Here is a 230686-nt window from a genome sequence, read left to right as displayed (position 1 = left end):
AGGACGCGACTGTCGACGAGATCACATCGGTGCCCGGCATCGGTGTCTCCACGGCGAAAGCAGTGCTGGAAGCACTGAACAGCCCGTAGCGGAGGACGGGCGGATCGCAGGACGCAACATTGCGAGTGCCGTACGTTGTGTGTCTGCGCCCGATACCCGAACCGGTGCGGGATGATCGAAAGGCACCCAGAAACGGATCCGGTAGGACATGACACGCGTCGAATCGAACAACAATGCGGGGGCGGCACCCGGACAGACCGGGGCGGTCACCGATCCACAGCAACCAGTAGAAGTGGTCATCGTGACCGGCTTGTCCGGCGCGGGCCGCGGCACCGCCGCGCGCGTATTGGAGGATCTCGGCTGGTACGTCACCGACAACCTGCCGCCCGAACTGATCGGGCGGATGATCGAGCTCGGCGCCGCGGCCGAACCACCGATCCGGCGCCTGGCGCTGGTCATGGACGTGCGCAGCCGCTTCTTCACCGGTGACCTCTCCGGCGTCACCGAGCAACTACGCTCGGCGGGCATCCGCACCAGAGTGCTGTACCTCGAAGCCTCCGACGACGTGCTGATCCGGCGATTCGGTTTCGCCCGGCGCAGGCACCCGCTGCAGAGCGACAGCCCCGACGGCACCCTCTCGGCCGGTTTGACCGCCGAGCGGGTCCGGCTCGCGGCGGTGAAGGCGGCCGCCGATGTCGTCATCGACACCACCGAGCTGTCGATCCACCAGCTGCACCGCAAGCTGGAGGAGGCGTACGGCGCCGGCGCGCCCGCCGCGCTGCAACTGACCGTGCAGTCGTTCGGGTTCAAGTACGGTGTTCCACTCGACGCCGACACGGTGTTGGATGTTCGATTCCTGCCCAACCCGCACTGGATTCCCGAGCTGCGGGAACACACCGGTCAGGAATCGGTGGTCAGCGACTACGTGTTGTCGAGGCCGGGCGCGCAGGACTATCTGCAGACCTGCCACCATCTCGTCGACCTGACCACGACCGGATACCGCCAAGAGGGGAAGCGATACATGACGGTGGCAGTGGGGTGCACCGGCGGTAAACATCGCAGCGTCGCGATCGCCGAGGCACTCGGTGAACGCATCGGCGCCGATACCGGGCACACGGCCGTGGACGTCGTCCGCGTCGTGCACCGGGATCTGGGGCGCGAATGAGTGGATGGGAAGCCGACCCGGCCGTCGTCGCGCTGGGCGGCGGACACGGTCTCTACGCGACCCTGACGGCGGTACGCAGACTGACCAGGCGGATCACCGCCGTCGTCACCGTGGCCGACGACGGCGGGTCCTCGGGCAGGTTGCGCGGCGAACTGGGCATGCTGCCGCCGGGTGACCTGCGGATGGCGCTGGCCGCGCTGTCGGAGGACGCCGACGGCGTGTGGACGACGACGGTGCAGCACCGCTTCGGCGGCACCGGCGCGCTGGCCGGACACTCGGTGGGCAATCTGATCCTGGCCGGCCTCACCGATATCCTCGGTGATCCGGTGGCCGCGCTCGACGAGGTGGGCAGACTGCTGCGGATCACCGGCCGGGTGCTGCCGATGTCGCCGGTCCCGCTCGATATCGAGGCCGAAGTGTCGGGTCTGGAATCGGATCCGCGGATCGGCCGCAGCGTTCGTGGCCAGGTTGCGGTCGCGACCACGCCGGGTAAGGTCCGGCGGGTGCGGCTGATTCCGTCCGATCCGCCTGCCAGCCCCGAGGCCACCTCGGCCATCGAGCACGCGGATGTCGTTGTGCTGGGCCCGGGTTCGTGGTTCACCAGCGTCATCCCGCATGTGCTGGTGCCGCAACTGCACGACGCGCTGGTGCACACCAGGGCGCACAAAGTGCTCGTGTTGAACCTGGCCGCCGAGCCGGGGGAGACGGCCGGCTTTTCCGCCGAACGTCATCTGCATGTATTGTCCCAGCACGCACCGGATTTCGCGGTCGACGAGGTGCTCGTCGACTCGGCGTCGGTGCCCGAGGGGCGGCAACGGGAACATGTGGCAAGAGCCGCCGAACAGTTGCGTGCACGGGTAACGTTCTGCGATGTCGCCGAGCCGGGAACGGATCGGCATCATCCCGGAAAACTTGCCGCCGCACTGGATCAGCTGATCCGGGCGCCGCGGCCGCAACTGGCAGGGCTTCGAGTCGAGGGACGGCACACGGGATCGGATGTGCGTTCCGGGTCGGTGGGAAAGGAGCGCGTCTCGTGGCGATGACAGCCGAGGTGAAGGACGAGCTGAGCAGGCTCGTGGTGTCGCAGGTCAGCTCGCGCAAGGCGGAATTGTCGGCCCTGCTGCGGTTTGCGGGCGGTCTGCACATCGTCGGAGGCCGGGTGATCGTCGAGGCCGAGGTGGACATGGGGTCCATCGCGCGGCGACTGCGCCGGGAGATCTTCGAGCTCTACGGGTATGGCTCCGACGTGCACGTGCTCGGTGCGGGTGGATTGCGCAAGACCTCCCGCTATGTGGTGCGGGTATCGAAGGAGGGCGAGGCGCTGGCCCGCCAGACCGGTTTGCTCGATGTGCGCGGACGTCCGGTCCGCGGCCTGCCCGCCCAGGTGGTGGGCGGCAGCATCGGCGACGCCGAAGCGGCCTGGCGCGGAGCGTTTCTCGCGCACGGCTCGCTGACCGAGCCGGGTCGCTCGTCGGCGCTCGAGGTGAGCTGCCCAGGCCCGGAGGCCGCGCTGGCGCTGGTCGGCGCTGCCCGGCGGCTCGGCATCACCGCGAAGGCGCGTGAGGTGCGTGGCACCGACCGGGTCGTGGTCCGCGACGGTGAGGCGATCGGCGCCCTGCTCACCCGGATGGGCGCGCAGGACACCAGGCTCACCTGGGAAGAGCGCCGGATGCGCCGCGAGGTGCGGGCCACCGCGAACCGGCTCGCCAATTTCGACGACGCCAACCTGCGCCGCTCGGCCAGGGCGGCCGTGGCCGCGGCCGCGCGCGTGGAGCGGGCGCTGGAGATCCTCGCCGACGACGTGCCCGACCATCTGGCCGCCGCGGGCAGGCTGCGGGTCCAGCACCGGCAGGCCTCGCTCGAGGAGCTGGGTCAGCTGGCCGAGCCGCCGATGACGAAAGACGCGGTGGCGGGCCGGATCCGGCGGCTGCTGTCGATGGCCGATCGGCGGGCCAAGGACCTGGGCATTCCCGACACCGAGTCGGCGGTCACGGCGGAGCTGCTCGACGACGCGTAGCCTCCGCATTCGCCGCGCGCTGTGGCGAATCCGACGTTTAGGGCAGAGCGGTCATGCATGACCGCTCTGCCCTTTATTCTGTGGTTCCCGCAGGCAGGGGGCCGGGAACCTCACAATTCGCAGGTGGCTGTCGTGAAGCCGGTGTCGGCTACTACTGTGGTTCCCGTCGGAATGAATCCGCTTGAAAGCTGAGGAGCGATAACGTGACTGTCCGGGTAGGTATCAACGGCTTCGGTCGTATCGGACGTAACTTCTTCCGTGCGGTGGAGGCGCTGAAGGCTGTCGGCAAGACCGATATCGAGATCGTCGCGGTCAACGACCTCACCGACATCAACACCCTCGCCACGCTGCTGAAGTACGACTCCATCCTGGGGCGTCTGCCGCAGGATGTCTCGGTCGACGGTGACACCATCGTGGTCGGCGAGCAGCGCATCAAGGCGCTCGCGATCAAGGAAGGCCCGTCGGCGCTGCCGTGGGGCGACCTGGATGTCGACATCGTCGTCGAGTCGACCGGCATCTTCACCGACGCCGCCAAGGCCAAGGGCCACCTGTCCGCGGGCGCCAAGAAGGTCATCATCTCCGCGCCGGCCTCCGGCGAGGACATCACCATCGTGATGGGCGTCAACGACGACAAGTACGACGGCAGCCAGAACATCATCTCCAACGCCTCGTGCACCACCAACTGCCTCGGCCCCATCGCCAAGGTCCTCAACGACGAGTTCGGCATCGTGCAGGGCCTGATGACCACCATCCACGCGTACACCCAGGACCAGAACCTGCAGGACGCGCCGCACAAGGACCTGCGTCGCGCTCGCGCCGCGGCCCTCAACATCGTGCCCACCGGCACCGGTGCCGCCAAGGCCATCGGCCTGGTGCTCCCCGAGCTGCAGGGCAAGCTGGACGGCTACGCGCTGCGCGTTCCGGTCCCGACGGGCTCGGTCACCGACCTGACCGCGACCCTGGCGAAGCCGGCCACCATCGACGAGATCAACGCCGCGATGAAGGCCGCCGCCGAGGGCCCGCTGCAGGGCATCCTGAAGTACAACGTGGACCCGATCGTGTCGAGTGACATCGTCACCGACCCGCACTCCTCGATCTACGACGCCCCGCTGACCAAGGTCATCGGCAACGAGGTCAAGGTCGTGTCCTGGTACGACAACGAGTGGGGCTACTCCAACCGCCTCGCCGACCTCATCGGTCTCGTCGGCAAGTCGCTCTGACCGCGATGACTGTTCAGACACTGCAGGATCTCCTGGCCGAGGGCGTCGAGGGCCGGGGCGTGCTCGTGCGCTCCGACCTGAACGTCCCCCTCGACGACAACGGTCAGATCACCGACCCGGGCCGCATCATCGCCTCGGTGCCGACCATCCAGGCGCTGGTCGAGGCCGGCGCCAAGGTGGTCGTGATGGCTCATCTGGGCCGCCCCAAGGGCGAGCCGGACGCCAAGTACTCGCTGGCCCCCGTGGCGGTGAAGCTGGCCGAGCTGCTGGGCCGTAACGTCCAGCTGGCCGGTGACGTGGTGGGCTACGACGCCCTCTCGCGCTCGGAAGGCCTCACCGACGGCGACGTGCTGCTGCTGGAGAACGTGCGTTTCGACGCGCGCGAGACCAGCAAGGACGACGCCGAGCGGGCGAAGCTGGCGGCGGCCTACGTCGAATTGGTCGGCGAGGACGGCGCGTTCGTCTCCGACGGTTTCGGTGTGGTGCACCGCAAGCAGGCCTCGGTCTACGACGTCGCCCAGCAGCTGCCGCACTACGCGGGCACGCTGGTGGCGGCCGAGGTCGAGGTGCTGCAGAAGCTCACCGAGGACCCGGCCCGCCCGTACGCGGTGGTGCTCGGCGGCTCCAAGGTCTCCGACAAGCTCGCGGTCATCGAGGCGCTGGCCCCCAAGGTCGACACCCTGGTGATCGGCGGCGGCATGTGCTTCACCTTCCTTGCCGCACAGGGCCTTTCGGTGGGCACCTCGCTGCTGCAGGAAGAGATGATCGACACCTGCAAGGATCTGCTCGAGCGCTTCGGCGACGTGCTGCACCTGCCGGTCGACATCGTCGCGGCCGACAAATTCGCCGCCGACGCCGACGCGAAGACCGTCGCCTCGACCGAGATCCCCGACGGCTGGATGGGCCTGGACATCGGCCCCGAGTCGGTGGCCCGGTTCTCCGCGCTGCTGACCGAGGCGAAGACGGTGTTCTGGAACGGCCCGATGGGCGTGTTCGAGTTCGAGAAGTTCGCCGCGGGCACCCGCGGGGTGGCCGAGGCCATCGTGACCGCGACCGGCAAGGGCGCGTTCACCGTGGTCGGCGGCGGCGACTCGGCGGCCGCCGTGCGCACGCTCGGCCTGCCCGACGACGGCTTCTCGCACATCTCCACCGGTGGTGGCGCATCCCTGGAATACCTGGAAGGCAAAGAGCTGCCCGGTATTTCGGTGCTGGAGGGCTGAGCGATGGCACGTAAGCCGCTCATCGCGGGCAACTGGAAGATGAACCTCAACCACCTCGAGGCCATCGCGCTGGTGCAGAAGGTGGCCTTCGCGCTGCCGGAGAAGTACTTCGCCAAGGTCGACGTGTCGGTGATCCCGCCGTTCACCGATCTGCGCAGCGTGCAGTCGGTGGTCGAGGGCGACAAGCTCCTGCTCACCTACGGTGCGCAGGATGTCTCGGTGCACGATTCCGGCGCCTACACCGGCGAGATCAGCGGGTCGATGCTGGCCAAGCTGGGCTGCACCTTCGTGGTGGTCGGGCACTCGGAGCGTCGCCAGTACCACAACGAGGACGACGCGACCGTGCTGGCCAAGGCCAAGCAGGCGCTGAAGAACGAGATCACCCCGATCGTCTGCATCGGTGAGGGTCTGGGCGTCCGCGAGGCGGGCACGCACGTCGCGTACAACCTCGAGCAGCTGCGCGGTTCGCTGAAAGGCCTGACGGCCGAGCAGATCTCGCAGGTCGTCATCGCCTACGAGCCGGTCTGGGCGATCGGCACGGGCAAGGTCGCCTCGGCGGCGGACGCGCAGGAAGTCTGTGGCGCGATCCGGGCCGAGCTGGCCGAGCTGGCTTCGCCGGAGGTCGCCGCGGGTGTCCGCGTGCTCTACGGCGGTTCGGTCAACGCCAAGAATGTCGGCGAGCTGGTCGGTCAGCCCGACATCGACGGCGCCCTGGTCGGTGGTGCCTCGCTCAAGGCGGACGAGTTCGCCACCCTGTCGGCGATTTCCGCGGGCGGGCCGCTGCCCTGATCGGGTAGAGCTACGGCGAAGGGCCGGAAACCGAAGCGGTTTCCGGCCCTTCGCCGTTCGTCGCTACTGCGCGTGCAGGACCAGACCGTTGCCGTTGTCGTTGCGCAGGGTGAGGGTGTCGCCGTCGATGGTGGCCGTCGTGCGGCCGTCGAGGGCGCGCAGCACGCTGTTCTCGACCTCCATGACCTCCGGCGCGCACATCATCTTGGTGGTGGCGATCGCGAAGTTCACCGCGTCGCCGGGGCCGATGCCGGCCGTGCCGTTCATCCGGTTGCAGCCCGCCATCCCGTTGACCGTGCCGCCGTCACCGATCGTGAGATTCGGGCTCACCTCGTCGAGGGTGGTGGAGCGGATCTGCCCCTGCGGCGTGAGCAGCGTCGTGACCACCCAGGTGGTGCCGGTCAGCGGCTTGTCCGGGGTGACGATCTTCTTGTCGGTGAGATGGATGGTGACCGTCTTGCCGGTCAGGGTCAGCTTGTCGCCGTCGACGCGCCAGGTGGGATCGGACTCCAGGAAGGTGTTCTGCCAGGCGTCCGCGCGGCCGCGGTCACCGGTGCACGCCATCAGAGTGCCCGCCAGGGGAGACGTGTGCAGGATGTGATCGCTCAGATCGACGGTGCCGCTGCTGGTGTTGCAGCCGGAGTTGGCCGAGATGCGGCCGTCGGCGAAGGCGAGTGTCATCGGGCCGCCGCCGGGGATCGTGTCGCCGTCGACCTCGGTGGAGATATAGGTATGTCCCATCGGGGTCGCCGTGTCGTCCGGTGCCTTCGGCTCATCGGAGGAAGAACAGGCCGTGGCCGCGGCGGTGGCGAGCACACAGAGCGCGGCGAGACGGATCAGTGTTGCCGACATGGCGCCCATCGTACGGCTCGCGGTGCGGCGAATCCGTTGCCCGACCGCATCGGGTCGCGCGTCGTTGCGCACCCGTTCCCGGCCGTTCGCCGGAGATATGCTCGGCGGGTGAGCAGCGTGGCAGCGGAACCGGTGTCGACGTGGGCGCCGTTGCGGTCGCCGGTGTATCGGGCGCTGTGGATCGCGCAGCTGGTGTCGAATCTGGGCACCTGGATGCAGACGGTCGGCGCGCAGTGGATCCTGGTCGACGCGCCGAACGCGGCCGCGCTGGTGTCGTTCGTGCAGACCGCGCTCGCCCTGCCGGTGATGCTGCTGTCCATCCCGTCCGGTGTGCTCGCCGACCTGGTCGATCGGCGCAGGCTGCTGATCGGCGCGCAGACCGGGATGGCGCTGGCCTCGCTCACCCTCACCGTGTTCACCGCCACCGGGCACACCACGCCCGCGGTCCTGCTGACCCTGCTGTTCCTGCTCGGCTGCGGGCAGGCGCTCACCGCGCCGGCGTGGCAGGCGATCCAGCCCGAATTGGTGCCGCGGGATCAGATCACATCGGCGGCGGCGCTGGGCAGCATGAGCGTCAATATCGGCCGCGCCGTCGGGCCCGCGGTGGCCGGTGTGATCGTCTCGATCGCCGGGCCGACCGTGGTCTTCGGGTTCAACACGCTCTCGTTCCTCGGCATCGTCGCGGTGCTGCTGGTGTCGACGTGGCCGACGCGGCCGCGCACCCTGCCCAGCGAACGTCCGCTCGCGGCGCTGCAAGCGGGCACCCGGTTCATCCGCGCGGCGCCCGCGATCCGGCGGGTGTTGTTCCGTGCGATCCTGTTCATCGCGCCCGCGAGCGCGGTGTGGTCGCTGCTGCCGGTGATCGCGCACGACCGGCTCGGTCTGGCCTCCGACGGTTACGGCCTGCTGCTCGGTGCGCTCGGACTCGGCGCGGTCTGTGGCGCGCTCGGCCTGTCCCGGTTGCGCGTGCTGTTCACCCCGACCCAGCGCCTCGCGCTGGCGGCCGTGCTGTTCGGGCTCGGCGCGGTGGCGACCGCGCTGGTGCCGAGCGTGTCCCTGGTGCTGATCCTGCTGGTCGGGGCCGGTCTGGCCTGGCTGCTGGCCATGTCGACGCTGAACTCGACCATGCAGCTGCTGTTGCCCGCGTGGGTGCGGGCCCGCGGGCTGTCGGTGTACATGCTGGTCTTCATGGGCGGGCAGGCCATCGGCTCACTGGTGTGGGGTCTGGTCGCCGGTGCCTACGGCGCGGTGACGGCGCTGCTGATCTCGGCGGTTCTGCTGGCCTGCTGCGCGGTCAGCACGGTGTGGTGGCCGATCCGGCACAACGTGGAGGACATCGACCTGTCCCCGGCGGCGTTCTGGCCGGAACCGCAGCTCGTCGTGGAACCCGATCCGGCGGACGGCCCGGTCCTGGTGATGCGCGGCTACGACGTGCCGCCCGAGGACGTCGCGGTGTTCACCGAGTCGATGGCGCTGGTCGGGCGGTCCCGGCAGCGGACCGGGGCGATGGAGTGGCGGCTCTACCGCGACGTCGGCACCGTCGACCGGTTCGTCGAAGCGTTCGTCGTGCGGTCGTGGGCCGAGCACATGCACCAGCATCAGGTCCGGTTGACCGCCCGCGACCAGGAGATCGAGCAGATGGTCGCGGACTGGTCGGCCGGGCCGGAGACGGTGTCCCACCTGGTCGCGGTCGAGCCTGGTTAGACCCGCTGCCCGTCGACCCCATAGGATGGTCGCCATGTCGCTGTTCCTCGATATCCTCCTTGTGATCACCAGCGTGCTGTTGGTGCTGCTGGTGCTGCTGCACCGCGCCAAGGGTGGCGGCTTGTCCAGCCTGTTCGGTGGCGGCGTCCAGTCGAGTCTGTCCGGCTCCACCGTGGTCGAGAAGAACCTCGACCGCATCACCATCTTCGTCGGCCTCGTCTGGCTGATCGCGATCCTCGGCATCGGCCTGGAGATCAAGTTCGCCTGAGTTCGCCCGAACTCCACGCTCGACCCTGCCGCCACACCGCGTGACGGCAGGGTTTCGTCTGCGCCGAGGTCGCTAGCGCACCGACCAGACGACTCGCTGTGCGGCGGCCTCGATGGCTTCCTCGCTCAGCAGGACCGTGTCCGCCGCCGGGCCGAGGGGGACGAAGCTGTCCGCGCTGGTGACGCGCGCGAGCGTGCCCTGGAACCCCGCGTCGACGAGCGCCGCGAACACCGACTCGGAAACCCCACCACCGCGCCGGGTCTCATCGGCGACCAGGACACGCCCGCTCGCCTCGGCGTGGTGGAGCAGGTCCGCGACCGGGAGCGGGTTGAGCCAGCGCAGGTCCAGGACCCGGACGCGGATACCCTGCGCGGCGAGGCGATCCGCGGTGCGCAGGCTCATCGGCACCCCGTTGCCGAAGGTGACGAGGGTGAGGTCGGTGCCCTCGCCGTAGCCGCGGGCGCGGCCGATCGGGACATGGCCGGCGGCCGGTGCGGCGAGCCAGGATTCGTCGCCGGGATGCAGATCCCTGGTGTGGTACAGGGCGATCGGCTCCACGAACAGGCACACGCGGCCGTCGACCCGGGCGGCGGCGACACAGGTCCGCAGCATCGCCGCCGCGTCGTCGGCGCGGGCGGGCACGGCCAGCACTACACCGGGGATATCGCGCAGGGCGGCCAGGGAATCGTCGTTGTGGAAGTGGCCGCCGAAACCCTTCTGGTACGCGAGCCCCGCGATCCGCACCACCATCGGATTGCGGTACTGCCCGTTGGAGAAGAACGACAGCGTCGCCGCCTCACCCCGGATCTGATCGGCGGCATTGTGGACATAGGCCAGGTACTGGATCTCCGGAATCGGTACGAAGCCCGCGAGCGCGGTGCCAAGGGCGGTACCGAGGATGGTCTGTTCGTCGAGCAGGGTGTCGAAGACCCGGCGCGCGCCGAACCGCTTGCGCAGCCCCTTGGTGACGCCGTAGACCCCGCCTTTGCGGCCGACATCCTCGCCGAAGACCAGCACGTCGGGGTCGCGGGCGAGGAGTTCGCCCAGGGTGTGGTTGATCGACTGTGCCAAAGTCATCGGCGGCCGGTCCGGTGCGTCGGCGTGGTCGCGCAGGACATCGGCGCGGACCGCGTCCGGCGTGGCGGGCGCCAGCGGGGCGGTGACCGCACCCGCCGAGCTCAGCCGGGGTTCGCGCACCACCTTCTCGGCCGTTTCGCGCACGACCCCACCGATCCGGTCGTAGCGGGCGAGCAGATCGGCGGTGTCGGCGATCCCCGCGGACAACAGGTAGCGGGCGGTGCCGAGCAGCGGATCGCGGGCGAGGTCGGCGGCGATCTCGGCCGGGCCACGGTAGGCCCCTTCGACATCGGAGCCAGCGTGCCCGCCGAGACGCACCGTGCGCACGTGCAGGAAGACCGGCACCCGCCAGGTCCGCGCGAGCTGCACCGCGTCGTCGGCCGCACCGAGGACATCGGGCAGCTCGGAGCCGTCGGCGGCGAGGTAGGTCAGGCCCGGCCGGGGACCGTAGTCGCGTTCGATCCAGTCCGGCGGTGTCGGCACGCTGATGCCGAGACCGTTGTCCTCGCAGACGAACACGATCGGCATCGGCACACCCTGATGCGACGCGTGCACCGCGGCGTTGATCGCGCCCGCCGCCGTGGAGTGGTTGGCCGAGGCGTCACCGAAACTGCACACCACCACCGCGTCGGCGGGCCACGGACACCGAATCCCCTGCCGCGCGGCCCGATCCAGCGCGAAGGCCAGACCGACCGCGCGCGGCAGATGGGAGGCGATCGTCGAGGTCTGCGGGATGATCGCGGCCTGCTTGCTGCCGAAGACCTTGTGCCGGCCACCGGAGATGGGATCGGCGGCCGCGGCGACGACGCCGAGCAGCACATCCCGGATCGGATCGAGGCCGGTCACCCGCCGGCACCGCTGCACGAAGAAGGCCCCGGACCGGTAGTGCAGCAGGGCCGGATCGTCGACCCGCAGGGCCGCCGCCACCGCCGCGTTCCCCTCGTGCCCCGAGGACCCGATGCTGTAGTACCCCTGGCGCGCGGCCCCGAGCCGTCGCGCGGTCAGATCGAGATGCCTGCTGGTGACCTGGGATTCGAAGATCTCGACCCCGACGGCCGCGTCGATCGACGGCGGCGCGTCGGTGCGTGGCGGGACCGTCAGCGCCGTGAGCGCCGTCCGGAACACCGCGTCGAGGTCGACCGCCCCGCTCACGGCCGCACCTCGTCGCCAGCACCTGCTCCTGGAATCTCGCGCACCGTCACCACTCCTCGCTCGAGTCGAGTCGACGTCCGTTCCGCCGGCCTTGCCCAGGATTCCGATGCTAGGCGCTCCGGTCGCCGAACCAGGCCGTTCACGCGAGGTCGATCGGTGGGTGTGCGGGGTCGCTGCCCGTCGGCGTGAGCCGCCGGTGACCGGGTGATGTGCGCGGCGCTACTGCCCGCCCGACGCTGGTGTCTCGCGGGGGACGACCCACAGGGCCTCGGCGAGGGCGCAGAGGTCGCCGTCGCGAGTGGACAGGGCAACGCCCACCGTGTGTTTGCGGCCCTCGCCGCGGACCGCCCAGGCGTGGGCGATGTACTCCGCACCCGCGGGGACCGGACGGAATCGGGTGGCGGTCAGGGCCGCGGTGACCGCGCCGCGAGCCATCCCCTGGAAGGTCCAGGCGGCGATACCGCCGGGGCAGTCGAGGGCGGACCAGATGATCTCCGGTGGCAGTCCGCCCGTGTCGTCGGCGAGGCTCAGGTCGGGTGTCCAGGCGGCGGCGACCATCGGACGGTCCGGCACCGGCCACGGGAACAGGCGCAGCCCGTGGCCTGGGGAACACTCGACACCGCACCCGAAACAGTCGGTGACCGGGCGGTGCGGGCTCGCGAGCGCGGCGTCGGCCGCGCGCTTGGCCGCCGACCAGGACGGGCCGGGCGGTGCGGTGATGTCGAGGACGGCGGGGGACGCCTGTGCCAGCACGGCGCCGTCCGCGTCGGTCAGGGTCGCGTGGCCCGGTTCGGCGGTGGGCAGGGCGATCGGGGTCTCGATCGGGACCGCGCGGCGGAAATCGACGCGCACGGTGTCGGCGCCGGAGCGGCGGGCCAGCATGCCGGCGACGTAGCCGCCGAACGCCACCCGGGGATAGCCGTGCACGTGGGCCGGAATCGTCACCGTCTCGGTCTGGATCATGCTGGTGGTCACCCTTTCGGCCGGTAGAACACCTCCGACGATATCGATGACTCGTCGGCGTCGGCAGGCAGGGTTCCCCTGCGAATGGCCGGGTCCCGCAGGACCAGGCCCTTCGGCGATGCGATTACTCCTCGTCGAGGAGCAGGTCCGCGGCGGCGGCCTCGTCGACGACCCAGGTGGTCGATTCGATGCCGACCGCCCCGGCGGAGGGGACGTCGTCGGGGGAGGCCCCGTTGACGGCGGCGGCGACCGCGGCGGCCTTGCCGACCCCGCTGACCACCAGCATGACGTGGCGCGAGCGGTGGATGGCGGGCAGCGTCAGCGACACCCGGGTGGGCGGCGGCTTCGGGCAATCATGGACCGCGACAACGTAATCCGTGGTCTCCCTGATCGCCGGGGAGTGCGGGAACAGTGAGTTGATGTGGCCTTCGGGCCCCATGCCGAGCACAGTCAGGTCGAACTCGCCGCGCTCGTCGAGCTCGGTGTGCACGATCTGGGCGTACGCGGCGGCCGCGGCTTCCGGGGAGCCGTACGTGCCGTCGGACGGGGCGATCGGGAACACATGCGCGGGGTTGAGCGGAACGAAGTCGAGCAGCGCCTGCCTGGCCTGCAGCTCGTTGCGGTCCGGGTCGCCGTCGGGCACGAAACGCTCGTCGCCCCAGTAGATGTAGAGGGTCGACCAGTCGATGTCGCCCGGGTTCTGCCGGACCCGCTCCAGGAGCCGGATGCCGTCGCTGCCGCCGGTGAGCGCCACCGAGGCGGTGCCGCGCTCGGCCTGCGCGGTGACGATCACGTCGACGAAGCGTTCGGCCGCGGCATCGGCGAGACCGTCGGGGTCGTCGTGGACTTCGATGGTGTTGGCGGGGAATTCGGCGCCGAGTTCGTCGTGCACGTCGATGTGGTCACTCATAGGTCACCTTCTCGATTCCGGCGAGCGCCTCGGCGTAGATCTCGTCGGCGTCGAGCCGGCGCAGTTCCTCGGCGAGGCAGTCGCGAGTTTCCCGGCGGGCCAGCGCGATGCGCTGGTCGGGTTCACCGGTGCGGGTCAGTGTTGCGGTCCTTCCCAGTTGCGGCCGGCTGATGGCGATCGAATCCGTGCCGCGGTGCAGCTCCACCCGCAGCTCGCCCGTCTTGCGGACGACAGGGCAGTTCAGCCGCGCGGCCAGCCAGCCCGCCAGCGTGTCCAGCGCGGGCTCACTGGCCAGGCCCGACACGGTCACCGAGGTGACCGGCTCGAACGGCGGCTCGTCCAGCGCGGCGGCCAGCAGCGCCCGCCAGTAGGTGATGCGGCTCCACGCCAGGTCGGTGTCGCCCACCGCGTAGGAGTAGCGGCGCTTCTTGATCGCGGCCTGCGGATCGGGCGCGAAGGTGGCGTCGGTGATCCGGCGCTTGGCCAGCTTGCCCACCGAGTCCATCGAGGGGAACTCCGGTGCGCCCCGCGGCCACCACGCCACCACGGGGGTGTCGGGCAGCAGGAACGGGGTGACGACGCTGCTCTCGTGGTTCACCAGCGGACCCTGCAACCGCAGCACGATCACCTCGGCCGCGCCGGCGTCGCCACCGACCCGGATCTGGGCGTCGAGGCGGGTGTCGGCGTCGCGGTCACCGCGGGCCAGCACGATCACCCGGCAGGGATGCTCGCGGCTGGCGTCGTTGGCGGCGTCGATCGCGTCCTCGGCCTCGGAGGAATCCAGGGTGCAGACCACCAGGGTGAGCACCCGGCCCTGGGTGATGACGCCGTTGGTCTCGCGCAGCTGCACCATCTTCTTGCCCACATCGACCGTGGTGGTGTCGGGCATGTCGACGATCACGGGCGCCGCCACTCCCGCCCGCTGCGCGCGAGCATCTCCTCGGCCGAGGCCGGACCCCAGGTGCCCGCCTCGTAGGGTTCGGGCTTGCCCTCGGTGGCCCAGTGCGCCAGCACCGGATCGAGGATGCGCCAGGACAATTCGACCTCTGCGTTGACCGGGAACAGTGAGGGCACACCGAGCAGCACGTCCAGGATCAGTCGCTCGTAGGCCTCGGGGGAGGACTCGGTGAACGCCTCGCCGTAGCTGAAGTCCATGTTCACGTCGCGCACTTCCATGCCCGAACCCGGCACCTTGGAACCGAAGCGCAGGGTGATGCCCTCGTCCGGCTGCACCCGGACGACCAGCGCGTTCTGGCCGAGTTCCTCGGTCATCGTCTGATCGAACGGCAGGTGCGGTGCGCGCTTGAAGATCACCGCGACCTCGGTGACCCTGCGGCCCAGGCGTTTTCCGGTGCGCAGGTAGAACGGGACACCCGCCCAGCGGCGGTTCTCCACGTGCAGGGTGATCGCGGCGTAGGTCTCGGTCCGCGACTGCGGGTCGAAACCCTCCTCCTCGTGCAGGCCCACCACGTGCTCGCTGCCCTGCCAGCCCTCGGTGTACTGGCCGCGCGCGGTCGTCTCGTCCAGCGGCTCGACGAGTTTGGTGGCCGAGAGCGCCTTGATCTTCTCGGTGGTCAGCTGCTGGGGCTCGAAGGAGGTGGGTTCCTCCATCGCGGTGAGTGCCAGCAGCTGCAGCAGATGGTTCTGGATGACGTCACGGGCGGCGCCGATGCCGTCGTAGTAGCCGGCGCGCCCGCCGAGGCCGATGTCCTCGGCCATGGTGATCTGCACGCTGTCGACGTAGTTGGCGTTCCAGATCGGCTCGAACAGCTCGTTGGCGAAGCGCAGCGCGAGGATGTTCTGCACCGTCTCCTTGCCGAGATAGTGATCGATGCGGAAGACCTGCTCCTCCGGGAACACCCGGTTGACCAGCGCGTTGAGTTCCTTGGCGCTGGCCAGGTCGTGGCCGAAGGGCTTCTCGATCACCACGCGGCGCCACGGCAGATGGCCGTCGGCGTCGATGCCGGTGGGCTGGGCGAGCTTGTGTTCGGAGAGCTGGTCGAGCACCACCGGGAACATGTTCGGCGGAATCGACAGGTAGAAGGCGTAGTTGCCGCCGGTGCCGCGGGTCGCGTCCAGGGTCCGCAGGGTGTCGGCGAGTGTCGCGAAGGCGGCGTCGTCGTCGAAACTGCCCTGGACGAATCGCACCCCCTCCGCCAGGTGGTCCCAGACCTCCTGGCGGAAGGGGGTGCGCGCGTGCTGTTTCACCGCGTCGAGGACGACGGCGGCGAAGTCTTCGTCGGCGTAGTCACGCCGGGCGAAGCCGACCAGGGCGAACCCGGGCGGCAACAGGCCCTGGTTCGCGAGGTCGTAGATGGCCGGCATCAGCTTCTTGCGGGACAGATCTCCGGTGACACCGAAGATCACCATGCAGCAGGGTCCCGCGATGAAGGGAACCCGTTTGTCTCGTTCGTCGCGCAGCGGGTTATGCCACAGCCCCGCCTGATCCGTCGATGCTGTGCCGGCCATCGGGTCAGTTGCCCCCCGCCGCCGCGGAGTTCAGTTCGCCGGTGGTGGCTTCCAGCAGTTCGTTCCAGGCCGCCTCGAACTTGTCGACGCCCTCACGCTCGAGCAGGTCGAACACGTCGTCGAGGTCGATGCCGACCGCGCTCAGGTCGGCGAAGACCTGCGCGGCCTCCGCGGCCCGGCCGCTGAGCGTGTCACCGCGCACCTCGCCGTGATCGGCGAAGGCCTGCAACGTCTTCTCCGGCAACGTGTTCACGGTGTTCGCGCCGACGAGCTCGGTGACGTAGAGGGTGTCCGGGTAGTCCGGGTTCTTCACGCCGGTCGAGGCCCACAGCGGCCGCTGCCGGTTGGCGCCCTGCGCGGCCAGGTGGTTGTAGGTGGAGGTGTGCGCCCCACCGTCGAACACGTCCTGGTACTCGGCGTAGGCGAGCCGGGCGTTCGCGACGCCGGCCTTGCCGCGCAGCGCGAGCGCCTCAGGGGTGCCGAGCGCCTCCAGCCGCTTGTCGATCTCGGTGTCCACGCGGGAGACGAAGAACGAAGCGACGGAATGGATCTTGGCCAGGTCGTGGCCGCCGATCTTGGCGTTGCGCAGACCGTCGAGGTAGGCGCCCATCACCGCGCGGTAGCGCGGCACCGAGAAGATCAGCGTCACGTTGACGCTGATGCCCTCGCCGATCACCGAGGTGATGGCGGGCAGGCCCGCCTCGGTGGCCGGGATCTTGATGAACAGGTTCTTGCGGTCGACGATCTTCCACAGCTCGATGGCCTGGGCGACGGTCTTGTCCGCGTCGAAGGCGAAGCGCGGGTCGACCTCGATCGACACGCGACCGTCGACGCCGTTGCTGGCCTCGAACACCGGGGCGAGCACGTCGCAGGCGGCGCGCACGTCGTCGGTGGTCATGGTGCGGATCGCGGCGTCGGCGTCGGCGCCCTGGGCGGCCAGCTCTTTCAGCTGACCGTCGTAGTCGTGGCCCTGGCTCAGCGCGGCCTGGAAGATGCTCGGGTTCGTGGTGACACCGACGACGCTGCGGGTCGCGATCAGGTCGGCGAGATTGCCGGACTTGATCCGCTCACGGGACAGGTCGTCGAGCCACACCGAGACGCCCGCGGCCGAGAGCGCGGCGAGATTCTCGTTCTGTGCCATTGGTTTTACCCCTTCACCTTGTCGGTCGAACGCAGCGCGGCGGCGACGACGGCATCGGCGGTGATACCGAACTCGGAGTACAGCGTCTTGAAGTTGGCCGACGCGCCGAAGTGCTCGATACCGACGACCTCACCCGCGTCACCGACGAACCGGTGCCACGGCATCGCGATACCGGCCTCGACGGCCACCCGGGCGCGCACCGAGGGCGGCAGCACCTCGTCGCGGTAACCCTGCTCCTGCGCGTCGAACCACTCCACGCACGGCATCGAGACCACGCGGGTCGGGATGCCCTGTTCCTCCAGCGTAGTGCGCGCGGCGACGGCGAGCTGGAGCTCGGAACCGGTGCCGATGAGGATGACCTGCGGGGTGCCGGTGGAGGCCTCGGCCAGGACGTAGCCGCCCTTCTTGACACCCTCGTAGCTGGTGCCTTCCAGGGTGGGGACGTCCTGACGGGTCAGCGCCAGCGCGGACGGGCCGTCCTGGTGCGGGGCGTCGTAGGTGGCGAAGTGCGAGGTGTGCTCGTCGGAGTCGCGTTCGAGGATGGTGCGCCAGGCGTGCACGGTCTCGTTGGCGTCGCCGGGACGGACCACGTTGAGGCCGGGGATCGCGCGCAGTGCGGCCAGGTGCTCGATCGGCTGGTGGGTCGGGCCGTCCTCGCCGAGCCCGATGGAGTCGTGGGTCCAGACGTAGATGGCGGGCACCCGCATCAGCGCGGCCAGGCGCACGGCCGGGCGCATGTAGTCGGAGAACACCAGGAAGGTGCCGCCGTAGGGACGGGTCGGGCCGTGCAGCGCGATGCCGTTGAGGATCGAGCCCATCGCGTGCTCACGGATACCGAAGTGCAGGGTGCGGCCGTAGGGCTGCGCCTTCCACATGCCGGTGGAGATCGACTCCGGGCCGAAGCTCGGCTGGTTCGGCATGGTGGTGTTGTTGGACTCGGCCAGGTCGGCCGAACCGCCCCACAGCTCCGGCAGCTCGTCGGCGACCGAGGCCAGGAACTTGCCGGACGCCTTGCGGGTGGCCATGCCCTTCGGATCGGTCTCGAACGCCGGCAGCGCCTCGACCCAGCCCTTGGGCAGCGTGCGGGTCTGCAGACGGTCGAACAGCGACTTGTTCGACGGGTTGGCCTCGGCCCACGCGTCGAAGCCCTGCTGCCACGTCGCCTTCGCCTCGGCACCGCGGCCGAGCGCCCCGCGGGTGTGCTCGATGACGGCCGGGTCGACGTCGAAGGACTTCTCGGGATCGAAACCGAGCGCCTTCTTCACCGCGGCGACCTCGTCGGCGCCCAGCGCCGCGCCGTGCACGCCGCCGGTGTTCATCTTGTTCGGCGCGGGGAAGCCGATGATGGTGCGCAGGATGATGATCGACGGCTTGCCGGTCTCGGCCTTGGCCGCCTCGATGGCCGCCTCGATCGCTACGACGTCCTCGCCGCCCTCGACGATCTGCACGTGCCAGCCGTAGGCCTCGTAGCGCTTGGCGACATCCTCGGTGAAGGCGATGTCGGTGTCGTCCTCGATGGAGATCTCGTTGTCGTCGTAGATCACCACGAGGTTGCCCAGCTGCTGGGTGCCCGCGATCGAGGAGGCCTCGGCGGTGACGCCCTCCTGCAGGTCGCCGTCGGAGGCGATGGTGTAGATGAAGTGGTCGAACGGGCTGGTGCCCGGCGCGGCCTCGGGGTCGAACAGGCCGCGCTCACGGCGGGCGGCCATCGCCATGCCGACCGCGGAGGCCAGACCCTGGCCCAGCGGGCCGGTGGTGATCTCGACGCCGTCGGTGTGGCGGAACTCGGGGTGGCCCGGGGTCAGCGAGCCCCACTGGCGCAGATCTTCGAGGTCGGTCAGCTCCAGGCCGAAACCGGCCAGGTACAGCTGCACGTAGAGGGTGAGGCTGGAATGCCCACAGGAGAGCACGAATCGGTCGCGACCGACCCAGCGCGGCTCCGCGGGGTCGTGGCGCATGGTGCGCTGGAAGAGCGTGTAGGCGACCGGCGCGAGACTCATCGCGGTGCCGGGGTGCCCGTTGCCGGCCTTCTGCACGGCGTCGGCGGCGAGCACGCGGGCGGTATCGACGGCCTTGGTGTCGAGGTCCGTCCAGTCGCTGGGGTAGTTCCGCTGAGTGAGGGCGCGAATGTCGTCTGTGACTGACACGACCGTGGTTCTCCTGACCTAGGTTTCGTCGACGGCGATACATGGCAGCGGCGATGGGGGACTGATGCGGATCGCACGCGGCCGGGGGTGCGTACCGATGTACATCCATACCCTAGTGGTGGTGCTCGGTGGGACCGGCGCGAACCCTGGTTGTGAGTCTAGTGCGGACCTGGGCGTCGTCTCCCGGTGTGGGCGGCATCGACCGGCGCGCCGGACGGTGGCGGGTCCGCGGTGCCGTTCACCTGCATGTCGATGCCGGTTCACCGCCGCGTGGGGCAGCGCGCGGGCCGCGGGCGGCGCAGTGGCCGCGCCCACGGTGGCAGGGGCCTGGCGTGGAGCGGCACCGCCGTGGGTCTACCATCGTCTGTAGTAGTGGCCGCGCCGCAGCCGCGCGCTGCTCGTTCCAATGCCGGATGCGAAGCACAGCGTGCGAGGAGAAACAGTGCGGATCGATCCCCAGCCGGGTAGTAGCGGTGCGCACAATTCCTCGACGGCACTGGCCGATCGCCTCACCGGGGACGGTCTCGTCTCCAAGGTACTGCGCAAGCCGCTCGCCTACATCGCGCTCACCAAGCCGCGCGTCATCGAGCTGTTGCTGGTCGCCACCATCCCGACCATGCTGCTGGCCGACCGCGGCACCGTCGACATCCGGCTGATCCTGGTCACCCTGTTCGGTGGCTGGATGGGCGCGGCCAGCGCCAACACCCTCAACTGTGTCGCCGACGCCGACATCGACAAGGTGATGAAGCGGACCGCGCGCCGCCCACTGGCCCGCGACGCGGTGCCGACCAGGCACGCGCTCGTCTTCGGTGTGGCCCTCGGCGCGCTGTCCTTCGCGTGGCTGTGGTGGCAGGCCAACCTGCTCAGCGGCGTGCTGGTCGTCGTGACGATCCTCTTCTACGTCTTCGTCTACACCAAGGGCCTCAAGCGCCGGACCTCGCAGAACGTGGTCTGGGGCGGCGCCGCGGGCTGCATGCCCGCCCTCGTCGGCTGGTCCGCGGTCACCGGCACCATCGGCTGGCCCGCGATCGTGCTCTTCGCCGTCATCTTCTTCTGGACGCCGCCGCACACCTGGGCGCTGGCCATGCGCTACAAGGAGGACTACCGCGCGGCGGGCGTGCCCATGCTGCCGGTGGTCGCGACCGAGCAGGTCGTCACCAAGCAGATCGTCATCTACACCTGGCTCACCGTGCTGGCCACGCTCGCCCTGGTCCCGGCGACCGGCGTCATCTACGCCGCCGTCGCGCTGGTCGCGGGCGCCTGGTTCCTGCTGATGGCCCACCAGCTCTACGCCGGGGTGCGCCGCGGTGAATCGGTGAAGCCGCTGCGGTTGTTCCTGCAGTCGAACAACTATCTGGCCGTGGTGTTCTGCGGTCTGGCCGTGGATTCGGTGCTGGGCTGGACCACGCTGGGTAGCCTCGTCGGGCTCTGAGTTCACCAACACGCCGATGCGGCGCGATGACGGCGGTGCCGCCTGGGCGATCATCGCCGGCGAGGCCTACCACCGGTGGGCGAGATGGCCGTCCGGCCGGATCAGAATTCGGTTGCCAGGGGTGGCCGCGTAGGCGGTGAACGCGTGTCCGTCGGTGTCGACGAGCGTCGAGGGCGAGAGGTGGTCGGCGGCTCCGGGGTCGATCGGGGCAGCGCAGCGGCGGATCTCGATCGTGCGAACGGCGGGATCGTCGAGGGGTACGTGGTTCGCCGAGGCGGACGGCGGGACAGTCGCCGCCGTTGTGGCGGCAGGGGGCGATTCGTCGGAGTCGCCGGTCGCCGCCGCGAAACGCAGCAGGGTGGCGTGCGGGCCGCGAAAGAGGTCGAACAGGCGGAGCGGGCGCCCGGACGTGTCGTGGAGTGGAGCGTCCGGTGCGCGATCGCCCGCGACGAGCGGGCCGTTGTCGGCGGGGGAGCGGTAAGTGATGGCGAGCTGGCGGGTTTCGGGGCCGCGGTGCATCGCGTCCCCGTCGCCGTCGACCAGCTTGTCGAGGAGTTCGGTGCTCAGACCGAGGACGCGGGCCGCGACGGTGCGGCGTTCGGGTTCGTAGGTGTCGAGCGGGGCCGGGTCGCCGGCGAGCGCCGCGGCCAGTTTCCAGCCGAGGTTGTAGGCGTCCTGGACACCGGTATTGAGGCCCTGTCCGCCGGTCGGCGGGTGGACGTGGGCGGCATCGCCGGCGAGCAGGACGGGGCCGTCGCGGAATCGCGCGGCGAGGCGAATATTGGGGCGCCACACCGTGACCCAGGACAGGTCGCTCAGGGTCAGGCCGAGTGCGGGCGCGTGGCGGTCGGCGAGGTCCTGGAGGGTGGCCAGGTCGGCGGTCTGGTTCTGCGACAGCGGGGCGGCGAACTGGAAGCGGCGCCCGCCCGGCAGCGGTGACAGCGCGAAACCGGTCATCGGCTGATCGGCCGCCGCCGCGAACCAGTAGCCGTATTCGTGATCGAGGTCGTCGACGCGGACATCGCCGAGCAGCATCCTGATGGTGTCGTCGGTCGTGCCCTCGAACGCGATGCCGAGGCGCTTGCGCACCGTGCTCGCGCCGCCGTCGGCACCGACCAGATAGCTCGCGTGGACCGTCTCCCGGTCGCCGTCGCGCTCGAGGGCCGCCGTGACGCCAGTGCTGTCCTGCGTGAAATCGACCAGCGCCGTGGCGAATTCGACCCGGACGCCGAGCTCGGCCAGCCGGGCCCGCAGAATCGCCTCGGTATCGGACTGGCCGAGGACCCAGGCGTTCGGGTACGGCACGTCGGGTGTCGGCGCGACGGGCTCCGCCATCCGGCGCTCGCCCACGAACTCGCCACCGAAGTGGGCGCGCATCACCGGGAGATCGCGCCCGGCGGCCAGCACCGCGTCGAGGACGCCGAGGTCGTCGAACACCTCGAGCGTGCGCGGCTGGATGCCGTCGCCGCGCGACCCCTGGAAGGCCGACTCCGCCCGGTCGACGATCCGGACGGCGACGCCGCGGCGGGCGAGATCGATGGCGAGGGTGAGACCGGTCGGGCCTGCACCGGCGACGAGTACCTGGTCAGACATGGGAACTGCCTCCTACGGCAGGAAATGAATCACTATTCACTGAATATGAATTCAGTTTCAGTGTTGGTACCGTGCTTGTCAAGGAGGTGGCCTCGGATGGCAGGCAGCAGGCGTGAGAAGTCCGTGGAGACGGAGCAGGCGCTCAAGGATGCCGCCCGGCAGGTTTTCGCCGAACACGGCTACCTGAACGCCAAGATCACCGACATCACCGCCGCCGCGGGCCGCGCGGCCGGCTCGTTCTACAACCACTTCGCGAGCAAAGAGGAATTGCTGCAGGCACTGCTGGCGGAGATGGCCGCGGCGGGTGACGAGCGCGCGGCCGACCCCGAGCACAGCGGGGACTTCACCGATCCGGCGGCGATCCGCTACCACGTGCGCGGCTACTGGACCTTCGCCCGCGAGCACGCCTCGGTGCTGCGGGCGATGGGGCAGGCGGCGCAGGTCAGCCCCGAATTCGCCCGGATCGTCGCGGATTTCGGGACCGCGCAGCGCGCCGATATCGCCGACCACGTGGCGGACTTCCCCGAGCGCGGGCTCCAACTGCCGGGGACCGTCGACGCCAGCCTGGCGATGATGTTCGCGGCGGTCGACGGGATGCTGCGGATGGTGGCGGACGGGTCGGTGAGGATCTCCGACGAGGAGGCGATCGAGTCGGTCACGCGGTTCGTCTACCGGGGGCTCACCGGTCGCGACTACTCACCGGCGTAGGGGCTTGCCGGTGTGGCCGGAGACCGCGCGCCCACCTTCGACCTGCGTCGATGTCGGCTGGACCGCGTCGATCGGCGGCTGCCCGCTCCGATCGCGTCGCGGCAGGGACAGCCCCCGCGGTATCCGCGGGGGCTGGTGAACTGTCGTACGTCTACGGGAGCAGGACGAGGGAACCGGTGGTCTTGCGCCCGGCGAGATCCCGGTGGGCCTGCGCCGCGTCCGCGAGGGGATAGGTCGCGCCGATGCGGAAGGTCAGGGTGCCTGCCGCGATGGCGTCGAAGACATCCGTTGCCCGCCACAGGAATTCGGCGCGGGTCCGGGTGTAGGCGCCGAGGGACGGGCGGGTCAGCCACAGTGAGCCGGCGGGGTTGAGGCGCTGCGGGTCGAACGGCGGGACGGGGCCGCTGGCCGCGCCGAACAGCGCGAGGGTGCCGCGCACGCGCAGGGAGGCGAGACCGGCTTCGAAGGTGCTCGCGCCGACGCCGTCGTAGACCGCGGCGACGCCCTCGCCGCCGGTGAGCTCGCGGACCCGCGCGGCCAGGTCGTCGCCGTAGCGCAGGACCTCGGCGGCGCCCGCCGCGCGGGACAGTTTCTCCTTGTCGTCGGTGGAGACGGTGGTGATCACCCGCGCGCCCTTGGCGGCGGCCATCTGGGTGAGCAGCAGGCCGACGCCGCCCGCGCCCGCGTGGATCAGCACCGGGTCGCCCGGCTCGGGCCGGAACACCGATTCGACCAGGTAGTGCGCGGTCATGCCCTGGAGCAGGGCGGCGGCCGCCACGGTCTGGTCGACGCCGTCGGGCACTCGCACCGCCACGGCCGCGTCGACGGCGACCTTCTCCGCGTAGCTGCCCGGCGCCGCTGCCCACGCGACCCGGTCGCCCACCGCGAACTCGCTGACCTCCGCGCCGACCTCCGCGACGACACCGGTGCCCTCGGAGCCCGGAATATAGGGCGTGGCCTGCGGATACTGTCCGGTGCGGAAGTAGATATCGATGTAGTTGACGCCCACACCCCGGGTGTCGACCAGCAGCTGACCGGGCCCGATCTGCGGATCAGCCACCTCGACGTACCGCAGGACCTCGGGACCACCGTGCTCGGAAACCTGAATCGCGCGCATGAGTCTCCTTTGTACACCCCGTGTTCGACGCCACTCGGGGGTGGACTCGCGACTACCGGCCGGTAAACTCTGGCCCATGAGTGCTACCACCGCCCCCGTCGCCGTGAAGGTGCCCGCCGAGGTCGAGAAGTCCGTCGCCAAGTTCGTCGCCGAGCACGGCGGTTCCGGGACGGCCGTGCTGCAGTACCTGGGCGAGCAGGGTGTGCGCATCACGCTGGTCGGTGCCGACGGCATCCTCGGCGACCGCGTGGTGGCCGACCTGGCGACCGCGAAGGCGCTCGTCGAGCGGGTCGACGGGCTCACCGAGGCCGACGAGTGGAACCGCGAGCTGGTCTCCGTCGTGACGCCGACCGCGTCGCACTGGAAGAAGATGGCGGGCTGGGTCGCCCACCAGACCAAGTTCCCGAAGGCGCGCAACGGAAAGCTGTTCGCCGGCGCCTGATTCCGGCACGAACGCACGACAGCCCGCGATCCCAGGATCGCGGGCTGTCGTCGTTTCGGGAGGTCAGTGCGCGGCGGCCGGCGACACCGGCGCGGGCGCGTCCACCTGCTCGCGGACCCGCAGCGAGGCCCACAGCGCGGCGGTGGCCGCCGTGCACGCGGCCGCGCCACCGACATGGATGGCGACCAGCGCGGCGGGGACGTCGGTGAAGTACTGGACGATGCCCACGAGGGACTGCGACAGCACCAGGCCGAGCAGCACGTACAGGCGGGTGCGGATCGCCGGGGTGATGCCGACGGCGAACAGGCCGAAGGCCAGACCGATCAGCAGCGCCAGATAGCCGACCAGCAGCTGCGAGTGCAGGTGCACCAGCGTGACGATCTCGACCTCGAGCCGGGCCACCGGCCGTTCGATACTCTTGTCGCCCGCGTGCGGGCCCGCGGCGGTGACCAGCGTGCCCGCGATCAGCACGCCGGCGAGCGCCACGCCGCTCAGCGCGGTGAGCCAGCGCAGGGGAGCGGGCACCTGGACGGTGTCGATGCCGTCGTCGGGCTCGCCGATCTTGGCGAACAGCACGACCGCCAGCCACACCATCACCATCGAGGCCAGCAGGTGCACGGCCACCGTCCACCACAGCAGACCGGTCCGCACGGTGATGCCGCCGATGATCGCCTGCACCACGGTGCCGCCGGGCATCAGCCACGCGTAGACGAGGACCTCGCGCCGCCGCCGCGCCCTGACCACGGCGAGCACGATCAGCGCGGCGCACAGCGTCACCGCGAAGGTGAGCATCCGGTTGCCGAACTCGACGGTCTGATGCAGGACCGGCACCTCCGAGACCCCCACCGGAGTGAAGCTGCCGGGGAAGCACTGCGGCCAGGTGGGGCAGCCGAGGCCGGACGCGGTGACGCGCACGACGGCGCCGGTCACCGAGATTCCGGCCTGGCTGAGGATCACCGCGAGCGCGATGAGCCGCTGCACCCGCAGCGAGGGGAGCGGTAGCCGGTCGACGAGGCCAACGAAGGCGCGATACAGCACGTCACGATGGTACTGGCCGCGAAATCCCGACCGATACCAGGGCTACTACAGTGCGTCGTTGATCACTCAGCTGAACCGGAACAGGCGGGTCGCCAGCCAGCCGCACACCACGCCCCAGATCGCGAGCACCGCGACCCCGAACCAGTCGATCGCGCCCGTCAACGCAGACTCCAGCGCGAACGCCAGCGCGCCGGAGGGCACCAGCCGGACGAGCACCGTGACGACATCGGGCAGCGAGTCGCCGACGAGCACCAGACTGGCGACGCCGAGCATGACGAACCAGAGAATATTGGCCAGCGCCAGCACGACCTCGGCCTTGAGCGTTCCGCCCAGCAGCAGGCCCATCGCCGCGAAGGTCGCGGTGCCGAGCGCGATCACCAGCGCGCCGAGCGCGAGACCGCCGATCCCGGGCCGCCAGCCCAGGGCGACACCGATCGCGCCGAGCAAGATCGCCTGCAGCACCACGACGATCAGCACCGCCGCGCACTTGCCCGCGATCACGCCCCAGCGGGGCAGCGGGGTAGCGCCGAGCCGCTTGAGCGCGCCGTAGCGCCGGTCGAAGCCGACGGCGATGGCCTGGCCGGTGAACGCGGTCGACATCACCGCGGTCATCATGACCATCGGCACCACCTTGTCGACCCGGTGCTCGCCGAGCTCGCCGAACGGCAGCAGCGTGAGCCCGATCAGCAGGGTGATCGGGATGAACATGGTGAGCAGCAGCTGTTCGCCGTTGCGCAGCAGCAGCTTCAGTTCGAGGCCGGTCTGCGCGACGAGCATCGCCCGCCGGGCGGCGGGGCGCGGGGCGGGGGCGAAGGTGCCGGGCAGGAACCGGCTGGTGGTCTCGGTCATCCGCGCAGGTCCCGTCCGGTCAGTTCGAGGAAGACGTCTTCGAGGCGGCGCTGATCGATGCGGATGTCGGTGGCGAGCACGTCCATCCTGGCGCACCAGGCGGTGACGGTCGCCAGCACCTGCGGGTTGATCTCGCCCTCCACCAGGTAGGTGCCCGGCGTCGTCTCGCGGGGTGAGAAGCCTTCCGGCAGTGCCGATTTCAGCAGGGCGATATCGAGCTTCGGTGGGGCGCAGAAGCGCAGCTGGCCCGCGGCGCCGTGCGCGGTGACCTCGGCGGGCGTGCCCTGGGCGACGATCTCCCCGTGATCGATGATCACCAGCTGGTCGGCGAGTTGCTCGGCCTCGTCCATCATGTGCGTGGTGAGCACGACGCTCACGCCGTCGCGGCGCAGGGCGTCGATCAGCTCCCACACGATCAGCCGGGCCTGGGCGTCCAGACCGGCGGTCGGCTCGTCGAGGAACACGATCTCGGGCCTGCCGACCAGCGCGCAGGCCAGCGCGAGGCGCTGCTGCTGGCCGCCGGACAGGCGGCGGTAGGGCGTGCGGCGATTGTCCCGCAGACCCAGGGTGGACAGCAGCCAGTCGGGATCGATCGGGTCGGCCGAGTAGGCGGCGACCAGGTCGAGCATCTCGCCCGCTCGTGCACCCGGGTAGGCGCCGCCGCCCTGGAGCATGACGCCGATGCGCGGACGCAGCTGCTCGGAATCGGCGATCGGGTCGAGGCCGAGGACACGGACCGTGCCCGCGTCGGGGCGCACGAAGCCCTCGCACATCTCGACGGTGGTGGTCTTGCCCGCGCCGTTGGGGCCGAGCAACGCGAACACCTGGGCCTGTTCGACATCGAACCGCAGGCCGTCGACCGCGGTGGTCTCGCCGTAGCGCTTGACCACGCCGTCGACGCTAACAGCGGGTCCGGGGCGACTTGTCACGACTGCGCCTCGCTGACGCTCGGCTCCGTCGCGCCAATGGGTGCTGTGCCCTTGGTTCGCTCGCTGCGCTCCCTCACGATGTCACACGGTAAGCCGTGCCCTCCTGTGACGGAGCCGACACCCCCGGCTGAGCCCGCCACGGCAGGGAGTGCCTGGTGAGCGCGAAGAACAACGCGAAGCAGACCGCGGCGGCCAGTGCGGCGCCGACGATCTGGAAGACCTGGAACTCCGCCCCGCGCGGCATCACCAGCATCGAGACGACCGCGGAGAACGCGACGGCGGGCACGCGGAACACCGGCTGGGTGGCCCAGGCGGCCAGCGGCACGATCGCCCACAGTAGGTACCAGGGCTGAACCACCGGGAACAACAGCACGATCGCGCCCAGCGAGACACCCAGCGCGCCGACCGGATGCAGGCGACCGGTGCCGGTGGCGACGAGCATGCGGACCGTGATGTAGGCCGCGACCGCCGCCGCGATCGGGCGGGTGATCGACAGCAGCGCGGTCGTGTGGTCACCGAGGCCGAGCAGGACGCCACCGAATCCGGTGATGATGCCGATGACGGTCGGCAGCGACATCCAGCTGCGCACGGCGCTGGCGGTGTTGAGGGTGAAGATCCAGCCGAAGCCCAGGCCGCTCACCGAACTCACGAACAATGTCGTCACCCCGGCGATCACGCCGAGCAGCAGCGCCGCCTTGACGACAGCTTTGAGATCCCCGCCCCAGCGGCGGGCGAGCGCCATCCCGACGAAGCCGAGCGCGATGATCGAGGTGAATTTGATCGAGGACGACAGCGTGATCACCACCGCGCCTCCGATCAGCAGTCCGTAGGCGCGGGCGTCGAACGGCGCGAGGCCGGTCCCGGTCAGCCGATCGGGTCTGCCGCCCTCGCCGTAGATCGCGCGCAGCATCAGCTCCACCCCCGCCAGCATCAGACCGAGCATGAGCGCGTCGTTGTGCACGCCGCCGACCAGATGGAACAGCACCAGCGGGTTGGCCGCGCCCAGCCACAGCGCGCTCACCGGCGCGACACCGCAGCGCACCGACAGCCGCGGCAGCGCCCAGACGATCAGCGCCACGCCCGCGAGGGCGAGCAGCCGGTGCACCCACACCCCGGCGATGATGTTGTCCCCGGTCAGTTCCGCGATGCCGCGGCCGATCCAGAGGAACAGCGGGCCGTACGGCGCGGGGGTGTCGCGCCAGATGGTCGGCACGTTGTTGGTGAGCACATTGTCGATACCGAGGCCGGCGACCGGACCCTCCAGATAGGGGTCGATGCCGCGCGCGGCGATCTCGCTCTGCGCCAGATAGGAATAGACGTCGTTGCTGAACATCGGCGGCGCCACGCTCAGCGGGATGATCCACAGCAGCAGCGTCCGGTCCAGCTGCGATCGGGTCAGCCGATGCAGCGGCGATCCGGCCAGACCGCCGACCGCGAACCGGCCGAGCAGCAGCCACGCGCCGATCACCAGCACGGTGCCGAACATGCACATCGCCAGCGACCCGGTGTGCGCCCGCGCGAAGATGCCGAGCACCCGCATGCCGGAGACGGGGTTCTGGTGCACCGGTTGCGCGCCGATACCCAGCGCTGCGATCGCCATGAGGACCGCGCCGGTCGCGCCCATCAGGCGGATGCGGTCGAGCTGCGCGCGCTCGTGCCGGTCGAGACCGGGCACCTCGCTCTCGTCGCGGTGCAGCACCGCGACGGTGTGATCGGGCGTCGAGACGTCGAGCCCGAGAGCCCGCCTCCCGAACGCCAGTGTCTTGCGCGCCGCGCCTTCCAGTACCGCCACGGAGAGCGAGCCTAGTGTGGCGTGCCGTCACGGGTGGTGCTCCGGTCGACGCGGCGTCGTCGACCAGCGCGGATCACCGAGTCAGCGCGGTGCCTCGGTGCCGGGGGCCGACACCTGGACGGGTGGGGCCGGGATGTCGCCGCGCACCATCAGCGTGGCCGCGACGATGACGGCCAGGCATGCCACCGCGACCGCGCCCAGCGAAGCCCACCCGATCCGCCGTGCGGCCTCGGGCGTCCGGGCCGACAGCCATTCCGGGACGAACAGAATGCCGAGCGCGGCGAGCGTGCCCGCGGCCAGCCCGCCGAGGTGACCCCACAGCGAGATGCCGGGGAGCGAGAAGCTGATCAGCACGTTGACGCCGATGACGACCAACATCGGCGTCGGGCTCTGCCGCAGCCGGATCAGGGTCACGGTGACCGCGCCGAACAGGCCGTACACCGCGCCGGAGGCGCCCGCGGTGGCGGTGACCATGTCCGAGAGGGCCATCACCGCGGCGGACCCGCCGAGCAGCGAGATCAGGTAGACGCACGCGAAGCGCACCCGGCCGAGCACTCGCTCCAGATCGCGGCCGACGACGTAGAGCGCGAACATGTTGACCAGCAGGTGGATCGCGCCGTAGTGCAGGAATCCGGAGCCGAGTAGCCGCCACCACTCGCCGTCGGCCACCAGCAGCGGGACCAGCACGAACTCCCGGAACAGCGCCGACCCTCGGTAGTTGTCCATCGGGCTGCCCGCCTGGGCGGCGGTGACGAGATAGACGAGGACGTTGATCGCGATCAACCCGTAGGTGACGTAGGGGATCGCGGCCGCGCCGGCCGCCGCGCCGCCGACGGTGCGTACCTGGCGCACGTCGCGCTGCCCCTGGCGCACGCAGTCCACGCAGTGCTGGCCGACAGCGGCGGGATACAGGCACTCGGGACAGGCGGGCCTGCCGCACCGGGTGCACGCGAGGCCGGTGGGTCGGTCGGGATGGCGGACACACGTCGGTGCGGGCGGGTTGGACACCTCGTCATCGTGCCACGGCCCCGACGCCGGGGCGGGCCGACCGCTGAGCGATACCCACCGGGGCCGCAACACCGGTGTTGCGTAATTCCGGCGGCATCGGACCGGCCTCCGGACGTGTGCGATGGGTCACCTCGGCGGCGCGGTCCGGCCCCGGCGCGAGGGCCGCACCTGGGGTTTTGCCGGGTGGTCCCGCTGTCCGATGATCTTCGCCGCAGGTCAGGGCACCCTTTGTCAGGTGACCCTTATTAGATTTAGGGAAGTAATTCCGCCACACTGGTGTTGTGAAAACCGTGGGTTTGCGGACAGACGTGGACGGGACCGGTCGTAAGACGACCGGCGCTCGGTCGTCCGCCGGTCCGGCGGCGACCGCGCACGAAGGGCACACCAGGGCGGCGATCGTCCAGTTGCTGCTCGAAGACGGCCCGATCACCGCGACCGCGATCGGCACCGCACTCGGGCTCGCGCCCGCGGGCGTGCGCAGGCATCTCGACGCGCTGATCGACGCCGGACAGGCGCGGGCGAGCCGGTCGGCGCCGTGGCAGCAGAAGGGCCGCGGCCGTCCGGCCAAGCAGTACCAGCTGACCGCGGCGGGGCGCGGCAACCTCGGGCACGCCTACGACGATCTGGCCGGCGCGGCGATCCGCCAGCTCGGCGAGATCGGCGGCGAGGCGGCCATCGCCGAATTCGCGCGCAAGCGGGCCCGCACCATCGTCGACGGCATCGAGCCGGTCGCCGAGCACACGGCGCCCGTCATCGAAGCCAAGGTCGAGGAGATCGCGGAAGCGTTCGCCGACGCCGGTTTCGCCGCCACCACCCGCCAGGTCGGCGCCGGTGTGCAGATCTGCCAGCATCACTGCCCCGTAGCCCACGTGGCCGAGGAGTTCCCGCAGTTGTGCGACGCCGAACTGGACGCTTTCCGGGACCTGCTCGGCACCCACGTCCAGCGACTTGCGACCATCGCCAACGGCGATTGCGCCTGCACCACCCACGTACCGCTGGTCGCGCTCCCGAAAACAGCTTCCACCCCATCCGCCGCACAGCCCGCGGCGGGACGAACGAACGACTCCGGAAGGAGTGCCGAATGACGACGACCACCGACCAGGTGCAACCGCTGACCCAGGACGAGACCATCGCCTCGCTGGGCAACTACGGTTACGGCTGGGCCGATTCGGATGTGGCCGGTGCCAGCGCGCAACGCGGCCTGTCGGAGGCTGTCGTTCGCGACATCTCGGCCAAGAAGAGCGAGCCGGAGTGGATGCTCGACATCCGCCTCAAGGCCCTGCGCATCTTCGATCGCAAGCCCATGCCGAACTGGGGTTCCAACCTCGACGGCATCGACTTCGACAACATCAAGTACTTCGTGCGTTCGTCGGAGAAGCAGGCCGAGAGCTGGGAAGACCTGCCCGAGGACATCAAGAACACCTACGACAAGCTGGGCATCCCCGAGGCGGAGAAGCAGCGCCTGGTGTCCGGTGTCGCGGCGCAGTACGAGTCCGAGGTCGTCTACCACTCCATCCGCGAGGACCTGGAGAAGCAGGGCGTCATCTTCCTCGACACCGACACCGCGCTCAAGGAGCACCCGGAGATCTTCCAGGAGTACTTCGGCTCGGTGATCCCCGCCGGTGACAACAAGTTCTCCGCGCTCAACACCGCCGTCTGGTCGGGTGGCTCGTTCATCTACGTGCCGCCGGGCGTGCACGTCGACATCCCGCTGCAGGCCTACTTCCGGATCAACACCGAGAACATGGGCCAGTTCGAGCGGACGCTGATCATCGTCGACGAGGACGCCTACGTCCACTACGTCGAGGGTTGTACAGCCCCGATCTACAAGTCCGACTCGCTGCACTCCGCGGTCGTCGAGATCATCGTGAAGAAGGGCGGCCGCTGCCGCTACACGACCATCCAGAACTGGTCCAACAACGTCTACAACCTGGTCACCAAGCGGGCCAAGGCCGAGGCGGGCGCCACCATGGAGTGGGTCGACGGCAACATCGGCTCCAAGGTCACCATGAAGTACCCGGCGGTCTGGATGACCGGTGAGCACGCCCACGGCGAGGTGCTCTCGGTCGCGTTCGCCGGCGTCGGCCAGCACCAGGACACCGGTGCCAAGATGCTGCACCTGGCCCCGCACACCTCCTCGACCATCGTGTCGAAGTCGGTGGCGCGTGGTGGCGGTCGCGCGTCGTACCGCGGTCTGGTCCAGATCAACAAGGGCGCCCACGGCTCCAAGTCGACCGTGAAGTGCGACGCGCTGCTGGTCGACACGATCAGCCGCTCCGACACCTACCCCTACGTCGACATCCGCGAGGACGACGTGACCATGGGCCACGAGGCGACCGTCTCCAAGGTCTCCGAGGACCAGCTGTTCTACCTGATGAGCCGCGGTCTGACCGAGGACGAGGCGATGGCCATGGTGGTGCGCGGCTTCGTCGAGCCCATCGCCAAGGAACTGCCGATGGAATACGCGTTGGAACTGAACCGGCTCATCGAGCTGCAGATGGAAGGGGCCGTTGGCTGATGTCGTCGCTCGAGACGCCGATTCAGAATCCGGGCGCCGGTGCCGCGGTCAACAAGGGCGAGGTCTTCACCTCGTTCGACGTGGACCAGTTCGAGGTGCCCTCGGGCCGTGACGAGGCGTGGCGGTTCACCCCGCTGCGCCGGCTGCGCGGCCTGCACGACGGCACCGCGGTGCGCGACGGCCAGGCCACCGTCGAGGTGAGCGAGGTCGCCGGTGTCACCGTGGAAACGGTGGACCGCACCGACGCCCGCCTCGGCCAGGCCGGTACCCCCGCCGATCGGGTCGCCGCCCAGGCCTACTCGGGCTTCGAGTCGGCGACCGTGATCACCGTCGGCCAGGAGACCGAGGTCGCCGACCCGATCACCGTGACCGTCACCGGTCCGGGCGAGGGCAAGACCGCCTACGGTCACCTGCAGGTGCGCCTGGACAACTTCGCCGTCGCCACCGTGGTCCTCGACCAGCGCGGCAGCGGAACCTACGCCGAGAACGTCGAATTCGTGCTGGGTGACAGCGCCAAGCTGACCGTCGTCGCCGTCCAGGAATGGGACGAGGACGCCGTGCACGCCACCGCGCACCACCTGAAGCTGGGGCGCGACGCCACCGTGCGCCACTTCGCCGCCACCCTCGGCGGCGACCTGGTGCGCCTCACCGGCACCGTGCGCTACGCCGGTCCCGGCGGCGAGGCCGAGCTGTTCGGCCTGTACTTCGCCGACGCGGGCCAGCACTTCGAGCAGCGCCTGCTGGTCGACCACTCCGAGCCCAACTGCAAGTCCAACGTGCTGTACAAGGGTGCGCTGCAGGGCGATCCGAAGTCCGCCAAAGGTGATGCCCGCACCGTGTGGGTCGGCGACGTGCTGATCCGCGCGGCCGCCGAGGGCACCGACACCTACGAGGCCAACCGCAACCTGGTGCTCACCGACGGCGCGCGCGCCGACTCGGTGCCGAACCTGGAGATCGAGACCGGCGAGATCGCCGGTGCCGGACACGCCAGTGCCACCGGCCGTTTCGACGACGAGCAGCTGTTCTACCTGCGCTCGCGCGGCATCCCGGAAGACGTCGCCCGCCGCCTGGTGGTGCGCGGCTTCTTCCACGAGATCATCCAGAAGATCGCGGTCCCCGAGGTCCGGGAGCGGCTGGAGGCGGCCATCGAGGCCGAGCTCGCCACTGTCGGTATCTGACCAACTCTTACCTCCCACGAAGGAATTCGAATTCGATGACCACCTTGGAAATCAAGGACCTGCACGCCGAGATCACCACCCCCGAGGGTGAGTCGAAGCAGATCCTCAACGGCGTCAACCTGACCGTGCGCTCCGGCGAGACGCACGCCATCATGGGCCCCAACGGCTCGGGCAAGTCGACGCTGTCCTACGTGATCGCGGGTCACCCGAAGTACACCGTCACCCAGGGCACCATCACCCTCGATGGTGAGGACGTGCTGGAGATGTCGGTCGACGAGCGTGCTCGGGCCGGCCTGTTCCTGGCCATGCAGTACCCGGTCGAGGTTCCCGGTGTCTCGATGTCGAACTTCCTGCGCACCGCCGCGACCGCGGTCCGCGGCGAGGCCCCCAAGCTGCGCACCTGGGTCAAGGAGGTGAAGGAGTCGATGAAGGAGCTCGAGATCGACGCCGCCTTCGCCGACCGCAGCGTCAACGAGGGCTTCTCCGGTGGCGAGAAGAAGCGTCACGAGGTCCTGCAGCTGGGTCTGCTCAAGCCGAAGATCGCGATCCTCGACGAGACCGACTCCGGTCTGGATGTCGACGCGCTGCGCATCGTCTCCGAGGGCGTCAACCGCTACAAGGAGCGCGAGGACGGCGGCGTGCTGCTGATCACGCACTACACCCGCATCCTGCGCTACATCAAGCCCGACTTCGTGCACGTGTTCGTCAACGGCAGGATCGTCGCCGAGGGTGGCTCCGAGCTGGCCGAGGAACTCGACGCGAACGGCTACGTGCGCTTCACGTCCGCCACCGCTGGAGCCTGACAACCATGACCGCTGTGTCTGTCTCGGGTCCCGCCCTCGACGTCGCCCGGATCCGGGCCGACTTCCCGATCCTGAACCGCACGGTCCGGGACGGGAAACCGTTGGTGTACCTGGATTCCGGGGCGACCTCGCAGCGTCCGCTGCAGGTGCTGGACGCCGAGCGCGACTTCCTGCTCACCCGCAACTCGGCCGTGCACCGCGGTGCACACCAGCTGGCGGAGGAGGCGACCGACTCCTACGAGGACGCCCGCGTCGCCATCGCCCGCTTCGTCGGCGCCGACGCCGGGGAGATCGTGTTCACCAAGAACGCGACCGAGTCGCTGAACCTGGTGGCCAACGCCTTCGGCGACGACCGGTTCCCGTACCAGGTGGGCCCGGGCGACGAGATCGTCATCACCGAGCTCGAGCACCACGCGAATCTCGTGCCGTGGCAGGAACTCGCGCGGCGCACCGGCGCCACGCTCAGGTGGTACGGCATCACCGACGACGGTCGGATCGACCTGGATTCGCTCGAACTGTCGGCCGCGACCAAGGTGCTCGCGTTCACCCATCAGTCGAACGTGACCGGTGCGGTCGCCCCGGTGGCCGAATTGGTCCGCCGGGCCAAGGAAGTCGGCGCGATCGTCGTGCTCGACGCCTGCCAGTCGGTGCCGCACATGGCGGTGAACTTCCGTGAGCTCGGCGTGGACTTCGCCGCGTTCTCCGGCCACAAGATGCTCGGCCCGATGGGCGTGGGCGGACTGTACGGCCGCCGGGCGCTGCTCGAGGAGACCCCGCCCTACATCACCGGCGGGTCGATGATCGAGACCGTCACCATGGAGCGGACCACGTACGCGCCGCCGCCGCAGCGCTTCGAGGCGGGTACGCCGATGACCTCACAGGTCGTCGGGCTGGCCGCCGCGGTGCGCTATCTGGAAGACCTCGGCATGGACGCGATCGCCGCTCACGAGCACGCGCTGACCGGCGCCGCGCTCGAGGGTCTGCGCGGGATCGAGGGCGTGCGGATCATCGGCCCCACCGAGAACGTGGACCGCGGTGGCGCGGTGTCGTTCGTGGTCGACGGCATCCACGCCCACGACGTGGGCCAGATCCTCGACGACCAGGGCGTCGCCATCCGGGTCGGGCACCACTGCGCCTGGCCGCTGCACCGCAAGTTCGGTGTCGCGGCGACGGCGCGCGCGTCGTTCGCCGTGTACAACACCCTCGACGAGGTCGACGCGCTGGTGCAGGCCGTGCGGAAGGCTCAGAGCTTCTTCGGCGTGAGCGCAGCGAGGGCCGATGATTAGACACTGTGGAGTTGCATAAGTCATGCGCATGGAGCAGATGTACCAGGAAGTGATCCTGGACCATTACAAACATCCCCACCACCGCGGGCTGCGCGAGCCGTTCGGTGCCGAAGTGCACCACGTGAACCCGACCTGCGGTGACGAGGTGACCCTGCGCGTGCACATCGACGGCGCGGGCGAGATCGCCGATGTCTCCTACGACGGTCAGGGCTGCTCGATCAGCCAGGCCGCCACCTCGATCCTCACCGATCAGGTGATCGGGCTGCCGGTGCAGCAGGCACTGAAGGTGGTCGACTCCTACAGCGAGATGATCTCCAGCCGCGGCACCGTCGAGGGCGACGAGGACATGATCGGCGACGGCATCGCACTCGCGGGCGTCGCCAAGTACCCGGCGCGCGTGAAGTGCGCACTGCTGGGGTGGATGGCGTTCAAGGACGCCGTCGTGCGGATCGCCTCGGCCGAGGATGCCAAGCCTGCCATGGGAAATGGGGAAGCGTGATGAGTGAGACACCGGCTGTCGAAGCCACCGAGGCGGCCGCTCCCGAGGTGGAGCTGACGCCCGAACAGCTCGAGCACCTCGAGAATCTCGAGGAGGCCATGCGCGATGTCGTCGACCCCGAGCTCGGCATCAATGTCGTCGACCTCGGCCTGGTCTACGGCATGTCCGTCGACGACGACAACATCGCCACCCTCGACATGACGCTGACCTCGGCGGCCTGTCCGCTGACCGACGTCATCGAGGACCAGTCCCGCAACGCGCTGGTGCGCAGCGGCCTGGTCGAGGACCTGAAGATCAACTGGGTCTGGATGCCTCCGTGGGGCCCGGACAAGATCACCGAGGACGGTCGCGAACAGCTGCGCGCCCTCGGCTTCACGGTCTAGAAAACACCGCGAAGAAGGCCCGGATTCCATGGGGATCCGGGCTTTTTCGGTCTCCCTGGCACCGTCGGAATCGCGCCGGGTGCCGATATATGGTTGCGGGTGGGGGCTGGACGAGCATTATGGAGGAATGGCCGAGCCGAGCAGGAGCATGGTCGCCGAACGCGGCAGGTATGCGCTCGTCGGCGGCCTCGCCGCAGTTGTTCTCGCTCCGGTGGCGGCCGCGACGACCGCCGCCGTCTATCGATTTCCGGTGCCGCTCGTCGGCTATACCAGCGGGATCGGTGGTGCCTTGACCGCGGCGGTCGGCAGTATCTTCTACCTGGTGCTCGGCGGCGCGGTGGTGCTCGCGGTGGCCGGCGCGCTGGGCGGTCTGGCGATGACCTGGGGGAGCCCGGCACCGACTCGGCGCGGTTATCTGATCGCCGTCCTGGCCGGATTGTTCGCGGCGTTTCTGGGTGCGATCGGGCTGGCCCTGCTGGAATTCCTCGTCGGACCGTGGTGAGTTCGCGCGGTGATGTCTTCGTTTGCGGCGCTGTGATTTTACTCAACACTATTGGACGTACGCGATTGTTCGGCGATGATCTGGAGGTTCCGGACATCCGGGACAATTTCCAGAGGAGAATTTTCGATGAGTTTCATGGGTAAGGCCGGTCTCGCCGTGGCGGCGCTCGGCCTTGCGGCCGGTTCGGTCTTCGGCGCCGGTGCGGCGAACGCGGAGAGCCTGCACGCGGCCATCTCGTTCAGCGACGCGGAGTGGGCCTTCGCCTACAGCGTGAACCAGCCGAGTGCCGAGGCTGCCGCCGACGAGGCGCTCGCCGCCTGCGACGCCGCCGACTGCCACATCTGGGCCGCCTGGTCCAACGGTTGCGGTGTCATCGTCGAGGGCGCCGACGGCGCGATCGGCATCGGCACGGGCGCCACCAGCCGGGACGCGGAGACCGAGGCCTACGCGAGCCTGGGCGAGCTGGAGCCGAGGGCGCTGCTGGCGAACACGGGTTCGGCGGCCCTCAGCGGAGCCCACGTCGTCAAGACGATCTGCACGGCCAACGCCCGCTGATCACGGCACACCGAAGGGCCCGGATCCGTCGTACGGATCCGGGCCCTTCGTGGTCGGTGCGCCTAGACCGGATCCGGCTCGGTGAGCGAGGCGATCCAGGCGCCGATCATGTCGGCGGTGTGGTCTATGACGACCTCGCGATCGAGGCCGTGGTCCTCCATCTCGACCGAGCGCAGCGCCGTGGCGAATCCGGCGTTGAGGACGACGAAGGCCATGGTGTCGACATCGATGTCCTTGGTCGGGCCGAGCAGATGGATGAGGTAGAGCTTCATGATCATTCGTAGCCGGGGTTCGAATTCCGGGATGCCGCTGCCGTAGAAGTGCAGATCGGCCACCAGCGCCCGCACCAGGGGGCCGTTGGCGACGAGGATCTCCACCGCGATCCGGATCACCTCGGCGACGGCGTCGCGCGGCGGCTTGTCGGCGGAGACGGTGAGCAGCCGGGCGTAGCGGTCCTCGACCTGCAGGAACAGGCTGTCGGTGAGTTCCTTGACGATCTCGTCGCGGTCGGTGAAATACCGGTACAGGGTGCCGATGCTCATGCCCGCCTCGGCGGCGATCCGATTGGTCGAGGTGTTGCCGATGCCGCGGCTGCCGAAAAGATGAGCAGACACGGTGAGAATGCGGGTGCGGGTTTCCTTCGCCCGATCCTGCTTGGGGCGTTTGCGCTGCTTATCGGCTTGCGGTGGCATTCGGCGGCCTCGGTCGAAAGAGGAGTAGAAGGTGAGCGGTTGCTCATCCTAGAGTCATGATCACGGAGAAACCGGAGTGTAGGCCATCACAGAGGCAGGCACTACGGCAGCTGAACCACCGCCGGCCGCGCCGACGCGGTGTGGAAGGAGTCGACGATGATGACGATCCCCGTGGACGGAGCCCCGATGTGGCAGCCGCTGCGCGATGTCCGGACGCTGTCGGGCACGCTGGTGAGCCACTTCGTCGACACCGTGGCCACCTGCCGAACGCTACCCGGCGACGCGATCTCCGGTGACGTGACCGCGGTCACCCGATTGTGCCTGGAGATCGTGGGCGGAATGCTCGACGGCCGCGACGAGACCGAGCGGCTGAACCGGCTCTCGGTCGCCGCGGCGGGCTGGGCGCGCGAGGGCGTGCCGATCGACGCCATCCTGCACGCCTTCCACGAGGGGGTGCGACTGAGTTTCGACGCGGTCTTCGACGCCGTCGCCGACGACGACCGGGCGAGTCTGCTCGCCGGCTTCCGCCGGGCGGTGGCGATCTCGGATCAGCTGTGTACCACCGTGACCCGCGCCTACATCCGGGAGCACCGCGATGTCGCGGGCGAGCACCACGCGGCCGTGCACACGCTCACCTCGGCGCTGCTGGCCGGTCAGTCCACGGTCACCATGGCCCGCGAGTGCGGGATCGCCGTCGCCGACGCGTATTCGGTGCTGGCGCTGTCGATCCGGCGACCTCCCGAGACCGCCGATCCACGGGTGAACCGGGCCGTGATGGCCCGGCGCGCGCTGCGCCGGGTGCAGGCCGCGCTCGCGCACCATGGCGGCGACCAGGTGCTGTCGCTGCTGTCGGTGGACGGCGGGACCCTGCTCATCCCCGCCGAGCTGATGGACTCCGTCGCCCTCGACGCGCTGATCGCGGCGCTGTCCCGCGCGGCCGATGTCGACGTGACCGGCGCGCTGGTCCCGGCCACCGTCGAGGAGATCCCGTCGGCCGCCGAGCGCGCGCACGAGCTGCTCGACATGGTCGAACGGCTCGACTGCGAACCCGGTCTCTACCGCTTCGGTGACCTGGCGCTGGAATACCAGCTCACCCGCCCCGGACCCGGCCGCGCCCGGCTCGGTGAACTGCTCGCGCCGCTGGACGGCCATCCCGAACTCTTCGAGACCCTGCGGGTGCACATCGCCAACAACATGAATCGCCGGCGCACGGCTCGCCTGCTGCACATCCACACCAACACCGTCGACTACCGCCTGCGCCGCATCGCCCAGCTGACCGGCCTCGACCCCGCCCAGAGCTCGGGCCTGTGGCAACTGCGCTCGGCCATGATCGCCCGCAGTTTCCACACCGGCCCGACCGTGGAGGCGCGCCTGGCCTGACCCGAATACCGTTGGCGCAGGACGACTCCCCGGTATATGGTTCACTGGACCAAAACCAGGGAGGGATCATGACCGTCGACACCGTCGAGCAGCTGCGTCAGGCGATCGAGCAGGGTGCGGCACCGAAGTACCTGACGTTCTGGGGGCACACCCCGCGCCCCTACGGCACGCTCGGCACGAGTTGCCTGAGCCAATGGTGGCCCGCCGAATTCGTCGTCGACGGCACCACATTCCGCACCGCCGAGCACTACATGATGTGGCGCAAGGCGCTGCTGTTCGACGACGAGCGCACCGCCGCCCGCGTGCTGGCGGCGAATCATCCCAGCGTGGCCAAGAAGCTGGGCAGGCAGATCCGCGCCTTCGACGACGCCGTCTGGGCGGGTGCCCGCTTCGAGATCGTCGTTGCGGGCAGCGTGGCCAAGTTCGGACAGGACGACGCCCTGCGGACCTACCTGCTCGGCACCGGCGCGCGCGTCCTCGTCGAAGCCAGTCCCATGGACCGGATCTGGGGGATCGGGCTGGCGGCCGACGACGTGCGCACCGCCGACCCGGCGCGGTGGCGGGGTCTCAACCTGCTCGGTTTCGCGCTGATGCGGGCTCGCGACCTACTGGCCGCGGCAGGCTAGGCCGGGAGGCCGCGCCGAGTATCCCGGGCTTGTCGGTGGGGGTTGCTAGTCTGTGGCGGACGGACGGACCGGGAGGATTCGGGCGTCACGGTCAGCGAAATCGGTTGGCGTCGCGATCATATCGGCGCGCGATGGATTTCGCCGAACCCGGCCGGGCGGGCAATTCGGGAAAGCTATTTCTCGACAGTGCGTGCGGCGGTTCATGATTGGTTCGGCTTCGACCGAGAAGCCGATTTTTCGATGGGGAGATTCACTGATGTCTGTTGTGGGCAAATATGCCCTGGGTGTGGCCGCCATGTCCGCGGTGGCCGCGTTCACCGTCGTGAACGCCGGCTCGGCCGCCGCGGCCGAGAGCGGCGTGGCGGTCGCCGAGGCGCCCGGTTACACCGCCGTCTCTCGTGACGGTGGCTTCCAGGCCGCCGCCGGTGATCTCTACGGCGCGCTGGCCTTGTCGTCGAAGGAAGCCGTGGTCGCTTCGGCGGTCAACTACGGCAGCTGGGCGGCCGCGAGCCAGGCCGCGCTGGCCGAGTGCGGCGTCTGGGACTGCCAGATCGTCGTCGAGTTCCGCAATGCCTGCGGTGCCGTCGCGCAGGGCGCCGACTACCGCTTCGGCTGGTCCTGGGACTACTCCCTGGCCGCGGCCGAGCGCTCGGCGATCGACGTGCTCGGGATCAGCGCGCCGCCGTTCCCGGATCCGGGTTCGGCCTCGCCGCGCGCGGCGAGCGTCATCCTGTCCGCCTGCACGGCGAACGTCTGACGAAACGAAGAGAAGCGGGGTGTGGACCGATCCGGTCCGCACCGCGAATACGCATCGCGGCATACGAGAACCGGAGTTTCGTATGCTGCGAGCAGACACCGGCTCGCTCGCAGGCGGTCTGGGCGCGCTGATCGAGCGGATCGGCGAGCAACTCCGTCGCTCCGGCTCCGATGCGATGACGGGGCTGCTCGCCGATATCCGGGCCGATGCCACCCTGACGGAACGCTTCGCCACCATCTACCTGGCGGTGGAACGCTCCGTCATCGGCGTGCTGCTCGACCGCGCCATCGCCCGGCGTGATCTGGCTCGTCGCCCCGATCCGGCGATCACGCAGGCGCTGCTGCTCGGTCCGCTGTTCGCGTGGGTCGTCGTGCTCGACGAAGACCACACGCGCGCACCGGAACTCGCGCGCATCGTGGCCCGGATGGTCACCGCCGCGCTCGCCGCGGGCATGGTGCCCGCCGATCCGTCCTAGCGGCGGCGAGGAGCAGCAGCGCGGCCAGGGCGAACCCGGCCGCGATCGGCGGCAGCGCCGCGACGCCCCACGCGTCGAGTGCGACGCCGCCGAGCGAGACGCCGAGATAGGTGCCGGAGGTGTTGAGCGCCAACGCCTGTGGCGCGAGCGGGCCGGTCAGCGTCGCCAGCCGGGCCTGGATCGCGGGTGCGTTCCAGAACGCGGCCGCGCCCCACACGGTGAGGACCGGCAGCAGCACCGCGATCGGCACCGGGTGCACGACCCAGGTCACCCACAGGTATCCCATCGCGACCGTGATGGCCCCGATCCCGGTCGCCAGCGCGCGCCCCGGCCCCCACCTGTCCGTGGCCAGGCCACCGCCGCACATTCCGGCCATGCCCGCGACGCCGGCCAGCCCGAACGACACCGCACGGGCATCGACACCCGACCCGGCGACCTCGGTGAGGAACGGCGCGAGGTAGGTGAGCATCATCATCGACCCGGTCATCAGCGACACGTTCGCCAGCAGCCCGACCGTCACCGGCCGCCGACCGAGACTGCGCACCTGAGCTTTCCAGTCCGGCACTACCCGGTCGGGCCGCTGCCGGGGCAGCGTCGCGAGGAGTCCGCCGAGGACGATCACGCCGCCGACGGCCATGGCGGCGAAGCTCGCGCGCCAGCCGAAGGCGCCGCCGATCCAGGTCCCGATCGGCACTCCGACCGCGATCGAGCCGGTCACGCCCAGCGTCACCACGGCGAGATAGCGGCCCGCCTTGCCCTCCGGCGCCCGCTGGAACGCGGTCGCGAACAATGACGGAGTCGCTGCCGCGGCTGCCGCGGCGGCTACGATCCGCCACGCCATCAGGACCCCGAACGACGGTGTCAGCAGTGCGCCGACATTGGCCGCGACGAAGACGCACAGACAGGTCACGAGCAGCGTCCGGCGCGAGACGCGCGCGAGCAGCACCCCGGCGACCGGCGCCACGACCGCGACGGTCACAGCGAAGACTGTCACGAGCTGACCGGCGGCGGCCTGACTCACGCCGAGATCATCCGCGATCTCGGGCAGGACACCGGCGATCACGTAATCGTCGGTGTAGAAAATGAACGAGGCGGCGAAGAGCGCCACCAACCACCAAGGCATAGAAGACTCCCACGGGTACCGAGCTGACTGCGCGCGTCCCGGCACAGGGGGCGCGCTACAACGGGCAGACAGTGGTCGGCCGGTGTCCGGAGCACGACGGATCGCCGTGCCTGTCGGCACGGTGTCGTTCGCCCGGCGAGGCGCATGCCCGGCCGGATCTCTCGGGAACAGCCACCGGCGGACCGGTGGCTAGAGTCTGTCCGCTTCGGTAGCAGTGGTCACGATCGCCAAGCTACCGCACCGAAATCCGCGGCGCCGCCGAGTTTTCGGCGCTCAGTCACCCAGGTACTGGTGGACCAGCATCACGGCCATCGAGCCCTCGCCGACGGCGGCCGCGACCCGGCGCCCGTTGTAGGCGCGCACATCGCCCGCGGCGAAGACCCCGGGCACGGTGGTCTCCAGATGCAGCGGCGGGCGGGTCAGCGGCCAGCGCGCGGCGGCGAGCGGCGCGGCGGCGATGTCGGGTCCGGTCAGCAGGTAGCCGCGATCGTCGCGGGCGACGCCGGGACCGAGCCAGGCGGTGGCGGGATCGGCGCCGATGAAGGCGAACAGCCAGGTCGCGGCGACCTCCTCGATGGCGCCGGTGCGCCGGTCGTGCAGGGTGAGGCGTTCGAGGTGGGTGCCGCCTGCCGCGGCCGCGACCTCGGTGCCGGTGCGGACGTGGATCTCCCGGATCGACTCGATCTGCTCGATCAGGTAGGTCGACATCTCCGCGGCCAGCGACTCGGCGCGGACCAGCAGGAACACCCGGCGGGCGCAACTGGCGAAATAGACCGCCGCCTGGCCCGCCGAATTCGCGCCGCCGACGATGTAGACGTCGGCACCCGAGCACAGCGGCGCCTCGGTGAGCGCCGAGAAGTAGTAGACGCCGCGGCCGGCGAAGTCCGCGACGCCGGGCGCGTCGAGGGTACGGAAGGTAGCGCCCGTGGCGATGATCGCCGAGCGCGCCGACACCGTCGTGTCCCCGCAGCGCACCGTGACGCCGTCGTCATCGGCGTCGAGCGCGTCGGCGGTCAGGCTGATCACCAATTCCGCGCCGAACTTGCCCGCCTGGCGTCGCGCCCGATCGGTGAGCTGGGCGCCGGAGATGCCGTCGGGGAAGCCGAGATAGTTCTCGATGCGTGCGCTCAGCCCGGCCTGCCCGCCGATCGCCCAGCGCTCGAGCAGGACCGTGTGCAGGCCCTCGGACGCGCCGTAGACGGCAGCGGCCATGCCCGCGGGCCCGCCGCCGACGATGAGCAGGTCGTATCCGCCGCTATCGGGCGAGGTATGTAGCCCGACCCAGCGGGCGAGTTGCTCCTCGTCGCCGGGGCGCAGGGTCCTCCCGTCCGGCCCGATCAGCACGGGAGTATCGGCGGCCTCGAACCCGTGCGCGGCGAGCAGGTCCCGGCCTGCCGGGTCGGTGGGCTGCACCCAGCGGCAGGCGATCTCGTTGCGTCTGAGAAAGGTGCGGATAGCCGCGCACGCGGGCGACCACAGGTCGCCGACCACGGTCGGCGCGGCGGCGTCGTGCTCATCCGGCGAGGTGGGAGCCACCCGTCGAGAATAGGCCGGTCCAGCGGTGCCGCCATGGCGGCACTCCGCTCAGCGGCGCGGGTGCTCCACCGACAGCCTGCCGCGCCGGATGAGATCGTGGCGGGTGGTGGCCGACATCGGCGGCAACGGCTGCTCGCCGCCGGCCTCGTCGGGGTTCGGGCGCACGAGCAGGGTGACGGTCGCGGCGGGCACGAAGCCGGTACTGGTCATCAGGGCGGCCGAGGCGCTGTTGCGGTCCTCGACATCGGTGACGATATGGCGGGCGCCGCGTGCGAACAGCGCCTCGGAGCACACGTTCACCAGCCGCCGGGCGATGCCGTGGCCCTGCATATCGGGCGCGACGGCGATCCATTCGAGGTAGGCCCAGTCGTCGCGGTGCTCGAATTCCATCGAGCCGAGCACGAAGCCGACGACCCGGTCGGAGTCCAGGGCGACCCAGCAGGCGTTGTCGGGGCTGTCCAGATGCTCGGCGACCGCCGTGAGCGACCACGAGGTGTAGGGCTTGGTGGTCGTGTCGAACACCTGGTGGCCGAGATCGAGGACTTGACGCAGATGTCCCAGCCCCATCGGCACGACAGCGATCGAGGAGTCCATGCACGCCAGTCTGCCCTACGCGCCCTTGCGCGCCGCGGTCTTGCTGTCCGTGGATTTCTTCGCCGCGGCTTTGCGCGGTGCCGCTTTCTTCGCCGATGCTTTCTTCGCCGCCTTCTTCGCGGGCGCGGGCGCCGCCTCGGCATCGCGGCGGCCGCTCGCCTCGAGACTGCGTTGCAGGGCGGCGACCAGATCGACGACCTCGGCATCGGGTTGTTCGGCGGGTTCGGCCGTCGCGGCGGCCTCGACCTTGCCGGACCCGCTGGCGATCGCCTCGTCGAGGAGTTTCTGCAATTCGATCTGATATTCGTCGGTGTATTCGGTGGGATCGAAATCACCCGACATCGACTCGACCAGTGTTTCGGCCATCTTCAATTCCTGCGGGCGCGGCGCCGGGGCGTCGTCGAGGGCGGGGAAGTCGACGGCACGCACCTCGTCGGGCCACAGCAGGGTCTGCAGCACGAGCACGCCGTCGCGCACCCGCAGCGCCGCCAGCCGGGTCTTCTGCCGCAGCGTGAAGTGCACCAGCGCGGTCTTGTCGATGCGTTCGAGGGTGGCGGCCAGTAATTGGTACGCCTTGGGCGTGGCCGAATCCGGTTCGAGGTAGTAGCTCTTGTCGAACAGCACCGGGTCGATCTGCTCGGACGGCACGAATTCCAGCACCGGGATCTCGTGTTTCTCCGCCGCGGGAAGTTTCGCGAAATCGGCGTCGGTGAGTACGACCTGGTCGCCGTCGGGGGAGACGTAGGCCTTGTCGATGTCGGAATACTGGACGGAATTGCCGCACACCTGGCAGACACGGTCGTATTTGATCCGGCCGCCGTCCTTGGCGTGGACCTGATGGAACCGAATATCGTGGTCCTCGGTCGCGGTGTAGACCTTGACCGGGACATTGACCAGCCCGAATGCGATCGAGCCCTTCCAGATCGATCTCATTTCCCCATGATGGCCGATATATCGCGCGGGGGCGAGCGGACGCCGCCGAACCGGTGCCCGTCCGTGACGCGGCGGTGCTTGAATTCGTCGCGTCTGATCCAATCGACGGGTGCACGCCGAGGTGATCGTCTGTGGACTCGGCCCCGCCGGCCGGGCGGTGGCCCATCGCGCCCTGACCCGCGGCCTGTCGGTGACGGTGATCGACCCGCACCCCGACCGCATCTGGACGCCGACCTATGCCGCCTGGGCCGACGAACTACCGGACTGGCTCGACCCCGCCGCCGTCGCCGCGACCGTCGACCGGCCGACGGCCTGGGCGGTCGGGGAGCACCGCCTCGACCGGGCCTATCAGGTACTCGACACCGCGGCACTGCAGCGATCGCTGAGCGTCGACGGCGCGGAGGTGATCGCCGACCTGGTGGTCGACCTGGACGCGCGGGCGGGCACGGTCCGCACGGCGGGCGGACTCACCCGAGCGGGCCGGGTGATCGATGCGCGCGGACTGGCCAGGTCGGCACGCCGTGCCGAGCAGACCGCCTACGGCATCGTCGTCCGCCGCGATTCCCGCGGCGCCGACCAGCCCGCCCTGTTCATGGACTGGCGCCGGGACAACGGCGCGGGCCCGGACGATCCGGCCTCGTTCCTCTACGTCGTCCCGCTCGGCGCGGACACGATGCTGTTCGAGGAAACCTGCCTCGCGGGCAGACCCGCCCTGCGCACCGAGGTCCTGCGGCGCAGGCTGGAACACCGCCTGCGCGCCCGCGGCATCGCGTTCACCGGTGCGGAACCGGTCGAACGGGTGCGCTTCCCCGTGGAGGGTGGCAGGCCGGGCGGAGGCCGGTTCGGGGCCGCCGGTGGCCTGACTCATCCCGCCACCGGGTACAGCGTCGCCGCCTCGCTGCGCGCCGCCGACCTCGTCGTCGCGGGCGCGACGCCGTGGACCGGCCAGGCGCGCGCCGTGGCCGCCCTGCGCCGGGCGGGACTGCGGGCACTGCTGGCGCTCCCCCCGCGCGACGTCGCGGTCTTCTTCGACGCCTTCTTCGAGCTCCCCACCACACGGCAACGGTCGTACCTGTCCGGTGACGACCTGCGCGGCACACTCGCGGCGATGCGCGCGCTGTTCGCCGCGCTGCCCCCGCACCTGCGCCGCACCCTGGTGACCGCGGTGGCCGGAATCGGTTGAGATCGGCCTGATCACCACCGCGCGACGGGTTGGATCGTGGTGCGTCGAGCTCGGCGAGCCGGGGCCGCGCGGTCCGGTGTAGCGGACCGGTCGCTGACCCGGATCCGGCGGGTATGCGCACGGTCGGCCCGAGGCCCGGCGGCGGCGCCACGAAGTTGCTACCATCGCCGAGCGAACGCGCCCACCCGGCAACAGGATCGGGCCGACGAGGCGGACCGGCCGGGAGTTCCCCCGGCCCCGCGCGTCGACGTGCGTGCCGCCCAGTTGCGTGACTAGTTAGGGGAATATCGGTGTTCGAATTCACCAAGCGGCGCAGCCGCTGGGTGCTCGGCGTGTTCGCGGTACTTGCGGTGGTGCTCGGCGCACTCGGGGCCACGCTGTTCGAGCGGGTGGAGGGCGGCGGGTACACCGACCCGGGCAGCGAATCCAGCAGAGCGCTCGAGGTGCTGCGCGAGGAGTTCGGGCAGACGCCGCCGAATCTGCTGCTGCTGGTGCAGACGGAGTCCTCGGTCGACGACCCCGAATCCACCGCGGCGGCAACGGCACTGGTCGCCAACCTGCAGGAACGCGAGGGCGTCACCGACGTCGCCTCCTACTGGACCACCCACCAGCCCGCGCTGCGCAGTGTCGACGGCAAGCAGGGCCTCATCGTGGCCAGCGTGCTCGGCAGCGAACGCGAGATCGACGAGCGCGTCGCCGCCATCGCCGGCGAACTCAGCGGAACCCAGGGGACGCTGCAGGTGCGGGCCGGCGGCTTCGCCATGCTCATGCACGAGACCGTCGAACAGGGCAAGCGCGACATCGCCAAGGGCGAGGCGATCGCCTTCCCGCTCACGCTGATCGCGTTGCTGTTCGTCTTCGGCGGGCTGGTCGCCGCGAGCCTGCCGCTGCTGATCGCGTTCCTCACCGTGCTGACGACCATGGGCGCGCTGTGGGTACTCACCCTGTTCACCCCGCTCTCGGTCAGCGCGACCAATGTGGCCACCCTGCTCGGCCTCGGTCTCGCCATCGACTACAGCCTGCTGATCGTCAACCGCTATCGCGACGAACTGTCCGAGGGCCGCACCCCCGCCGGTGCGGTGGCGACCACCCTGCGCACCGCGGGCCGCACAGTCGTGTTCTCGGCGCTGACGGTGGCCGTCGCGCTCGCCGGCCTGCTGTTCTTCCCGCTGCTGGCGATCCGGTCGATGGGATACGCGGGCATCCTCGTGGCGGCGCTGGCCGCGACGGTCTCGCTGACCGTGCTGCCCGCCACGCTGCTGCTGCTCGGCACCCGCATCGACAAGGGCCAGCTCGGCTGGTGGTTCCTGCGGGCGCCGCGCCCCGCCCCCGGCGAGGGCGCCTGGCACAAGCTGGCCACCGCGGTGATGCGCAAGCCGATCCCGATCGGCCTGGCCGTGACCGCGCTGCTGCTGATCCTGGGCGCGCCGTTCCTCGGCGTGCACCTCGGCTTCCCGGACGAGCGGAGCCTGCCGGAGTCGATGCCCTCCCGTCAGGTCACCGAGATCGTGCACGCCGACTTCAGCGAGAGCGACCAGAACCCCCTCGTCGCCGTGCTGCCCGAGAGCGCCTACAGCGCGGCGGGATTGGACGCCATCGCCCGGCAGCTGTCGGATCTGGCGCACGTGCGCCGGGTCGACACCGCGACCGGCAGCTACGCCCAGGGCGGTCTGCTCGCCGGTCCCACCGTGGCCAACGCCCGGTTCCGGGCGGATCGGGGCGTCTACCTGTCCATCGTGCCCACCACCACCGAGAGCGCGGCGCTGTCGGAGCTGGTCGGTCAGGTGCGTGCGGTCGAGACGCCGAGCGAGCTGCTGGTCGGCGGCGTTCCGGCGGCCAATGTCGACTCCATCGCCGCCATCGAGGACGCCCTGCCCTGGGCGCTCGGTTTCGTGGTGATCCTGATGCTGATCGTGCTGTTCGCGCTCACCGGCAGCGTGGTGCTGCCCGTGCTCGCGGTGGTGCTGAGCGCGCTCAGCCTGACCGCGACCTTCGGCGCGCTGGTGTGGATCTTCCAGGACGGGCACCTGTCCGGGCTGCTCGGCTTCACCGTCACCGGTGATCTGGCCGCGACCGTGCCCGTGATGCTGTTCGCCGCCGCTTTCGGCCTGGCGATGGACTACCAGGTGTTCCTGCTCTCGCGCATCCGCGAGGAGTACGACCGCACCGGCAAGAACGACACCGCCGTCGCCCTCGGCCTGGAGCGGGTCGGCCGCATCGTCACCGCCGCCGCGATCCTGATATCGGTGGTGTTCCTCGGCTTCCTGGCCTCCGACATCACCTTCATGAAGGCCTTCGGCATCGGTCTGCCGCTGGCGGTCATCGTCGACGCCACCCTGGTGCGCGGCTTCCTGCTGCCCGCCGCGATGAAGGTGCTCGGTGAGGCCAACTGGTACGCGCCGGAATTCCTGCGCCGCCTGCACGACAGGTGGGGCCTGGACGAGAGCGGCGGCGCCGGCCGGTCGCTGAAACACGATGTCCCCGTGCGTGATCCGCTGGGCGTCACCACCGGCAGGCCGGTGACCGGCACCGAGACGCTGGTCAACGATCCGCTCGCGCGCGCGCAAGCGGCCCGCGCCGAGGAGGGGCTGGCCGCCGCCGGACGCGAGTCCGCGGACTGACCAGGGCGTCGTAGTTCGGCTGGGCGGCATCGGTTTCCGTGGGAACCGATGCCGCCTTTCGTGTGCGTCAGATGCCGCCGGTGGCGAGCAGGCCGCCGTCGACCCGGACGCAGTCGCCGGTGATCCAGGCGGCCTCGTCGGAGACCAGGAACGCGATCAGCTTGGCGACGTCCTCGGGGACACCGAGGCGCTTCAAGGGGTAGACACTCGCCGCGCGATCCTCGTCGGCCGAGTACAGCGCGTCGGCGAACTTGGTCTTCACCACGCCCGGCGCCACCGCGTTGACGCGGATGCTCGGGCCCAGCTGCCAGGCCAGCTCCTCGGTGAGCCGGATCAGCGCCGCCTTGGAGGCGCCGTAGGCCGAGATGACGCCCGAGGACCGGATACCGGCCACGCTGGCGACGTTGACGATCGCGCCGCCGTGCTCGGCCATCCACGCCCGGTAGGCCTGCTGGACGTAGCCGAGCGAGGCCACCACGTTCACGTCGAAGATCTTGCCGACCGCGCCCAGATCGGCGTCCATCAGCGCGCCGTACACCGGGTTGATGCCGGTGTTGTTGACCAGGATGTCGAGCGAACCGAACTCGGTGACCGCCCTGGCCACGGCCTCGGCGCGGGAATCGGCGTCGCCGGCGTTGCCCGCCAGGGCGCTCACCTGCCCCGTGTGCCCGAGGGCGCGCAGCTCGGTGGCCGCGGCCGCCAGCGGCTCGGCTTTGCGCGCGGTGATCAGCACGTTGGCCCCGCGGCGCAGGAGTTCGGCGGCGGTGGCCAGGCCGATGCCGCGGCTCGCTCCGGTGACGAGGGCGGTCCTGCCCAGTAGATCGGTTGTCATGCGACGAGAGTAACCACGCTCACACCCGGCGGCGCCGGTTCGGCCGCCGAGTCGGCGGACGGTAAAATAAGTGGTTCTTGCCGACTTCGACGGTGCACGATGGGTCGAATCGGCGCTCACCATTCTTTTTCGACACGAGGAGAAGCCCTGTGATCACGGCGACCGACCTGGAGGTCCGGGCCGGAGTCCGCACCCTGCTCTCGGCCCCGGGGCCGGCGCTGCGGGTGCAGTCCGGCGACCGGATCGGACTGGTCGGGCGCAACGGCGCGGGCAAGACCACCACCTTGCGCATCCTCGCGGGTGCGGGTGAGCCGTACGCAGGCAAGATCACGCGTTCCACCGAGATCGGCTACCTGCCGCAGGACCCCAAGGAAGGCGATCTCGATGTGATCGCCCGCGACCGGGTGCTCTCCGCACGCGGCCTGGACACCCTGATCCGGGACATGGAGAAGCAGCAGGCGCTGATGGCCGAGGTGGCCGACGAGAAGGAACGCGAGAAGGCGATCCGCAAGTACGGCCGCCTCGAGGACCAGTTCTCCTCGCTCGGCGGGTACGTCGCCGAGAGCGAGGCCGCCCGCATCTGCAACAGCCTCGGTCTGCCCGACCGGGTCCTCGGCCAGCAGCTGCGCACCCTCTCCGGCGGTCAGCGCCGCCGCATCGAGCTGGCCCGCATCCTGTTCTCCGCCTCCGACGGCTCGGGCGGTCGCTCCGATCGCATCCTGCTGCTCGACGAGCCAACCAACCACCTCGACGCCGACTCCATCACCTGGCTGCGCGGGTTCCTGCAGAACCACGACGGCGGTCTGATCGTGATCAGCCACGATGTGGAACTGCTCGAGGCCGTGGTCAACAAGGTGTGGTTCCTCGACGCGGTGCGCGGCGAGCCCGATGTCTACAACATGGGCTGGAAGAAGTACCTCGACGCCCGCGCCACCGACGAACAGCGTCGCGTTCGCGAGCGCGCCAACGCCGAGAAGAAGGCGAGTGCGCTGCGTCAGCAGGCCGCCAAGCTCGGCGCCAAGGCCACCAAAGCCGCTGCGGCACACCAGATGGTGCGCCGGGCCGAGCGGTTGATCTCGGAGCTCGACGACGTGCGTGTGGCCGACAAGGTCGCCCGCATCCGCTTCCCCGAGCCCGCGCCGTGCAGCAAGACCCCGCTGATGGTGAACAACCTGACCAAGCTCTACGGATCGCTGGAGATCTTCACCGGCGTCAACTTCGCCGTCGACAAGGGCAGCCGCGTCGTCGTGCTCGGCCTCAACGGCGCGGGTAAGACGACGATGCTCAAGCTGCTCGCCGGCGTCGAGACACCCACCTCGGGCGGCGTCGAGCAGGGCCGCGGCCTCAAGGTCGGCTACTTCGCCCAGGAGCACGACACCCTCGACGATCAGGCGACGGTGTGGGAGAACATCCGGCACGCGTCCCCGGACGCGGGCGAGCAGGAGCTGCGCAGCCTGCTCGGCGCCTTCATGTTCACCGGCCCGCAGCTCGAGCAGCCCGCGGGCACGCTCTCCGGTGGTGAGAAGACCCGTTTGGCGCTGGCCGGGCTGGTGTCCTCGGCGGCCAACGTGCTGCTGCTCGACGAGCCGACCAACAACCTCGACCCGATCTCGCGTGAGCAGGTGCTCGAGGCGCTGCGCACCTACGCCGGCGCCGTCGTCCTGGTGACCCACGACCCGGGCGCGGCCGAAGCGCTGAACCCGGAACGCGTCATCCTGCTGCCGGACGGCACCGAGGACCACTGGTCGAAGGAATACGCCGAGTTGATCGACCTCGCCTGAGCCGTCAGGGCCCGAGGCGGTAGCGCAGCGTCACCTCGCGGGCCCGGTCAGGGCCATAACGGCGGTGTGTCGCGCGTGAAACGCTGTGTCGGGAGGGAACTCGCGGCACTCGGGTGAGTTTCATCACTGTTTTCGTTGATCACCGACTCCGGAGTGTCTAGCCTGGAATCAGCTGCTCGGCGACTCGGAGGAAGCCATGAGCGACAGTGCGAGACAGGCCGCTAGGTCGGCCAAGGGTAAATCGACGATCGGCAAGGCCGCGCTGGGAAAGGGCACCCGGGTCACGGGCAAGTCCCGGGACCGGTTGCAGTCCCAGCTGAAGAAGCAGTACGAGGCGGGTGCGAGCATCCGCTCGCTGGCCAGGGCTACGGGCCGCTCGTACGGCTTCATTCACAATGTGCTGGTCGAATCGCACGTCGAGTTGCGCGGCCGCGGTGGCGCCAACCGGCGCAAGAATCCGGCCGACTGAGCGGCCCTCACCAGCCGGGGACCGCGCCGTCCCCGCGCACCAGCAGGTTCGCCAGACTACTGAACAGCGGCAGGCCCGTCTTGATCTCGAGATAGGCGAACTGCCCCTGTGGGTTGACCTCGAGGAAGTAGTACTCGCCGTCGTTGCCCAGCCGCAGGTCGACGACGCCGAAGCTCAGCCCGAGGGCGCCCATCAGGGTGGCCAGCGACTTGCTGACCGAGGCGGGCAGCCGGTCGTGGGCGAAGCCGACCGAGGTGTCGAGCCGGGAATCGACCCGGCCGACCCCGGCCTGCGAATCGATGCGCACCGACCACTCGATGCCGTCGACCCACACCACCCGCAGATCGCAGCTGGCCTCGACGTAGTCCTGGAACGTCGTCGGGGTCGACCGGATCGAGCCGAGCCTGCTCAGCTCCGGTCTGGTGATGATCCGGGTCTCGGAGAACTCGCCGCGCCCGGTGCCCGTGCGTTTGTACACCACTGGGCCGGAACGGGATTCGACGAAACTGCGGGCCTCGTCCGGATCGTTGGTGATCAGCGTCTCCGGGATGACGAACCCGGCCCGCTGCGCCGTCTCCAGTTGCACGATCTTGCGGCTGGCGGTGCGCTCGGCGGCCGGATCGTTGATCCAGTACGCCGGGATCGACCACAGCATGCCCTGCAGGAAACCGTCGCACTCGGCCTGGCGGAACTCGTCGTCGGCGGCGCGCACGCCGTGCGGCACCAGGCACGGGTGCGGCCTGCGCCACCAGACCGCGCGCACGTCGTCGAGACCGTGGATGTGGGCGAGCGCGCGGTTGGTGCCCGCCTTGTCGAGCCGGAAACTGCCTGTCTCTCGGGGGAAGTCGCGCAGATCCAGCCGGACCGGGTCGAGCCCGTGGTGTTCTCGTAACGTGGCGGCCAGCGCATCGGCGTGCAGGTCGTCGGTTTCGGACACGATGAGCACCGCGTCGGTCGCGCGTTCCATGACCGTGGGCCGTTCAGTCGAGGCTGTCGCAGTTGATGCCGTCGCGGAAGGTGAACGTGGCGCCGGTGACACCGCCGCGCTCCGCGATCCGCAGCTTGGTCGCCCAGGCGCGGGTGGCCTGGGCCAGCAGGTCGTCACCGAGCGCCTCGGACGGCTCGGGCGCCAGTGTGATGGGCCGGTCGACGAGTTCCACCCGCATCCGGCGGGTGAAGTCGGCGGTCGCGCCCGGACGGATGTCGACGCACACCTGCCGTTCCCCCGCGGCGCGGTCTTCGGTGAGCCGCACGACATCACGCCGGTCGAAGGTCCACGTACCACCGTCGACCCGGACCGAGATGTCGCGATCGGACTCGGCCACCAGCAACCCGCGCAAGGCGGGGCCCCGATCTCGGGACGACGCGGTAGCGGGGAGGTGGATGGCGTCGGTCATGGGCACTCACTCCGATCTTCTCGTCTGCTCGCGATTTGCCAGAACCCCCGAAGGTGCTACGGATCATAGCGCGCGAGCGGGCGTCACCGAGCCGGTTCGCGAGATTTGCGGAGCCCCGGGCAAACCGCCGAGCGGCGCGTGATCGCCTAGCGGGGAGAGAATTTCGGACAACTCGACCGCGGATCGCCGCGTCGTACCGGCAATCGATCAGCTAACGATGGCGGGTACGGCGACGGCCCGCATCGCCGCGAGATTGCTGGGCGATGCGGGCCGTGTCGTCCGCCTCAGAGGCCGAGGAGCTCCGGGCGCTCGGCCAGGCCGCGGAAGTGTTCGGCGGGGTCGGCGACCAGCTTGCGCGAGGTCAGGTCCATCGCGCCCGCGACCACGGTGATCTCCGCCGACACCGTGCCGTCGAGCTTGATGATCTGGTGGTGGAAGCGGAAGACCTTGCCGCCGTCCCACTCGCAGGTGGCCGTCACGGTCACCTCGTCGCCGCCGCGCAGCTCGCGCCGGTACTTGATCGTCGACTCGAGGACGACCGCGCCGATCCCACTGGCGAAGAACTTGTCCTGCGGGATACCCGCCGCCCGTATCAGCTCCCAGCGGGCGTGTTCGCCGTACTGGTGGTAGACGGCGTGGTTCAGGTGGCCCTGGGTGTCGAGCTCGTAGCCGCGGACGAGGACCGGTACGGAGAACGTCATACGGCGTATAACCGGCGGCTTCGCCGACGTTGTTCCCGAGTCGCCTGCAATCTGCGCCACAGACCGCATGGTTCGGTATGGCCGCGGGTCAGCGCCGATGGGCGTTGCGTTCGGCCCACCAATCGGGGGCGTCGACGAAGTGGTTGTCGAACTCCTCTTGGGCGGCGACGAATTCGTCGTGGGTCGCCTCGCCGTGGAGCAGGCGGTCGAGCAGGCGGAAGTACTCGAAGCGCTGCACGCCGGGCATCAGGGCGATGAGGATGCGGGCGCCGCTGTCGGGGGTGGCGCCGAAGGCGTGCGGCATGTGGCGGGGGACCACCAGGGAGCCGCCTGCGCCGACGGTGCGGATGCGATCGCCCGCCAGTACCTGGAGTTCGCCGTCGGCGACGTAGAACAGTTCGTCGGAGCGGGTGTGGAAGTGCGGCGCCGCGCCGTCGGCGCCCTGCGCCATGGTGACCTCCAGCGTGCTGACGGTGCCGTCGCTGGCGTCGGCGTCGGTGAGCAGGCGGATCCGCACGGAGCCGGTACCGAGGGTCTCCGCGTCGTCGGGCAGGCAGAGGGCGATGTCGCGGGCGTTCGTCATGGCGATTCCATTCGCTGGTTGATAATTCGCTACCGAACTATATCGTGGCGAATAGAATCGTGTCCATGGATGATCCGGATGCCGTCGATGCCATCGCCGCCCAGTGGCGTCGCGAACGCCCCGACCTCGACCTGGCGGCGATGGCCGTCTTCGGCAGGCTCGGCAGGCTGATGGTTGTGGCGACGGCCCGCATCGAAGCCGTATTCACCGCGCACGGATTGCAGCGTGGTGAGTTCGATGTGCTTGCGGCACTGCGCCGTTCGGGCGGTCCGTGCGAACTCAACCCCTCGGTCCTCGCCGACACGCTGATGCTGTCGCGGGCCGGGATGACCGGGCGCATCGATCGGCTGGAAGCGGCCGGGCTGGTGCGCCGGAGCGCCGATCAGGGCGACCGCAGGGCGGTGCGGGTCGCGCTCACCGACGAGGGGCGCGCGCTCGTCGACGTCGTGGTCGGCGCGCACACCGAGAACGAGACGCGCATGCTGTCGGTGCTCGACCCCGCCGATCGGGCGGCGCTGGATCGCATCGCGCGCATCATGCTGCGGAGCCTCGAGGGCTAGTCGATCCCGGACGGCGCAACCATCGCCGTCGTAGATCCCACGGGGCGCAATCGGTCGTTCGGCGGCGGGTGGTGGACGCGAAAGAACCGCCGCGGTGTCCGAAGAACGGTGCGGCGGTTCGGGTTTCGGTGCTCAGTCGCGGCGGCGGACGGAGGCTTCGACGAGATCGAGGACGGCGGAGAGGTTGTCGTCGGTGTGGCCGGAGGCGATGCGGGCGATCAAACCGTCCAGCACGAGGTCCAGGTAGCCGAGCAGGACGTCGGTGGGGACGTCGTCACGTAGCGCGCCCGCGGCCTTGCGGCGTTCCAGACGGGCCAGGGTGGCCGCGGTGAGTTCGGCCGAGCGCTGGGTCCAGCCCGCGCGGAACTCGGGGTCGGTGCGGACCCGGCGGGCGATCTCGAGGCGGGTGCCCAGCCAGTTGAATTCCTCGGGGCGGGCGAGCATATCGCGCATGACCTGCACGATGCCCTGGTTGGCCGCGACTTCGGCCATGCGCTCGGCGTCGTCCTTGGCCAGGGCGAAGAACAGCGCGTCCTTGTCCCGGAAGTGATGGAAGATGGCGCCGCGCGAGAGACCGATGGCCTCTTCCAGACGGCGCACCGTGGCGCCGTCGTAGCCGTATTCGGCGAAGCAGCGTCGTGCGCCGTCGAGGATCTGGCTGCGGCGGGCGGCGAGGTGGTCGTCGCTGACCTTGGGCATGAGTCCTCCGACTGACGATACGCCGACCCCCGCCCCGGAGTGCGGAGCGGGGGTCGATGACGAATTGGCTTGTAGCCGAGCAATTGTGGATGAGGTCCGAGCAGGAACCCACCCTGTCGGGAGTGAGCCCGACGAGCGACGTCCGGGGCCGCCCCGCCGCCGGGCACTCGAAGCGCATGCGCCGCAGGCGCAAGTCTCGAGTGTCCGGCGGCGGGGTCACGAGGCCCCGGACCCCGCCGCGAAGCGGCGCATGATTTCAGCCGCGGATCATGTTGCGCAGGACGTACTGCAGGATGCCGCCGTTGCGGTAGTAGTCGGCCTCACCGGGGGTGTCGATGCGGACGACCGCGTCGAACGTGGTGACCTTGCCGTCTTCCGCGGTGGCGGTGACCTTGACGGTCTTCGGGGTGACACCCTCGTTGAGGGCGGTGATGCCCTCGATGTCGAAGGTCTCGGTGCCGGTCAGGCCCAGCGACGCGGCCGACTGGCCGGCCGGGAACTGCAGCGGCACAACGCCCATGCCGATCAGGTTGGAGCGGTGGATGCGCTCGAACGACTCGGTGATGACGGCCTTCACGCCCAGCAGGCTGGTGCCCTTGGCGGCCCAGTCACGCGAGGAGCCCGAACCGTATTCCTTGCCACCGAGCACGACCAGCGGGATGCCGGCGGCCTGGTAGTTCTGCGAGGCGTCGTAGATGAACGCCTGCGGGCCGCCTTCCTGGGTGAAGTCGCGGGTGTAACCACCCGAGACGTCGTCGAGCAGCTGGTTGCGCAGCCGGATGTTGGCGAAGGTGCCGCGGATCATCACCTCGTGGTTACCGCGACGCGAGCCCAGCGAGTTGTAGTCCTTGCGGGCCACACCGTTGGCGTCGAGGTACTGCGCGGCGGGGGTGCCGGGCTTGATCGGGCCTGCCGGGGAGATGTGGTCGGTGGTGACCGAGTCGCCCAGCAGCGCCAGGACGCGGGCGCCCTTGATGTCGGTGACGGGGCTCGGGTCCATCGACATGCCGTCGAAGTACGGCGCCTTGCGGACGTAGGTCGACTTCTCGTCCCACGCGAAGGTGTCGCCCTCCGGGGTGGCCAGGCCCTGCCAGCGGGCGTCGCCGTCGAAGACGGTGGCGTAGGAGTTGCGGAACATGTCCTGGCTGATCGACGCCTTGATGGTGTCGTCGATCTCCTGGGCCGAGGGCCAGATGTCCTTCAGGAAGACGTCGTTGCCGTCGGTGTCCTGGCCGAGGGCGTCGGTCTCGAAGTCGAAGTCCATGGTGCCCGCGAGCGCGTAGGCGATGACCAGCGGCGGGGAGGCCAGGTAGTTCATCTTCACGTCGGGCGAGATGCGACCCTCGAAGTTGCGGTTACCCGACAGCACGGCGGTGACCGAGAGGTCGTTGTCGTTGATCGCGGCCGAGATCTCCTCGGGCAGCGGGCCGGTGTTACCGATGCAGGTGGTGCAGCCGTAGCCACCGACGTAGAAGCCCAGCTTCTCCAGGTAGGGCCACAGGCCGGCCTTCTCGTAGTAGTCGGAGACGACCTGCGAGCCCGGCGCCATGTTGGTCTTCACCCACGGCTTGGACGACAGACCCTTCTCCACCGCGTTGCGGGCGAGCAGGGCGGCGCCCAGCATGACCGACGGGTTGGAGGTGTTGGTGCAGGAGGTGATACCCGCGACCACGACGGCGCCGTGATCGAGGACGAAGTCACCGCGCTCGGCCGAGCGCACCTGGATCGGCTTGGACGGACGGCCGTTGGCACCCTTGGCGGCCGAGTGGGCCGGGGTGTAGGTGTCGTCGGCGGCGCTGGCGGACACGGCGACCGAATCCGACGCGGGGAAGGACTCCTCGCCGGCCTCGTCCAGCGCGGTCAGCTCGCCCTGGCCCACGTAGTTGACGATGTCGGAGCGGAAAGCGCTCTTGGACTCGCTGAGCAGGATGCGGTCCTGCGGGCGCTTCGGGCCGGCGATGGACGGCACGACGGTGCCCAGGTCCAGCTCCAGGTACTCCGAGTACGCGGGCTCGTTGTCGGCGTCGTGCCACATGCCCTGTTCCTTGGCGTACGCCTCGACGAGCGCGAGCTGCTCGTCGGTGCGGCCGGTCAGGCGCAGGTAGTTGATGGTCTCCTCGTCGATCGGGAAGATCGCCGCGGTGGAGCCGAATTCGGGGCTCATGTTGCCCAGGGTGGCGCGGTTGGCCAGCGGCACCTCGGACACACCGGCGCCGTAGAACTCGACGAACTTGCCGACGACGCCGTGCTTGCGCAGCATGTCGGTCACCGTCAGCACCACGTCGGTGGCGGTGACGCCCGGCTTGATCTCACCGGTCAGCTTGAAGCCGACGACGCGCGGGATCAGCATGGAGACCGGCTGGCCCAGCATCGCGGCCTCGGCCTCGATGCCACCCACGCCCCAGCCCAGCACGCCCAGGCCGTTGACCATGGTGGTGTGCGAGTCGGTGCCGACGCAGGTGTCGGGGTAGGCCTGGCCGTTGCGGACCATGACGGTGGGGGCCAGGTACTCGATGTTGACCTGGTGGACGATGCCCATGCCCGGGGGGACGACCTTGAAGTCGTCGAAGGCGCCCTGGCCCCAGCGCAGGAACTGGTAGCGCTCGCCGTTGCGCTCGTACTCGAGCTCGACGTTGCGCTCCAGCGCGTCCGCGCGACCGAAGACATCCAGGATCACCGAGTGGTCGATGACCATGTCGGCGGGGGAGAGCGGGTTCACCTTGCTGGGGTCGCCACCGAGGGTGGTGACGGCCTCACGCATGGTGGCGAGGTCGACGATGCAGGGCACGCCGGTGAAGTCCTGCATGATCACGCGCGCGGGGGTGAACTGGATCTCGACGCTCGGCTGCGCCGAGGGGTCCCAGTTCGCGATCGCGCGGATGTGATCGGCGGTGATGTTGGCGCCGTCCTCGGTGCGCAGCAGGTTCTCCGCCAGCACCTTCAGGGCGTAGGGCAGCTTCTCGGTGCCGGGAACAGCCGAGAGACGGAAGATCTCGTAGGAGTTGCTTCCGACCTCGAGCGTGCCTTTGGCGCCGAAGGTATCAATCTTCGTCACGTCAGCTCCACTCATCTGTGAGGGTGTGCCGCCGGCGGGGCTGTGCCGGCGACTCGCGTCTTCGGAGGGGTTCGGCGCCGTGAGCGCCGGTTTCCTCGCCGTACGAGCCTAACAGTACGCTTGTCCTATGAAAGACGTGGGGGCGGTTGGGCGAGCCGTGTGAGCGTGTCCGCGCGCACGGTCGGCTACTGTGCCAGTCGAGCGAGTCGGGGAATGACGCGTTGACGCTCACCCTGCAGTGTTGGATGCCCGTCGCAACGTAGGCGGCCGAGGCTCGACAGACCGGATGGAAGATGACCGTCTTGCACACCTTTGCGCCGATGGCCGCCGAACTGCCGCCGAACACCGTGCTGAGCAGTGTCCGGTCCGATCTGGCCGACAATCATGTCGCCGCTCCCAAAGGCGTGAACCAGGAGAAACTGGCGGCGATCGTCGCCCAGGCGCGATCCGAGGGGATCCCGCTCAGCGTCGTCGTCGTTCCCGGTAACCCCGGCCACGACTCGAGCCTACGTGACCTCGCCACCGAGGTGGGCAAAAGCACGCAGGGCACCGTCGCGGTCTTCAGTGACGACTGGATCGGCACCTACAGCGACGGCATCAGCCGGGTCCGGCTCGAGTGGGCCGAGGACGCCGCCAAGTACAAGGGCAACCATCCCGAGGAGGCCGTGCAGGCTTTCGTCGGCCGGCTCGAGGAGCCCGAAGGCGTGTCCTGGGGGGTGATCACGGCCGTGTTGCTGACGCTCACTGCGCTGGTGATCGCCAGCCTGTACCTCGTGAAGGTCCGTCGCGGGCCCGAGGCCGACGAGCGGGATGCGGTCGCCACGGCGCGCCCCGGTGCGGGATCCCCCGAGTAACAGGTTTCCCTTTCGTCACATTTCCAGACCTCCGGTCTGTTTTCCTGCATGCAAACCTGTCGCCCGTAAGGCTAATTTCGGGCAATCGGTAAATTACACCCCTGTCATTCTGTGGCTGATGTTTCCTTTGTGAACTATGTGTCGTACGGTTGCGGTGATCACGATCGTGAAAGCAGTGGTACAGGGGGCATTAGTCGACTCCTGTGGTCGATGGGTGGGCTGATGCGCCGGTGGCGTATGTCGAGTCGAGTCACTCGGAGGTGCCGTGCGCGGTGCGGGCAGGCAGGACGAACCAGGTCTATTACTGGTAGCGGCAGGATTGCTGATGGCGCTGGCGGTCCTCGCGACTGCGGGGCCGGTGGCGGCGGTGCCACCGCCGCCACCCAATCCCTCCGACGGTGAGATCGCGGGCGCCGGTGCCCAGGTCGACGCGCGGGTCGGCGAGATCGGGGTACTGATCAACCGGGTCGCCGCGGCCGATCAGCAGCTGCGGGCCCTCGACGACGTGCTCGCCGCCAAACGCGAGGCGGTCAACCAGGCGCTGGTCGACCTGCAGACCGCCCGCGACGCCGCCGACGCGGCCGCGGCCGCGGTCACCGACTCCCAGGCGCTGCTGGCCGACGCGGGCGCGAAAGTCGGTGTGGCCCGCCAGGATTTCGATCAGCTCGCGACCCAGGCCTACGTGCGGCCGGTGAACAGCTCGGTCGTCACCTACCTGGCCTCCTCGACTCCCGATGCCGCGATGGATCGGGCGCAGGTGCTGAGCATGGTGTCGAAGAACCAGCGCCAGGTGCTCGACGACCTGCGCCGCACCCAAATCGCGCAGGCCAATCAGAACGCCGCGGCCCGCCAGGCCAAGGCCGACGCCGACAGCGCCGCCGACGCCGCCGAGCAGAAGAAGAACGCCGCCCAGAACGCGGTGGCCGTGGCCAAGTCCGAGTACGACAGCCAGAGCGTGACCCGCGACAACCTCCAGCGTGACCGCGCCGCCGCGCAGTCCGCGCTCGATGTCGCCCGCCAGACCGTGGCGGGCTTGCAGAGCCAGCGCGAGGTGTTCCTGGCCTGGGACGATCAGCGCCAGGCCGAGGTGACCGCGCTGCTCGCCGCCGCCAACGCCGCCGCCCAGCGCGCGGCCGCCGATCAGGCCGCGCGCGACCGCGCCGCCCGGCTCGGCGAGGGCCAGCGCCCGCACACCGAACTCGAATCCACGCCGGCTTCGCCGCGCAAGACCCAGCCCAGACCGACGAAACCACAGGTCACCGGATCGGCCGCGATCGAGACGGTGATCGACCGGGCGATGTCGCAACTCGGCGTCACCTACGCCTGGGGCGGCGGCGACGAGGACGGACCCACCCTGGGCATCCGTGACGGTGGCACCGCCGACGCGCACGGCGACTACAACAAGGTGGGCTTCGACTGCTCGGGCCTGATGCTCTACGCCTTCGCCGGCATCGGTGTCTCGCTGCCGCACTACAGCGGCTATCAGTACAACGCGGGTACCCGCGTCGACGTCGAGGACCGGGAACGCGGCGACATGCTGTTCTGGGGACCCGGCGGCAGCGCGCACGTCGCGCTCTACCTGGGCAACGGGAAGATGATCGAGGCCCCCGAATCCGGTGACGTCGTGAAGATTTCGCCGGTCCGCGAGGACGGCATCATGCCCTACGCGGTCCGCATCGTCACCGAGTGAGCCGGTATCGTCGCTGGTAGTGGCCGGTTCGGCCGTCTGGGCTCGCGATCGGCCGACGCGCGTGAGCCCCGTCACCGGCATGACGAATTCCGGTCTACTCCTGGCCGGTTGCGGCATACCGGGCGATTACCTGGAATAGTTGGGGCGGCACGCACAGGACCAAAGCGAAAGCGGGGATGTTGGTGACTTCGACGGAAGGTGTGAGCGGGCCGAAGCTGGCGAAGGACGCCGGTACGGCAACGCCGAGCACCCTGGAGCGTGACGTCCAGACTCTCGAGAAGGCGATCTACGAGGTCAAACGGGTCATCGTCGGCCAGGATCGCCTCGTCGAGCGGCTGCTCGTCGGCGTGCTGTCGCGCGGCCACGTGCTGCTCGAGGGTGTGCCCGGTGTCGCGAAGACCCTCGCCGTGGAAACCTTCGCCAAGGTCGTCGGCGGCTCGTTCTCGCGCGTGCAGTTCACGCCCGACCTGGTGCCCACCGACCTCATCGGTACCCGCATCTACCGCCAGGGCCGCGAGGAGTTCGACACCGAGCTCGGCCCGGTCGTGGCGAACTTCGTCCTCGCCGACGAGATCAACCGCGCGCCCGCGAAGGTGCAGTCGGCGTTGCTCGAGGTGATGGCCGAGCGCAAGCTGTCGATCGGCGGCAAGACCTACCCGATGCCCGATCCGTTCCTGGTCATGGCGACCCAGAACCCGATCGAGAGCGAGGGCGTGTACCCGCTGCCCGAGGCCCAGCGCGACCGCTTCCTGTTCAAGGTCGTCGTCGACTACCCCTCGGTCGAGGAAGAGCGCGAGATCATCTACCGGATGGGCGTGACCCCGCCGGAGCCCAAGCAGATCCTCGCGCCCGAGGACATCATCCGGCTGCAGAAGCTGGCCGCCAACGTCTTCGTGCACCACGCGCTGGTCGACTACGTCGTCCGCGTGATCACCGCGACCCGCACGCCCGCCGAGTTCGGCATGCCCGAAGTCGCCAGCTGGATCTCCTACGGCGCCTCGCCGCGTGCCAGCCTCGGCATCATCGCCGCCGCGCGCGCGGTCGCCCTGATCCGCGGCCGTGACTACGTGGTGCCGCAGGACGTCGTCGAGGTGATCCCGGACGTGCTGCGGCACCGTCTGGTGCTGTCCTACGACGCGCTCGCCGACGAGGTCACCCCCGAAGACGTCATCAAGCGGGTGCTGCAGACCGTCGGCCTGCCGCAGGTCGCGCCCCAGGCCGTCGGCGGCCAGGCCGCGCCGCAGCCGCCCGCGGTGCCCCAGCCGCCCGCCCAGCAACAGCCCGTGCCGCAGCCGGTGAACGGGCAGCAGTCCCAGCCCGCCGGCCACGTCGCGCCCCAGTGAGTGCGCCGGAACCCGTTGTCCGCGCGCCCATGTCGTCCCACGCGCCGCCGTCGTTCCGTGCCGGTGAACTGACCGACGCGAAGCTGGCCGCCGCGCTGAAGACGCTCGAACTGACGGTGCGGCGCCGTCTCGACGGTGTCCTGCACGGCGATCACCAGGGGCTCATTCCCGGGCCGGGCTCGGAACCGGGCGAGGCGCGCCTGTACCAGCCGGGTGACGATGTGCGGCAGATGGATTGGTCGGTCACCGCCCGCACCACCCATCCGCACGTGCGGCAGATGATCGCCGATCGCGAGCTCGAGACCTGGCTCGTCGTCGACCTGTCGTCGAGCCTGGATTTCGGTACCGGCCGGGTGCAGAAGCGCGATCTCGCGATCGCCGCGGCCGCGGCGATCACCCATCTCACCTCCGGCGGCGGCAATCGCATCGGCGCCGTCGTCGCGACCGGCCAGCATCTCGTGCGCATCCCCGCGCGCAGCGGTCGCCTGCACGCGCAGACCATGCTGCGCGGTATCGCGACCACCCCGCACGCCCGCGACGGTGTGCGTGGTGATCTCAAAGCGGGCATCGAGTCGCTGCGCCGTCCGCAGCGCAAACGTGGTCTGGCCGTGGTGATCAGCGACTTCCTCGGTGATGTCGACTGGCAGCGCTCACTGCGCGCGATCTCGGCGCGCCACGACCTGCTCGCGGTGGAGGTGCTCGACCCGCTCGATGTCGCGCTGCCCGACGGCGGCGACGTGGTGCTGCACGACCCGGAATCGGGTCGCACCCGCGAGTTCAGCGTCACCCCCACGCTGCGTGCCGATTTCGCGGCCGCCGCCCAGGCCCAGCGCGGCCAGGTGCAGCAGGCGCTGCGCAGCTGCGGCGCGCCGGTGCTGTCGCTGCAGACCGATCGGGACTGGATCGCCGACGTGGTCCGGTTCGTGTCCACCCGGCGCCACAGCCTCGGCGCCCCGAGCGGGCGGGTGCCTCGCCAGTGAGTATTTCGCATTTCACGGCCGTCGTCTGGCTCGGTTTCCTCGTCGTCGTCGCCCTGCTGGCGCTCGGCTACGTGCTGGTCCAGCGGGCCAGGCACAAGCGGATGCTGCAGTTCGGCAACATGTCCGTGCTCGAGCGGGTCGCCCCGTCGCGACCGAGCCCGATGCGGCACGTGCCGATCGCGCTGATCCTCGCGGGCCTGGTGCTGCTCACCGTCGCCGCCGCCGGACCCACCGCCGTGCAGAAGGTGCCGCGCAACCGCGCGACCGTCGTGTTGGTGATGGACGTGTCGCTGTCGATGGAGGCGACCGACGTGGAGCCGAACCGGCTGCAGGTCGCGCAGAAGGCCGGTAAGGAATTCGTCGACGGCCTGACGCCGGGCATCAACCTCGGTTTCGTCACTTTCGCCGGTACCGCGTCGGTGATGGTGTCGCCCACGACCAATCGCGAGGCCGTCAAGCACTCGATCGACAACATCAAGCTGGCCGAGCGCACCGCGACCGGCGAGGGCATCCTGACCGCCCTGCAGTCGATCGACACCCTGGCCGCCGTGCTCGGCGGCGCGGAGACCCCGCCGCCCGCCCGCATCGTGCTGATGTCGGACGGTAAGCAGACCGTGCCCGACGACAAGGACGTCGACAATCCGCGGCACGGCTTCACCGCCGCCCGGCTCGCCAAGAACAAGAACATCCCGGTCTCCACGATCTCCTTCGGCACCGAATGGGGCACCGTCGAGATCCCGGACTCCGACGGCAAGGGTTCGCAGCGGGTGAAGGTGCCCGTGGACAACGCCTCGCTGCAGGAGATCGCCAAGCTGTCCGGCGGCGAGTTCTACACCGCCTCTTCGCTGGCCGAACTGCGGGCCGTCTACGACACACTCGAGGAACAGATCGGCTACGAGACCACCCGCGGCGACGCGAGCAGGCCGTGGCTGCTGCTCGGTATGTTGTTCATCGCCGCCGGCGTCGTGGTCAGTTTGCTCTATCGTCAACGCCTGCCCTAGCACGCCTCGCCCCGCGTTGTGAGCCGTCGCAGTGCCGCGACCCTGACGCGGGGCACACGAACCGGAACAGATAGGTTGGACCCTATGTCGAACGTCACATCCCGCTCGGTCCTGGTGACCGGTGGTAACCGCGGTATCGGTCTCGCGGTCGCCCAGCGCCTGCTCGCCGACGGCCACAAGGTCGCTGTCACGCACCGCGGATCGGGGGTGCCGGAGGGTCTGTTCGGAGTGAAGTGCGATGTCACCGACAGCGAGTCGGTCGACCGTGCGTTCACCGAGGTCGAGGAGCACCAGGGGCCGGTCGAGGTGCTGGTCGCCAATGCGGGCATCACCGACGACACCCTGCTGATGCGCATGACCGAGGATCAGTTCGAGCGCGTCATCGACGCCAACCTCACCGGCGCGTTCCGCTGTGCCAAGCGGGCCAACCGTGCGATGCTGCGGGCGCGCTGGGGCCGGATGATCTTCCTCGGTTCGGTCGTCGGTCTCGGCGGTGGCCCCGGTCAGATCAACTACGCCTCCTCCAAGGCGGGCGTGATCGGCATGGCGCGCTCCATCACTCGTGAGCTCGGCTCGCGTTCGATCACCGCGAACGTGGTCGCGCCCGGTTTCATCGAAACCGACATGACCGCCGAGCTGCCCGAGGATCTGAAGGAAACCGCCAAGAAGTTCATTCCGCTGGGTCGTCTGGGCCAGGCCGAGGACGTCGCCGCGGTGGTCAGCTTCCTGGCGTCGGAGGACTCGCGCTACGTCACCGGTGCCGTCATCCCGGTCGACGGCGGCATGGGCATGGGCCACTGATCCGCTAACGGATTGCACCGCGCCACCGACAAGGTGGCGGCAACCATACTGATTTCAGGAGAACCGAAAACTCATGGGCGGACTGCTCGAAGGCAAGACCATCCTGGTCACCGGCATCATCACCGATTCGTCGATCGCGTTCAGCGCGGCGGCGGTCGCGCAGGAGCAGGGCGCGAAGGTGATCATCACCGGCATCCCGGAACGGCTGCGGCTGATCGACCGCATCGCCAAGCGCCTGCCGCAGGAGGTGCCGCCGGCGATCCCGCTGGACGTCACCAACGAGGAGAACCTGGGCGCGCTGGCGGACGCCCTGCGCGAGCTGGCGCCCGAGGGCATCGACGGTGTGCTGCACTCGATCGCCTTCGCGCCCAAGACCCTGATGGGCCCGGACGCGGTGCCGTTCCTGGAGGGCCCCGGCCCCGATGTGGCGAAGTCTTTCGAGATCTCCGCGTGGAGCTACGCCTCGCTGGCCCGCGCCGTGCTGCCCGTGATGAACGAGGGCGGCTCCATCGTCGGGATGGACTTCGATCCGCGCGTGGCGATGCCGTACTACAACTGGATGGGTGTCTCCAAGGCCGCGCTGGAGTCGGTGAACCGGTACGTGGCCCGGGAAGTGGGCTACGCCAAGAAGATCCGCTCCAACCTGATCGCCGCGGGTCCGGTGAAGACCCTCGCGGCCAAGGCCATCGCCGGTACCGCTACCGACGACGCCAAGCAGCTGCGTCAGCTGGACGAGTACTGGGACGGCGCGTCGCCGATCGGCTGGGACGGCGCCGACGCGCGTGCCGTGGGCAAGTCGATCGTCGCGCTGCTGTCGGACTGGCTGCCCGCCACCACCGGCTCGATCATCTACGTCGACGGCGGCGCCAGCCACAACATGTGGTTCCCCGAGGGCTTCACCGCCAACTGATGACCGACGGCCTCCTGCTGCTGTCCTTCGGTGGCCCCGAGGGCCCCGAGGACGTGATCCCGTTTCTGGAGAACGTCACTCGGGGCCGCGGGGTGCCCCGTGCGCGGCTCGACGAAGTCGCCCAGCACTACCTGCATTTCGGTGGTGTCTCGCCGATCAACGCGCTCAACCGCGGCATCATCGCCGCGGTCGAGGCCGATCTCGCCGCCGCCGGGCTCGAGCTGCCGGTGTACTTCGGCAACCGCAACTGGCATCCCCAGGTGGAGGACACCGTCGCGCGGATGGCCGCCGACGGCGTGCGCTCGGCCCTGGTGTTCCCGACCTCGGCATGGGGTGGCTACTCGGGCTGCCGCCAGTACGACGAGGACATCGCCCGCGCTCGTGCCGCGGTCGGTGCCGACGCCCCGGAACTGGTGAAGCTGCGCCAGTACTTCGACCATCCGCTGCTGATCGCGTCGTTCGCCGACGCGATCACCGCCGCGGTCGCGCGGGTCCCGGCCGATCGCCGCGACGGCGTGCGCCTGGTGTTCACCGCGCATTCCATCCCGGTCTCGGCCGACATCGCCGCGGGCCCGCCCGCCGACGGCGGCCGCCTCTACAGCAGGCAGGTCGCCGAGGCCGCCCGATTGTGCGCCGCGGCAACCGGTTTCGCCGACTACGACCTGGTGTGGCAGTCACGCTCCGGCCCGCCGCAGGTGCCGTGGCTGGAACCCGACATCGTCGACCATCTGGATGTGCTGCACGGCAAGGGGATCGACGCCGTCGTGGTCTGCCCGGTCGGCTTCGTCTCCGACCATCTCGAGGTGATCTGGGATCTCGACAACGAGGCCGCGCAGAAGGCGGCCGAGCTCGGCATGGCCTTCGCCAGGGCCGCGACGCCGGGCACCGACCCGCGGTTCTCGCGCATGGTCGTCGAGCTGATCCAGGAGCGGGTCGCCGGGGGACCGGTGCGGGAGCTGGGCGAGGTGCCCGGCTACGGCTGCACCGTCGACGGCGCCCTCTGCGCGCCCGGCTGCTGCGCACCGGCGGCGCGCCCGGCCCGGCCCTGAACACAACCGGATAAACATTCGCCGGGTCGACCGGGTCCGGGGAGTAGGCTTTGCGGAGTTGTGCTCGGCTGATCGGAGGACTTCCGATGCGTTCGACGATGCCCCGCCGTGGACGGACGGCGTCCGCCCTCCTCGTCCTGGCGGTGACCGCGCTGGGACCGAGCGCTTGCGGGAACGACTCCAGCTACGAGGACGCGGGCCCGGTCCCCACCGAACCCACCATCTCCCAGGCTTCGGTGGACGAGCTCTGCGGGATCCTCGACGGTCAGCAGGGCACCTGGAAGGCGCTGGGCCCGGCGGTCGCCCGCGTGGCATTCACCGGCGCGATGAAACTCTGGACCGTGCAGGACACTGTCGCGAACGCCGCGCTCTCCTGGAATCGCCACATCGTCGACACGGTGACCACCCAGACCTGCCCCGTCGTTCGCACCGACACGCTCGTGGTGCTCGACGTCCCCGACCTGAAGGCCGCGCTCGGCGGATTCTGAACCAGCGCTTGCCGCTTCGCCGCACCTGATCCCCGACCGGCCGGTCGAGTAGTCGGGTACTCGCGCGCTTCCTCGCCCGCACGGCGCATTCTCGTCCCACCTGCACGACCGGAGGCGACGATGCGATGCGATCCCGTTCGACCTGATCCGGCGCGAGCCCGCCACCGGACCGGCACCCGTCCGTCCGCCGGCACCCACCGCATGGTTGTGCTCGTCGCGGTGGCCGCTGTGGCGGTGCTGTCGGTCGGTTGCGTGCGGCCCGCGGCCGAATCGACCTCACCCGGTCCGGCGGACCCCGGCACCTCGGCCACTGCCGGTCAGCAGTCGGCAATGGAATCGGGCACCGAGCCGCCCGCCGGTGGGCCCGACGGCGGCGCGTCGCCGAACGGTGGGCCCGATGGTGGTGCGGCGCCAGGAGGTCCGATCGGCGAGGGCGGTGGCGGCGGAACCGCACCGGGCGGCCCGGTCGGACCGGGCGCACGACCTCCCGCGGGCGGTGGCCCGGCGCCCGCGAAGAAGCCCGGCGGCGGAAACCAGGCGCAGGGTTCCCCGGTGAAGATCCCCTCCTTCACCGAAATAGGTAGCCCGTTCACCCCGGAACTGCAGGGACGCATCGAGGCCGCCTCCGCCGCCGCCTGCCAGGAGGCCGGAAACGATGCGAACTGCCTCGCACTGTCCTACGTCATGACGACACCCGACGACCGCGTGTGCACCTTCGGCGGTCTCTCCCCGGCGAACGGCACCGTCACCCCGGGCACCACCGTGACGGTCCAACTATCCGGCAGCGAGCCATGCCCGACCACCGACGACAACGGCGGCACCGGCGGTGGAAGTGGCGGTGGCACCCAAGGCGGCGGGACCGGTGGAACGACTGGTGACGCCACCCCGGGTGGCGGCACCGGTGGTGGCGCGACCGGCAACGGCGACAGCAGCGGGACCAATGGAAACACCAGCTCCGGCCCTGGCGGCGACACCACGAACGGCAGCACGGACACCGGCGGCGCCGAGGTGCCACCGGGACCGTCCGGCGGTTGATCGGCGAGGCAGAGGACGACGACATGAGCACCGACACCCAACACACCGGCGATGCCCGACCCGAAAACCGCACCCACAGTTCGAACCGCCTTCCGCGACCCACGCCCACGTCGGAGACACCTGCCTCCGCCTCTGCCGCAGACACCCCGGCCGGTCAGGCCCCGGAAGTGCCGCCCACTTCCTCGGCCCCGGGGCCAGCCTCTCCCTCGGGCTCGCAGACACCAGCTGAAACCCCGGCCCAGCAGACGTATTCCGCTGCGTCGGGCTCGGCGGCGCAGGCTGCCTCCCTGAGCTCGGCGGTGCAGGCTGCGATCCAGGGCTCGGCGGCATCGGCTGCGACCCCGGTCGCGGAGCCGCTGACCGCCGACTCGGGCTCGGCGGTGCAGCCCACCTCGGACTCGGTGATGCAGGCGGCAGCTCGGGTCCCGGAGGCACTTGCTGCTACCTCGGTTTTGGCAGCACCGGCCGCTGTCCTGGCCACGCGGATGCCGATCACTACCCCGGTGCCGGAGGCGCGTGCCGCTGTCAGGGTCTCCGCCTTGCCATCGGCAGCGCAGGCCACTAGCTCGGACTCGGACGAGCCGCCCGACACCCCGGCGCCGAGCACTCCACCCGCCACCCCACCCGGCGAGACCGGTCTGTCCCGCCTCGGTCCGATGATCCGCAACTTCGCCGCGCCGACCACGCTGGTGACCGCGCTGCTGTTCTTCTTCGGGTGGTCGCACGCCTACTGGTTCTTCGACTACTTCGGTGTGAACTCGACGACGATCGGTCTGACAACGCAGGACTATCTGATGCGGAGTCAGGATTCGCTGTTCGTTCCGCTCGCGGCCGGGGCCTGCCTGTTTCTGTTGTATCTGTTGGGGCGCAGGGTGTTCCAGGAGTTCGTCGTCCCACGGATGAGCGTTGCTCAGCGGCGACTGCTGGTGCTCGCGACCATGGTGGTCGGGTGCGTTCTCGTCGCCGGCGGATTGCTCAGCATCGTGGTGTCGACCCCACTGAGGTCGCTGGTCGGTGCGCCGGGGCTGTGTCTGGTCGGGGGTGTCGTCCTGGTCGTCGCCGCGGTGCGGCTGCGGCGCACCGATCGAGGCGGTGCCGAGCCCGATGTGCTCACCGCGGGGGAGTGGGGTGCGGTGTTCGTGCTGGTGGGGGTCGGGTTGTTCTGGGCGGTCGCCGACTATTCGGCGGCGGTCGGTACCGGCCGGGCGATCGAACAGGTCGAGCAGTTCGCGGACCAGCCCAGCGTCTCGGTGTACTCGGACCAACGCCTGGGTCTGGCGGCTCCCGGCGTCACCGAACTCACCTGCCCCGCGCCCGACGCCGCCTACCACTTCCGCTACGACGGCCTCAAACTCGTTCTGCAGTCGGGAAATCAGTACCTGCTGCTCCCGATGTCCTGGGATCGGTCGGGGGGCGTGGCCTTCCTGCTGCCGCGATCGGATGCCAACCGGATCGACTACTTTCCCCCGGGAGCCATCCCGCCTGCCCATGATTGCCGGTGAGCGTGGTGTGCACGCCCTACCGGCGCTGACCGGCGGTTAGCGCCTGGGTCCGGCGGCGGCGTGCACCGCCACCAGCCGGGCCGCCCTGATCGTGTTCCACAGCGGCCGCAGCAGCGACTCGTGCGCGCCGATCGCGCTGGCCGAGGTCGGCGCGGACGCGGGCTCGTGCTGGGCGACGGTGAGGATCGCCGCCACGTGATCGGCGGTGTCGAGAATGCGCTTGGCGCGCAACGGGATCGAGTCGGGGTAGGCGTGCCGGGAGTACGCCGCCAGCTGCGCTTCGATCTGTTCGCGCGGGTCCGCGTCGCCGGTGCCGACGGCGGTGGTGTGCAGCTGCATGAGCGCGTCGGCGGCGTCGCGGACGGACTCGCGCATCGTGTATTCGGCTTCGCCCAGCGACATATCGGGTCCGGTGACGTGCGGGATGTCGACGCTGTACACGGTCCACTGCAGCGTCTCGTCGTCGTCCCACTGCGGGATCAGACCGGTGCCCTGCGCACCGGGAACGCCGAGCAGCAGGCCCTCCTCGGCGTCGATCGCGTCGGCGGCGAAGGCGGTGCCCACCGGCAGCCCGCGCACGTCACCGGGGGCGGGCAGGACCAGGCGCAGCTGCGCGCCCGCGGGGGCCATCGCTTCGCGGATCACCTTGAGTAGCGGCATGACTCCGGTGCCAACGGCGTCGCCGCGCGAGGTCCACGGCAGGTCGGTGCGACCGCCGGTGACCGGATCGCCCGCGGCCAGTGTGTGTCGCGTCGCCCAGGCGTGCAGTGCCTCCAGGACGTCGTCGGGCGCGCTGGTACCGGCCAGCCAGGAGCCGGCCCACAGCGTCAGCGTGGCACTGGGAGAGCACATAATCATCGAGCATAAAGGTTTGCCCGGAATCGTGTGCGGGCACTGAGGGCCTGTCTGACCTGCGGGTCGACTTACTCGGGCTCGGTGACGAAGTCGATGAGCCGTTCGACCGCGCCGATCAGCGGCGCCTCCAGATCACGGAACGAGTCGACCGCGTTGTAGACGCGGCGCCAGCCCTCTTGCGGTGTGCCCCAGCCCAGGCGCGCGCAGATCCCGGTCTTCCAGTCCTCGCCGCGCGGGACCGTCGGCCAGGCCTCGATCCCGACGGCGGCGGGCCGTACCGCCTGCCACACATCGATGAACGGATGCCCGGTCACCAGCACGTGCGGGCCGAGGCCGGTGGTCAGCTGGGACTCCTTGGAGCCGGTCACCAGGTGGTCGACCAGCACGCCGACCCTGGCCCCGGGGCCGGGCGCGAACTCGGTCAGCTCGGTGCCGAGATTGTCCAGGCCCTCCAGATGCTCGACGACGACGCCCTCCACCCGCAGGTCGTGGCCCCACACCCGCTCGACCAGGGCCGCGTCGTGCACGCCCTCCACCCAGATCCGGCTGGTCCTGGCCACCCGGGCGCGCAGTCCCTCGACCCGTGTCGATCCGGAGGCCGACCGGGTCGGCTGCTTGGCCGCCGTCGCCGTCGGCCGCACCAGCGTGACCGGTGCGCCGTCGATGAGGAACGCCGCCTCGCGCAGCGCGAACAGCCGGACCGCGCCGCGCCCGTCGTCGAGTTTCACGAAGTCGCCGTCGTAGCTGCGGTCGAAACCGACTACCGCGCCGCAGAATCCGCTCGCCGCGTCCTCCACGACCAGATCCCGGTCCGCGCTCACCTTCGGCACCGGTGTCTTCTTGGTCCGCTGGTGTCCGGAATAGATGTCGCCGTACCTGTCACGCCCACTCACCCGGCCGAGCTTAGAGGCGCCAGCCCCGCGGCGGCCGTAGCGGCGCGCGAAAGCGGTTGGACCCCATGATCGCGGCCGTGGTCGGCGAGCACCCCCGGAAAGCCGCCATCGCGGCTAGTCTGGGGTGGTGGCCGCAATAGTCTGGCTGATCGCGGGCATCGTCCTCGCGGCGGCGGAAACGCTCACCGGGGATCTCACGCTGCTCATGCTCGGCGTCGCCGCACTGGGCACCGCGGGCATCAGTGCCGCCGCGGACCTACCGCTGTGGGGCGACGCGCTGGTGTTCGCCGCGGTCGCGGGCGTGCTGTTCCTCGGGGTGCGGCCGGTGCTGCGCCGCAAGTTCGGTTCCCCGCCCCCGATTCCGACGAATGTCGATGCGCTGCCGGGGCAGTCGGCGCTCGTTCTCGAACAGGTCGCGGCGCACTCGGGTCAGGTCAAGCTCGGCGGTGAGGTCTGGACCGCGCGGCCGCTGGACCCGACCGACGTGTACGACGCCGGCGTGACCGTCTATGTGATGAAGATCGACGGCGCGACCGCCGTCGTCTGGAAGGGTCCCTAGCAATGGTTGCCTTGATCGTGGCCGCTGTCCTCGTCCTGCTGGTCGTGGTGGTGGTCTTCAAATCGATCGCCCTCGTTCCGCAGGCCGAGGCGGCGGTGATCGAACGGCTCGGGCGCTACTCGCGCACCGTGTCCGGTCAGCTCACATTCCTCGTCCCGTTCGCCGACCGCATCCGCGCGAAGGTGGACCTGCGCGAGCGGGTCGTGTCCTTCCCGCCGCAGCCGGTGATCACCCAGGACAACCTCACCCTGCAGATCGACTCGGTGGTGTACTTCCAGGTCACCAGCCCGCAGGCCGCGGTGTACGAGATCAGCAACTACATCGCCGCGGTCGAGCAGCTCACCGTCACCACGCTGCGCAACGTGGTCGGCGGCATGACGCTGGAGGAGACGCTGACCTCCCGCGACCAGATCAACAACCAGCTGCGCGGCGTCCTCGACGAGGCGACCGGCCGCTGGGGTCTGCGGGTGGCCCGGGTGGAGCTCAAATCCATCGATCCGCCGCCGTCGATCCAGGAATCGATGGAGAAGCAGATGAAGGCCGACCGCGAGAAGCGGGCGATGATCCTCACCGCGGAGGGCACCCGCGAATCGCAGATCAAGACTGCCGAGGGCGCCAAGCAGGCGCAGATCCTGGCCGCCGAGGGCGGCAAGCAGTCGGCCATCCTGTCGGCCGAGGGTGAGCGGCAGAGCCGCATCCTGCGCGCGCAGGGTGAGCGGGCCGCCTCCTACCTGCAGGCGCAGGGTCAGGCCAAGGCCATCGAGAAAGTGTTCGCCGCCATCAAGAACGGCAAGCCGACGCCCGAACTGCTGGCCTACCAGTACATGCAGACGCTGCCGATGGTGGCCCGCGGCGACGCCAACAAGGTGTGGCTGGTGCCCAGCGATTTCGGCAAGGCGCTCGAGGGCTTCGCCCAGAACTTCGCCACCAAGGGCGAGGACGGCGTGTTCCGCTACGAGCCGTCCACCGAGGAGCACCCGCCGGTGAAGATCGAGGACGACACCGACGTCGCCGACTGGTTCGAGACCGCGTCGGACCCGAAGATCGAGCAGGCCGTGCGCGCCGCGGAGGCGACCGCCCGGACCCCCGTCGAGGGTTTCGAGCCGCCGCGACCGAAAACCGCTGCGCCGGTGCAGCCCCCGCCGCTGCCGACGCCGCCGCCGATCGCACCCCAGCAGCAGCCCGCGCCGCGCCCGGACGATCCGTACGGTCGCCCCTGGCAGCCGCCGCACCAGGGCTGAGTCGAGCGGGGGCGACCGGGCCGCCTGCCCGCGAGTGTGCCGAAAGCCGCCACCGGCCTCGGCGCGCGTGCGACAGTAGCGGGCGTGGGCAGGCGTGTGTCCGGGAACCTCCCGGCGGAAGTGACCAGCTTCGTCGGCCGCGATGACGATGTCGCGACGGCCAAGCAGCTGCTCGCCGGTACCCGGCTGCTCACGCTGACCGGCGTGGGCGGGGTGGGCAAGACCCGATTGAGCAGGCGGGTCGGCGAGGCCGTGCAGCGGGCCTTTCCCGACGGTGTGTGGCTGGTCGAACTGGCGCACGTCAGCGACCCGAACCTGGTCGCCTCGACGGTGGCACGGGAGCTGGGCCTGCGCGACGACACCAGCGCGCCGCTGGCCGTCCTCACCGACTTCCTGGCGGACCGCGACCTGCTGCTGATTCTCGACAACTGTGAGCACGTGATCGGCGCGTGCGCGGCGCTCGCGGACCGGATCATTCCCGCGACGACCGGCCTGCGTATCCTCGCGACCAGCCGCGAGCCGCTCGGTGTGCCGGGCGAACAGGTCCTGCCGGTCGCACCGCTGTCGGTGCCCGACCCGGCCTCCGGTGACCTCGACAGCCCGGCGGCCCGGCTGCTGGTCGACCGCGCGACCGCGGCGGACCCGGCCTTCCGGCGGACCCCGGCCAACGCGGTGACCCTCGCCGCCATCTGCCGCCGGCTCGACGGCATTCCGCTCGCGCTGGAACTGGCGGCGCTGCGGATGCGGATGTTCACCCCCGAGCAGGTCCTCACCCGCCTCGACGACGCGATGGGCCTGCTCACCACCGGTCCGCGGACCGCGCCGCACCGTCAGCAGACCCTGGCCTCGGCGATCCGCTGGAGCTATGACCTGTGCACACCCGACGAGCAGTTGCTGTGGGAGCAGTTGTCGGTCTTCGCGGGTGGCTTCGACCTAGACGCCGCCGAAGCGGTCTGCCTGGTCGATTCGCCGGACGCGCTGCTGGCCGCGCTGACGGGGTTGGTGGAGAAGTCGGTGCTTGCCTACGGTCCCGGCGGCGACGGCGCGGGACGGTATTCGATGCTCGAGCCGTTGCGTCAGTTCGCCGGCGACCGGTTGCGGGCACGCGGCGCCGACGACGCGGTCCGCGTCGGCCATCGCGAGTACTACTACCGGCTCGCGCGACGCGGGCGCACCGACTACTGGAGTGCCACCGACGTCGACTGGTTCCGGGACGTCAGCCGCGAGCACGCCAATCTTCGTGCGGCACTGCAGTTCTCACTCGGTGATCCGGCCGGGTCCCGGCGTGCGCTGGAGATCGCGACCGAGCTGTGGCCGTTCTGGGAGCACTGCCACTTCCTGCTGGAGGGGTATCGCTGGTTGTCCGAGGCGCTGGCGAAAGACACCGAGCGCTCGGTCGATCGGGCCAGGGCCTTGGCGGCGAGCTCGGTGATCGCGGCGATGCTCTCCGATACCGCGACGGCGGCGGAGTTCGCCCGGTCCAGCGCCGAGATCGCGCTCGCATGCGGGTCGGCGGAAGTGCAGGCCGAAGCCGCGATGGCGGGGGCGGTCCTGGCCTTCGGGGCGGGCGACCTGCGCGCCGCGCTGGACATCGCGTCGGCGGCGGCGGTGAGCGCGCACGAGTGCGCGCACCCCCGGGTGGAGATGGAGAGCCTGGCCTTCGCCGCCGTCTGTGCGCTGGCCCTGGACGACCCGGCCGCCCGCGCCATGGCCGAGCGCCTGGTGGCGCTGACCACCGAGCACGGCTCGCACCTGCTCGGTGGCCTCGCGTACTGGGCGGTCGGCACCCAGCAGTGGCGGGACGGTGACCAGCGCAGCGCGGTCGCGGCGCTGCGCCGCTCGATCGAACTGTTCCGGCTCTTCGATCGGTGCGCCTGGCTCGCCACCAGTGTGGACGGGCTGGCCTGGGCGGCCGCCGCCGACGGCGACCTGGTGCGCGCGGCCCGCCTGATGGGTGCGGCATCGACTGTCCGCCAGGGCAGTTCGCAACGGCTGGCGCACGCGATGACCCAGCTCATCGGTCAGCGGGTGCGCGAGCGGGTCCTCGCCGCGCTGGGCGAACAGGAGTTCGGCGCCTGCTTCGACGCCGGCGCCGCGCTCACCCTCGACGACGCCGTCGACTACGCGATGGACACCTCGCCGCCCCCGGCCACGGCCGCCGAACGCGGCGGCATGGATGTGCTGACCCGCCGGGAGCGCGATGTCGCGCGCCTGATCGCGAAGGGCTACGGCAATCGCCGGATCGGGCAGGAGCTGGTGATCTCGATCCGCACCGCCGAGAGCCACGTCGACCACATCCTCACCAAACTCGGATTCACCTCGCGCACCCAGATCGCCGCCTGGGTCAGCCGGAACACCCTCTGACGGTGGCATTTTCCACGCCGACCCCGGGCCGACAGTCCCACTGGGCAGGGTCGGCTCGCCACTGAGTGGGATCCGATCCGGATCGAGCGTGTTCCCGTGCTCAGGGTGGGTGGTCGACGGCGCGCCGGGCCGGCGGGAACATCCGTAGTCGCCGGGCGATCTCCGTAGTTTCCGCGATTCCCGCGCGCCGCCGGGACGGCACTGTGATGGGGGACACCATTGCCAGGCAAATGAGGTGACCCCATGACGGTCGACGTGCTCGTCCAGCCCCGGTCCGCGCAGCAGCAGAGCGGTCCGCCGCCGTCGTCCATGATCGAGCGGATGACATTGATCCTGGACGCCTTCGACGGGCCTGATCCGGTCCGTACGCTGCTCGATGTGGCTGACCGCACCGGGCTGCCACGCTCGAGCGTGCACCGCATCATCGATCAGATGGTCCGGCTGCGCTGGCTGGCGCACGCGCCCGGCGGCTACCGGCTCGGGACGCGGGCGCTCGAGGTCGGCGGGCTCGCCGTCGAGCACAACGAGATCAGGGACGCGGTGAGCCCGCTGCTGCACGAGGTGTGCCAGCGGACCGGGATGGTCGGGCACCTCGGCGTGCTCGACGGCCCCGAAGTGCTCTACCTGGACAAGGCGGCGGGCCGTTCCGGCGACCGCATCCCCACCCGTCTCGGTGGCCGGATGCCCGCGCACTGCACCGCCGTGGGGAAGGCACTGCTCGCCACCCTGGAACCGAGCGTCGTCGAGCTGGCCTTCCGGGAGCGGCTACCGCAGCGGACGCCGCGCACGATCAGCCACCGCGCCGAGCTGCATCGCGAACTCGATCGGGTCCGGAGTCATCAGGGGGTGGCCGTCGATCGCGAAGAGTCGGTCACCGGGGTCGTGTGCGTGGCGGTACCGATCCGGGGACGCATGCCCGGTGCCGTCGCCGCGCTGTCGCTGTCGGGCAGGCTCGGTGGTCCGCGCGCGCCCGGCACGAGCGGGCTGGCGCGCGTTCTCGTCGACGTCGCCGACGAGGCCGCGCGGGCGGTCTTTCCCCGGTACGCGCACTGGAAGTAGCGCGGCGGTCAGTGGGGAAGCGGGAGCAGCTCGACCAGCGTGCCCCGGCCGGTACCGGGCGGGAGTACCGCGAGCGCCTGGCAGCCGATGAGCCCGGCCAGGTGGGGGGTGTGCGCGGGGCCGGTGCTGCGCCACACGCCACCGGTCTGCTGCTGGATGGGGACCAGACGGGTCGACGCGCCCTCGAGTACGCCGGCGTCGGAGAGCCGTCCCCACATGGTGGGTCCGGGGGTGCGCTGGGTGAGGGCGTCGACGACGGCGGGGCCGATCGCGAGCAGGGCCGCGATCGCGGCGAACGGGTTGCCGGGCAGGCCGAGCAGCACCCGGCCGTCGGGCAGCTGGGCCACCAGGGTCGAGCCGCCCGGCCGGATGGCGGCGCGTTCGATCACGATCCGGGCGCCCAGGTCGGCCAGCAGGGTGCGCAGGTGGTCGGCGGCGCCGCGCCCGGTCGCCCCGACCATCACCACCAGGTCGGCGTGGGATTTCAGGGTCAGCCAGGAGCGCAGCAGGTCTTCGCTGTCGGCGAGATGCCACAGTCCGGTGCTCTCGATATCGCAGCAGCGCAGGAACTGGGGCAGCACCGGCCCGAGGGAGTCCCTGGTCTCGTTCGCGCCGAGCGGGCCGACCGCGCGGATCTCGTCGCCGGTCATCACCACATCGGCGCGCAGCGGGCCACGCACCGTGACGGTCTCGGCTTCGGCGCTCAGGGCTGCCGAGGCCAGCGCGGCCGACACCCGCGTGCCCGCGCTCGCCAGCTCGACCCCGCTGTCCCAGTGCTCGCCCTGGCGGCGGGTGTCGTCGCGCACCGGAGCGCCGGGCGCGCGCATCACCACCGGCTTGCCCGACACGGTCGTCTTGACCACGTGCTCGTCGCGCAGCGTTGCGGTGGTGCCCAGCGGCGTGGCGGCGCCGGTGGCGATCCGCACCGCCTCACCGGGGGCGAGCACCACCGAGCAGCTGCGTCCGGCGTATCCGACCTGCTGGTGCAGGCTCCACCACGGCCCTGGTCCCGCGACGGCGTAGCCGTCCATCGCCGCGCTGTCCACGCGGGGGAGCGGCCCGCCGGTCGTCAGGGCGGTGGCCAGCGTGGCGCCGATCGCGTCGGCCACGGGTAGCTCCCGGACGCCGATCGGCAGCAGGCGCGCGGCGATCAGCGCCCGCACCTCGGCCAGCCCACATCCCACGGCCGGAACAACCACGCCCGCTCGCGCGCTCACCACCACGTCCAGCCTCCGCCCACAATTCACCGACACTCCGACTCATCGTGCGCACCGGCCATTGCCTGCGATTTTCTGGCCAGTTGCCCCACGATGACGTTGTGCTCACCCGGCGCGGGCCCAGCTCGTGCGGATTCGGACACATCACCGTCCGGGCGGTCATCGGGCCGACGCCGGCGGTCGCTCGCGGGCTTGTCCGCCCCTGACCGTGTTCCCGAGCGCATCGTAGCGACGGGGTGCGTGGGGCGCCGGGTCGGTCAGGGACGGACCCCACGGGCGTCCAGGAGCATCCCGAGGTAGCCGAGTTCCTGGCTCTGGGACTGGGCCATGGCGCGGGCGGCCTGCTTCACCGGTCCGGAGGTGAGCAGGGCGTCGGCGGCGCGGGCCATGGTGACGCCGCCCGAGTGATGGCGGTACATCAATTGCAGGAACAGGGTTTCGGCCTCGGTACCGCGCGCGGCGGACAGAGCGTCGAGGTCGGCGGTGGTGGCCATGCCGGGCATCGCGGTCGTCGAATCATGGTGGTGCCCTGCGGAGGTCGCCATCCAGGTCATCGGCTGCGCCGACGTCGGAGCCGCGCCCGCGAGCTGGGTCCAGCCGAGCAGGGTGCCGATCTCCACCCGCTGGATGGCGGCGATCTGGTCGGCCATCGTGCGCACGGCCGGATCGGCGGCGGGGTCGAGGCGTTCGGTGAGGATCAGCGCCTGCTGGTGGTGGGCGGTCATGTCCTGCACGAAGCCCAGCTCGACCGCGTCGAGTACCGGTGCGGGCGTGGCGGTCTCGGCGATCAGCAGCGGCCGCAGGGCCGCGCCGAGCACCAGCAGGAACACCGCGGCCGAGCCGAGCGCGGCGATCCGCAGCGCGCGACCCATCCTCACGACCCCACGGTGGACTGCTGATCCGCCGGCGGCGAATACACGTCGTTGTCGAGCCGCAACACCATGAAACCGTTGTCGGAACAGGTGACATAGAGCTGATCACCCCGCCACTCCGGCGGCGAGAAGCACCAGTCGCTCGACATGTCCCCGAACGCGATATCGCCGGCGCGCGCGGTCAGCACCTGGGCGGGATCGAACAGGCCCTCGGCCATCGCCCGCAGGGCCGCGGGCGCGCTCATGACCGGAACGCCGATGATCGAGGCCAGCGCGTGCGGCGAGTTCCACACCTCCAGATTGCGGCCGGTCCGCGCGGGCGGATTGAAGTACGCGATCTCCCGGATCGCCCCCGGATCGCGCACATCGAACACCCGGATCCCCGACGAGATCCACCCGCACGCGAGCGCCGTCGGATCGTCGGGCCGGTCGGCCGTGCAGTAGTGCGATTCGTACGAGAACGCCGAACCACCCATGGACGAACCGACATTGGCGTCGATGTTCTCCGGCAGATTGATCTCCAGCTTGATCTTCGCCGTGATCCGCGGATCGCCGTCGACGGACACATCGATGAGTTTCACCCCGCCGGAGCCCCCTTCGTCGACGGTGAAGATGTGCGGGACCCCGTCGTAGGTCACCGGCACGCTGTGCTGGGTGGCCCACCCGTCGGTCCAGAAGGTCCGGCCCAGGTGTGGCACTTGCGGATTCGGGTCGCGCCGCTGCACCGCGCTCACATCGAGCACCGTGAAACCGCCGAGCGCGGAGATGTAGAGCCGGTTGCCGTCCGGGCTCACGCCGAGTCCGTGCGCCTCGATCCCGGTAAGCCCCTGCCAGACCACGCGCGGCTGCGCGGGATCGGTGAGATCGATGGCGCTCAGGAAGCCCGGCACGATCCCGGAGGCCCAGTAGGTGCGCCCATCGGGGGAGAACCCACCCTCATGTGTCGTGATCGGCAGCGGCATCAGCAGATTCGAGCCGGTGCCGGGATTGAGCAGCCGCGGGTGCGCGCAGTCGGAGAGGTCGTAGACCGACAGGTACCCCGCGCCGATCCCGACCGGGACACCGGTGCCGACCAGCAGTTTGCGAGTGGTGTTGACCTTCAACGTCTCCCAGGTCCCGGCCAGCATGGCCGGCTCGGTCAGCGTCGCGGTGCGGCGCGGATTCGCGGGATCGGACACGTCGAGCACCTGCACGCCCTGCTGTTCGCTGAGCATATTGCCGGGGAAGAACGTGCCGACATAGGCGCAGTGCTCGAAACTGGTGGAGGTGATGCCCGCACCGCGCCCCTGGTAGTTGCCGACCATCGACATATTGCAGCGGTATCCCTGGGTGCTGCGGCCACTGTCTCGGTCACCGGCGGGCACGTCGCCCTGCAGTCCGGTCTCGGGGAGCGAGCCGGGCCCACAGTCGGCGCGCGGCACCGAAGTTCGCCCGACATCCAGGAATTCCCGCACCGCACCGGTGAGATCGGCGAGCGGATCCGCCGCCGAACCCGACGGAACTCCCATCGCCACCAGCACCGCGACCGCGGCCGACGCCGTGAATCGCAGGACCGACCGTCCCGACCGTGCGCGCATCCTTGCCTCCCGATCATGCCCCGCGACCGGACTGACCCAGACAGCCATCCGCTGCTCTGGATGGTAAGTCGGGCGACCGCCGCGCGCGGGCGATTTCGCCGAACAGCCGCTCGACCGGCGGGTCGGGTCCCCCACCCCGGCTGCGGAACGCTGTACGGTTGCCTGCATTACGACTGCGCGTCTGTCAGGCCCGTCTTCCGCGACCGGAAAGGACTCGGATTCCATGTCGAACGATGTCGTAGGCGGATCCGGTGACGCGGGCGTGGGCGGAAGCCGGGTAGCCGGTCGATCGCCGGGTAGGCCCCGGCTCGATCTCTTCGTCTTCTGCGCCACCGCGATCGGCGCGCTGGCCTTCGTCGCCTGGGGTGTGCTCGACGACGAGAGCCTGGCCTCGGCGGCGGGCACCGCGCAGAAATGGGTCATCACCAACACCGGCTGGTTGTTCGTCCTGGTCGCCACGACATTCGTCGTCTTCGTGATCTGGCTGGCGGTCAGCCGATACGGCCGGATCCCGCTCGGCGCCGACGACGAGAAGCCCGAATTCCGCACTGTCTCCTGGATCGCGATGATGTTCAGCGCCGGCATGGGTATCGGCCTGATGTTCTGGGGCGTGGCGGAACCGTTGTCGCACTTCGTGACTCCGCCGCCGCATACCGCCGACCCCGGTTCGCCGGCCGCCGCCGAGGTCGCGATGGCCACCACGCTGTTCCACTGGACGCTGCACCCGTGGGCGATCTACGCGGTGGCGGGTCTGGCCATCGCCTACGGCACCTTCCGAAAGGGCCGCTCGCAGTTGATCTCCGCGGTGTTCCGCCCGCTGCTCGGCCGCCACGCCGACGGGATCGGCGGGCGCGCCATCGACATGATGGCGATCTTCGCGACGCTGTTCGGCTCGGCGGCCTCGCTCGGTCTCGGCGCCCTCCAGATCGGCGCGGGCATGGAGTTCAACGGCTGGATCGACGGCATCGGCAAGGTCGGCCTGGTCGCCATCATCTCCGGCCTGACCGTCGCGTTCGTGCTGTCGGCGGTCTCGGGCGTGGAACGCGGTATCCAGTGGCTGTCCAACATCAATATGGTGCTGGCGCTGGCGATCGCGGCGTTCGTCTTCGTCGCCGGGCCGACCCTGTTCGTCCTGAACATGGTGCCGACCTCGATCGGCGACTACGTGGAAATGCTGCCGACGATGGCCTCGCGCACCGGCGCCGGTGACGAGGCGATGCAGCAGTGGCTGTCGAGCTGGACGATCTTCTACTGGGCCTGGTGGATCTCGTGGACCCCGTTCGTCGGCATGTTCATCGCCCGGATCAGCCGCGGCCGCACCATCCGCCAGTTCGTCACCGGCGTGCTGCTGGTGCCCAGCGCGGTCAGCCTGCTGTGGTTCGCGATCTTCGGCGGCGCGGGCATCGCCGAACAGACCGAGCACGGCGACCTCACCGAGCCCGACGGCACGGTCGATTCGGATTTCGCGCTGTTCCACCTGCTGGACCAGTACCCGATCACCTCGATCACCACGGTGGTGGTGATGATCCTGGTCGGCATCTTCTTCGTCTCCGGTGCCGACGCGGCCTCGATCGTGATGGGCACCCTGTCCGAGCGCGGCAGCATCGACCCCTCCCGCCTGATCGTCATCTTCTGGGGCGCCGCCACCGGCGCCGTCGCCGCGATCATGCTGGTCATCGCCGATTCCGACGACCTGGGCGGCGCCCTCACCGGCCTGCAAGCCCTGACCACCGTGGTCTCCCTCCCGTTCCTGGTGGTGATGGCCGCGATGTGCGTCTCCCTGTACAAGGACCTCCGCGAAGACCCCCTGATCGTCCGCGCCGACCGCGGCATCGAACTCGTCGAAATCGCCGTCGACAAGGGCACCGAACAACACGAGGGCGACTTCGCCCTGGTCACCGAACCCACCGAGGACGACACCGAGAAGCCGGCCTAGGCTGTCGCCCCGATCCGCTCCAGCGTCGCGGTCAGCTCGGCGCAGGCTCGGCGCAGGCGCTCACGCAGGATGTCGGCGTCTTCGGCCACGGCGGCCTGGGCCCGCACGTAGTCGGCACGGCCGGTGGGGGTTTCGATGCGGATCGGGTCGTAGCCGAACGCGCGCAGATCGTACGGGCTGGCGCGCATATCGAGTTCGCGTGCCGTGCAGGCGAGTTCGAAGCAGTCCAGGAGCAGGTCCGAGGGGATCAGGGGAGCGAGTTTGAAGCTCCACTTGTAGAGGTCCATGTTCGCGTGCAGGCAGCCGGGTTGTTCGCGGAGCACCTGGTCGGCGCGGGTCAGCGGCTCGGCGTTGCGGCCGACGGCGTCGGGGGTGAAGAAGCGGAACGCGTCGAAGTGGGTGCAGCGCAACGACATCGACTCGACGACCGCGTCGGTGCCCGCGTGGCCCAGCCGCAGGGGCACGTGCTGGTGGCGGACGTCGTCGGTGTGGTAGACCATCGCCCACTCGTGCAGGCCGAAGCACGACAGGTGGGTGGGCCGCTGGGCGGTCGCGGTCAGGAGCCGGTCGACGAAGGCGATCGTGTCGCGCCGTTTCGCCAGGTATGCCGGGTCGGCGGTGTAGACGTCGCCGTCGAGCCGGTGGTAGCCGCGGGCGCCCGCGTAATCGCGCGCGTCGCTCAGGGCTATGCCGAACCCGGGATGCCAGCGTCGCAACTGCGCGGGCTTGTTGCCGTAGTAGGTGAAGAGGAAGTCGATGACCGGATGGGTGGTGCCCGCCGCCCGGCGTTCGAGGTAGGGCCCGACCAGCTCGTCGAGCCGCTCCCGATGTGCCCGCGCGCGCTCCCGCCACTCGACCGGCGGCAATACCCGCAGGTCAACTGGGTAGTGGAGGTTGTCGTGTGCGCTCACGTAGTCATTGTCCCGTACTTGCCCGGCACCTCCCGCCCGGGTGATCCGACCCGGGTCCGCCACCGGATACCGTCCCACTTCGCAGGCAGCGGCGTGTCGCGCCGGTCGTCGTGACGGGCCCCGCCCAGTCGTTCAGAGGGCGCGGTGCTCAGCGAGGGGGATTCCCCACCGGAGCCAGCTGTCGCCGTCCTCGTAGGGGAACCAGTGTTCCCAGCTCTGCCATTGGTCGGTGTAGGCGAGGTGGGCACCGTCGAGCGCGGCCGCGCTCGCCAGTCTTTGCACGGTTTCGGCCAGCATGTCCAGGGCGAACCGGATGTCAGGCGTGGTGTCCAGGGCGCCGTAGATGACGTGCACGCCTGGGCCCGCGGCTTTGACCGCGCGGGCAGACAACTCGAACTCGGCCTGGATGAGCATGGTGTGGGTGGCCCAGAATGTGGTCCTGGGTGCGTGGGCGCGTGCGTCGAGCACTGGGCGGTGCCGTCGAATCCGGGCCCAGTGCTGATCCAGGTCGTCGGCGATGCGGCGCAGTGGCCGGTAGTGGCGGCGCAGGGAACGCGGCCTCCGCCAGTGCTCCTCGGTGACCTCGGGTAGGGCGTGCACGGCTGCGGCCTGCTGTTCCCGCCCGGCCAACCGCAGCGCGGCGGCTGGCAGCGTCCTGAGTACCCAGTCGGCGGCGGTCCATGGCGGTAGGCCGATCACCATCACTGCCGGCCGATCGGGAGTGGCTGTCACGGTTCGATAGTAGACGCACCCGGCCGTTCCAGCGATCTCGGAGCAACCATCGGATTGTGTGGCAAGTCAACGGGGTTGGAACAGGGCCGCTACCTTGATCAGTTGGCCGAGGCTGTCCGAGGAGAGTCCGACGGCCAGGGTCAGCAGCCGCCGCAGATCGGGGTCACTGATTTGCTGGATGGGAATGGCGTTCTCGGGCCCGTCCGGGCCTGGATGTTCGCCGAAGTAGTCGGAGTCGACCTCGAAGAACTCGGCCAGGTCCTCGGCTCATCCCACGACTGCCGCAGTAGTTGACGGGTTGCCGATATTCTGCCGGAGCGCGGCCGTCATGCAAACGAGCTCCGCCCGTTCCGTGCTCAGGAGGGTTTCTTTCCACCTGGGAATGTGTCCTGCGCTGCTGCCATAGCAACGATGCAGCAATGTGTGAGGCCCGCCGCAGGTGTCCCGGATGGGACCACCTGCGACAGCGGGGCATCACCGCAACGATTCCCGAGCGCAGCGATCAACAGGCCGACCGCCCTCGCCGCGGCAGTGCCGGTGGTCGCCCACCCGCCTTCTACCGGCTCGAGCAGGATCAGGCCATCGCGACCGGATACGACAAGACCGCGACCTCCTATCGCGGGATGCTCGACCTCGCGACCCTGCTCATCTGGCTTTGAGGGCACAGCCCAAGGCGCGTCTCCACTACCTGTGTGAGTGACCTCGCGGCAGAGCGGCGCTGAACCCGACGCGAGCGTGGCGGGGCTCGAGCGCTTCGCCGCCGAGGGCGGGACGCCAACCGATGACGCGGTCAGGCCGGGCCCGTGCACAAGAACAATAGGATGTGACACAGGGGCCGGATCCGCCGGGCGAGACGAGGGCGAAACGCATGGGAGCATGGGGAAGCGCGCCGTGGCACAACGATGCGGCGGCCGACTGGTTCGGAGATGTGTTCGCCGGCATCGACATCGATGCGCGCATCGGCGATGCCCTCGAACACGGCGACGATTTCGATCGGGTGCGCGCCGCGTGCTACCTGCTCGCTGTGCTCGGGCACAGCACGGTGTGGCCCGGCGATCTCGAGCGCCTCGACGGTCACTTCGAACGGGGGGTCGAACTGCTCACCGAGATGATCGAGCCGGAGTCGGAGTTCCGTGACCTCTGGGAAGACGACCCCGAGGTCATCGAGGCCGTTCGCGCGGAGATCGCGGAACTCGAGGCCCGGCTCGACGGCGAGGGCGACGAAGGCACCGAAGACTAGAGCATGTCTCCCATTCGGTGAGGTGCCTCAGGTCACGTGCGTACCGCTGAAGGTAGGTCAGCTCGATCGCGCCACCGGGCTGGTGATCCGGCGCATGAGCATCGACGGCCGGGCCAACGACGCCCCGCGCGCCCGAACCGGCGCGGCGGACTACTTCGCCGGATTCGCGGACCGGTCCCCACCCGTGAGCTGGGAGCGGGCATTTCCTGAGGGGCTCAGGCGGTGGGACCGAATTCCTTGCGGTAATGCTCGGACAGGGCCGGGAAGTAATCCTCGAAACGGACGGAGGCCGGGTCGCGATCGGTTTCGGCGGCGACCAGGCGATCGAGATAGTAGTCCCAGCCGGGGCCGACGCCCTCGGCCATGGTGGGGTCGGGAACGTTCTGGGCGAAGGTGAGGGTGGTGATGCCGGCTTCTTCGGAGAGGTCGAGGCGGAGCTGCCAATGCTCGGGGTTCTCCCCGTCGTGGGGCGTGGACGTGGTGATCCGCAGCCGGTGCGGTGCATCGCACTCGTCGATGCGGAAACCTTCGGCGGGCATCTCGTCCTCGAAGAGCATCTGGAACTTCACCTCGCCGGTGGCCGGGTCACCGGTCCAGGTGCCGAGCCAGCGCGCGAGTCGGTGCGGCTCGGTGACGGCGGCCCAGACGTCCCCGATCGGTGCGCGGAAGGTGCGGGTCCATTCGCAATAGGTGCCGTCGGCGTGCTCGCGGCGGTGTCCGGTCGCGGTGGGGATGGTCATGCTGTCTGCTCCTTGTCGGTGGCGGTGCCGGTGGTGTCTCGGCGTTCCCTGGTGGTGCGGCGGACCTCGAGGTCGAGACCGTCGAGCGCGTGCTCCGGAATCGGCGGGCGGGCCGGTCGCAGCTGCTCCAGGTAGGTCCACAGCGGGGTGAGTCCCGTGGGGGCCAGGCGATAGTGACGTTCGCGGCCGTGCGGTTCGGCCTCGACGAGGCCCGCCTCGGTGAGAACGCGCAGATGCTTGCTGATCGCGGGCCTGCTGATGGGGTATTCCGCGGCGAGGTCGACGACACGAGCCGGCGTCCCCGCGAGCCGCACGAGCAGGTCGCGGCGGACCGGGTCGGCCAGAGCCTCGAACACGTCCACCCTCTAATTGGTAACCCATCGGTTACCGATTAGTCAAGGGTTCACGCTCGGCATCGAGTCCCGGCATGTCTCACGGCATACGGGAAAAGGCCCGACCGATGTGGTCGAGCCGTTTCCCGATACTCCTGCTACAGCGCGCCGACGAGCACGAGATCCGTTGTCACGGAACTCATTCGGCGAGCCGGTGGGTGCCGTCGCGCACGGTGCCGACGAACTCCTCGATCAGATCCTCCAGCGCGACAACGCCGACCGTGTTGCCCCGGCTGTCCACCACCCGCCCCAGGTGACTGTTGGTGCGGCGCAGGCGGGCCAGCGCCTCGTAGAGGGTGGTGCCGGAGCTGACCGTCGGCAGCGGGCGGATGTCGGTGCGCGGGATCTGCGTCTCCGGTCCGGCGTTGTCGTCGGCGACCTTGTCCAGGACGTCCTTGACATGCAGATAGCCGACCAGTGAGCCGTCGGCGGCGCGCACCGGATAGCGCGAGAACCCGGTCTCGCCGACCGCGGCCTCGATGTCGCCGAGCGTGGTGCCGTTGCCGCGCAACGGCACCGAGCGCGCCTGCGCCAGCGGCACCATCACGTCGCCGACGATCCGCTCCGAGGTGCCCAGCGCCTGGGTGAGCCTGCGGTGTTCCTCCTCGTCGAGCAGCCCCTCCGAGCGGGACTCGCCGATCATCTCGGCCAGCTCCACGGTGGAGACCGTCGCGTCGAGCTCGTCCTTCGGTTCCACCCGCAGCATCCGCAGCGAAAGGTTGGCGAGGTAGTTGTACAGCGCGATGAGCGGGCGCGCGATCCGCAACCACATCAGGTGGATCGGCACCAGCAGCAGCGCCGAGCGTTCCGGCCCGGCCAGCGCGATGTTCTTCGGCACCATCTCGCCCAGCAGGATGTGCAGGATCACCACCAGCGTCAGCGCGAGGGTGAACGCGACCGGGTGCAGCAGCTGGTCGGGCAGGCCGAGCAGCTCGAACGGGCGCTCGAGCAGATGCGCCACCGCCGGTTCGCCGACCCGGCCGAGCAGGATCGAGCAGATGGTGATGCCGAGCTGGGCCGCGGCGAGCATGATCGAGAGGTTCTCACCGGCCTCGATGACCGTCTTCGCGTTCTTCTTGCCCTGGGCGACAAGGGCTTCCAGCCGATCGCGACGCGCGGAGATCAGCGCGAACTCGGCGGCAACGAAGAACGCGTTGCCCGCCAGCAGCACGAAGGTCAGCACGATGCCGAACAGATCACCCATGGTTGTGCTCCCGTGCCGCCAGGTGCGTCGCGTCGACCGGGATCAACCGCACCCGGTCGATGCGCCGCCCGTCCATCCGTTCCACCCGGGCGATCCAGCCGCCGTCGGAACCGCGGGATTCGGGCAGCACCACCTCGTCGCCGGTGGCCGGGATCCGGCCGAGCTGGGTCACCACGAGACCGCCCAGCGTTTCGTATTCGCCTTCCGGCGCGTCGTATCCGGTCGCGCGCGAGACCTCGTCGATGCGCATCAGACCGGAGCAGTCCCAGCCGTCGGAGACCCGGCGGACATCGCGCTCCTCCTCGTCGTGCTCGTCGCGCACGTCGCCGAGGATCTCCTCGATGAGGTCCTCCATGGTCACCATGCCCGCGGTGCCGCCGTATTCGTCGACGACCAGCGCGACCTGCATGCCGTCGGCGCGGACCCGTTCCATCACGGCGTCGCCGTCGAGACTCGCGGGCACGATCGGCACGGCCACGGCGAGCTTGCTCAACGGGATCTGCTTGCGCAGGTGCGCCGGATGGGTGAACGCCTGCTTGACGTGCACGACCCCGAGCGCGTTGTCCAGATCGCCGTCGATGACCGGGAACCGGGAGTAGCCGGTGCGGGCGGAGGCGGCGATGAGGTCGGCGATCGTGTCGTCGCGGTCGAGCGATTCGACCTTCACCCGGGGCGTCATCAGGTCCTCGGCGCTGCGCTCACCGAATTCCAGCGAACGGTCCATCACCTGCGCGGTGCGCTGGTCCATCGCGCCGCGCAGCGCGGAGGTGCGCACCAGCGAACCCAGCTCCTGCGGTGAGCGGGCCGAGCGCAGTTCTTCGGCGGGCTCGATACCCAGCCTGCGCACGATCCAGTTGGCGGAGCCGTTGAGGAACCGGATCAGCCACTTGAACATGGCGGAGAACCCGATCATCGGGCCCGCCGTGAGGCGCGCGGTGGCCATCGGCTTGGCGATGGCGATGTTCTTCGGCACGAGCTCGCCGTAGATCATCGACAGCGAGGTCGCCAGGACCAGCGCCACCACCAGGGCGACGCCGTGCGCGGCGTTCGGACTCAGACCGGCCGCGTCCAGCAGTGGGTCCAGCAGCCGGGCCAGCACGGGTTCGGCGATGAAGCCGGTGATCAGGGTGGTGATGGTGATGCCGAGCTGCGCGCCGGAGAGCTGGAAGGACAGGGTGTGGTGGGCCTGCTTGACCAGCCGGGAGCGGACATCACCTTCGCGGGCCGCGGCCTCGACGGTGCTGCGTTCCAGTGCGGTCAGGGAGAACTCGGCGGCGACGAAGAGCGCGGTGCCGAGGGTGAGTGCGACGAAGCCGAGAAGGCTGAGCACGGTCAGAACGATGGACATCCTCAGCACCACCCGGGTGATGCCGTGGGGAAACCGGAGGATCGAACGGACGCTGCGGAAAGGAGGACGCCGGGTTGGTCACCCGGCTCCGTAGAGGAACCCTCCTGTGTGGCGCCCTTGGACGCGGGTGACAACTGGATCCTTTCGAGATGGGGAAGAAAGCACTGCCGAGATCGGCAACTCCATAGTAATCGGTGCCCACTGATGATGTGTCAGCGGCGCGGGCGGGCCGGTGGAAACGACAGCGGCCGATCGGAACTCCGAGCTCCGATCGGCCGTGGGTCGGTCGGAGATCACCAGCCGCTGGGCAGCGGGCGGCCCTCCGCGAAACCGGCCGCGGACTGCACGCCGAGCACGGCGCGCTCGTGGAACTCCGCCAGCGAGCGGGCGCCGGCGTAGGTGCAGGAGCTGCGCACACCCGAGCAGATGTGGTCGATGAGGTCCTCGACACCGGGGCGCTCGGGGTCCAGGCGCATGCGCGAGCTGGAGATGCCCTCCTCGAACAGTGCCTTGCGGGCCCGGTCGAAGCCGTTGTCGGCGGCGGTGCGCGCGGCGACGGCCCGCTTGGAGGCCATGCCGAAGCTCTCCTTGTAGGCGTTGCCGTCGCGGTCGACGCGCAGGTCGCCGGGGGATTCGTAGGTGCCGGCGAACCAGGAACCGATCATCACGTTCGACGCGCCCGCGGCCAGCGCCAGGGCGACATCGCGCGGGTGTCGCACGCCGCCGTCGGCCCACACGTGCACGCCGAGTTCCCTGGCCGCTTCGGCACATTCGGCCACCGCGGAGAACTGCGGGCGGCCGACTCCGGTCATCATCCGGGTGGTGCACATGGCGCCGGGGCCGACCCCGACCTTGATGATCGTCGCGCCCGCCGCGGCCAGATCGCGGGTGCCCTCGGCGGAGACGACATTGCCCGCGGCCAGCGGCACGCCGAGCCCGAGGTCGGCGACGGCGCGCAGCGATTCGAGCATCTTGGCCTGGTGGCCGTGCGCGGTGTCGATGACGAGCACGTCCGCGCCCGCCTCGGCCAGCGCCTTCGCCTTGTCGGCCACGTCACCGTTGATGCCGACCGCGGCGGCGACCCGCAGCTTGCCGTTCGCGTCGATCGCGGGGGTGTAGATGCCGGCCCGGATCGCGCCGGTGCGGGTCATCACGCCGGCCAGCGTGCCGTCGGTGTGGGTGAGCACGGCGAGCTGGGCGTGCGCCTCGGCCAGGCGGTCGAAGATCTCGCGCGGCGATTCGTCGACGGGGGCCTGCACGAAATCGGTGAACGCGACCTCGCGCAGCCGCGCGAACCGGTCGACATCGACGCAGGCGGCCTCGGTGACCACCCCGACCGGCTTGCCGTCCTCGACGATCACGACCGCGCCGTGCGCGCGCTTGTGCATCAGCGCCACCGCGTCGGACACCGAGTGATCGGGGTCGAGGGTGACGGGGGTGTCGGCGGTGAGCGAGCGGCTCTTCACGAACGCGATGGTCTCGGCGGCGGCGGGGATCGGCAGATCCTGGGGGAGGACGACGAGACCACCGCGGCGGGCGACGGTCTCGGCCATCCGCTTGCCCGCGACGGCGGTCATGTTCGCGACCACGAGGGGGATGGTGGTGCCGGACCCGTCGACACTGGCCAGGTCCACATCGAACCGGGACGCGACATCCGTCCGGTTCGGGACGAGGAAGATGTCGTCGTAGGTCAGGTCATACGGCGGCTGGGGTCCCGGAAGAAATCGCACTTGTTCGATGATAGCCGGGTGAGGTCAGCAGTGGGCGGCACCTCAGTGCGCAGTGTCAGCCGCTTCCGGCAGCGGCGCGGCCTGTGTGCGGCACAACGCGACGGTGGCCACGCACATCACGACGACGCAGGTCACGACGGCGACCAGGCCGAGGCCGTCGGTGCGCAGCTGCTCGTTCAGGGCGGTGAGACCGAGGAACGCGGCGGCCAGCGGTTCGGCCACCGCTGCGGCGGGCAGCGAGGCGGCCAGCGGTCCGGCCTGGTACGCGCGCTGCTGGAGGTAGAAGCCGAGCAGCCCGGCCCCGACCAGCGCCCAGGTCTGCCAGCCGGTGAGCACGCTGCCGAAGCCGTCGCCGAACAGGGTGACCACGCGGTCGGTGAGGGCGGCGGCCAGACCGAACAGCGCGCCACCGGCGAGTCCGAGGGCCATGGCCCGCTCGGACGGCTTATGGACCAGGAACCCCGCCAGGGTCGCGACGGCGACGATGCTCAGCAGAATCGCCAAGGGCACCAGCCACTCTCGTAGCGGCGCGGTCTGCTCGCCCGCGGTCGGATCACCGATGACGAGGAACAGGACGAGGGCGGTCACGAGGACCAGCGCCGTCGCGGCGGCCCGCCCGGTGATCCGTTGATGGTTCAACCGCGCGGACAGCGGCAGCGCGAAGACCAGCGAGCTGACCAGGATCGGCTGGACGACCAGCACCGCGCCGAAGGCGAGCGCGAGCACCTGCATGCCGTACCCCCCGACATCACCGACGATCGCGGCCCACCAGCGCTTGTTCCGCAGCAGGGTGCGTACCAGCGACGCGTCGCCGGGGACCGCGGCGGCCGCCCGCTGCTGCGCCACCGACGACACCGCGAACAGCATCGCGGCGACGACGGCGCACACGATCGCGGCGATCGAACGGTTCGTCACGAGGTCAGTGTGGCAGCCGGACCGCGGTGTCGGCGGGAGGCGCCCGGCCGGACGACCGCTTCGGTGGGGCCGATCCGACCGGCGGTGTGGCTGCGAGCCGAGCTCGCAGTGGGACGACGGTGCGAACACGCCGCCGACGCCGGATCACGTGGTCGGCTACCGCGCCGGAGCGGCGAACCCCGAACAGCAGCGTGGCCGAACCGTAATCGGTTCGGCCACGCGATGATTCAGTTTGCCGAGCGGTTGCGACGGGCCGCCGGAGCGGCCGGACGCGCAGCTCGACGACGCGAATTCGTCGGCGTGTCGCCGCTGCGGGCGTGTCCACCGGTGCCCGCGGGCTTGCGGCTGCGCGACTCACCGGCCGGACGCTCCCGGCGCGGCGCGCCGCCGGTGCGGCTGTGGCCCTGTGCGGCCTCGCTCGCCGGTGCGCCACCGGAGCGGGGGCGACGCGAGCGTCCGCCGGTCGCCGACCTCGGCGCGGTGGCCTGGGCCGGTGCGGCGGGGGCGGCCAGCGCGATACCGCTGGGCTTGCGGGCGCCGGTGATCTCCACCAGCTTCCGGTCGCCGGGGCGGACGTCCACGCCGTCGGTCTGCACGCCGGCCTTGCGGGTCATCGCGGCGACGTCTTTGCGCTCCTCGTCGGTGACGAGGGTGACCACGACACCGTCCTCACCGGCGCGCGCGGTGCGCCCGGCCCGGTGCAGGTAGGCCTTGTGCTCGGCGGGCGGGTCGAAGTGCACGACCAGCGAGACGCCGTCGATGTGGATGCCGCGCGCGGCGACATCGGTGGTCACCAGCACCGGCACCGAGCCGTCGGCGAAGGCCGCCAGCGTGCGGGTGCGGTTGTTCTGTGCCTTGCCGCCGTGCAGCGAGCCCGCCGCGACACCGGCGCCGCGCAGCTGCTTGGCCAACCGGTCGGCGCCGTGCTTGGTGCGCACGAACATGATGGTCAGGCCGTCGCGGGCGGCGATCTCGGTGGCGACCGAGCGCTTGACGTTCTTGTCGCGCACGTAGAGCAGGTGGTGCGACATGGTGGTCACCGACGCCTCCGGCGGCGCGGTGGAGTGGGTGACCGGCTGGTGCATGTAGCGCTTGACCAGCTTGTCGACGTCACCGTCGAGGGTGGCCGAGAACAGCAGGCGCTGACCGTCTTTCGGCGTGCGATCGAGCAGGCGGGTGACCTGGGGCAGGAAGCCCATGTCGGCCATGTGATCGGCCTCGTCGAGCGCGGTGATCATCACGTCGGACAGATCGGCGGCCCGCTGCTTGATCAGGTCGTCGAGGCGGCCGGGAGTGGCGATGAGCAGGTCGACGCCGCGTGCGAGCCGGTCGGCCTGGCGCTTGATCGGCGCACCGCCGACGACGGAGGCCACCCGCAGGCCGAGCGAGAGCGCGGCCTCGTCGAGCGCGCGCTCGATCTGGGTCGCGAGCTCCCGGGTGGGCACGAGGACCAGGCCGCGCGGGCGGCCCGGCTTGGCGGACGCGCCGGTGAGGCGGGTCAGCATCGGCAGGCCGAAGGCGAGGGTCTTGCCCGAGCCGGTCGGGCCACGACCGAGCACGTCACGCCCGGCGAGCGCGTCGCCGATCGTGGCGGCCTGGATGGGGAAGGGCTTCTCGATGCCCGCGTTGCGCAGGGTCTGCACCAGTGCGACGGGCAGACCGAGGTCGGCGAAGGAGGCGTCGGGACGCGGAGAGGAAGACAAAATGGCCTTTCGTTGGGCTGCGCATCGCGCTGGAAGATGACCGGCGCCGATGACCCGGATACGCCGACGGCGTGCACGGGGTGCGGCCCAGCAGGAAGGACCGAGCTCCCAGGATAGGCGGGATCGGTGGCGCGTGGGTAAACGCGCTGGTCAGCCGACTGTTTGTAGCGATGATTGTGCGAGGTGGTCGAGAGGCTGCGCGCAAGGGCCGGACGGGTGCCGTTCCGGTGGTGGAAGAGGCGGCGAATCGCCAGGTCAGCCCCGGAGGAGCCGGTTCAGCTCCTGCAACCACGGCACCGCGACCGCGAGCGTCGGCACGACCAGGATGGCCGCCGAACCGAGGTAGGCGGCGGTGGCGACTCTCACGTCGCCGGTGTGGCCTGCGAGCCGCTGGATGCGGATCAGGGTGCTCGGTCCGCCCGCGGCCAGAGCGCCCTGCGGCGCGGTCGACTTGGCACAGGCGACCAGCGCGCGGGCCAGCGGCTTGGGGCCGGTGACCTTGACGGCGGAGTCGTCGGCGAGCAGTTCGATCAGCAGCTTCACCGAGCCGAGCGCCGCCTTGCTGCGCACCACCCGCGGGAACGCCTCGTGCACCGCGGTGAACGCCTCGAGCACCAGATCGTGGCGGGCCCGCAGATGGGAGCGCTCGTGGCTGACGATCGCGGTGACCTCGGCGTCGTCGAGGCTGGTCAGCGTGCCTTCGCTGAGCACCACCCGCTGCCGCAGCCCGGGCAGGCAGTAGGCGATGGGTTCGGTCGCGGCGAGCACGCGGATGTCGGCGGCGCGGCGGACCGGCCCGCTCTGATCCAGCAGGTCGACCAGCATCCGATGCCGGGACCTGCGGCGACGGGTGTGCACGCCGACGCGAACGATGGAGAAGATGAGCCGGGCGCCGATCATCAGGGTCAGCGCGAAGACCAGCACGTAGATCGTCCACAGCGGAAGACCGAGCGCGTCGATCTCCTTGGTGGGGGAGGTGGTCGGCCTACCGTCGGGGCCGGGGACGAGCAGCAGGCTGGCGATGGCCAGCCCGGAACCGAAGGCGCTGAGCACGGCGGCCAGCGCGATGGCCTGCCACAGCACCAGGGCCGCGCGCGGGGACCGATGCACCCAGGTCGCGCGGCTGAGCAGCGCTGGTACCGGCCCTGCGAGAAGCAAGGCGAGACCGGCGAAGACTGCCGCGGTTGCGTTCATCGACTCTGCTCACTGCGTTGTGGGACCAGGGGCGCTCACGTCGTTGTGAGAGCCGCCAGGGAGTCTAGCCGCTCTTCTCGTCGGATTCGAGCTTGGCGAGCGCCTCCCTGAGGGCATCGGCCTCGTCCTTGCCCACCTGTTCCACGAAGTGCACCAGCGCGGCGGCACGGCTGCCCGCCGCGTCGGCCTGCTGCAACGCGTCGACCATCAGGCTCGCGACCAGTTCGTCGCGGCTGTGTACCGGTGCGTATCGATGGGCGCGATCATCGCGCCGTTGCACCACCAGATCCTTCTTCGCCAGCCGCTGCAGCACGGTCATCACTGTCGTGTACGCGAGCTCGCGCCGTGCGGCCAGTGCTTCGTGGACCTGCCGCACCGTCTGCGGTTCGTCGGCCGACCACAACTGGTCCATGACCGCTTTTTCGAGTTCGCCGAGTCCTGCCATCCCACAATTTTACGGACTCAACGACAAAGATGCGTACTACAGATTGTCGTAACGGTGGGTTTGCTGGTGTGTCATTCGTCATACCCGTCGGCGCCGCGCACATGCCTCGTGCCGATCGGGACGATCATCGGCCGCCCCGAGACCGGATCGGTGAGGACCGTCGCGTCGAGCCCGAACACCTCGGCGAGCAGCTCGGCGGTGACGATGTCGGCGGGTCTTCCCCGCGCCACGATGCGCCCGGCCGACATCACCACGAGCTCGTCGCTGTAGCGGATGGCGAGGTTGAGATCGTGCAGCACCATCACCACCGTGCGCCCGAACTCGGCGTGCAGCCGGTCGACGAGGTCGAGCACCTCGAGCGAGTGCGCGAGGTCGAGGTAGGTGGTCGGCTCGTCGAGCAGCAGGATGTCGGTGCCCTGGGCCAGGGCCATCGAGATCCAGGCCCGCTGGCGCTGGCCGCCGGAGAGTTCGTCGAGGGTGCGCTCGGCGAGATCGGTGATGCCGGTCTGGGCCAGCGCGGCGGCGACCTCGGTCTCGTCGTCGGCCGACCACTGCCGCAGCCAGGACTGGTGCGGGTGCCTGCCGCGGGCGACCAGATCCGCGACGGTGAGTCCCTCGGGGGCGACCGGGGTCTGCGGCAGCATGCCGATCACCCGGGCGACGTCCTTGGTCTTCATCGACGAGATGGCCTTGCCGTCGAGCACCACCTGCCCCTCCCGCGGGCGCAGCAGCCTGCCCAGCGACTTGAGCAGCGTGGACTTGCCGCAGCCGTTGGGCCCGATGACGGTGGTGACCACGCTGGGGGCGATGCCGAGGCTCAGCTCGTCGACGATCACCCGCTCGCCGTAGCCGAGGGAGACGCTGTCGGCGGCGAGGCGGTGGGCGGGGCTGGTCATGAGAGCGTGGCCTTCCGATTCATGCGGACGAGCAGGTAGAGCAGGAACGGCCCGCCGAGCGCGGCGGTCACGATGCCGACGGGCAGTTCGACGGGAAGCAGTGTGCGCGAGATGATATCGGCCGCGGCGACCAGTCCGGCGCCGGTCAGCGCGGCGGCGATGAGCGGTTCACCCGGCGTGCGCAGCGCCATCCTGGCGATCTGCGGTGCCGCGAGCGCGACGAAACCGACCGGCCCGACGGCCGCGGTGGCCACCGACGCCGCCACCACCGAGGCGCCGATGAGCAGCGCCTGCTGGGCCTGGATGCGCACGCCGAGCACCCGCGTCGAATCCTCGCCCAGACGCAGCGCGGCCAGTGTCCGCGCCGAGACCAGCGCGACCACCGTCACCACGGCCAGCGCGATCACGGCGGGCGCGACCCTGGCCATGTCCGCGGCGTTGAGCGATCCGGTGAGCCAGAGCTGGGCCCTGGCGGCATCGGTGAGGCTGGCCCGGGTCAGCAGGTAGCTGATCACCGACATGAGCACCGCGTTGACGCCGATGCCGATGAGCACCAGGCGGAATCCGGTGACCCCGCGTTCCCCGGCCCGGCCGCGTCCCCAGGCGAGCAGATAGATGACGATCGCCGTGAGCAGTCCGCCGGTGAGCGCGGCCAGCGGCGCACCGAGCGTGGCGATCAGTCCCGTGGTCGCGCCGCCGCTGCCGACCAGCACCGCCACGGCGCCGGCACTGGCACCGGTGGTGATCCCGAGGACATCGGGCCCGGCCAGCGGGTTGTGCAGGATCGACTGCATCAGCGCGCCGGACAGGCCGAGCGCCGCGCCGACCACCACGGCAGTCAGCGCCCGGGGCAGCCGCGCCTCGATGATGATGAACCGTTGCGATCGGGTGCCACCGCCACCGAGCACGTCGAGGACGCGGCTCAGCGGGATAGTGGTCTCGCCGACGGCGATATCCAGGCAGAACAGCGCGAAGACCAGCGCCGCGAGCGCCAGTACGGCACCGAACAGCACCGGTCGCCACACCAGCGACACCGGTCCGATCCGCAGCGCGGGCCGCACCGTGCGCAGTGCCGCGCCCGCGTCGGTGGGCTTGTCCGTCTCGAGGGTGCTCACAGCGTCACCAGCTTCTTGCGGCGCACCAGGGCGATGAAGAACGGCGCGCCGATCGCCGCCAGCATCACGCCGACCTGGAGTTCGCCCGGCCGGGCGACCACCCGGCCCGCGATGTCGGCGACGAGCAGCAGCAGTCCGCCGATCAGTCCCGAGTAGGGGATCAGCCAGCGGTTGTCGGGCCCGGTGATCGTGCGCGCGATATGCGGCACCACCAGGCCGAGGAAGGCGATCGGCCCGACGGCCGCGGTGGCCGCGCCGCTGAGCAGCACCACCGCGCACAGCCCGAACGCCCGCGCGCGGCCGACATCGACCCCGAGGCCGCGGGCGACATCGTCGCCGAGGCTGAGCAGATTCAGGCCGGGCGCCGCAGCGATCGCCATCGCCATACCGATCACGAGGAACGGCAGCACCTGCCAGAACACCGAACCCTCGCGCCCGTTCACCGTGCCGACCACCCAGAACCGGTAGGTGTCGAGCGCCGCGTTGTCGAGGACGACCACCGCGTTGGTCATCGCCTGCAGGAACGCGGTGACCGCCGCGCCGGCGAGCACCAGGCTCAGCGGACTCGCCGTGCCGCCGCCGATCGAGGACACCCCGAACACGATGACGCCCGCGATCGCCGACCCGGCGAAGGCGAACCAGATGTACTGGCTCGGTGCGGTGAAGCCGAACAGATAGATGCTGAGCGCGGCCAGAAAGCCCGCGCCGGCATTCAGTCCCAACAAACCGGCATCAGCGAGCGGATTCCGGGTATACCCCTGGATGAGCGCGCCCGCGATGCCCAGCGCCATCCCGGCGACCAGGGCCAACGCGGTGCGCGGCAGACGTAGCTCACGCACGATTTCCTCGGCGGTGGAGCGGGCCGGGCATCGGAACGGGCCGCCGTCGCAGCCGAGAGCGTGTGTGACGGCGTCGAACACCGTGGCCGGTGCGAGCGAGCGGGTACCGATGGCGATGCTCGCCACCACCGCGACGGTGAGCAGTACAACGAGCAGAAGAAGCCCGGTCAGACGACGACGTCTGACGGTGCCAGGGTGGATCACGGCGACGAACTTCTCCTGACTCGAATCCGGACATGACTTGTGAAGTCTGGTAAGCCTAACCTATGTTCCGAGACATCATCGTCACGGGAACCCACTGTTCGAGGAGGTTCGATGCCCGAGCCCGTCACCACCGCCACGTCCCGCAGCACCGCCGCGTTCGATCGCGTGTGTGCCCGGTTGCAATCGCTGCAACCCGAACATCCGCGGGTCTATGCCGTGGCGGCGATGGCCGGTCAGGGCAAACGCCGCTGGTGGCATGTGCCCAACGGCCTGTCCGAGGGCCGCGTCGAGCTCATGTACCGCAGGCACGCCGCCGAGATGATCAACGACGACATCGCCGCCGAGGTAGTGGCGACCGCCCTGATCCACGCCGTCGCCGGCCGGGTGACGGCGCTGTTCGTGATGGCGGGCCGGGCCTGGGATCCGGGCCGCGACAATCTCTGGATCCACCACGACAACGACGGTGGCATCGACTGGGCGGGCTTGTCCGACACCACGATTCGCGTCGTCGACGGTGACCCCGAGGCCGACGAGCTGGACGCGGTCGCGCTGCCCTGCGAGGCGGCGATGGCGGTCTGGCTGGCCCAGCGGTGCGCGTCCTCGCTGAGCCCGCTGCAGTCCGTGCTCACCCGCTGCTCCGGCCTGCCCGCGCGCCGGTTCTGGTCGCTGGTCGGCGAATCCGTCATCGGCGCGGCGACCTACGTGCCCGACCTGGCCCGCACCGACGCCACCGCGGGCGCCCGCCGGGGCCAGCTGCTGCTCGGCGCGCTCGAGGATCGGGGCCTGCCGGTGCGCCGCACCAGCTGCCTGCAACGCTAGGAGCCGGCGAGGAGTGCGGCGGCGAGCTCGCGAAACGATCGCAGCAGCAGCTCGCCGTAGTGCTCCGGGTCGGGCATCATCGCGGGGTTCGTGGTGACCGCGATGACGATGTCGTCACCCTGCGAGGTGATCAGGTGCCGCAGGCCGTCACCGTCGAGGATCGGCAGCGAGCCGACGACCCGGCGGATCGGCCGGTCGCAGAAGACCAGGGAGTCGGTCACCGGCGGCACGTTGCTGATGGTGGTGTTGCACAACGGCACCGTCGCCGCGTCGTCGAAACGCCGTTGCGCCCTGGCCCATCCGGCGGCGCGCAGCAGCAGAGCGGGCGCGGTCTCCACCCGGCGCTCGCCGCGCCGCACCACCGGGTCGGCGGTCCGCTGTTTGGCCAGCCCCGCCGATCGCCTGACCGCGGCCAGCCGGGCGAGCGGATCGGTGAGGTCGGTGTGCAGGTCGACGATCATCTGGCTGAGCTGATTCGCCGAATCCCAGTCGGCGACACCGCGCATCGACATCGGCACCATCGCGGCCAGCGAGCCGTCGGGCGTCTCGTCGTGCTCGGCGAGATAGGCGGCCAGCGCGCCGGCGATCGTCGTCAGCATCAGGTCGTTGATCGTGACCCGCTGCGGTGCCGCGGCTTTCGCGGCGCGGACCTCCGGCAGGGGGATCGGTATCAAGTGGAAGGTGAGTTCCGCGTGGACATCCCGGTTGAACCGGGTCGCCGGGCGCTCGGCCACGGGTTCGTGCACCGTTCCCGCGTCGACCAGCGCGCGTAGTTCGTCCTGGGCCGCGCGGGCGCGCCGCAATCCGCCGACGAACAGCGCGGGCCGCAGTGGGAGCGCGGCGGTCGTCCGGATCGCCCGCGCCAGCGGCCGCGAGGCGTCGAGGCGGATCGCGGGCGCCGGATCGGTGCCGAACAGCCGCTGCTCGAGCGCGCGGGTGGCGACGCCGTCGCCGACGCTGTGGTGGAACGCGAGCACCACGATCGTGGTCGGGCCCGGCATCCCCGGTACCCCGTCGATGCGATCGAGCACGTGGATGTGCCACGGCGGTCGCGTCAGATCCAAACGTGTGGCGGTGATCTCGGCGATCCGGGCGCGCGCGTCGTCCCAGGTTCCGGCGCCCGGCCGCGCCAGGGTGACGTGCTCGCGCACCGACATGGACGGATCGGGCACCCAGTACGGCAGATCCAGATCCATCGGCACGCGCTGCAGCCGCCGGTGGAACAGCGCCGCGTGCCCGATGCCCGCCCGCGCCCAGTCCAGGACCTCGCCGATGGTCAGCGCTTCCCGGTCCGAGGAGTCGGCGAAGTACACCCCGACGACGTTCGACAGGTGCCGGTCGGTCTCGTCGTAGACGAACACCGCGTCGCGCGGGCGCAGCTGTTCGGTGCCGACCCGCAGCTCGGCGCTCACAGGCCGAGCGCCGTCGCCATCATCGGCCACGACGCGTGCAGGTCGTCTTCCCAGTAACCCCACGAATGGGTGCCGGTGGGCCGGAGGTTGTAGGTGATATTCGTCCGGCCGAGTTGCCGGGTGCGCTGAGCCAAACTCGCCGTGCAATACATGGTCGCCGCTTCGATACCGCCACCGACGAGCATTTGATTCGTCAGAATGGAGGTCGGGTTCTTGCCGTTGATATGCACGCGTGGATTTGCGAGAGTGTCGTGAATTCCGGGCAAACCCGTTCCGGCGGAAATATACATCGGAATATCCGGCAATCGATGGGCCTGGACGAAGGGGTCGTGTTCGCGCCAGGCGGCGTCGGTAGCCGGACCCCACATGTTCTCGACGTCGCCGCCGCCCATCCGCACCACGGTCGAGACGAAGGCCCGGCCGATCGGGTCGCTGGTCATCGCGCAGCCGCTGTAGGCGGACACGCTGCGGTACAGGTCGGGGGCCTGGATGGCGAGGTCGAGGACCGAGGTGCCCGCCATCGAGATGCCCGCCAGCGAGTTGACGCCGTTCGTGCCGAAGGCCGCGTCGATGATCGGCGGCAGCTCCTGGGTCAGGAACGTCGTCCACATGTTCCGGCCGTTGTTCTCCAGGTTCTTCCCGAGCTTCTCGTCGGGTCGCTGCCAGTCGGTGTAGTAGCTGAACGCGCCTTCCATCGGGATGACGACGTTGACGTGCTTGTCGGCGAAGAATCCGCCCGCATCGGTCTGGCCCGGCCAGTTGGCCGAATCCTCGCCGCCGCCCGCGCCGTTGAGCAGGTACAACGTGGGGGCGGGGGCCGTGGTGTCGGCCGGTCGCAGGACGCGCAGCGCGATCGTGCGGTCCATGGCGGGGGAGTAGACGCTGATGTCGGCGATCTGGCCGGACTGGGTCCGACTCACCAGCCGGGCGCCGGGTGTGGCTGCGGCCTGCGCGGTGTCGACGAAGACGGGTGTCGCGGCGACGGCCACGACACAGGCGGCCGACACGATCGCGCGGAGCATTTCGTTCTTCATGGTGATGCGAGCCTGCTGACTTCTCGGGTGGGTGCGGGAGCCGGACGGTGGCCGGCCCCCGCACCACACTGAACTACGTGCGCTGGGATTACTTGCCCGGGGTGGGCGTGCCACCGCTCACGGTGATCAGCGCCTGGATGAAGGGCAGCGCGGCATCGCTGAGGCTGCCCGCGCCGGTCTCCAGCAGTTCGTAGAGGGAACCCATGTCGTACTCCTGAGGGTGTATGTCGGTGAGCGGGTTACGGGAAGAAGGCTTCGACCGAACCCAGGAAGACGGCGAGCAGGCCGTCACCTTCGGCCGCGGAACCCAAGCCCGCGATGGCCGCCATCATCAGTTCTGTCAACGAACCCATGGTCGAACTCCTTGCTTGATTGTCGAGAAACCTGAGGTCAGTGAAGGGTCAGCCGCCGATGGGCGTGCCGCCGCTCAGGGTGATCAGCGCCTGGACGAGGGGCAGGGTGGTGTCGCCGAGACTGGCCATGCCGGTGGCGAACATTTCGTAGAGGGAACCCATGTGTTACTCCTGCGGGTGATATCGGATTACGGGAAGAAGGCTTCGACGGAGCCCAGGAAGGTCTCGAGCAGAAGGTCGCCCTGGTTCGCGGAAGCCATTCCTCCCAGTACGCCGAGTAGCAGCTCATCGAACGAGCCCATGAAGTGTCTCCTTGCGCTGTTGTCATGCCCCCGGAAATAGGGTGGTCCCCCTCCGGGAGCGGTTATCACGATCGGAAGGCGATGTGATGCCGGTAACGTAGCGCCGCCGCCGCAGTGTGGCAACCCGCTGTTTCACTCAGGTTGATTCGTTCGTTTTTTTCCTTCCTTCTGGAAGCTACTGAGTGATTGCGGCCGAGTCTGTTCCGGCTACCTGTGACCTGTGGTTACGGCGACTGTCTGGTACGGCGGAATGGTGAACGGGGCTGTTCGCGACGAGTCTGTCAAGTGGGCTGGATTATGCTGCGTGGTGGATCTGATCTGCGGTGGTGCTGGCGTTCTGGTCGATGCAGTTCGTGTCGGGGTGGTGGTGCTCGCTCTGTAGGTGGCGGGCGGCGGGGGATGTAGTCGCGGTGGTCGAAGTGGGCTGCTGTGCGATGCCTGCCCTGCGTGGATGTGTTCGCCAGACCCCATTTTCGGGGGGTCCGAGCGGAGTTTTCTATCCTCTTTTTCGCACTGTGGAGCAATGGTTACTTATGCTGATCGGCTATTGAAAGATTGTTGCCCGGGCGAGGTGGGCTGCCGGAAACGAGGCGGGGGCGGACCGTGAACGGCCCGCCCCCGCGGTGTCTCGCCGTGCGCTACTTACCTGGCGTCGGCGTGCCGCCGCTGACGGTGATCAACGCCTGGATGAAAGGCAGAACGGCGTCGCTGAGGCTGCCGGCGCCGGTTTGCATCAATTCGTAGAGAGATCCCATGTGTATTGTCCTTTTGTCGGTTGGGTGCCGGGCTCGTCGGCGAGTCCGGCAGGGGTGGGGTGGGTGGCGCTATTTACGGGAAGAATGCCTCGACGGAGCCGAGGAAGACCGCCAGGAGTCCATCACCCTCGACCATCGAACCCAATCCAGCAATTGCGGCCATCATTATCTCGGTCAGCGAACCCATGGTGAATCTCCTTGCATGATTGGTGAGCATCCCGCCGGAAAATGGAGGACCCGTCGGCCGGGATGTGGATCACAATCAGATCTCCTCTGCTGTGATGTGGGTAACGTAGCTCCGCTTATTTCCCTCGGCAAGGAAATCGCCCGATTCGCCGAATTCGACCCCACATCCTTCCTGGTGGAACTACTGGCTGGTATTGGTGTCCCGTCACAATCGATCGAGGCGTGACCTGTGCCGACGTCCGGTCTCGTCAGGCCGACGGCGAACGGCCACGTTCGCCGTCGGTGCCGTCAATCCCCCTGGAGCGGACCGTGCCAGAGACGTGCCGGTATCCCGCTGACCAGATCGCGCCGGCGCAGCACCTGGATCCGCCACGGCGACAGGCGGAGAACCTGGAACGCGGGGTCGCCCGGACCCTGCCAGAACTGGCCGGGGTCGTAGCCCGCGCCGGGTGGGCTGCCGTGCCGGTACAGGTCCCACACGTGCGCGCGCTCGTCCGGATCGTCGGTCCAGCCGGCGACGGTGTCGACGGCGACGGTGTTCTGCGCCGGACTCCAATACGAGAACGTCACATGCGGATTTCCCGCGATATGCGCGGCCTTCACCGGCGTGCGATAGGTCCCCAGCCACCCGATCGGCACTTCCCCGTCGGTCTCCCAGACCGGGATGAGCACCCGGGATCGGGGCCGACCGGCAGCGTCGACGGTGGTCATGGTGGCGTAGTTGATCGAGCCGACGATGGCGTCGAAATCGGCCTTGATATCGGCGAAGGTGTGGACCTGGGCGCGGGTGCTCATTTCGGCTCCTCGCTGCGGTCGAGGACGAGGCGGTCGCCGTCGCGTCCGAGGAAAAGCCCGGTTCGGGGGCCGAGGGTGGTGAGGACGAGGTCGGTGGTGCCGCCTTCGCGGTATCCGTCGCGGCCGTCGATGGCGAGGTAGCGGCGGACGTGGTCGGTCACCGAGGGTTCGGGGCTGTCGGTCACGGTGTTGGTCATGCGGCCACCATGACCGGGCGGACTTCGGACGGACTCAGGACCGGCTCGAGGTCTCCACCGCCACGAGGGCGCCGGGGTCGGCGGTCCGGCCGCGCGCGAACGCCGCCGCGAGCCCGTCCACGCCCAGGTCGGCACGGATGCGCGCTTCGATCCGGTCGACGTCGCCGCGTTCGGCGTCGGGCAGCGGCGCTCCGGTGCCGCGGCGTAGTGTGTCGGCCGCGCCGAGGAGCTGGGCGGCCTGTTCGGACCTGCCCGCCAGCGAGCGCGCACCGGCCAGCCCCTCCAGGGCTAGCGCGTGGGCGCGCGGATCGCCCGTGCGCAGCGCCGCGTCCAGGCCGCGCCGGTGCAGCTGCTCGGCCTCGGCGGCCTCGCCCGCGAGTTCAGCGGTGAAGCCCAGTTCGGCGAGGATCAGCGCGGCGCCGAACCAGGATCCCGCGCGCAGGTGCCAGTCCAGCCAGGCGCCGAGGTGCGCGCGGGCGGCGGTGAGGTCGCCGCGGCGCCGCGCGACCAGGCCGAGACCGAGCTCCGCGGATTCCTCACCGACCAGATGACCCTGGTCGACGGCGATCCGCCGGGCCCGTTCGTGCAGTTCGGCGCTGTGCTCGAGATCCCCACGCAGCAGCGCGATCCGGCCCAGCGAGGTGAGCCGCTCGCCCACCTCGGTCCACAGTCCGAGTTCCTCGGCGGTCGTCAGTGCCGCCCGGTGCTCGGCGCGCGCGGTGTCGAGATCGCCGACGACCTCGGCGTGGCTGCCGAGCAGGAAACCGGCGATGCCCTGGCCCCAGCGATCGCCGAGCCGCGTGAACAGGTCCCGGCTGCGTTCGGCGTGCTCGCGCAGGCCGGTCAGATCGCCGCGCGCGAACGCGTCCCTGGCCAGCGACGCCGAGGCCGCCGCGACACCCCAGTCCTGTCCGGCGTCGGCGAAGGCGGTGCGCAGGTCGGCGGCGCTGTCCATATCGTGGTGCGCGGCGAACCCGGTGTGCACGTGGGCGAGATACCAGCGGGCGCGCAACTCCGCGGGCGCGGGTCGATCGCCCAGCGCGGGCAGCGTGTCGACGGTCCGGCCCCGGCCCAGCTCTAGCGCGCCGCGCCACAGCAGTGCGATACGCCGTGCGGCCGAACCCGTTTCGCCGGGCACCGCCAGCGCGACACCGATCGACCGGATGCCCTCGGCGAGCCGTCCCCGCATCACCCAGTACCAGGCCAGCGCGTTCACGAGACCGAGCGCGTCGTCGGATCTGCCTGCGACACGGGCGGTCTCGAGCGCACGCCGGAGGTCGGCCGATTCGGCGTCGAGCCGGGCCAGCCAGCGCCGCTGGTCACCGGTGCGCAGGTGCGCGTCGGCGCGTTCGGCGAGTGCGCGGTAGTACGCGAGATGACGCAGCCGGGTCCCGGTTTCCTCGCCGCTGTCGCGCAATCGGTCCACGCCGTAGGCGGCGACCGACTTCAGCAACCGGTAGCGGGGTCTGGCGTCGGTGGCGGGCGCGATGATCAGAGACCGGTCCACCAGGCGGGCGAGCAGTTCCGCGACATCCACCCGGTCGACATCGCCACCCGCGCACACGGCTTCGGCCGACTCCAGCGTGGCGCTGTCGGCGTGGGCGCAGAGCCGGCGCAGCACCGCGCGTTCGGGTTCGTCGAGCAGCTCCCAGCTCCAGTCGATCACCGCGCGTAGTGTGCGCTGCCGATCGGGGGCGTCCCGGTACCCGGCGGAGAGCAGCGTGAACCGGTCCTCGATCCGCTCGGCCAGCGTGTGTACGCCCAGGGCCCGGACCCGGGTCGCCGCCAGTTCCAGCGCCAGCGGTACCCCGTCGAGATGGCCTGCGATGGTCGCGACCGCGGCGGCATTGTCGTCGGTGACGGCGAAGCCCGGCGCGGTCGAGCGGACGCGATCGGTGAAAAGTCTTACGGCGGCGGCTTTCTCGACCTCGGCTGCGGTGCCGTCGGCGGCGGGGACCGTCAGCGGCGCGACCGGCCACAGGTGCTCGCCCGCGATGTTCAGCGGCACCTGACTTGTCACCAGCACCCGGAGTCCGGGGGCCGCGCCGAGCAGCCGCGAGACCAGCGCGGCCGCCGCGTCGGCGACGTGCTCGCCGTTGTCGAGCACCAGCAGCGCCTGCTTGGCGCGCACCGCATCGGCGAGCCGGGACAGCTGGGTGCCGTTGTCGGTCACCGGGAACGGGCTGGTCCCGGCGGAATCGTCGCGGACCTCGAACGCCGCGGCCACCACCTCGGTGAGGGCGGTCAGCGCGCTGTCCGGCTCGGCACCCAGGCACAGCCCGGCCAATTCGACGAACAGCACACCGTCGCGCGCCGGATGACCGGCACCGACGGCCAGTGCCAGCCGGGTCTTGCCGACACCGCCGGGGCCGGTGAGTGTTACGAGTCGTTCGGCGCGGAGCAGGGTCTCGATCCCGGCGAGATCGTCCTCGCGCCCGACCAGCGCCGTGGCAGGCACCGGCAGCGTGGGCCGGGGCGTGACCGGTGTCGCCCGCGCGGGCCGGGTCGGGGCGCCGAGCGCCGGATCCTGTTCCAGCACGCCGCGATGCAGCGCGGCGAGCTCCGGGCTCGGATCCAGGCCGAGTTCCTCGGCGAGGTGCTCGCGCAGTCGCCGATACGAGTCCAGCGCCCCGCCGTGGCGGCCCGACCGGTACAGCGCGAGCATGTGCGCGGCCCGCAACCGTTCCCGCAGCGGGTGTTCCTCGGTGAGCGCGCCCAGATCGTCGGCCACCTGCTCGTGCGCGCCGAGCGCGATCCTGGCCTGCGCGTAGTCCTCGGTCGCGGTGAGCCGCTGCTCCTCGAGGCGCACCACCGGAATCCGGGCGAAATCATGGTCGGCGAGGTCGGCCAGCGCGGGACCACGCCACAGCGCCAGCGCCTCGGCGAGCAGGGTCGCGCGGGTGGCGTCGTCGCCGGCGGCGTGCGCCCGCCGCACCAGCTCCTGGAACACCTGGGCGTCCACCGCGTCCGCGGCGACCTCGAGCAGATACCCGGGAGAGCGCGACACCAGCAGATCGCGGCCACCGTCTTCGGCGTCGCCGAGCACCCGCCGTAGCTGGGACGCGCGGGTCTGCAACGACCCGGCCGGATTGGCGGGCAGCGCCGCACCACCCCACAGGTCCTCGACGAGCCGGTCGGCGGGCACGATCCGGCCCGGCGCCACCAGCAGGGCGGCCAGCAGGACCCGCACCTTGAGCTCGGGCACCCGGACCGGCTGCCCGTCGTCGGTCCACACCGCCACCGGCCCGAGCACCCCGAAACGCATGTCACCCACCCTAAACGGCGGCGCGGACGCGGTGTCCTCGAGGCGATCCGGAGTCGATCCGAAGAGTTCCCGAAGGACCGCTCGGCACGGTGGGTCTCGTTCGCATCCTCCTCGAAGGGAATCCTCCTGATGTCCGCGTTCACCGAAATCCCCGAGCGGGCAGGCACCCGCCGATGGCTGGGACTGGCGGTCCTGCTCCTGCCGACGGTGCTGCTGTTCCTCACCATGACCGTCCTGTTCCTCGCCACCCCCTATATCGCCGCCGACCTGGCACCGAGCAGCGGCCAGCTGTTGTGGATCAACGACATCTACGGATTCGTGATGGCCGGGTTCCTCGTCACCATGGGCACGCTGGGTGACCGGCTCGGCCGCCGCAGGCTGCTGCTGGCCGGGGCCGCCGTGTTCGGTGTCGCCTCGGTGATAGCGGCCTTCGCGCCCGGTCCGGAACTGCTCATCGCGGCGCGGGCGCTGATGGGCCTCGGCGCCGCCGCCGTCATGCCCGCCACCCTGTCGCTGATCACCACGATGTTCCGCGACGATCGCCAGCGTGCCACCGCCATCGGCCTGTGGGCCGCTTCGGTCTCGGCCGGTGTGGCACTCGGCCCGCTGCTCGGCGGACTGATGCTGGCCTCGCTGTGGTGGGGCGCGTCCATGCTGATCGGCGTGCCGGTGATGCTGCTGGTCGTGCTCGCGGTGCCGGTGCTGGTGCCCGAGTACCGGGCGCCGGACGCGGGCAGGCTCGATCCGATCAGCGTCGCGCTCTCGCTGGCCGCGCTGCTGCCGTTCGTCTACGGCGTGAAGAAGCTCGCCGAGGCCGGGCCCACCGCCGAGTCGGTGCTCACCCTGCTCGCCGGTGTGCTGTTCGCGGTGGTCTTCGTCCGCAGGCAGCTGCGCCTGGCCGACCCCCTGCTCGATGTGCGGCTGTTCGCCGACCGGACCTTCAGCGGTTCGCTGGGCGTCTACCTGCTCGCCGCCATCGCCCTGGGCGGGGTGTACCTGCTGTTCACGCAGTATCTGCAGCTGGTCGCCGCACAGTCGCCGCTGCGGGCCGGGCTGTGGATCCTGCCCGCCGCGATCGGCCTGGTGATCGTCTCCACCGTCACCCCCGCGATCGCCCGCCGCGTCCGGCCCGCCTCCCTGATCGCCGCGGGTCTGGCGGTGTCGACGGTCGGCTACCTGGTGCTCACCCAGGTCGAGAGCGCCGCCGGTCTGCCGCTGCTCATCGTCGGTTTCTACGTCCTGTACCCGGGCATCGCCCCGGCCATGGCCCTGATCCCCGGCCTGGTCATCGGCGCGGCACCGGCGGAGAAGGCGGGCGCGGCGTCCGCGGTGAACAGCACGGCCAGCGACCTGGGTGTCGCGCTCGGTGTCGCGCTGCTCGGCAGTGTCGGTGCCGCGGTGTACCGCGCCGGGAAGTCGGAGTCGACGGGCGAGGCCGCCGAAACCCTGCCCGGAGCACTGAGTTCGGCCGAGTCCCTGCCCGCCGACGTCGCCGAATCGGTAGTGGCCGCCGCGCGCGAGGCATTCACCAACGGGCTCAATGCCGCCGCGTGGACGGCGGCCGTGCTGTCCGCCGCGGGTGCGGTCCTGGCCGTCGCGCTACTGCGCCGGATCCCGGCCGGCGCCACCTCGGTGCCGGATTCGGCTGTGGCGGTCGATGATTCGGTTGCAGGTGAGCGGGATGCGGTAGCGGTGTAGCCGGGATCCGCTCGTGGTCGAACCGACCGCAGGCCGGCCCGTCGGCCCACAGTGCCACCACGATCCGCGGTGCCGAGCTGCTCGGCACCGCGGATCGTCGCGTCGTGGGCGATCCGTCGTTCGGTGCCCCAGGGCGGCTCACCGGCGACACGGTGACCTCCGGCGCCGCCCACCTCTGGCTCTTCGACGCGCTGACCGTGTCGGTGGCAGGAGAAAGGGGAGGCCGATGATCCGGCCTCCCCATCGGGTCACGCCGACTCAGGGCACGACTTCGACGATGTCGCCCGGTTCCAGCCACTCGTAGTGCGCCTTCGCGCCTTCGGGTGTCAGCCGGATGCAGCCGTGGGACTGCTCCTCGGTGGGCCCGATGTGATACGCGATGTCGCCGTTGAAGAACACCGCGTACTCCATCGGCGCGTTGTGCAGGGTGCTCCAGTGGAACGGCTTCTTGAACGCCACCTTGAAGACGCCGGGTGGGGTCTCGTAGCCGGGACGGCCGTGCGACATCGGGCTCGGCCCGAAGGTCACCTTGCCGTTGTCCATCAGCCAGGCATTGTTGGTGGACAGCTGCAGGCAGGCGCGCGCCTTCTCGCTACACGGTGCGACCACCGGCTCCGGCGGCGGCGCGGGAATGATCGCCGGCACGCCGGGCACATCGGGACCGCCGGGCCACAGCGGCTCGGCCTGCACCGGTGCCGCGACGGCGGCACCGGCGAGGGCCGCGCACATGGCCGCCTGCGCGGCCCAGCGGGGGATACGACTATTACTCACGAAATCTTGCCTCTCTCGCCGCGCCCACCCCTGGCCGTCGTGCGCCCAGAACATGAGCTTTCAACATCGACACAAGCCTCGGAAACATAGAGGTACGAGTGATCATGGAGTATTGCGATCGTGTTGAGCAAGCCCACGCGGCGGTGCGAACAGCAGATGATCCGGTGCGGCGCTTGACTACTTAGGTAAGCCTGACCTATGCTCAATGCGGCGTATGGATGAGCCGGTGGTCCCGAGGGCTGCGGTCGACCCCCTCATTCCTGCCGCGGCGGGCTCCGTCCCAGTGACGGGGTCCGCCGCTTCGTCTCCCGGGGTGTCTGCCGTGGAATCCGATGGTGTAGACCGGAGCGTATGACCGACAACACCCTGTCTCTGGCCGAGATCACTCCGGAGCTGATGACCAAGGCCAGCGAAGGCACCTTCACCGATCTGATCGGGTTGCGCTACACGGAGGTGGGCCCCGACCGGGTGCGCGGCGAATGGGAGGTGCGCCCGCAGCTGCACCAGCCCGCGGGCATCCAGAACGGCGGCGTCTACTGCACCGTCATCGAGACCCTGGCCAGCGTGGGCGCCGGCGTCTGGTTCGGCGAGCGCGGCTCGGTCGTCGGCGTCAACAACAACACCGACTTCCTACGCGCGGTCCGCGAGGGCGTCCTCACCGGCGAGGCCACCCCCATCCATCGCGGCCGCAGCCAGCAACTCTGGATCGTGGTGATCACCGACGCCGAGGGCCGCACCGTCGCCCGCGGCCAGGTCCGCCTGCAGAACCTCGCCGCCTGACCCTCATTCCGCCGTGGTGATCCGCCACCCCTCGCGGCCGAGCACGTCGACGACCAGCGCCCCGATATTCCACGCGTCGTCCTCGCCGCGATGGTGGCGGCCCTCGAGCGGCAACCCGGCGATGTGGAGCGCCCCCGCCATGCCCTGCCGCTTGCGCAACCCGTAGCTCTCGGCGAAGACCTGCTTGGCATTGGTGTGCAGGCCGCGGAAGGGATACCGCACGCCCGTCGCCGCGCACTGCGCGTGGAACTGCTTGCGGTCGTAGTCACCCCAGCTCGCCCACGGCCGTGACCCCGCCTCGAACTCGGTCGCCAGCAGCCGGCAGGCCTCGGCGAAGGTCACGCCCTCGTCGACCTGCTCCTGGGTGAGGCTGGTCAGTTCCGTACAGAACGCGCTCACCGTCGACCGCGCCGGCCGCACGAGAATCCCGTGCCTGCTCACCCGCTCCCGCGCCCCGAGATCGACCACGGTGAGCCCGATCTCGATGATCTCGCTGCACTGCCCGGCCGGCACCGCCCCCGCCCAGCAGGTCGCCTCCACATCGACCACATTGAGCAGCCCGGTCCGTTCGTTCATGCCGACCGACGTTAGGCGCGGGCCGCACCACCCGCCATCGATTTTCGACCGGGTCGGGTGGACGGGCGAGGGTGCGTCGGGCGTGTCAGAATGTCGGACACCTGTCCACGACCCGCGAGGAGACCCGATGCGCCTGTCGCCGCACGAGCAGGAACGGCTGCTGCTGAGCTACGCGGCCGAACTGGCCCGCCGCAGGCAGGCGCGGGGACTCAAGCTCAACCACCCCGAGGCGGTCGCGCTGATCACCGATCACGTGCTCGAAGGCGCGCGGGACGGGCGGACCGTGGCCGAGCTGATGTCCTCGGGCCGCTCGGTGCTCACCCGTGACGACGTCATGGCCGGCGTGCCGGAGATGATCCACGACGTGCAGGTCGAGGCGACCTTCCCCGACGGCACCAAACTCGTCACCGTGCACCACCCGATCGGATAGGCGAAGCCCATGATTCCCGGTGAATACCTCTGTGCCGAGGGCACGATCGAACTCAACGCGGGCGCGGTGCGCGTCGAACTCGACGTCGTCAACACCGGCGACCGCCCCGTCCAGGTCGGCAGCCATGTCCACTTCCCACAGGCCAACGCCGCCCTGGACTTCGATCGCGCGGCCGCGCACGGCCACCGCCTCGACATCCCCGCCGGCACCGCCGTCCGGTTCGAACCCGGCCTGCCGCAACGGATCTCGCTGGTGCCGATCGGCGGCACCCGCGAGGTGTACGGGATCAGCGCGAACCCGCCGGGCCGCCTCGATGCGTGAGAACACGACATTCTCGGGAGAGAACCGATGACCGAACTGAGCCGCGCCCGCTACGCCGAACTGTTCGGGCCGACCACCGGCGACCGCATCCGGCTCGCCGACACCGACCTGATCATCGAGATCACCGAGGACCGCAGCGGCGGACCGGGTCTGGCCGGTGAGGAAGCCGTCTTCGGCGGCGGCAAGGTGCTGCGCGAGTCGATGGGCCAGTCCCGCGCCACCCGTGCCGACGGCGCCCCCGACACCGTCATCACCGGCGTGGTGATCATCGACCACTGGGGCATCATCAAGGCCGACGTCGGCATCCGCGACGGCCGCATCTGCGGCATCGGCAAGGCGGGCAACCCCGACACCATGTCGGGTGTGCACCCGGACCTGGTCGTCGGCCCGTCCACGGAGATCATCGCGGGCAACGGCCGCATCCTCACCGCGGGCGCCATCGACTGTCACGTGCACTTCATCTGCCCGCAGCTGCTGGACGAGGCGCTCGGCGGCGGCATCACCACGCTCATCGGCGGCGGCACCGGTCCGGCCGAGGGCTCCAAGGCCACCACCGTCACCCCCGGCTCCTGGCATCTGGCGCGGATGCTGGAAGCGCTCGATCACTGGCCGATGAACATCGTGCTGCTCGGCAAGGGCAATACGGTCAGCCAGGAATCCATGTGGGAGCAGTTGCGCGGCGGCGCTTCGGGTTTCAAGCTGCACGAGGACTGGGGTTCCACGCCCGCCGCGATCGATGCCTGCCTCACCGTCGCCGACGCGGCGGGCGTGCAGGTGGCGCTGCACTCGGACACGCTGAACGAGGCCGGTTTCGTCGAGGACACCCTGGCCGCCATCGCGGGCCGCGGCATCCACGCCTATCACACCGAGGGCGCGGGCGGCGGCCACGCGCCCGACATCATCACCGTTGCTTCGCATCTCAACGTGCTGCCCAGTTCCACCAACCCCACCCGGCCGCACACCGTCAACACTCTCGACGAGCACCTCGACATGCTCATGGTGTGCCACCATCTGAGCCCGTCGATCCCCGAGGACCTGGCCTTCGCCGAATCGCGGATCCGCCCGTCCACCATCGCCGCCGAGGATCTGCTGCACGACCTGGGCGCCATCTCGATGATCGGCTCGGACTCCCAGGCCATGGGCCGCATCGGCGAGGTCGTGATGCGCACCTGGCAGACCGCGCACGTGATGAAGCGCCGCCGTGGCGCCCTGGCAGGCGACGGCGCGGCCGACAATGCCCGCGTGCAGCGCTACATCGCGAAATACACCATCTGCCCGGCGGTCTCGCATGGCCTCGACGACGAGATCGGCTCGGTGGAGGTCGGCAAGCTGGCCGATCTGGTGCTGTGGGAGCCCGCGTTCTTCGGTGTCCGCCCGCACGCGGTCCTCAAGGGCGGCATGATCGCCTGGGCCGCGATGGGTGACGCCAACGCCTCCATCCCCACCCCGCAGCCGGTGCTGCCGCGCCCGATGTTCGGTGCCGCGGCCCCCGCCGCCGCGGCCACCTCGCTGCACTTCGTGTCCGAGCAGGCCATCGACGACGGTCTCGCGAACCGGCTGGACGTGCGCCGGAAACTGGTGCCGGTCAAGAACGTCCGCCGGGTCACCAAGGCCGACATGCCGCGCAACGACGCCATGCCGCGCATCGAGGTGGACCCCGACACCTTCACCGTCCGGGTCGACGGCGAGGTGTGGGCCGAGGAACCGGCCACCGAACTGCCGATGGCCCAGCGCTACTTCCTGTTCTGAGCCCGGAGACGACACCGGGGGCCCGCGCCGTTGCGGGCCCCCGGTGCCGTGCGGCGCTCAGTCGAACGAGCCGCCGCCGACCGGCTTGTCCGCAAGCCGGTCGAGCAGGTAGGTCACCGCGTTGTCGGGACCGAAGCCGTCGATCAGTTCCGGACCGAAGTGGTTCGGAATGGTCGTGCCGGGCAGGATCGGCGGCAGTTCGTTGGTGCGGAAGGTGACCGTGGCGCCCTGCCCGCACCAGTCCTCGGCGAGGCGGCGGGCCTGGCCGTAGGGGACGGTGTCGTCGTTGCGGCCGCTGGTGATGAGCACCGGGGTGGCCGGCGTGGTGCTGCCGAGGCGCAGTTCGGCGAGCACGGGCGCGGCCTCGGGGATCTCGGCGAGGTGTTCGGTGAGCGAACGTCCGTCCACCGTCAGCGAATTCGTCTTCAGGAACGGGTGATAGGTGATCAGGTCGGCGACGCAGGAGTCGCTCAGGGTGGCGAGCATGGCGCGGCCGTGCGGGCTGATCACCCGGTCGACGGCCTGTTCGAGTTCGGGGTAGCGGGCGAGCATGCCGTTGACGGCGAATCCGATCGCGCCGCCGATCAGCGCGCCGTCGATGCGTTCCAGGATGGCCGACAGGTCGGCGACCGGGCCACCGGCCCAGGTGCCCTTGAGATTCAGTTCCGGCGCGTAGGTGGGCGCCATCTCCGCGGCCGCGGCGGTGGCGCCACCGCCCTGCGAGTAACCCCACAGCACCAGGGGCGTCTCGGGCCCGACGCCGGCGAGCGCGTTGGCGGCGCGGGCGCCGTCGAGGATCGCGTGGCCGCTCTCGAAGCGGTTGGCGTAGGTGTGGATGCCGGGGGTGCCCAGACCGATGTAATCGGTGATCAGCACCCGCGCGCCGAGCGCGCTCCACACCGCCGAGGACGGCATCTCCTGATTCGCCGACAGTCCCAGCGGATCGGCGGTCACCGAGACGCCGGTCGAGAACGCCACCGACATCGCGCACCGGTCGCCCTGGCCCGAGGTGCCGGGACCGATGACCACGGTCGGCCGCGGGCCCGCGCCCTGCCACGGATTCTTCGGCTCGATGTAGGTACCGGTGACGGCGACGGGGGAGCCGTCCTGCAGCCTGCTGGTGTACATCACGTGCTGGGCCTGGGTCGGCCAGCCCGCCGCGGTCGGCGGCGTGGCGAGGATCGTCATCGGCTGGGTCTTCACGATCGCGCCCGGTGTCTGCGGGATCGCGGCCGGCGGCACAGAGAACGCGCTCACCGGCTCCGCCGCCACCTGCTGCGTGCCGACCACCCCGGATCCGGCCACCGCGGACAGACAGGCCAGTGCGGTCACCGCCGCCCGGCGCGCCAGCGATCGTGCTTGCTGCATACCACTCCCATCGATGCCACCGCCGCACCGCTGCGACTGTGTCCCCGGCCGCGACGGAGAAGAATCATGACGCGTGTCACGCCGCAGCGGCCGACCGAACGGTAACACTGTTACCGCACGCCGGGAACCCCGGGTCGGGGATGCGCGCCGTCCGGCATCGACCGGCGGTCGGTAGCACGGGCCGCGCACCGAGCGGACCTGCGGGAGTGGGACATCCGGCTCCCCCCGCGGTCGAGTACGTCCCGCGGGCCGCCGAGGATGGCACACTGGCGCTCATGACGGACAACGACTGGGCCGGTGTCGACCGCTACATCGTGGACGCGCTGGTCGGAGACGACGGTGCCCCCGCACTCGCCGCCAACGCCGAGGCCGGACTGCCCGCGATCGACGTCTCGCCCCCGCAGGGCAAGTTCTTGCACCTGCTCGCTCGCTCGGCGGGCGCGCGCAGGATCCTCGAGATCGGCACCCTCGGCGGGTACAGCACCGAATGGCTGGCCAGGGCGGTCGGCGACGGCGGCACCGTGGTCACCCTGGAGTTCGAGCCGCGCCACGCCAAGGTCGCGCGGGCGAACCTGGACCGGGCCGGTGTCGGGGCGCGGGTGGACATCCGGGTCGGGGCCGCCCTGGACACGCTGCCCGAGGTCGCCGAGGACAGCACCGAGCCGTTCGACCTGGTGTTCATCGACGCGGACAAGGTCAACAACGCCAACTACGTGCAGTGGGCGCTGCGGCTGACCCGCCCCGGCTCGGTGATCATCGTCGACAATGTGGTGCGCCGCGGCGGCTTGGCCGACGGGCACTCCGAGGATCCGAACGTGCGCGCCAGCCGCGAGCTCGTCGAACTGCTCGCCGCGGAGCCGAGCCTGGACGCGACGGTGCTGCAGACGGTCGGCTCGAAGGGCTGGGACGGCTTCGCCTACGCGGTGGTCAACGGCCCGGTCTCCTGAGAACCATGAGGCCGTCGGCGCGCAACCAGCTCGCCATCCGGTACGGCGGCGGCTACCGCGCGGTAGAGTGAGCAGTTCCGCGCGGTAAGCCGGTGGCGTGCCTGGCGTTTCGGGCCGGATCCGCGGCGCGCCGGGGCGGCCACGCCGAGTCCGGGGCGGGTTCACCCACCGGCAACGCGCACGGCGACTTCTGGGCGATCGGTATTCATCACGGGTTATCCGGCCTCGATAGCGTGGTGGTACTCGGAAGGAGCCCGGCGTCATGGAATTCCGACACCTCGTTTCGTTCATCACCATCGCCGAAGAGTTGCATTTCGGTCGCGCAGCGCAGCGCCTCCATCTGACCCAACCAAGTCTCAGTGCCCAGCTGCAGAAGCTGGAGAAATCGCTCGGCGTCCAGCTGGTCGCCCGCAACTCCCATGAGGTGCGGCTGACCCCGGCGGGGCGGGAGTTCGAACTCCAGGCCCGCCAGATCGTCGCCCAGCTCGACCGTGCCGCCCAGGCGGCCAAGGCGACCGCCGAAGGTCGCGCGGGCAGTCTCAACATCGGCTACAACCTGCCGGCCAGCAGACACGTGCTGCCGGAGGCCTTGACCAGGATGACCGAACGGCACCCCGACATCGTGGTGTCGCTGTGGGAGAAGCGGACCGGGCCCCAGCTGGCCCGGCCTCGCCGACGGTTCACTCGATCTGGCCCTGGTCTACGGTCACCCCAGTACCGCGGACTTCCGGTATCGCCGCCTGCTGCACCGGGTTCCACTGGTGGCCGTCGTCGGACGACGACATAGGTGGGCGGACCGGCCAGGAGTCCCGTTCGCCGAACTACAGAGTCAGGACTGTGTGCTGTTCGCCCGCGAGCAGTGTCCCGCGATGTACGACACGATTCTGCGCTCGGCCGCCGAGACCAGGATCTCGCTCAATGTCACGCATTCGGCCGACGACCCCGGCGCCACCGCGCACATGGTCTCGGTCCGCCCGCTCGTCGGGTTCGCCTCGCTACCGCGGGCGATTTCGATGGGAATGGGAGTGGCGGGCAGTAGTTCGGTGGCGGTGAAATTGTTCGATCCGGTGCCGACACTGGATTTGCACGCGGTGTGGCGTGCCGACGAGCCCAACCCCGCCGTGTCGCTGTTCCTGGAATGCATCGAATCGGCACAGGTAGATGATGTCCGGGCATTGTCGGCGTGAACCCGTCGATAGGACATGACTCTCGCGCGGTAGGAACAGCGATGGCGGCGGCGACGGGAATGGTTGCCGCCGTGAAGAATTCAATTCGTGAACACAGTGTCTGTCACCGCGAACGGATTCGTTCCATCCGATACCTCCAGTCTGTATGCGATTGTTTCCGAAGCGGCACGGCGTGACCCCACGCGCCATTCCCTGTGTGCCGTCGACGGAACCCAGCTGACCACCGGCGACCTCGACACCCGCGTCCGCGCGCTCGCCTCGGCCCTGCTCGACCGAGCGGTGGCCGCGGGCGATCGCGTGGCCGTGCTCGGCCGCACGAGCCTGGAATGGGCACTGCTCGACTGCGCCGCCGTCGCCATCGGCGCGGTGATCGTGCCGGTGTACCCCACCTCCTCACCCGCCCAGATCGAACACATCCTGCGCGACAGCGGCAGCCGCTTCTTCGCGGCCGAGACCGGCGACGACGCGGTCCGGCTGACCTCGGCCGGCGCGGACGGTGAGGTCTGGTCGTTCGACGAGCTCGGCGCGTGGGCCACCGCGGGCACCGAGCACCCGGAGCTCGACGCGCGGATCGCCGCGGTCGGCGCCGGCGATCTGGCGATGATCGTCTACACCAGCGGCACCACCGGCCTGGCCAAGGGCTGCATGATCAGCCACCGCAACATGTACGTGACGGCCGCGAATACCGCCCGCCAGACCGGCACGCTGTTCGACGGCACGACCGCGCTGGCACTGCCGCTGTCGCACGTGTTCGGCCAGACGATCCTGTTCGCCTGCCTCTACGGCGGCAGCCGCACCCACCTGCTGCCCGGCGTCCCCGACCTGGTGCCGGCGCTGGCCCGGCTGCGCCCCACCTTCCTGGCGCTGGTTCCCTACGCGCTGGAGAAGATCCGCAAGCACACCAGGGCACTGCTCACCGAGGAGCAGGAGGCGGCGGCGGTCGAGCGTGGACTCGCGCTGCTGGCCGAGGACGCGGCGCCGACCGCGACGAACGACGCCGTCTCGGCCGCCTTCGGTGGGCAGCTGCGCTATGTGATCTCCGGCGGCGCGTCCCTCGACGACACCACCGCGGGCTTCTACGCCGGCGTCGGCGTGGTGATCCTGAACTGCTACGGCCTGACCGAGGCGGCCACCGCGGTCACCGTCAGCGCGCCGGAGACCAACCGGCTCGGCACGGTCGGGCGCCCGATTCCCGGCACCGAGGTCGGCATCGGCGCCGACGGCGAGGTGCTGGTCCGCGGCCCGCACGTCTCGCCCGGCTACTGGGGCGCGGCGGCCGATCAGCGGCCCGTCGACGCCGAGGGCTGGCTGCACACCGGTGACATCGGCGAGCTCGACGACGGTCACCTGCGAATCACCGGGCGCAAGAAGGAGATCCTGGTGACCTCCGGCGGCAAGAACGTCGCCCCGACCCTGCTCGAGGACCGGATCCGGCTGCACCCGCTGGTCAGCAACTGCATGGTCGTCGGTGACGGGCGCCCGTTCGTGACCGCGCTGATCACCCTCGACGCCGACCGCGCCGCCAAGTGGCGGATCGACCATCCCGACGAGGACCCGGCCACCGAGATCCAGGCCGCCGTCGACGACGCCAATTCGCTGGTGTCGCGCGCGGAATCCATTCGCGCTTTCCGGGTCGTCGACGGCGATTTCACCGTCGACGCCGGGCTGCTCACGTCCTCGCTGAAATTGCGCAGGGCCGCGATCGCCGAAACCTATTCGGCGGAAATAGATCAGCTGTACATGTCGCGCGGGTAACGCGACGCGAAATTCCTCCAGCCGTCCCGCCGACGATAGCCGGGACCGATCGGCCGATGAATTGCGGTGACCCGCAGTGGTTTCCGCAATTCATCGGCGACAGACTCGAAATCGGAATTCGACCACCGAAAGTGATCACATCATGTATGACGTCATCGTCGTCGGAACCAGGGTCGCGGGCTCGCCCCTGGCCATGCTGCTGGCCCGTCAGGGCTACCGGGTGCTCGCCGTGGATCGCGCGACCTTTCCCAGCGACACCCCGTCCACGCACTACATCCACCAGGCCGGCCTCGGCTTTCTGAAGTCCTGGGGTCTGCTCGACACCGTCGTGGCCACCGGCTGCCCGCCGATCCGCCACCTCAACTTCACCTACACCGACATCGTGATCCCGGGCATGGCCGATCCGTCGGCCGACGGCATCGACGCCGTGTACTGCCCGCGCCGCACCGTGCTCGACAAGATCCTGGTCGACGCGGCGGGGGAGTCCGGCGCCGAGCTGATCGAGGGCTTCACCGTCACCGGGCTGCTGCGCGACGGCGACCGGGTCGCCGGTATCCGCGGCCGCGTCGGAGAGGGCCCCGAGCAGGAGTTCCGGGCCAAGCTGGTCGTCGGTGCCGACGGCGCGAACTCGATCGTCGCCAAGGAGGTCGGCGCGGCCACCTACGAGGGCTCGCCCGCCGCCTGTTTCGTCTACTACTCCTACTACGAGGGCGTCGACTGGGGCATGCACCACCGCACCGGTTTCGGTGAGCAGCAGTTCGCCTCCTGGCCGACCAACGACGGCCTGGCCCTGGTCGCGGTGATGCGCAAGCGCGATCGCTTCCGCGACTTCCGCACCGATCCCGACGCGGGCCTGCAGGAGATCGTCGACCAGGTCGACCCGGAAATCGGTGCGCGCCTGCGTGATACCGGCAAGCGCGTGGAGCCGTTCCGGCCGATGCTGTACCCGGACAACTACCGCCGCCAGTCCTTCGGTCCCGGCTGGGCCCTGGTCGGCGACGCCGGCTACCACAAGGACCCGTTCACCGGCTGGGGCATCACCGACGCCTTCAAGTACAGCCAGCTGCTGGCCGATCTGGTGCACGAAAGCCTCTCGGGCGCACGCCCGTTCGAAGAGACCATGCCGGAGTACCAGCGCGAGCGCGACGCCCAGAGCGCCAGCACCTACGAGCTGACCCAGTCCATCTCCGACCTCACGCTGACGCCGTACTACGACTCGGTATTCCGCGCGGCCAGCCGCAGCGAGCACTACTCGAAGAAGTTCTTCGGTCTGATCGCCGGGCTGTACCCGCCGGACAAGTTCTTCGGCGAGCAGGAGCTGGCCGCGCTCTACGAAGAGGTGAACTTCCCCGTCGCCGACCGGCACGTGGTGAATACCGGGGTCTCGGCATGAACGGTCAGCGCCCGGAGGCGGTAGCGCAGCGTCACCACGCAGGGCGCCCGGGCATGCCGCAGGAGGTGGCAGCATGATCGCGGCCGGCCTGACGGCGCTCGGCGACAGCTTCGTGGAAGGCCGGGGCGACCCGGCCGCGGCGGGCGGCTACCGGGGCTGGGTGTCGCGGCTGGGCGGCCAGCTCGGCCTGCGCCCCGCCACGATTCGCAACTTCGGCACCCACGGCGCCACCACCGGCGATGTCGTCGCGGGTCAGCTGGCGGCGGCGACGAGCGCGCGGGCCGGCCTCTACGGTGTGGTTGTCGGCGTGAACGACCTGGTCAGCGCATACGACGAGGCCCGTTTCGCCGACAACCTGCACACCATCTTCACCACGCTGCGGGCGGGCAGGGCCACCGTGTTCACGGCGACCTACCCCGACATCCCCGCCCGGCTTCCCGTCCCCGACGGCTTCCGCGGCCTGCTGCGCGAGCGTTTCGCCGTCGCCAACGAGGTGCTCGCCCGCGTCACCGCCGACACCGGCACCCTGCTGCTGGATATCGCGGCGCACCCCGACTGGGCCCGGCCGGAGGTGTGGACCGCCGACGGTCTGCACCCCAGTCCGGCGGGCCACCGCCTCTTCGCCGCCACCGCGGCCGAACTGATCTCGTCGACCACCGCCACCACTGTCGCCGCTTGAGTTTCGCGACTGCCCGTTTTCGAGAGGAAATTACGTGACGGACGAACGACGTCTGGCCCGCGACCCGATCGCCATCGTCGGGATGTCGGGTCTGCTGCCCAAGGCACACACCCACCGCGAGTACTGGCAGAACATCATCGACGGCGTCGACTGCACCTCCGAGGTGCCCGCGTCGCGCTGGAGCCTGGACGACTACTACGACGCCGACCGCTCGGCGCCGGACAAGACCTATTCGCGTCGCGGCGCTTTCCTGCCCGACGTCGAGTTCGATCCGCTGGAGTTCGGCATGCCGCCGAACCAGCTCGAGGTCACCAGCACCATGCAGACCCTGAGCCTGGGGGTCGCGCGGGATCTGCTGATCGACGCGGGCGCGACCGGTTCGCAGTGGTACGACCCGGCGCGCACCGGCGTGGTGCTGGGCACCACCGGCCCGGTGCCGCTGATGCATCCGCTGGCCGCGCGCCTGTCGACCCCGGTGCTCGAGGAGGCGGCCCGCTCGGTCGGCCTGTCCGAGGGCGACGTCGCCGAGATCTCGCGGCGGTTCGTGGCCGCGTTCGCGCCGTGGGAGGAGAACTCCTTCCCCGGCCTGCTCGCCAATGTGGTGGCGGGCCGCGTGGCCAACCGCCTCGGCCTCGGCGGCATCAACTGCACCGTCGACGCGGCGTGCGCGGCCTCGCTGGCCGCCATCCGCACCGCGATCGCCGAGCTGCAGGACGGCCGCGCCGACATGATGATCACCGGTGGCGTCGACACCGAGAACTCGATCTTCATCTACCTGTGCTTCAGCAAGGTCGGCGCGCTGTCGCCGACCGGCCGGATCAGCCCGTTCGCCGCCGAGGCCGACGGCACCCTGCTGGGCGAGGGCATCACCATGCTGGCGCTGCGCAGGCTCGCCGACGCCCGCCGCGACGGCAACCGTATCTACGCGGTGATCCGCGGTCTCGGGTCCTCCAGCGACGGCCGCGCCAAGAGCATCTACGCCCCGGTCGCCGCCGGTCAGCGGGTGGCGCTGGAGCGCGCCTACGCCGACGCCGAGTGCTCGCCCGCCGACGTGGAGCTCATCGAGGCGCACGCCACCGGCACCGCGGTCGGCGACAAGACCGAGCTGACCGCGCTGAAAGGGCTGCTCGCCGACGCGAGTTCGGAGACCGGATTCGCCGCGCTGGGCAGCGTGAAGTCGCAGATCGGGCACACCAAGGGCGCCGCGGGCACCGCGGGCGTGATGAAACTCGCGCTCGCCCTGCACCAGAAGATCCTGCCCTCGACGATCAATGTCGACGCGCCCAACAGCGAGGTCGACGCCACCCGGACCCCGTTCTACGTCAACACCAGGACCCGCCCGTGGGTGCGCGACCCGCAGCGCCCGGTGCGCCGGGCCGCCGCCTCGGCGATGGGCTTCGGCGGCACCAACTTCCACCTCGTGCTCGAGGAGGCCGACGGTGAGCGCGGCCAGGTGCTGCACCGGGTGCCGCGCGCGCACCTGTGGCACGCGCCGGACGTGGCGGGCCTGATCGACGTGGTGCGCAGCACCCCCGGCACCGACGGCGGCGACATCCCCGCCGACCACGCCCGGATCGGTTTCGTCTCCGTCGACGCCGACACCGCCGCCGATCTGCGTGCGCTGGCGGTCGACGAGATGGTGCGCAATCCCGAAGCGGCGCACTGGGATCACCCCGAGGGAGTCTACTTCCGCGCCGCGGCGCTGCCCGCGCCGAAGGTCGGCGTGCTGTTCGCCGGCCAGGGCAGCCAGTACGTGGACATGGGCCTGGACACCGCGCTCAACAACCCGCCCGTCGGCGCGGCCTTCGACGCCGCCAATGCCGCGTTCGCCGGTGCCGCGCAGCGCTTGGGCGCGGTGGTCTTCCCGCCGCCGGCGTTCACCGAGCAGGCGCGTGCCGATCAGGAATCCGCTCTGCGCCGTACCGAATTCGCGCAGCCCGCGATCGGCGCGCTCGCGGCGGGCCAGTTCCGCGTGCTGACCGAGTTCGGCCTGCGGGCGCACGGCTACCTCGGCCACAGCTTCGGTGAGCTGACCGCGCTGTGGGCCTCGGGCGCGCTGAGCACCGAGGACTTCTTCGCCCTGGCCCGGGCCCGAGGCGAGGCGATGACCGTCGCCGACGATGCTGAGGCGGGCACGATGGTGGCCGTCAACGCACCGCGCGAGGACGTCGCCGCGGTCCTCGCCGACCTCGACGACGTGTGGATCTGCAACCACAACGCCCCCGATCAGATCGTGGTCGGCGGCGGACCCGAGGGCATCGCCGCGTTCACCGCGCGCAGTGCCGAGAAGGGCTGGGCCACCCGGGATCTGCCGGTGGCCGCGGCGTTCCACACGCCCTATGTCGCGCACGCCGTCACCGAATTCGGTGCCGCGGTGGCGACTGTCGACATCACCGCACCGGACGCGCCGGTCTACGCCGACACCGCGGGCGCGTCCTACGGCGCCGACGTGGCCGCCAACCGGGCGACGCTCACCGCCCAGCTCAGCCAGCCGGTCGAGTTCGTCGACGCGCTGCGCGCCATGCACGCCGACGGGTGCACCGTCTTCGTCGAATGCGGTCCCAAGCAGGTCCTCACCTCGCTGGTGCGCCGCACCCTCGGCGACGACGTGATCGCCTTCGCCACCGACACCGGCCCCATCGGCAACGGCGATGTCGCCCTCAAGCGCGCCGCGGTGCGCCTGGCCGTCCTCGGTGTCGAGATCGCCGGCATCAATCGCTACGCCGCGCCCGACGACCAGCGGCCCGCCCCCGCGGGCAACCGGATGACCGTGACCCTGTCGGCCCCCGAATACGTGCCCGACGCCCGTCGTGCGGCCTACGCCGCGGCCCTGTCCGACGGCTACCGCGTGCACATCGAGGTGCCCGCATCCCCGCACCAGCCTGTGGTGCCACCGATCGTGGAGGAACAGCTCGTGACCACCCCCGCCCCCGGCCCGTCCGAATACCGGACGACCGACTCGCTCGACACCGCCCTGGTGCAGCACCTCGACACGCACCGGCAGTACCTGGACGGACAGCTCGACCTGGCCCGCGGCCTGGCGGGCGCGCTGAGCAACGGCACGCTCGACGAGAACACCCTGCGCGCCATCGAAGCGGTGAAGGACCACGGCATCGCGATCAGCGAAAGCCATTCGCGGGCCAGCGATGTGCTCGCCCAGCTGGCCGAGCTCGAAGGCGGCGCCCCGGTGTCGGGGACCCGCACCGTCGCTGTGACCCGGCCCGCCGCGCGGGCGATCACCGCCGCGCCCACGGTGCCCGCGATCGCCGCCCCGGCTCCCGCGCCTACCAACGGGCACCCCGCCCAGGCCGCTCCCGCCGCGAACGGCGCTGTCTCCCAGGCGGTTCCGGCCGCGATCGCGCCGCAGGGCCCTCCGGCCGTCATTGCGCCGCAGGCTGCTCCCCAGTCCGCCGCTGCCGCGCCGCAGGCCGCCGCGGCGGCCGGCGCCATCACCGGCGACGCCGTGCGCGCGGCACTGCGCGAGGTCGTGGCCGACAAGACCGGCTACCCGGTCGAGATGGTCGACCCGAGCATGGACCTGGAAGCCGACCTCGGCGTCGACTCGATCAAGCGCGTGCAGGTGATCGGCGCGCTCCAGGAACGCTTCCCGTCGCTACCGAGCTTGGGCCCCGAGCAGCTGGGCACCTTGCGCACCCTGGATCAGATCGCGGACCTGCTGGCCGGCGCGGACAGCGACACCGCCGCGCCCGCCACCACCGCGACCCCCACCGCCGAGGCCGCACCGGCCGGCGATGCCACCACCGCCGACACCCTGCGGCAGGCGCTGCGGGAAGTAGTCGCCGACAAAACCGGCTACCCGGTCGAGATGGTCGATCCGACCATGGATCTGGAAGCGGATCTGGGCGTGGACTCGATCAAGCGGGTCCAGGTGATCGGCGCCCTGCAGGAACGGTTTCCGAACCTGCCCAGCCTCGGACCCGAGCAACTCGGCACCCTGCGTTCCCTGGATCAGATCGTGGCCGAGCTGGCCGGGGGTGATGTCCACCCAAAAGCTGAGGCCGCGGCCGAAACGCCGCGGCACGTCGTCGAACTCGTCGAGCTGGCGCCGGTCGATCTCGCGGTCGATCCGTATCGCCCGGCGGGTCGCGCACTGGTGGTCTGCCTGGACGAATCCGCCGAAACCGACGGCGAGGCGATCGAAGAGGCACTGCGCGAACGCAGCTGGACCGTCCAGCGGGTCGGCCCGGCCGACGCCGTGACGGGACCGGCGGACGTCTGCGTGGTCGTCGCGGGTGTCGCGTCGGAGTGGGCGCAGGCCGAACGCATTCTGACCGAGGCGATCCTGGTCAGCGGCCGCGTGCTGCCCGCACTGCGCGAGGCGAGTACCAGGGCGGGCTATGTCACCGTCACCCGGCTCGACGGGCACCTGGGTCTGCTCGGTGACGCCGAGCCGGTGCCGGCGCTGCTCGGCGGCCTGGGCGGTCTGGTGAAGACCCTGGCCGCCGAGGAACCGGCCCTGTTCTGCCGTGCGCTCGACATCGCCCCCGCGGCGACGCCGGGACGGGTGGCGCAGATCGTGCTCGAGGAACTGTGCGACGCGGCGGTCGACACCATCGAGGTCGGCGTCGACGGCTCCGGCAGGCGCCGCACCCCGGTGCCGAGCGGGCACAAGCCCGCCGCCACCACCGAGATCGTGAGTACCGCAATGGAGTTCGCTCCGTCGGTGCTGACCGCCGACGACGTCCTGCTGGTGACCGGCGGTGCCAGGGGCGTCACGGCCACCTGTGTGCTCGCCCTCGCCGAGCACAGCGCCGCGCGGTTCGTCCTGCTCGGCCGAACCCGGCTCACCGACGAACCGACCTGGGCGTCGGGGATCGCCGACAGCGACCTCAAGCCCGCCGCGGTGCGGGCGCTGGCTGGGACCGGCGTGAAGCCCAAGGACATCGATCGGGCGTGCGGGGAGATCCGCGCGATCCGCGAAATCCGCGCCACCCTGGCCACTCTCGGCGATCGCGCCGAGTACCTGGCCGTCGACGCCACCGACGCGGCCGCGCTCGCCGAGGCGATCGCACCGTGGCGCGACACCGTCACCGGTGTCGTGCACGGGGCCGGCGTGCTGGCCGACTCCCTGATCCCGGACAAGACGGCGGACTCGATCGGCCGGGTGCTGCGCCCCAAGCTCGGTGGTCTCGCCGCCGTGCTGGCCGCGGTGGGGGAGCCGACCGACCTGGTGCTGTTCACCTCGGTGGCCGGGCTGTTCGGCAATACCGGGCAGGCCGACTACGCCGCCGCGAACGAGGCGCTGTGCCGCTTCGCGGTGAGCTGGCGGCGCAGGCATCCCGGCCACCGCGTCACCGCGCTGGACTGGGGCGCCTGGGACGGCGGCATGGTGACCGACGACCTGCGCGCGCATTTCCGCGGTCGCGGTATCCCGCTGCTGGCGCCGACCGCCGGTGCCGCCGCGTTCACCACGCAGTTCACCACGGCGCGCAGGCCCGAACCGGTCCTGTTGGTCGGCGCGGCCACCGCGCTGTCGACCGGGGATCGCCCGGTGGCGTCGGTGCGGGCCCGCCGCGATGTCACCGGGCTGGTCGACGAACCCGTGATCGCCGCGCACCGGATCGGGGAGCACATCGTGCTGCCCGCGACCTTCGGGCTGGGCGCGATGATCAACCTCGCGGAGCGAACCCGGCCGGGCCGCACCGTGATCGGGGTCCGCGACTACCAGGTGCTCAAGGGGCTCGTGTTCGATCATCCGGTCACCGCGCTGGAGATCGAGCTCGAACCGGTCGCCGACATCGATGGCCGCACCGCGGTGCGCGCCACCGTCTTCGGTGACAAGGCCGCCCACTTCCGGGCGACCCTGCTGCTCGCGGCCGGACCCGACGCCGCGGGCAGCCAGTCGATCGTGGCCAGCCCCGGCACCGGTGCCGAGCGGATCTACACCGACGCCGTCCAGTTCCACGCACCCGCGCTCCAAGGGCTGCGCACCCTCCGGTCCGAGAGCGACAGCGCGATCGTCCTGGAGTGCTTCCTGCCCACCGGTCCGGTCGCCGACGGCGCCTACGCGGGCCGCCTGCACGATCCGGTCGCCGCCGACCTGATCCTGCAGGGCCCGCCGGTCCTCGGCCACCGCCTGCTCGGCGCGGCCTGCCTGCCGCTGGGCGTCGGCCGGATCGACTATCACCACCCGCTGCCGACCACCGAACCGTTCGTCCTGGTGGTCGACAACCCGCGCGCCGGGCGGCTCGAAGCCCGCATCGACGCGACCGCGCTGGCCACCGACGGCACAGTGCTGCAGCGATTCTCGGACGTCACCGTCCTCACGACGCCCGATCTGACGGAGAAGTTCCAGACCTCGGTGAGGGAGTGGACCCGATGACAGTCCTCGATTTCGACGGCATCGCCTTCGACCCGGTCGGTGCGGTCGACGCCCGGCCGGTGGCGCAGGCCCAGCCGACCACGACCACCGCGCAGGCAGCGCCGCCCGCGTCTACCTCCGATATCGCGCGGCACACCGCCACGACGGTGACCGATGCGGCCCTCGGCCCGATCGGCGAGCTGCGCACCGGCCTCGTCGCCGCCCACCGCGCGGCGCTCGGCGCGCAGGTCGCGCTTCAGCGGGCACTGTGGCAGCGGGCGACCGGTGCCGCGCCCGCCGCCGACACTGCGGTCGGTGGGGATGGGTCGGCCGTCACCGCGACTTCCCCCAGCAGCCGGTCTGTGTTCGGCGCACCGGCTGGGTCCTCCAGCACAGGCCACACCGCCGGTGGCGGGGTGGCATCAACCGATGGCCGTGGATCGGGAGCCGGGTCGGTTCCGCACCCGGGCGACGGGCGAGCCACGGCCGGCGACCGGGCGTCAGCGACCTCGGCTGTCGCCAGGGAGGGTGCGTTCAAGCCACTGGCGCGCACCGGCCGCACCCAGCTCGACCACGCGGCACTGGAATTGCTGGCCCAGGGCGCGATCGCCGAGGTCTTCGGCCCCGGCCACCAGCGTCACGGTGTCGCGGTGGCCGTGCGGCTGGCCGCCGCAGAACCGTTGGTGCTCACCGAGATCGAGTCGATCGAGCTCTACGGTGGCACCGGCGACGGTCGTGTCGTCGCCCGCTACGACGGCGCCCCCGGCGCGGCGGCCCGCCAGGCCGCCGAGGTGTTCGCCCTGTTCACGGGCATGCACCTGTGCCTGTCGGGCAGCACGCTGACCGGGACCACCCCGGCCGTCGCCGCCGCGACCCGGGGCACGGTGGATCTCGTCGTCACCGGCCTGGATCTCGTCCCCCGCCCGCACGTCGCCGCCACCGCGAGGTTCTCCGATGGCGAGCCGAGCGTGGCGGTCCAGGTCACCGTCGCCGAGCCCACGGGTGTGGGCGTCGGCCCCGGTGCGGCGGTGCCGGGCCTGCTGCTCAACGAGTTCCACATGACGCACCTGGCTCGGGGCGATCAGGCGATCGCGATGGGTCCGGAGTTCGCGGAGTACACCGGCGTGCGCGCGACCCGCCTGCCCACCGGTGGGCTGCTCCTGGTCGACCGGGTCCGTGACTTCGACGGTGCCCGTGGCACTCTCGACGCCGCGTCCTACACCACCGAGTACGACTCGCCCGCCGACTCCTGGTACTACGCCGACACGGCCAACGACTCCATGCCGCACTTCGTGTACATGGAAACCTCGCTCCAGGCCGCGCTGCTCATGGGCTACTACGCCGGGCCGACGCTGACCCAGCCGGGCGTCACCCTGAGCCTGCGCAATCTGGGCGGCACGGCCACGGTGCTGCGGCAGGTCGACCTGCGCGACCGCACGATCGAGCAGTCCTCCCGGATGCTGTCGACGACGATCCTGCCCGGATCCTCGCTGCAGACCTTCGACTACACGCTCAGCGTCGACGGCGAGCCGTTCTACACCGGCGAGACCATGTTCGGCTACTTCAGCGACGAGGCCCTGGCCAACCAGACCGGCCTGGACGCGGGCCGCCCCGCCCCGTCCTGGCTGGCCGAGAACCCGCGGGCCCAGGTCAGGACGATCGACGTGGCGGCCCGCCGCGCCGACCCGTCCGCACCGCTGTGCTCGCGCGGCACCCTGACCCTGATCGACCGGGTCGAGGTGGTCGACGGCGGCGGGAAACACGGTGCGGGATACCTGCATTCGCTGCGCGCCATCGACCCCGACGACTGGTTCTTCACCCGCCACTTCCACCTCGACCCGGTCATCCCCGGCTCGCTCGGCGTGGAATCGGTGATCCACGCGGTGCAGGAATGGCTCGTCGACGCGGGCCACACCGCCGGCATGACCGACCCGGTGTTCCACATCCCGGCCGATATCCCGTTCAGCTGGCGCTACCGCGGCCAGTTCCTGCCCACCGACGGCACCGTCGAACTCGAAGCGCACATCAAGGAGCTGCGCCGCGGGCCGCACGGCGTGACGGCGGTGGTGGACGGCTCGCTGTGGAAGCCAGGCCTGCGGATCTACGAAGTCACCGATCTGGCCGTCGAACTCGTCGACCGGAGGGCGTGATGACCACGATGCGCACCGCCGCGGTGGCCGGCACCGCCGAGGAGATCACCGCACTGCTGCTCGAGCTGGACACCCCCGTCTGGATCGTTCGCGCCGACGGCCTGGTCGGCGCCACCGCCGACCAGGCCGTGGCGGCCGGGGCGCAGGTGCTCGCGGCCGTCGCACCGCTGCCGCCGGAACGGCTCGGCGACAGCGCGTTCCGCGCGGCCCATGGTGTCCGCGCGGCCTACGCCGCGGGCGCGATGGCCAACGGCATCGCCTCGCCTGCCCTGGTGAAGGCCATGGCGCGCAACGGATATCTGGCCGCCTACGGCGCGGCCGGTGTCGCGCCCGCCACCGTCGACGCGGCCCTGGGCGAGCTGGCCCGGGAACTGGGCCGGCAGCCGTTCGCCTGCAACCTCATTCACAGTCCCAGCGAACCCGCGCTGGAACGCGCCATCATCGACGCCTGCCTGCGCCACGACGTGCGCTGCGTGGAGGCCTCGGCCTTCATGGATCTCACCGCCGAGGTGGTGCGCTACCGGGCCGCCGGGCTCGCGGTCGATCGCCACGGCGGCATCGAGATCGGGCACCGGGTGATCGCCAAGGTGTCCCGCGTCGAGGTGGCCGAGCTGTTCCTGCGGCCCGCGCCCGCCCGGCTGCTGACCGAGCTCGTCGCGGCGGGCCGGATCACCGTCGAACAGGCCCGGCTGGCCGAGCGGGTGCCGATGGCCGACGACATCACCGCCGAAGCCGATTCCGGCGGCCACACCGACCGCCGACCGCTCACGGTCCTGCTCCCCGAGCTGATCGCGGCCCGGGATCGCCTGGCCGCCACCGTCCCCGGAGCCGACCGCGTGCGTATCGGCGCCGCGGGTGGCATCGGCACCCCCGACGCCGTCGCCGCCGCCTTCGGGCTCGGCGCGGCCTATGTGGTGACGGGGTCGGTCAACCAGTCGGCCGTCGAGGCGGCGCAGTGCGGCGCCACCAAGACCCTGCTGGCCAGGGCCGAATTCGCCGACTGCGCCATGTCGCCGTCCTCGGACATGTTCGAACTCGGCGTGCAGGTCCAGGTGCTGCGGCGCGGCACCATGTTCGCCGCCCGTGCCCAGCGGCTCTACGACACCTACCGCGCCTACGACGGTCTCGACACCCTGCCCGCGACGCTGCGCGCCGAGCTCGAGTCCACGCTGTTCCGCAGGCCGCTCGACGAGGTGTGGCAGGAGTGCGTGCGGTACTTCACCGAACGCGACCCGGCCCAGCTCGCCGGCGCCGAACAGGACCCGAAGGCGAAGATGGCGCTGGTGTTCCGCTGGTACCTCGGCCTGTCCTCGGGCTGGAGCATCCGCGGCGAGGCCGACCGGGTCGCCGACTACCAGATCTGGTGCGGGCCCGCGATGGGCGCGTTCAACACCTGGGCGGCGGGCACCTACCTGGCCGCGCCGGAGAACCGCGCCGTCGCCGACATCGCGGGACAGCTCATGTTCGGCGCCGCCTACCTGACCCGCGTCGCCCAGCTGCGGACCGCGGGTGTGCGGCTGCCCGCGGCCAGTGCCCGCTACGTCCCACGCCCGCTGGAGGACCGATGACCATCGTCGAGACCGGAACCGCCACCACCGGCACCGCCTGGATGCTGTGCCCGGCCTGCGGGACGGTGATCTACGTCAAACGCTACGACCGCGCCGACCGGGTCTGTCCCGAATGCGACGACCACGGCATGCTCACCGCCGATCAGCGCATCGACCAACTCCTGGACGAGGATTCGGCCCGGCCGATCGCCACCGCGGCGACCGTCACCGACCCGCTGGGCTTCGTCGACACCCGCCCCTACCCCGAGCGGGCCGAGCAGGCGCGCCGGGCGACCGGGCTGCCCGAGGCGATCCGCTGCGTGCGCGGCACCGTCGACGGCACGCCGATCGTGCTGGCGGTCATGGACTTCCGCTTCCTCGGCGGCAGTCTCGGCAGCGCCGTGGGTGAGGCGGTCACCGCCGCGGCCGAGGCGGCGCTGGCCGACCGCGCGCCGCTGGTGATCGTCACCGCCTCCGGTGGCGCGCGGATGCAGGAGGGCATCCTCGCGCTCATGCAGATGGCCAAGACCAGCCGTGCGCTGCGTCGCCTCGACGACGCGGGCGTACTGACCGTCTCGATCATCACCGACCCGACCTATGGCGGCGTGGCCGCCTCCTTCGCCACCTCCACCGACATCATCATCGCCGAACCCGGTGCGCGCCTGGGCTTCGCGGGCCCGCGGGTGATCCAGCAGACCATCGGCCAGACCCTGCCCGCCGGCTTCCAGACCGCCGAGTTCCTGCTCGACCACGGCATCGTCGATATGATCTGCCACCGTTCGGCCCTGCGCGCCCGGCTGTCCCGGCTGGTCGCGATGACCACCCGCCCGCCGCGCCGCACCGAGCCCGGCGACACCGACGCCGTCATCACCGACCCGGCCGTGCTCACCGCGCGCGGATCCTGGGACTGCGTGCGCGCGGCCCGCCAGCTGGGCAGGCCGACCACCCTGGACTACCTGGCCGGCGCCTTCGACGATTTCGTCGAATTGCACGGCGACCGGATGTCGGCCGACTGCCCGGCCATGATCGCGGGCCTGGCCCGGCTCGACGGCCTGCCGGTGGTGGTGGTCGGGACCCAGAAGGGCCACACCGGCGCCGAACTGACCGAACGCAACTACGGCATGCCGACCCCGGCGGGGTACCGCAAGGCCGCCAGGGTGATGCGGCTGGCCGCCAAGCTCGGCCGCCCGGTCGTCGCGCTGGTCGACACCGCGGGCGCCTACCCCGGCATCGAGGCCGAGGAGCAGGGCCAGGCCGTCGCCATCGCCGAGTCGCTGAAGCTGCTCGCCGGACTGCCCGTTCCGGTGGTCACCGTGATCACCGGCGAGGGCGGCAGCGGGGGAGCGCTGGCGCTCGCGCTGGCCGACCGGGTGCTGGTGTGCGAGAACGCGGTCTACTCGGTGATCAGCCCGGAAGGCTGCGCCGCCATCCTCTGGAAGGACCCGGCCGCCGCGCCGCGCGCCGCCGATGCCCTGCGCGTCGAAGCGGCCGCGCTGCTGGAACTAGGGATTGCCGACGCGGTCATCCCCGAGCCGCAGGGCGGGGCCGACCGCGACCCCGTCGGCGCGGCGGCGCTGCTGCGGCGCGCGGTGCGCCAGGCCGTGCACGAGCTGCGGGCCTGGCCGACCGCCGAGCTGCTGGCCCAGCGCCACAGCCGATTCCGCGCCTACGGCCTGGCCCGCCCCGAGAGCGCGGCGCCACGATGATCCGGCCCGTGCGCACCCGGCAGACGCCTCGTCCATCGGTCGGATCGATGTCATCGGCGTTGTGCCGCAGACGAGCTCGCTGCGCGCGTGGCACCGGAGCCGGTGTCGCCGTCACTCTGCATGATCCGCGTCCCGTCCCGGAGCTCCGATGGCCGACTTCCTGATCCGTCACCCGTGGACGGTGCTGCGCCATGGCCTGCACCGCCTGCCCCGCACCGATCCCGACCCTTCGATTCGCCCGCACCGAGAGCCAGGAGACCCGATGACCGAGTCCGCGACCAGCGAATCCACCCAGCGGGCGGTGAGCGCGACCGAAGCCGATCACAGCCTCGCCGTGCTCACCCGCCACGCCATGAGCGTGCGCGCCACCCCGTCCGCACCGACCTCGGTGACCGTCGCCAACGGCCCGGTGTCGCTGCGGGTCACCTGGGACGACCGGCCCGCCTCGGCCCCCGCCATCGTCCCGGACACCGCCGGGCACCTCGCGCTCGTCAGCCCGGCGGCCGTCCCGGCGCCGGTCGAGCGCGCCGAGACCGCGCCCGCCGCGGACACCTTCACACTGACCGCCGAGACCGTCGGCGTGTTCTACCGATCACCGGAACCCGGTGCGGCGCCGTTCGTTTCCGCCGGCGACCCGGTCCGGGCCGGCCAGCAGGTCGGCATCATCGAGGCGATGAAGCTGATGATCCCGGTCACCGCGACCAAGGAGGGCGTGGTCGCCGAACTGCTCGTCGACAACGGTGACGCCGTCGAGCACGGCCAGCCGCTGATCGTGTTCGAGGCGCTGCGGTGACCCGCCCCCTGCGCAAGGTGCTCATCGCCAATCGCGGCGAGATCGCGGTGCGGGTGATCCGCACCTGCCGGGAACTCGGCATCGCCACCGTCGCGGTGCATTCGGCCGCCGACCGGGACTCGGCGGCGGTCCGGCTGGCCGACGAACGTGTGCAGATCGGACCCGCCCCGGCCAAACGGAGCTACCTGTCGATCCCCGCGATCATCGAGGCCGCCCGCGCCACCGGCGCCGACGCCATCCACCCGGGCTACGGATTCCTCTCCGAGGACCCCGATTTCGCCGAGGTGTGTGAGGCGGAGGGGTTCGTCTTCGTCGGCGCGCCCGCCGCCGTCATGGCCCGGCTGGGCGACAAGTCCACGGCCAGGGCGCTGATGGCCGACGCGGGCCTGCCGCTGTTGCCCGGCAGCCGCGACCCGATCGACGACGCCGAGGCGGCACGGGCGCTGGCCGAGGAGATCGGCTACCCGGTGATCATCAAGGCCGTCGCCGGCGGTGGTGGCCGCGGCATGCGGGTGGTGCGCGACGGTGACGACTTCGGCGCCGCCTGGCAGCACACCAGGGCCTCGGCCGCCGCGGTCTTCGGCGACGGCAGACTCTATCTGGAGCGCTACCTGGAATCGGCCAGACACGTCGAGGTGCAGATCCTCGCCGACACCCACGGCACCGTCACGCACCTGGGCCTGCGCGACTGCTCGCTCCAGCGCAGGCATCAGAAACTGGTCGAGGAGTCGCCGGCCCCCGGCCTGTCCGCCGAGCTCGCCGACCGGATCGGCGCCGCGGCCGTGCGCGGCTGCGAGGCGGCCGGATACGTCGGCGCGGGCACCGTGGAGTTCCTGCTCGGCCCCGACGGGCAGTTCTACTTCATGGAGGTCAACTGCCGCTTGCAGGTCGAGCACCCGGTCACCGAGATGGTCACCGGCGTCGACCTGGTCGCCGAACAGCTACGCATCGCGGCGGGCGAACCACTGTCCCTGCCCGCCGATCTCCGCCCGCGTGGCGTCTCGATGGAGTGCCGGATCAACGCCGAGGACCCCGAACGCGAATTCGCTCCGGCCGCGGGCACTCTCGTCGAGTGCGCGCTGCCCGGTGGTCAGTTCGTGCGCGTCGACACCCATGTCGCCGCGGGCTATGCGATTCCCCCGCACTACGATTCACTGCTCGCCAAGATCGTCGTCTGGGCCCCCGATCGCCCGGCCGCCATCGACCGCATGCGCCGTGCGCTCGCCGAAACCACCATCACCGGACCCGGCGTCGCCACCACCACCGACTTCCTGCACGACATCCTCGACCACCCCCGATTCCGCGCCGCCACCCACGACACGGCCCTCATCGGCACCTTCACGGCACCGGCCACCGCCGCCCGCTGACCCACGCTCGGAACAGTTCCGGTGGCCCCGGTCTGTTCCGAGCGCACCTGCCGATCCGCGGCTACGTCCGCAGCCGTCCATCACCGACGTGGGCGATCGGTCGTGGACGGCATCGCTCGATGTGTCGTCTTCGGCCGTCGAGCGAGAGCGGAGAATTCCGGTGGGTCATCTGGACTGCTGCCCTAGACGTTCTCCGCCGATGACCCAGAGATGGCCGAACGGATCCCTTACTCGTCCTTGCCGCTTGCCGTAAGGGCGGTCCTCCAGTGGAATGACAAGGTCAGCCCCGTGCTCGACCATGCGGTCGGCTGTGGAGTCGGGGTCCGGCACTGTGAGCACGATCAGGACCGGTGAGCCTCCCATCGAATCCGGATCGTTCCAACCCCATTCCGGCACGCTCTGCGCCAGGGCGAAGGTAACGGAGTCGAGCGCGAGTTCAGCGTGGTTGACCACACCGGTGTCGTCGGCGACTCGGAGTTCGACCTGGGCGTGGAGCGCTTGGGTGTAGTACGTGATCGCTGCGTCGGCATCGGAGACCAGCAGTTTGGGGATCAGTTGGACATTCATGTCCCCATGGTCATGGGGCGGGGCGTTGCCAGCCTTGTAGATTTCGGCCCTCTTCCTCCAGCCACGAGGTCGGAGTCGTGTCCATGAGGCTGCGGAAATCACGCACAAGGTGACTCTGATCGTGGTAGCCCGACTCTGCTGCCACCTCGGTCCAGGAGACCGCCCCTGCACCGGCGCGGCTCACCGCGTGGCCCAGACGCGCCACGCGGGAGGCGAACTTCGGGGTGATCCCCAGCGAGTGCAGCATCACCTTCCGCAGCTGCCGGGAGCTCAGATGCGCCTGGCGCGCCAACTCCTCAACCGACACCGTCCCTTTCCCGACACTGATCAGGTCCAGAGCTCGGAGAGCGTCCTCCGGTCCGATGCCGTGATCATCCCGGTGCAGCCGCTCGAGCAGCCTGACGCGCACGACATCCTCTCGGTGGTCGACCGGAAGACTCGCCAGCTCCTCGGAGAGCGAGTTCACCCACGGAAGAACCGCATCGGTGCTGACACCGCCCGCGTCCAGTTCGCTGAGCGGTACCCCGGTCAGACGGTGAAATGCCGCTGGAGACAACTCGACGTAGGCCGTGTGCTGCTGTGCGCGCAGTGTGGTGGTCGGAGTCGCGACATCCGGTCGCATCAGCCCCGCGGCAAACCCCTGGGCCAGCTGAACCTGTGCGTCGTACCGGACCTCGATCGGGCCGTCCAGGCTCACGATCAAGCGAGCTGAAAGTGCCGGGACCGCTCGATGCAGGCGAGCCTGACCGTCGTGCTCACTGACGGCCACTACGCCGATGCCGGCCGCCCGACATGCCTGACGCAACTCCACGGTCGCATTGTCACATTCTCCCGGGGTCCGACCAGCAGGGCAGGCAGGGCGCACGTCGACAACCGCTAGTTCGCCGGGCTCTGACGCCGGGTCGAGGGCTCCGGTCAGACGGTCAGGGGCCGGACGCCGGTGGCGATCTCGGTGGCCTCGGCCAGCTCGAGCCGCAGTTCCCGGTCCGGCGCCGCGGCGGGACCGTCGTGGTGGGTGACGCCGTCGGCGGTGATCACGTAGTGCAGCACGGTCTCGCCGATGTGGACCGTCACCGTGCCCGCCGGGACGATCTCGGCGATCGCGTGGCCCAGTGGCAGCGCCAGCCAGTGCGCGCGCACCGCGTCGGTCGGCTTGCGGTCGCCGAGCCGGGGTGTGCCCCAGACCGACAGCGCGTCGAGCACCGGGCGCAGGGCCAGGCCCGCGTCGGTCAGCTCGTAGCTGGAGCGCATGCCGTTGCGGTGGTGGGTGAGCATGCCCTCGCGCTCGAGATCCTTGAGCCGGGTGGCGAGCATGTCGGTGCTGATCCCGGGCAGGTCGGCGAACAGGTCGCTGTACCGGCGCGGGCCGGCACACAGTTCGCGGACCACGAGCAGGGTCCACCGGTCCCCGACGAGGTCGAGCGCGCGGCTGACCGCGCAGTAGTGGTCGTAGCTTCGGCGTGGCACGTGTACTACTTTAACCATAGGCTTGGAAAAACCAAGTGAAATCTTGGAAATACCAAGTAGTGTGTGCGGCAACCACACTTCGGAGGGATGTTCATGCAGGTCAAGCAGTCCAGCAAGCTGTCGGGAGTGTCGTACGAGATCCGCGGCCCGGTCGCGGAGGAGGCGGCTCGGCTCGAGGCCGAGGGTCATCACGTCGTCAAGCTCAACACCGGCAACCCGTTGATCTTCGGCTTCGACGCGCCGCCGGACCTGTTGCAGGACATGGTCCGAACGCTGCCCACCTCCACCGGGTACAGCTCGTCGAAGGGTCTGCTCTCGGCCCGGCGCGCGGTGGTGCAGTACTACCAGACCCTGGGTGTCGACGAGGTGAGCGTCGAGGAGGTCTTCCTCGGCAACGGCGTCTCCGAGCTGATCATGATGGCGATGACCGCGCTGCTCGAGAACGGCGACGAGGTACTGGTCCCCGCCCCGGATTTCCCGCTGTGGACCGCCGCGACCGCCCTCAACGGCGGCACGCCGGTGCACTACCTGTGTGACGAGGGCGCCGACTGGTACCCCGACCTGGCCGACATCACCGCCAAGATCACCGACCGCACCCGCGCCATCGTGCTGATCAACCCGAACAACCCCACCGGCGCGGTGTATCCGCCGGAGGTACTGCGCGAGATCCTCGAGATCGCGCGCAGGCACAATCTGGTCGTCTTCGCCGACGAGATCTACGACAAGATCTACTACGACGACCTCGAGCACACCGCCGTCGCCTCGCTCGCCCCCGACCTGCTGTGCCTGACCTTCTCGGGACTGTCGAAGAACTACCGGGCCGCCGGTCTGCGCTCGGGCTGGCTGGTGGTCTCCGGTCCCACCCAGCACGCCGCGAGCTACCTCGAGGGCCTGACCATGCTGGCCGGTCTGCGGTTGTGCGCGAATGTGCCCGCGCAGCAAGCGATCCAGGCCGCGCTCGGCGGGCATCAGAGCATCTACGATCTCACCCTGCCCGGCGGGCGCCTGCGCGAGCAGCGCGACCGCGCCTGGGAAGCCCTCAACGCGATCCCCGGTGTGTCCTGCGTGAAACCGAAGGGCGCGCTCTACGCGTTCCCACGTATCGACCTGGACATGTACCGCATCCACGACGACGAGAAGTTCGTCCTGGACCTGCTGCTGCAGGAGAAGCTGCACATCGTGCAGGGCACCGGCTTCAATTGGCCACGCCCCGACCATTTCCGGATCGTCACCCTGCCGCACGCCGACGAGCTCGAGGCCATCATCGAGCGGATCGGCCGCTTCCTGGCGACCTACCGGCAGTGACACCGCGGGTGGGCGACGCGGTGGCATGGCTCGGTGCCGGGCGCTGATCCGTCCCGGCGTGCCCCCGAGCCATGCCGGGACGGCGCCTCACTTGAGTCCCGACCGGACGAACGCGTTGACGATGTGGCGTTGCAGCACCAGGTACAGCAGCAGGACCGGCAGGCACGCCAGGCTGGCCAGAGCCATCATCGGGCCCCACTGGTCGCCTTCGGTGCCCATGAAACTGCGCAGGCCGAGCTGGAGGACATCGTTGGACTGCCGCAGGACCACGGCGGGCCAGAAATACTCGTTCCAGGCGTTGATGAACAGCAGGATGCCCAGCGCGGCGAGGGCGGGACGCAGATTGGGCACCACGACCGTCCACAGGATCGCCCAGGAGGAGCGGCCGTCGATCTTGGCGGCGGCGACGAGCTCCTTCGGGAAGGCGTTCATGTGCTGACGTAGCAGCAGCACCGCCAGCGCCGAGCACAGCGTCGGCAGCACGCAGCCGATCAACGTGTTGATCAGCCCCATCCGGTTGAGCAGGATGTAGTTGGGCAGCATGGTGACCTGGAACGGCACCAGCCAGACGCCGACGAACGCCAGGTACATCAGCCGCTGTAGCGGAAAGGTGTACATCGCGAACGCGTAGGACGCCAGCAGCGCGATCAGCAGCTGACCCGCCGCCGACAGGATCGCCACGACGAACGTGTTGACGATCAGGCCGGTGACATCGACCTTGTGCGCCGCGTCGAGGTAGTTGTCGATCGACAGCGGCCACGGCAGCGGCGAGAGCGAGGTGACGTCCTGCGGCCGCCGCAGCGCCGTCGCGAACAGCCAGTAGATGGGGAACACGCACACCAGCGCCGTCCCGGCGAGCAGCACATGGCTGCCCGCCAGGCGGAGACGGTCAATCATCATGAACGGCAACCTTTTCCGAGATCCAGACCAGCACGGCGGCCAGCGCGCCGAACCCGACGAACAACAGCACACCCGCCGCCGCGCTCAGACCCGCGTCGAAGCTGTGGAACGCGTAGTCCCAGAGCAGGTAGTAGATATTGGTCGTGGCCTGCGCCGGTCCGCCCTGGGTCATCGAATCGATGAGCGGGAACGACAGCGTGGGACTGAGCAGCACGGTGGTGAGCACCAGGAACAGCAGCGTCGGCGAGAGCAGCGGCAGGGTGATCCAGCGCCGGATCTGCCCCGGCGTCGCGCCGTCGACCTGCGCTGCCTCGCTGTAGTCGCCACTGATCCCGGCCAATCCGGCCCACACCACCAGCACCGCGAAACCGAGCAGCTGCCAGCCGGTGATCAGCACGATCACCGCCTGCGCGGTCGATGCGTCGTAGACCCAGTTGCGGCCGGAGTCGACCAGCTGGTCGACGAAACCGGAACCGGGATGCAGCAGCCAGCGCCACACCGCCGCCGCCGCAACCGGCGCGACCAGGAACGGCGCGAACACCAGTGCCTGGTAGAACGTCCGGGCCCGGCCGTGCACCCGCCTGCTGGCCAGTGCGATCAGCACGGGCAGCAGCACCGTGAACGGCAGCAGGCCCAGGATCAGCGTCGCGGTCCGGCCAAGCGAGCCCCAGAACGCCGGAAGATCCAGCAGCCGCGAATAATTGGCGGTACCGACCGGCTTCATCGGCGCGGTCGGCAGCAGGTTCCACGACACCGTGGACAGCTGCACCGCCTGCACCAGCGGCTGGTAGGTGAACACCACCAGCAGCACCACCGCCGGTGCCAGATACAGATAGGGCGCGATCAGGCGCAGCGCCTTGCGCCGGGTGAACCGGCGCGGACCCGCCACAGGGGCGATGATCGCCGCCTGCGCCGGGTCCTGCCTGTCGTCGATGACGAACATGTCACCGCGTCCGCGCGGCGATCGCCGCGAGCTGCTCGAGTACCTCGGCCTCCGGCCGGTCGTAGACCGCGGTGGCCGGGGTCGTCTCGATCGCGGTGGCCAGCACCGTCGAGCCGACGACATCTATGCGGCTGTAACCGAATCCGGTGAACCCGCGGTGCCTGCCCGCCGGCGGCATCGGATCGATCCGGTACGACAGCGCGGGCCCGATCCACACCGGGATGCCCGCGACCGCCGCGGCGGCCGTCAGATGGTTGTGCCCGCACAGGATCATCCGGACATCGGACCCCTCGAGTACCTCGGCCAGCCGGTCGGCGTCCTCGAGCTTCAGGAAATCGGTGGTGGCGATGGGGGAGGGCAGCGGCGGATGGTGCAGCACCAGCACGGTGCCGCGCGGGGCGGGCGTGCGCAGTTGCACGCTCAGCCAGGCCAGTTGCTCGAGTTCGAGCTTGCCCTCGTGCCGCCGCGGCGTGGTGCTGTCCAGCGCGAGGATGCGCAGGCCCGCGACCTCGATGCTGCGGTCGTGCGGCAGCGTGGTGTCCACCGAGCCGGGAGCCAGGTCGAGCAGCTCCTCGCCGAAGGCGGCGCGTTCGTCGTGATTGCCCATGACATAGACGATCTCGGCGCCGAGCTCGGCCGCGACCGGTTCGACAGCCGCCCGCAGCCGCCGGTACGCCTCGGGTGACCCGTTGTCGGACAGGTCACCCGAGAGCACCAGGGCGTCGACGTGCTGCCCGGCCTCGCGCAGGTGGGTGAGCACCCGGGTGAGGTTCGCGTCGGTGTCGACGACACCGTGGACGAGCTCACCGGCGGGGCGCAGGTGGGTATCGGTGAGCTGGACGATGGTCAGATCGCTCATGCTGCATCCATTCGCATGATCGGACGGCCTGCGTGGTTACGCTGCGCTGCCGCCTTCGGGCGTTGACCTCTCATGCGACCGGCAGGAGTTTGGTGCCCTCTGCCTGCGCAGCGGTCAGCGTCGACTGGGGGTCCTTGCCCTGGAACACGATGGCCTCGACGGCGTCCATCATGCCGTCGCGCATCTGCAGGTAGTTGTTGCCGGGCATGGAGACCCAGGGCTCCATGTTGGCCAGCTGGGCGACGTTCGGCTTCAGCAGCGGGTTCTTGGCGGCCCAATCCTTGAGGCCGTCGGCCTGGTCGAGCAGCCCGGTGCGCAGCGGCAGGTAGCCGATGTTCTGCGCGATCTTGATGTAGGACTCCTCGCTGGTGAGGAACTTGATCAGCTCCCAGGAGGCGCGCTGCTTGGCCGGATCGTTGGACAGGATGTGCAGGCCCGCACCGGAATTCGTCGGCACGGTCGGCTTGCCGCCGAAGGACGGCATCGGCGCCGACTGCAGGTCCCACTTGTCCTTGGCGCCGGTGACGAACATGCCCTGGATGGCGCTGGTCTCGAGGATCATGCCCATCTCGCCCCGCGCGAACGCCTCATAGCCCTGCTTCTGGTTCAGCTTGGGCATGCCGCCCGAGTTCACCAGGTCCTGCGCCATCTTGGTCACCTCGACGACGGGGGCGGAGGCGTAGGTGAGGCTGCGGCGGTCCTCGGAGATGACCCGGCCGCCGTTGGAGCGCACCAGCGACTGGAAGCACCAGTCCTTGGCGGTCTTGGTGAGGCAGTCGATGTAGACGCCGCCCTTCCCGGTGCGGTCGGCGATCTGCTTCGACGCGGTCGCGACCTCGGCCCAGGTGGCCGGCGGCTTGGCCGGATCCAGACCGGCCTGGGTGAACAGCGAGGCGTTCAGGTACAGCACGGGGGTGGAGAACACGAACGGCATGCCGTAGGTGTGGCCGTCCCAGTCGTCGAGGACGCGGGCGCGCGGAGCGTAGGCGTGGCGGCCGTCGAAGTTCTTCGCCACCTCCTGCTTGCCGACCAGGGTGTCGAGCGGCTTGGCCTGCAGCTGGTGCACGGTGAAGTCCAGATCGGAGAAGCCGAGCTGGGCGACGTCGGGCGGGGTGCCCGCGACCATCTGGTTCTGGATGCTGGAGATGGTGTCGGTGGCCGGGTTCGGGCTGTTGCCCTGCGGCTTCTGCGCGGTGACCTTGATGTTGGGGTACTTCTTGCCGAAGTCGGCGATCAGCGCGTTGAACGTGTCGGTCCAGGCGCCGGCGAGCCCGTAGTTGTAGGACTCGAACACGATCGAGACCTGCTGGTCGGGCTTCAGCTCCGGAATCTGCGCGGTCGTCGTGGTGTCCGAGGACACGGTGCCGCCCAGACCGCAGCCGCTCAGGGCGACGGCGGTGGTGAACACCACGCCCAGGATGGGCAGGGTGCGTTTCATGGTGGTTCTCCTCATCAACGGTTCGTGCGGTAATCAGGGGACGGGCACGGCAGCCGCGTCCTGGCTGGGGATCGAATCCTGCTGCGGCGCTAGCCAGGTCAGGCGCAGGCCGGTGTCGGGATCGAACAGGTGGATGTCGGCGGGGTCGACCCGCACGGCGATGTCCTCGCCGACGTGGACCCCGGCCGGGCGCGGTGCGCGCACGCACAGGCTGGTCGCGCCCGCGTCGAGGTGCACCAGCTCTTCGCTGCCGAGGTTCTCGACCATCCGCACCCGGCCGCGGACGGCGCCTGCCGTGGCGTCGATGCGCAGGCGCTCGGGGCGGATACCCGCGATCACCGTGGTGGCGGTGTCGAGTTCGTCGGTGATGTCGAGCGCGGCGTCGACACCGTCGGCGGTCACCCGCAGGGCACCGCCGCGCGACTGCACGACCGCGGGGAACAGGTTCATCGGCGGCGAACCGAGGAAGCCGGCGACGAAGGTGGAACGGGGCTGGTCGTAGAGCTCGGCGGGGGTGCCGCACTGTTCGACCCGGCCCTCGTTGAGCAGCGCGATGCGCGAGGCCATCGTCATCGCCTCGACCTGGTCGTGGGTGACGTAGAGGAACGTCGCGCCCAGGCGCTGATGCAGGGCGATCAGTTCGGCGCGGGTCGCGCTGCGCAGCTTGGCGTCGAGGTTCGACAGCGGCTCGTCCATCAGGAACGCGCCGGGATCGCGCACCATGGCGCGGGCCAGGGCGACGCGCTGGCGCTGGCCGCCCGAGAGCGCGACGGGTTTCCGGTCGAGCAGGGCGCTCAGCTCCAGGGTGGCCGAGACCTCGGCGACCCGCTGGGCGATCTCGGCGCGGGGCTTGCGCCGGGCCCGCAGCGGGAACCCGATGTTCTTGGCCACCGACAGGTGCGGGTAGAGCGCGTAGCTCTGGAACACCATCGCCAGGTCACGACGCTGCGGCGCGGCGTCGGTGACGTCGTTGCCGCCCACCAGGATCCGGCCCTCGCCCGGCTCCTCGAGCCCGGCGATCATCCGCAACAGGGTGGATTTGCCGCAGCCGCTGGGGCCGAGCAGCACCATGAATTCGCCGTCGGCGATGTCGAGGCTCACCTCGCGCACCGCGTAATCGGTGTCGAACTTCTTCGACACCGCTTCGATCTGCAGTCGTGCCACGTCTCTCCTTCTAGGCCGGGGCGGTGCCGGCGGTGATCCACTGCGACACGCCTGCCGCGATCGCGGGCGAGTCCTTGAGCCAGGTGAAGTGATCCAGGTGCTCGACCGCGGAGTTCTCGTCGAGGTGCCACTGGGTCACCGCGGCGGACGGCATCCGCGAGACCAGGAAGTCGACATTGGACTTGGGGCCGAGCACGTCCTGCGACAGCGAGATCGCCAGCACCGGCAGGGTCATCTCGGCCAGCAGTGTGTTGTAGCGGCGCTTGGTGCCGCTCGGGCGGTAGTAGCTGGTGAGCGAGTGGATCGACCAGTCGACCATCACTCCGCCCGGCATCGGCGCCGGGATCAGCACGCCACCGGGCCAGTGCCCCTTGACCCGCGACACCAGGCCGATCCACTGGATCTGGCTCAGCGCCTCGAACCAGCGGCGCGGACCGAACGCCCACCAGAACACGGTGCCGGTGCCGATCACGGTGACCCCGGCGACGCGCTCGGGTTCGGCGGCGGCGAACAGCAGCGCCAGCTGGCCGCCCAGACTGTGCCCGAACAGGTGCAGCGGCGCCTGCGGGAAGCGCCCCTGGACCGTGGAAACGATGGCGGGCAGGTCGATTTCGAGCATTTCGCGGTAGCCGAAGTCGGTGTGCTCACCGAGCGCGGGCTCGGCCTCGCCGTGCGCGCGCAGATCGCAGGTCGCGACCGAGAGGCCGGTGGCGTGCAGGGCCTTGGCCAGCGACTGGTAGTTGCGCGCCTTCATCGCCATGGCGGGCAGGATCAGCACCACCGGGGCGGTAGGGTCGTCGGCGGCCAGCCAGCGCACGGTGAAGCGCACGCCGTCGGCGGTCTCGACCGTCGTGGTGTCGGGCGTGGTCGTTGGCCCGCCCGCCACCCGGCCGCCACCCCGCACGGAATCGCCGCGCGATGCGGAGTTCATTTCTCGTCCGTTCCGGCGATGCGCACATCGCACACGTAGTCGAAGGTGAATTCGGCGGTGAGCACGTCGTTGTCGTCGAGCAGCTCGGCGCGGCCGGAGAGCTCGAACCGGGTGGACCCGGTCGCGGCCAGCACGGCGGCCAGGCCGTCGGGGTCGACGGTGGCGACGGCGCGGATGCGGCCGCGCGCCGGCTTGCGGTAGGCGGCGGTGCCGCCGCGCAACACCAGTCGGTCGACGGTGAAGAGCCGGTGCGCCGCCGCGCCGACGAAGGCCGCGGCGCCCGCGATGTCGGCGGCGGTGAACAGCGCTCCGGCGTGCACGGTGCCCATGTGGTTGCACATCACCGGTTCGGCCGGGATCTCGACGACCGAACGGGCGGGGGAGATCTCGGTGATCCTGGTGCCGACGTGCGCGCCGAACGGCACCAGGGCCTGCGAGGCGTCGCGCAGGTAGTCGTAGTCGACGGCATCGAAGTCGAGGGCGGGGTAGGCGGCGCCGAATCCGGCGATGCTGCGCGTGGTCATCGGAGTGTCCTCTCAGCGCGGCCCGCGCAGGACGCGCCGCGCGATCGACCAGCGCAGCACCTCCGACGGACCCTCGTAGATGCGGAAAGCCCTGGCTTCCACCAGGAATCGGGCCACCAGGTGGTCCTCGCAGACCCCGAGGCCGCCGTGCAGCTGGACCGCGCGGTCGAGCACCCGCCAGACCGCCTCGGAGACGAAGGTCTTGGTGATCGAGGCCTCGTGCCGGGCCTGGGCGGAGGCGGCGCCGTGCTCGTCGATGGTGGCGGCGGTGGACCGGATCAGGCTGCGGGACGCGGCGATATCGATCTCGTTGTCGGCGATGAGGCCCTGGGCCAGACCGCGTTCGGCGATCGGCACCCCGAACGAGTAACGGCCGCTGATGTGGTCGGCGGTGAGCTGCTGGGCGCGCACGGCCAGGCCGAGCCAGTTCATGCAGAACACCAGGCGCGAGGGCGCCAGCCGGACCGCCGCCAGATCCAGGCCGCGGCCCACCGCGCCCAGGATCGCGGACTCGGGAACCTCGCAGTCGGCGAACTCGATCTCGCAGTGCCCGCCGGGCGCGCTGGTGTGGTCCAGCGTCGGCATCCGGCGGCCGACCTTCAGACCGGGGTTGTCCTGGTCGACCAGGAACATGGTCGGGCCGTCGGTGGTGGCGGCGACACAGATGGTGAACGCCGCGCCCTGCGCACCGGTGGTGAAGTGCTTGCGGCCGTTGATGACCCAGCCGGTGTCGGTCTCCTCGGCGACGGTGGCCAGCATCCGCGGGTCCGACCCCGCACCGGGCGCCGGTTCGGTCATGGCGATCGCCGAGCGGACCTCACCGGAGGCCAGCGGAGCCAGATACCGCTCGCGCTGTTCGGGATTCGCGACCGCGGCCAGCAGGTGGATGTTGCCGTCGTCGGGCGCCCAGGCGTTGACCGCGAGCGGGCCGAGCAGGCTGGCGCCCGCCGCTTCGAGCACCTCGGCCTGGGCCCTGGTGTCGAGGCCGAGGCCGCCGTACGCGGGATCCGAGAGCGGGCCGAAGACGCCGGCCTCCTTGGCCTTCTTCTGCAGGTCGAGGCGCAGGGCGTCGTCGGTGACCCGGCCACCGACCACGACCTCGCGTTCCACCGGGATGACGTGGTCTTGCACGAACTGCCTGGTCTTGGCGACCAGTTCCGCCACTGGAGTCATGCCGTCAGTGTCGGGTGGGGCGCGCACCGGGCGGCCCGACGATAGTGAATGTCGATCGCGCCAATCGTCTCGCCGCGCCAAAGGGGCGGACACGCCGGACGTCGAGCACGGTGAGACTCGACAACCATGCGGGCGAGGGGATGGCCATGACCGACGTGAGCGTGCGGGTGATCGAGCGCACCGACGAAGCCGACGCGGTATTCGCCCTGGTGCTCGCCGCGGCCGACGGCGGGGAACTGCCCGCCTGGACGCCGGGCGCGCACATCGACGTGGCGGTGGGCGAAGCCGGAGTCCGCCAGTACTCGCTGTGCGGCGACCCCGCCGAGCGGGACCGGTGGCGGATCGCGATCCTGCACGAGCCGACCGGCCGCGGCGGGTCCGCACACCTGTTCCACACGGCGCTGCCCGGCACCACCCTGTCGGTCTCGGGGCCCCGCAACAACTTCGAGCTGTCCGAGGCCCCGGAGTACACGTTCGTCGCGGGTGGCATCGGGATCACCCCGATCCTGCCGATGATCGTGGCCGCCGAGCGGGCGGGTGCGCGCTGGACGCTGCACTACGGCGCGCGCTCCCGCGCCCACATGGCCTTCGCCGAGACGCTCACCGCACGCTATCCGGCGGTGCGGCTGGTTCCCCAGGACGAGTCCGGTCTGCTGCCGGTGGCCGACATCATGGCCGAGCGACCCGGCGCGACCGTGTACTGCTGCGGCCCGGAACCGCTGCTGGCCGCGGTCGAGGCAGAGGGACAGCGGCAGAGCGTCACAGTACGCACGGAACGCTTCGTCCCGCGACAGCTCGAGCCCACCGGCGCCGACCAGGCCTTCGAGATCCAGCTGGCCCAGACCGGCCGGACGCTGCGGGTCGCCGCCGACCGCTCCATCGTCGACGTGCTGGAATCGGCTGGGGTCGCGGTCATCACCTCCTGCCGCGAAGGCACGTGCGGCAGCTGCGAGACGCTCGTCCTCGACGGCGAGGTGGACCACCGTGACTCCCTGCTCACCGGCGAGGAGCGCGAAAGCGGCAAGACGATGATGCTGTGCGTCTCCCGCGCCCGCTCGGAGGTCCTGGTCCTCGACCTGTGAGCTCGGGTGTCCGGGCAGGCCTCGTTCGGGTGGATCGTCCGAACGGGCGAGGCTGGTCGCAGTCCGTACAAACACAGGCCGACTGCTGACCGCCACGGCGGAACAGTCGCCGGCCACTGCGTCCTGTGTGGTCGGCCCGATGTGCCGGATCTCCGCCGAGGGGGGCGGTGCCGCCAGACGTGCATCGCTACCAGTGCAGGCTCACCCCGAGCCCTGGGACCAACACCGGTACGCCACCAGAAAGGGACATCTGATGAAGCTCACGGCCCGTGCCACATTGGCAACTTTGACTGCCGCAACGCTCCTACCGTTCACGACCAACCCTGCAGTGGCAGCCCCACCGACGTCACTCTGACCGCGGCAGGCGGCATCAACAAGGTCACCGTGACGGTCACGAACAACACCGCCGAAGCGCTCTCCGTGTGTCTGATAGCCGGCGGGCCCGATGCAGCAGGGCCTCCCGACCCGGCGTTCCCTATCGCCGACGTGGCCGCGGAGGCCGGTGCCCCCGGCACTCATTCGGCGACGATCCCAGATGTTCCCGCAGGGAACTACTTCGTCTACTGGGTCCATCATCGGCTACGAGACAGTCCGCCACGCGACCTCATTTCCGTCGCCACACCGCCGCGGTCTTCGTTCATCCGGTGCCGTTCTTCAAGGACCACAGGTTTTCACAGAAGGTAAAGGAGTCCTTAGGAAACCGCCGGCATGGTCGGCTGTCTTCTGATTTTCGCAGTAATCAATGGCGTCTGGCGGCACGGCTCAGGTGTTGCGGCGCCTTCCACGGCGCAGCAGAGTAGGAGGGGCGTGGCCGCTCCACACGGACGTGATGGGAGCCGGTGGTGTGCTCCACGTACCGCGTCTCGCCGGGCTTCTCCGGTTCGAGGCCGACAGATGGGTGAGCACGATGGTGAGTGAGCAAACGAAGGCCAGGATCCAGCACGATCTCGACACCCGGTTCGGCCGGTTCGGGGTGTGGCTCTATCGCGTGACGAAGGGCCGCATCGTGCGGCCGTGGGGGCGGCGAGTCCTGGTGCTGACGACCCGGGGCCGGCGCACCGGGCTGGCTCGGTCCGTTCTGCTCCAGTACTTCCCCGACGGCGCCGACCGCGTCGTCGTGGCCGCTAACAGTGGCCGCCCGACACATCCTGCCTGGTATCACAATCTGACCGCGACTCCCGCGGCGACGGTTGAGGTCGACGGGCACACCCTCACCGTCCGCGCCGTCGAGCTCGCCGACGTGGAGGCGGCGCGGTGGTGGCCGAGGGTGGTGGCGATCGCCCCGTCCTATGCCCGGATCCCCGAGCGGACCACCCGCCGCATCCCGTTGATCCGACTCGTCCCCACGGACTGATCGGCGATTCACGGTGCCGGGCCTCGCCCGCCTCGCCGGACCCGTCGTCGGATTCATCGGGCGCAGGCAGGAACGCGCCATCTGGACGAGCCTCGAGTGCTGGAATCGCCGACGGCTAGTTGTGATGTCCGGGAGGTTCGGACCGGCCGCCGGGTCTCGAGGACTCGCCCGCGATCGCGGCAGCCGGCGCGATATTCGCCCTGGTGCTCGCCGCGGTCGACGGTGGCGGATCGCGATACTCGGAGGTTCTGGTCCTCGACCTGTGAGCTCGGGTGCCTTCGGCCGATCCTGGTCGGCGGGGCGATCTGTCATCCGGACGGCGGAACACTGGTCGCATTCAGTAGATTCGACCGATGACCGCGACCTCCACCGCCCTGTATTGCGGGACGCACTGGGATGAGCAGGGCCGGTGGTTCTACGAGGTGATCCGCGAGGACGGCAGTACCGAGCTGCTGCCCGGGATCGGGACGCGGTTGGCGTTCCGGCTCACCGGGGCCGGGCGGTTCTGTCTCGGGTACCACGGGTTCGGCGCCGGGCGCAGGGGGCGTCAGGCGTGCCCGAGCCGGGCCCGGGTCGACAGCGGCAAGCAGTGTGCGCAGTGCCGGATCACCGAGGGGTGGTCGGTGGTGCACAGCCATCGCGGGCCGCTCACGGCGCTGCCCGAGCAGGTGCGCGGGTATGTCGCGCAGCCCCATCACCTCTACATCGCCTACTTCGGCGACGGGATGGCCAAGGTCGGGACCGCGTCGGCGGTGCGGCGGCAGCGGCGGCTCTTCGAGCAGGGCGCGCTGGTGGCCCGCTTCATCACCGACTCCCCGGACGGGCTGCACGTGCGGGAACTGGAGCGGGTCGTCTCGGAGCGGGCGGGGCTGCGGCAGGCGGTCGCCGGCGCCACCAAGACCCGCATCCTGACCAAGCCGCTACGGCCGTGGTCGGCGCTGGAAGCCGCCGTCGCCGGCGCCGCCGACCACGCGGCGAGCGCCCTGCCCGACGACATCACCCGCACCGACACCGCGTGGTCCGGCGGTCGGGACTTCTACGCCACGATCCTCGCGCGTGGCCGCTACCCCGACGCCATCGAATTCGCCGAGGACTCCGGCGAGTACGTCCTCGACGCCGTCACCGCCCACGGACACACCATCGCCTGCGCCGACGACACGGGCGCCGGCGAACTCGTCCTGGTCAACGACTCCCGGCTCATCGGCCGCCGCATCGAACTCGACCCCACGATCACCGCGGTGACCGCGCCCGCCCAGACCAGCCTGTTCTGACCGAGGCCGCGATCAGGTGTCGCCGCCCTGGGCGGCAGCCGCACCAAGGCAGGCGACAGCTCGATGAGCTTCCCAGGGAGCTCGCCCGAACCGGTGGCGATCGAAGAAGGCCGCAGGCGCGGCAGCAGAAGTCCGGATCGAGGTGCCGATGGTGCGCCGAGCCGGTGACGTGGTTCAGCGCACCCGGACGGGGAGTTCGAGGAGGCCGCGGATCAGTGTGCTGGTCTGCCAGTGGCCGGTGGCGGCGGCATCGGCCAGGCGCAGGCCGGGGAAGCGGTGGAGCAGGGCGGTGAAGGCGATCTCGGCTTCGAGGCGGGCCAGGGGAGCGCCGACGCAGAAGTGGATGCCGTGGCCGAAGGCCAGGTGGCCGGTGGGGTGGCCGTCGGTGGTGAGGTCGTCGGAGTCGGTGAAGCGGGCCGGGTCGCGGTTGGCGGCGGCCAGTGCGACATAGACGAGTTCGCCCGCGGGAATCTCGGTGCCGCCCAGGGTGATCGGCTCGGCGGTGTAGCGGACGGTGGCCATGTCGACCGGGCCGTCGAAGCGCAGGAACTCCTCGATCGCGGCGGGGATGCCCGCCGGATCGGCGCACAGCGCCTGCCACTGATCAGGGCGGCGTAGCAGGGCGTTGACGCCGTTGCCGATGAGATTGACTGTGGTCTCGTGCCCGGCGACCAACAGCAGGAACGCCATCGACACCAGCTCGCGATCGGTGAGCCGGTCGCCGTCGTCGTCGGCCAGCACCAGCTGGGAGAGCAGATCGTCGGCGTGCTCGCTCTGCTTGGCGCGCACCAGGTTCGCCAGGTAGGCGACCATCGCCGCCGAAGCCGCGGGGCGTTCGTCGTCCTCGCCTTCGCCGACGACCGTCACCAGGGCCCTGGTCCAGGTCTGGAAGTCGTCGCGGTCGGCGTACGGGACCCCGAGCAGCTCGCAGATCACCGTGACCGGCAGCGGATTGGCGAACTCGTCCATCAGGTCGACCTGGTCGCGTTCGGCCATCGCGTCCAGCAGCGACTCGGTGATCTGCTCGATCCGCGGGCGCAGCGCCGCGACCTGCTTGGCGGTGAAGGCCTTGTTGACCAGTTTGCGCAGCCGCGTGTGCGCGGGCGGATCGGTGCTCAGCATGTGGCTCAGCAGCGCGACCACATTCGGGTCGCTCGGGGTCGACCCGCGCTTGGCGTGCACGATCCCGTCGATCCGGACGATGTCCTTGAGTAGTCGGGGATCGGCCAGTGCCACCCGGGCTTCGGCGTAGCCGATGACCACCCAGCGCACGACGTCGTCGGGGAAACGGACCCGATGGACCGGGCCGTCGGCGCGCCAGCGCCGGTAGTGCGCGTGCGGATCGTCGAAGAAGTCGGCCTCGATGGACTCGACGCGGGCAGCAGCGGTGGTGTCGGCCATCTGCCCGACGGTACCCGTGGCCGGTGCACGACTCACCGGGCGCGCGTGATCCCGATCAGCCGATCGGAGCTCGAAATGGAATGTCCTGTGGCAAGACGGAATTCACCGGGCGCTGATCGAATGGCGGAGGAATCGTCCGCAGGGAGGAAAACCATGACCACCACCGAAATCGACGCGACCGCCGACCGGCGGGTCGCCGAATTGACCGCGGTCTTCGAGCGCGGGTTGCAGGAGAAGCTGGGCGTCGGCGATTCGCTGGGAATTCGGCTGGAAAGCGCGTCGAAGGGCCGCACCCGGTACTACCTCGACCCGAATCCGGCGACCATCAACGCGATGTTCACCGTGCACGGCGGCGTACTCGCCACGCTCATGGACACCGCCATGGGCAGCGCGGTGTTCACCGAACTCGGCGACGGCGTCGCCTACACCACGCTGGAACTGAAGGTGAACTTCATCCGCGCGGTGACGCTCGACGGCAGCAGGCTCACTTGCGACGCCACCGCCGTGCACGTCGGCAGGCGGACCGCGACCGCCGAAGGTCGCATCACCGACGCCGCGGGCAAGCTGATCGCCCACGGCACGACCACGATTCTGGTGCTGGCACAGGGCAACTGACACCTGCGCGCCGAACGGGAACCGGCCGTGCGCGGATCACTCCGCGCACGGCCGGTTCCTGCCGGTTCAGGCCAGGGTGCGGCAGCCCTCGACGAAGGCGATGAGTTCGTCGACCGGCTCGGTGCGGGCGTCGACCGCGCGGTCGATCACCTTCACCAGGTGTTCGTAGGCGGCGGTGTGGTCGTAGTCGGCGACATCGGCGATCCGCAACGCCCACCGCCAGTAGCCGCGCAGCGTCTCCGACAGCGGCATCCGGAAATTCGCGACGACATCGCGGATCGGGGCCACCACCGCGTCACCGTCGTGGCGCAGATACCGGGTCACCACGTCGGCCATGAAGCTGAAATGCCGTGCCTCGTCGCGCGACAACCGGGTGAGCACCGTGGCCAGGACGGGGTCGGCGACCACGTCGCGCAGCTGCTGGTAGTACATCTGCGTCGCCTTCTCCTGCACCAGGGCGTAGGCGAAGAACTGGACGGGATGGTCGTAGGGCAGGTCGAACGGCTTGTGGCCCTCGATCGCCAGCTCCGACCGCAGGGTGTCGCGGTCGGCGATGCCCGCCGCCTCCTGATAGCGGGTCAGCGCCCTGGCGTGGGTGTCCTCCTCGAGGGCCCAGCGCACCGTGAAGTGGTAGAGCTCCCGATTGTGTTCGAAGGTCGGCAGATCCACGGTGTCGTCGACGGGGAAATGCCGGTGGTAGACGTCGAAGTAGCCGGGCAGGTGGTCTTCGATGAGGGTGACGAACTGGACCGCGGAGCGCTGTCCCTCGGTGAGCCTGCCCGCGTCGGCGGCGGCCCAGTCGACGGCGGTCTCCACATCCCAGGCGCGGGTCGCCGGGGACGCGGCCAGAAAGCCGTCGACCGCGGCGACCACGTCCCGCACGGGCAACAGCCCCGGTGTGGTGATCATGTCCCTCACCTGGCATTCCGGCAGACCAGCGCGTAATGCTTGGTGGTGTAACCCCAGCCCGCGTTGGCGATCTCGAGATAGTGGCGCAGCTTGGCGGCCAGGCCGGGGCCGTGCGCGTCGATGCGCGCGGCGGCGGCGTCGACATTGCCGATCCAGTCCTCGATGGTGCGCCGGTAGTGGTCGGTGAGATCGTCGACCGAGATCACCGAGAAGCCGGCGTTCTCGGCGGCGGCGATCAGCTCCGACAGCGGCCGCAGTTCACCGAAGCCGAAGATGTCCTCGCGGACGAAGCCGGTGCCGTCGCGATCGTCGAAGGCGCTGCGGGTGGCGGCATTACGGAAGCAGCTCTCCGACACATACAGCGTGCCGCCACGGCGCAGCACACCCCGCGCGCGGCGGAACACCTCGTCGGGGTCGGGCATGTGCACGATCGACCCCAGCAGCGTGACGGCGTCGAAACCGCGGGCGGGCAGGTCGAGCTGCTCGAAGTGCCCCACCCGCGTGCGCACCAGCTCGGCCACGCCGCGCGCCGCCGCCTGCTCGGCGATGTAGTCGTGCTGACGCGGCGCCGGGCTGACACCGAGGGTCCGGCAGCCCAGCTCGCTCGCCATGTACAGGATCAGCGAACCCCAGCCGCACCCCACATCGAGCAGCTGCTCGCCGCCGCGCAGCCCGAGCCGCTCGGCGACGAAGCGCAGCTTGTTGCGCTGGGCCGATTCCAATGTGTCGCGGTCGGATTCGTAGAGCGCCGAGCTGTACTTGCGCAGCGGATCGAGGAACTGCCCGAAGATGTCCGGGTCCAGATCGTAGTGCTGATTGGTATCGGCGACGACGGTCACGCGGACGCCTCCGCCACGGACCGTTCGACCACCGCGGTCACCTCGGCCAGGGTCGACATCCCGAAGACGTCGGCGTCCTCGAGCTCGATGTCGAAGGTGCGCTCGATGCGGGCGATCATCCGCAGCACCCGCACCGAGTCCACGCCCGCCATGGCGCGCAGGTCGGCGTCGGGGGTCAGGTCGGCGGCGGTCAGGCCGGTCTCGGTGATCGCGATCTCGGTGACCGTGCGCAGGATGGTGTCGGCGGAAGTGGTGGTCATGGCCGGGCTCCGTTCGGGGAGAGGGTGTTCGAGGTAGCGAGTGCGTGGTCGAGCAGGGCGACTTCGTTGTCGTCGAGGGTCAGCTGGTCGCGGACGGCATGCAGGTCGAACGGCTGATAGGTGGCCGTCGACGTCGCGCACACCGCGTCGTTCGCATCGAGGATCTCGGCGTGCGCGGGGATCGGGCCGTCGGCCCGCTCGGGCGGCAGCGTCGCCACACAGCGGTATTCGCGGTCGATCAGCAGGGGGGTGAGGAAGCGGGTGCGCTGGGAGACGGTGAACGCGGGGACATGGCGGGCCAGCACGATCAGGTTGCCCATCACCTCGTCGCACACGACGCCGATCAGGCCGCCGTGCACCACACCGGGATAGGACTCGAACGCGCGCCCGAGCCGGAACGCGGCCACCAGCGCGCCGTCGGCGCGCGGGGTGAAGGTCAAGCGCAGCCCGGTGGCGTTGTGCGGGGAACAGCCGAAGCAGTGGTAGTCGGGGATCACCGACCACGGCACCTCGACGGCGCCGGACTGCTCGCCGACGGTCATCAGGCGATGGCGTCGGCGAGGGCGCGGCGCACCTTCGCGTTGCTGGACAGGTCGAGCCCGGTGATGCCGGCGAAGGTGCGGCGCACCTTGTCGTGCAGTACCTCCAGCTCGCCCTCGGCGGCGACCTGCTCGAGGAACAGTTCGAAACCGGTGTCGATGGTCTCGTGGTCGCCGAGCTCGGCGATGCCTGCCTTGAAGGTGCTCACCGGGTGCTTGATCTTGGCCTCGGAGCTGTAGACGTAGAGCGTCTCGAGCACCGACGGCAGCTCCTCGGGACGCTGCTTCAGCCGCTCGGTGGTGTAGTGGATGAACTCGCGGGCGTGCCCGGCCTCGTCGCGACTGGCGTTGAGCAGCAACGTCTTCAGCACCGGCTCGGCCACCCAGCTCGACACCGCGCGGTACACGTGGTTGACGGTGAGCTCGGAGATGATGTTGGTGGCCAGCGTCGCCGAGGGCGTACTGCCCGGCGCGTACGGCTCACGCATCGCGTCCACGGCGCGGTCCTCGACGTCCTCGCCGATGGCGCGCAGCCAGGAGCGGAAGGCGTAGTGGTGTTGCACTTCCTGGTAACCCCACACCACCGCGAAGGTGGAGAAGTCGTAGTCGTCGACGAACTCGTCGAGGAAACCGTGCACGGCCGCGATCACATTGGACTCGCCCATCGCCGCGCTCTTGGCGAGGGTGATGTACTCCGGGCGGACCAGTGTCGGGTCGACGGTGGCCAGGTCGAGGTCGCTCAGTTTCCAGTGCAGGCGTTCGTAGTGGCGGAAGATGTCGAAGCTGTGCACTAGGCACTCCCATTCGATCGCAGGGGCGAGCGGCGCGGCGTCATCGCCGGCCGATCAGGTCGCGGGCGGCCAGCCGCTGGAGCTTGCCGCTACTGGTACGGGGGATGCTGCGCGGCGCGACGAGATGCACCTGCACGGCCGAGAGTCCGAGCCCGGCGGTGACGGCGGCGGCGATGGCCGCGGCGAGGGCCTCGGCCTCGGCGCCGGTGCGTTCGGTCTCGGCGATCAGCGCGATCACGTCGTCGCCGTCGGGATCGACGGCCGCGGTGCAGCGGCCCTTGTGGATGCCGTCGAGATCGCGGACCGCCGCCTCGACGTCCTGGGCGTAGTAGTTCACTCCCCGCACGGTGATCATGTCCTTGCAGCGGCCGGTGACGAACAGTTCGCCGTCGCGCCGATAGCCGAGATCGCCGGTGCGCAACCAGCCGTCGACGAAGCGGTCGGCGACCGCGTCGGGGTCGACGGTGAGGTAGCCGTCGGTGACGGGCGCACCCTGGATCAGGATCTCGCCGACCCGGCCGTCGGGCAGGTCGGCGCCGGTGTCGAGGTCGACGATCCGCAGCGCGATCCCCTCGACCGCGGCGCCGACCGAGGCGACCGCCCGCGCGCCGTCCTCGGTGCGCGAGACCGGCTCGGCGACAGCGGCATCCGAGAGCTGGGCGCGGTCGACCCAGTCGAAGCGGGGTTCGCGCAGCAGCGGCGGGAAGGCGACGGCGAGGGTCGCCTCGGCCATGCCGTAGACGCCGAACATGGTCGACGGCGCGAAGCCGGCGGGTGCGAACCGTTCGCGGAACGCCGTGACCACCGATTCCGAGATCGGTTCGGCGCCGTTGAACGCGATCCGCCAGTGGCTCAGGTCGTAGTCGGTGACCTGCTCGGGGGCGATCGCGTCGAGCAGTGCCTCGTAGCCGAAGTTCGGCATGGCGGTGATCGTGGTTCCGGTCGCGGCGAATTCGCTCAGCCAGCGGGCCGGGTCCTTCACGAACGCCAGCGGCGACCAGACGTGGGCGGGGATGCCGCGCAGCACCGCCGACAAGGTGCCGAACAGGCCCATGTCGTGGAACAGCGGCAGCCAGAAGCCGCCCTGATCGTCGAGACCCAGGTCGATGCCGGTGCGGATCGCGGCCAGCCCGCTCACCACATTGGCGTGGGTGAGCCGCACGCCCTTGGGCAGCGCGGTGCTGCCGGAGGTGAACTGCACGATCGCCAGGTCGTCGGGGCCGTGTTCCGGCAGCGCGTCCGGGTCGGCGGTGACATCGGTGACCAGGTCGGTGGTGTCGACGAACTCGACGCCGATGTCGCCGATCAACGGGATCATCGAGGCGAACCGCGGCGACACCAGCACGGTCCGCATGTCGGCGGCGGCGGTGATCGCGGCCAGCTTGGCCGGGTAGGCGGCGGTGGCACGGGCGCCGGCGGGCAGCGGCAGGGGAGTCCCCGCCCCGCCCGCCGCGGCGATGCCGAAGAGCGAGACCAGGAACTCCGGCGCGTTGGGACACAGCACGCCCACCGGCTCACCGCGGCCGATCCCGCGCCGGACCAGCGCCGTCGCCGCGGTCTGCGCGCGCAGCCGCAGCTCGGCGTAGTCGACCCGTTCCGACACCGACCAGAATGTCGCGGGCACCCGCGGATGCGCGGCGGCGACGCCGGCCAGCAGCGTGGTGAGCGTTTCGCCCGAACGCGAGGAATTCATGCCGGAAACGACAACAGTGCCATATGAAATCGCGTTGAACGAATACCGAAATACGCGCGCCGATAATCACAGTCGATCGTCCAATTGCGCTGCCCGATAAAGATATTCGGCTATCGCCCGATCGGAGCAGACAATACTGCACGAATTCGCGGCGGCCCGGCGGTGACGATGAGCGGCGAAATCCCCGCACCGCAAACGCCGTAGGAGCTGCTGGTGACTTCCGATCATGTCGCGATCGACGACCCGACTCCGGTGCAGATCGCGGTGCTGGAAAGCGTCGCACCGCACTGCCGCCACGACCCATATCGCAGTTACACGACACTGCGGGCCGCGGGCCCGTTCGTCCCCGGCCCGCACGGGATCCACTTCGTGCCCCGGCACGCCGAAGCCCAGGCCATCCTGAGCGATCCGCGCTGGAGCCACGCGGAGGAGCCGGAGCTGCTGCACGGCGACAGCGAGGTGGAACTGCCCGGCTCGTTCCTGTGGATGGAGCCACCGGACCACACCCGGCTGCGCGGGTTGGTCGGCAAGGCGTTCACCGCGCGCACCGTCGCGGGGCTGCACGAGCGGGCCGAGCGCCTGGTCGACGGCCTCCTGACGGCGATGCTGGCCGAGGGCGAGACCGACGCGCTGGAGGCGCTGGCCTACCCGGTGCCGCTGACGCTGATCTGCGAATTGCTCGGTGTCCCCGCCGAATCCCATGCCCACGTTCGCGAGATCTCCGCGCACATCGCCCGCGGCCTCGACCCGGACACCCTGCTCAGCCCGGCCGAACTGGCCGCCCGCACCACCGCCGTGCACGCGTTCACCGACTTCTTCGGCGACCTGATCGCCCAGCGCCGCCGCGACCCCCGCGACGACCTGATCACCGCGCTGGTCCAGGCCGAGGACGCCGGCGTGCGGCTGACCCGCACCGAACTGATCGGCACCCTGCTGATCCTGGTGGTGGCGGGCCACGAGACCACCGTCAACCTGATCGGCAACGGCCTGCTGGCACTGATCCGCCATCCCGACCAGTTCCGGCGGTTGCGCGAGGATCCGGCGCTGTGCGCGCCCGCGGTCGACGAGGTGCTGCGCTACGACCCGCCCGTGCACCTGACCACCCGCACCGCGCGGCACGAGATCGAGCTCGCAGGCCGGACTTTCGTGCCCGGTGACGCGGTGATCGTGCTGATCGGTTCGGCGGCCCGCGATCCCGGGGCCTTCCCGGACGCCGACCGGTTCGACATCGGCCGCTACCGGCCCGGTCAGCGTCCGGAGCGGCATCTGTCGTTCGGGCTCGGCCTGCACTACTGCCTCGGCGCCCCACTGGCCCGCCTGGAGATGCAGGCGGTGCTGCGGGCCGTGTCCACCCGGGTCGAGCGGATGCATCTGCTCGCCGAACCGCCGTATCGCCCGAACGTGGTCGTGCGCGGCATGTCCGAACTGCGAATCAGCCTGGAGGGCCGATGAGTACCGCTGTCCCCGCCGACCTCACCTTCGACGCGTTCGCGCCCGAGCATCGCGCCGACCCGTACTCCGCCTACCATCGTGTGCGCGAGGCGACGCCCCTGTTCCCCTACGCCCTCGGCGACGTCCCGGTGACGCTGGTGACCCGCTATGCGGAGTGTGCCGAAGTCCTCACCGGCGCCGACTGGGGCCACGGCTACGCGGCGGGGATCAGCCCGTTCCGCGACACCACCGCCGCCATCCCGGGGTCCTTCGTTCGGATGGACCCGCCCGAGCACGGCCGCTACCGCAAGCTGGTGGCGAAAGCGTTCACCCCCGCGACGATCGGCGAGCTGGCGCCGCTGGCGGGCACCGTGGTCGACGGGCTGGTCGACGCCGCGCTCGAACGCGGTGCGCTCGACGTGCTCGACGATCTGGCGGTGCCGCTGGCCGTCGCCATGGTCGCGGTGCGGCTGCTCGGCGCCGACGCGGCCGACGGACCCAGCTTCCGCGCCTGGCAATTGGCGATCGCGCGGGGCAGCGACCCCGACTCGCTGCTGGGGCCCGACGACATCAGCGCCCGCACCGACGCCGCGATCGCCTGCATGGGCCACTTCGCGCGGCTCATCGCCGAGAAGAAGCAGCAGCCGGGCCCCGACCTGCTCAGCGAACTGGTCGCGGCGAGCGTGTCCGGTGACCTCCCCAGCGAACCCGAGGTGATCGGGATGTCGCTGCTGCTGCTCGTCGCGGGCATGGAGACCTCGATCAACCTGATCGGCAACGGCCTGCTCGCGCTGCTGCGCCATCCCACCCAGCTGGCGCTGCTGCGCGCGCACCCCGAACTGATCGGGCCCGCGATCGACGAGATGCTGCGCTACGACGCGCCGACCCAGTTCACGATCCGGGTCGCGCTCGACGACACCGAGGTGGGCGGGCACACCTTCCGCCGTGGCGACGGTGTCGTGGTGCTCACCGGCTCGGCCAACCGCGACGAACGGGTCTACCGCGACGCCGACACCTTCGACATCACCCGGTTCACCGGAAACCGGCCGCCGCGCAAGCATCTCGGGTTCAGCCTGGGCATCCACTACTGCGTGGGCGCCCCCCTGGCCCGGCTCGAGGCCGAGGCCGCGATTCTCGCCCTGCTGGACCGGGCGCCCGCGCTGGCCCTGGCCGACGCGCCGATCGTGTACCGCCCCAGCCTGATCCACCGCGGCATCCTGCATCTGCCGGTGACGCTGTGACCGCGCGCCGCGGGCACGCGATCGTCATCGGCGCCGGGGTCGCCGGGCTGCTGGCCGCGCGGGTGCTCGCCGACACCTTCGAGCGGGTCACCCTGGTCGAACGCGACGAGCTCGACGCGAAAGAGACCGTGCGCCGCGGTGTTCCGCAGGCCTGGCACCTGCACGGCCTGCTCGACCGGGGCCGCCGCATCATGGAGGAGCTCTACCCGGGCTGCACCGAGCAGGCGGTCTCGGACGGCGCGACCGTCGCCGAGGTGCTGGTCGGCACCCGGTGGTATGTCGGCGGCTCCCGGCTCGCGGCGGGCTCGACCGGACTCACCTCGGTGATCGCGACCCGCTCCCTGCTCGAGGCGGTGCTGCGCAGGCGGACGCTGCGGCTGCGCGGCATCGAACTGCTGACCCGCACGACGGTGCGGGGCCTGGTCGGCGACGCCCGGCGGGTGCGCGCGGTGACCGTCCTCGGGCCCGCGGGCGAGCAGACCCTGTTCGCGGACCTGGTCGTCGACGCGGGCGGGCGCGGATCGCGGATCACCCAGTGGCTCACCGCGATCGGGGCCGAGGTGCCCGAGGAGGAGCGGCTCGACGTCGATCTCGGCTACGCGTCGCGATTCTTCCGGCACCGGCCCGGTCAGCTCGGCGGGCAGGCCTCGGTCATCGTCTCGACCGGTGCGAACGGGCGCGGTGGCGGCGCGGTCCGGGTGGAGGGCGATCGGTGGCACGTCACCCTCGCCGGGATGCTCGGCGATCATCCGCCGGTCGACGACGCGGGGTTCCGCGACTACGCCGCCTCGCTGTCGGCCCCCGACATCCACACCATCGTGATCGGCTCCGAACCGCTCGGCGACGCGGTGCCGTACCGATTCCGGACCGCGGTGCGCCGCCGCTTCGACCGCCAGAGCGCCCCGCCCGACGGACTGCTCGTGCTCGGCGACGCGTTGTGCGCCTTCAATCCCCTCTACGCCCAGGGCATGACGGTCGCCGCGCTGCAAGCCGCGGCGCTGCGCGAGTGTCTCGGCACGGGGGAGACCGACCTGCCCGCGCGGTACTACGCGGCCGCCGCGGGCGCCGTCGAGGTGGCCTGGCAGCTCGCCGCCGGCTCGGATCTGCGGCATCCCGGCGTCGAGGGGCGGCGCACGGTGCGGACCCGGCTCACCAACGTCTTCGTCAGCCGGGTGCAGCACGTCGCGCACCACGATCCGCGCGTGGCCAGGACCTTCCTGCGGGTCGCCCACCTGGTCGACCCGCCCGCCGCGCTCACCGCGCCGGGCACGCTGCGCCGCATCCTCCTTCCCTGACCACCCACCGGAGAACCAGGAGACCCACCCATGACCTCCACGACTTCCCCGATCGATGCCCAGGCAGTCCAGACCGCACTGGTCCAGCTGTTCGGGCCGGACGGCCGCGCCGATCCGTACGCCCCCGCGCGCGTCCTGCGCGAGGCGGGCCCTATCCACCAGACCCCGCTCGGCCACCATGTGCTGACCCGCTACGAGGACTGCGCGGCCGTGCTGTCCACCACCGCGTGGAGCCACGCCGAGGAAGCGGCGATGATGCACCCGACGGTGTCGCCGGAGAACGCCGCCGAGGAACTGCCCACCTCGTTCCTGTGGATGGAGCCGCCGGACCACACCCGTCTGCGCAACCTCGTCACCAAGGGTTTCACCCCGCGTATGGTGACTCGGCTGCGTCCGCGGATCGAGCAGCTGTGCGAGCAGCTCGTCGACGACGCCCTGGCCGCCGGCGAATTCGACCTCGTCGAGAAGATCGCCTACCCGCTGCCGCTGATCATCGCCTGCGAGCTGATCGGCGTGCCCGAGGAGGCCTACGACCAGGTCCACCGATGGTCCCAGGACCTGGCCCGCGGCTTCGACCACGACTACACGCTGCCCGAGGAATGCCTGACCGCCCGCAGTGCCGCCTCGCGCGGGTTCATGGGCTACTTCCGCGAGCTGCTCGACGAGCGGCGCGTCACTCCGCGCGACGACCTGCTCAGTGTGCTGTCCCAGGTCGAGGACCGCGGTGACGTGCTCACCGAGCAGGAACTCCTCGCGACCTGCATCACCACATTCGTCGCCGGGCACGAGACCACCGCCAATCTGATCGGCACCGGCATGCTGCGCCTGCTGCGCAACCCCGATCAGATCCAGCTGTTGCGCGATCGTCCCGAACTGCTCTGCGTCGCCCCCGACGAACTGCTGCGGCTCGACCCGTCGGTGCAGATCACCACGCGCGCCGCGACCCGCCCGATCACCGTCGCCGGGCACGAGTTCGAGCAGGGCGAAGGCGTGGTGGTGCTGATCAATTCGGCCAACCACGATCCGGCCGCCTATGCCGATCCCGACCGGGTCGACCTGACCCGCTATTCCGATCCGAGGAATCCGGCCAAGAAGCACCTCGGGTTCAGCCTCGGCATCCACTACTGCCTCGGCGCCCCGCTGGCGCTGCTGGAGATGGAGATCCTGCTCGACGTGCTGCTGCGCAAGGTCCGCACGTTCGAATTGCGCTCGGAGAACCCGCCGTTCAAGCCGAACGTCGTCATCCGCGGTCTGGAATCGCTGCCGGTCGCGGTCACCCCGGCCTGATCCGACTCCCGGTCACAGCCCCGCCGGTCCGACCGGCGGGGCTGTGTGCTGTCAGGGCCGGGTGGTCGGGATATCCAGTGCCGTAAGGAAAGCCGTCGCCGCCGGGCTGCGGTCGGTGCGGTTCCACACGACGTATTCGACGCGGGTCGGCGCGTCGGCGACCTCGACGATGCGCACGCCGGTGAGCTGCGGGGCGTAGGCGGCGGGCATCATCGCCACGCACAGGTCCTGGCTCACGAGGCGGGCGATGTAGTCGGCGGTGGTCACCTCGAAGGCGACGTCGCGGGTCAGGCCCGCCGCCGCGAAGGCCAGATCCGATTGGCTCCGGCCCGCCGTGCCCGCGGGCAGGTCGACGAACACCTCGTCCGAGAGCCTGCGCAGGTCGACGGTCGGCTCGGCGGCGAGCGGGTGCCCCGGCGCGACCACCGCGACGAGCTTGCCGCGCGCGAGTTCGTGGACGGCGACCCCACTCGGCCGGGTGGTGGTGGGCAGGCCGAGGAAGGCGACATCGAGGACGCCCTGTTCGACCTGCTCGGCCAGATCCTCGCTCGCGCCGACCCGCAGGCTGATCCGCACGTGCGGGTAGGCGGCCCGGAACTCGCGCAGCGCGGCGGGCAGATCGACCGCGGCGACGGTCGGGATCAGACCCACCGCGAGCCTGCCCCGCACCTCGCCGACCGCCGCCGCCACCTCGGCCGCCGCCCGCTCGGCGGCGTCGAGGCACTGGCGGGCGGCCGGGAGGAAGGCCGCACCCGCCCGGGTCAGCCGGACCCTGCGGCTCGTCCGTTCGAACAGTTTCGCGCCCAGTTCGCGTTCCAGCCGGGCGATCTGGTGGCTCAGCGCCGACTGCACGACCAGGCACTGCTCGGCGGCCCGGGTGAAGCTGGTGGTCTCGGCGACGGCGAGGACGTAGCGCATCTGCTGGAGCTCCATCCATCAATCGTGAATCACGATCGGTGTGGTGACAAACATGTGTTGGATTCATTGATCGTCGCGCGGTTCGATGGAGTTCATGAAAAGCGCAGTGGCTCCGCCGGATTCCGGCGGCGCGGGGCGGGTGTCGCGGACCGCGATCACTGCCCTCGCGCCCGCGGCCTGGGGCACGACCTACGTGGTGACCACCGAACTCCTGCCGCCCGGTCACCCGCTGTTCGCCGGGCTGCTGCGCGCGTTGCCCGCCGGGCTGATCGCGCTCGCGCTGACCAGGATCCTGCCGCGCGGATTGTGGTGGGCGAAGGTCGCCGTGCTCGGGGTGCTCACCATCGGGGTGCCGTTCCCGCTGCTGTTCCTCGCGGCCGAGCACCTGCCCGGCGGGGTCGCCGCGACCCTGGCGGCGGCGCAACCGCTGGTCGTCGCGGTGCTGGCGCTGCCGGTGCTGGGGGAGCGGCCGTCGGCGCGGCGGCTGGTCTGGGGTGCGATCGGGGTCGCCGGGGTGGGGCTGGTGGTGCTCGGGCCCAGTGCGGTGCTCGACGTCGCCGGGGTCGCGGCCGGACTGGCGAGCGCCGCGTCGATGGCGCTGGGGCTGACCCTCACCAAACGCTGGGGGCGCCCGCCCGGGGCCGGTCCGGTGGCCGTCGCCGGGTGGCAGCTGACGGCGGGCGGGCTGATCCTGCTGCCGGTGACCGTCCTGGTCGAGGGCGCGCCACCCACGATCGACGGGCCCGCCGCGCTCGGCTACCTGTGGCTGGGTCTGTGCGGCGGATTGCTCGCCTACATCGTGTGGTTCCGCGGTCTGGGCTCGCTGCCGGTCACCTCGGTCGCGGTCCTGCTGTTGCTGTCGCCGCTGGTCGCGGCCGTGCTCGGCGCGGTCCTGCTCGGCCAATGGCTGGGTCCGGTCCAGCTCCTCGGGTTCGGGCTCGCGCTGTCCGCCATCGTGGCGGGCCAGCTCCCCGACCAGCCGATCACTCGCGCCACGAAACCTCGCTCACCAGAGAACAATTCATCACCGGTGTGCGTGCCGGTGTCGAGAGAAGGATGAGATGAAGCGAATGCTCGCTACCGCGGCCGCGGTGACCGGCCTCGCCGCGACCGTGCTGGTGCCGGCGGAACGGGCGGCGGCCGACAGTCCGCTGTTCCCGACCACCATCGCGCTCCCGGCCGGTTTCCAAGCGGAAGGAGTGGCGATCGGATCCCTGCCGATCGCCTACTTCGGTTCCATGGTAGACGGTTCCATCTACCGCGCCGATCTGGTGACCGGTCGCGGCGACCTGCTGGCCCGCGGCCCCGGTACCCAGGCCCTCGGCCTGCAACTCGACGACCGCGGCCGGCTGTTCGTCGCCGGCGGCACCGCCGGTGACTTCCGCGTCCTCGACGCCTGGACCGGTGCGACCCTGGCGACCTACCAGTTCGCTACCGGCCCACAGACATTCGTCAACGACGTGGTCCTCACCCCCGACGGTGCCTGGGTCACCGACTCCACCGCACCCGTCCTCTACCACCTGCCGATCGGCCCCGACGGCGCCCTCCCGGCGCCCGACGCGGTCCAGCGCATCCCGCTGACCGGCGACATCGCCTACGTCCCCGACGCTTTCAACGCCAACGGCATCGTCCGCACCCCCGACGGCACCGGCCTGCTCATCGTCCAGTCCGTCACCGGCCACCTCTTCCACGTCGACCCCGCCACCGGCACCACCCGCCGCGTCGACCTGGGCGCCGAATCGCTCCCCGACGGCGACGGCCTCCTCCTCCGGAACACCACCCTCTTCGCCGTCGAGAACCGCCACAACACCGTCGCCGTCATCGCCCTCGACCCCACCGGCCGCACCGGCACCCTCACCCACCGCCTCACCGACCCCCGCCTCGACGTCCCCGCCACCCTCGCCGCCTACGGCCCCCGCCTCTACCTCCCTAATGCCCGCTTCACCACCCCACCCACCCCCACCACGCCCTACTCCGCCACCGCCATCGACCTTCCACGCTGAACACCAGCGGCGTCGACCCCACCTGATGCGGGCCGGTACCTGACCACGGTGGGGAGTTTCGCGGTGGGATCCCTCGTGCGGCGGCGTGAGGTGCTGGTTCGACGCCGTCGACCACTGACCACTGGTGGCACGCGCGTGCACAGCCGGCGTCCTGCGCTGTAGGTCGTCGAGATGGCGTACCCGTCAGGCGTTCACCGCAATCGGTCATCGATTCTGAGCGCGGAGCGAATCATCCGACAGCGCCGAGCGTTCGTGGCCGACGCCGACTGGCGTCGAATCGCGATGCGGCACTGTCAGTGAACCGCTTCGGAGTCCACCTCGGTGAGGAAATGGTGGAGGTGGGTGGTGACGGCTTCCGGTTGTTCCAGGGTGCTGGAGTGGCCGCAGTCGGGGAGGTGGTGGAGGTGGGCGTGGGGGATCAGGGTGGCTATGCGGGCCGAGCAGGGCGGTGGGGTGGCGGTGTCGTCGGTGCCGACCAGGACGAGGGTGGGGGTGGTGATCGACGGGAGTTCGGGGGAGACGGAGGGGCGGGATGTGACGCCGTGGACGGCTTTGCGAAGGGCGACGCGGTCGGTCGTGGCCAGGCGGCGGGACCATTCGCGGAGGGTGGCGGGGGCGGCCGGGGAGGCGCGGAAGGCGGGGCCGAAGAGGTGCGGGGCGACGCGTCCGAGGATCGGGCGGTGGCCGAACCAGCGCAGGGCCCAGGCGAGGCGGTGGTATTCGGCGATCTTCGTGGGGTCTTCGGCGTCGGCGCTGGTGTCGAGCAGGGTGAGGGAGCGCAGGAGATGGGGATGTCGGGCGGCGAGGCGGAGGCCGACGAAGCCACCCATGGACAGGCCGACCCAGTGGACCGGTCCGGTGTGCAGGGCCTCGAGGAGGCCGACGGCGTCGGCGGTGAGGGTGTCCATGTCGTAGCCGTCGGGCGTGGGCGGGGTGTGGCCCTGGCCGCGCCAGTCGAGGGTGACGCAGCGGTAGTCGCGGTGCAGGGCTTCCAGCTGGGCACGGAACATCCAGCCACCGAACAGCAATCCGTGGCCGAAGACGACGGTGGGCGCGTCGGGCTTGCCTGCCGGGGTGCCGGTGTCGGTGTAGGCGATGGGCACACCGTCGACGACGACGAGGGGCATCGGGATCACGGCCGCTCGGTCACGGCGTGGCGATGCGCACATTGCGCATCGTGACCAGCGCTGTCGCGCACAGGGTTTCACCGGTGTCCTCGACCGAGAACACCTCCGCCGCGGCGATGGTGAGCAACGTGCCCGGCTTGATCACCCGGCCGCGCGCGATCACCGTCGCGCCCTTGGCCGGGGCGAGGATCTTCACCGTGTAGTCGACGGTCATATTGATCCAGCCGATCGGCAGCAGCGTGCCCGCCGCCGATCCCGCCGCGAAATCGGCGAGCGAGCCGAGCACGCCACCCTGGAAATAGCCGTCGTGCTGGGTGAGTTCGCGGCGGTGCGGCTGCACGATCTCGACCTCGCCGGGCTCGATCCGCCCGAAGTGGAACCCCAGATGGACGGCGGCGGGCATGGACAGCACCGCGGCGGGGACCACCTGGGCGAAATCGGGGTTCGGGGCCTGCGTCGTCATCGGGTCCGGCTCCTCTGTTCGGGGGTGGGTGGCCATGCCTCGAATCCTGCCGCCGCGTAGCGCGCCCGGGCAGCCGATCGCATGATCTTGCCACTGCTCGTCTTGCCCAACTGGTCCGGCAGCGTCAGCACCAGGTCGCCGACGGCGAGTTCGTGCTCGCGGATCACCGCCGCCCGGATCGCCCCGATCACCTCGGCGGGATCGGCGTCGAGCCGGTCGCGGCGCAGCTCCTGCACGACCACCAGTCGCTCACCCGCGTCACCGGGGTAGGCGAAGGCCGCCGAACCGCCGTGGCGCAGCGCGGGATGCGCGGACTGCACGGTGTCCTCGATGTCGTGCGGATAGTGGTTGCGGCCCCGGATGATCACCATGTCCTTGGTCCGGCCGACGACGTACAGTTCGCCGTCCACCAGCATCCCGACATCGCCGGTGCGCAGCCATTCGGTGCGCGGGTCGTCGGCGGTGCGGGCCCGCAACAGCTCGTCGGTCGCCTCGGGGCGCTGCCAATAGCCCTGCGCCACATGGTCACCGGTCACCCAGATCTCGCCGGTCCGGCCCGCCGGGCACGGCCGCAGCGTGGCGGTGTCGACGATGCGGACGCGTTCACCGGGCAGCACCCGACCGGAACTGACCAGCGTGCGCGCCTTGCCCGGCCGGGCGGGCTGGTAGCGGCCCGCCCCGAGCGCCGCGGTGTCGACGGTCAGTGTGCGCGGTCCGCGGCCTTTGTCGCTGCCGGTGACCAGCAGTGTCGCCTCGGCCAGCCCGTAGCAAGGGTAGAGCGAGGTGGCCCGGAAGCCGTGCGGGGCGAAGGTTTCGGCGAACCGGGCGAGGGTGCTCGGCCGGATCGGTTCGGCGCCGTTGAACGCGACCTGCCAGCTGGTGAGGTCGAGCTCGGGCAGTGGCTCGGCCGCGGCCCGGGCGACGCACGCGTCGAAGGCGAAGTTCGGGCCGCCGCTGGAATGCGCGCGGTACTCACTGATCGCCGTCAGCCACAGCAGCGGTCTGCGGACGAAGGCGGCCGGGGACATGAGCACGCTGGTCGCGCCCACCCAGAGCGGTTGCAGCACATTGCCGATCAGGCCCTGATCGTGGAACAGCGGCGCCCAGCCGACCACCGTCGACCCGCTGTCGTGCCCGAAGGCGTGCCGGATCATCTCCTGATTGGCGGCCAGATTGCGGTGCGAGACCATGACGCCCTTGGGCGCCGACGTAGACCCGGAGGTGTACTGCAAGAACGCCACCGCGCCGGGCTCGATCGGTTCGGTGGGGAACTCGGTGCGCGCCAAGGTGTCGACGGTCAGCCAGTAGGCGTGCGGCAGGAGCGGGGACAGCGCGATGCGTAGCGGCTCGAGCGCCCCGGTGACGGTGAGGACCGCGGCGGGCGCGCAATCCTGCACGATCGAACGCGTGGCGTGCTGGACGTGCGCGCGCCGCGGCGGATTCACCGGGACCGCGATCACCCGCGCGTACAGGCACCCGAAATAGGCGGCGAGGAAATCGAGTCCGGGCGGGAAGACCAGCAGCGCCCGCTCGCCCGGCGCGCACACCGCGCGCAGCTGCGCCGCCACCGCCATGGCCCTGACGTGCAGATCGGCGTAGCTGAGGTGGTCGGCCTCGGCGCCGGCGTCGTCGAGGAAGCGATAGGCGACGCGGTCCGGGGTGGCGTGCGCGCGCTCGCGCAAGACCTCGGGCAGCAGGAGAGTGCTCATCGGCTCGCTCCGAACGATACGGGCAGCCTGTCGAGTCCGCGGAGCAGGAAACTGTGTTCCTGCCAGGCGAATTCACCCTCCGGCGCGAATAGCCGCGGACGCCTGCGCAGGAGAGCGTCCAGGGCGATCCTGGTCTGGAGCTCCGCGAGGACGCCGCCGAGGCAGCCGTGCATGCCGTGCCCGAAGGCCAGGTGATCGCCGGGCGTGCGGGTGATGTCGAATTCGTCCGGGCGGGCGAAGATCTCGGGATCCCGATTGGCCGCGCCCAGGCACACCAGGACGTGGTCGCCGGCGCGGATCGTCTCCCCGCCGAGCTCCACGTCCCGCGTCGCCAGCCGCTTGGTCAGCTGCAGCGGCGCGTCGTAGCGCAGCGCCTCCGCGACCGCGGCGCCCAGCCGGGCGGGCTCCCGGCGCACCATGGCGGCCTGATCCGGGTGCCGCAGCAGGGCCAGGGTGGCGGTGCCGATGAGTGACTTGGTCGTCTCGGTGCCTGCGACGAAACACATGATGCAGACGAAGATCAGTTCCTCGTCGGTCAGGTGGTCACCACCCGCGGTGCGGGCGGCGAGCAAGCGGCTGATCAGGTCGTCGCCGGGGGCGGCGCGGCGTTCGGCGAGCACCTCGGCCAGCGCGTCGGCGAACAACTCGACGACCGTACGCACCCGGGTCAGGTCCTCGGCCTTCATCAGACCGGGCTCGAGCAGGAAGCGGATGTCGTGCGTCCAGCCCCCGACCCACGCGTGCAGGGCGGGCGGCAGCGCCATCCACTCACACAGCACCGCGACCGGGAGCGGTCCGGCCAGCTCGGCGATCACGTCGGCCTCGCCCGCGGCGACCGCGGGGCGCAACAGCCGGTCGGCGATGGTGGCCACCAGGGATTCCAGGGTCGCGATGGTGCGCGCCGTGAACACCTTGTTCACCAGGCCGCGCAGCCGGGCATGCTCGGGATTGTCGGTGAACACCAGCGAGGTGCGGCCGAGCCGTTCGATCCGGGCGACCTCCGGCTGACCGAGCCTGCGGGCCTGCTCGGTCACCAGCCGCGGGATCAGCCCCGCGCTGAAGGATTTGTCGTGCAGCACGGTGCGCGCGTCGGCGTGGCGGGTCAGCACCCACATGCCGAGCGTCCTGTGTACCGGGCGCGCCTCTCTCAGCGCCCGGTACACCGGGTACGGATCGCGCCGGAACTCGGCGCTGAACGGGTTGAACCGGATCGACGGGCGCGCCGCGGAGAGTGTCATCCTCGGCCCCGGCGCTGGAAGAAGGTATCCGGATAGGGGCGGGCGACGATGCGCAACAGACCGAGTTTGCCCATCCGGAAGCCCAGTGCCGACAGCTTCAGATACCGCTCGTACCGGGCGACGGTCTCCGTGCCGACCAGCGCGACGGCCTCGGCCCGGTGCTCGCGCAGGCGGCGCGCCCACTGCTCGCAGGTCCAGGCGTAGTCGAGCCGGTCGTCGGTGAGCGCCGCGATCTCGAAGAGGCCGTCGGCGGCCGCGGTGATCTCGGCGAGGGTCGGCAGGTCGGCGTCGGGGAAGATCTCCTGCTGCATGAACGCGCTGGCCTGCTCGCGGCGCATATTGCCGTAGGCGATCGTCTGCAGCGACAGGGTGCCGTCGGCGGTGAGCCAGTCCCGGCAGCGGGTGAAGAACTCCCGGTACACCGCGATCTTCGCGGCGGGGGTGTCGTCGGGCCGCGCGAAGTGCTCGAACGCGCCGATCGAGATGATCCCGTCGAACCGGGCGCCCGGCTCGTAATGTACCCAGCTCTCGGTGCGCACCTCGACCCCGGGCAGCGCCAGGGACCGGACGTGATCGGCCTGTTCGTCGCTGAGGGTCAGGCCGACCATCCGGGGAACGCGGTGGTCGCGGCTGCCGCGCGCGAGTACCGCGCCCCAGCCGCAGCCGATGTCGAGCACCGACTCCGCCTGGTCGGCGCCGACCGCGCTCAGGTGGTGCCGGAGTTTGCGCTCCTGCGCGGATTCGAGGGTGTCGCCGGGGGCGGCGGGCATGGCGCACGAGTAGCTGAGCGAGTCGTCGAGCCACAGGCGGTAGAAGGCGTTGCCGATGTCGTAGTGGTGCCGGATCGCCGCGGCCGCGGCGTCGGCGCGGGCGGCATCGGCCACCTCGGTCACGGGCGGCCCGCGTTCGCGGTCAGCTGCTCGTGCAGGTGGCCGGCGACCGCGTCCAGGGTCGGGTTCTCGTAGAGGTCGTCGGGCGACAGGTCGACGCCGAACTTCTCCTCCACCTCGATGAGCAGGGCGACCGCCAGCGCCGAATCGACACCGAGACGGTCGAAGTCGGCGAGCGGGTCGATGGTGGCGGCCGGGACCTCGAGCAGCTGCCCGAGATACTCCTGGCACCACGTGACGATGGCTTCTCTACTGGTGTCCACGACGGCTCCTCATGCGCGTTTGGCGGCCAGCCGGTCGGCCGAGGGGATCTTCAGATCCCAGGCCAGACCGAAGGTTTCGAGCGTCCAGATCAGCCAGTAGCCGGGATCGAGCCGGTACCAGTGCAATCCGAACGACGGTGACTCGGGGAAGGCGTGATGATTGTTGTGCCAGGACTCGCCGAGGGTGATCAGCGCGAACACGCCGCCGTTGCGGCTGTTCTCCCTGGACCGATACGGACGGGTGCCGACCATGTGCAGGAACGAGTTGATCGCCCAGACGATGTGCTCGAGCAGGAAGATCCGCACGAAACCGCCCCACAGCAGACCACTCACGGCGCCGGTCCAGCTCAGCGTGAGCAGCCCACCCAGCACGGTGGGAATCAGCAGGCCCAGGCCCACCCACCAGTAGTAGAGCCGTGCCACCCGCACCAGCGACCGGTCCTTGATCAGGTCGGGCGCGTAATGGACGATGTTCGGGTATTCGTGGCGGCGCATCCACAGGAAATGCGAGTGCGCCAGCCCGCGCAGCGCACCGCGCAGTCCGTCACCGGAGAGGTTGGGAGAGTGCGGATCTCCCTCGCGATCGCTGTATTCGTGATGGCGCCGGTGCAGCGCCACCCACGACACCACCGGACCCTGCCCGGCCATCGAGCCGAGCACCGCCAGCACGGCCGTGACCGTGGGCGTGGTGCGGAAGGTGCGATGGGTGAACAGGCGGTGGTAGCCGACGGTGATGCCGAGACCGGTCAGCAGCCACATCCCGAACAGCAGCGCGAACTCCATGGCGCCGAACGGGCGCACGAACAGGAAGGCCAGCGCGGCAACGGTTCCCACGATCGGCGCGACGTCGAAGAGCAGGAAGTGCCTGCGCTGGAGTCGATGGATGTAGGGGTTGCTGATCGTCTTCTTCCGCGGCGCGGTGTCTTCTCGCGTCATCTCACCCTCGTCAGATCGCCGATCCGGACACGGCGACCGTAACAACGGGCGAAGCCCACGGCGTCGCGTCGCCGTGGGCTTCGATCGTGGGATCGGACTTGTGGATGGCGGGTCAGCGGGCGCCCGCGCGCAGCACCACCTTGCCGTTGCGGCCGGGTGTCTCGGACACGACCGCCGCCTCGCCCGCCCGGTCGAGCGGAAACTCCGCCTGTACCTCGAGCCGTAAGGTGCCCGCGGCGGCCAGGCCGACGAGCTCGGTGATCAGGCGCACGTAGTCGGCGCGATCGATCTCGCTGGCGCGCTGCTGGCCCCAGAAGCCTTTCACCACCGTCTGTTTGAAGATGACGGCGCCGGTGTCGATGACCAGCGGCTGACCCGACAGCGCGCCGAAGGAGATCAGCTCACCGCGCGGCGCCAGCAGCGACATGAGCGCGCCCGCGGCGGGCCCGCTGACCTGGTCCACCGCCCGCACGATCGGCTCGCCGTTGGTGACCTCGGCCGCGCGCGCCGCCCAGCCCTCGGTCTCGGTGTCGATCACCGGGCCGTAGCCGAACTGCTCCAGCGCCCGCACCGCGTCCGGCCCGCGCACCAGACTGAGCACCCGCACGCCGCGCTGCTGGGCGAACAGGTTGAGCAGGCGGCCGACCGCGCCGTTGGCGGCGTTCACCGTGATCCACTGCCCTGGATGCACCCGCAGATCGTCGAGCAGCATGAGCGCGCTCAGCGGCATGGCCAGCAGCTGGCAGGCGGTCTCGTCGGGGACCTCGGGCGGCATCGGGACGACCTGGTCGCCCCGAACGATGACGAAGTCGGCCCAGGCCGCGCGAGCGCCCGCCACGGCCACCCGCCGACCCACCGCGACACCGCCCGCGCCGGGACCCACCGCATCGACCACGCCGACCGCCTCGGTGCCGGGAATCGCCGGGAGCGGCGGCCGGTAGCCGTAGACGCCACGGATGATGGCCAGGTCGTGGTTGTGGATCGGCGACAGCGTCATCGCGATCCGCGCCTCGCCCGGTCCCGGCTCCGGTGGCGGCACCTCCTGCGCGGTGAGCACGTCCTTCGGGTCGCCGAACCGGTCGATGACAACTGCCTGCATGTCCGCCTCCGTGGTGGTTGCGAGTCCCTGCACGAGCATGGTCGTGTCCCATTGTGGCACCGCGGTCGCGGCGGGCCGGTCAGGCGCCCGGGGCGGCGGTGCCCAGCCATCGGGCGAGGTCGGCGTGCAGGGAGTCGACGGCGGCCGGCAGCTCGGGGCGGATCGGGGTGAAGTGCGACACGCCCGCAGTCTAGGTGGGCTGTGCGGCAGGACCGGCGCGGAAAGTCAATACGCCGCAGGGTGGATGGGGTGCGGCGGCGGTACCGTCCGGAAATAGCCCGCACGGTGGACGAAGTGGACCCGCCACCGCGCCTACGCTCACCCCATGGCTGAGGCACTCGGAACGCGTTCGCCCACAGTATCTTCCGGTCGACGGATCGCCGAGGTCGACATCCTGCGCGGGTTCGCCCTGTTCGGCATCCTGATCACCAACCTGATCGTGGCGACCACGCTGTGGTCGGCGACCGGGACCCGGGAGAAGCCGGTGCCGGTTTTCGACGGCACCGCCGACCAGCTGGTGCGCGCCACCGTCGACGCGCTGTTCACCGGCCGGTTCTACCTGCTGTTCGCGTTCCTGTTCGGGTACTCGTTCACCCTGCAGATCGCGGCCGCCGAGCGCGCGGGCGCCGCACCGGCCCGGCGGCTGCTGCGGCGATGCGCCACGCTCATGGCGATCGGGCTCGTCCACGTGTATCTGCTGTGGATCGGCGACATCCTCACCCTGTACGCGTTCTTGTGCCTGCATCTGATCCTGCTGCGCAGGCTGCGGCCGCGCACCGCCGTCATCACCGGGGTGGCGCTCTACACGGTGTGGTCGGTGTGGAGTTTCCTGCCCGGTGAGACGAGCATTCTCGGGTTGGGCGAGTTCTTCGACCTGCCGAAGCTGGCCGCCGACTACACCGGCAGCTTCGCGGAGACCTTCGCGGCGCAGACCGCGCTCGCACCGGTGTTCCTGCTGCTGATCTGGTTCGCCCAGGGCATTCCGAGTTTCGCCATGTTCCTGCTCGGCATGGCGGCGGGCAAGCGGAACCTGTTCGAGGACCCGGACACCGTGCGCCGGTGGTCTTCCCGCGCGATGGTGATCGGCTTCGGCCTCGGCCTGCCGATCTCGGCGCTGACCTTCGCCGACGTCATGGGCTGGTGGAACGCGCCCGCACTGATCCACGGCCTGCAGTACCTCGTCGGACCCGCCATGACCTTCGCCTACGTCGCCGTCGTCGTGCGGCTCGCCCGGTCGGCCCGTACCGGCCGCTGCGCCGCCCGGGTCGCACCGGCGGGCCGGATGGCGGCGTCGAACTACATCGGCCAATCGATCGTGCTCATGGTCGTTTACACCGGCTACGGCTTCGCCCTCGCCGACGACATCCCACCCCTGGGCGTCGTCGGAATCGGCCTGCTCACCTTCGCCGCTCAGCTGGCACTGAGCGCCTGGTGGTTGCGCGGTCACCCGTACGGGCCGATCGAATGGGTCCTGCGCGCCGCGACCTACCTGACCATCCCGGCGTGGCGCCGGTCGACCGAATCGGTCGCGGTACACCCCCGATAGCCGGCTGCCGCCGGGCAGCGGTCGATGCTGCTTCACTTGGGGCCATGACGACCGATATCCCGAGTTCCCGGGCCCGCACGATTCTCGCGTTCACCGCGCTCGGTCTCGTGTGTGGGCTGGCCGCGATGGGCTTGTTCCAATGGTGGGCGAGCGGCGTCGACATCTTCGTGGTCTACGGCGGCAGCTACGAGCCGTGGTCCCCGGCATCGGGGAGTGTCGACGCGGAGCCGATAGGGAGCTTCGGTGACGAGACGGTGCGATTGCGCATCGGTCTGGTCGCCGTACCTACGGTGATCGGACTGCTGGCCGGACTCGTGCTGGCCTGGGCCGGCTGGCGAGGAGTCAGAACCGCGGCGGCGGGCTCCGGCGATACGCCATCGTCGAGGTAACCCGGGGCGGCGTAGGCGGTTTCGGTCACGCGGAGGTGTCCGGGGCCGCGGGGCGGTGGAACTCGGCGCGCCAGCGGTGGCGGCCGGGAGCGTCGGGGCGGGGAAGGCGTTCGACGCGGATCGCGGTGAGGTCGGGGGTGGCGAAGGAGTTCAGGTCGGCGGGGGTGAGGGCCAGGGTGGGCCCGGTACGGGGAGGGTGGCGATGTCGGCGATGACCAGGAGGGTGGCGTCGGGGGCCAGGAAGCCGCGGATGGCGGCGATCGAGGCCGCGCGGACGGCAGGGGGCAGGGACTGGATGGTGATGGACTCGATCACCAGGTCGAAGGCGCCCAGCCAGGCGGCGGGCGGGTGTAGGAGGTCGGCGACCTTGTAGGTGACCGGGGACTGGGGGAAGCGGGCGCGAGCGCCGCGGATGGCGGTGGGGGAGATGTCGAAGGCGGTGGTGCGGATGCCCTGGGCGGCAACGAATTCGGCGTCGACGCCGTACCCGCAGCCGACGACGAGGGCGCGGCCGCCCAGGGGTGCCGGGGTGGTGGTGAGCCAGTCGACCAGCAGCGGATTGGGGTCGTCGCGGTCCCACGGAACGACCGAGGTCCCCGCCGCGGCCTCGGCGTAGAGCGGTTCGAACCAGCCGGTCGGATCGTCGGCCGCCAGCGCCTGGGCGGCGAGTCGACGGTCGGCGGACGGCTGCGCGTCGGTCATGGTTCCAGTCTCCACCACCGCGCGCGAGACCGCCGCACGACATCCGGCGCGCCCCGGGAAAGGATTCGGCGGATCAGGGAATCAGCACGACTTTTCCTGTGGTCGACCGGTTTTCGAGGGATTCGTGCGCCAGGGCGGCCTCGGCGAGCGGGAACTCGGTGATCGCGGGCCGGAACAGGCCGTCGGCGGCGGCGGTCAGTGCCCGCTGGGACAGGGCCAGCAGGTCGCCGCCCGCGCGTTCCAGCATCGGCGGACCGAGCACCGAGCGGGAGGTGATGCCCCGCGCGGCCGGGTCGACGGCGGTCGGCGCGCCGCTGGACCAGCCGAAGATCAGGTGTCTGCCACCGGGACCGAGCAGCTCGACCGCAGCGGCACCGATCGCGCCCCCGACACCGTCGAACACGTCGGTCGCCGCCCGGCCGCCCAGCTGTGCGCGGACCTTCGCCTGCCAGTCCGCTGCGGTGTAGTCGACCGCGATATCGGCACCGTTCGCCGCGACCTGGCGCACCTTGTCCGGGCCACCGGCCAGGCCGACCACGGTCGCGCCCGCCGCCACGGCGTACTGCACGAGCAGGGTGCCGATGCCGCCGGCCGCGGCGGGCACCACCGCGACGCTGTCGGCGTCGAGCTCGGTGAACAGCAGGATGCCCAGGGTCGTGCGCCCGGTCCCGAGCATCGCGACCGCCGCGCTGGGTGACACCCCATCCGGGATGGTCAGCAGCCGGTCGGCGTCGGCCGTCGCGAACTCGGCGTAACCTCCGGGCGCGGCGCCCAGATGGGCGACCACCCGGGTGCCGAGCAGACCCGGGTCGACACCTTCGCCGACCCGGTCGACCGTGCCCGCGACCTCGCGACCCGGCACCGTCGGCAGCGACGGGACGGGGAACGGACCGGGTTCACCACGCCGCAGCGCGGTATCGACCAGGTGGACGCCGCCGGCCGCCACCGCGATGCGCACCTGACCGGGCGCCGGCTCGGGATCGGGGACGGACTCGTAGCGGAGGTTGGCGGCCGGACCGAATTCGTGCAATCGGATTGCGTGCATGCGACCACTGTTCAACCTGAACAGCGCTCGAGGTCAAGCCGGTCCGTCGGTGGCAGCGGCGGTACGGCGTTCGGCGCGGGCGGCGAAACCGTCGCACAGTGCTTCGAGGCCGAGGAACAGCAGGTCCTCGGAGGTCAGGTCGCTCACACCGGCGCCGTTGAGCTCCGCCAGCGCGGGTGGCACCGGGAACGACGGGGTGCCGTCGAGCAGGTCGCGTAGGCCGTTCGCGTCGTCGGTGGCGGTGCGTTTCTCCGCCAGCAGCGCGCCGCCGACCACGGGCAGGCTGGCGCCGGAGATGTAGTTCCAGACCGTGAACGCCATGGTGGTGGCCTCGCGGGCCGAGACATCGAGCGCGCGCAGGCCCTCGACCAGCCAGGCGAGGCTGGTCAGACCTTGTGGACCGAAGCTGTAGCGGGGGACCGCGAAGGTCAGCAGCACCCAGGGATGCTGCTGGTAGAGCTGCCAATCGATCTCGGCCGCGATGCGGACCCGGTCGCGCCAGGTCCAGCCCCGGCCGGTCGGGTCCGGGTACGGATGCCGGGCCGCGATCTCGTCGGTCATGGCCGCGATCAGCTCGTCCTTGTTCGCCACGTGGCGATACAGCGACATGGTGCCGACGTCGAGCCGATCGGCGATGCGGCGCATCGACACCGCGTCGAGCCCGTCGGCGTCGGCGAGGGCGATCGCGGCGTCGACGATCGCGGTGCGTGTGAGCTTCGCATCAGTCATCCCATGACTCACTTTCCGTTTCGCCTTTCGGTGCGTACACTGTACCCGTTCCCCGCGTACGGTGTACGCAAACCCCTGGAAGGATGTCGGAATGACGAAGCTGGACCCGGCGGTGCCCACCGCGGTCGCCGGTGGACGCCGCGCATGGCTCGGATTGGGCGTGCTGCTGCTGCCGGTGCTGCTGGTGTCGATGGACATCTCGGTGCTGTTCCTCGCCATGCCGACGCTCACCGCCGACCTGGATCCCAGTGCCTCCCAGCAACTCTGGATCCTCGACATCTACGGGTTCATGCTGGCCGGTCTGCTCATCACGATGGGCAACCTCGGCGATCGGATCGGCAGGCGCAACATCCTGCTCGTCGGCGCCACCATCTTCGGCCTCGCCTCGGTGCTCGCCGCGTTCGCGCCCAGCGCCGCCGTCCTCATCGCCGCGCGCGTGCTGATGGGTATCGGCGGCGCGACCCTGCTGCCGTCGAGCCTCGCGCTGATCTCCAGCCTGTTCCCCGACGCGCGCGAACGCGCGACCGCGATCGGTATCTGGACCGCGTTCTTCGCCGGCGGCTCGGCCGTCGGGCCGATCATCGGCGGGCTGCTGCTGCACCATTTCTGGTGGGGCTCGGTCTTCCTGATCAACATCCCCGTGCTGGCGATCCTGCTGGTGTTCGGGCCGATCCTGCTGCCCGAACACCGCTCGACCGCGCTCGGCCCGCTCGATCTGCCCAGCGTCGTCCTTTCGATCGGCGGCATCCTGCCGGTGGTCTACGGGATCAAGCACCTCGCGGCCGAGGGCTTCGACCTCACCTCGCTGGTGATCGCGGCGTTCGGCGTGCTGGTACTGGTGGCGTTCGTGCGCAGGCAGCGTCAGCTGAGCGAGCCGCTGCTCGACCTGAGCCTGTTCACCCGGCCGCTGTTCCGGGTCGCCATCGGCGCGAGCTTGGTCGGCATGATGTCGCTGGCCGCGATGAGCTACCTGACCAGCATCTACCTGCAGTCGGTGACCGGGCGTGACCCGCTGCAGGCGGCGCTGCTCGGGATCCCGATGGCGATCGCGGTGTTCGTCTTCTCGATGAGCGGCGCGCGGGTCGGGCGAGCGCTCGGCGTGCGGGCGACCTTCACCCTCGCGCTGGCGATGTCGGCCCTCGGAAATCTGATGTTGCTCGGCGTCGGCGTCGACGGTGGGCTGCCCTGGTACATCCTCGGTTCGGTGATCGCCGGTATCGGCTACGGCATTTCGTTCACGCTGGTCTCGGATGTGGCGGTCTCGGCCGTGCCCGCCGAGCGGGCCGGCTCGGCGGTCGGTATCTCCGAGACCAGCTTCGAGCTCGGCAACGCGCTCGGTCTGGCGCTGCTCGGCTCGGTGGCGGCGCTGGTCTTCCGGTCGGGTGGCGACTTCGGCGACACCCTCGGGGAAACCATCGCCGAGGCGAACGGCGACGCGGGGCTGATCGACGCGGCGCGCGAGTCCTTCGTCAGCGGTATGCATGTCGCGACCGCGGGCGGCGCGCTGCTGCTGATCGCGATGGCGGCGCTGGCCTGGCGTTCGGCGCGCAGCGCCCGCTGAGCCACGACCGCGGGGCGGGGTGACCGGCGCCACTGGGCGCCCTCACCGGGCGGATGTCCAGGTCCGTTGCATAGGATCGGCGGATGCGAAACGAGGGTGCGGCGGGCCTGGCGACCTTGCTCGCCCTGGCCGATTCGCGCCTGCCCATCGGCGGGCACGTGCACTCCGGTGGGGTCGAGGAGGCGGTGTCGTCGGGGCTGTTGCGCGACAACGCCAGTGTCGAGCTGTATCTGCGCCGGCGGATCGCCACCTCCGGGCTCGTCGCCGCCTCACTCGCGGCCGCCGTCTGCGGCGCGACGCTGACCCCCGAACGCGCCGATCTCGAAGCCGACGCCAGGACGCCCTCGCCTGCCGCGCGGGCGGCCTCGCGCGCGCAGGGGCGCGGCCTGCTCCGGCTGGCCAAACAGCTGTGGCCGGAACAGGAATGGGCCCGCGCCGGCCTGCGGCCGCATCTGTCGACGGTGTTCGGGATGGTCGGCGCCGCCTGCGGCGCGAGCCCCGAACAGCTCGCGGGCGTCGTCGTCTACACCACGCTCACCGGCGCGGCCACGGCGGCACAGCGCCTGCTCGCCCTCGACCCCGCCGCCATCGCCGCGGGCACGATGCGGCTGGCCCCGCTGTGCGACCGGATCGCCGCCGAGGCGGCCACCGGCCCGGCCGCGCTGTCCGACCCGCTGCAGGACGCGCTGGCCGAACGTCACTTGGATCGCGATATGCCGCTGTTCGCTTCGTAGCCGCCCGACATCCCCGTCCCCCGAGAAGGAGTTCCCATGCCGCCCCATCTGATCGACGGCGAACCGCACGATCACAGCCACGACCGCCCCAAGCGGCACCGCGCGCCGGGCGAGGCGCTGCGGATCGGCATCGGCGGCCCGGTCGGCTCCGGCAAGACCGCGCTGGTCGCGGCCCTGTGCAGGCAGCTGCGTGACGAACTGTCCCTCGCGGTGCTGACCAACGACATCTACACCACCGAGGACGCCGACTTCCTGCGCAGGCACGCGGTGCTGCCCGACGAGCGGATCACCGCCGTGCAGACCGGCGGCTGCCCGCACACCGCCATCCGCGACGACATCACCGCCAACCTCGACGCCATCGACGACCTGGTCGCGGCGAACCCGCCGCTGGACCTGATCCTGGTCGAGTCCGGCGGCGACAACCTCACCGCGACGTTCTCCTCCGGCCTGATCGACGCGCAGATCTTCGTCGTCGACGTGGCCGGCGGTGACAAGGTGCCGCGCAAGGGCGGCCCCGGCGTCACCTTCTCCGACCTGCTCGTGGTGAACAAGACCGACCTGGCGCCGCTGGTCGGTGCCGATCTGGGTGTCATGGAACGCGACGCGGCCAAAGTGCGCGAGGGCCGCCCCACCGCGCTGGTGTCGCTGACCGACGATCCCGCCGCGACGCCGGTGCTGGCGTGGGTGCGCGAGCAGCTGCGTGTGGCCGCCGAACAGGACGCGGCCACCGGCGTTGCGCACTGAGCTGAGCATCGTCGCGGCCCCGGGCAGGCTGCCGCGCATCGACGCGGTCGGCGGGCTGGCCGGGCGCTACACCGGCGCCGACACCGTGCACCTGATCGGGACCGCGGCGACCCCGCTCGGTGGGGACGAGCTCGATATCCGCATCGTCGTGCTGCCGGGTGCGCGCTTGATCGTCCGGTCGGTGGCGGCGACGATCGCGCTGCCGAGTGCGCGGACGCCGATGTCGGTGGGGCACTGGCACTTCGAGGTCGGCGCCGGCGCGGAACTGGATGTCGATCCCGAGCCGACGATCGTCGCCGGAGGCGCGCGGCATCACACGGTGACGACTGTGCGGCTGGCCGCCGACGCGCGGCTGCGGCTGCGCGAGCGGGTGCAGCTGGGACGCAGCGGTGAGGACGACGGCGAGTGGCGCGGTGACCTGATCGCCGATCTCGACGATCTGCCGCTGATCCGGCATCGCCTCGCCCTCGGCGCGGGCACGGCCACCGACGACCGGCTGAGCGCCGCGCGCGCCCTCGACAGCGAACTGCGCTATCCGGACGATCGCCCCGCCTGGTCCGGTGGTCTCGACGCGGTCCGGTTGCCGCTGGCCGCGGGCGGATCACTCGCGACCCGGACGAGCGCCCGCCTGCGCGCGGGCGAGCCGGCCGGTGCGGAGCACGCGGTCACGGTCGGATAGCACGGCAATGGGAGCCGGGGCGAACCCCGGCTCCCACTGCTGGATGGAACGACGATCAGGCGCTGACCAGCACCGCGTCATCGGCGATCGAGTCCGGCGCGGCCGCGCGCGGCGGCGCGAGGAACCCGCTCGCCGCGCCCACCGCCGCGCCGACACCGGCGCCGACGACCGTGAACGGCACCGACACCGCCATGTAGGCGGCCATCCCGCCGAGGATCGGGCCCGCGACCAGGCCGATCGGGACGAACGGGATACCGGCGACGAGGCCGGCCACCGCGCCGCCCGTGCTCGCCACCATGGCGAACGGGGTGGCCACCATCGACCCGACCGCCGCGCCGCGCGCGGCGGAGCCCAGGGTCTCCGAGGCGATCCGGTCCGAGCGGCTGCGCTCGAGCCCGACCGAGTCGAGGAAGGTCGCGAGGTTGGCCTCGGTGTTGGCCGCCGCGTCGTTGATCTGGATCGACGTGTCGACCGGGACGAAGTCCGGCACCGGGACCAGCTGGTCACCGAAGCGGAACTGTCCCGGCGGCGGCAGGATCGGCGGCACCGGCGCGACCGCGGTCGGCGCGTGCAGCGTGCCCACCGGGGACAGGTAGTCCGTCTCCGGGCCGGACCGCGACCACGCCAGCGAACTGCGCGTGTTCTCCGGCATCTGCTGGCCCACATAGGGGGTGGCGTTGGGCGCCACCGCGTCGAACTCCGGCCCGGCCGGATGCTCGGTTTGGGTCACCGCCGCCTGCGCGGGATCGGCATTCGCGGTGCCCGTGCCGATCAGGGCCATGACCAGGGGGACCGCTCCTGCCGCGACGACCGAACCGACCTTCTGTCGCTGCGGGCTCGGCGCCCTGTGTTTCCCCGTCGCCATAGATCACCTTTCATCCGGGGGATTGGTCACACATATGACGTCCGGCATTCGGACCGGGACCGGACCCGGATGGGTCCGAAACGACGGCAACCCGGAATACGGCGAAGGCCGGGCGGTTCGGGGAACCACCCGGCCTTCGTGACACGGTGCCTAGCCGACTTCGCGCTGCCGGAGCATCTTGCTGTTGTTGCCGGGCGGGGCGCCGAGGGCCGCCGCGAGTTCGTCGGCGTCGGCTTGGTCGGACTGGACCTCCTCGATCGCCAGCCGGGCGAAGACCCACTGCTCGGTGGCGGCCATCTGACCACGGTTGCGGCCCAGGAACGAGACGAACCAGCCGATCACAGTGACGATCCGGCTGCGGTATCCGACCAGGTAGTACAGGTGCAGCGCCAGCCAGGCCAGCCAGGCGAGGAAGCCGCTGAACTCGATCTTGCCGATCTGGCAGACGGCGTCGAAGCGCGAGATCGTCGCCATCGAGCCCTTGTTGAAGTACTTGAACGGCGTGCGCTGCTCGGGGGTCTGTCCCTTGAGCCCGGCCTTGATGGCCTTGGCCGCGTAGGTGGAACCCTGGATCGCGCCCTGCGCCTGACCCGGCACACCGGGCACCGACATGAGGTCGCCGACCACGAAGATGTTCGGATGCCCCTTGACCGTGAGGTCCGGCTCCACGATGACGCGCCCGGCCCGGTCGACCTCGGTGCCCTCGGAGCGCTCGGCGATCATCTTGCCCAGCGGGCTGGCCTGCACGCCGGCCGACCACACCTTGCAGGCCGATTCGATCCGGCGGGTGCTGCCGTCGGCGTCCTTGACGACGACGCCGTGCGCGTCGACATCGGTCACCATGGCGTTGAGCTGGATCTCCACGCCCATCTTCTCGAGTCGTTTGGCGGCCTTGGCGCCCAGCTTCGGGCCCATCGGGCCGAGCACCGCGCCCGCGCCCTCGAGCAGGATGACGCGCGCGTCGCGCGGGTCGATGGTGCGGAAGGTGCCGTCGAGTGTGCGGTCGGCGAGCTCGGCGATCTGCCCGGCCAGCTCCACACCGGTGGGACCGGCGCCGACGACGATGAAGGTGAGCAGCCGGTCGCGCTCCTCCTGCGTGGTCGCGAGTTCGGCCTGCTCGAAGGCGCCGAGGATGCGCGCGCGCAGTTCGAGGGCGTCATCGATGGTCTTCATACCGGGCGCGAAGGTGGCGAAGTGGTCGTTGCCGAAGTACGACTGCTGCGCGCCGGTGGCGACGATGAGGCTGTCGAAGGGGGTGACGGTGTCGCGATTGAGTAGTCGCGAGGTGACCGTGTTGTCGACCAGGTCGATGTCGTGGACGTCGCCGAGTAGCACCTGAGCGTTCTTCTGCTTGCGCAGCACCAGCCGGGTGGCGGGCGCGATCTCGCCGGTCGAGAGGATGCCGGTGGCCACCTGGTAGAGCAGCGGCTGGAACAGGTGGGTGGAGGTCTTGGAGATCAGGGTGATGTCGACATCGGCTTTGCGCAGGTGCCTGGTGCCGAACAACCCGCCGAACCCGGAACCGATCACCACCACACGGTGCCGCTGGTTCCCGACAGACTGAGTGCTCATCGTCCTGCTCCTCGACAGACTGGGGTGGGCCCCGCAATGGTGGTGACAGGGTTAACCGTAGTCGGCTCCGGAGGCAGCGTCGCCACGAGATCCCGGTTCCGATCTTGCTGTGGTGCGTTCACTCACCGGGAACCGCGTACCGCGGTGAGCGACACCACGGCACGCGGACCGGTCGACAAGATCGAGAATACGGGACGGGAAAGGTCAGCGACCGGCAAGAAGGAGTTCGGCGACCTTGGTGTCGGTCTCGGATCCCTCGGTGTAGCCGCCGTCGCTGCCGAGGGCGTTCATGATGGCCAGGGTGTAGCGCTCACCGTCGCCCGCGACACCGACGGAGTTGACCACCCAGCCGTCGGACTCGGCCGACCAGCCGTTCTTGAGGCCGGGCCGCATCCGCGCGCCCGCGCCCCACACGCCCCAGTGCTGGTTGGAGTCGACCGAGCGCATCCGGTCCAGCAGGTAGGCGAGGTCGTCGGGGTGCATGGTGTCGAGGATGGTGTTCATCAGCCGGTCCAGGTCGGCGGCGGTGCACTTCTGGAACGACCAGTCGGGGAACATCGCCGACGCGGTCGGCTGCGGGATCAGGCTGACCATGCCGTAGGCGCGGAACGCGTTGTTGTAGGCCATGCGGTCCATGCCGATGTACTTGTTCCACAGCACGTCGGCGGCGTGATCGTTGGAGGTGGCCAGCATGGATTCCATGTTGGCCCGGTCGTCGGGGGACAGGCCGATGGCGCCGACCCTGGCCCGGTTGAGCAGGTCCGCGGCGATGGCCAGCTTGATCGTCGAGGCGGTCCACACCTGGTTCTCGGCGTGCTCGTTGGCGTAGACGCCGCCGGACTGCCGGTCGCGCAGCACGTACCCGGTGACGCCGGGCCGCCCGGCTAGATAGGCGTTCACCCGCGCGATCCGCGAACTCATATCGCTGTCGAAGCCGGGCTGCGACACCTGCGTGAGCGCAGGCGGCACGGCATGGGCAGACGGAGCCAGTACGGGGACGCCCGGAGTGAGGACGGCCGCGGCGGCGAGGAGACAGGCGGTTGCTGCGACCCGGGGAACGACGCGGGTGGCGGGGGAACGGTCACGCACGAGGGACCACACTCGCACACCTGACGCCGTTGTGCACTACTTGAGGTGCGCACCCGAGTGTGTTACAGCGCCGTTGCGCCGCACCGGGTTTCCGCTCAGTGATGCGCGGCGTGCGGGGTCGCGATGGCGCAGCCGTTGAGCCGATGGCAGTGCTCGAAGGCTTCGCCGTGCTGATTCAGCGGCCAGGTGTGCAGCACCTGATCCGGCCCGTAGCGCCGGGAGTTGATCAGTTCCCAGCGGTCGCCCGCCCGGCGGACGATGAAACCGCCACCGGGAACCAGGGGAATCACCTGCGCGATCATGAACCGGACCAGCCTTTCGCCTGCGGCCGAACTGTCCCACTTGCAGGGCAACGATCCCACGGGGGTTAACCAGGGTGGCGCAGACGCGGCCGGGAACGCGTTGCGGTGTGGCCTATTTCACTCGCCCTGTCCGGTGGTCCCGGCGGGGCCGCACGATTGCGGGTCGGTCGCTGGGCGTATAAACAACGGATGCCGTTGCACCTCCATCGCGCCGAACGCGCCGACGCGCTGGCCGACGGACTGGGGCAGGTGCTCGGTGACGCGCCGGTCGACCCGTTCACCACCGAGGTGGTCGCGGTCCCGGCCAAGGGCGTGGAGCGCTGGCTGGCGCAGCGGCTGTCGGGCGTGCTCGGCGTGACGGGCGGCGGCGACGGCGTGGCCGCCAATATCGCCTTTCCCGCGCCGACGGCACTGGTGGCCGAGGTGCTGTCCGCGGCGAGCGGGGTCGCCCCCGCCGACGATCCGTGGGCGGGCCAGCGGCTGGTGTGGACCCTGCTCGGGGTGATCGACGAGGTCGTCGACCAGCCCTGGGCGGCCGTGCTGGCCCGGCACCTCGGGCTGCCCGGCGCGGGGCATCGGATGGGCAGGCGCTACGCCACTGCCGCGCACCTGGCCGCCCTGTTCGACTCCTACGCCGCGCAACGACCACAGCTGATCCTGGACTGGGCGGCGGGCGCCGACACCGACGGTGCCGGCGGACCGGTCCCCGACGACCTCGCCTGGCAGCCACTGCTGTGGCGGGCCTTGCGCGCGGCCGTCGGCTCGCCGAGCCCGGCCGAACGGCTCGCGGCGGCGTGCGCGCGGCTGCGGGCCGAACCGGACTCGGTCGACCTGCCCGCGCGCCTGTCCCTGTTCGGCCTCACCCGACTGCCCGCCGACCAGCTCGCCGTCCTCGTCGCGCTGGCCGAGCACCGCGACGTGCACCTCTGGCTGGCCCATCCGAGTCCCGCGATGTGGATGGCGTTGTCGGCGGCAGCCGGCGTGTCCTCGGGCAGGGGCCCCTCTCGGCACGATGTCCCGCGGCTCGACGGGGACACGGTCACGCGCAGCGCCGAGGACGAGATGGGTGTCCGGCGGCAGGGCCCCGATGTCGGAGGAGTCGTCTCGACCTCGGGTGCGCCGGCACCGGCGTGTCCCAGCACGCCGATGGTGCCGCGCGCGGCCGACCGCACCGCCGACCTCGTCCGGCACCCGCTCCTTTCCGGCCTGGCCAGGGATGTCCGGGAACTCCAGCAGCGGCTGAACCCCGTGCTGCACAGCACGATCCACCTCCCCGGCGCACCCGCCGGCACCACGCTGCTCGGCACGGTGCAGACCGCGATCCGCGACGACCGGGTCCCCGCACCGGGGGCGACGGCGGACGGCAGCGTGGAGCTGCACGCCTGCCACGGTCCCGCCCGCCAGGTCGAGGTGCTGCGCGATCTGCTGCTGACGACCTTCGCGGCCGACCCGGACCTGCAACCGCGCGACGTGCTGATCATGTGCCCGGACGTGGAGGCCTACGCGCCGCTCGTGCGCGCGGCCTTCGGTCATCGCGGCACCGGCGCCGTCGACCTGCCCGTCGAGGGCGAACACCCGGCCCACCAGCTGCGGGTGCGGCTGGCCGACCGTGGCCGGGCGGTCACCAACCCGATGCTCGCGGTGGTCATCGAGCTACTCGACCTCGCCGACGGTCGCGTCACGGTGACGCAGGTGCTGGACCTGGCGGCGAGCGAGACCGTGCGCAGGCGCTGCGGTTTCGACGACGACGACATCGAGCGACTGCGCGAATGGGCCGCCGAGTCCGGTGCCCGCTGGGGCATCGGGCAGCGTCAGCGCGAGGCGTTCGGCCTCGCCGACTTCGCGCAGAACACCCTCAATGCCGCCGTCGACCGGATCCTGCTCGGGGTCACCGCCGACGAGTCCGGCGACGACTGGCTGGATCTGGCCCTGCCCCTCGACGACGTCGACTCCAACGATGTCGACCTCGCCGGCCGCTTCGCCGAATTCGTCGACCGGCTCGCTGTCTGCCTGCGCGATCTGCGCGGCCCGCGCCCGGCCGCCGAGTGGACCGCGGTGCTGCTGCGGGCGGTCGACCTGCTCACCGATGTGCCGGACGCGCACTCCTGGATCCGGACCGAGGCGCGCCGCGAGATCGTCGCGGCCACCGAGCACGCGGGCGAGACGCCGCTGCGCCTGGCCGATGTCGCGGTGCTGCTGACCGGTCGTCTGGCGGGCGGGCCAGGCCGGGCCAATTTCCGCACCGGGGAGCTCACGGTGTGCACGCTGGTCCCGATGCGGTCGGTGCCGCACCGGGTGGTGGTCCTGCTCGGCCTCGACGACGACGTCTTCCCGCGCTCCGGCACGGTCGACGGCGACGACCTGCTGGCCCGCGACCCGCTCGTCGGCGAACGCGATGCGCGCAGCGAGGACCGTCAGCTGCTGCTCGACGCGATCATGGCGGCGGGCGAGCGGCTGCTGATCCTGCACACCGGCGCCGATCCGGTGACCGGTGCCGCGCGCCCGCCCGCGGTGCCGGTGGCCGAGCTGCTCGACGTCCTCGCCGTGCACGTCGGTCCGGGCGCGATGGACGCGGTGCATGTCCGGCATCCCCTGCAGGCCTTCGACCGGCGCAATTTCACCCCCGAGCGGCCCCGCAGCTTCGACCCCGTCGCGCTGGCGGGCGCCCGTGCCGCCGCCCGGCCCGCGCGGCCGCGTCCACCGCTGCTGACCGATCCGCTGCCACCGGTGCCGCAGGCGGATGTCGCACTGGCGGAACTGATCTCGTTCGCCGAACATCCGGTGCGCGCGTTCCTGTGGCAGCGGCTCGGGCTGCGGGTGCCCGAGGAAGCCGAGGACATCGCCGACCAGCTGCCCATCGAACTCGACGGCCTGGCCAAGTGGGATCTGGGCGAGCGGATGCTGTCGGCACGGCTCACCGGCGCCGACCCCGCCGGGCTGCGCGCGGCCGAATGGCGGCGAGGTACCCTGCCGCCCTTCGCTTTCGGTGGCGCGGTCCTCGACGAGGTGGAGGGCACCGTCGACACCCTCGTGCGCACCGCCCAGCCCGACTACGAAGCGAGTCCGCGCGCGGTCGACATCGCCATCGACCTGGGCAACGGCCGGACCCTGGCCGGCACCGTGCCCGAGGTGCGCGGCGAGACGCTGGTGCGCACCACGTACTCCCGGTTGGCGCCGAAACATCGGCTGGCCGCCTGGGTGTCGCTGCTGGCGCTGGCCGCGACCGAGGATCGATCGTGGCGCGCGATCAGCACCGGTCGTGGTCTGTTCCGCAGCAGGCCGGTCGCCCGGTCGGTGATCGTGGCGCCGGAGGCGCCCGCCGCGCTGGCGGTCTTGCGCGACCTGGTCCGCCTGCGTGACGAGGGGCTGTGCGAACCGCTGCCGGTCGCGCCCGCCGCCACCGCCGCCTACGCCGAACGCCGCTTCCGTGGCGACAGCGTCGCCGACGCCCTGCTCGCCGCCGAACACGCCTTCGACGGCGGTCCCAACGGACCCGACAAGTTCGGCGATCACACGGACCGCTACCTGCGCTATGTGTGGGGCCGGGCGCCGCGCTTCGACCGCTTCGCCGCCGCGGCCGCCCGGGCGGGCGAACCGGAGAGCACGCGGTTCGGAGCGGTCGCGCGCCGCTGGTGGGCACCGCTGCTGGCGGCCGAGAGCCAGGGGCAACCGTGACGGGCACGATGTCGGCACCCGCCGCCTTCGACGCGGCCGGACCGCTGCCCGCGGGCACCACGGTGCTCGAGGCGAGCGCGGGGACCGGCAAGACCCACGCCATCGTGGGTCTCGCGGTGCGCTACGTCGCCGAGGCCGGCATCGGCATCACCGAGCTGCTGCTGGTGACCTTCAGCCGCGCCGCCACCCAGGAACTGCGGGAACGCACCAGGGACCGCTTCGTGACGGTCGCCGCCGCGCTCGCCGATCCGGGCGTCGCGCGCGCCCATCCCGACGAGCTGGTGCGCGCGCTGGCCGACACCGACCCGGCGACCCTGCGGCTGCGCAGGCACCGATTGCTCACCGCCCTGGCCGATTTCGACGCGGGCACCATCGCCACCACGCACTCGTTCTGCCAGCGGATGCTCGACGAACTGGGCCTGGCGGGCGAGCACGATCCGGGCGCGCGGCTGGTGGAGTCGGTCGACGACCTGGTCGCCACCGTCGCCGACGACCTCTACCTGGCCCGCTACGCCCGCGATCGGGCGCCGTTCACCCTGCGCGAGGCGCACACCCTCGCGCTGGCCGCCGTGCACGACCGCCATGCCGAGCTCGCGCCGCGCACCGACGGTGCCGCGGGGGAGCGGGTGGCCTTCGCGACGGCGGTGCGCGCCGAGACCGAGCGCCGCAAACGCCGGGCGGGCCTGCGCGACTTCGACGATCTGCTGGTCCTGCTGCACGAGGTGCTCGCCGATCCGGACCACGGGCCACGGGCCCGCGCGCGGATCCGGCAGCGGTATCGGGTCGCGCTGGTCGACGAGTTCCAGGACACCGACCCGCTGCAATGGGACATCCTGCGCCTGGCCTTCCACGAGCACGCCACCTTGGTGCTGGTCGGCGACCCGAAGCAGGCCATCTACGCCTTCCGCGGCGCGGAGGTGCTCAGCTACCTGGACGCCGTCGCGCTGGCCGATCGGCGCAGCGAACTCACCCGCAACTGGCGCAGCGACGCCGGGCTGCTGCGGGCACTCGACCACCTGTGTGGCGGTGCGGAATTGGGTCATCCGGAGATCAGCGTCTATCCGGTGACGCCGACCCGTCCGGCGACCCGCCTGCACGGCGACCCGGCGGTGATCACCCCGCTGCGGCTGCGGGTGCTGCCGCGAACCGGGGCCGGTCCGCGCAACCGGTCGGGGTTCCCCTCGGTCGGCAGGCAGCGGACCACGGTGGCCGACGACCTGGCCGCCGACATCGTCACCCTGCTCGAATCCGGCGCCACCATCGAGGCCAAACCCGAACGGGGCGCGGATCATTCGCTCACCGAGGTCGGCGACGGCCGGGTGCGCAGGCCGATCGGGCCCGGCGACATCGCGGTGCTGGTGCGGACCCGCACCCAGATCGACGTGGTGCGGACCGCGCTCGACCGGGTCGGCGTCGCGTCCGTGCTGGCCGGTGGCACCAGCGTGTTCGCCACCGTGGCCGCCACCGACTGGCTGTGGGTGCTGCGCGCGCTGGAGCAACCGCATCGCGGTGACCGGGTCCGGTTGGCCGCCTGCACGCCGATCCTGGGCGTCACGGTGGCCGAGATCGATGCCGGCGGAGCCGATCTCGTCGGCCGGGTGTCCACCCAGCTGCGGGAGGCGGCTCGGCTGTTCGCCCGCGCCGGGTTCGCCGCGGTCTTCGACAAGCTCGCCACCGAGACCGATCTCGCGCCGCGCCTGCTCGCGGTGGAGAACGGCGAACGCGAGCTCACCGACCTGCGTCACCTCGCCCAGCTGCTCGACGAGGTGGCCCTCGCCGAGGGGCTCGGGGTGACCGCGCTGACCCGCTGGCTGGCCGACCGGGTCCGTGATCCGGAGGCGGGCAGTGTCAGTGGCCGCAGCAGGCGGCTCGACCGCGACGCCGCCGCCGTGCAGATCGCCACCGTGCACGCCAGCAAGGGACTCGAATTCCCGCTCGTATACCTGCCTTTCGCGTGGGACAGCGCCAAGAATCCGTATCCGGCGACGCTGCTGTTCCACGACGACAACGGCACCAGGGTCCTCGACATCGGCGGCAAGGAGGCGCCCGGCTATGGCGAGCGCCAATTGCGCAGCGAGGCCGAGGAATCGGGGGAGGAGCTGCGGCTGCTCTACGTCGCGCTGACCCGGGCCATGTGCCAGGTCGTCGCCTGGTGGGCGCCCGCCGTCACCACCGCGGCCGCGCCGCTGCACCGGATGATCCTGGGTCGGCGGCCCGGCTCGGCCCAGGTGCCGCGCCGCGCCGACATCCCGGCGGATACCGCTGCGGTGCAACGACTCACGGAGTGGGCCGCGCCCGCGGCCGAGGTGATCTCGGTGACCGCGGTGGACCGGCCCGACGATGTCGAGCCGCGCCGGGTCCGGACCGAACTGCCGACCGGCGAGCTGGCCGTCGCGGGTTTCGCGCGGGTACTCGACCAGCAGTGGCGGCGCACGTCGTACTCCGCGCTCACCGCGGGCGCGCACGATCTGGCCGGGGTCAGCGAGGAAGAACCCGAGGACGGGCCGGGGCCCGACGACGAACCGGCCGAGGCGCCGCTCGACGCCCCCGCCGTCGGCACCGGGGCGCCGTCGCTGATGAACGCGCTGCCCTACGGTGCGGAGTTCGGCACCCTGGTGCACGGCATCCTGGAAACCGTCGACACCTCGGCGCCGGATCTGCCCGCCGAGGTCGCCGCCCGCTGCGCGGAAGCCGTCGAGCACACCATGGCCGAACTCGATGTCGACCTGCTGGCCACCGCTCTGCTCGAAGTCCTGCGCACCCCCGCCGATTTCGGTTCGCTGGCGACCGTCGCCACCCGGGATCGCCTGTGCGAGCTGGAATTCGAGCTGCCGCTCGGTGGCGGCGACACCCCGGGCGCGCGCTCGGCGGGGATGCACGCCATCGCCGAGCTGCTCCGAATCCATCTGCCGGCCGACGATGCGCTCGCCGGCTACGCCGACCAGTTGGCGGCGCTGCCCGATACGGTGCTGCGCGGCTACCTCACCGGCAGTATCGACGCCGTGCTGCGGGTGCCCGACGACGCGGGTGTGTATCGCTACCTGATCGTCGACTACAAGACGAACCGGCTCGGCACCGGTGATCTCACCGTCGAGCACTACCGCCGCGAGCACATGGTGACGGAGATGATCCGCTCGCACTACCCGCTCCAGGCGTTGCTGTACGCGGTGGCGCTGCACCGCTATCTGCGCTGGCGGCTGCCCGGCTACGACCCGGCGCGGCATCTGGGCGGCGCGCGGTATCTGTTCGTGCGCGGCATGATCGGCGCCGCCACCCCGCCCGGCCACGGCGTGTTCGACTGGTATCCGCCCGCCGAACTCGTTGTCGCGCTGTCGGACCTGCTTGCGGGAGACCCGCGATGACGGCCCGCGAGAACCGTCGGTGTCCTCGGTCTGCGGCGTTTCCCGCCGCCGATTCCGCAGCGACGACACGGGCCGGCGGGCCTTGTTCCGGGGAGGTCGGTCGATGACGTCGATTCAGGTGGCGCAGCGCGGAACCGGGCTGCTGCGGGTGTTCAACGAAGCCGGTGTGCTGTCGGCGGCGGATGTGCATGTCGCGGTGCGGCTGGGCCGGATGGGGCGCGAGGAGTCCGAGGACGTGCGCTTCGCGGCCGCGCTGGCCGTGCGCGCGGTGCGGTCGGGCTCGGTGTGCCTGGAACTGGCGCGGATGCGCGAGATCGGTATCGATGCCGACGAAAGCCGCGACACCGCAACGGGTATCGATCCGGCCACCCTGCCCTGGCCCGACACCGATCGGGTGCTGGCCGCGCTGCGCCGCAGTCCGCTGATCCGCGGTGGTCAGGCCGGTCCGCTGCGGCCCTTGCGCCTGGTCGAAGCCGACGCCGAGGGTGGCGCGCTGCTCTACCTCGACCGGTACTACCAGCAGGAGCAGACCCTGCGGCGGGTACTCACCGAACGCAGCGCCGACCATCCGGAGATCGACTCCGCGCTCGTGCGCACCGAACTGGATCGGCTCTTCGCCGACCCCCTCGGCGCCGGTCCCGACCGGCAACGGCTGGCCGCCGCGCTCGCCGCCACGCACTGGACCACGGTCGTCGCGGGCGGGCCCGGCACCGGCAAGACCCACACCATCGCCCGCATCCTCGCGCTGCTCACCGCCCATCGCCGCGCCACCCCGAAACTCCCCGCCCTGCGGATCGCCCTGGCCGCGCCGACCGGCAAGGCCGCCGCCCGCCTGCAGGAAGCGGTCCGGGAGCAAGCCGCCGAACTCGGCCTCCCCGAACTGACCGCCGCCACCCTGCATCGCCTCCTCGGCTGGCAGCGCGGGCGCACCACCCGATTCCGCCACCACGAACACAACCGGCTGCCCTACGACGTGGTCGTCGTCGACGAGACATCCATGGTGTCGCTGACGATGATGAGCCACCTGTTCTCGGCGCTGCGCCCGGACACCCGGCTGGTCCTGGTGGGCGACCCGGACCAGCTGGCCTCCGTCGATGCCGGTGCGGTGCTGGCGGACCTGGTCGCCGGACCGATCAGCGGTGCGCCGAACCCGGCATTGCAGGAGCTGCTGCGGTCGGCGGCGGTGTCCGGGGTGGCGGGTCTGCTCGCAGGGGAACTTCACCCGGCCGCGGAGCGAGGCGGCTCGGCCGCGCCGGCGGATGGCCGGACAGACGCGCGGGGCGGCGAGAGCGCGGCGGAGTCTCGGGCGGAGATAGCCGATCAGGCTGGGGCACAACTGGCTCCGGAGTCGCTGAGCGCACTGGAACAGCGCCGCCTGCGCGGTGGCATCGTCCGGTTGACGCGGGGTCGGCGTTTCGGCGGCCGGATCGCGGACCTGGCCGTCGCGGTCCGCGCGGGCGATGCCGATGCCGCGCTGGCGATCCTGCGGGCGGGTGGTGACGACGTGTCGCTGTGCGCGCCCGACGAGACCGCGGCGGTCCGTGCCGATGTGACCAGCGCGGCACTCGCCGTCACGGCGGCCGCGAACGCGGGCGACGCCGTCGGGGCGCTCACCGCGCTGGAATCGCATCGGCTGCTCTGCGCGCACCGGCAGGGTCCGTTCGGTGTGGAGCGATGGGATCGGATGGCGGCGGAATGGGCCGCGGCCGGGGGCGCGGGACCCGAAGGGCCGCAGGCAGTCTGGTATCCCGGTCAGCCGCTGCTGGTCACCGCCAACGATCACGAGGCCCGCATCTACAACGGTGACACCGGCGTCATCATCCGCCGCCCCGACGGCTCGCTGCGGGCGGCCCTGCAGCGTGGCAGTGAGCCCTATCTCGTCCACCCGACGCAATTCCCGGCCGTGGTCACGGTGTTCGCGATGACGATCCACCGCAGTCAGGGCAGCCAGTACGACACCGTCTCGGTCGTCCTGCCCGAACCCGAGTCCACGCTGCTCACCAGGGAACTGCTCTACACCGCGATCACCCGCGCCCGCACCCACGTGCGCGTCATCGGCACCGAGGAGTCCATCCGCGCCGCCATCGGACGCCGGGTGCTCCGGGCCAGCGGACTGTCCCGGAGCACCCAGCCCTAGTGCGGCGTCAGCGCGCCGAACTGCGGGACAGGTTCCACGACCACCAGTGGTCGTCCTCGAGGTCGGCGCGGATCGGGTCCTCGATGTCGGCGCGCAACTCGGCGGGCAACCTGGTCAGCGCGGGCAGAATATCCGGGGACAGAGTGCTCAGGTAGTCGGTGTCGAGCCGCTTGCCGTGCTCCCAGCGGGCGATATTACGGTCGGCGACAAGATGTTCCGGGTCGAGGACGGCGAGCGCGATGAGCGTGCCGAGGGCGGTGCCGACCGCGGCGCGCGGCACCCAGTTCCAGCGCAGCCGGGCGATCGCGACCAGCACGAGCACATAGACCAGGCCGACCCACAGCTCGCACACCTCCACCAGCAGGCGCAGCACCGTGAAGCCGTAGGCCTGCTGATAGGTCCACATCCGCGCGAGCGCCGAGCCGACGATCACCAGCGCCAGCACGCTCACCGCGCTGAGCAGGATCCGCAGCCAGCGCCGGTCGGCGGCCGTCTCCTGCGACGCCCAGTGCAGCACCGCCAGGATCACCGCCAGGGTCAGGATGCTCACCGCCGACAGCTGCCAGAAGCCGCTGCGCGCGTATTCCGCGTAGGTGAGGCCTGCGGTGCGCTGCACATAGTCGTCACCGCCGAACAGGGCGACGAACTGGGCGCCGAGGAACACCCCGAACAGCACGGTGAGCGCACCGACGGGCAGCACCCATTCACTGCGCGACCACAACCGGACGGGCCGTGTCTCGGAGCCGGCGGCGGCGAGCGGTCCGGCCAGCAGGTACAACCCGCCGAGCGCGCCCATCCCGATCACCGCGAACAGCACGATCCACTGCCACGCCGTCGCCGCGTCGATCGACGGCACCAACCCGCTGAGCAACTCGGCGAAGGTCGCGTCCGCACCACCGAGCAGCGGCACGAACACCACCAGCAGCGCCGCCGTCACCGCGACCGACGCACCATAGCGCCGCACACTCGACATCTCCGTGGTCCGCGACCCCCGCAACCCCGAGAACGCCCACCGCACCGCCGCGAACGAAGCCAGCGGCACCGCGACCATGTCGTGCACGATCCCGCGACTCGACCGACGCCCCAGCACCGCCAGCGAGCCCGCCACACACGCCGCCAGCACACACAACACGAACAACCACCCCGCCGCGCGGAACGTACCGACCCCGAGCAGCGTGATCGCGGCGATGGTCCACCACAGACGATGCCGAGCGGTCACGGGCTCGGCAGTCGCGGAGGTACCGTCGGGCCGCCCAGAAGTCACGGCGGCCGTGGTCGCGGATGCCGGCCTGTCACCCGCCGTAGGGGAGCCGGCCACCACCGGAGTGGGCTCGCCATTCGCCTCGGTGCTGGAATCTCCTTCCGCTGCTTCCGAAGTGGACTGGCGCTGTGCTGAGTCGGTGGCCTTCGAGGTGACAACGGCCGGGTTGTCCGGCGCCGGGTCGCGGTTGTCGGCGGTGGCGCAGGTAACCGTGCCGGATTCCTCGCTCGCCGGGTCCGCATCGACCGAGGAATCCGGCACGCGTGCAGGGGTGTTCGAGGTGGCGCCCGAGCCGGCGGACCCGGAGCGGTCGGTGGCGGCCGAATCCTCGGGCGACGCAGCCACTCCGCCATCCCTGGAGTCGACTGCCGGCGTCGGCACGACGGGCTCCGCGCTACCTGTGGCCGGGCTGCCGATCGACGGCGAGCTAGCCGTGGGAGAGGGTGCGGGAGTGGTGTCGGCGTCCGTGGTGGCCGCTGTGCCGACCGGCGTCGTGGACGTGCTGGAGTCCCCGTCGGGCTCGGCCGAACTCCGGGATCGGGCACGGTAGTCGACGACGCCCAGCGCGCCCGCGATGACACCTCCGGTGAGTACCCAGCCGATGCCGGGGCGGTCGAGGGGAATCACTGTCGCGCCGACGATTCCGGCGACGGCAGCGGCGGGCAGGACACCGGCCGGGCGGGCTACGTGGTGCCAGCGCCGGTAGACCGGCGGCGGGGGCGGCGGTAACGGTGGCATGGCCGGGGTCGGGGGCGTGACGGCCGCCGCCTGCCCGCCCGCGGTCCACGGCTGCGGGGCGGTCCCGGGCGAGGCAGCGGGTGCGGGAGCGGGTTCGGTCTTCGTCGCCGTGGCGGTGGCCACGGGCCGGTCGGGTGTTCGCGGGGTGGTGGATTCGGTCATGTCCCCTCCGATGGGTGTGCGGGATCGTCCCGGGACCTGTGGTCCGGGATGGTGGGTCGGGATGAGGTCGGGTCAGTCCGTGGGCAGGACGACGCGGATACGGGAGCCGGGGCCGGCGACGGCGATGGTGCCGCCGTGCAGGTCGATCACCCAGCGGGCGATGGCGAGGCCGAGGCCGGTACCGCCGCCGTCGGTGCGTCCGCCCCGGGTGAAACGGTCGAAGACGGTGGCGCGGTCGGCTTCCGGGATACCGGGACCGTCGTCCTGGATCTCGATCACGGTCGCGCCCGGCACGGCCCGCGCGGACACGCGGACCTCGCCGCCCGCCGGTCCGTGCCTGGCCGCGTTGTCGAGCAGGTTGAACAGCACCTGGTGCAGGCGGGCCCGGTCGGCGTGCACGGTCGCGTCGGCCGGCTCGATCGCGGTGGTGAAGCGGACACCGCGGCCGAGCGCGGCCGTCATCACCTCCGCCTCGGCGATCACCTCGGCCAACAGCGGTGCCAGCGGCAGGTTCTCGCGATCGAGGGCGAACGCGCCCGCCTCGATGCTGGACAGATCGAGCAGTTCGGAGACGAGCAGGCCGAGCCGCTCGGTCTGGGCCAGCGCGGTGCGCAGCGTCGCCGGATCGGGTTCGCTCACCCCGTCGACGATGTTCTCCAGCACCGCGTGCAGCGCCGTCACCGGCGTGCGTAGCTCGTGCGAGACATTGGCGATGAGGTCGCGGCGCTGGCGGTCGGCCGCGGCCAGGTCCGCCGCCATCTGGTTGAACGCGGTCGCGAGCTGACCCACCTCGTCGCGGGAACTGGCCCGCACGCGAAAGCTGTAGTCGCCGTGGGCCATCCGCCGGGCGGCCGCGGTCATCTCGCGCAGCGGGCGGGTGATGCCGTGCGCCAGGAACTGCGAGGTGACCAGCGCGATGATCATGGCGGTGAGCGTGGTGAAGGTCGGCAGCCAGCCGATCCGCAGCCAGAAGTAGGCGAAGGCGACCGCGCCCGAGCACACCATGAGCACGGCCAGCTTCAGCTTGATCGAGCGCAACGGATCCAGCGGCCGGGGCATCCGGTCGGCCACCCGGTCGAGGAAGGTGCGCGGGGCATCGGCGGGCAGCTCGCTCATCGCGCGTCCAGGGCGTAGCCGACACCGTGCACGGTGCGGATCAGGTCGGCGCCGAGCTTGCGGCGCAGGGCCTTGATGTGGCTGTCGACCGCGCGGGTGCCCGAGGCGTCCGACCAATCCCAGATGTCCTCGAGCAGCCGCTCCCTGGCCAGGACCGCGCGCGGACGCTGCGCGAGGCGGGCCAGCAGGTCGAACTCCAGCGGCGTCAGCTTGGCCTCGGTGGCACCGCGCCAGACCCGCCGTTCGTCGAGGTCGATCCGGAGATCACCGACGACGATGGCGCTCTCGCCGCGCTCGGCGGCCCGGTCGACCCGCCGCAGCAGGGCGTGCACGCGGGCGGCCAGCACCCGCATCGAGAACGGTTTGGTCAGGTAGTCGTCGGCGCCGACCCCGAGCCCGACGAGCTGGTCGGTCTCGTCGGTGCGGGCGGTGAGCATGAGCACCGGGACGTGCCGGTCGGCCTGGATGCGACGGCACACCTCGAGCCCGTCGAAACCGGGCAGCATCACATCGAGCACGACCAGGTCCGGTTCCCCGGTGGCGGCCGCGGCGACCGCACCCGGACCGTCATGGGCCACGTCCACGGTGAACCCCTCCGCGCGCAGCCGCGCGGCGACCGACTCCGCGATCGTCACCTCGTCGTCCACGACGAGGATGCGCCGCGCGGGCGCTGCGGTCCCGCCCCCACTGATGTCCATGGTCAGACCCTAGCGAGCCGGTGTGGAGGGTTCCGTCGTCAAATGTGGAGATCCTGTGTGCAGCGCGCTGCGGTCACCCTCGTCACCGCCCGCCCCGTCCCCGGCCTCGACGCGGTGACCGCGACGGGCTACGGATTCCTCGGCGGCGCAGCCCTTCTCACCCCGACCCCCGCGAACCTCCTGGCCGTCACCGTCCTCGGCCTGGCACCCACCGCCGTCGCCTACGCGCTTTTCTTCCACGGCCTCCCCGCCGCGGGCGCCGCCACCGCCGCGATCCTCACCCTTCTCGAACCCCTCACCGCCACCCTCCTCGCGGTGGTGCTGCTCGGCGAACGACTGACACCCGTCGCCTGGACCGGCGCGGCCCTGCTCGCGGTCGCGCTGGTTCTCACCGCGACAACACAGGAACGAACGGCGTCACTGCCTGACGGGCGGAACCCTCAGGGCTCAGGGAAGAGGCCGGGGAGTTCCATGGCGTAGGCGAGGTCGTCGCGGGTGCCCATGGTGACCAGCAGGACGCGGATCATCGTGATGCGAGCTTCGGAGTCCAGCGCGGGATCGGGGTCGCTGCCGGGTGCGGTGCCGGCGGTGAGGCGGTAGACGACGTATTCGCAGACGTGCAGGGCCGTGTCCATGTCCAACGGCGTGGGCACGGGACGGCCGAGCTCGACGAAGGTCTTGCGGACCAGGGCGCGGATGTCGTCGAGGGCGCGTTCGCGGTAGGCCGAGACCAGGGAGCCGGGGTCGTGCAGTTCGGCGAACAGCGGGCGCAGCATGGGTCCGTGGCCGCGCGCCCAGTCGATGAACGCGTCGATCAGCCGGATCCCCAGCTCGACCGGTTCGTCGGTGCCGCTCAGCGCGTCGCGGATCGCCCCGACCAGGCCGTCGTTGGACGTGGTGAGTACCACGTGCAGCGGCTCGGAGACATTGCCGAAGTAGCGGTAGAAGGTGGGCCGGGCGAGACCGGCCTGCTCGATGATCTGGGCGACGCTGAGCCCGCGCGACCCGTTGCGGGCGAACACGGCGGCCGTCGCCTCGACGATCCGGGCGCGGACCTCTTCGGCCTGCTCCTGGGTCTGCGGTGGACGCCCACGGCGCACCGTGGCGGAATCACCGGACATCGCACCTCCTCACAACCGCGAGACGTCCACGGAAAGCTTGACACGGCACCGGCTCGAACCATTAATCTAACACTAGTGTTCAGCAAATAGCCGAACCTGCGCGATCGCTCCGCGCGACCCATCTGTTGAGGAGAAGGGCCGACAATGACGACAGCCCCCGAGCTGACCGCCGAACCCACCGCGCTGCCGACCGCGCTGGTCAAGCCCCTGTTCGACCGGGGGGTCGCCGGTGGCGCACCGTCGGTGCCGATCTTCGCCCCGGCCACCGGACACAAGATCGGCGACCTGCCGCAGTCCTCGATCGCCGACATCGACCGCGCGTTCGCGGTGGCCCGGCACGCGCAGCGCGACTGGGCCAAGGTGCCGGTCAAGCAGCGCGTGGAGATCCTGCGCCGCTTCCACGACATCGTCCTGGCCGAGCAGGACACCATTCTCGACATCGTGCAGACCGAGACCGGCAAGTCCCGCCCGCACGCCTTCGACGAGGTCGCCGACGTCGCGCTGAACTCGCGCTACTACGCCGCCGTCGCTCCCAAGCTGCTCGCCGACCGCAAGCCGCGCGGCGTGCTGCCCGTGCTCACTTCGGTCGAGGTGCACAACCGGCCCAAGGGCGTCGTCGCGGTGATCTCGCCGTGGAACTACCCGCTCGCGCTGTCGGCCTCCGACGCGCTGCCCGCCCTGGTCGCGGGCAACGCCGTGATCGCCCGGCCGGACAACCAGACCGCGCTGTCGGCGCTGTGGGCCATCGACGCCGCCGAGCGCGCCGGGCTGCCGCGCGGGCTGTGGCAGGCGGTGCTCGGCCGTGGTCGCGAGATCGGCGGCGACGTGATCGCCCGCGCCGACTACGTCGACTACACCGGCTCCAGCGCCACCGGCCGCACCATCGCCCAGCAGGCCGGTGAGCGCCTGATCGGCTACTCGCTCGAGCTCGGCGGCAAGAACCCGCTGCTGGTACTGGCCGACGCGGACGTGTCCAAGGCGGCCAAGCTGGCCGTGCGCGCCTGCTTCTCCTCGGCGGGTCAGCTGTGCGAGTCGATGGAGCGCATCTACGTCGACGCCGCGGTCTACGACCAGTTCGTCGCCGAGTTCGTCGGCAACGTCAAGAACATGACCCTCGGCGGCGGGCTCGACTACAGCAAGGACATGGGCTCGCTGACCTTCCAGCGTCAGCTCGACACCGTCACCGCCCACGTCGACGACGCCGTCGCCAAGGGCGCCAAGGTGCTCGCCGGTGGCCGTGCCCGTCCCGACCTCGGCCCGTACTTCTACGAGCCCACCGTGCTCGCCGACGTGGTGCCCGGCATGACGGTCTACCGCGAGGAGACCTTCGGCCCGGTCGTGTCGGTGTACAAGGTCGACTCCGACGAGGCCGCCATCGAGGCCGCCAACGACACCGCCTACGGCCTCAACGCCAGCGTGTGGAGCAAGGACGCCGAGCGCGGCAAGGCGGTCGCCGCCCGGATCAACGCCGGCTCGGTGAACGTCAACGAGGGCTTCATCGCGGCCTGGGGCAGCGTCGACGCGCCGTCCGGTGGTCTCGGCATCTCCGGTCAGGGCCGTCGGCACGGTCCCGAAGGGCTGCTGAAGTACGTCGACACCCAGACCATCGCGGTCCAGCGGGTGCTGCCGATCGCGCCGCTGCCGGGCATGTCCGAGCAGATGTGGGCCAAGACCATGACGCTGGTCTTCGGGGTCATGAAGACACTTCGCCAGAAGTAACGGCGTACGGAAAACGAAGCAGGGGTAGGCATTTCATGAAACTCGATTCGGTCGCGGGCAAGCGGGTACTGGTCACCGGCGCCGCCATGGGCCTGGGCAGGCTGTTCGCCGAGACGGCGGTCCGCGAGGGCGCCGACGCGGTGGTCCTGTGGGACGTCAACGAGCTCGCGCTGCGCGAGACCGCGGCGCAGCTGACCGCCCAGGGCGGCAAGGTGCACCATCACGTCGTCGACGTGTCCTCGCAGGACTCGATCCGCGAGGCCGCCGAGGCGGTGCGCAAGGAGATCGGCGGGATCGACATCCTGGTCAACAACGCCGGAATCGTGCGGGGCAACACCTACTTCTGGGAAACCGAGAACCGCGCCGACATCGACAAGACCATGGCGATCAACTCGCTGGCCCCGATGTACGTCACCCTGGAGTTCCTGCCGGGCATGGTCGCCGGTGCCGGGCAGGCGCGCATCCTCAACATCGCGTCCTCGGCCGGTCTGGTCGCCAACCCGCGCATGGCCGTCTACGCGGCGTCGAAGTGGGCGGCGCTGGGCTGGTCGGATTCGGTGCGCCTGGAGCTCGAGCAGGCCGGCCACGACCACGTGAAGGTCACCACCGTCTGTCCGACCTACATCAACACCGGCATGTTCGACGGCGCCAAGGGCATCCTGTTCACGCCGATGCTCGAGCAGAACGACGTCGTCGAGACCTCGTGGCGGGAGATGAAGAACGGTGGCGCCCTGGTGGTGCTGCCGTGGACCTCGCGGATGAACCGCGCGCTCACGGGTCTGCTGCCGATCAAGGTGCGCGACTTCTACCTCAACGCCGTCGGCGTGTACCACTCGATGGATCAGTTCACCGGCCGCAAATAGCCGCTCGCACGACAGCGATGCCCCCGCCGACGCGAAAGTCGGGCGGGGGCATCGCCGGTTCGGTGCACGGTACGCGTCATTGCATCGACTGCCATACCCGCGGTGCCGGTGGGTGGCGTCAGGACGCGCGGGTGCCCAGAACGACGGTGGCGTAGTACTCCTCGGAGTGCTCGACGCGCGGGGTGAGACCGTGCGCGGCCAGGACCGCGCACGCGGTATCGACCTGTCCCGTCGAGGTTTCCACCAGCACGGTGCCTCCCGGCGCGAGCCAGCTCGCCGCACCCTCGGCGACCCGCCGGAAAACGTCGAGCCCGTCCGCCCCGCCGTCCAGGGCGACGAGCGGTTCGTGCTCGCGGGCCTCCGGCGGCATGTCGGCCACCCGCTCGGTCGGCACATACGGCGTGTTCGCCAGCAGCACGTCGACGCGTCCCCGCAGATCGCCCGGCAGCGCGTCGAACAGATCCCCGCCGAACACCGGCGCGCTCAGCGGCGCGAGATTCTCCCTGGCACAGGCCACCGCTACCGGATCGATATCGGCGGCCACGAGCTCGACCTCGCAGCCGCGCGCGGTGAGCTCGGTGGCCGCGGTCAACCCGAGCGCCCCACAGCCGCAGCACAGATCGACCACGCACGCCCGCGCCGTTCCCGGCGCGACCCCGGCCACCGCCTGCTCGACCAGGAACGCGGTGCGCTGCCGCGGCACGAAGACACCCGCCCGCACGCCCACCCGCAGGCCGCGGAATTCGACCCAGCCGAGCAGATATTCGAGCGGAGTCCCCGCCACCCGCGCCGCCACGAGGTCGTCGAGGCGGCGTGCGTCGCCGGCGGCGGCGTCGAGCAACAGCGCGGCCTCGTCCTCGGCGAACACACAGCCCGCGGCGCGCAGCACGACGACGACGTCGTCCAGGGGAGAAACAGTCATGCAGCGATTGTCCCGTGCCGGACAACCGATTTTCCGGGCCCCCGGCTCAGCGCGAGCTGTCGAGCTCGAACGTGCGGGTCGCGTCCAGGTAGATCCCGCGCTGCGCGGCCCGCGCCGGCGGCGGCAGCTGTGAGACCAGCTGTTCGAGCGAGGTCATCGCGCCGACGACAGCGGTCCCGGCCACCAGGAAATCGGCGACCGCGCGGCGGATGTGGTTCGGCGAGGTCACCACCACGGCGCTGGTCGCGCCGAGATCGCGCAGCAGGCGGGTGCTGAACAGCGCGTTCTGCACCGTCGACCCGGCCCGGTCCTCGACATGGATCCGCTCGTTCGGCAAGCCGCGGCCCACCAGCCAGCGACGCATCGCCTCGGCCTCGGAGATCCCGTTCTGCGGGTTGCCGCCGGTGACGACCACCGGCGAGAACGGTGCGGCGACCGCCTGCAACCAGGCCGCGGTGAGCCGGTTCTCCAGCTCCGGGCGCAGCGCGCCGTCGGGCAGCAAGCCGTAGCCGAGCACGACGATGCCGGTCTGCGGGCCGACCAGCGCGGGCAGCGGATTGGGCAGCGTCGCGGCCGCCGCGGTCACCGCGCGAAGCACATTGGAGGTGCCCGCCGCCATGCCCGCGTCGACCGCGCCGAGCCGGGTCATCGCCTCGCCGACGGCGGCCGGATCACCGGCGTAGTGCGACCAGATGGCCTGCAGGGCCAGCGCGTCGACGTCGTTCGGATCGGCGGCGATGAGGGCGCGCAGGTCGGCACGGCCCGCGTTGTCGTCACCGTCGGTGAAATGCCGCTGCGCCGAGTTGTAGAGCGCGGTCACGTCGGCCTCGGCGGCGGCCGGGGTGACGGCGGCGCTCGTGACCGCGGCGGCCGCGACGACGGCGGCGGCCAGCTGTTTCCAATGCCTCGAGATCTTCACGACAGTCGACACCCTTCCCGCGAACGGTTCGGTACGTGCTGGGCAGAGCTGTGGCAGAGCTGCCGACACCCTACGACCGGGTGCCGCGCGCACTGTGGATCCCGACGACGTTCCGCGCGTCGCCGCCCGGTGGTCGGGTGCGCGGGTAGCGGCGGATAAGCTGATACACCGTGGATACCGCTTCGCTGACCGGCAAGGAACTCGCCGCCGCCATCAACGCCGACACGAAGGAGCGCGCCGCCGCGCTCACTGCCGCGGGCACCGCGCCGACGCTGGCGCTGATCGTGGCCAACGACGACCCGGCCAGCGCCTGGTACGTGAACTCCCTGCGCAAGGCCGCCGAACGTCTCGGGATCGCCTGCGAGCGCATCGATCTCGGCGCCGAGGCGAGCGCGGAGACGATCCGCGCCGAGCTGACCGCGCGCAGCGCCGACCCGGCCACCGACGCGATCATGCTGCAGACCCCGCTGCCCGCCGGCGTCAGTCTCGATGATGTGAGCGCATCGATCGCCGCGAGCAAGGATGTCGACGGCGTCAGCCCGCTGTCGCTGGGCCTGCTCGCCTCCGGCCTGGACGGTTTCGTCCCCGCGACCTCCGAGGCGGTGGTCGAGCTGCTGAAGCATCACGGGATCGCGCTGCAAGGCCGCGTGGTGACAGTCGTCGGCCGGTCCAACATCGTCGGCAAGCCGCTGGCGCAGCTGCTGCTGGCCGAGAACGCGACCGTCACCGTCGCGCACTCGCGCACCGCCGACCTGGCCGCGGTCACCACCCCCGCCGACATCGTGGTCGCGGCCGCGGGCCGGATCGGGCTCGTCACCGGCAAGCACATCGGTGACGGCGCCGTGGTGATCGATGTGGGCACCAACGAATCCGCCGACGGCGGCATCGTCGGCGACGTCGACGCGGCCTCGGTCCACGGCAAGGCCGCGGCGCTGAGCCCCGTCCCCGGTGGCGTCGGTCCGGTGACCACCGCGCTGCTGATGCGCCACGTCGTCGTGGCGGCCGAGAAAGCCCGCGGCTGAGCGGCTTTCGCGTCCTCGATCGGGTCTAGCGGACCGGCCCGATCGAGGTGATCAGATACTTGTTGCCGACCTTGGCGGTGCCGACCAGCTGCGGGTTGTAGATGATCGGCACCGCGTCCGGTCGGAACTCGGTGATCACCACGAAGTACTGTCCCGCGAACGCCGCGGGCGTGATGCTCAGGCAGTGCGTCGTGCCCACGGGGATCGTGTCGATGCCCTCCTGGATATCGGCGCCGGAGGGTAGCGCGGCATCGCCGGACACCAGTGTTCGCGCCTGATCACCGGACCGCGCCACGTAATAGGCGTACTGGAACGCCAGGATCGCCGCGACGCCGCTGTCGGTGCCGCCCGCCCCGTTGCCCTGGATCTTGCTGCCGACCAGCTCGGCGGGGCAGTTCCCGGCAACCGGGGTCGCACCCGCGGGCGCGGGCGCGATCGGGCTGCTGGCCGCCGCGGATTCCGGTACGGGACCGCGCAGCTGGAGATAGCCGCCGCCGATCAGTACAGCACCGGCCACCGAGGCCGCCAGCGGTCCGACCCAGCGCGGCACGCGCTTGCGCCGGGACCGGTCGATCATCCGCGCGAACACCTCGTCGTCGCCGCCGTAGTCGGGCGCCGGACGCGGCGGCAGGGAAACCGGTGTGGCGGCGACCCATTCGGGCTCGACGCGGTCGGGAGCCGGGGTGTCCGGGGTGATGATCGGCAGCCGGTCGGTCGCGGGGCCGTTGTCGGGCTCCGGCATCGGTTGCGGCGCCTCCGGAAGGGCATGGCGCGCACCGGGATCGAACGGTCCGCCGACGATCGGCAGCCGATCCGTGGCGTAGCTGTCGGTCGGCACGATCCGGCCCGACGACCGATCGGGCGCCACGTGCGCGGCCGACAACGAGATCACCGGAATGCCGGCCGGCGTGGTGGGCCCACCCTCGACGCGATGACGGGCGCCGGTACGGGGCTGCGGATCGGTCGGCTCGGTCAGCCGACGGGGGCGTGGAGCACCCAGATCACGACCGGGCCGCCACGGGACGGCCGCGGTGAACGGACCACCGGCCGACCCCGGGTCGTGCTGTCGAGCCCCGATCGGTCTGTGTGCATCCGGTCGATCCATCGCCCCACCTTCATCAGGCTGTCGCCGTCAGGTTGTCTCGCAACGATTTCGTTACGGGCACGATACTGCTCTGACGGTGGGAACGCCGAATGCCACGAGGGAATTACTCACCAGTGAATGTAGACCGGGTCACCGATGCCGACATTTTCGTAGTACCAGGCCGCGTCGTCGGGGGCGAGATTGATGCAGCCGTGGCTCACGTTGGCGTACCCCTGCGAGTCCACCGACCATGGTGCCGAGTGCACGAACACGCCACCCCAGGTGAGGCGTTCGGCCCATTCGCCGTCGATGATGTAACCCTCGGGGTCGTCGAGCGGGATGCCGATGGTGCGCGAGTCGAACACCACCGAGCGGAACTTCTCCAGCACCGTGAAGTTGCCGGTCGGGGTCTCGAAGCCGGGCTTGCCCATGGACGCGGGCATGTTCCGGACGACCTGTCCGCCCATGCTCACCGTGAACGTGTGCGCCGAGAGGTTCGCCTCGGCGTAGACGCCGCCGTTGGTCTGGAACTCGGTGCGCTGGTTGCCGAACTGCACCGAGATCGGCGCGCTCGCCGGCAGATAGCCCGTGGGGGTCCACTGCAGTTGGGTGTCGTTCACCCAGGCGAAGGTGCCGGGCAGTGCGTCGGTCGAGCGGATCGCGGCGGCGCGTTCGGCGCCCGCCCGGTCGGCGACCGGGGCGGCGAAGGTGAACGTGACCGGCGCGGCGACGCCGACGACCTGCCCGTTCGCCGGGGATATCGCGGTGACCGTCGCGGTCGGAGATCCTCCGATCAGGGCCGCGGACGCGGCTCCCGACCAGAACGCGGCGAGGAGTGCCGCCATGGTCGCGACGAACAGGAAACGAAGTGCGCTCTTCATAAACGCCACCCCTTCGGTCACTCGTAGGCGGATTCCAAGTCTAGGCCGCCATGATCAACTAGACCTATCGAAGTGATAACGGCCGACGGGTCCAACGGAGTGTCGGCTTGTGTTCGCGCAGGTGAGGACCCCCGGGAACCGATCCCACATCGATACCGGTTCAGCGGACAGCGCCGGGGCACGGCAGCGGCGCGGGCTCGATCTGCTGGGCGGCGTCGAATTCGGCTCTGGCGGCGGTGATCTCGTGCTGGTGGTCCACCACCACGCAGGCGCCCATGGCGTGGTTGATCCGGCCGAGGTCGGTCCCGAGCGCGGTGATCGAGTACTCGACCCGGGGCGGGACCGTCGGAGACACCGTGCGCCGCACGAGACCGTCGCGTTCCAGGTCGCGCAGGGTTGTGGTGCGGCCTGACTCAGCCGCGCACCGCGTGCAGCACGTCGGCGTGCAGGGCGTCGGCGCGCGCGGCGATCGTGTCGACGCGCAGCAGCGCCGCGGCGAAGCCGTCGCCCAGCGCGGCGGGCAGCGAACCGACATTGATCTCGATATTGAGCTGCGAGCTCATCGCCGCGGCGCGGGCGGCGTCGGCGGCGGCGCCGATGTCGGTGACCACGTTGGGATTGCCGATCGGCAGCAGCTCGGCCGCCAGCGACAGGATCTCATCGGCCTCGTCGACCACGGCCGCGGGCACCCGGGCCGCCTCGACCAAGGCGGCGTTGATCGCCTCGGTGCGGGCGGCGACCTCGGCGTCGGTGTCCTTGGGCAGCTTGTAGGCCGCGCCGACCGCGGTGAACGCGGCGGCGTCGGCATCGGCCAGCGCCAGCGACCTCGCGCGCGCGGCGTCGGCGGCCTCGATGATCTGCTCGACGACCGGCTGGTGGACGGCGTCCTTGGCCCGGGTGGTGTAGCGCGCGACCATCGCGACCAGGGCCGCGGCCTGGGCGGCGTGCAGCGCGGCGACGGCGCCGCCACCCGGTGCGGGAACCTTCGCGCCCAGCTCCGACAGATAGTGCTCCAGGGTCACCGCACCGAAGGAGGGGGCGATCTGCTGCGGCGAGGCGGTGGGCTGCGACACGACGGGGTGGCCTTTCGATGCGGCGAGAACTGCGTGGGAATCGTTGTCAACGCTACCGGGTGCCCGCCCGCGTACCCCGCCCGACCAGCACCTGCGACGACAGACCGACCGGTCGGGGTGGCCGGGGACGGCGGGGCTATGTTGGGTGGCATGCGGATCGGATTGAGCATCAACTACTCGGGCGGGTTCAAGGAGGTCGCGGCCGAGGTCGCCGACCTGGAACGCGCCGGACTCGACATCGTCTTCGTGCCGGAGGCGTACTCGTTCGACGCGGTCAGCGCCCTGGGTTTCCTGGCGGCCCGCACCGAGCGCGTGCAGCTGGCCTCGGGCATCCTGCAGCTCTACACCCGGACCCCCAGTCTCACCGCGATGACCGCCGCCGGCCTGGACTTCGTCTCCGACGGCCGCTTCATCCTGGGCATCGGCGCGTCCGGCCCGCAGGTCATCGAGGGCTTCCACGGGGTGCCCTACGACGCCCCCATCGGCCGCACCCGCGAACTCGTGGAGATCTGTCGTCAGGTCTGGCGCCGCGAGAAGCTCAACTACCAGGGCAAGTACTACCAGATCCCGCTGCCCGCCGACCGTGGCACCGGCCTGGGTAAAGAGCTCAAGCTGATCAATCGCCCGGTGCGCGAACGCATTCCGGTGCTGCTGGCCGCGCTGGGTCCGAAGAACGTGGAGCTGGCCGCCGAGCTCGCCGAGGGCTGGCAGCCGATCTTCTTCCTGCCGGAGAAGGCCCAGGACGTCTGGGGCGACGCGCTCGCCGCGGGCAAGGCCAAGCGCGATCCGGCGCTGGGCGACCTCGAGATCTTCGCGGGCCCGCCGCTGGCGATCGGTGAGAACGTCACCGGGCTGCTGGAGTTCATCAAGCCGCACCTGGCGCTCTACATCGGCGGCATGGGCGCCAAGGGCAAGAACTTCTATCACACGCTGGCTACCAAGTACGGCTACGGTGCTGCCGCCGACCGCATCCAGGAGCTGTACCTGGCCGGTGACAAGCAGGCCGCCGCGCAGGCCGTGCCCGACGAGCTGGTCCGCGACGTGTCGCTGATCGGACCGGAGAGCTTCGTCAAGGAGCGCATCGCGGCCATGGCCGCGGCCGGTGTCACCACGCTCAATGTCACGCCGCTGGCCGAGGACGCCGCGGGCCGGGTCAAGCTGATCGAGCAGCTGCGCGGTCTCTGCTGACCCCACCGACGACGAACGCGCTGCCGCCCGGAGAGATTCTCCGGGCGGCAGCGCGTTTCTCGACGGTCAGGACGTGAACGACGCCAGGGCGGCGGCCAGCGTGGTGTGCATGGCGAACACCTGGTCCAGGCTCGTCATCTTGAGCTGGCGGCTGGTGGCGGGCCCGTCGGCGACGATCGCGATGGCGGTGTTCCCCCCGGCCCGCTGATGCGCGGCGACCAGGGTCGCCATCCCCGCCGACGCGAGGAATCCGACCGCGGTCAGGTCGATCACCAGCGTCGCGGGTTTCTCGGCCAGGATCGCCTCGATCGTGGCGTCCAGCGCGGGCGCCGTCGCCAGATCGACCTCGCCGGTCACCGTCAGCACCGTGACGCCGTCGTGCACCGCCGTCGTGGTGGTCATCGTGTCCGTGAGTGGATACGCGTCTCCGGATGAGTTGGTCACGACTCAACAACACACAACTTCGCCCGAATACGCAAGCCGTTCGGGTTCGGACCCCGGTTCGGGACCGGGCCCGCGCCTATACTCGGCAACCAGTTACGTGTCCTCCACGGGCCCCCGGGCCATGACGAAGGAGTGCCGATGCTGCCCGATCCCGTCGACGCCACCGATCTGAACATCTACGGCAACGACCAGCTGCCGTGGAGCCGGGTGCGCACCGCCATCGAGAAGGGTCTCGCCGCATTGGAGACCACCCAGTTCCTCGGCACCGTCGGGCCCGACGGCAGGCCGCACTCGGCGGGCATCGGGGCGACGCTGGTCGGCGAGTACTTCTACTTCACCAGCGGCCCCGGCACCCACAAGTCGCGGTACCTGGCCGCCAATCCCGCGTGCACGCTGTCGTTCCGGTTCCCCGACGATGTCGATCTCGTCGTCGAGGGCACCGCGACCCGCACCACCGACCACGCCGAGATCGACCGGGTCACCGCGTCGTACCGCGACACCGGCTGGCCCGCCGAACGGGATGGCGACGCGATCACCGCGCCGTTCAGCGCCCAGAGCGCGGGCCCGGCGCCCTGGTACCTGTACCGGTTCACCACTCACGCCGCGGTCGGCGTCGCCCTGACCGATCCGCACGGCGCCACCCGCTGGCGGTTCGACCAGCGGTAGCCGGCTCATCCGCGCGGGGCGGAGGCGAAGATAGCCGGCAGCCTGCGCCACCACGGCCGGGGCCCGGCCCGCCGTGTTCCCCCGGGAATCGGCGGCGCGGAGGGTAGCGGCGGCATGGGTCGCACGGTGTGTCCTGGTACGCGACGACGATGGCGCCGGTGGCCATCGTGATCGACCGGCTCGAGGGCGAACGCCGGGTAATGGGGTAGGGCTGGCGTTATTCGGAAGTCGTCGTACTGTGAGGGCGTGAACATCGATGTGACGCCGCTACCGGGGATCGGCGTGTGCAAGGACTTTCCGCTGGCCGAGGCGCGTCGGCGGATCGGCGTGATCGAGCACCGCGACGGTTCGGTCGACCTGGTGGTCTCGCGGGCGGGCGACTACGACACCACCACCTCGATTCCCCTGTCGGGCACCGAGATCGGGGTGCTGGCGGGTTTGCTCGGGGCGCCGCAGGTGGTGCAGAAGACCCGCGACACCCCCGTCGTCGGTGAGCTGTCGACCAGGCAGTTCGTGATCGATCGGGGCAGCCCGTTCGACGGTCGCCCGTTGCGCGAGACCGCGATGCGCACCCGGACCAAGGCCTCGGTCGTCGCGGTGGTGCGCGCCGGTGACGTGACTCCGTCGCCCGGAACGGATTTCACCTTCATCGCCGGTGATCTGGTGGTCGTCGTCGGCACCGACGAGGGTCTCGACGCCGCTGGAAGGTTGCTCGACCAGGGTTGAGCCCCGTGCGGATGGTAAAGGGAAGGTAAGCTATCGCCTAGCTGAGGTTAGGTGATCCAATGAATGTAGATGTGACTTCCCTGCCGGGAATCGGTGTCCGGAAAGAGTTTTCGCTGACGAAGGTGGACCGCCGGATCGGCGTTGTCGACCACCGGGACGGCGGTACCGACCTGATCTTCACCAAGGTCGGCGACCCCGACTCGACCGTGCAGATTCCGTTGTCCGACACCGAGGCTCGCGCCCTGGCCAGCCTGCTCGGTGCGCCCCAGCTGGTGGCGCAACTGCGCGAGGAACACCGCGATCTCGACGGCGTGAGCACGCGCTCGATGCCGGTGCCGCCGAACTCGCCCTACGCCGGGCGGCGACTGGGCGAGACCGAGATGCGGACCAGGACCCGCGCCTCGATCGTGGCGGTCCTGCGGGCCGGCCAGGTGCACGCCTCACCGGGTCCCGAGTTCGGGTTCGTCGGTGGTGACATGGTGGTCGTGGTCGGCACCAATGCCGGGCTCGACGCCGCCGCTGCGATTCTCTGCGACGGCTGAGCGCGTGCAGCTCACAGGAACCTCGCTGGCATTGATCCAGTTGGGGGCGGTGTTCTTCGGGTTGGGAGTGCTCGGGCGGATCGCGGCCAAGGTCGGCCTCTCGCCGATCCCGCTGTATCTGCTCGGTGGTCTGGTCTTCGGTACCGGCGGCCTGATCGAGTTGCACGAGGTGGAGGACTTCATCCACATCGCCAGCGAGATCGGTGTCGTACTGCTGTTGTTGCTGCTCGGGCTGGAGTACACCGCGGGTGAACTCGTCACGGGCATGCGCAAATCGTGGACGGCGGGCCTGCTCGATCTGGTGCTCAACGCGACGCCGGGGGTGATCGTCGCGCTCATGCTCGGATTGGGTCCGACCGGAGCGATCGCGATGGCGGGCGTCACCTATATCTCCTCGTCCGGCATCGTCGCGAAGGTACTCAACGACCTGGGCAGGCTGGGTAACCGCGAGACGCCGACAATCCTGTCGATCCTGGTGTTCGAGGACCTGGCGATGGCGATCTACCTGCCGGTGCTGACCGCGGTGCTGGCCGGTGTCGGCTTCGTGGCTGGCCTGACCACCGTGGGGATCGCGCTGGTCGCGGTGACGGTGGTGCTCGTCGTCGCGCTGCGCTACGGCAAGTTCGTCTCCGCGATCGTGGCGAGTGAGGATCGGGAGATCTTCCTGCTCAAGCTGCTGGGCTCGGCGCTGCTGGTCGCCGGTGTGGCCTCGGCGGTGCAGGTGTCGGCGGCGGTCGGCGCGTTCCTGCTCGGTATCGCGATCTCCGATTCCACCGCGCACGACGCCACCAAGATCCTCGAGCCGCTGCGCGATCTGTTCGCGGCGACGTTCTTCGTACTGTTCGGGCTGAGCACCGATCCGCGGACCATCCCGCCGGTGCTCGGCTGGGCGGTGTTGCTGGCCGTGGTCACCACCGCGACCAAGATCGCCACCGGTTGGTGGGCGGCCGAACGCGCCGGCGCCTCGCAGCTGGGCCGGGCACGGGCCGGTACCGCGCTGGTCGCCCGTGGCGAGTTCTCGATCGTCATCGCGGGTCTGGCCGTGGCCGCCGGCGCGGTGCCCGACGGGTTCGCCGCGCTGGCGACCACGTATGTGCTGCTGATGGCGATCATCGGGCCGATCGCGGCGCGCATCGTCGAGCCGGTCATGCGGGCCACCGTTGCCCGCACGCAGAACCTGCGAGCGGACTCCGTCTCGGAGTGACCGCGATCGACGGTCACTCGGCGGGCAGCGGTACGCCGGTGGCCTGGGCGATGTCGGCCAGCATCCGCTGGGCCGCCTGCACGCCGATGCCCGACATCCAGGTCTCGTCCGGCACCTCGTACACCTTGCCGTTCTTCACCGCGGCCAGATCGCGCCAGACCGGGCCGCTGGTGACGGCGTTCTTGGGCGTCTTGCCCGGATCGTCGATGGTGGCGACGAAGATCAGGTCGGCGTCGGCGCCGTCGATCTGTTCCGGGCTCACCTCGAGCATGATCTTCTTGGTGTCGGCCGAGACCTGGTTGGCCGGGCGGTTCAGGCCGACGTCGGTCAGCACGACCCCGCTGAACGACTGCGTCAGGTACAGCCGGGTCGGGCCGGCCAGGAAGCGGACCACCGAGGCCGACGGCGCGACGCCGTTGTTCTTCGCCTTGATCGCCGCGCCCAGCGCCTGCGCGCGGGTCTCGTACCTGCGCAGCGCGTCCGCGGCCTGCTGGTCGAGGCCGAGAGCCTTGGCGTGCACGGCCAGGTTGGCCTTCCACGGGCCACCGGTGGTCTCGGTGAACACGGTCGGCGCGATGCCGCTGAGCTTGTCGTAGATCTTCTCGTGCCGGATCTTCGAGGACAGGATCAGATCGGGCTTCAGGGAGGCGATGCGCTCGAGGTTCGGCTCGAGCAGCGGGCCGACATCGGTGACGCCGTCCAGGCCCGCCTTCAGGTAGTCGGGGAAGCCGCCCGCGGTCTTGGTGTGCGGGATGACCGCGCCGACCGGCGTCACTCCGAGCAGGGTGGTCGAGTCGAGTTCGGCGGTGTCGAGGACGACCACGCGCTGCGGGGCGCGCGGGATGGTCACCTGGCCCATGACGGTGTCGAGGGTACGCGGGAAGCTCGCCGCGTCGGCGGCGGTGTTGGTGCCACCGGTCGTCGCGGTGTCGGTGCCGCAGCCGACGAGCGTGCCGAGCGCGACGAGCGCGCCCGCGGCCAGGGTGCCTGCCCGGCGGACTCCGCGGGCGCGGAGACGTCGAAGGGACATGACGGTCCTCATTTCTGGTGGGGGACAGGGCGACCCGGAGCCGGGTCGCCGAGAGGGGAAGTCAGACGCGCGCCCTGGCGGCCCGGCCCAGCGGAACCACCAGCGGGGTCCCGGTTTCGGGATCGGGGATCACCCGGCACTCGACGTCGAAGACGGTGCGCACGAGGTCGGCGTCGAGCACTTCCGCGGGCGGCCCGGCCGCGGCCAGCCTGCCGTCGTGCAGGACCACCAGATGGTCGGCGTAACGGGCGGCCTGGCCGAGATCGTGCAGCACCATGACCACGGTGCGGCCCGCGTCGGCGTTGAGGTCGGCCACCAGATCGAGCACGTCGAGCTGATGGCGCAGATCCAGGAAGGTGGTCGGCTCGTCGAGCAGCAGCAGATCGGTGTCCTGCGCGAGTGCCAGTGCGATCCAGGCACGTTGGCGCTGTCCGCCGGAGAGCTGGTCGACGGGCAGGTCGCGCAGAGCCGTGGTGCCGGTGCGCGCCATGGCCTCCTCCACCGCCGCCTGGTCGCTCGCCGACCAGGGCCGCAGCATCTTCTGGTGTGGGTAGCGGCCCAGGCGCACCAGCGCTTCGACGGTGATGGCCTCCGGAGTGATCGGCTGCTGGGGGAGCAGGCCGAGGCGCAGGGCCAGGGTGCGCGCGGACATCCGGTGGATATCGGCGCCGTCGAGGGTGACGGTGCCGCCCGCGGGGCGCAGCAGCCGGGTCAGGCCGCGCAGCAGCGTCGACTTGCCGCAGGCGTTGGGGCCGACGATCGCGGTGACGGCGTGCCCGGGCAGCACCAGGTCGAGCCCGTCGATCACGGTGCGCTCGCCGTAGCGCAGGGCCAGTGCGCGGGTGGCGAGTTCGTTGCTCGGTCGCTCGGTCATGTGGTCCTCCGATTCGCCGGGTTGCTGTCGCGCACGAGCAGCCACAGCAGCCACGGTGCGCCGACGGTGGTGGTGACGACGCCGACCGGCAGGCCCTGCACCGGCAGCAGGTTCTGCGCGACGAAGTCGGCGGCGGTGAGCAGGGTCGCGCCGGCCAGCCCGGTGACGGCGAGGGTCGCCGCCGTCGGTGGCCCGCACAGCAGCCGCACCAGCTGGGGCACGGCGAGCGCGACGAACACGATCGGCCCGGAGATGGCCACCGCCAGCGCGGCCAGCGCCACCGCGGTGCACAGCAGCCGCAGCCGCGACCCCGAGACACCGACGCCGAGCCCGCCCGCCGAGTCGTCACCGAGATCGAGTACGGCCAGAGTGCGGTACTGCACGCACAGCACGACGAGCACGACGACGGAGCCGAGGGCGGCGCCGGTGACCTCCGGCCAGGTCCGGCCGTAGAGCGAACCGGCGGTCCAGTGCATCGCCGAGCCCGCCAGTTCCTTGGGGAAGCGCACGATCACCAGATTCACCGCGGCGGCGAGTCCGGCCTGGATCGCCAGGCCGACCAGCACCAGCCGGGCCGTCGACAACTGCGACCGCCAGCCGATCGCGCCGAGGGCGACGGCGGCCACCATCCCGCCCGCCAGTGCGGCGAGCGGAATCGAGTACTGACTCGCGCCCGCGGCCAGCACGACCACCGCGCCGAGGGAGGCGCCACCGGTTACGCCGATCACATCGGGGGAGGCGAGCGGATTGCGGAACAACCGTTGCAGCACCCCGCCGGCCACGGCCAGACCGGCGCCCGCGACGACGCCGGCCGCGATCCGGGGCGCCCGGAACTCCTGGACGACGTAGACGTCGCCGCGATCACCGAGCCCGATCGCGGCACCCAGCGCGGTGAGCGCGTCCATCGGCACTTCGCCGGTGGCGAGCGCGACGGTCACGATCACGAGCAGCGTGCAGGCCAGGACCACGGCGAGCAGCCGGACCCGCGTGGTCGTCGAGGTCATCAGGGTGGTCATCGGCGCACCTTCCGCGTCGCGAGCACCGCCAGCAGCGGCGCGCCCAGGAACGCGGTGACGATGCCGACCTCGACTTCCGTCGGGCGCATGATCATCCGGCCGACGATGTCGGCGCTCAGCAGCAACAGTGGTCCCGCGAGCAGGCAGCCGGGCACCAGCACCCGGTGGTCGGTGCCCGCGACCAAACGCACCAGATGCGGCGCGGCGAGCCCGATGAACGCGATCGGCCCGGCCACCGCCACCGCGGCACCGGCCAGCAGGACGACCGCCACCATGCCCGCGACCCGGATCCGGGTGACCGGCACGCCCAGCGCCTCGGCCGCCTCGTCGCCGAGGGCGAGGGCATTGAGCCCGGAGCTGATCGCCAGCCCGACGACGGCCCCGACCGCGAACAGCGGCAGCAACGGAACCAGCACCGACAGTTCGCGTCCCGCGATCGAACCGACCAGCCAGAACCGGGCCTCGTCGAGGGTGCGCTCGCTGAACAGCAGGATCGCCGAGGTCCACGAGGCCAGCACCAGTTGCACCACGGTGCCGCCCAGCACCAGCCGGATCGGGTCCAGATCGCCGGCCCGGCGTCCGAGCGCGAGGGTGGTCGCTGCCGCCGCGGCGGCACCGGCGAAGGCGAACCAGACGTACTGCCCGGGCTGGCTCAGGCCCAGCGCGTAGATCGCGGTGACCACCGCCAGCGCCGCGCCCGCGTTGATGCCGAGGGTCGTCGGCGCGGCCAGCGGATTGCGGCTCACCCCCTGCACGATGGCGCCCGCCAGACCCAGCGCCGCCCCGACCACGAGCCCGACGACCGTGCGCGGCCACCGCATTCCGGTGATCACCGCCGCGTCGCGATCGGTGCCGTGGCCGAGGACCGCGTCGACGACGGTGCCCACGGGCACCGACCGTGAGCCGAGCGCGAGGCTGAGCACGACGCACAGCGCCAGCGCGGCGGCGCCGAGCGCGAAGATCGCGGTGCGGCGCAGCGCCGGACTTCGCAGAGCTGGAGTGGACACGGTGGGGATTCCTCATCGCGCACGACCGAGCGCGCCTGGCCGTCGGGCAGGCGGAAGACGCTGTGGTGCATGCGGATCGGTCGACGGGCGGGTGCGGGACGACGGCGCGGTCGTCACCCCCGCCGAGATGCGAAGGTTGCGTACCGGATCACGGCAGACTTTAGGGTAGGCAAGCCTTATAGCGCAAGATCGTCGATCTCAGCCGCGCACATGCCGGGTGACGAGACGGTGCAGCAGCCGGGCCGCGGTGCGCGCGGTGCGCTGGTCGATATCGAGGTCGGGATTGAGTTCGGCGACATCGACCACGGCGAGCGCGCCGCTGGCGGTGACCTGGTCGCAGACGGCCTGGATCGTCGGCAGTGGGACACCGAACGCGGCGGGCGCGCTCACTCCGGGCGCGACCGCGGCGGGCAGGACGTCGAGGTCGATGGTCAGGTAGAGCAGGTCGATCCCGGCCAGGAACTCCGCGACGAACGCGGCGACCCGGTCCGGCGCGCAGTCGTCGTCGAGCAGATACCGCACGCCGAAGCGGTCGGCGGTGTCGAACAGGACGGTGGTGTTGCTGGGCTGGCTGATCCCGACCACCGCGTATCGCACCTCGGGATCCTGTTCCAGGATCTGCCGGAACGGGGTACCGGAACTGGGCACGGGATCGGGGCGCAGGTCGAAATGCGCGTCCAGATTGAGGATTCCGACGATCGTGCCCGGTGTGCGCCGCGCCGCGCCCGCCACCCCGAGATACGTGCCGTAGGCGACCTCGTGCCCGCCGCCGAGTACCACCGGGAAGGCGCCCGCGTCCAGCAGGTCCGACACCGTCGCGCCGAGCCGGCGCTGGCCGTCTTCCAGCCTGCCGTCGGTGACGGCGACGGTCCCCGCGTCGAACGCGCGCAGCGGAGCGTCGAGCGCCATCGGTGACAGCGCGCGGCGCAATGCCTCCGGGCCGGCCGCCGCGCCCGTCCTGCCCTTGTTGCGCCGCACGCCTTCGTCGCTGGCGAAGCCGACGAACACGCACGCGCCGGGATCGGTGCCCGGCACGTACGGGGCGACCGCCTGGTGCCAGCGCAGATGCTCGGACGTGGCGCCGTCGATCCGGCCGGTCCACGAGGATTCGGACATCATCGGACGGACCTCATTTCGCGTAGGCGAGCGTGCCACCGCGCCACACCCGGTCGATCAGCGGAACACCGGGACGGTAGGCCAGGTGCAGATGGGAGGGCGCGTCGAGCGCGATCGCGTCGGCCCGCATGCCGGGCGTCAGCGCGCCGATATCGGTGCGGCGCAAGGCTCGTGCGCCACCCGCGGTCGCCGCCAGGACGGCTTCGTCGGGCGTCATGTGCAGGTCACGTACCGCCAGCGCGATACAGAACGGCAGGCTCGTCGTGTAGCTCGTGCCGGGATTGCAGTCCGCGCCCAGGGCCACGGTGACGCCGGCGTCGAGCAGCGCCCGCGCGTCGGGATAGCTGTTGCGGGTGCAGAAGTCGGCGCCCGGCAGCAGGGTGGCCACGGTCTCGCTGCCCGCCAGCGCGTCGATATCGGCGGCGGTCACGTGCGTCACGTGATCCACCGACGCGGCGCCGAGTTCCACCGCGAGTCGCACGCCGGGACCCTGGTGCAGCTGATTGCCGTGCACGCGCGGCACCAGGCCGTGCGCGATGCCCGCCGAGAGCACGGCGTGCGACTGGTCGCGGTCGAACGCGCCCTGCTCGCAGAACACATCGATCCACCGGGCGTGCGGCGCGCACGCCGGGATCATCTCGGCGCACACCATCGCCACGTAGTCGTCGGCGCGCCCGGCGTACTCCGGCGGCGGCACGTGCGCGGCGAGCAGGGTCACCTCGTCGGTGTACCGGCCCGCGATCCGCACGCTGCGCAGTTCGTCGGCGACGGTCTGGCCGTAGCCGCTCTTGCATTCGACCGTGGTGCTGCCCGCGCGCAGCGACTCGTCCATCAGCCGCGCCACGTTCGCGGCGAGCTGTTCGTCGGTCGCCGCGCGGGTGGCCTCGATGGTGGTGCGGATGCCGCCCGCGCCGTAGGGTCGCCCGGCCATCCTGGCCGCGAACTCCTCGGCGCGGTCGCCCGCGAACACCAGGTGCGAGTGGGTCTCGACGAAGCCGGGCAGCAGGGCGCGCCCGCCGAGGTCGACGCCGGTGTCGGCGGTGGGCGCGTCGGCACTGTCGCCGACCCACACCACCGTCGCGTCGTCGAAGACGACGGCGGCGTCGCGGCGCAGGCCGAGCGGGCCGTCGCCCAGGGCGGGATCGTTGGTGACCAGGGTGCCGATGCCGGTCAGTGCGGTGGTGGGCACGGGGGGAGTCCTCCTAGGTGCGGGTGTCGACCATGTCGTCGAGCGTATGGCCGGCGCCTGTGCGCTGGGTCACGTCCGCTATGTATATGCCTGTATAGACAGGTGCGTCAAGCGCTAGGCTGCCCGGCGATCGGCCGTGGATTGACACGGCTGTATATACAGGTTTATACATGTAGCGGTCGTTGTGACCGGCCCCACAGGCGAATCCGGCGGGTATCACCCGATCCGTGCGCCTTTCCGATCCCGGGAGAATGGTGTGAACAAGCCCGTTGCTGTGCTGACGCGAGGACTCACCGCGCGTCACATCCGTTTCATCGCGCTCGGCTCGGCCATCGGCACCGGCCTGTTCTACGGCTCGGCGGAGGCCATCCACCGGGCGGGACCGTCGGTGCTGCTCGCCTACCTGATCGGCGGCGCCGCGATCTACCTCGTGCTGCGCGCCCTCGGCGAGATGGCGGTGAGCAACCCGGTCTCCGGCTCGTTCGGCGAGTACGCCACTAAGCACCTCGGCCCGCTGGCCGGGTTCGTGACCGGCTGGACCTACACCTTCGAGATGCTCATCGTGTGTCTGGCCGACGTCACCGCGTTCGGCGTCTACATGGGCTTCTGGTTCCCCGACGTGCCCCGCTGGATCTGGGTGCTGTCGATCATCTTCTTCATCGGCGCGATCAACCTGCTCAGCGTCAAGGTGTTCGGCGAGGTCGAGTTCTGGTTCAGCCTGGTGAAGATCGTCGCCATCGTGGCCATGATCGCCGGTGGCATCGCCATCCTGATCTTCGGTTTCGGCATCCACGACACCGGTGCCGGCGTGCAGAACCTGTGGACCGACGGCGGCTTCTTCCCGACCGGCTTCGGCGGCTTCGTCGCCTGCTTCGCCATCGTCATGTTCGCCTTCGGTGGCACCGAGATCATCGGCATCACCGCGGGCGAGGCCGAGGACCCCCAGCGCACCATCCCGCGCGCGATCAACACCGTGCCCGTGCGGATCATCCTGTTCTATGTGCTCACCCTCGCGGTGATCATGGCGATCAACCCGTGGCAGACCATCGGTGACGAGGGCAGCCCGTTCGTGCAGATCTTCCAGAGCCTGGGCTTGGGCCCCGCGGCGGCCGTGCTGAACGTCGTCGTGATCACCGCGGCGTTGTCGGCCATCAACAGCGACATCTTCGGCGCCGGCCGGATGATGTACGGCATGGCCCAGCGTGGTCAGGCGCCCGCGGTCATGCGGCAGGTCTCGCGCAACGGGGTGCCGTGGATGACGGTGGTCATCATGACCGTCACCCTGCTGGTCGGCGTGCTGCTCAACTACCTGATCCCGGACAAGGTGTTCCTGGTGATCGCCTCGATCGCCACCTTCGCGACCATCTTCGTCTGGCTGATGATCCTGTTCTCGCAGTACCGCTCGCGGCAGCGGATGTCGGCCGCCGAGGTCGCCGCGCTGAAGTTCCCGGTGCCGTTGTGGCCCTACGGCCAGCTGATCACCATCGGGTTCCTGGTGTTCGTGATCGCGGTGATCGCCTTCGACGCCGACAGCCGGGTGGCGCTGGTCGTCGGCACGATCTGGCTGGCGCTGCTGTGGGTGGCCTATCGGCTCTGGGTCCGGCCGGCCCCGGCCGCGCCCGAACCGGTCGCCGCGCCCGAGCCCGTCGCCGATATCGCCTGAGAAACCTTGTCCCGCACATCGTTCGGAATGGAGAAAGCATAGTGAGCATCGACTCGGACCGGACCGCCCCCGTCGCGGCGCAACCGGTCGTCGTCGGCACGGGGCCGGTGGCGCCCCAGGACGTGGTGCGGGTGGCCAGGGACGGCGCCCCGGTGCGGCTGTCCGAGGACGCGCTCGCGGCGATCGGCGAGAGCCGTCGGCGGATCGAGGCCTTGGCGGCCGACCCCAAGCCGGTCTACGGCGTATCCACCGGCTTCGGCGCGCTCGCCGTCCGCCACATCCCGCTCGAGCTGCGTAAGCAGTTGCAGCGCAGCCTGGTCCGCTCGCACGCGGCCGGTTCGGGTGCCGAGGTGGAGCGGGAGGTGGTGCGCGCGCTGATGCTGCTGCGCCTGTCGACCCTGGCCACCGGCCGGACCGGGGTGCGCCCGGTCGTCGCCGAGACCTACGCCGCGCTGCTGTCGGCGGGGATCACCCCGGTGGTCTACGAGTACGGCAGCCTCGGCTGTTCCGGCGATCTCGCGCCGCTGGCGCACGTGGCGCTGGCCGTCCTCGGCGAGGGCACCGTCCGCGACGCCGACGGTGACCTACGCCCCGCCGCCGAGGCTCTGGCCGCCGCGGGCATCGAGCCGGTGGAACTGGAGGAGAAGGAAGGGCTGGCGCTGATCAACGGCACCGACGGCATGCTCGGCATGCTGGTGCTGGCCTGCCACGACCTGCGCCGGCTGCTGCGCCTGGCCGATGTCACCGCGGCCATGAGTGTGGAGGGCCTGCTCGGCACCGACAAGGTCTTCGCCGCCGATTTGCAGGCGCTGCGTCCTCAGCCCGGCCAGGCCGTCGCCGCCGCCAATATGACGCGCCTGCTCGCCGATTCGGCGATCGTCGCCAGTCACGCGACCCCGGACTGCACCGTCGTCCAGGACGCCTACTCGCTGCGCTGCGCACCGCAGGTGGCCGGTGGCGCCCGCGACACCCTGGCGCACGCCGAACGCGTCGCCGGGTACGAATTGGCCAGTGCCGTGGACAATCCCGTCGTCACCCTCGACGGTCGCGTCGAATCCAACGGCAACTTCCACGGCGCCCCCGTCGCCTATGTCCTGGACTTCCTGGCCATCGTCGTCGCCGATGTCGCCAGCATCAGCGAGCGCCGCACCGACCGCTTCCTGGACAAGGCCCGCAACCACGGCCTGCCCCCGTTCCTGGCCGACGACCCCGGCGTCGACAGCGGTCACATGATCGCCCAGTACACCCAGGCCGCCCTCGTCTCCGAACTCAAGCGCCTCGCGGCCCCCGCCTCGGTCGATTCGATCCCGTCCTCGGCCATGCAGGAGGACCACGTCTCCATGGGCTGGTCGGCCGCCCGCAAACTGCGCCGCGCCATCGACGGCCTCACCCGCGTCCTCGCCATCGAGGCCCTCACCGCCGCGCGCGCCCTGGACCTGCGGGCCCCCCCTCACCCCGGCCCCCGCCACCGCCGCCGTCCGCGACGCCCTGCGCACCCAGGTCCCCGGCCCCGGCCCCGACCGCTACCTCGCCCCTGAAATCGACGCCGCCTATCACCTCGCCATCTCCGGCACGCTCCTCGCCGCCGCCGAATCGGTCACCGGCCCCCTGGGCTGACCACCGCACGACCTGTGCCCGGTGAATTCACCGGGTACAGGTCCTCGTCGATCGAGATCCGGCACCTCCGGCTTCACCGAGGTCGAACGCGCCACCGGCCACCGCTGGTGGACCCTCGCAGATCTCGCCGACAGTCCCGACCGCGTCGTCCCGGGTGACCTGCCGACTCGCCTGGCAGACCTATTACTGAAAGGCCCACCCGCAGAACCGATCACCCTCGACTCCTAGCGAGCCGCCGAGTCGGCCAGTGCGCCGCGCACCCAGTCGAGGGCACGGCCCACGGTGATCCGGTCACCGAAGAACTGGGCCGTGAGGGTCCAGTAGCGGTGGACGCGGTCGCCGGGGGCGTCGGCCAGCAAGTGCTCCCGGAACTCCCGGGAATCACGGAGCCCGCGGGCATCGGCGTGGGCCGCGACGAAGCGATCGAGTTCGCTGCCGCGCCGCGGGCGGACGTCGTCGGCGACTCGCGCCACCACGTCCGCCAGCGCCTCCGCCACGTCGGCGTACAGCCCGCGCGGGTCGCGAATCAGTTCCGGCTGATGCCACCAGAGGTGCTGTCGCACAGCCCCGATCGTCTCCCGGTCGGCCACGAGCGCGGCCAGCTCGGCATAGGCGACGACTTGGTCGACGGTCGGGTCGGCGGGTGGTTCCGGGACATTCCACCCCACGTAGCGGTCGACCTCGCTGCGTTCGATCGGCGCGAGGATCCGCCGCCAGAACCGCACGAGATCGTCGTGGAGCGCACTGCCGTCCTGGGCAGCGGCCAGCAGCGCGAGCCGCGCGGCCAGCTGCGCCGGAGCCGCCGAGCCGACCGCCGCCAGCGACGCTCTGCGCCACGCCACCGACCGGAATTCGACCTCGACCCTGGCGCTTTCGGCAGCGAGGGCCTCCGCCAGTGCTCGCTCACCGCGCAGGACCTCGGTGATCGGCCCCAACCCGAGTCCGAACGCGCGCAACCGCCGGATCAGCAGCAGCCGTTCGACAGCGCTGTCGGCCTCGAACAGCCGGTGCCCGCCCGGACTGCGCCGGGCCTCGAGAATGCCCTCGTCGCAATAGAACCGGATCGTGCGCACCGGGAGTCCGGTGCTGCGGGCCAGGTCCCCGATGCTGATCAGCGCGTGTGTGTCGTCCGTCACTATCCCTTGAACCTCCACCCCGGTGGAGCTTTTACCGTACCGGTATCACCCACCGGACAAGGAGATTCGTGGCTACCACGCAGGAAGAGATCGTCGCAGGCATCGCCGAGATCGTCGAAGAGGTCACCGGCATCGACGCCGAGGAGGTGACGCCGGAGAAGTCCTTCGTCGAGGAACTGGAGATCGACTCGCTGTCGCTGGTCGAGATCGCCGTCCAGCTCGAGGACAAGTACCACGTCAAGATTCCCGACGAGGACCTGGCGAGTCTGAAGACGGTCGGCGACGCGGTCGCCTACGTGCAGCGGATGGAGGCCGCGCAGCCCCACCTCGCCGCGGAGATGGAGGCGAGGTTCCGGGCGGCACAGGAGGAGTGAGACGACGCTGCCGCCCGCACCGGCGCACGGTGCGGGCGGCAGCGTGGGGATCAGTTCTCTTGCATCGGAATCCGCACCCCACGCGCGCGGGCGATGTCGGCGGCGTGTTCGTAGCCCGCGTCGACGTGGCGGATGACGCCCATACCGGGGTCGTTGGTGAGGACCCGCTCGAGTTTCTGGGCGGCCAGGGCAGTGCCGTCAGCGATGCATACCTGGCCCGCGTGGATGGAGCGGCCCATGCCGACGCCGCCGCCGTGGTGGATCGAGACCCAGGAGGCGCCGGAGGCGGTGTTGAGCAGGGCGTTGAGCAGCGGCCAGTCGGCGACGGCGTCGGAACCGTCGGCCATGGCCTCGGTTTCGCGGTAGGGGGAGGCCACCGAGCCGGAGTCGAGGTGGTCGCGGCCGATGGCCAGCGGTGCGGAGAGCTCACCGGAGGCGACCATCTCGTTGAACTTCAGGCCCGCACGGTGGCGCTCGCCGTAGCCGAGCCAGCAGATCCGCGCGGGCAGACCCTCGAACCGCACCTTCTCCCCGGCCATGGTGATCCAGCGCTTCAGGTGCTCGTTGTCGGGGAACAGCTCCATGATGGCGCGATCGGTGGCGGCGATGTCCTTCGGATCGCCGGACAGCGCGGCCCAGCGGAACGGGCCAAGGCCCTCCTCGAACAGCGGCCGGATGTAGGCGGGCACGAAGCCGGGGAACGCGAAAGCCCGGTCGTAGCCGCCCTTGCGGGCCTCGTCGCGAATCGAGTTGCCGTAGTCGAACACCTCGGCGCCCTTGTCCAGGAACCCGACCATTGCCTCGACATGCTTGGCCATCGACGCCTGCGCCTCGGTGGTGAACCACGCCGGATCCTTCTCGGCGAGGGTGTGCCAATCCTCGAGCGCGACCCCGATCGGCAGGTAGGACAGCGGGTCGTGGGCCGAGGTCTGATCGGTCACGATGTCGATCGGCGCGTCCATGGCGAGCAGTTGCGGGAACACCTCGGCCGCGTTGCCGACCAGGCCGATCGACAGCGCGCGCCGCTCGTCGCGGGCCGCGATCGCGAGCTCGAGCGCCTGCTGCAGGGTGTCGGCCTCGGTGTCGAGATACCCGTGCGCGATGCGCCGATGGATGCGGGCCGGATCGCAGTCCACGCACAGCGCGACGCCCTCGTTCATCGTCACCGCCAGCGGCTGCGCGCCACCCATGCCGCCGACGCCGGCGGTGAGGGTGATGGTGCCGGCCAGGGTACCGCCGAACCGCTTGCGCGCCACCGCGCCGAACGTCTCGTAGGTGCCCTGGAGGATGCCCTGGCTGCCGATGTAGATCCACGAACCCGCGGTCATCTGGCCGTACATCATCAGGCCCAGCTGCTCGAGCTTGCGGAAGTCCTCCCAGTTCGCCCAGTCGCCGACCAGATTGGAGTTGGCGAGCAGCACGCGCGGCGCCCACTCGTTGGTGCGGAACACCCCAACCGGCTTGCCGGACTGCACCAGCAGCGTCTCGTCGTCGGCGAGGGTCTCCAGCGTCCGCACGATCGCGTCGAACGCCGCCCAGCTGCGCACCGCGCGGCCGGTGCCGCCGTAGACGACGAGGTCGTCGGGACGCTCGGCGACCTCGGGATCGAGGTTGTTCATCAGCATCCGCAGCGCGCCCTCCTGCTGCCAGCCCAGCGTGTGCAGCTGCGGCCCGCGCGGGGCGGACACGGGCCGGGGGCCGGATTCGGGCTGGGTGGCGGCGTCGGTCATCGGTTCACTCCTCGGAGATGGCGGCTGTGTCCTGGGTCACTGAAATCCAGACTAGTGGTATAGTCCTGTATATACAAGTAGCTGTCAAGCGTGCTGTGTCGTTCGGGCGCAACGTATTCTCTGGGCACATCGAGGGAACGGATACCGTGGTGGCGATCGAAGTGGTCGATGCGGACCTGGCTGCGCTGTACAGCGAACTGGGCACCGAGTTCGCGGCGTACGAACGCGTCAAGCAGCTGATCATGGCGCAGATCAAGGGCGGCCGATGGACCGAGGGTGAGCAGATCCCGTCGGAGAACCAGCTGGTCAACGCGTTGGGTCTGTCCCGGATGACGATCAATCGCGCCCTGCGCGACCTCACCGCCGACGGCGCGCTGAACCGAGTGATGGGAGTGGGTACCTTCGTCGCCCCGACTAAGGCCGCCTCGCCGTTGTTCGAGGTCAGGAATATCGCCGACGAGATCTCGCGGCGCGGTCACCGGCATCGCACCGAGGTGGTGTTCGTCCGCGCGGAAGAAGCGGGCGACCGGGATCCGATCCTCGGGAACGCCATGAGCGGCAGGGTGTTCCACTCGCTGCTGGTGCACCTCGAGGACGATGTCCCGATCCAGGTGGAGGACCGCTACGTCAACCCGGCGCAGGCGCCGGACTATCTGGCGCAGGATTTCACCACCGTCACCCCGAACACCTACCTCAGTGAGGTGGCCCCGCTGATCCGCGGCGAGCATGTCGTCGAGGCGGTGCGCGCGAGCCGGGAGGAGTGCGCGCTGCTCGACATCGATCGCGACGAGCCGTGTCTGCTGATTCGGCGGCGCACCTGGTCCTCGGGCGGACTGGTCAGCGCGGCCCGGCTGGTCCACCCCGGATCGCGGAACCGGCTCGAGGGCAGCTTCGGCTCCGCGCCGCAGGGTGCCGAATAAAAGGTCTCGGCGCGGCCGCACAACTCGCCGCTCCATTCTCCGCAGTGTGAGCACTGTCCGGTGAAAGGTGCGACTCACCCTCCGGTGGTCCTCGGAATTGTTATGCGATCTGAATATCATGCAGCGACAGCAAATGTTCCGCTAATTGTAAATATATGCTTGACCTCGCTATCTTCGCGAGAGGTGAGCGAAGGCCGATTTTGGGTTATCACTGTTTCGTGACGAACTACGCGACATGCCGGATCCGGGCTGTACGTTTAGTGGCCCATGGCTCGCTGGGTCCCATTCGGGTAACGAGAGGGCGGAAATGGCTACAGTCGCGCGGCAGTCGGGGCCGCACACGGTGAGTGCCCGGCAGAGCTTTTCCGCAGTGAGATCGACGCTGTCGCCGTCGACGCTGGTGACCGTCGGACTGATCTTGTTGATCCCGGTTCTCGCCACCGCGGGCCCGATCGCCGCGTCGGCGATGATCGCCCGCTCCGCCGGGGTCGGCCGGTCGGGCGTGGTGGTGCTGGCGGTGATCACCGCCGTGGTGGTGGTCGCGGTGCTCGCCGCGGGCTGGGCGTTCCGGCAGGCATGGCGCCGCGGTCCGGCCGGTCGGGCTTCGTTGGGTACCTTCGCGCGGTAGGAGTTCGTTATGCAGACGTACCGACCCACCGCGGGCGCTGTAGTCCCGGCGATCGAGCCGATCGGTACCCCGGACGCGACGGGGGAGTGCCGCCGCTTGCGCATCGTCGCCCGCATCGACGACGCCGCCGTCTGGCAGGCGGCCGCGACGCGACTGCTCGAATGTGGGCGCCGACGCTGGCGCACCCGAACCGACATCGCCGACCAGCCGGCCGTGCGCCGGTGGTCGCGCATCCAGGACGGCCAGGAAGTCCCCGAACAGCCGAGTCTGCCCGCGCTGTTCGCCGCCGTCGCCGCCGGGGTGGAGATCGGCTCGGGGGACCCGTATGCCGACTTCGCCGCGGCGATCATGCTGCTGGCGAGTTGCCCGGCCGAGGTTATCCTGCAGTCCGACCCGCGCACCGACCCACGCGCCGTGCGCTTCTCGGTCTTCGCCTGTCGCGAGGACGACCTGCCGCTGGCGGAGGATCTGATCACCACCGCGGTCCGATCCTGCGGCGTCGTTCTGGCCCGCCGCTGCTCGGTCCTGCGCCGCGGCCCGTCGGTCCGCCCGCCCGCCCCGATCGTCGACCATCCGCTGCCGGAGTTGCTGGTCGTCGGAAGCGGCACCGCCGCACGCTGATCAGCCCTCGGCGAGAATGTCGGTGAGGGCGGCCGTGATCGCGGCGCGCAAGTCGTCGTGCCGGGCGTCGAGCGCGTACTCGGGGGCCGTGCGTTCGGCGCCGTACAGGTGCACCGGGCCGACCCGCAGGCTGTCCGGTTCCCACGTGTAGCGCGCGTGGACGTGTCCGTGCAGGTGTGCCCAGGTGTTGCCGAGCACCTCGTAGTTGATCCGCGCGAACGCGGGATCGGCTGCCCGGCAAGCCCGTTCGACCGCCTCACCCAGAACGACGAGATCCGCCATGAACGCGACCCGCTCCGCCCGTGGCAGGTCGGTGAGCTGATCGGCCTCGCCGTCGTAGATCAGGACGCAGTACCCGGGCAGGTGCTGGGTGTCGCCGATCACGGCCCAGCCGGTGGTGAGCCGGCGCAGTGCCGTCGGATTCGTTCCCGCCGCCGCGGATCCCGCGCGGTCGCCGCGCCAGTCGTCGTTCGTCGCGGGCTGGTCACTCGTCATGCTGCCCCGATCCGGGTGTGCGCCGGCGGCGCTTGTGTGAGCAGGGCTTTCGATCCTACCCCGGTCCGGCGGACCCCATCGATCTGAAAATCACGGGCTTTCCTGTTTGACATCGAATGGCGAAATGTCAAGCGCGCCTTTCTATCTCGAGTAAGACATCGGTCGGTTTGGGAAAAGCCCCCAAAGGTCGATTCGCGACTCGGCGAGATCTCACCAACGGCTCGGCCCGATTCGCGCCATCGGCGGTGCGGTCGTAGAGTCGTCGAACGAGAGTGTTCGTACTCTCCCTCGGTGACTGCTCGCCGGACGATGATGTCCTCGGCGAACGGTCCGGTCAGGCCGTTCCCGGCATCCCGGAGGACCGGCCTCGTAGTCGGCGTGACCCTACAAGGGGGTTGTCACGTCCGAATCATCTCTGCCGCAGCGTCGCGTCAGCCCACGGTTTTACCTTCGCGCAACACATACCCACCCGTGCATGGGTTAGGGTCACGAAATCTGTTGGGGCACTGACGCTTCCGACGCACGCCCGATCGGGTGCGCGGAGGTTGTCCACCGCCATCCGTGCGATCGAGCACGAGTTACTTTGCGGCACTATCGATTACGGCATCGAAACTGAAACATGTTGTAGTGCTTGACAATTCAGCGGAGTCTCTACAAAACTACCCGTCGGTAGCCGACGATCGGGAAGCTCGGGCCCGGTAGTTGTGACAAGTCACCGCCGACGATGCCACCGCCTGAACCCCCGTAAACCCCCTGTGCACCAGTCGGGGTGAACCGCACCGCCACCGTGACCACACCAAAGGAGTTCAGCGCTATGGACAATCCCGCGCTACCCTCAGCGCACCGTCAGGATGCTCATCCGGCAGTGCACCCGGAGCACTCGGGTGATCAGGTGGCGGTACTGGCCAGACCGTCGGTCACCACGCCGTCCGTCGTCGACGACCGGACCGTCGGACCGGTCGAGCTACTTCCGCTGGTCACCGACCGCCTGCGGGAAATCCTCATCACCGGTGGCGATTTCGACGACATCTACCGACACGTCCTGGCCGCTCCCGGCAAACGCGTGCGGGCCCGGCTCGTGCTCGCGTGCGCGCGCCTGCTGCCCGACGGCGCGGCCGCCCCGCGACCCGCCGCCATCGACCTGGCCTGCGCCATGGAGATGCTGCACGAATCCTCGCTGCTGCACGACGACATCTGTGACGGTTCCCTGCTCCGGCGTGGCGCGCCCTCGGTGCCCGCCGCGTTCGGGGTGCGCATCGCCGCCAGGGCGGGGTTCCACCTGGCGGGCGCCGCCATGCAGGTGGTCGCCCAGGTACTGGCCGAGAATCAGGACGTGTTCGGCGGCATCGGCGCGGCACCGGGCGTGACCTACGCCGACCGGCTCTCGGACCTGTCCTTCGGTCAGCTCATCGAGACCCTGCCCCCCGCGGTGGACGCGATCGCCCTGCGCCGCCACTACGAGCTCGTCGCCGGCGCGAAGACCGGCACGCTGTTCCGGCTCTCGTGCTCCTACGGCGGTACGGCGGGCGGCGCCGATCACGATCGGTTGCAGGCTTTGATGCAGTACGCCGACCAGCTCGCGCTGGCCTTCCAGATCATGGACGACGTCCGCGACATCGAGGGCGGACCCGAACTGGGCAAGGACGCCTGC

208 protein-coding genes and 2 pseudogenes (2 of these 210 running past the window's edge) are annotated in these 230686 nt (G+C 70.5%); 102 read left to right on the top strand and 108 right to left on the bottom strand.

All coding sequences use genetic code 11. From position 1 onward, the window contains the following. From uvrC to tpiA, 7 genes are all read left to right on the top strand, one after another. On the top strand, positions 1-89 hold the 3' portion of the coding sequence (gene uvrC / locus NV348_RS02400) for an excinuclease ABC subunit UvrC (RefSeq protein ID WP_447145485.1). The gene continues 1900 nt to the left of window position 1, outside the view; the window shows 89 of its 1989 coding nt (coding positions 1901-1989); its start codon lies off the left edge, out of view; its stop codon occupies positions 87-89. A 119-nt stretch (positions 90-208) separates the two neighbouring features. Further along, entirely contained in the window at positions 209-1165 is a 957-nt protein-coding gene (gene rapZ, locus NV348_RS02395) for an RNase adapter RapZ (protein WP_447145484.1), read from the top strand. Continuing rightward, the gene (locus tag NV348_RS02390; protein WP_447145483.1) at positions 1162-2208 is read left to right on the top strand and encodes a gluconeogenesis factor YvcK family protein; all 1047 of its coding nucleotides are present in this window, start codon (positions 1162-1164) and stop codon (positions 2206-2208) included. Before rapZ ends, NV348_RS02390 begins: the two co-directional genes overlap by 4 nt. After that, the gene (gene whiA / locus NV348_RS02385) at positions 2199-3182 is read left to right on the top strand and encodes a DNA-binding protein WhiA (protein ID WP_019047780.1); all 984 of its coding nucleotides are present in this window, start codon (positions 2199-2201) and stop codon (positions 3180-3182) included. The genes NV348_RS02390 and whiA overlap by 10 nt, the downstream gene beginning before the upstream one ends. 203 nt (positions 3183-3385) lie before the next feature. Continuing rightward, a complete protein-coding gene (gene gap / locus NV348_RS02380) occupies positions 3386-4402 on the top strand; it encodes a type I glyceraldehyde-3-phosphate dehydrogenase (protein WP_447145482.1) in 1017 nt (338 codons plus the stop codon). A gap of 5 nt (positions 4403-4407) precedes the next feature. Continuing rightward, on the top strand, positions 4408-5622 hold the full coding sequence (locus tag NV348_RS02375) for a phosphoglycerate kinase (RefSeq protein ID WP_447145481.1): 1215 nt from the start codon (positions 4408-4410) through the stop codon (positions 5620-5622). A gap of 3 nt (positions 5623-5625) precedes the next feature. Continuing rightward, positions 5626-6411 (top strand): triose-phosphate isomerase, encoded by a 786-nt coding sequence (tpiA, locus tag NV348_RS02370; protein ID WP_447145480.1) that lies wholly within the window; start codon positions 5626-5628, stop codon positions 6409-6411. Positions 6412-6474: 63 nt separating this feature from the next. Here the strand turns inward: tpiA and NV348_RS02365 are convergent, their stop codons facing one another. Next, positions 6475-7263 carry an META domain-containing protein gene (locus NV348_RS02365; protein ID WP_447145479.1) on the bottom strand — a complete coding sequence of 263 codons (789 nt, stop codon included), beginning with the start codon at positions 7261-7263 and terminating at the stop codon, positions 6475-6477. Between the two features lie 117 nt (positions 7264-7380). Between NV348_RS02365 and NV348_RS02360 the strand changes: the two genes are divergently transcribed. Both NV348_RS02360 and secG read left to right on the top strand, forming a co-directional pair. After that, complete coding sequence (locus tag NV348_RS02360; RefSeq protein WP_447150907.1) at positions 7381-8967, top strand: MFS transporter; 1587 nt, start codon at positions 7381-7383, stop codon at positions 8965-8967. A gap of 34 nt (positions 8968-9001) precedes the next feature. Then, positions 9002-9235, top strand: coding sequence for a preprotein translocase subunit SecG (gene secG / locus NV348_RS02355; protein WP_218718250.1), 234 nt, complete (start codon positions 9002-9004; stop codon positions 9233-9235). A 72-nt stretch (positions 9236-9307) separates the two neighbouring features. Here secG and NV348_RS02350 read toward each other — a convergent pair whose 3' ends face one another. From NV348_RS02350 to tkt, 7 genes are all read right to left on the bottom strand, one after another. Then, complete coding sequence (locus NV348_RS02350; RefSeq protein ID WP_447145478.1) at positions 9308-11464, bottom strand: thiamine pyrophosphate-dependent enzyme; 2157 nt, start codon at positions 11462-11464, stop codon at positions 9308-9310. A gap of 219 nt (positions 11465-11683) precedes the next feature. Next, positions 11684-12439, bottom strand: coding sequence for a PaaI family thioesterase (locus tag NV348_RS02345; protein ID WP_447145477.1), 756 nt, complete (start codon positions 12437-12439; stop codon positions 11684-11686). 112 nt (positions 12440-12551) lie between these two features. Next, positions 12552-13337: a 6-phosphogluconolactonase gene (gene pgl / locus NV348_RS02340; protein WP_447145476.1), complete on the bottom strand. Its 786-nt coding sequence runs from the start codon at positions 13335-13337 to the stop codon at positions 12552-12554. Further along, on the bottom strand, positions 13330-14238 hold the full coding sequence (gene opcA, locus NV348_RS02335) for a glucose-6-phosphate dehydrogenase assembly protein OpcA (RefSeq protein WP_447145475.1): 909 nt from the start codon (positions 14236-14238) through the stop codon (positions 13330-13332). The genes pgl and opcA overlap by 8 nt, the downstream gene beginning before the upstream one ends. After that, the gene (zwf, locus tag NV348_RS02330; RefSeq protein ID WP_447145474.1) at positions 14235-15806 is read right to left on the bottom strand and encodes a glucose-6-phosphate dehydrogenase; all 1572 of its coding nucleotides are present in this window, start codon (positions 15804-15806) and stop codon (positions 14235-14237) included. Before zwf ends, opcA begins: the two co-directional genes overlap by 4 nt. Before the next feature lie 4 nt (positions 15807-15810). Beyond that, positions 15811-16947: a transaldolase gene (tal, locus tag NV348_RS02325; protein ID WP_447145473.1), complete on the bottom strand. Its 1137-nt coding sequence runs from the start codon at positions 16945-16947 to the stop codon at positions 15811-15813. A gap of 5 nt (positions 16948-16952) precedes the next feature. After that, positions 16953-19094, bottom strand: a complete 2142-nt coding sequence (gene tkt / locus NV348_RS02320) for a transketolase (protein ID WP_447145472.1) — start codon at positions 19092-19094, stop codon at positions 16953-16955. 442 nt (positions 19095-19536) lie between these two features. Here tkt and NV348_RS02315 point away from each other — a divergent pair, with 442 nt between their 5' ends. After that, positions 19537-20526, top strand: a complete 990-nt coding sequence (locus NV348_RS02315; RefSeq protein ID WP_447145471.1) for a heme o synthase — start codon at positions 19537-19539, stop codon at positions 20524-20526. Between the two features lie 66 nt (positions 20527-20592). On the opposite strand, the gene NV348_RS02310 is transcribed toward NV348_RS02315, so the two are convergent. Then, on the bottom strand, positions 20593-22119 hold the full coding sequence (locus NV348_RS02310) for an FAD-dependent monooxygenase (protein WP_447145470.1): 1527 nt from the start codon (positions 22117-22119) through the stop codon (positions 20593-20595). A gap of 96 nt (positions 22120-22215) precedes the next feature. On the opposite strand from NV348_RS02310, the gene NV348_RS02305 reads away from it, so the two are divergent. After that, positions 22216-22827: a TetR/AcrR family transcriptional regulator gene (locus NV348_RS02305; RefSeq protein WP_447145469.1), complete on the top strand. Its 612-nt coding sequence runs from the start codon at positions 22216-22218 to the stop codon at positions 22825-22827. A gap of 151 nt (positions 22828-22978) precedes the next feature. Here the strand turns inward: NV348_RS02305 and NV348_RS02300 are convergent, their stop codons facing one another. Continuing rightward, positions 22979-23944, bottom strand: a complete 966-nt coding sequence (locus NV348_RS02300) for a quinone oxidoreductase family protein (RefSeq protein WP_447145468.1) — start codon at positions 23942-23944, stop codon at positions 22979-22981. Between the two features lie 76 nt (positions 23945-24020). Here NV348_RS02300 and NV348_RS02295 point away from each other — a divergent pair, with 76 nt between their 5' ends. Then, positions 24021-24386, top strand: a complete 366-nt coding sequence (locus NV348_RS02295) for a hypothetical protein (RefSeq protein ID WP_447145467.1) — start codon at positions 24021-24023, stop codon at positions 24384-24386. A gap of 63 nt (positions 24387-24449) precedes the next feature. Here NV348_RS02295 and NV348_RS02290 read toward each other — a convergent pair whose 3' ends face one another. The 5 genes from NV348_RS02290 to NV348_RS02270 form a co-directional block, all read right to left on the bottom strand. Then, complete coding sequence (locus NV348_RS02290; RefSeq protein WP_447145466.1) at positions 24450-25424, bottom strand: COX15/CtaA family protein; 975 nt, start codon at positions 25422-25424, stop codon at positions 24450-24452. A gap of 66 nt (positions 25425-25490) precedes the next feature. After that, on the bottom strand, positions 25491-26273 hold the full coding sequence (locus NV348_RS02285; protein ID WP_447145465.1) for an ABC transporter permease: 783 nt from the start codon (positions 26271-26273) through the stop codon (positions 25491-25493). After that, the gene (locus tag NV348_RS02280) at positions 26270-27202 is read right to left on the bottom strand and encodes an ABC transporter ATP-binding protein (RefSeq protein ID WP_447145464.1); all 933 of its coding nucleotides are present in this window, start codon (positions 27200-27202) and stop codon (positions 26270-26272) included. The genes NV348_RS02285 and NV348_RS02280 overlap by 4 nt, the downstream gene beginning before the upstream one ends. Before the next feature lie 73 nt (positions 27203-27275). Then, entirely contained in the window at positions 27276-28994 is a 1719-nt protein-coding gene (mptB, locus tag NV348_RS02275) for a polyprenol phosphomannose-dependent alpha 1,6 mannosyltransferase MptB (protein ID WP_447145463.1), read from the bottom strand. A gap of 81 nt (positions 28995-29075) precedes the next feature. Then, positions 29076-30002 (bottom strand): rhomboid family intramembrane serine protease, encoded by a 927-nt coding sequence (locus tag NV348_RS02270; RefSeq protein WP_447145462.1) that lies wholly within the window; start codon positions 30000-30002, stop codon positions 29076-29078. Positions 30003-30292: 290 nt separating this feature from the next. On the opposite strand from NV348_RS02270, the gene NV348_RS02265 reads away from it, so the two are divergent. The 9 genes from NV348_RS02265 (at position 30293) to NV348_RS02225 (ending at position 37726) form a co-directional block, all read left to right on the top strand. Further along, complete coding sequence (locus tag NV348_RS02265; RefSeq protein ID WP_447145461.1) at positions 30293-31087, top strand: helix-turn-helix transcriptional regulator; 795 nt, start codon at positions 30293-30295, stop codon at positions 31085-31087. Continuing rightward, entirely contained in the window at positions 31084-32520 is a 1437-nt protein-coding gene (gene sufB, locus NV348_RS02260) for a Fe-S cluster assembly protein SufB (RefSeq protein WP_218718234.1), read from the top strand. The genes NV348_RS02265 and sufB overlap by 4 nt, the downstream gene beginning before the upstream one ends. Next, on the top strand, positions 32520-33698 hold the full coding sequence (gene sufD, locus NV348_RS02255; protein WP_447145460.1) for a Fe-S cluster assembly protein SufD: 1179 nt from the start codon (positions 32520-32522) through the stop codon (positions 33696-33698). The genes sufB and sufD overlap by 1 nt, the downstream gene beginning before the upstream one ends. A gap of 35 nt (positions 33699-33733) precedes the next feature. After that, on the top strand, positions 33734-34501 hold the full coding sequence (gene sufC / locus NV348_RS02250) for a Fe-S cluster assembly ATPase SufC (RefSeq protein WP_447145459.1): 768 nt from the start codon (positions 33734-33736) through the stop codon (positions 34499-34501). 5 nt (positions 34502-34506) lie between these two features. After that, positions 34507-35787, top strand: a complete 1281-nt coding sequence (locus NV348_RS02245) for a cysteine desulfurase (protein WP_447145458.1) — start codon at positions 34507-34509, stop codon at positions 35785-35787. Positions 35788-35809: 22 nt separating this feature from the next. After that, entirely contained in the window at positions 35810-36286 is a 477-nt protein-coding gene (sufU, locus tag NV348_RS02240) for a Fe-S cluster assembly sulfur transfer protein SufU (protein ID WP_447145457.1), read from the top strand. Then, complete coding sequence (locus NV348_RS02235; RefSeq protein WP_447145456.1) at positions 36286-36669, top strand: metal-sulfur cluster assembly factor; 384 nt, start codon at positions 36286-36288, stop codon at positions 36667-36669. The genes sufU and NV348_RS02235 overlap by 1 nt, the downstream gene beginning before the upstream one ends. 127 nt (positions 36670-36796) lie before the next feature. After that, positions 36797-37171 carry a hypothetical protein gene (locus NV348_RS02230; protein WP_447145455.1) on the top strand — a complete coding sequence of 125 codons (375 nt, stop codon included), beginning with the start codon at positions 36797-36799 and terminating at the stop codon, positions 37169-37171. A gap of 126 nt (positions 37172-37297) precedes the next feature. After that, on the top strand, positions 37298-37726 hold the full coding sequence (locus tag NV348_RS02225; protein ID WP_447145454.1) for a DUF4189 domain-containing protein: 429 nt from the start codon (positions 37298-37300) through the stop codon (positions 37724-37726). A gap of 62 nt (positions 37727-37788) precedes the next feature. Here NV348_RS02225 and NV348_RS02220 read toward each other — a convergent pair whose 3' ends face one another. Next, positions 37789-38418 carry a TetR/AcrR family transcriptional regulator gene (locus NV348_RS02220; protein WP_447145453.1) on the bottom strand — a complete coding sequence of 210 codons (630 nt, stop codon included), beginning with the start codon at positions 38416-38418 and terminating at the stop codon, positions 37789-37791. A 156-nt stretch (positions 38419-38574) separates the two neighbouring features. On the opposite strand from NV348_RS02220, the gene NV348_RS02215 reads away from it, so the two are divergent. From NV348_RS02215 to NV348_RS02200, 4 genes are all read left to right on the top strand, one after another. Next, complete coding sequence (locus tag NV348_RS02215; RefSeq protein ID WP_447145452.1) at positions 38575-39798, top strand: PucR family transcriptional regulator; 1224 nt, start codon at positions 38575-38577, stop codon at positions 39796-39798. 68 nt (positions 39799-39866) lie between these two features. After that, positions 39867-40424 (top strand): riboflavin biosynthesis intermediates N-glycosidase, encoded by a 558-nt coding sequence (gene ybiA, locus NV348_RS02210; RefSeq protein WP_447145451.1) that lies wholly within the window; start codon positions 39867-39869, stop codon positions 40422-40424. 256 nt (positions 40425-40680) lie between these two features. Next, on the top strand, positions 40681-41181 hold the full coding sequence (locus NV348_RS02205; RefSeq protein WP_447145450.1) for a DUF4189 domain-containing protein: 501 nt from the start codon (positions 40681-40683) through the stop codon (positions 41179-41181). 82 nt (positions 41182-41263) lie between these two features. Then, on the top strand, positions 41264-41656 hold the full coding sequence (locus NV348_RS02200) for a TetR-like C-terminal domain-containing protein (protein WP_447145449.1): 393 nt from the start codon (positions 41264-41266) through the stop codon (positions 41654-41656). Here the strand turns inward: NV348_RS02200 and NV348_RS02195 are convergent. The 4 genes from NV348_RS02195 to ku all read right to left on the bottom strand — a co-directional run bounded on the left by NV348_RS02195 (position 41610) and on the right by ku (position 45842). Further along, positions 41610-42779 (bottom strand): MFS transporter, encoded by a 1170-nt coding sequence (locus NV348_RS02195; protein ID WP_447145448.1) that lies wholly within the window; start codon positions 42777-42779, stop codon positions 41610-41612. The two genes, NV348_RS02200 and NV348_RS02195, sit on opposite strands and share 47 nt — an antisense overlap. Positions 42780-43052: 273 nt before the next feature. Beyond that, positions 43053-44315 (bottom strand): NAD(P)/FAD-dependent oxidoreductase, encoded by a 1263-nt coding sequence (locus NV348_RS02190; RefSeq protein WP_447145447.1) that lies wholly within the window; start codon positions 44313-44315, stop codon positions 43053-43055. A gap of 48 nt (positions 44316-44363) precedes the next feature. Continuing rightward, positions 44364-44909, bottom strand: a complete 546-nt coding sequence (locus NV348_RS02185; protein WP_218718217.1) for a GNAT family N-acetyltransferase — start codon at positions 44907-44909, stop codon at positions 44364-44366. Between the two features lie 15 nt (positions 44910-44924). Then, positions 44925-45842: a non-homologous end joining protein Ku gene (gene ku, locus NV348_RS02180; protein ID WP_447145446.1), complete on the bottom strand. Its 918-nt coding sequence runs from the start codon at positions 45840-45842 to the stop codon at positions 44925-44927. Positions 45843-45951: 109 nt separating this feature from the next. Between ku and NV348_RS02175 the strand changes: the two genes are divergently transcribed. Beyond that, positions 45952-47025 (top strand): lycopene cyclase family protein, encoded by a 1074-nt coding sequence (locus NV348_RS02175; protein WP_447145445.1) that lies wholly within the window; start codon positions 45952-45954, stop codon positions 47023-47025. A gap of 290 nt (positions 47026-47315) precedes the next feature. Continuing rightward, positions 47316-49646: an MMPL family transporter gene (locus tag NV348_RS02170; RefSeq protein WP_447145444.1), complete on the top strand. Its 2331-nt coding sequence runs from the start codon at positions 47316-47318 to the stop codon at positions 49644-49646. Between the two features lie 67 nt (positions 49647-49713). On the opposite strand, the gene NV348_RS02165 is transcribed toward NV348_RS02170, so the two are convergent. Next, on the bottom strand, positions 49714-50478 hold the full coding sequence (locus tag NV348_RS02165; RefSeq protein WP_447145443.1) for an SDR family oxidoreductase: 765 nt from the start codon (positions 50476-50478) through the stop codon (positions 49714-49716). A 149-nt stretch (positions 50479-50627) separates the two neighbouring features. Between NV348_RS02165 and NV348_RS02160 the strand changes: the two genes are divergently transcribed. Continuing rightward, positions 50628-52259, top strand: coding sequence for an ABC-F family ATP-binding cassette domain-containing protein (locus NV348_RS02160; protein ID WP_447145442.1), 1632 nt, complete (start codon positions 50628-50630; stop codon positions 52257-52259). A 196-nt stretch (positions 52260-52455) separates the two neighbouring features. Continuing rightward, complete coding sequence (locus tag NV348_RS02155; RefSeq protein WP_447145441.1) at positions 52456-52728, top strand: helix-turn-helix domain-containing protein; 273 nt, start codon at positions 52456-52458, stop codon at positions 52726-52728. Between the two features lie 7 nt (positions 52729-52735). On the opposite strand, the gene NV348_RS02150 is transcribed toward NV348_RS02155, so the two are convergent. From NV348_RS02150 to NV348_RS02135, 4 genes are all read right to left on the bottom strand, one after another. Continuing rightward, on the bottom strand, positions 52736-53695 hold the full coding sequence (locus NV348_RS02150; RefSeq protein ID WP_447145440.1) for an MvdC/MvdD family ATP grasp protein: 960 nt from the start codon (positions 53693-53695) through the stop codon (positions 52736-52738). A gap of 13 nt (positions 53696-53708) precedes the next feature. Further along, positions 53709-54125 carry a hypothetical protein gene (locus tag NV348_RS02145; protein WP_447145439.1) on the bottom strand — a complete coding sequence of 139 codons (417 nt, stop codon included), beginning with the start codon at positions 54123-54125 and terminating at the stop codon, positions 53709-53711. Between the two features lie 284 nt (positions 54126-54409). Beyond that, complete coding sequence (locus NV348_RS02140) at positions 54410-54826, bottom strand: acyl-CoA thioesterase (protein WP_447145438.1); 417 nt, start codon at positions 54824-54826, stop codon at positions 54410-54412. Positions 54827-54914: 88 nt separating this feature from the next. Next, on the bottom strand, positions 54915-55409 hold the full coding sequence (locus NV348_RS02135; protein WP_447145437.1) for a cupin domain-containing protein: 495 nt from the start codon (positions 55407-55409) through the stop codon (positions 54915-54917). A gap of 65 nt (positions 55410-55474) precedes the next feature. Here NV348_RS02135 and NV348_RS02130 point away from each other — a divergent pair, with 65 nt between their 5' ends. Beyond that, positions 55475-55969, top strand: coding sequence for a MarR family winged helix-turn-helix transcriptional regulator (locus NV348_RS02130; RefSeq protein ID WP_447145436.1), 495 nt, complete (start codon positions 55475-55477; stop codon positions 55967-55969). 132 nt (positions 55970-56101) lie between these two features. On the opposite strand, the gene NV348_RS02125 is transcribed toward NV348_RS02130, so the two are convergent. After that, positions 56102-56668, bottom strand: coding sequence for a TetR/AcrR family transcriptional regulator (locus tag NV348_RS02125; RefSeq protein WP_019047713.1), 567 nt, complete (start codon positions 56666-56668; stop codon positions 56102-56104). Between the two features lie 256 nt (positions 56669-56924). Then, on the bottom strand, positions 56925-59738 hold the full coding sequence (gene acnA / locus NV348_RS02120) for an aconitate hydratase AcnA (protein WP_447145435.1): 2814 nt from the start codon (positions 59736-59738) through the stop codon (positions 56925-56927). A 305-nt stretch (positions 59739-60043) separates the two neighbouring features. On the opposite strand from acnA, the gene NV348_RS02115 reads away from it, so the two are divergent. From NV348_RS02115 to NV348_RS02065, 11 genes are all read left to right on the top strand, one after another. Beyond that, the gene (locus NV348_RS02115) at positions 60044-60577 is read left to right on the top strand and encodes an Rv1476 family membrane protein (RefSeq protein WP_447145434.1); all 534 of its coding nucleotides are present in this window, start codon (positions 60044-60046) and stop codon (positions 60575-60577) included. Positions 60578-60902: 325 nt separating this feature from the next. After that, a complete protein-coding gene (locus NV348_RS02110; protein WP_447145433.1) occupies positions 60903-62267 on the top strand; it encodes an NlpC/P60 family protein in 1365 nt (454 codons plus the stop codon). A gap of 176 nt (positions 62268-62443) precedes the next feature. Next, positions 62444-63610: a chaperone MoxR1 gene (gene moxR1, locus NV348_RS02105; protein ID WP_447145432.1), complete on the top strand. Its 1167-nt coding sequence runs from the start codon at positions 62444-62446 to the stop codon at positions 63608-63610. A gap of 29 nt (positions 63611-63639) precedes the next feature. Beyond that, positions 63640-64590, top strand: a complete 951-nt coding sequence (locus NV348_RS02100) for a DUF58 domain-containing protein (protein WP_447145431.1) — start codon at positions 63640-63642, stop codon at positions 64588-64590. Next, on the top strand, positions 64587-65591 hold the full coding sequence (locus NV348_RS02095; protein ID WP_447145430.1) for a VWA domain-containing protein: 1005 nt from the start codon (positions 64587-64589) through the stop codon (positions 65589-65591). Before NV348_RS02100 ends, NV348_RS02095 begins: the two co-directional genes overlap by 4 nt. A gap of 84 nt (positions 65592-65675) precedes the next feature. Then, positions 65676-66392: a 3-oxoacyl-ACP reductase FabG1 gene (gene fabG1, locus NV348_RS02090; RefSeq protein WP_019050352.1), complete on the top strand. Its 717-nt coding sequence runs from the start codon at positions 65676-65678 to the stop codon at positions 66390-66392. 73 nt (positions 66393-66465) lie between these two features. Next, entirely contained in the window at positions 66466-67302 is an 837-nt protein-coding gene (gene inhA / locus NV348_RS02085; protein WP_218716513.1) for an NADH-dependent enoyl-ACP reductase InhA, read from the top strand. Then, complete coding sequence (locus NV348_RS02080) at positions 67302-68351, top strand: ferrochelatase (protein ID WP_447145429.1); 1050 nt, start codon at positions 67302-67304, stop codon at positions 68349-68351. Before inhA ends, NV348_RS02080 begins: the two co-directional genes overlap by 1 nt. An 86-nt stretch (positions 68352-68437) precedes the next feature. Further along, the gene (locus NV348_RS02075; RefSeq protein ID WP_447145428.1) at positions 68438-68839 is read left to right on the top strand and encodes a hypothetical protein; all 402 of its coding nucleotides are present in this window, start codon (positions 68438-68440) and stop codon (positions 68837-68839) included. Between the two features lie 201 nt (positions 68840-69040). After that, positions 69041-69874 carry a hypothetical protein gene (locus tag NV348_RS02070; RefSeq protein ID WP_447145427.1) on the top strand — a complete coding sequence of 278 codons (834 nt, stop codon included), beginning with the start codon at positions 69041-69043 and terminating at the stop codon, positions 69872-69874. A gap of 299 nt (positions 69875-70173) precedes the next feature. Further along, a complete protein-coding gene (locus tag NV348_RS02065) occupies positions 70174-71376 on the top strand; it encodes a hypothetical protein (protein ID WP_447145426.1) in 1203 nt (400 codons plus the stop codon). Positions 71377-71412: 36 nt separating this feature from the next. On the opposite strand, the gene NV348_RS02060 is transcribed toward NV348_RS02065, so the two are convergent. Then, positions 71413-72228 carry an Rv1486c family protein gene (locus tag NV348_RS02060; RefSeq protein ID WP_447145425.1) on the bottom strand — a complete coding sequence of 272 codons (816 nt, stop codon included), beginning with the start codon at positions 72226-72228 and terminating at the stop codon, positions 71413-71415. Positions 72229-72299: 71 nt separating this feature from the next. Next, positions 72300-73124, bottom strand: a complete 825-nt coding sequence (locus NV348_RS02055; protein WP_447145424.1) for a DUF3097 domain-containing protein — start codon at positions 73122-73124, stop codon at positions 72300-72302. Positions 73125-73251: 127 nt separating this feature from the next. On the opposite strand from NV348_RS02055, the gene NV348_RS02050 reads away from it, so the two are divergent. The 4 genes from NV348_RS02050 (at position 73252) to NV348_RS02035 (ending at position 78347) form a co-directional block, all read left to right on the top strand. After that, positions 73252-73683 carry an NfeD family protein gene (locus NV348_RS02050; RefSeq protein WP_447145423.1) on the top strand — a complete coding sequence of 144 codons (432 nt, stop codon included), beginning with the start codon at positions 73252-73254 and terminating at the stop codon, positions 73681-73683. A gap of 2 nt (positions 73684-73685) precedes the next feature. Beyond that, positions 73686-74924: an SPFH domain-containing protein gene (locus tag NV348_RS02045; protein ID WP_447145422.1), complete on the top strand. Its 1239-nt coding sequence runs from the start codon at positions 73686-73688 to the stop codon at positions 74922-74924. An 84-nt stretch (positions 74925-75008) separates the two neighbouring features. Next, positions 75009-77288, top strand: a complete 2280-nt coding sequence (locus NV348_RS02040; RefSeq protein WP_447145421.1) for an ATP-binding protein — start codon at positions 75009-75011, stop codon at positions 77286-77288. A 243-nt stretch (positions 77289-77531) separates the two neighbouring features. Next, positions 77532-78347: an IclR family transcriptional regulator gene (locus tag NV348_RS02035; protein ID WP_447145420.1), complete on the top strand. Its 816-nt coding sequence runs from the start codon at positions 77532-77534 to the stop codon at positions 78345-78347. A gap of 8 nt (positions 78348-78355) precedes the next feature. On the opposite strand, the gene NV348_RS02030 is transcribed toward NV348_RS02035, so the two are convergent. The 3 genes from NV348_RS02030 to NV348_RS02020 all read right to left on the bottom strand — a co-directional run bounded on the left by NV348_RS02030 (position 78356) and on the right by NV348_RS02020 (position 82013). After that, entirely contained in the window at positions 78356-79564 is a 1209-nt protein-coding gene (locus tag NV348_RS02030) for a molybdopterin-binding protein (protein ID WP_447145419.1), read from the bottom strand. 257 nt (positions 79565-79821) lie between these two features. Continuing rightward, the gene (locus NV348_RS02025; protein ID WP_447150906.1) at positions 79822-80436 is read right to left on the bottom strand and encodes a DUF305 domain-containing protein; all 615 of its coding nucleotides are present in this window, start codon (positions 80434-80436) and stop codon (positions 79822-79824) included. A gap of 2 nt (positions 80437-80438) precedes the next feature. Next, positions 80439-82013 (bottom strand): LVIVD repeat-containing protein, encoded by a 1575-nt coding sequence (locus tag NV348_RS02020; protein ID WP_447145418.1) that lies wholly within the window; start codon positions 82011-82013, stop codon positions 80439-80441. A gap of 223 nt (positions 82014-82236) precedes the next feature. Between NV348_RS02020 and NV348_RS02015 the strand changes: the two genes are divergently transcribed. After that, positions 82237-83949 carry a BCCT family transporter gene (locus NV348_RS02015; protein ID WP_447145417.1) on the top strand — a complete coding sequence of 571 codons (1713 nt, stop codon included), beginning with the start codon at positions 82237-82239 and terminating at the stop codon, positions 83947-83949. Here the strand turns inward: NV348_RS02015 and NV348_RS02010 are convergent. Together NV348_RS02010 and NV348_RS02005 are read right to left on the bottom strand one after the other, a co-directional pair. Beyond that, positions 83946-84824 (bottom strand): 3-methyladenine DNA glycosylase, encoded by an 879-nt coding sequence (locus NV348_RS02010; RefSeq protein ID WP_447150905.1) that lies wholly within the window; start codon positions 84822-84824, stop codon positions 83946-83948. The two genes, NV348_RS02015 and NV348_RS02010, sit on opposite strands and share 4 nt — an antisense overlap. Positions 84825-84992: 168 nt before the next feature. Further along, positions 84993-85592 (bottom strand): hypothetical protein, encoded by a 600-nt coding sequence (locus NV348_RS02005; RefSeq protein ID WP_447145416.1) that lies wholly within the window; start codon positions 85590-85592, stop codon positions 84993-84995. 419 nt (positions 85593-86011) lie between these two features. Between NV348_RS02005 and NV348_RS02000 the strand changes: the two genes are divergently transcribed. Next, positions 86012-86251: a hypothetical protein gene (locus NV348_RS02000; RefSeq protein WP_447145415.1), complete on the top strand. Its 240-nt coding sequence runs from the start codon at positions 86012-86014 to the stop codon at positions 86249-86251. A gap of 209 nt (positions 86252-86460) precedes the next feature. Then, the gene (locus NV348_RS01995) at positions 86461-86832 is read left to right on the top strand and encodes a hypothetical protein (protein WP_447145414.1); all 372 of its coding nucleotides are present in this window, start codon (positions 86461-86463) and stop codon (positions 86830-86832) included. Positions 86833-87047: 215 nt separating this feature from the next. On the opposite strand, the gene NV348_RS01990 is transcribed toward NV348_RS01995, so the two are convergent. The 12 genes from NV348_RS01990 to NV348_RS01935 all read right to left on the bottom strand — a co-directional run bounded on the left by NV348_RS01990 (position 87048) and on the right by NV348_RS01935 (position 99557). After that, complete coding sequence (locus NV348_RS01990) at positions 87048-87572, bottom strand: SRPBCC family protein (RefSeq protein ID WP_447145413.1); 525 nt, start codon at positions 87570-87572, stop codon at positions 87048-87050. Next, positions 87569-87934: an ArsR/SmtB family transcription factor gene (locus NV348_RS01985; protein WP_447145412.1), complete on the bottom strand. Its 366-nt coding sequence runs from the start codon at positions 87932-87934 to the stop codon at positions 87569-87571. The genes NV348_RS01990 and NV348_RS01985 overlap by 4 nt, the downstream gene beginning before the upstream one ends. Before the next feature lie 169 nt (positions 87935-88103). Next, positions 88104-89168, bottom strand: coding sequence for a hemolysin family protein (locus NV348_RS01980; RefSeq protein ID WP_447145411.1), 1065 nt, complete (start codon positions 89166-89168; stop codon positions 88104-88106). Further along, positions 89161-90516 carry a hemolysin family protein gene (locus NV348_RS01975; protein WP_447145410.1) on the bottom strand — a complete coding sequence of 452 codons (1356 nt, stop codon included), beginning with the start codon at positions 90514-90516 and terminating at the stop codon, positions 89161-89163. Before NV348_RS01975 ends, NV348_RS01980 begins: the two co-directional genes overlap by 8 nt. Before the next feature lie 293 nt (positions 90517-90809). Beyond that, the gene (locus tag NV348_RS01970) at positions 90810-92246 is read right to left on the bottom strand and encodes a GuaB1 family IMP dehydrogenase-related protein (protein WP_447145409.1); all 1437 of its coding nucleotides are present in this window, start codon (positions 92244-92246) and stop codon (positions 90810-90812) included. Between the two features lie 42 nt (positions 92247-92288). Further along, positions 92289-93161: a DMT family transporter gene (locus NV348_RS01965; RefSeq protein ID WP_447145408.1), complete on the bottom strand. Its 873-nt coding sequence runs from the start codon at positions 93159-93161 to the stop codon at positions 92289-92291. Positions 93162-93388: 227 nt separating this feature from the next. Continuing rightward, complete coding sequence (locus tag NV348_RS01960; protein ID WP_447145407.1) at positions 93389-94864, bottom strand: DEAD/DEAH box helicase; 1476 nt, start codon at positions 94862-94864, stop codon at positions 93389-93391. A gap of 255 nt (positions 94865-95119) precedes the next feature. Beyond that, a complete protein-coding gene (locus NV348_RS01955) occupies positions 95120-96058 on the bottom strand; it encodes a M56 family metallopeptidase (RefSeq protein WP_447145406.1) in 939 nt (312 codons plus the stop codon). Positions 96059-96122: 64 nt separating this feature from the next. Beyond that, complete coding sequence (locus tag NV348_RS01950) at positions 96123-96503, bottom strand: BlaI/MecI/CopY family transcriptional regulator (RefSeq protein WP_447145405.1); 381 nt, start codon at positions 96501-96503, stop codon at positions 96123-96125. 71 nt (positions 96504-96574) lie between these two features. Continuing rightward, positions 96575-97399: an ABC transporter ATP-binding protein gene (locus NV348_RS01945; RefSeq protein WP_447145404.1), complete on the bottom strand. Its 825-nt coding sequence runs from the start codon at positions 97397-97399 to the stop codon at positions 96575-96577. Then, positions 97396-98514: a FecCD family ABC transporter permease gene (locus tag NV348_RS01940; protein WP_447145403.1), complete on the bottom strand. Its 1119-nt coding sequence runs from the start codon at positions 98512-98514 to the stop codon at positions 97396-97398. Before NV348_RS01940 ends, NV348_RS01945 begins: the two co-directional genes overlap by 4 nt. Beyond that, on the bottom strand, positions 98511-99557 hold the full coding sequence (locus NV348_RS01935; protein ID WP_447145402.1) for a FecCD family ABC transporter permease: 1047 nt from the start codon (positions 99555-99557) through the stop codon (positions 98511-98513). Before NV348_RS01935 ends, NV348_RS01940 begins: the two co-directional genes overlap by 4 nt. Before the next feature lie 111 nt (positions 99558-99668). On the opposite strand from NV348_RS01935, the gene NV348_RS01930 reads away from it, so the two are divergent. Further along, positions 99669-100376, top strand: a complete 708-nt coding sequence (locus tag NV348_RS01930; protein ID WP_447145401.1) for a hypothetical protein — start codon at positions 99669-99671, stop codon at positions 100374-100376. On the opposite strand, the gene NV348_RS01925 is transcribed toward NV348_RS01930, so the two are convergent. From NV348_RS01925 to NV348_RS01905, 5 genes are all read right to left on the bottom strand, one after another. Then, complete coding sequence (locus NV348_RS01925; RefSeq protein ID WP_447145400.1) at positions 100373-101788, bottom strand: wax ester/triacylglycerol synthase family O-acyltransferase; 1416 nt, start codon at positions 101786-101788, stop codon at positions 100373-100375. The two genes, NV348_RS01930 and NV348_RS01925, sit on opposite strands and share 4 nt — an antisense overlap. Next, positions 101785-102822, bottom strand: coding sequence for an alpha/beta hydrolase (locus tag NV348_RS01920; protein WP_447145399.1), 1038 nt, complete (start codon positions 102820-102822; stop codon positions 101785-101787). The genes NV348_RS01925 and NV348_RS01920 overlap by 4 nt, the downstream gene beginning before the upstream one ends. A 1884-nt stretch (positions 102823-104706) precedes the next feature. Continuing rightward, positions 104707-105213, bottom strand: a complete 507-nt coding sequence (locus NV348_RS01915; protein ID WP_447145398.1) for a pyridoxamine 5'-phosphate oxidase family protein — start codon at positions 105211-105213, stop codon at positions 104707-104709. Next, positions 105210-105410, bottom strand: coding sequence for a PNPOx family protein (locus NV348_RS01910; RefSeq protein ID WP_447145397.1), 201 nt, complete (start codon positions 105408-105410; stop codon positions 105210-105212). The genes NV348_RS01915 and NV348_RS01910 overlap by 4 nt, the downstream gene beginning before the upstream one ends. A gap of 34 nt (positions 105411-105444) precedes the next feature. Next, positions 105445-108675: an AfsR/SARP family transcriptional regulator gene (locus tag NV348_RS01905; RefSeq protein WP_447145396.1), complete on the bottom strand. Its 3231-nt coding sequence runs from the start codon at positions 108673-108675 to the stop codon at positions 105445-105447. Between the two features lie 129 nt (positions 108676-108804). On the opposite strand from NV348_RS01905, the gene NV348_RS01900 reads away from it, so the two are divergent. Then, entirely contained in the window at positions 108805-110373 is a 1569-nt protein-coding gene (locus tag NV348_RS01900; RefSeq protein ID WP_447145395.1) for an MFS transporter, read from the top strand. Between the two features lie 104 nt (positions 110374-110477). Beyond that, on the top strand, positions 110478-110603 hold the full coding sequence (locus tag NV348_RS01895; RefSeq protein ID WP_447145394.1) for a hypothetical protein: 126 nt from the start codon (positions 110478-110480) through the stop codon (positions 110601-110603). 28 nt (positions 110604-110631) lie between these two features. On the opposite strand, the gene NV348_RS01890 is transcribed toward NV348_RS01895, so the two are convergent. After that, positions 110632-111144: a L,D-transpeptidase gene (locus tag NV348_RS01890; RefSeq protein ID WP_447145393.1), complete on the bottom strand. Its 513-nt coding sequence runs from the start codon at positions 111142-111144 to the stop codon at positions 110632-110634. A 396-nt stretch (positions 111145-111540) separates the two neighbouring features. On the opposite strand from NV348_RS01890, the gene NV348_RS01885 reads away from it, so the two are divergent. Beyond that, entirely contained in the window at positions 111541-111924 is a 384-nt protein-coding gene (locus NV348_RS01885; RefSeq protein WP_447150904.1) for a PaaI family thioesterase, read from the top strand. A 3-nt stretch (positions 111925-111927) separates the two neighbouring features. Here NV348_RS01885 and NV348_RS01880 read toward each other — a convergent pair whose 3' ends face one another. Further along, positions 111928-112500: a 3'-5' exonuclease gene (locus tag NV348_RS01880; protein ID WP_447145392.1), complete on the bottom strand. Its 573-nt coding sequence runs from the start codon at positions 112498-112500 to the stop codon at positions 111928-111930. Positions 112501-112627: 127 nt separating this feature from the next. Here NV348_RS01880 and NV348_RS01875 point away from each other — a divergent pair, with 127 nt between their 5' ends. The 3 genes from NV348_RS01875 to NV348_RS01865 are packed head-to-tail and all read left to right on the top strand — an operon-like array spanning position 112628 to position 115000. Next, positions 112628-112930, top strand: a complete 303-nt coding sequence (locus tag NV348_RS01875; protein WP_110035401.1) for an urease subunit gamma — start codon at positions 112628-112630, stop codon at positions 112928-112930. Positions 112931-112939: 9 nt separating this feature from the next. Beyond that, positions 112940-113251, top strand: coding sequence for an urease subunit beta (locus NV348_RS01870; protein WP_447145391.1), 312 nt, complete (start codon positions 112940-112942; stop codon positions 113249-113251). A 27-nt stretch (positions 113252-113278) separates the two neighbouring features. Continuing rightward, the gene (locus NV348_RS01865) at positions 113279-115000 is read left to right on the top strand and encodes an urease subunit alpha (protein WP_447145390.1); all 1722 of its coding nucleotides are present in this window, start codon (positions 113279-113281) and stop codon (positions 114998-115000) included. A gap of 57 nt (positions 115001-115057) precedes the next feature. On the opposite strand, the gene NV348_RS01860 is transcribed toward NV348_RS01865, so the two are convergent. Next, positions 115058-116368 carry a lipase family protein gene (locus tag NV348_RS01860; protein ID WP_447145389.1) on the bottom strand — a complete coding sequence of 437 codons (1311 nt, stop codon included), beginning with the start codon at positions 116366-116368 and terminating at the stop codon, positions 115058-115060. A 275-nt stretch (positions 116369-116643) separates the two neighbouring features. Between NV348_RS01860 and NV348_RS01855 the strand changes: the two genes are divergently transcribed. The 11 genes and pseudogenes from NV348_RS01855 (at position 116644) to NV348_RS01805 (ending at position 136214) form a co-directional block, all read left to right on the top strand. After that, positions 116644-117315, top strand: a complete 672-nt coding sequence (locus NV348_RS01855) for an O-methyltransferase (protein WP_447145388.1) — start codon at positions 116644-116646, stop codon at positions 117313-117315. 262 nt (positions 117316-117577) lie between these two features. Continuing rightward, positions 117578-118502: pseudogene (locus tag NV348_RS01850) on the top strand (LysR family transcriptional regulator). Between the two features lie 96 nt (positions 118503-118598). Continuing rightward, positions 118599-120257, top strand: a complete 1659-nt coding sequence (locus tag NV348_RS01845) for an AMP-dependent synthetase/ligase (RefSeq protein ID WP_447150903.1) — start codon at positions 118599-118601, stop codon at positions 120255-120257. Positions 120258-120399: 142 nt separating this feature from the next. After that, entirely contained in the window at positions 120400-121650 is a 1251-nt protein-coding gene (locus NV348_RS01840; RefSeq protein ID WP_447145387.1) for an NAD(P)/FAD-dependent oxidoreductase, read from the top strand. Between the two features lie 73 nt (positions 121651-121723). After that, positions 121724-122329 (top strand): SGNH/GDSL hydrolase family protein, encoded by a 606-nt coding sequence (locus NV348_RS01835; RefSeq protein WP_019047667.1) that lies wholly within the window; start codon positions 121724-121726, stop codon positions 122327-122329. A gap of 34 nt (positions 122330-122363) precedes the next feature. Further along, positions 122364-128672, top strand: a complete 6309-nt coding sequence (locus tag NV348_RS01830) for a beta-ketoacyl synthase N-terminal-like domain-containing protein (RefSeq protein WP_447145386.1) — start codon at positions 122364-122366, stop codon at positions 128670-128672. Further along, entirely contained in the window at positions 128669-130801 is a 2133-nt protein-coding gene (locus NV348_RS01825) for a beta-hydroxydecanoyl-ACP dehydratase (protein ID WP_447145385.1), read from the top strand. Before NV348_RS01830 ends, NV348_RS01825 begins: the two co-directional genes overlap by 4 nt. Continuing rightward, a complete protein-coding gene (locus tag NV348_RS01820) occupies positions 130801-132369 on the top strand; it encodes a PfaD family polyunsaturated fatty acid/polyketide biosynthesis protein (protein ID WP_447145384.1) in 1569 nt (522 codons plus the stop codon). Before NV348_RS01825 ends, NV348_RS01820 begins: the two co-directional genes overlap by 1 nt. Continuing rightward, positions 132366-134054, top strand: a complete 1689-nt coding sequence (accD, locus tag NV348_RS01815) for an acetyl-CoA carboxylase, carboxyltransferase subunit beta (protein WP_447145383.1) — start codon at positions 132366-132368, stop codon at positions 134052-134054. Before NV348_RS01820 ends, accD begins: the two co-directional genes overlap by 4 nt. Positions 134055-134202: 148 nt before the next feature. Further along, positions 134203-134847 (top strand): acetyl-CoA carboxylase biotin carboxyl carrier protein, encoded by a 645-nt coding sequence (locus NV348_RS01810; protein WP_447145382.1) that lies wholly within the window; start codon positions 134203-134205, stop codon positions 134845-134847. Further along, positions 134844-136214: an acetyl-CoA carboxylase biotin carboxylase subunit gene (locus NV348_RS01805; protein ID WP_447145381.1), complete on the top strand. Its 1371-nt coding sequence runs from the start codon at positions 134844-134846 to the stop codon at positions 136212-136214. Before NV348_RS01810 ends, NV348_RS01805 begins: the two co-directional genes overlap by 4 nt. A 165-nt stretch (positions 136215-136379) precedes the next feature. On the opposite strand, the gene NV348_RS01800 is transcribed toward NV348_RS01805, so the two are convergent. The 3 genes from NV348_RS01800 to NV348_RS01790 form a co-directional block, all read right to left on the bottom strand. After that, complete coding sequence (locus NV348_RS01800) at positions 136380-136781, bottom strand: VOC family protein (RefSeq protein WP_447145380.1); 402 nt, start codon at positions 136779-136781, stop codon at positions 136380-136382. A 10-nt stretch (positions 136782-136791) separates the two neighbouring features. Next, the gene (locus tag NV348_RS01795; RefSeq protein WP_447145379.1) at positions 136792-137592 is read right to left on the bottom strand and encodes a helix-turn-helix domain-containing protein; all 801 of its coding nucleotides are present in this window, start codon (positions 137590-137592) and stop codon (positions 136792-136794) included. 104 nt (positions 137593-137696) lie between these two features. Then, positions 137697-138248 (bottom strand): winged helix-turn-helix transcriptional regulator, encoded by a 552-nt coding sequence (locus NV348_RS01790; RefSeq protein WP_447145378.1) that lies wholly within the window; start codon positions 138246-138248, stop codon positions 137697-137699. An 87-nt stretch (positions 138249-138335) separates the two neighbouring features. Between NV348_RS01790 and NV348_RS01785 the strand changes: the two genes are divergently transcribed. Next, positions 138336-139553, top strand: a complete 1218-nt coding sequence (locus NV348_RS01785; protein WP_447145377.1) for a pyridoxal phosphate-dependent aminotransferase — start codon at positions 138336-138338, stop codon at positions 139551-139553. 87 nt (positions 139554-139640) lie between these two features. Here NV348_RS01785 and NV348_RS01780 read toward each other — a convergent pair whose 3' ends face one another. From NV348_RS01780 to NV348_RS01745, 8 genes are all read right to left on the bottom strand, one after another. Beyond that, the gene (locus NV348_RS01780) at positions 139641-140453 is read right to left on the bottom strand and encodes a carbohydrate ABC transporter permease (protein WP_447145376.1); all 813 of its coding nucleotides are present in this window, start codon (positions 140451-140453) and stop codon (positions 139641-139643) included. Next, positions 140443-141396 carry a carbohydrate ABC transporter permease gene (locus NV348_RS01775; protein WP_447145375.1) on the bottom strand — a complete coding sequence of 318 codons (954 nt, stop codon included), beginning with the start codon at positions 141394-141396 and terminating at the stop codon, positions 140443-140445. The genes NV348_RS01780 and NV348_RS01775 overlap by 11 nt, the downstream gene beginning before the upstream one ends. A 1-nt stretch (position 141397) precedes the next feature. Beyond that, entirely contained in the window at positions 141398-142255 is an 858-nt protein-coding gene (locus NV348_RS01770; protein WP_447145374.1) for a metallophosphoesterase, read from the bottom strand. 70 nt (positions 142256-142325) lie between these two features. Further along, entirely contained in the window at positions 142326-143693 is a 1368-nt protein-coding gene (locus NV348_RS01765; RefSeq protein ID WP_447145373.1) for an ABC transporter substrate-binding protein, read from the bottom strand. Positions 143694-143726: 33 nt separating this feature from the next. Continuing rightward, entirely contained in the window at positions 143727-144857 is a 1131-nt protein-coding gene (locus NV348_RS01760; protein ID WP_447145372.1) for an ABC transporter ATP-binding protein, read from the bottom strand. Between the two features lie 10 nt (positions 144858-144867). Further along, the gene (locus tag NV348_RS01755; protein WP_447145371.1) at positions 144868-145788 is read right to left on the bottom strand and encodes an alpha/beta hydrolase family protein; all 921 of its coding nucleotides are present in this window, start codon (positions 145786-145788) and stop codon (positions 144868-144870) included. Beyond that, positions 145785-146312, bottom strand: coding sequence for a YiiD C-terminal domain-containing protein (locus NV348_RS01750; protein ID WP_447145370.1), 528 nt, complete (start codon positions 146310-146312; stop codon positions 145785-145787). Before NV348_RS01750 ends, NV348_RS01755 begins: the two co-directional genes overlap by 4 nt. 12 nt (positions 146313-146324) lie before the next feature. Then, positions 146325-147485 (bottom strand): acyl-CoA dehydrogenase family protein, encoded by a 1161-nt coding sequence (locus NV348_RS01745; protein ID WP_447145369.1) that lies wholly within the window; start codon positions 147483-147485, stop codon positions 146325-146327. Between the two features lie 146 nt (positions 147486-147631). Between NV348_RS01745 and NV348_RS01740 the strand changes: the two genes are divergently transcribed. From NV348_RS01740 to NV348_RS01730, 3 genes are all read left to right on the top strand, one after another. Further along, positions 147632-148567 carry a PDR/VanB family oxidoreductase gene (locus NV348_RS01740; protein WP_447145368.1) on the top strand — a complete coding sequence of 312 codons (936 nt, stop codon included), beginning with the start codon at positions 147632-147634 and terminating at the stop codon, positions 148565-148567. Between the two features lie 907 nt (positions 148568-149474). After that, positions 149475-149921: a nitroreductase/quinone reductase family protein gene (locus tag NV348_RS01735; protein WP_447145367.1), complete on the top strand. Its 447-nt coding sequence runs from the start codon at positions 149475-149477 to the stop codon at positions 149919-149921. Between the two features lie 353 nt (positions 149922-150274). Then, the gene (locus tag NV348_RS01730; protein ID WP_447145366.1) at positions 150275-151192 is read left to right on the top strand and encodes a hypothetical protein; all 918 of its coding nucleotides are present in this window, start codon (positions 150275-150277) and stop codon (positions 151190-151192) included. A 174-nt stretch (positions 151193-151366) separates the two neighbouring features. Here NV348_RS01730 and NV348_RS01725 read toward each other — a convergent pair whose 3' ends face one another. Then, positions 151367-152593, bottom strand: a complete 1227-nt coding sequence (locus tag NV348_RS01725) for a cytochrome P450 family protein (protein WP_447145365.1) — start codon at positions 152591-152593, stop codon at positions 151367-151369. A 153-nt stretch (positions 152594-152746) separates the two neighbouring features. On the opposite strand from NV348_RS01725, the gene NV348_RS01720 reads away from it, so the two are divergent. Next, a complete protein-coding gene (locus tag NV348_RS01720; RefSeq protein ID WP_447145364.1) occupies positions 152747-153208 on the top strand; it encodes a PaaI family thioesterase in 462 nt (153 codons plus the stop codon). A 66-nt stretch (positions 153209-153274) separates the two neighbouring features. Here NV348_RS01720 and NV348_RS01715 read toward each other — a convergent pair whose 3' ends face one another. From NV348_RS01715 to NV348_RS01690, 6 genes are read right to left on the bottom strand one after another with little or no spacing between them, the layout of a single operon-like run. Next, positions 153275-154117 (bottom strand): acyl-ACP desaturase, encoded by an 843-nt coding sequence (locus tag NV348_RS01715; protein WP_447145363.1) that lies wholly within the window; start codon positions 154115-154117, stop codon positions 153275-153277. 5 nt (positions 154118-154122) lie between these two features. Beyond that, positions 154123-154956: an SAM-dependent methyltransferase gene (locus NV348_RS01710; RefSeq protein ID WP_447145362.1), complete on the bottom strand. Its 834-nt coding sequence runs from the start codon at positions 154954-154956 to the stop codon at positions 154123-154125. Further along, on the bottom strand, positions 154953-155216 hold the full coding sequence (locus tag NV348_RS01705) for an acyl carrier protein (protein ID WP_447145361.1): 264 nt from the start codon (positions 155214-155216) through the stop codon (positions 154953-154955). The genes NV348_RS01710 and NV348_RS01705 overlap by 4 nt, the downstream gene beginning before the upstream one ends. Then, positions 155213-155758, bottom strand: a complete 546-nt coding sequence (locus tag NV348_RS01700) for a PaaI family thioesterase (RefSeq protein ID WP_447145360.1) — start codon at positions 155756-155758, stop codon at positions 155213-155215. The genes NV348_RS01705 and NV348_RS01700 overlap by 4 nt, the downstream gene beginning before the upstream one ends. Next, positions 155758-156546: a ferritin-like domain-containing protein gene (locus NV348_RS01695; RefSeq protein ID WP_447145359.1), complete on the bottom strand. Its 789-nt coding sequence runs from the start codon at positions 156544-156546 to the stop codon at positions 155758-155760. Before NV348_RS01695 ends, NV348_RS01700 begins: the two co-directional genes overlap by 1 nt. Positions 156547-156586: 40 nt before the next feature. After that, positions 156587-158239 carry an AMP-binding protein gene (locus NV348_RS01690; RefSeq protein WP_447145358.1) on the bottom strand — a complete coding sequence of 551 codons (1653 nt, stop codon included), beginning with the start codon at positions 158237-158239 and terminating at the stop codon, positions 156587-156589. Positions 158240-158452: 213 nt separating this feature from the next. Between NV348_RS01690 and NV348_RS01685 the strand changes: the two genes are divergently transcribed. From NV348_RS01685 to NV348_RS01670, 4 genes are read left to right on the top strand one after another with little or no spacing between them, the layout of a single operon-like run. Continuing rightward, complete coding sequence (locus NV348_RS01685; protein ID WP_447145357.1) at positions 158453-159691, top strand: cytochrome P450; 1239 nt, start codon at positions 158453-158455, stop codon at positions 159689-159691. Beyond that, entirely contained in the window at positions 159688-160911 is a 1224-nt protein-coding gene (locus tag NV348_RS01680; protein WP_447145356.1) for a cytochrome P450, read from the top strand. The genes NV348_RS01685 and NV348_RS01680 overlap by 4 nt, the downstream gene beginning before the upstream one ends. Continuing rightward, positions 160908-162206, top strand: a complete 1299-nt coding sequence (locus tag NV348_RS01675; RefSeq protein WP_447145355.1) for an NAD(P)/FAD-dependent oxidoreductase — start codon at positions 160908-160910, stop codon at positions 162204-162206. The genes NV348_RS01680 and NV348_RS01675 overlap by 4 nt, the downstream gene beginning before the upstream one ends. A 30-nt stretch (positions 162207-162236) precedes the next feature. Beyond that, positions 162237-163493 (top strand): cytochrome P450, encoded by a 1257-nt coding sequence (locus NV348_RS01670; protein ID WP_447145354.1) that lies wholly within the window; start codon positions 162237-162239, stop codon positions 163491-163493. 51 nt (positions 163494-163544) lie between these two features. Here NV348_RS01670 and NV348_RS01665 read toward each other — a convergent pair whose 3' ends face one another. After that, positions 163545-164426, bottom strand: a complete 882-nt coding sequence (locus tag NV348_RS01665; protein ID WP_447145353.1) for a LysR family transcriptional regulator — start codon at positions 164424-164426, stop codon at positions 163545-163547. A 79-nt stretch (positions 164427-164505) separates the two neighbouring features. On the opposite strand from NV348_RS01665, the gene NV348_RS01660 reads away from it, so the two are divergent. Further along, positions 164506-165471, top strand: coding sequence for an EamA family transporter (locus tag NV348_RS01660; RefSeq protein WP_447145352.1), 966 nt, complete (start codon positions 164506-164508; stop codon positions 165469-165471). A gap of 1 nt (position 165472) precedes the next feature. Beyond that, the gene (locus NV348_RS01655) at positions 165473-166414 is read left to right on the top strand and encodes an SMP-30/gluconolactonase/LRE family protein (RefSeq protein ID WP_447145351.1); all 942 of its coding nucleotides are present in this window, start codon (positions 165473-165475) and stop codon (positions 166412-166414) included. A gap of 293 nt (positions 166415-166707) precedes the next feature. Here the strand turns inward: NV348_RS01655 and NV348_RS01650 are convergent, their stop codons facing one another. From NV348_RS01650 to NV348_RS01615, 8 genes are all read right to left on the bottom strand, one after another. Beyond that, entirely contained in the window at positions 166708-167541 is an 834-nt protein-coding gene (locus NV348_RS01650) for an alpha/beta fold hydrolase (protein WP_447150902.1), read from the bottom strand. A gap of 19 nt (positions 167542-167560) precedes the next feature. Then, positions 167561-168004, bottom strand: coding sequence for a PaaI family thioesterase (locus NV348_RS01645; protein WP_447145350.1), 444 nt, complete (start codon positions 168002-168004; stop codon positions 167561-167563). Next, positions 168001-169713, bottom strand: a complete 1713-nt coding sequence (locus NV348_RS01640; RefSeq protein ID WP_447145349.1) for a fatty acyl-AMP ligase — start codon at positions 169711-169713, stop codon at positions 168001-168003. Before NV348_RS01640 ends, NV348_RS01645 begins: the two co-directional genes overlap by 4 nt. Next, positions 169710-170951 carry a cytochrome P450 gene (locus NV348_RS01635; RefSeq protein ID WP_447145348.1) on the bottom strand — a complete coding sequence of 414 codons (1242 nt, stop codon included), beginning with the start codon at positions 170949-170951 and terminating at the stop codon, positions 169710-169712. Before NV348_RS01635 ends, NV348_RS01640 begins: the two co-directional genes overlap by 4 nt. Then, the gene (locus tag NV348_RS01630) at positions 170948-171844 is read right to left on the bottom strand and encodes a class I SAM-dependent methyltransferase (RefSeq protein WP_447145347.1); all 897 of its coding nucleotides are present in this window, start codon (positions 171842-171844) and stop codon (positions 170948-170950) included. The genes NV348_RS01635 and NV348_RS01630 overlap by 4 nt, the downstream gene beginning before the upstream one ends. After that, on the bottom strand, positions 171841-172104 hold the full coding sequence (locus NV348_RS01625) for an acyl carrier protein (protein WP_447145346.1): 264 nt from the start codon (positions 172102-172104) through the stop codon (positions 171841-171843). Before NV348_RS01625 ends, NV348_RS01630 begins: the two co-directional genes overlap by 4 nt. 9 nt (positions 172105-172113) lie before the next feature. Beyond that, positions 172114-173040 (bottom strand): acyl-CoA desaturase, encoded by a 927-nt coding sequence (locus NV348_RS01620; protein ID WP_447145345.1) that lies wholly within the window; start codon positions 173038-173040, stop codon positions 172114-172116. Between the two features lie 112 nt (positions 173041-173152). Next, on the bottom strand, positions 173153-174139 hold the full coding sequence (locus NV348_RS01615; RefSeq protein ID WP_447145344.1) for a zinc-binding dehydrogenase: 987 nt from the start codon (positions 174137-174139) through the stop codon (positions 173153-173155). Positions 174140-174464: 325 nt separating this feature from the next. On the opposite strand from NV348_RS01615, the gene NV348_RS01610 reads away from it, so the two are divergent. Continuing rightward, positions 174465-175685, top strand: a complete 1221-nt coding sequence (locus NV348_RS01610; RefSeq protein ID WP_447145343.1) for a DUF418 domain-containing protein — start codon at positions 174465-174467, stop codon at positions 175683-175685. Between the two features lie 44 nt (positions 175686-175729). Continuing rightward, entirely contained in the window at positions 175730-176074 is a 345-nt protein-coding gene (locus tag NV348_RS01605; protein WP_447145342.1) for a hypothetical protein, read from the top strand. 150 nt (positions 176075-176224) lie between these two features. On the opposite strand, the gene NV348_RS01600 is transcribed toward NV348_RS01605, so the two are convergent. The 3 genes from NV348_RS01600 to NV348_RS01590 all read right to left on the bottom strand — a co-directional run bounded on the left by NV348_RS01600 (position 176225) and on the right by NV348_RS01590 (position 178550). Continuing rightward, positions 176225-176776, bottom strand: a complete 552-nt coding sequence (locus NV348_RS01600; protein ID WP_447145341.1) for a class I SAM-dependent methyltransferase — start codon at positions 176774-176776, stop codon at positions 176225-176227. A 73-nt stretch (positions 176777-176849) separates the two neighbouring features. Further along, positions 176850-177821, bottom strand: a complete 972-nt coding sequence (locus tag NV348_RS01595) for a zinc-binding dehydrogenase (RefSeq protein ID WP_447145340.1) — start codon at positions 177819-177821, stop codon at positions 176850-176852. A 33-nt stretch (positions 177822-177854) separates the two neighbouring features. Next, entirely contained in the window at positions 177855-178550 is a 696-nt protein-coding gene (locus NV348_RS01590) for a TetR/AcrR family transcriptional regulator (RefSeq protein WP_447145339.1), read from the bottom strand. 91 nt (positions 178551-178641) lie between these two features. Between NV348_RS01590 and NV348_RS01585 the strand changes: the two genes are divergently transcribed. The 4 genes from NV348_RS01585 (at position 178642) to NV348_RS01570 (ending at position 182268) form a co-directional block, all read left to right on the top strand. Continuing rightward, a complete protein-coding gene (locus NV348_RS01585; protein WP_447145338.1) occupies positions 178642-180111 on the top strand; it encodes an MFS transporter in 1470 nt (489 codons plus the stop codon). Positions 180112-180194: 83 nt separating this feature from the next. Continuing rightward, complete coding sequence (locus tag NV348_RS01580) at positions 180195-180845, top strand: urease accessory protein UreF (protein ID WP_447145337.1); 651 nt, start codon at positions 180195-180197, stop codon at positions 180843-180845. Positions 180846-180881: 36 nt separating this feature from the next. Further along, on the top strand, positions 180882-181589 hold the full coding sequence (ureG, locus tag NV348_RS01575; protein ID WP_447145336.1) for an urease accessory protein UreG: 708 nt from the start codon (positions 180882-180884) through the stop codon (positions 181587-181589). Beyond that, entirely contained in the window at positions 181579-182268 is a 690-nt protein-coding gene (locus NV348_RS01570) for an urease accessory protein UreD (RefSeq protein WP_447145335.1), read from the top strand. Before ureG ends, NV348_RS01570 begins: the two co-directional genes overlap by 11 nt. A gap of 55 nt (positions 182269-182323) precedes the next feature. Here the strand turns inward: NV348_RS01570 and NV348_RS01565 are convergent, their stop codons facing one another. The 4 genes from NV348_RS01565 to NV348_RS01550 all read right to left on the bottom strand — a co-directional run bounded on the left by NV348_RS01565 (position 182324) and on the right by NV348_RS01550 (position 186156). Continuing rightward, positions 182324-183133, bottom strand: coding sequence for a hypothetical protein (locus NV348_RS01565; protein ID WP_447145334.1), 810 nt, complete (start codon positions 183131-183133; stop codon positions 182324-182326). Positions 183134-183283: 150 nt separating this feature from the next. Beyond that, positions 183284-184705 carry an NAD(P)/FAD-dependent oxidoreductase gene (locus NV348_RS01560; protein ID WP_447145333.1) on the bottom strand — a complete coding sequence of 474 codons (1422 nt, stop codon included), beginning with the start codon at positions 184703-184705 and terminating at the stop codon, positions 183284-183286. A gap of 204 nt (positions 184706-184909) precedes the next feature. Next, a complete protein-coding gene (locus NV348_RS01555) occupies positions 184910-185806 on the bottom strand; it encodes a serine hydrolase (protein WP_447145332.1) in 897 nt (298 codons plus the stop codon). Between the two features lie 83 nt (positions 185807-185889). Continuing rightward, positions 185890-186156: a hypothetical protein gene (locus NV348_RS01550; protein WP_447145331.1), complete on the bottom strand. Its 267-nt coding sequence runs from the start codon at positions 186154-186156 to the stop codon at positions 185890-185892. A 129-nt stretch (positions 186157-186285) separates the two neighbouring features. Between NV348_RS01550 and recC the strand changes: the two genes are divergently transcribed. From recC to NV348_RS01535, 3 genes are all read left to right on the top strand, one after another. Then, positions 186286-189771 carry an exodeoxyribonuclease V subunit gamma gene (gene recC / locus NV348_RS01545; protein ID WP_447145330.1) on the top strand — a complete coding sequence of 1162 codons (3486 nt, stop codon included), beginning with the start codon at positions 186286-186288 and terminating at the stop codon, positions 189769-189771. 8 nt (positions 189772-189779) lie between these two features. Further along, positions 189780-193133 carry a UvrD-helicase domain-containing protein gene (locus NV348_RS01540; RefSeq protein ID WP_447150901.1) on the top strand — a complete coding sequence of 1118 codons (3354 nt, stop codon included), beginning with the start codon at positions 189780-189782 and terminating at the stop codon, positions 193131-193133. A gap of 103 nt (positions 193134-193236) precedes the next feature. After that, positions 193237-195270, top strand: a complete 2034-nt coding sequence (locus tag NV348_RS01535) for an AAA family ATPase (RefSeq protein ID WP_447145329.1) — start codon at positions 193237-193239, stop codon at positions 195268-195270. A gap of 7 nt (positions 195271-195277) precedes the next feature. Here the strand turns inward: NV348_RS01535 and NV348_RS01530 are convergent, their stop codons facing one another. From NV348_RS01530 to NV348_RS01520, 3 genes are all read right to left on the bottom strand, one after another. Further along, the gene (locus NV348_RS01530) at positions 195278-197431 is read right to left on the bottom strand and encodes a DUF4153 domain-containing protein (RefSeq protein WP_447145328.1); all 2154 of its coding nucleotides are present in this window, start codon (positions 197429-197431) and stop codon (positions 195278-195280) included. Positions 197432-197503: 72 nt separating this feature from the next. Continuing rightward, a complete protein-coding gene (locus NV348_RS01525) occupies positions 197504-198547 on the bottom strand; it encodes a HAMP domain-containing sensor histidine kinase (protein WP_447145327.1) in 1044 nt (347 codons plus the stop codon). Further along, a complete protein-coding gene (locus tag NV348_RS01520; protein ID WP_447145326.1) occupies positions 198544-199245 on the bottom strand; it encodes a response regulator transcription factor in 702 nt (233 codons plus the stop codon). The genes NV348_RS01525 and NV348_RS01520 overlap by 4 nt, the downstream gene beginning before the upstream one ends. Positions 199246-199302: 57 nt before the next feature. On the opposite strand from NV348_RS01520, the gene NV348_RS01515 reads away from it, so the two are divergent. Further along, complete coding sequence (locus NV348_RS01515; protein ID WP_447145325.1) at positions 199303-199725, top strand: EamA family transporter; 423 nt, start codon at positions 199303-199305, stop codon at positions 199723-199725. On the opposite strand, the gene NV348_RS01510 is transcribed toward NV348_RS01515, so the two are convergent. Beyond that, on the bottom strand, positions 199686-200366 hold the full coding sequence (locus NV348_RS01510) for a TetR/AcrR family transcriptional regulator (RefSeq protein WP_447145324.1): 681 nt from the start codon (positions 200364-200366) through the stop codon (positions 199686-199688). The genes NV348_RS01515 and NV348_RS01510 overlap by 40 nt on opposite strands. 144 nt (positions 200367-200510) lie before the next feature. Between NV348_RS01510 and NV348_RS01505 the strand changes: the two genes are divergently transcribed. After that, positions 200511-202085, top strand: coding sequence for a succinic semialdehyde dehydrogenase (locus tag NV348_RS01505; protein WP_447145323.1), 1575 nt, complete (start codon positions 200511-200513; stop codon positions 202083-202085). Between the two features lie 35 nt (positions 202086-202120). After that, positions 202121-202948, top strand: coding sequence for an SDR family oxidoreductase (locus NV348_RS01500; RefSeq protein ID WP_447145322.1), 828 nt, complete (start codon positions 202121-202123; stop codon positions 202946-202948). Positions 202949-203066: 118 nt separating this feature from the next. Here NV348_RS01500 and NV348_RS01495 read toward each other — a convergent pair whose 3' ends face one another. Both NV348_RS01495 and NV348_RS01490 read right to left on the bottom strand, forming a co-directional pair. Beyond that, positions 203067-203870 carry a putative protein N(5)-glutamine methyltransferase gene (locus NV348_RS01495; RefSeq protein ID WP_447145321.1) on the bottom strand — a complete coding sequence of 268 codons (804 nt, stop codon included), beginning with the start codon at positions 203868-203870 and terminating at the stop codon, positions 203067-203069. Positions 203871-203916: 46 nt separating this feature from the next. After that, complete coding sequence (locus NV348_RS01490) at positions 203917-204789, bottom strand: YdcF family protein (protein WP_447145320.1); 873 nt, start codon at positions 204787-204789, stop codon at positions 203917-203919. A 170-nt stretch (positions 204790-204959) separates the two neighbouring features. Here NV348_RS01490 and NV348_RS01485 point away from each other — a divergent pair, with 170 nt between their 5' ends. Continuing rightward, positions 204960-205811: a bifunctional 5,10-methylenetetrahydrofolate dehydrogenase/5,10-methenyltetrahydrofolate cyclohydrolase gene (locus NV348_RS01485; RefSeq protein WP_447145319.1), complete on the top strand. Its 852-nt coding sequence runs from the start codon at positions 204960-204962 to the stop codon at positions 205809-205811. 25 nt (positions 205812-205836) lie between these two features. Here NV348_RS01485 and NV348_RS01480 read toward each other — a convergent pair whose 3' ends face one another. The 4 genes from NV348_RS01480 to NV348_RS01465 form a co-directional block, all read right to left on the bottom strand. Then, a complete protein-coding gene (locus NV348_RS01480) occupies positions 205837-206916 on the bottom strand; it encodes a DUF8176 domain-containing protein (RefSeq protein WP_447145318.1) in 1080 nt (359 codons plus the stop codon). 107 nt (positions 206917-207023) lie between these two features. Continuing rightward, positions 207024-207776, bottom strand: a complete 753-nt coding sequence (locus NV348_RS01475; protein WP_447145317.1) for a L,D-transpeptidase — start codon at positions 207774-207776, stop codon at positions 207024-207026. A 160-nt stretch (positions 207777-207936) separates the two neighbouring features. Next, on the bottom strand, positions 207937-208131 hold the full coding sequence (locus NV348_RS01470) for a hypothetical protein (RefSeq protein WP_447145316.1): 195 nt from the start codon (positions 208129-208131) through the stop codon (positions 207937-207939). Positions 208132-208189: 58 nt separating this feature from the next. Further along, entirely contained in the window at positions 208190-208849 is a 660-nt protein-coding gene (locus tag NV348_RS01465) for a cyclodeaminase/cyclohydrolase family protein (protein WP_447145315.1), read from the bottom strand. 150 nt (positions 208850-208999) lie between these two features. Here NV348_RS01465 and NV348_RS01460 point away from each other — a divergent pair, with 150 nt between their 5' ends. Then, positions 209000-210037: an LLM class F420-dependent oxidoreductase gene (locus NV348_RS01460; protein WP_447145314.1), complete on the top strand. Its 1038-nt coding sequence runs from the start codon at positions 209000-209002 to the stop codon at positions 210035-210037. Positions 210038-210103: 66 nt separating this feature from the next. Here NV348_RS01460 and NV348_RS01455 read toward each other — a convergent pair whose 3' ends face one another. Then, entirely contained in the window at positions 210104-210439 is a 336-nt protein-coding gene (locus NV348_RS01455) for an STAS domain-containing protein (RefSeq protein ID WP_447145313.1), read from the bottom strand. A 180-nt stretch (positions 210440-210619) separates the two neighbouring features. Here NV348_RS01455 and NV348_RS01450 point away from each other — a divergent pair, with 180 nt between their 5' ends. The 4 genes from NV348_RS01450 (at position 210620) to NV348_RS01435 (ending at position 213619) form a co-directional block, all read left to right on the top strand. Beyond that, a complete protein-coding gene (locus NV348_RS01450) occupies positions 210620-211147 on the top strand; it encodes a pyridoxamine 5'-phosphate oxidase family protein (RefSeq protein WP_447145312.1) in 528 nt (175 codons plus the stop codon). 246 nt (positions 211148-211393) lie between these two features. Continuing rightward, positions 211394-211873: a cation:proton antiporter regulatory subunit gene (locus tag NV348_RS01445; protein ID WP_447145311.1), complete on the top strand. Its 480-nt coding sequence runs from the start codon at positions 211394-211396 to the stop codon at positions 211871-211873. A gap of 59 nt (positions 211874-211932) precedes the next feature. Then, positions 211933-212415 (top strand): cation:proton antiporter regulatory subunit, encoded by a 483-nt coding sequence (locus tag NV348_RS01440; protein ID WP_447145310.1) that lies wholly within the window; start codon positions 211933-211935, stop codon positions 212413-212415. 4 nt (positions 212416-212419) lie between these two features. Beyond that, positions 212420-213619 (top strand): cation:proton antiporter, encoded by a 1200-nt coding sequence (locus NV348_RS01435; RefSeq protein ID WP_447145309.1) that lies wholly within the window; start codon positions 212420-212422, stop codon positions 213617-213619. Between the two features lie 13 nt (positions 213620-213632). Here NV348_RS01435 and NV348_RS01430 read toward each other — a convergent pair whose 3' ends face one another. From NV348_RS01430 to hutI, 6 genes are all read right to left on the bottom strand, one after another. Beyond that, positions 213633-214649 (bottom strand): ABC transporter substrate-binding protein, encoded by a 1017-nt coding sequence (locus NV348_RS01430; protein WP_447145308.1) that lies wholly within the window; start codon positions 214647-214649, stop codon positions 213633-213635. A gap of 61 nt (positions 214650-214710) precedes the next feature. Next, the gene (locus NV348_RS01425; RefSeq protein ID WP_447145307.1) at positions 214711-215523 is read right to left on the bottom strand and encodes an ABC transporter ATP-binding protein; all 813 of its coding nucleotides are present in this window, start codon (positions 215521-215523) and stop codon (positions 214711-214713) included. Then, the gene (locus NV348_RS01420; RefSeq protein WP_447145306.1) at positions 215520-216539 is read right to left on the bottom strand and encodes a FecCD family ABC transporter permease; all 1020 of its coding nucleotides are present in this window, start codon (positions 216537-216539) and stop codon (positions 215520-215522) included. The genes NV348_RS01425 and NV348_RS01420 overlap by 4 nt, the downstream gene beginning before the upstream one ends. Then, on the bottom strand, positions 216536-217546 hold the full coding sequence (locus NV348_RS01415) for a FecCD family ABC transporter permease (RefSeq protein WP_447145305.1): 1011 nt from the start codon (positions 217544-217546) through the stop codon (positions 216536-216538). Before NV348_RS01415 ends, NV348_RS01420 begins: the two co-directional genes overlap by 4 nt. Positions 217547-217744: 198 nt before the next feature. After that, a complete protein-coding gene (gene hutG / locus NV348_RS01410; RefSeq protein WP_447145304.1) occupies positions 217745-218665 on the bottom strand; it encodes a formimidoylglutamase in 921 nt (306 codons plus the stop codon). Between the two features lie 10 nt (positions 218666-218675). Beyond that, positions 218676-219851, bottom strand: coding sequence for an imidazolonepropionase (hutI, locus tag NV348_RS01405; RefSeq protein WP_447145303.1), 1176 nt, complete (start codon positions 219849-219851; stop codon positions 218676-218678). A gap of 256 nt (positions 219852-220107) precedes the next feature. Here hutI and NV348_RS01400 point away from each other — a divergent pair, with 256 nt between their 5' ends. Beyond that, the gene (locus NV348_RS01400; RefSeq protein WP_447145302.1) at positions 220108-221514 is read left to right on the top strand and encodes an amino acid permease; all 1407 of its coding nucleotides are present in this window, start codon (positions 220108-220110) and stop codon (positions 221512-221514) included. Positions 221515-221561: 47 nt separating this feature from the next. Then, positions 221562-223131 (top strand): annotated as a pseudogene (gene hutH / locus NV348_RS01395) (histidine ammonia-lyase). 224 nt (positions 223132-223355) lie between these two features. Here the strand turns inward: hutH and NV348_RS01390 are convergent. Beyond that, positions 223356-224267, bottom strand: a complete 912-nt coding sequence (locus NV348_RS01390) for a MerR family transcriptional regulator (protein WP_447145301.1) — start codon at positions 224265-224267, stop codon at positions 223356-223358. A gap of 68 nt (positions 224268-224335) precedes the next feature. Here NV348_RS01390 and acpM point away from each other — a divergent pair, with 68 nt between their 5' ends. Beyond that, a complete protein-coding gene (gene acpM, locus NV348_RS01385) occupies positions 224336-224641 on the top strand; it encodes a meromycolate extension acyl carrier protein AcpM (RefSeq protein ID WP_447145300.1) in 306 nt (101 codons plus the stop codon). Between the two features lie 50 nt (positions 224642-224691). Here the strand turns inward: acpM and hutU are convergent, their stop codons facing one another. Further along, a complete protein-coding gene (hutU, locus tag NV348_RS01380; protein ID WP_447145299.1) occupies positions 224692-226371 on the bottom strand; it encodes a urocanate hydratase in 1680 nt (559 codons plus the stop codon). A 149-nt stretch (positions 226372-226520) separates the two neighbouring features. Between hutU and hutC the strand changes: the two genes are divergently transcribed. From hutC to NV348_RS01365, 3 genes are all read left to right on the top strand, one after another. After that, positions 226521-227291 carry a histidine utilization transcriptional repressor HutC gene (gene hutC / locus NV348_RS01375; RefSeq protein ID WP_447145298.1) on the top strand — a complete coding sequence of 257 codons (771 nt, stop codon included), beginning with the start codon at positions 226521-226523 and terminating at the stop codon, positions 227289-227291. 370 nt (positions 227292-227661) lie between these two features. After that, complete coding sequence (locus tag NV348_RS01370; protein ID WP_447145297.1) at positions 227662-227919, top strand: hypothetical protein; 258 nt, start codon at positions 227662-227664, stop codon at positions 227917-227919. Positions 227920-227928: 9 nt separating this feature from the next. Then, the gene (locus tag NV348_RS01365) at positions 227929-228540 is read left to right on the top strand and encodes a hypothetical protein (RefSeq protein WP_447145296.1); all 612 of its coding nucleotides are present in this window, start codon (positions 227929-227931) and stop codon (positions 228538-228540) included. Here the strand turns inward: NV348_RS01365 and NV348_RS01360 are convergent, their stop codons facing one another. After that, entirely contained in the window at positions 228541-229035 is a 495-nt protein-coding gene (locus tag NV348_RS01360; RefSeq protein ID WP_447145295.1) for an HIT family protein, read from the bottom strand. It abuts the gene before it with no gap. 814 nt (positions 229036-229849) lie between these two features. Here NV348_RS01360 and NV348_RS01355 point away from each other — a divergent pair. Beyond that, positions 229850-230686 carry the 5' portion of a polyprenyl synthetase family protein gene (locus tag NV348_RS01355; RefSeq protein WP_447145294.1) on the top strand. It continues 261 nt past the right edge of the window, so the window shows 837 of its 1098 coding nt (coding positions 1-837); the start codon lies at positions 229850-229852; its stop codon lies off the right edge, out of view.

It is taken from the genome of Nocardia fodinahabitans (genome assembly GCF_052983615.1).
The sequence above is the reverse complement of the archived record's forward strand: the minus strand, read 5'-3'. Positions and strand labels throughout refer to the sequence as shown.

Bases quoted from the DNA above. Each gene is read 5' to 3' on its own strand.
- rapZ (WP_447145484.1), top strand. From the start codon at position 209: ATGACACGCGTCGAATCGAACAACAATGCGGGGGCGGCACCCGGACAG.
- NV348_RS02390 (WP_447145483.1), top strand. From the start codon at position 1,162: ATGAGTGGATGGGAAGCCGACCCGGCCGTCGTCGCGCTGGGCGGCGGA.
- NV348_RS02375 (WP_447145481.1), top strand. From the start codon at position 4,408: ATGACTGTTCAGACACTGCAGGATCTCCTGGCCGAGGGCGTCGAGGGC.
- tpiA (WP_447145480.1), top strand. From the start codon at position 5,626: ATGGCACGTAAGCCGCTCATCGCGGGCAACTGGAAGATGAACCTCAAC.
- NV348_RS02365 (WP_447145479.1), bottom strand. From the start codon at position 7,263: ATGTCGGCAACACTGATCCGTCTCGCCGCGCTCTGTGTGCTCGCCACC.
- secG (WP_218718250.1), top strand. From the start codon at position 9,002: ATGTCGCTGTTCCTCGATATCCTCCTTGTGATCACCAGCGTGCTGTTG.
- pgl (WP_447145476.1), bottom strand. From the start codon at position 13,337: ATGAGTGACCACATCGACGTGCACGACGAACTCGGCGCCGAATTCCCC.
- zwf (WP_447145474.1), bottom strand. From the start codon at position 15,806: ATGGCCGGCACAGCATCGACGGATCAGGCGGGGCTGTGGCATAACCCG.
- tal (WP_447145473.1), bottom strand. From the start codon at position 16,947: ATGGCACAGAACGAGAATCTCGCCGCGCTCTCGGCCGCGGGCGTCTCG.
- NV348_RS02310 (WP_447145470.1), bottom strand. From the start codon at position 22,119: ATGTCTGACCAGGTACTCGTCGCCGGTGCAGGCCCGACCGGTCTCACC.
- NV348_RS02305 (WP_447145469.1), top strand. From the start codon at position 22,216: ATGGCAGGCAGCAGGCGTGAGAAGTCCGTGGAGACGGAGCAGGCGCTC.
- NV348_RS02300 (WP_447145468.1), bottom strand. From the start codon at position 23,944: ATGCGCGCGATTCAGGTTTCCGAGCACGGTGGTCCCGAGGTCCTGCGG.
- NV348_RS02295 (WP_447145467.1), top strand. From the start codon at position 24,021: ATGAGTGCTACCACCGCCCCCGTCGCCGTGAAGGTGCCCGCCGAGGTC.
- NV348_RS02285 (WP_447145465.1), bottom strand. From the start codon at position 26,273: ATGACCGAGACCACCAGCCGGTTCCTGCCCGGCACCTTCGCCCCCGCC.
- sufB (WP_218718234.1), top strand. From the start codon at position 31,084: ATGACGACGACCACCGACCAGGTGCAACCGCTGACCCAGGACGAGACC.
- sufD (WP_447145460.1), top strand. From the start codon at position 32,520: ATGTCGTCGCTCGAGACGCCGATTCAGAATCCGGGCGCCGGTGCCGCG.
- sufC (WP_447145459.1), top strand. From the start codon at position 33,734: ATGACCACCTTGGAAATCAAGGACCTGCACGCCGAGATCACCACCCCC.
- NV348_RS02245 (WP_447145458.1), top strand. From the start codon at position 34,507: ATGACCGCTGTGTCTGTCTCGGGTCCCGCCCTCGACGTCGCCCGGATC.
- sufU (WP_447145457.1), top strand. From the start codon at position 35,810: ATGCGCATGGAGCAGATGTACCAGGAAGTGATCCTGGACCATTACAAA.
- NV348_RS02235 (WP_447145456.1), top strand. From the start codon at position 36,286: ATGAGTGAGACACCGGCTGTCGAAGCCACCGAGGCGGCCGCTCCCGAG.
- NV348_RS02230 (WP_447145455.1), top strand. From the start codon at position 36,797: ATGGCCGAGCCGAGCAGGAGCATGGTCGCCGAACGCGGCAGGTATGCG.
- NV348_RS02225 (WP_447145454.1), top strand. From the start codon at position 37,298: ATGAGTTTCATGGGTAAGGCCGGTCTCGCCGTGGCGGCGCTCGGCCTT.
- NV348_RS02220 (WP_447145453.1), bottom strand. From the start codon at position 38,418: ATGCCACCGCAAGCCGATAAGCAGCGCAAACGCCCCAAGCAGGATCGG.
- NV348_RS02215 (WP_447145452.1), top strand. From the start codon at position 38,575: ATGATGACGATCCCCGTGGACGGAGCCCCGATGTGGCAGCCGCTGCGC.
- ybiA (WP_447145451.1), top strand. From the start codon at position 39,867: ATGACCGTCGACACCGTCGAGCAGCTGCGTCAGGCGATCGAGCAGGGT.
- NV348_RS02205 (WP_447145450.1), top strand. From the start codon at position 40,681: ATGTCTGTTGTGGGCAAATATGCCCTGGGTGTGGCCGCCATGTCCGCG.
- NV348_RS02200 (WP_447145449.1), top strand. From the start codon at position 41,264: ATGCTGCGAGCAGACACCGGCTCGCTCGCAGGCGGTCTGGGCGCGCTG.
- NV348_RS02195 (WP_447145448.1), bottom strand. From the start codon at position 42,779: ATGCCTTGGTGGTTGGTGGCGCTCTTCGCCGCCTCGTTCATTTTCTAC.
- NV348_RS02185 (WP_218718217.1), bottom strand. From the start codon at position 44,909: ATGGACTCCTCGATCGCTGTCGTGCCGATGGGGCTGGGACATCTGCGT.
- ku (WP_447145446.1), bottom strand. From the start codon at position 45,842: ATGAGATCGATCTGGAAGGGCTCGATCGCATTCGGGCTGGTCAATGTC.
- NV348_RS02165 (WP_447145443.1), bottom strand. From the start codon at position 50,478: ATGACAACCGATCTACTGGGCAGGACCGCCCTCGTCACCGGAGCGAGC.
- NV348_RS02155 (WP_447145441.1), top strand. From the start codon at position 52,456: ATGAGCGACAGTGCGAGACAGGCCGCTAGGTCGGCCAAGGGTAAATCG.
- NV348_RS02150 (WP_447145440.1), bottom strand. From the start codon at position 53,695: ATGGAACGCGCGACCGACGCGGTGCTCATCGTGTCCGAAACCGACGAC.
- NV348_RS02145 (WP_447145439.1), bottom strand. From the start codon at position 54,125: ATGACCGACGCCATCCACCTCCCCGCTACCGCGTCGTCCCGAGATCGG.
- NV348_RS02140 (WP_447145438.1), bottom strand. From the start codon at position 54,826: ATGACGTTCTCCGTACCGGTCCTCGTCCGCGGCTACGAGCTCGACACC.
- NV348_RS02135 (WP_447145437.1), bottom strand. From the start codon at position 55,409: ATGACGAACGCCCGCGACATCGCCCTCTGCCTGCCCGACGACGCGGAG.
- NV348_RS02130 (WP_447145436.1), top strand. From the start codon at position 55,475: ATGGATGATCCGGATGCCGTCGATGCCATCGCCGCCCAGTGGCGTCGC.
- NV348_RS02125 (WP_019047713.1), bottom strand. From the start codon at position 56,668: ATGCCCAAGGTCAGCGACGACCACCTCGCCGCCCGCCGCAGCCAGATC.
- acnA (WP_447145435.1), bottom strand. From the start codon at position 59,738: ATGAGTGGAGCTGACGTGACGAAGATTGATACCTTCGGCGCCAAAGGC.
- NV348_RS02115 (WP_447145434.1), top strand. From the start codon at position 60,044: ATGGCCGCCGAACTGCCGCCGAACACCGTGCTGAGCAGTGTCCGGTCC.
- NV348_RS02110 (WP_447145433.1), top strand. From the start codon at position 60,903: ATGGCGCTGGCGGTCCTCGCGACTGCGGGGCCGGTGGCGGCGGTGCCA.
- moxR1 (WP_447145432.1), top strand. From the start codon at position 62,444: ATGTTGGTGACTTCGACGGAAGGTGTGAGCGGGCCGAAGCTGGCGAAG.
- NV348_RS02100 (WP_447145431.1), top strand. From the start codon at position 63,640: ATGTCGTCCCACGCGCCGCCGTCGTTCCGTGCCGGTGAACTGACCGAC.
- fabG1 (WP_019050352.1), top strand. From the start codon at position 65,676: ATGTCGAACGTCACATCCCGCTCGGTCCTGGTGACCGGTGGTAACCGC.
- inhA (WP_218716513.1), top strand. From the start codon at position 66,466: ATGGGCGGACTGCTCGAAGGCAAGACCATCCTGGTCACCGGCATCATC.
- NV348_RS02080 (WP_447145429.1), top strand. From the start codon at position 67,302: ATGACCGACGGCCTCCTGCTGCTGTCCTTCGGTGGCCCCGAGGGCCCC.
- NV348_RS02075 (WP_447145428.1), top strand. From the start codon at position 68,438: ATGCGTTCGACGATGCCCCGCCGTGGACGGACGGCGTCCGCCCTCCTC.
- NV348_RS02070 (WP_447145427.1), top strand. From the start codon at position 69,041: ATGGTTGTGCTCGTCGCGGTGGCCGCTGTGGCGGTGCTGTCGGTCGGT.
- NV348_RS02060 (WP_447145425.1), bottom strand. From the start codon at position 72,228: ATGTGCTCTCCCAGTGCCACGCTGACGCTGTGGGCCGGCTCCTGGCTG.
- NV348_RS02045 (WP_447145422.1), top strand. From the start codon at position 73,686: ATGGTTGCCTTGATCGTGGCCGCTGTCCTCGTCCTGCTGGTCGTGGTG.
- NV348_RS02035 (WP_447145420.1), top strand. From the start codon at position 77,532: ATGACGGTCGACGTGCTCGTCCAGCCCCGGTCCGCGCAGCAGCAGAGC.
- NV348_RS02025 (WP_447150906.1), bottom strand. From the start codon at position 80,436: ATGGGTCGCGCGCTGCGGATCGCCGCGCTCGGCTCGGCCGCGGTGTTC.
- NV348_RS02020 (WP_447145418.1), bottom strand. From the start codon at position 82,013: ATGCGCGCACGGTCGGGACGGTCGGTCCTGCGATTCACGGCGTCGGCC.
- NV348_RS02015 (WP_447145417.1), top strand. From the start codon at position 82,237: ATGTCGAACGATGTCGTAGGCGGATCCGGTGACGCGGGCGTGGGCGGA.
- NV348_RS02000 (WP_447145415.1), top strand. From the start codon at position 86,012: ATGTGTGAGGCCCGCCGCAGGTGTCCCGGATGGGACCACCTGCGACAG.
- NV348_RS01995 (WP_447145414.1), top strand. From the start codon at position 86,461: ATGGGAGCATGGGGAAGCGCGCCGTGGCACAACGATGCGGCGGCCGAC.
- NV348_RS01990 (WP_447145413.1), bottom strand. From the start codon at position 87,572: ATGACCATCCCCACCGCGACCGGACACCGCCGCGAGCACGCCGACGGC.
- NV348_RS01980 (WP_447145411.1), bottom strand. From the start codon at position 89,168: ATGGGTGATCTGTTCGGCATCGTGCTGACCTTCGTGCTGCTGGCGGGC.
- NV348_RS01975 (WP_447145410.1), bottom strand. From the start codon at position 90,516: ATGTCCATCGTTCTGACCGTGCTCAGCCTTCTCGGCTTCGTCGCACTC.
- NV348_RS01955 (WP_447145406.1), bottom strand. From the start codon at position 96,058: ATGAACGCAACCGCGGCAGTCTTCGCCGGTCTCGCCTTGCTTCTCGCA.
- NV348_RS01950 (WP_447145405.1), bottom strand. From the start codon at position 96,503: ATGGCAGGACTCGGCGAACTCGAAAAAGCGGTCATGGACCAGTTGTGG.
- NV348_RS01945 (WP_447145404.1), bottom strand. From the start codon at position 97,399: ATGACCAGCCCCGCCCACCGCCTCGCCGCCGACAGCGTCTCCCTCGGC.
- NV348_RS01930 (WP_447145401.1), top strand. From the start codon at position 99,669: ATGCCCGAGCCCGTCACCACCGCCACGTCCCGCAGCACCGCCGCGTTC.
- NV348_RS01920 (WP_447145399.1), bottom strand. From the start codon at position 102,822: ATGAAGAACGAAATGCTCCGCGCGATCGTGTCGGCCGCCTGTGTCGTG.
- NV348_RS01915 (WP_447145398.1), bottom strand. From the start codon at position 105,213: ATGAGCACCCGCGCCCAGGTCCACACCTTCGCCGATATCAAGGCCGAT.
- NV348_RS01910 (WP_447145397.1), bottom strand. From the start codon at position 105,410: ATGACCAACACCGTGACCGACAGCCCCGAACCCTCGGTGACCGACCAC.
- NV348_RS01905 (WP_447145396.1), bottom strand. From the start codon at position 108,675: ATGCGTTTCGGGGTGCTCGGGCCGGTGGCGGTGTGGACCGACGACGGG.
- NV348_RS01900 (WP_447145395.1), top strand. From the start codon at position 108,805: ATGTCCGCGTTCACCGAAATCCCCGAGCGGGCAGGCACCCGCCGATGG.
- NV348_RS01885 (WP_447150904.1), top strand. From the start codon at position 111,541: ATGACCAAGGCCAGCGAAGGCACCTTCACCGATCTGATCGGGTTGCGC.
- NV348_RS01880 (WP_447145392.1), bottom strand. From the start codon at position 112,500: ATGAACGAACGGACCGGGCTGCTCAATGTGGTCGATGTGGAGGCGACC.
- NV348_RS01875 (WP_110035401.1), top strand. From the start codon at position 112,628: ATGCGCCTGTCGCCGCACGAGCAGGAACGGCTGCTGCTGAGCTACGCG.
- NV348_RS01870 (WP_447145391.1), top strand. From the start codon at position 112,940: ATGATTCCCGGTGAATACCTCTGTGCCGAGGGCACGATCGAACTCAAC.
- NV348_RS01865 (WP_447145390.1), top strand. From the start codon at position 113,279: ATGACCGAACTGAGCCGCGCCCGCTACGCCGAACTGTTCGGGCCGACC.
- NV348_RS01860 (WP_447145389.1), bottom strand. From the start codon at position 116,368: ATGCAGCAAGCACGATCGCTGGCGCGCCGGGCGGCGGTGACCGCACTG.
- NV348_RS01855 (WP_447145388.1), top strand. From the start codon at position 116,644: ATGACGGACAACGACTGGGCCGGTGTCGACCGCTACATCGTGGACGCG.
- NV348_RS01840 (WP_447145387.1), top strand. From the start codon at position 120,400: ATGTATGACGTCATCGTCGTCGGAACCAGGGTCGCGGGCTCGCCCCTG.
- NV348_RS01835 (WP_019047667.1), top strand. From the start codon at position 121,724: ATGATCGCGGCCGGCCTGACGGCGCTCGGCGACAGCTTCGTGGAAGGC.
- NV348_RS01825 (WP_447145385.1), top strand. From the start codon at position 128,669: ATGACAGTCCTCGATTTCGACGGCATCGCCTTCGACCCGGTCGGTGCG.
- NV348_RS01820 (WP_447145384.1), top strand. From the start codon at position 130,801: ATGACCACGATGCGCACCGCCGCGGTGGCCGGCACCGCCGAGGAGATC.
- accD (WP_447145383.1), top strand. From the start codon at position 132,366: ATGACCATCGTCGAGACCGGAACCGCCACCACCGGCACCGCCTGGATG.
- NV348_RS01810 (WP_447145382.1), top strand. From the start codon at position 134,203: ATGGCCGACTTCCTGATCCGTCACCCGTGGACGGTGCTGCGCCATGGC.
- NV348_RS01800 (WP_447145380.1), bottom strand. From the start codon at position 136,781: ATGAATGTCCAACTGATCCCCAAACTGCTGGTCTCCGATGCCGACGCA.
- NV348_RS01785 (WP_447145377.1), top strand. From the start codon at position 138,336: ATGTTCATGCAGGTCAAGCAGTCCAGCAAGCTGTCGGGAGTGTCGTAC.
- NV348_RS01780 (WP_447145376.1), bottom strand. From the start codon at position 140,453: ATGATGATTGACCGTCTCCGCCTGGCGGGCAGCCATGTGCTGCTCGCC.
- NV348_RS01775 (WP_447145375.1), bottom strand. From the start codon at position 141,396: ATGTTCGTCATCGACGACAGGCAGGACCCGGCGCAGGCGGCGATCATC.
- NV348_RS01770 (WP_447145374.1), bottom strand. From the start codon at position 142,255: ATGAGCGATCTGACCATCGTCCAGCTCACCGATACCCACCTGCGCCCC.
- NV348_RS01765 (WP_447145373.1), bottom strand. From the start codon at position 143,693: ATGAAACGCACCCTGCCCATCCTGGGCGTGGTGTTCACCACCGCCGTC.
- NV348_RS01755 (WP_447145371.1), bottom strand. From the start codon at position 145,788: ATGAACTCCGCATCGCGCGGCGATTCCGTGCGGGGTGGCGGCCGGGTG.
- NV348_RS01750 (WP_447145370.1), bottom strand. From the start codon at position 146,312: ATGACCACGCGCAGCATCGCCGGATTCGGCGCCGCCTACCCCGCCCTC.
- NV348_RS01745 (WP_447145369.1), bottom strand. From the start codon at position 147,485: ATGACTCCAGTGGCGGAACTGGTCGCCAAGACCAGGCAGTTCGTGCAA.
- NV348_RS01740 (WP_447145368.1), top strand. From the start codon at position 147,632: ATGACCGACGTGAGCGTGCGGGTGATCGAGCGCACCGACGAAGCCGAC.
- NV348_RS01735 (WP_447145367.1), top strand. From the start codon at position 149,475: ATGGTGAGTGAGCAAACGAAGGCCAGGATCCAGCACGATCTCGACACC.
- NV348_RS01730 (WP_447145366.1), top strand. From the start codon at position 150,275: ATGACCGCGACCTCCACCGCCCTGTATTGCGGGACGCACTGGGATGAG.
- NV348_RS01725 (WP_447145365.1), bottom strand. From the start codon at position 152,593: ATGGCCGACACCACCGCTGCTGCCCGCGTCGAGTCCATCGAGGCCGAC.
- NV348_RS01720 (WP_447145364.1), top strand. From the start codon at position 152,747: ATGACCACCACCGAAATCGACGCGACCGCCGACCGGCGGGTCGCCGAA.
- NV348_RS01715 (WP_447145363.1), bottom strand. From the start codon at position 154,117: ATGATCACCACACCGGGGCTGTTGCCCGTGCGGGACGTGGTCGCCGCG.
- NV348_RS01705 (WP_447145361.1), bottom strand. From the start codon at position 155,216: ATGACCACCACTTCCGCCGACACCATCCTGCGCACGGTCACCGAGATC.
- NV348_RS01700 (WP_447145360.1), bottom strand. From the start codon at position 155,758: ATGACCGTCGGCGAGCAGTCCGGCGCCGTCGAGGTGCCGTGGTCGGTG.
- NV348_RS01690 (WP_447145358.1), bottom strand. From the start codon at position 158,239: ATGAATTCCTCGCGTTCGGGCGAAACGCTCACCACGCTGCTGGCCGGC.
- NV348_RS01680 (WP_447145356.1), top strand. From the start codon at position 159,688: ATGAGTACCGCTGTCCCCGCCGACCTCACCTTCGACGCGTTCGCGCCC.
- NV348_RS01670 (WP_447145354.1), top strand. From the start codon at position 162,237: ATGACCTCCACGACTTCCCCGATCGATGCCCAGGCAGTCCAGACCGCA.
- NV348_RS01665 (WP_447145353.1), bottom strand. From the start codon at position 164,426: ATGGAGCTCCAGCAGATGCGCTACGTCCTCGCCGTCGCCGAGACCACC.
- NV348_RS01660 (WP_447145352.1), top strand. From the start codon at position 164,506: ATGAAAAGCGCAGTGGCTCCGCCGGATTCCGGCGGCGCGGGGCGGGTG.
- NV348_RS01655 (WP_447145351.1), top strand. From the start codon at position 165,473: ATGAAGCGAATGCTCGCTACCGCGGCCGCGGTGACCGGCCTCGCCGCG.
- NV348_RS01650 (WP_447150902.1), bottom strand. From the start codon at position 167,541: ATGCCCCTCGTCGTCGTCGACGGTGTGCCCATCGCCTACACCGACACC.
- NV348_RS01645 (WP_447145350.1), bottom strand. From the start codon at position 168,004: ATGACGACGCAGGCCCCGAACCCCGATTTCGCCCAGGTGGTCCCCGCC.
- NV348_RS01640 (WP_447145349.1), bottom strand. From the start codon at position 169,713: ATGAGCACTCTCCTGCTGCCCGAGGTCTTGCGCGAGCGCGCGCACGCC.
- NV348_RS01635 (WP_447145348.1), bottom strand. From the start codon at position 170,951: ATGACACTCTCCGCGGCGCGCCCGTCGATCCGGTTCAACCCGTTCAGC.
- NV348_RS01620 (WP_447145345.1), bottom strand. From the start codon at position 173,040: ATGACGCGAGAAGACACCGCGCCGCGGAAGAAGACGATCAGCAACCCC.
- NV348_RS01615 (WP_447145344.1), bottom strand. From the start codon at position 174,139: ATGCAGGCAGTTGTCATCGACCGGTTCGGCGACCCGAAGGACGTGCTC.
- NV348_RS01610 (WP_447145343.1), top strand. From the start codon at position 174,465: ATGGCTGAGGCACTCGGAACGCGTTCGCCCACAGTATCTTCCGGTCGA.
- NV348_RS01605 (WP_447145342.1), top strand. From the start codon at position 175,730: ATGACGACCGATATCCCGAGTTCCCGGGCCCGCACGATTCTCGCGTTC.
- NV348_RS01600 (WP_447145341.1), bottom strand. From the start codon at position 176,776: ATGACCGACGCGCAGCCGTCCGCCGACCGTCGACTCGCCGCCCAGGCG.
- NV348_RS01595 (WP_447145340.1), bottom strand. From the start codon at position 177,821: ATGCACGCAATCCGATTGCACGAATTCGGTCCGGCCGCCAACCTCCGC.
- NV348_RS01590 (WP_447145339.1), bottom strand. From the start codon at position 178,550: ATGACTGATGCGAAGCTCACACGCACCGCGATCGTCGACGCCGCGATC.
- NV348_RS01585 (WP_447145338.1), top strand. From the start codon at position 178,642: ATGACGAAGCTGGACCCGGCGGTGCCCACCGCGGTCGCCGGTGGACGC.
- NV348_RS01580 (WP_447145337.1), top strand. From the start codon at position 180,195: ATGCGAAACGAGGGTGCGGCGGGCCTGGCGACCTTGCTCGCCCTGGCC.
- ureG (WP_447145336.1), top strand. From the start codon at position 180,882: ATGCCGCCCCATCTGATCGACGGCGAACCGCACGATCACAGCCACGAC.
- NV348_RS01565 (WP_447145334.1), bottom strand. From the start codon at position 183,133: ATGGCGACGGGGAAACACAGGGCGCCGAGCCCGCAGCGACAGAAGGTC.
- NV348_RS01560 (WP_447145333.1), bottom strand. From the start codon at position 184,705: ATGAGCACTCAGTCTGTCGGGAACCAGCGGCACCGTGTGGTGGTGATC.
- recC (WP_447145330.1), top strand. From the start codon at position 186,286: ATGCCGTTGCACCTCCATCGCGCCGAACGCGCCGACGCGCTGGCCGAC.
- NV348_RS01540 (WP_447150901.1), top strand. From the start codon at position 189,780: ATGTCGGCACCCGCCGCCTTCGACGCGGCCGGACCGCTGCCCGCGGGC.
- NV348_RS01535 (WP_447145329.1), top strand. From the start codon at position 193,237: ATGACGTCGATTCAGGTGGCGCAGCGCGGAACCGGGCTGCTGCGGGTG.
- NV348_RS01530 (WP_447145328.1), bottom strand. From the start codon at position 197,431: ATGACCGAATCCACCACCCCGCGAACACCCGACCGGCCCGTGGCCACC.
- NV348_RS01525 (WP_447145327.1), bottom strand. From the start codon at position 198,547: ATGAGCGAGCTGCCCGCCGATGCCCCGCGCACCTTCCTCGACCGGGTG.
- NV348_RS01520 (WP_447145326.1), bottom strand. From the start codon at position 199,245: ATGGACATCAGTGGGGGCGGGACCGCAGCGCCCGCGCGGCGCATCCTC.
- NV348_RS01510 (WP_447145324.1), bottom strand. From the start codon at position 200,366: ATGTCCGGTGATTCCGCCACGGTGCGCCGTGGGCGTCCACCGCAGACC.
- NV348_RS01505 (WP_447145323.1), top strand. From the start codon at position 200,511: ATGACGACAGCCCCCGAGCTGACCGCCGAACCCACCGCGCTGCCGACC.
- NV348_RS01500 (WP_447145322.1), top strand. From the start codon at position 202,121: ATGAAACTCGATTCGGTCGCGGGCAAGCGGGTACTGGTCACCGGCGCC.
- NV348_RS01495 (WP_447145321.1), bottom strand. From the start codon at position 203,870: ATGACTGTTTCTCCCCTGGACGACGTCGTCGTCGTGCTGCGCGCCGCG.
- NV348_RS01480 (WP_447145318.1), bottom strand. From the start codon at position 206,916: ATGGATCGACCGGATGCACACAGACCGATCGGGGCTCGACAGCACGAC.
- NV348_RS01475 (WP_447145317.1), bottom strand. From the start codon at position 207,776: ATGAAGAGCGCACTTCGTTTCCTGTTCGTCGCGACCATGGCGGCACTC.
- NV348_RS01460 (WP_447145314.1), top strand. From the start codon at position 209,000: ATGCGGATCGGATTGAGCATCAACTACTCGGGCGGGTTCAAGGAGGTC.
- NV348_RS01455 (WP_447145313.1), bottom strand. From the start codon at position 210,439: ATGACCACCACGACGGCGGTGCACGACGGCGTCACGGTGCTGACGGTG.
- NV348_RS01450 (WP_447145312.1), top strand. From the start codon at position 210,620: ATGCTGCCCGATCCCGTCGACGCCACCGATCTGAACATCTACGGCAAC.
- NV348_RS01440 (WP_447145310.1), top strand. From the start codon at position 211,933: ATGAATGTAGATGTGACTTCCCTGCCGGGAATCGGTGTCCGGAAAGAG.
- NV348_RS01430 (WP_447145308.1), bottom strand. From the start codon at position 214,649: ATGTCCCTTCGACGTCTCCGCGCCCGCGGAGTCCGCCGGGCAGGCACC.
- NV348_RS01425 (WP_447145307.1), bottom strand. From the start codon at position 215,523: ATGACCGAGCGACCGAGCAACGAACTCGCCACCCGCGCACTGGCCCTG.
- NV348_RS01420 (WP_447145306.1), bottom strand. From the start codon at position 216,539: ATGACCACCCTGATGACCTCGACGACCACGCGGGTCCGGCTGCTCGCC.
- hutG (WP_447145304.1), bottom strand. From the start codon at position 218,665: ATGATGTCCGAATCCTCGTGGACCGGCCGGATCGACGGCGCCACGTCC.
- hutU (WP_447145299.1), bottom strand. From the start codon at position 226,371: ATGACCGACGCCGCCACCCAGCCCGAATCCGGCCCCCGGCCCGTGTCC.
- NV348_RS01365 (WP_447145296.1), top strand. From the start codon at position 227,929: ATGCAGACGTACCGACCCACCGCGGGCGCTGTAGTCCCGGCGATCGAG.
- NV348_RS01360 (WP_447145295.1), bottom strand. From the start codon at position 229,035: ATGACGAGTGACCAGCCCGCGACGAACGACGACTGGCGCGGCGACCGC.